We start from the raw sequence: 226163 nt of genomic DNA, 5'->3' as shown, positions 1-226163 counted from the left end.
GGCAACGACATGCATAAACGATAGGCTTAAAGCGCATCGCATGGATGCGATTGAATGTGAGGCGCTTTAAGCTCTCGTTAAGGCATTCTCTTAAAGGAATATGCGCAAGCCGGGCGTAGAGCATGAAGCCTATAGCATGTGATCGGAACACCCATCATGACGACATCAATCGGCCGCCGGACGTCTTACCTCGCAGTGCCGGCCAATCTGTTGCTCTGGCTGATCGCAGCCTTTCACATGCTGCTTCTTGCCGCCCTGTTTGCCGCCTTCCTGACGGCAAGGCCGGCAGCGGCCGAAGACGTCGCCTGCACCGGCCGCAATCTGATGGTCGAGCTGCAGCAGAACGACCCTGCCCGCTACGCAGAGGCGCTGAAGGAAGCCGACGCCACGCCGAACGGCAAGGGTATCTTCTGGAAGATCGAGAAGCCGGGATTGGTACCCTCGTGGCTGCTCGGCAGCATGCATGTCACCGATCCGCGCGTGCTGGCCCTGCCGCCGCGCGCCCAGGCAGCCCACGATGCCGCCGACACGATCATCATCGAATCCGACGAGATCCTCGATGAGCGGAAGGCGACCGCCGCCCTGCTTGCAAAGCCGGAACTGACGATGTTCACCGACGGCACGACGATCGACAAGCTGCTTTCTCCCGAGGACTACAAGCGTCTCGAAACCGGCCTCAAGCAGCGCGGTATCCCGATCAGCGCCGTTTCCCGGATGCGGCCCTGGATGATTTCCAGCGCCGTCGCCCTGCCGGCCTGCGAAATCGCCCGCAAGGCAAAAGGCGCGCAGTTCCTCGACCAGAAGATCGCCACCGATGCCATTGCTCAGGGCAAACAGGTCAAGGGGCTGGAAACCCTTGCCGAGCAGATCCAGGCCATGGCCGATCTGCCGGTCGAATTCCATCTGAAATCGCTGATCGAGACGCTGGAACTCGGCGACAAGATGAGCGATGTCGTCGAGACGATGACCGACCTCTACCTCTCGGGTGATATCGGCATGACCATGCCGATGCTGAAAACCGTGACACCGGAGGAGGAAGGTGAAAACAGCGATTATGCCGCCTTCGAGCAGCGCGTCATCCTTGACCGCAACAAGGTGATGGCCGAGCGCGCAGCGCCCATCCTCGACAGCGGCAACGTCTTCATGGCCGTCGGTGCCCTGCATCTGCCCGGCAAGGACGGCGTCATCGAACTGCTGCGCCAGCAGGGCTTCACCGTAACAGCTGTAAATTAAGCCTTCAGTGCCAAGATTGACGGAGCGGACATGCTTGGCAAAGTCGGCCTTGTGCACCGGATGGGCGGCGTGAAAACAAGCTCTGGTTCGGGAAGCGAATTAATTTCGCCGGAGATGGAAACTATAAATCGGCCCAACTTTTTGCCGCCACCGCGGAAGCACAAATTGAAAGCTATTCGCAGTTTACGAATGGTCGCGATTCTTGCCGCTTCCGCTATCCCATGCATCGCCACCGCCACCCAGAGTAATCGATTTCCGCTGGGAAAATATTGCGGGGAACTCCTGTCGAACGGCATCATGGCAGAGGCGCAGACAACGTTCGGTCCGAGTGTCACAGACGGCAAGATAAGGGGAAGCTACGTATTCTTCGAGGAAGGGCAGACTGTCACGGGCTTGCTGGCTGAGCCGAGCGACGACGGTGATGGAAATGATTTAACGCGCAATCTCGTTTGGCAAGACAAGTACGGCCACGGGAATCTGGTTATAACCTTCACATCGGATTTCTCCGAATTCCAAGGAAACTGGAGTGACGGAGGGAAGGCGTCTTTTCCATGGAACGGGATGCGTTGCGAACCAACTATAAGCTAAATCAAACTCCCATTTGTGCCACCTCATCGATTAACGGGCCAAGGCGCATGTGATCGCTTATGCCGGCGATCAGCCGAGCGTCATGCGGCGCAGAACATTGCTTTTCCAATAGAACTGATGGACGAGGGCGCCGGCGACATGCGCCGCGATCAGCGCCCAGAGAATGATTTTCAGGACATCCGCGTGGAACGAACCGGCGGGATTGATACCGAAATAGTAGGCGGCGATGCCTGAAAGCGGCATCGCGAAGATCAGGATGTAGAGGCCGGCATGGGCAAGCCTCGCTGCAAGACGGAAGATCGCCGGCTCCTGCGCGATCTCATCCGGAACGCCCTTGGTAAAACGCAGCCCGAGCCTGAGGAAGGCAAGCAGCAGGATGGCGATGCCGACATAGGCATGAATATTTGCCGACGAAATCTGCTCCGGTGTCGGCACCTGGCCTCTGCGCATCAGCCGATGCCAGATATTCATGCCGTCGGGAAACAGCAGGTTGAAGAAGATCAGCAGCGCCACGGCCCAGTGAAGAAAACGCTGGCTCAGGCTGTAACTCACGATGGATGGCTGCTGCATTTCTGGACCTTCACGGATGCTGAACTCAACGATACGCAACAACTAAAACAGCCGCCTGCCTTCCGGCAAGCGGCTGTATGCTTTGTTACGAATATGTAAGATTACATATGGATCGGCTTGAAGAAGGTTGCGAGCGCAGCCTCCTTCACCGCTTCCGACATCGTGGGATGCGCGTGGCAGGTACGGCCGAGATCTTCCGAGGAACCGCCGAACTCCATCAGTACGGCGATCTCGTGGATCATCTCGCCGGCGCCGAAGCCGACGATATGGCCGCCGAGCACCCGGTCGGTTTCCTTGTCGGCAAGGATCTTGACGAAGCCGTCCGTTGCCAGCATCGCGCGAGCGCGGCCGTTCGCCGTGAATGGGAACTTGCCGACCTTGTAAGCGACGCCTGCCGCCTTCAGCTCTTCCTCGGTCTTGCCGACCGAAGCGATTTCCGGCTGGGTGTAGACGACACTCGGAATGACCTCGTAGTTCACATGGCCATGCTGTCCGGCGAGGATTTCGGCAAGCGCCACGCCCTCGTCTTCCGCCTTGTGCGCCAGCATCGGACCCTTGACCACATCGCCGATCGCATAGATGCCGGCGACATTGGTCTTGTAGTGACCGTCGATCTCGACACGGCCGCGATTGTCGAGCGTAACACCGGCCTCTTCGAGGCCGAGGCCCGCCGTGTATGGCTTGCGTCCGGTGGCAATCAGCACGACCTCGGCGTCGAGCGTCACCTTGTCGCCGCCCTTGACCGGCTCGAAAGTGACCTTGGCGCCCTTGTCGGCCTTTTCAACGCCGGTGACCTTGGCGCTGAGATTGAAATCGATGCCCTGCTTGGCCAGCATGCGCTGGAATTGCTTGGAGACTTCGCCGTCCATGCCGCCAAGGATGGTGTCGAGATATTCGACGACGGTGACTTTGGCGCCGAGGCGCGACCAGACGGAACCGAGCTCGAGCCCGATGACGCCGCCGCCGACGACGATCAGCGTTTCCGGCACCTTCTCCAGCGCGATGCCGCCGGTGGACGAGATGATGGTCTTTTCATCGATTTCGACCTGGACGCCGGGAATGCCGGCGACATCGGAGCCGGTGGCGATGACGATGTTCTTGCCTTCGATCTCCTGCACCTTGCCATCTTCGGCGGTGACGGAGACCTTGCCGGCCGAGACGATCTTGCCGGTGCCCTGGAAGGTATCGATCTTGTTCTTCTTGAAGAGGAAGGCGACGCCGTCGACATTCGACTTCACCGTCGCATCCTTGTGGGCCATCATATTGCCGAGATTGAGCGTCGGCGCCGGGACATCGATACCGAGCGCGCTCATCCCGTGGCCGGCCTGATGGAACATTTCGGAGGCATGCAGCAGCGCCTTCGACGGAATGCAGCCGACGTTCAGGCAGGTGCCGCCATAGGTCGCCCGCTTTTCAATGACGGCGACCTTGAGGCCAAGCTGGGCCGCCTTGACGGCGCAGACATAGCCGCCCGGGCCGGTTCCGATAATGATCACATCGTAGGACATTGCTTCTTTCCCTTTGGATTTTTCGTTTAATCGGCCGCGCGATATCTGGCCGTAGAATTCGAGAATATATTGCAGGCTGTTTTTCGCCCTGTCGTTCTAGCGGCCGCCGCTCACATTGAGGATCGCGCCGGTGATATAGGAAGCCGAAGGTGACAGAAGATAGAGGATCGCATCCGCCACCTCCGCGGGCGTGCCCGCGCGCTGCATCGGGATCGACGGCGCCAGTTCCCGCGGCCGATCCGGCAGGCCGCCGGAGGCATGAAGGTCGGTTTCGATGACGCCGGGCCTTATCGCATTCACGCGGATACCCTCGGCTGCGACCTCGCGCGCCAGCCCGACGGTGAACGTGTCGATCGCCGCCTTCGAGGCGGCATAATCGACATACTGCGTCGCCGAACCGAGGATCGCCGCCATCGACGAGATGTTGACGATCGCCCCGCCCTGCCCGCCATGCCGGCTCGACATGCGACGTATGGCCTCTGCGGCGCAGAGTATCGAGCCTGTCACATTGACGCGCAGCATGCGCTCGATCCGCTCCGCCGACATCTCGTCGACGCGCTGGGGATAATCGACGATGCCGGCATTGTTGACGAGCCCGTCGAGCCGGCCGAAATGCCGGTCGACCGTCGTAAACATCGAGACGATATCCGCAGCCTTGCCGACATCCCCCTGGATCGCCACGGCCTCGCCGCCATCCTCGACAATCGCAGCCACGACGGCATCCGCGGCTTGACGGTTGGCGGCGTAGTTCACCGCGACACGCCAGCCCTGGCGTGCCGCGAGCCGTGCAGCCGCGGCGCCGATACCCCGGCTTCCGCCGGTAATGAGAACAACAGGTGTATCGCTCATGTCGCACACTCCTTGAATGTCAGCACGTCCCACGGTGCCACCACGGCCTTGCCCTCGCCCCAGGCGCTGGATTCGCGGATGGCGGGACCAAGGCCGGGAAGCACGAGCTTTTCAGCCGCTTCAGCGCCTTCGGGTTGCAGATTGTCCATCTCGCCCTCGGCATCCATGCCATAGACGGCGCCCTGCCAGACCGTGCAGGCATTGAGATTGGCGCCGGTCGCATCACCCTCGGGGCAGTTGAACATCAGGATGCCGATGGCGCGCACCGGATCTTCCGACGGCATGACATAACCTTCCATCACGACAGGTGTCTTCAGCGCGCTGACCTTGAACTGGTTGCTGGCGGCCGCCGATGGAGAATTCAGCGGTGCAAAGCGCAATTCATAGGCACCATCGCGATCGACATAGACAGCCTGCTCCTGCTTGCATGCGGCACCGAAGGTGGAGGCCGGAACGACGAAAAACGCGGCGGCTGCGATTGCAGCCACGCCTTTCCGTCTCGCCGTGATCCTGATCCTTCCGCTCATTGCAGCTTCGGCTCCCTCCGCCCGTCGGCGTTCTCGACAACCCTGAAATCCGTCAACAGCACCAGCGCACGGCCATCCCTGTCGAGCCCCCAGAAGGCTGGATAGAAACCGTCGCCCCAGCCGCTCCAGAACACCGCGACATTGCCCTTCTTACCGGCGACCGGCCGGTGCAGCGCATAGATGTCCTTGTTGGCTTCCAGGTCCGACGCCAGCACGTCGTCGTAATAGTTGACGTCGGAATCCGGTTTCTGCGCCTGCACCTGCTTTTCGCGCTCTCCGATCAGATCAAGCGTATCGGCGTCCATGTAACAGCCGAGGCCGGCATCGACAGGATAACCGAAGATCTCGCCGTCCTTCAGCGTCGCCGGGTCCTGCCCGGGCAGGACCGCAAGCTCCCAACGATCCGGCTTGCCCTCGGCAAACCGCATGCTGGCGGCCGCGACGCGCCCGAAGGCCTGGTAGAGCGTTACCGGATACTCGCCAGGCGCAACCGTTCTTGCGAGTGCCGGACGGTCGGGCTGGGCGAGCGGATCGGCCGCAACGATGCGCCCCGATGTCAGCTCGACATTGCCCATATGGATGACGCCGATCGACCGGTCGGAAAGCTCGGCATCGCTGAGCGCCACCAGGTCGAAATTGCTGCTTGCCTTGCCGATATCCCAGCCGGCAGCCGATGCGGCGACCGGAATATGCGCGGCGGCAGCGCAAAGAAGAAGGCGCGCCGCTCGCATGATCCGGTTCCGCATCGAAAGCGCTCCCTTAGAGATCGAGAACCAGACGTTCCGGATCTTCCAGGCTTTCCTTGACGCGCACGAGGAAGGTGACCGCTTCCTTGCCGTCGACGATGCGGTGATCGTAGGACAGCGCCAGATACATCATCGGACGGATGACCACCTGGCCGCCGATCGCAACCGGCCGCTCCTGGATCTTGTGCATGCCGAGAATGCCGGACTGCGGCGCGTTGAGGATCGGCGAAGACATCAGCGAACCGTAGACGCCGCCATTGGTGATGGTGAACGTGCCGCCCTGCATGTCGGCCATGGAGAGCGAGCCATCACGGGCTGCCTTGGCAAGACGGCCGAGCTCCTTCTCGATTTCGGCGATCGACATCTGGTCGGCGTCGCGGATGACAGGAACGACGAGGCCTTTGTCCGTACCGACGGCCATGCCGACATGGCAGTAGTTCTTGTAGATGACGTCGGTGCCGTCGATTTCGGCGTTGACGGCCGGCAATTCCTTCAGCGCATGCGTCACCGCCTTGGTGAAGAAGCCCATGAAGCCGAGCTTGACGCCGTGCTTCTTCTCGAAAATGTCCTTGTACTTGTTGCGCAGATCCATGACCGCCTTCATGTCCACCTCGTTGTAGGTGGTCAGCATGGCGGCGGTGTTCTGCGCATCCTTGAGGCGCTTGGCGATCGTCTGACGCAGGCGCGTCATCTTCACGCGCTCTTCGCGCGAGGCATCCTCGACCGTCGACGGGCCGCGTGCGGCGGCAGGCGTTGCCGCGGGTGCGGCGGCCGGAGCAGAAATGCCCTTGGCGACGGCGGCGATAACGTCGCCCTTCAGTACCTGGCCACGCTTGCCGCTACCGTCGACCTGATCGGCGGAAAGGTTGTTTTCGGCAAGCATCTTCGAAGCTGCCGGTGCCGGCGGCATGGTGGAGACGGAGGCGCTTGACGACGACGCAGCAGCGGCGGCAACCGCCGGCTGGGCCGGAGCAGCAGCGGCCGATTGAGCGGGAGCCGGAGCAGCAGGCGCGGCGGCCTGTGCAGCGGCAGCGCCTTCGGCGATCTGGCCGAGCAGCGCGCCGAGGCCGACGGTCTCGCCGGCGGCAACGACGATTTCCGAAAGCGTGCCGGAGGCGGGTGCTGGAACTTCGATGGTCACCTTGTCGGTTTCAAGCTCGAGAATCGGCTCGTCGGCCTTGATGGCGTCGCCGACCTTCTTGAACCAGGTGCCGACGGTTGCCTCGCTGACGGATTCACCGAGAGTTGGAACGCGGATTTCTGTGGCCATTGTTCACATCCTGATTTCGTGTGTTTTCGTTTATGCGTTTCAGACGGCGGGCGGCCGCGAGATGATCGAGGGCATCGGCAGAATATCGAAGCGGAAACCGAAACCGGAAGCGATGATCGGATCGCCGTCGGCAAGAAGCTGCGCCGCCGCCTGATCCTCGACCTCGACGATCGCCATGCCCCAGGCGCCTTCACCCTCGAAGACGGGTCCGACGACGATAGCCGATCCCGCAAGGGCGATCCGATGCCAGTATTCAGCATGGCGTTTCATCGCCGCCATTTCCTCCCCGGTCCCGTCATGCGGGAAAGTGGGGCGCGGCGGCTGCAGTCTCAGAAAGAACTAAGCCATTGCGCCCCCCTTGTTTTAACCGCCCAATGCATCCTCGAGGAATGCGGCGAGCTGCGACAGATGCTTGGACATCAGGCCCGTCGCCGGCGAGGCGGCGGCCGGACGGCCGGTATAGCGGACGCGCTGGTACTTCGCATCGATATGGGCGAGCACCCATTCGAGGAAGGGGTCGATGAACGACCATGCGCCCATGTTCTTCGGCTCTTCCTGGCACCAGACCATCTCGGCATTGCGGAAGCGCGACAGCTCGTTGATCAGCGCCTTCGCCGGGAACGGATAGAGCTGCTCGACGCGCAAGAGATAGATGTCGTCGATGCCGCGCTTTTCACGCTCTTCGAGAAGATCGTAATAGACCTTGCCGGAGCACATGACGACGCGGCGGATCTTGTTGTCCTTCTGCAGCTTGATCGGGCCGTCCTTGATCACCTCGGCATCGTCCCAGAGCAGACGATGGAAGGCGGATTCGCCGGCCATTTCGGCAAGCGTCGAGACCGCCCGCTTGTGGCGCAGCAGCGACTTCGGCGTCATCAGGACCAGCGGCTTGCGGAAGTCGCGCTTCAGCTGCCGGCGCAGGATGTGGAAATAGTTTGCCGGCGTCGTGACGTTGGCGACCTGCATGTTGTCTTCCGCGCAAAGCTGCAGGAAACGTTCGAGGCGGGCCGAGGAGTGTTCGGGACCCTGACCTTCATAACCGTGAGGCAGCAGGCAGACGAGGCCCGACATGCGCAGCCACTTGCGTTCGCCCGACGAGATGAACTGGTCGAAGACCACCTGCGCGCCGTTGGCGAAATCGCCGAACTGGGCTTCCCAGAGCGTCAGCGCATTCGGGCGGGCGAGCGAATAGCCATATTCGAAACCGAGCACGGCCTCTTCCGAAAGCATCGAATTGATGACTTCGTAGCGCCCCTGCGTTGGCGAAAGATTGGCGAGCGGGATGTAGCGCTCTTCGGTTTCCTGATCGTAGAGAACCGAGTGACGCTGCGAGAAGGTGCCGCGTTCACAATCCTGGCCGGAGAGGCGGATCTTGCTGCCTTCGACGCAGAGCGCGCCGAAGGAGAGCGCTTCGGCCATCGCCCAGTCGATACCCTCGCCGGTGGCGATCATGTTGGCCCGGTTTTCCATGAAGCGCTGGATCGTCCGGTGTGCGTTGAAGCCCGCCGGGATCTCAGAGAGCTTGCGGCCGATCTCCTTCAGCGTCTTCATCGGCACGGCGGTCTTGCCGCGGCGCTGCTCGTCGGCATTGTCGGCCGTGCGCAGTCCCGACCACTCACCATCAAGCCAGTCGGCCTTGTTCGGCTTGTAGTGCTGGCCGGCCTCGAACTCCTGTTCGAGATGGGCGCGCCAGTCGGCCTTCATCTTCTCGACTTCACCGTCGGTGAGCAGGCCCTCGGCGACGAGACGGGCCGCATAGAGCTGCAGCACGGTCTTGTGGGCGCGGATCACCTTGTACATCTTCGGCTGGGTGAAGGACGGTTCGTCGCCTTCATTGTGGCCGTAGCGGCGGTAGCAGAACAGGTCGAGCACAACAGGCTTGTGGAACTTCATGCGGAATTCGGTGGCGATCTTCGCCCCATAAACCACCGCTTCCGGATCGTCGCCGTTGACGTGCAGGATCGGCGCCTCGATCATCTTGGCGACGTCGGACGGATAAGGCGACGAGCGCGAGAAGGCCGGGTTGGTCGTGAAGCCGATCTGATTGTTGATGATCACGTGCATGGTGCCGGCGACGCGGTGGCCGCGCAGACCGGAAAGGCCGAGAATTTCGGCAATGACACCCTGGCCGGCAAAAGCCGCGTCGCCATGGATCAGCAGCGGCAGAACCTTGGCGCGTTCGGAAAGCGGGATGATATCACCGTCCCAGACGGTGGCGTTCATATCCTGCTTGGCGCGGGCCTTGCCCATGACGACGGGATCGACGATTTCGAGATGCGAAGGGTTCGCCGTCAGCGAAACGTGGATCTTGTTGCCGTCGAATTCGCGGTCGGAGGAGGCGCCGAGATGGTACTTGACGTCGCCCGAGCCCTCGACCTCATCGGGAGCGGCCGAACCGCCCTTGAACTCATGGAAGATCGCCCGGTGCGGCTTGCCCATGACCTGGGAGAGCACGTTCAGGCGGCCACGATGGGCCATGCCGAATACGGCTTCCTTGAGGCCGAGATGGCCGCCACGCTTAAGGATCTGTTCCAGCGCCGGGATCAGCGATTCGCCGCCGTCGAGACCGAAACGCTTCGTGCCCTTGAACTTGACGTCGAGGAACTGTTCGTAGCCTTCGGCTTCGACGAGCTTGGCAAGGATCGCCTTCTTGCCTTCCGGCGTGAAGGCCACACCCTTGTCCGGTCCTTCGATGCGCTCCTGGATCCAGGCCTTCTCTTCAGGATTGGAGATATGCATGAATTCGACGCCGAGCGTCGAGCAATAGGTGCGCTCGAGGATTTCGATCATCTCGCGGATGGTCGCGTATTCGAGGCCGAGCACGTTGTCGATGAAGATCTTGCGATCGTAATCGGCGGCCGTGAAACCGTAATTCTCCGCCGACAGCTCGTGATAGTCGTCAACGGGAGCGGCGATGCCGAGCGGGTCGAGCTTGGCATGCAGGTGGCCGCGCATGCGGTAGGCGCGGATCATCATGATGGCGCGCACGGAATCGCGCGTCGCCTGCAGCACCTCGGTGCCGTCGGCAGGCTTGCCCTGAGCTTCGGCCTTGGCCTTGACCTTGGTCTCGATCACCTTCTCGACGATGCCCCAGTCGCCATCCAGAGCCGACACCAGATCGCCGCTTGCCTGAAGCGGCCAGTTCTTCTTGCGCCAGGAAGCCCCTTTGGCCGCCCTCTTCACATCGCTGGGATCCTCCTCCAGCGCCTTGAAGAAAGACCGCCACTGATCGTCGACCGATGCTGGGTCCTCTTCATACCGCGCGTAGAGCTGCTCGATATAGGCAGCGTTGGCGCCATCCAGAAACGAGGTGATCTGAAACTGCTCGTTGGCTTCTTGCCGTGCCATGGTGATATGCGGACGCTTCCGTCCGCCTCCTGACTTTGATGAATTTGCCGGCTTGATGGCCGGCTGCCGCATTCGATTGCCGCCTGTCCGCGGCGCATCTGCTGGTTTCGTCTTGTCGAGGCCGGGCGGAGGGCGCAGATGCCGTTCCTCCGCCCGGTCTATATAGGTGGCTTAGCCCTTGAGGACTTCAACCAGCGTCTTGCCGAGGCGGGCCGGAGAGGGCGATACCTTGATGCCTGCCGATTCCATCGCCGCGATCTTCGATTCCGCATCGCCCTTGCCGCCGGAAACCACGGCGCCGGCATGGCCCATGGTGCGGCCCTTCGGCGCCGTACGGCCGGCAATGAAGCCAGCCATCGGCTTCTTGCGGCCCTTCTTGGCTTCGTCCTTGAGGAACTGGGCTGCGTCTTCTTCAGCCGCACCTCCGATTTCGCCGATCATGATGATCGACTGGGTGGCTTCGTCGGCCAGGAACATTTCCAGGACGTCGATGAACTCGGTGCCCTTGACCGGGTCGCCGCCGATACCGACGGCCGTCGTCTGGCCGAGACCCTCATTGGAGGTCTGGAACACGGCTTCATAGGTCAGCGTGCCCGAGCGGGAAACGATACCGACCGAACCCTTGCGGAAGATCGAGCCCGGCATGATGCCGATCTTGCATTCTTCCGGCGTCAGGATACCCGGGCAGTTTGGGCCGAGCAGGCGCGACTTGGAGCGGTCGAGGCGAGCCTTGACGCGGACCATGTCCATGACCGGAATGCCTTCGGTGATGCAGGTGATGAACGGGATCTCGGCGTCGATCGCCTCGATGATCGCGTCGGCGGCTCCGGCCGGCGGAACATAGATGACAGACGCGTTGGCGCCAGTCTTTTCCTTGCCTTCGGCAACGGTTGCAAAGATCGGCAGGCTTTCGCCCTTCGCGCCGGTCCAGGTTTCGCCACCCTTCTTCGGATGGATACCGCCGACCATCTGGGTGCCGTAGTAAGCAAGCGCCTGTTCGGTGTGGAAGGTTCCGGTCTTGCCGGTTAGGCCCTGAACGAGAACCTTGGTGTCTTTGTTGACGAGAATGGACATGCGAGGCCTTTGTTTAGGAGAGGTTGGAAGACGTGGGGGACGCACGACGATAGACGCCGCTGACGACCTCCTGCCAAGTATCGCTGCCTGCAGGCGAAAAGCTGACGCCCATCCGGTAGCAGTCTTCATTTTCAAATGTGAATATGGTGCGCTGGCTGCCGCGCGGCGAAGTCTTCATCAGCACAAGCTCATTGCCGTTCCACTCGCCGGACGCCGGCACGGGCGGCGCAAAACCTGCGGTGTCGAACTGGTAGAGTTTGTAGGCCTTGTCCGAAGCATCGAAGCCGAAAACATTTCGCGCCTCGAACGAAACAGCACCATCGCGCGTCTGGCGATAGCGCTGCTCGAGGAAGAACCCGCCGAACAACGCCTCGCCGGAAAACTCCGCACTGGCCTTGCCTTCACTCGTCCACGTCGACGCCGCGACACGCTCGTCCCCTTCCCACACGCCGGCGAAGGCGTGGAGGCGGAAATGAGCAGCGGAGGGCGTGGACTGGAAGGCCATGATCGTTCTCAGCCGTTGATCGCCGCAACGATCTTCTTGGCCGCATCGTCCAAGTCGTCAGCCGCCGTGATCGCCAGACCAGACTCGTTCAGGATCTTCTTGCCGAGCTCGACATTGGTGCCTTCAAGGCGCACGACGAGCGGAACCTTGAGGCCGACTTCCTTGACCGCGGCAATGACGCCCTCGGCAATGACATCGCACTTCATGATGCCGCCGAAGATGTTGACGAGAATGCCTTCGACCTTGGGGTCTGCGGTGATGATCTTGAAAGCCGCAGCAACCTTCTCCTTGCCGGCGCCGCCGCCGACGTCGCAGAAGTTGGCCGGCTCCTTGCCGTAGAGCTTGATGATGTCCATCGTCGCCATGGCGAGGCCTGCGCCGTTGACCATGCAGCCGATATTGCCGTCGAGCGCGACATAGGCGAGGTCCCACTTCGAGGCCTCGATTTCCTTGGCGTCTTCTTCGGTCTCGTCGCGCAGCGTCTTGACGTCGTCGTGACGGAAAAGCGCATTGCCATCGAAAGACATCTTGGCATCGAGGACGCGCAGATGGCCATCCTTCATGACGATCAGCGGATTGACCTCCAGCAGAGCCATGTCCTTTTCGCCGAAGGCCTTGTAGAGCGTCGGGAAAAGCGTCTTGGCGTCTTCGGCGGCAGCACCATCGAGCTGAAGTGCCTTAGAGATCGCAACAACGTCGGCAGCCGTCACGCCGGCTTCCGGATCGATGGCGATCGTGTGGATCTTCTCGGGCGTGTCGTGGGCGACGGCCTCGATGTCCATGCCGCCTTCGGTCGATACGACGAAGGCCACGCGACCGACCGAGCGGTCGACAAGGATCGAGCAATAGAGTTCGCGAGCAATGTCGGCGCCGTCTTCGATATACAGACGGTTGACCTGCTTCCCGGCGTCGCCCGTCTGGGCGGTCACCAGCGTGTTGCCGAGCATTTCCTTGGCGTGGGCGACTACTTCGTCGATCGACTTGGCGAGGCGAACGCCACCCTTGGCGTCAGGACCGAGTTGCTTGAACTTGCCCTTGCCGCGGCCGCCGGCATGGATCTGGCTCTTGACCACGTAAAGCGGACCGGGAAGCGACTTGGCGGCAGCTTCGGCTTCTTCAACCTTGAGAATAGCCACACCCTCGGCAACCGGGGCGCCATAGCCCTTCAGCAGAGCTTTGGCCTGATATTCATGAATGTTCATGGGTCTATCCCTATTTCGATTACTTCAGCGCCAATCACTTCAGGGCAGGCGCGATGTTGATGCAGGCTTCGCAGAGACCGGCGACTGCGCCGACGGACTTGTCGAAGGCTTCCTTCTCGGTCTTGTTGAGATCGATCTCGATGATGCGCTCGACGCCGCCAGCGCCGATGACGGTGGGAACGCCGACATACATGTCCTTGACGCCGTACTGGCCGGAGAGGTGGGCAGCACAAGGCAGAACGCGCTTCTTGTCCTTGAGGTAGGATTCGGCCATCTCGATCGCCGAGGCGGCCGGCGCGTAATAGGCCGAGCCGGTCTTCAGCAGGCCGACGATTTCGGCGCCGCCGTCACGGGTGCGCTGGATGATCTCTTCGAGGCGCTCCTTGGTGACCCAGCCCATGGTGACGAGATCGGTGAGCGGAATGCCGCCGACCGTCGAGTAGCGGGCGAGCGGCACCATCGTGTCGCCGTGGCCGCCGAGAACGAAGGCCGTGACGTCCTGGACGGACACGTTGAATTCCTTGGCGAGGAAAAGACGGAAGCGCGAGGAGTCGAGAACGCCAGCCATGCCGACGACCTTGTTGGCCGGAAGACCGGAAAACTTCTGCAGCGCCCAGACCATGGCGTCGAGCGGGTTGGTGATGCAGATCACGAAGGCGTTCGGGGCATATTTCTTGATGCCGGCGCCGACCTGCTCCATGACCTTGAGGTTGATGCCGAGAAGGTCATCGCGGCTCATGCCGGGCTTGCGGGCGACGCCTGCCGTGACGATGCAGACGTCAGCGCCTTCGATCGCGGAATAGTCGCTGGCACCCGTCAGATTGACGTCGAAGCCTTCGACCGGCGACGACTGGGAGATATCGAGACCTTTGCCCTGGGGAATGCCGTCCGCGATGTCGAAGAGAACGATGTCGCCCAGTTCCTTCAGGCCGGCGAGGTGAGCCAGCGTGCCACCAATCATGCCAGAACCAATGAGTGCGATCTTGTTACGCGCCATTTCGCTGTTTCCTTTGCGATCAAATTCGTCGAACGGACGCGCAAGGCACCGCCCAATGACGCAATCGCATAGACCCAAAGCCTAAAAATGGCAATGCATTATTTTTGATGCAGCGTTTTCAATCGTTTAGATCCAAAAATTCTTACGTAAACGTAATACATTCTGTCACCAGATTGTTACTCTGCGGCGCGTTTCTCATGGTGCAGCGCAAGATATTCCGCACTGCGCATCTCGAACAGGCGCGAAGCCGTGCGGTCGAATTCAAAGCCCTCGGTGCCCCGACGTTGCAGCAGCAGTTCCTCCGGCATCGCCGCTGCGGAAATGTAAAGCCGCACGGCATGATCGTAAAACGTATCGACCATAATGATGAACCGCTTGATCTGGTTCCGCTTTTCCGGCCCGAGCAAGGGAATGTGATCGACGAAGACCGTATCGTAGCGCTCGGCGATGGCCAGGAAGTCGACCGCCCCGAGCGGTTTGTCGCAAAGATCGGCGAAAGAGAAACGCGCCATGCGGTCGACGGCGAGCGGCACATGGATGTGGCGCCCCTTCATCGGAATATCCAGCGGCTGCGCCTTGCGCCCATGCAGCGCCTGGGTCCAGGACGCATCCATCGCCATGTCGTTATGCTCGTTGATCGGCACCAGGTAGACCGGCTGGCTGCTCAGCTTCTCCATCCGGTAGTCGGTCGACGAATCCAGGGTAACGACATCGACATACTGCTTGAGCAAGGCAACGAAGGGCAGGAAGAGGCCGCGATTGAGACCATCCGCGTAGAGATTGTCGGGCTCGACGTTCGAGGTCGCGACCAGCACGCATCCGCGCGCGAAAAGCTCGGAGAACAGCCGCGACAAGATCATCGCATCGGCGATGTCGGTGACCGTGAACTCGTCGAAGCAAAGCAGTTCTGCCTCGTCGTAAAGCGCTGCGGCGACCGGCGGCATCGGATCGGCCTGCCTCGTCTCACCGTTCTTGAGCTTCAGCCGGTGCGCGGCGATGCGGTTGTGCACATCCGCCATGAATTCGTGGAAATGCGCCCGCCGTTTCTTCCTGCACGGCGCCATCGCGAAGAACATGTCCATCAGCATGGTCTTGCCGCGCCCGACGCTGCCGTGGATATAAAGCCCCTTGATGCCGTCGGCCGATTTCTTCTTGGCGGCAAACAGCCAGCCGAGCGCGCTCGACTTTGCCGCCGGCCGCCGCTGCTTCAGACCGGCGAGCACCCGGTCGAGGCTCTTTGCCACGTCCAATTGGGCAGAATCGGCCTGAAGGGCGCCCGATGCGGTCAGCGCTTTAAGCTGTTCGCAGACGCTGAGCGCATAATCCGGCATTGGCTGCATGAGGGCATATCCGCCTGTCAGTCAACGGCGGAGAACCCGCCGGAACATTTACCGGCTGAGACTGATCGACTGGCCTGTGCTCGTCTGTCCCTGGAAGCGGTTGTCGGCCGTCTTGTAGACGCTGCCGAGCTGGTTGCCCGAGCGGTCCTTGAGCAGCACCTGCTTGCCGGCGACCTCCCAGGAGCCCATCGCCGTCAGCTCGCCGACACAGCCACGCGTTCCGCCGCGCGAACCGCTGCCGAGATTGGTGAGCGTTAGGAACATGTCGCAGCTACCGTTGACGCGCCAGCTCCCGACCATCGATTCCTTGGTGATATCGAGCGCATTCGCGGCCATTGCACCAGGCTCAGCGCCCGGCATCGGCGCCGTCGTCGTCGGCGCGGCCGGAAACTGTGAGCCGCCGGTCGGCGGCGGAAGCTGCCCGCCCTGCACCGAGGGCACCGGCTGCGCCGTCAACGGCGCCGGGCCGGCACTGGCGTTGGAGCTGTAATCATATGCCGTACGCTGACAACCGGCTAGCGACAGAACCACCACCAGACCTGTCATCGCATATCGCAACTGCATCATCATACTCCTGAATTCGGCTGTCGCCGTAGAGAAACGGGCGTGAGACAAGTCCGATTATCGTAATTCGATTTGGTTAATCAAGTCGTGCTGCATAAATTGCCAGTGACAACAACTAACCGAAAAACGATACAGTTCAACTGTCCCGCTGCAAAACTTCCTGCACATAGAATTTGTCAGCAAGGTGTTGAGCGCGTTCATCTCTGTCAGGATCCCTGTCGAACTCGCGCAATGTCCTGGAATAGTGTCTCACCGCATCTTGCAGAAGGATTGCACCGGGATCGATGCGGATGCCCTGTTCGTGCACCGCGACCGAATCTCGGTGACGGCTTCGGAATCGAAGCCGTCTATTCCGCCATCGGTACCGAGGTTGATCAAACCCGGCGCTCGACCATCATCTTCTTGATTTCGGCGATCGCCTTGGCCGGGTTGAGGCCCTTGGGGCAGGTTTGCGCACAGTTCATGATCGTGTGGCAGCGATAGAGGCGGAACGGGTCCTCGAGATTGTCGAGGCGCTCGCCGGTCGCCTCGTCTCTGGAATCGATCAGCCAGCGATAGGCCTGCAGCAGAACGGCCGGACCGAGATAGCGGTCGCCATTCCACCAATAGCTCGGACAGGAGGTCGAGCAGCAGGCGCAGAGGATGCATTCATAGAGGCCGTCGAGCTTCTGCCGGTCCTCATGGCTCTGCTTCCACTCCTTGGCCGGCGCTGGCGACACCGTCTTCAGCCATGGCTCGATCGAACGATGCTGGGCATAGAAGTTGGTGAGGTCCGGAACCAGATCCTTGACGACGGGCAGATGCGGCAGCGGATAGATCTTCACCGCGCCCTTGATATCGTCGAGGCCCTTGGTGCAGGCGAGCGTGTTCGTGCCGTCGATATTCATCGCGCAGGAGCCGCAGATGCCCTCGCGACAGGAACGGCGCAGCGTCAGCGTCGGGTCGATCTTGTTCTTGATGTAGAGCAGACCGTCGAGCACCATCGGCCCGCAATCGTCGACATCGATATAGAAGGTGTCGATAGACGGGTTCTGACCGTCGTCCGGGCTCCAGCGGTAGACGCGGAACTCGCGGGTGTTTTTGGCACCCGCCGGCTTCGGCCAGACCTTGCCTTCGCGCATCTGAGAATTCTTGGGGAGAGCGAGTTCAACCATGTCCGGTTCCTCTTGAGATCAGTACACGCGAGCCTTCGGCTCGATCTTGTGCGGATCGATGCCTTCGGCAATGAGCTCGGTGTGAACAGGACGATAGTCGAGTTTCACATCGCCTGCCTCGTTCACCCAGGCGAGTGTGTGCTTGCGCCAGTTGACGTCGTCGCGGCCGGCGAATGCACCCTCGGTATAATCTTCGCGGGCATGCGAACCGCGGCTCTCCTTGCGGGCCTCGGCTCCGTAGATCGTCGTGATGGCGTTGGCCATCAGGTTCTGCAGCTCCAGCGTCTCGACCAGATCCGAGTTCCAGATCATCGAGCGGTCGGTGACCTTGATGTCCTTCATCTCGCCCCAGATTGCCGAGATGCGCTGGCAGCCCGACTCCAGCGATTCCTGCGTGCGGAACACCGCGGCGTCTTCCTGCATGGCGCGCTGCATCTTCTCGCGCAGTTCCGCCGTCGGTGTGCCGCCGCTGGCGTGACGCAGACCGTCGAAGCGGTCCATGATCTTGTCGCAGGCGGCGACGTTGAGATGCGGGATCGGCGCTGCGCGATCGATCACCTCGCCGGCGCGGATCGCAGCGGCGCGGCCGAAGACCACGAGGTCGATCAGCGAGTTGGAGCCGAGACGGTTGGCGCCGTGCACCGAGGCACAGCCGGCCTCGCCCACAGCCATCAGGCCGGGGATGATCCGTTCCGGATTGGCACCGTCGGCGTTCAGCACTTCGCCCCAATAATTCGTGGGAATGCCGCCCATATTGTAGTGAACGGTCGGCAGAACCGGGATCGGTTCGCGTGTGACGTCGACACCGGCGAAGATTTTGGCGCTCTCGGAAATCCCCGGCAGGCGTTCATGAAGAACGGCTGGATCGAGATGATCGAGATGCAGGAAGATGTGGTCCTTCGCCTTGCCGACACCGCGGCCTTCGCGGATTTCCAGTGTCATGCAGCGCGAAACGACGTCGCGCGAGGCAAGGTCCTTGGCCGAAGGCGCGTAACGCTCCATGAAGCGCTCGCCCTCGGAGTTGACGAGATAACCGCCTTCGCCGCGCGCGCCTTCGGTGATCAGACAGCCCGAACCATAGATGCCGGTCGGGTGGAACTGAACGAATTCCATGTCCTGCAGCGGCAGGCCGGCACGCGCCACCATGCCGCCGCCGTCGCCTGTGCAGGTATGGGCCGACGTTGCCGAGAAATAGGCGCGGCCGTAGCCGCCGGTCGCCAGCACCACCATCTTGGCGGCGAAGCGATGGATCGTACCGTCATCGAGGCACCAGGCGATGACGCCGGTGCAGCGGCTGCCGTCTTCCGACATGATCAGGTCGAGCGCGAAATACTCGATGAAGAACTCGGCATTGTTGCGCAGCGACTGGCCGTAGAGCGTATGCAGGATGGCGTGGCCGGTACGGTCGGCAACGGCGCAGGTGCGTTGTACCGGCGGGCCTTCGCCGTAATTCTGCATGTGGCCGCCGAACGGGCGCTGATAGATCTTGCCTTCCTCGTTGCGCGAGAACGGCACGCCGTAGTGCTCGAGCTCATAGACCGCCTTCGGCGCTTCCATGGTGAGATACTGCATGGCGTCGACGTCGCCGAGCCAGTCGGAGCCCTTGACGGTGTCGTAGAGGTGCCACTGCCAGCTATCCGGCGTCATGTTGCGCAGCGAAGCGGCGATACCGCCCTGGGCCGCGACCGTGTGGGAGCGGGTCGGGAATACCTTGGTGATGCAGGCCGTGCGGAAACCCTGCTCGGCCATGCCGAGCGTGGCGCGCAGCCCGGCGCCGCCGGCGCCGACGACGATCACGTCGTAGGAGTGATCGACATACTTGTAGGCTTTGCCGTTCTGGGCGGGTGAAGTCGGTGCCATATCAGCTTATCCTACGAATGCGATTTTCAGAATGGCGAAGAGACAGAGGCCGGCGATCAGGATCGCAAAGAACGTGTTCAGCATCAGGAGAACGATCTTGCCGAATTCGCCGTGCACGTAATCCTCGATGATGACCTGCATGCCGAGCTTCATGTGGATGACACCGGAGATTACCATCAGCCCCATGACCACGGCGACGAAGGGGTTCGACAGCGCGCGAACCACATCCGCATAAGGCGCGCCGGCATAGGCGAGCATGAAGAAGACGAAGAAGAGGATCAGCGGAACATTGGCGACGGCCGTCAGCCGCTGGCGCCAGAAATGATCCGTTCCGTCCTTGGCGGAGCCGAGCCCGCGAACCTTGCCGAGGGGGGTGCGCATATCCATGAGAGGACCTTCAGAAGCGAATGAGGAAGCCGATCACCCAGACCAGCACGGTCAGACAGAGCGACCCGATGATGTTGGCGATGGCGAGCTTGGTCGAGAACTCTTTCCCGAAGCCATAACCGAGATCCCACATGAAGTGGCGGAAGCCGCCGAGCATGTGGTGCAGCAGCGCCCAAGTATAGCCGAGAAGCACGAGCTTGCCGAGAAGGCTGCCGAGCACCCAGTTGGCCCAGTCATAGGAGCCCTGGCCGCTTGCCGCCGCGATCAGCCACCAGGCGACGAGCAGCGTGCCGACGTAGAGCGCGCCACCGGTAATGCGGTGGACGATGGACATGACCATGGTGGGAATAGGCTTGTAGATTTGCAGATGCGGCGATAGGGGCCGGTTATTTGTCACGTTCGCCATCAGAACCTCGCGGCGGCTTCTCTGCGCTCCCGGATTTCGGAGCATGCTCAGTCAACCACACGAATGACAAAATTCTCTGTGTGCGTTGCATCAATTGCGACGTTTAATCACCGGGAACGCCGACGACAAGCACAATCGCTGTCTGCTTTTAATTTAATCGATTCGCGTTACCGGGAAGTTTGCAGGCTAAAGAAACTGGTCTTTTCCGCTCAAATTTTGAGCCGGTTGTCCGACCTGAATGGACAAGCTCCGGCTTTTGGCGCAATCTGGCGTTAACGATTTGTTAAGGATCGGAATTCCGGAGGCCGGCCACCCATGTTTCGCAGTCTGTCCGCAGTCACCCTGATTGCCCTGTCCGTGCTTGCCGCATTTCCCGCCGAAGCCGGCGACCGCCGCAACGATCATCGCTTTCCCGGCCATCGTCACGCTTTCCACGGCGGATTACTCCTCGGCGAACGTGTAAACTGGCGCGATCGCGGCATCCGTTTCGACAATGCCTATCGATATCGGAACCGCAAAGAACGGATGCCGTTCCTGAAACAGTTCTCATCGCCGGCGACAAATCGCATAGCCCGCAACAATCTCATCGTCGTCCTGCCCCAAACGCAGGGTGGTGACGGCGGCGGCACTTATGCCGGCTCTTCCTATGTCTATCAGGTCGATGGCGGGACCTATGTCGGCGGCAACGGCTATGGCTATCCTACAGCACGGCCGGAGCTGCTGGCCCCGAAAGCAAAGGTCATCGATATCGCAGTGCGGGACGATCCCTGCTCCTATGAGGCCAATGTCTGCGTCATCCGGCCTTAGAGCCTGTCGCGCAAGAGTATGCCGCGGTTTTGCGACAACGACACGCCTAAAACAAAGACCTAAAGCGCGAGGAGCGAATCTGAAAGGTCGGGACGCGCTTTAGAGCAGGATGACGAATGCAGGCGGCTCAAATTTGCCCGGCCCCACTCTTTCGCGACGCGGCTACGTCGATACGGATGGCGCACATCGGCGGGAGATTCTTGTCCTCAAACGTCGCCCGCCGTGGCGTTCCGCTATCCGGCATCCAAGCATCCCAGGCTCTGTTCATTTCCTCGAATGAGGCAAGGTCCCTGAGCCAGATGTTGGCGAGAATGATCTCTGACTTGTCGGTACCTTCGCGCAGCAGCATGTCATTGATGCGTTCCAGTATTTCGTTGGTCTGCGCCGTCACGCTCGCTCCCCTCGTCAGGTTTGCGACCTGGCCGGGCAGATAGGCGGCATCTGCGAGGAGAGTTTCGTCAACTTTGGCTTGCCCCATCATCGTATTCGCAGACTTCCAATGCTTGATATTGGGTCGTCGACCCTTCATCCGATCACTGTGGGGCTTCGCCCGCCACTTCGGTAGAGGGAATTAATTTGAGCCGATATAATGGAAGCTGAACGCTCCTAGAGCCTTTCCTGGTCAGCTTGAAGCATTCTGTTGGCTCAAACGGAGTCGGATGGTCGACCGGCCGGCGCGCGTCGTAGCCAAGCTCTACGGCCAAGCCGGCCGGTCGATCAGCCGGCCCGTTTCAGCCAACCCGAAGGGCCGGGCATCTTTCCGCCAGGACAAAGGCGATCGGCTCGGACGTACCCTGGGGTATGCCCGTCGCCAATCGCCTCTGTCCTGACGAAAACCTGCTCCGGCAGAATGCTGCAATCTGACCAGGAAAGGCTCTAGCTGGACAATATGGCGGTATGCCGCGAAATGAAGTCCACAAGATAGCGCGCGCCTTCGGCCGACTCGGATTGAGCATACAGACCGATCTCGATGCGCACCGGACCGGGCAGATCCGCCGATCGGTCAAGCGTCCGGCAGCCCTCCGGTTTCGTCGTGAGCATCATTGGCGCGATACCGATACCGACGCGAACCGCGGTCGCCATGGCCACCAGCGTCGATGCGACGCACGCCGTCTTCCACTTGATGTTTCGCTGGGACAGAGCCGCAATCGTCGGAAGCGTCCAGGGACACTCCTCCTCGAACATGATGATCGGAAGCGGTTTTTCCGTATCCGCCACAAAGTCGGATCTCACCGTCCACATCAAATATTCGGTCCAGATCAGGGTCGGTTTTCGCGAGAGGCAGGTGATGTCGCAAACCACGAGATCCAGCTTCCTGTCTTCAAACAGGCTGGCGAGGCGGCGATTCGGCTCGACAATGATGTCGATCTCGACCTTCGGGTTCTGGGCTCTGAAGGCACTAAGAATGTCGATCAGGTGGCCAGCTGCGAAGTCCTCGACGACGCCGAGGCGAATGCGGTCCTCGATCATCTTGCCTGTCAGCCTTTTCCCGACCTCGTCGCTGAGGGCGACCATTTCGCGGGCATAAGCCAGCATGATCTGCCCATGGCTCGTCAGCTCGAGGCCCTTTGACGAACGCGAAAACAGCGTAACGCCGACAAGCTCCTCCAGCTTGCGGATCTGCATGCTCACGGCGGCCTGCGTTCTGTTCAGCTTGACGGCTGCTCCATTGACGGTGCCGATCTCCGCGACGGTCAGAAATGCACGAAGCAGATAGGAATCAAGATCAAGCATCAGAAGCCGCATTCCATACTTTGTGGCGCTCGATAGCCGAGGGCCTCTCCGCCTATAAGCGGATATTGGACGAACCATGTTCTTCCGGCAACTGGTGACCCTTAGCCCCCGGGCGCAGCACAAGCTGCGCCCCATCAATGCCAGCTTATCGCGCGAAGAGGACGCATGCCTCGGGCGGAATGGAAACGCTGATCTCCTGCCCCCGAGCGAAGGCTATGTCTGGACGGTTCGGGCAAGCCGAGATTATCCGGTCGCCACTGACGAGGTCCAGAACGACATGCCTGAAGGCACCGAGTGTCACGACGTCGGCAACGCGTCCGGTCATGGCTCCGGCAGCCGGAGCGCCGGACGATATCTCGACGCTTTCCGGCCTCACGCAAATCTCGGCGGCACCTGAAAGATTTGCCGTGGACGCGACCGGAAACTCCCAGCCGGATTCGGAGCGAAATTTGCGGGCCGTTCCGCCCGCGGCCGAAATCGAGCCATGAATCCAATTCGTCCGACCCATGAAATCCGCGACGAAACGTGAGTCTGGACGCCAATACACATCATCCGGCTTGCCGGATTGCATGATTGCCCCGCGGTTCATCACGAAGATACGCTCTCCCAGGCTCATCGCCTCCTCCTGGTCGTGGGTTACCACGATTGCGGTCGAGCCGACCGCGGCGAGCACATCCTTCAATTCGGTGCGCAGCTCATGCCGAAGCTTGGCGTCGAGGGCCGACAGAGGTTCATCCAGAAGAACGAGGCTCGGATGGGTGGCGAGCGCCCGCGCAAGCGCAACACGCTGCTGCTGTCCGCCGCTCAACTGGTGCGGCCGCCGCTGTCCGAAACCGACGAGCCGGACGAGCTCAAGCATCTCGGCAATGCGGCGCGGTATTTGCCCCGGCGGATGGTTGCGATGGCGAAGTCCGTAACCGATGTTCTGTTCGACTGTCATATGCGGGAAAAGAGCGTAGTGCTGGAACAGCAGCCCGACATTGCGCTGATAGGGTTTCAATCCGGCCATCGGCTCGCCGTCGATCAGGATCGAGCCTTTGTCGGGCCGCTCGAATCCGGCAATGAGCCGAAGAATGGTGGTCTTGCCGCAGCCGCTCGGTCCAAGCAGTGCGATTGTTTCACCTGGGTTCACAGAGAAGGAGATATCACCGAGGGCGACAGTTTCGCCGAAGCGCTTGCTGACCCCTTGAAATTCCACGGCAGAAATCATCGTATTGTCCTCATGAACGAAACAAACCTTGGCCCACGACAGTGTCAAAGCCGACGACACGGTCCAGCACGACGATCAGCAACGCAGTGACGGCAATCAGGACCACGGCCGCCGCAGCGATCGTCAGATCGAAAGCCGCGCGCATGTTGCTGACCAGCGTAACAGGCAAGGTCGTTGCGGACGGATCGCTCAGAAACAGACTGATCGATACGTCATCCATCGAAATTGCGAAGGCGAAGATCGCGCCGGTGACGACGCCCGTCCGCATGAGCGGCAGGGTTATGGACCAGAAGGCCTGGCGCTCGGTGGCGCCGAGAACCATTGCGGCTTCCGTCAATCGTTGGTCGCTGCCGAGAAGGCTGGCGAGACTGGTCCTTATGCAGTCACGATCACGTGGCCGAGGAGCAGGCGCGCCATACCATTTGTGATGCCGGCCTTGGAAAGGAAAAGCAGCAGGCCGAATCCAATGACAACCGGCGGGACGATGAGCGGCGAGAGAAAGGCCGAAGTCAGCGCTGCCTTTCCTGGAAAATTGCCCCGGGCAAGACCGACAGCCGCCGCAGTTCCAATCGTGACGGACAGAACCGTCGTGAGTACCGCCAAGATGAGGCTGGTGCGCAGGCTGGCAAGGATATCCGCCTGGGAGACGAGCCGTTCGAACCAGTGAAGCGACAAGGCAGGTGGCGGCATCGGGCCGAGGTAGGTCCTGGCGTCGAAAGCCATGACGCATGTTATCACCAGCGGGATGGCGAGGAACGCCAATCCAAGGCCGATGACACCGTAGGCAAGGGAACCGGCGATCCGGTCTCCGGTTCTCGCGGCAAGAGACTGCATGCTCATCGGGAAACCCTCCGCGCCTGCGCAAACGTTATGGCAGCGACGACCGCCAAGGCCGCGGCAAGCATGACGAGCGAGATCGCCGCACCGCTCGGGTAGTTGGCGATATCGCTGAACCGGGTGTAGATGACATTCGACATGAAAAGCACCCGGCCCCTCCCGAGCACCATGGGAATGACGAAGGCGCTGATCGCGAAAGTCAGCGATACGAGCGTGCTTGAGATCAGAGCCGGGAAGCTCAGGGGAAGCGTGATCGACAGATGGGCTTTCCATCCCGGCGCGCCGAGCGACTGGGCCGCATCAAGCAGACGCGGATCGATCGATTGCATCGCGCCAATCAGCGTTAGCGTTGCGACCGGTATGATCGAGTGAACCAGACCCGCAATAACGACGATATTAATATATTCGCGGCTGTTGGGCGAAAGGCCCAGTGTCAAGAGGAAGGGTCGGAAGATGCCGACCGACCCAAAGGTCAGTTCGATCGCATACGTCTTGATCAGGACGCTGGAAAGAACAAGCGTAATCAAGAAGCCGAGGGTGAGCGTGCGCATCCGCGGCGAAATGCGCCGCACGATGAAATAGGCCAGCGGGAATGCCACAAGCTGGCCGATGATCGCGGCAACTCCGCCAATCCAGAAGGTCGTCAGCAGGACGCTTGCAAACGCCTGGTTTGCAAGCTCGTAGTAGTTTTGAACCGTTGCCGCGGCATTTTCCACGGAGCCGACGCGCCCCGGCGTAAACTCCTTCAAGCTTTCGATTGCCAGATTAATGAGCGGTGACAGAAACCCGAATGCGAACACCAGCAGGGCTGGCCCGAGCGTCAGGGCAGCATCTCGGCGATCCGGAATTGAAATGGCAACGGGTTGCCGCCTTACCTTGGTCATGATGGAACAGCCTTTTCCTCGCCCTTGCGGGCCATGAGAAAGGGAGGTTGTCGAAGTCCGCGCCTACGACAACCTTCCGCGAGGTGTCTTAGAGCAACGGGGCGATATCCTGCTCCCAGCGCTTGGACCAGGCATCCTGCTGTTCGAGAACGACATTGTAGTCGGGCACATAGACGAAGCTCGAAAACTCGTCCGACGTGAAGGACAGATGCTTGAGATTGTCGGGTGTGACCGCCTTGCTGTTCAACGGCGCTTCGCCAGCCACCTTGGCGTAGAGCGAGTTCATGTCCGGGCTGATCGCGAAGTTGACGAAATCGAGCGTTGCCTTGGTGTTTGGTCTATTCTTGAGGACGCCGAAACCGCTCTGGTAGAGGAAGGCCTTGAAGTTGCTGTCCTTGGTGAAACGCGTAACCGGGAAGTTTTTGGCCACCGCCGCCCAGCCGGGCTCAGCGAAGAAGCCGACGGAGGTCTCGCCCGACGTCAGCGAATTGGTGAAATCGATATCGGTGACGGCAACGCGGCCGATATTGCCGGATTTCGCCAATTCCGTCATGAGCTTCCACCCGGGCTCCATATTCGTTTCACTGCCGCCGGCGTGAAGGGCGAGCGCGACGATCTGGAGCATCATGCTCTGTGTCGGGCCTGGCCAGCAGATCGCACCCTTAAGATCGAGGCTCAGCAGATCATCGATGGTCTTCACGGCGATCGGAGCCGTGTCGGTTCGGGCGCCGAAATACATGCCGCCAACTGCGCGCGGGACCGCTTTGATGTTGCCCTTGCCGTCACGAATGATGATTTTCTCGGGAATATTCGCGAGGTTGGGAATATCGGCAGGATTGATGGTTTCGAGCCAATCCTCCTTCACCATGCTGTTGAACGAGCCTTCCCAGCCGGCGACATAGTCGTAGTCGACATTCGGCCAGACGGCCTTGATCTTTGGCAGGATGGCGCCCGCGCCGCCCTGGTGAAGAACCCAGTTGAATGTCGCCGCATTCTGGTCGGCGGCAATCTGCTTCATCGCTTCGACGACATCGCCGCCCCATTCGACGGCGGTGAGATTGCCGCTGCCGGCTGCGGCGGATCTTGCAAACCCGGTCATCGTGCTGGCAATCCCCGCGGCGGCGGCGGATCCGAGGAAGCGGCGGCGTGTCATATCGTGCAACATGGTAGGTTCCCTTTGCTGTCGGCCCTCTGCCGGGCCGTTCGCATCGGAGACTGCTTGGAGGTTGCCAGCCGCGGTAGTGGGAAAATTCTCGCCGGGTTATAAAGTTTTCTGAACACCCCGATGAACGCGCGACCCGCATCGCTAAGCCTCGGCGGATCCGAGCTATCAAGAATCGTTATATCCCCTCTCGAATTTTCGCGGTTCCAAGAGAAGTGGGCGGCGCCGATGATGATGGCAGCATCAATACGGTGGGAGCCTGCCTTGACCATTGACCGGGATTTTCTGGAAGACTTGAGAAAGCGCTTCGGCAGCGCTGCAGGCGGAGAGATGGAAGATCCGCACTTCCGCGCCGTGGCGGCCAGCGTATTCAAGGACGGCGACAGCCGCAAATGGCCCTTCGCCGATCCTGCGACCTTTCTGGATGCCCGTTTCATCGAGAACGGCTTGCGGCCCGAGGTGCTTGAGGCGCTTGACGTGGCTCTGATCGGCGTGCCGATGGACCTCGGCGTCACCAATCGCGCCGGCGCGCGGCTGGGGCCGCGGGCCGTCCGGGCGATCGAGCGTATCGGTCCCTACGAGCATGTTCTGCGTGTCGCGCCGATGGGAGGGCTAAAGGTCGCCGATGTCGGCGACGTGCCGATGCGCAGCCGGTTCGGCCTCGCCGAGTGCCATGCCGACATCGAGGCCTGCTACCGGATGATCGCGGCAACCGGGGTTATCCCGCTGTCGGTCGGCGGCGACCATTCGATCTCCGGCGCCATCCTCAAAGGCCTGGCGGCCGGCCAGCCGGTCGGCATGATCCACATCGACGCTCATTGCGACACCGCCGGTCCCTATGAGGGCTCCAAGTTCCACCACGGCGCGCCTTTCCGCGAGGCGGTTCTGGCGGGTGTGCTCGATCCGAAGCGTACGATCCAGATCGGCATCCGCGGCGGCGGCGAATATCTCTGGGAGTTCTCCTTTGCCTCCGGCATGACCGTCATCCACGCCGAAGAGGTGGCGGAGATGGGGCTCAAGGCTGTGATCGCAAAGGCTCTAGAGGTTGTCGGCGCGGGTCCGACCTATCTCAGTTTCGACGTCGACAGCCTCGATCCGGCCTTCGCTCCGGGAACCGGCACGCCAGAAGTCGGCGGGCTTCAGCCGAGGGAGGCCCTGACCCTGCTGCGCGGCTTCAAAGGCATCAACCTCATCGGCGGCGACGTCGTGGAAATCGCGCCGCAATACGACAACACCACCAACACCGCGCAGATCGCCGCGCAGGTCCTGTTCGAACTCCTGTGCCTCGCGATGTTCAGTCCCGCGGTCAGGACAAAGCTGACCTGAGAACCAGCTCCACAACGGCAGCGTGCCTCGTGCCCGCTGCCATCCATCACCTGTCGCACAACACGTCTCAAAAAGGGGAACGACATGACTGCTCTTATGAAGTTGCGTTACACCGCCACCGCGGCAATTGCCGTTTTCGGCATCCTGGCAGGGGCCGCGCAGGCCGACGAACTTGCCGATATCAAGGCCGCAGGCGAAATCAACATCGGCATCTTCTCCGATTTCCCGCCCTTCTCTTCGGCAAGCGCCGATATGAGCATCAAGGGCTATGACGTCGACGTCGCCCAGAAGATCGCCGACGGGCTCGGCGTGAAACTCAATCTCGTCAGCGTTACCGGCCAGAACAGGATCGCCTACCTGAACGACGACCGCGTCGACCTGCTAATGAGCGTCGGCTATTCGAAGGAGCGTGCCGAGGTTATCGATTTTGCCGCCCCGTACGCCCCCTACTATATCGCCGTCATCGGTCCGGCTGCGCTGAAGGTGAGCGGCAAGGAAGACCTCGCCGACAAGACCGTTGCCGTCAATCGTGGGACGCTCGAAGACACGTCGCTGACGGCCGTCGCCCCCGGCTCGGCTGCGATCCAGCGTTTCGAGAACTATAATTCGGTCATCCAGGCCTTCATATCCGGTCAGACCCAGCTGATGGTCGTCGGCAACGATGTCGGTGCGCAGGTTCTGGCACGACAGGACGAACTGAAGCCGGAGCAGAAATTCCAGCTCCTCAGCTCCCCCTCACACATCGCGCTCCGCAAGGGCGAGGAAGGCCTGAAGAAAGTCGTCAATGACAGCGTCGCCGCAATGATCTCCGATGGTTCGCTCGACGCAAGCTCGAAGAGCTGGCTGAAAGCGCCGCTCAACCCTGAAAACCTGAAGGACTGACGAGGGCGGCCTCCCACTCACCAGAGTATGATGCCGAAAACTGCAAGCGATTGCGGTGGCATCATGCTCCAATTCTTTGGTTGAGAGGCGGATCGGGATTTCGGGCCGACCCGGCCCGGATCATCCGGCTCCAAAGGACAAGCGATGAGATACAGCCTCGATTTCAATTGGCTTTGGGACGGAATGGGAGCTCTGGCTTATGGCGCATGCACGACGCTTGCACTGACGGTCTCCACATCGGTCCTCGGGATCGTTCTCAGCATTCTCGGCGCGGCTGCGCGCCGGGGACCTTATCCATGGTTGCGCAAGGTCGTCGGCCTGTATGTGGAAATCATGCGCAACACGCCATTTCTGGTGCAGCTGTTCTTCATCTTCTTTGGCTTGCCTAGCCTCGGCATTCGCCTCGATCCGATCACTGCCGCCGTCCTTGCCATGACCCTCAACATGGCCGCCTACACGATCGAGGTGGTCGGGGCCGGGCTCGATGCCATACCGAGAGGCCAGAAAGAGGCGGCGCAGGCACTCGGCCTCAGGCCTCGGCTGGTGTTCTTCAAGATCATCCTGCCGCAGGCGATCGCCATCATTTTTCCGGCGCTGACGAGCCAGATCATCATCATGATGCTGGAATCGGCGGTGGTTTCGCAAATATCCGTCCGCGAGCTGGCGCAGGAGGCCGACCTGCTTCAATCGCGCACCTTCCGCTCCTTCGAGACCTATCTGGTGGCGACATTGATCTACCTTTCAATGTCCGCCGCACTTCGCCGGCTCCTTTTCGCCGGGAAACGCCGTTTTCTGGGAGCCGGTCTGGCATGATTGAGTTCACCTTCTGGGACATTCTGCGCAATCTTGTCTTCGCGACACGCTGGACCCTGCTGCTTTCGCTCGCAGCCTTTGCCGGCGGCGCCATCGTTGGCCTGGCGATCCTGTCTGCACGGATATCGAAAACACGCTGGCCGCGCAGCTTCGCGTCCGGCTACATTGCCCTGTTTCAGGGAACGCCGCTCCTGATGCAGCTGTTTTTGATGTTCTTCGGCCTGCCGATGCTCGGCTTCCGGATCGAGTCATGGACCGCCGCCGTCTGCGGCCTGACGTTCTACGCCAGCGCTTATCTTGCCGAAATCTGGCGGAGCGGCGTCGAGGCGGTGCCGCGCGGGCAATGGGACGCCGCAGCCAGCCTGGGCTTGCATCGTCTCCTCGAACTTCGCCTTGTCATCCTGCCGCAGGCTTTCCGGATCACGCGCGCGCCGACCGTCGGGTTCTTGGTCCAGTTGATCAAGAGCACCGCACTGGCCTCGATCCTCGGCTTCGACGAACTGCTGAAAACCGCAAACGCCATCAACAACGCGACCTTCGAACCTTTCAAAGTCTACGGTCTCGTCGCGCTGATCTTCTTCGCCCTGTGCTATCCGCTGACGCAATACGCCAGAATGCTGGAGAAGAAAGCGGCGTTTGGCTGAGCGGTGCCGAGTTGCTCCGCATTCCGATCGCAACAAAGTGTCCAAAGGGCCGATGGCGGTTGAATGCTGGTACGCCGCGCAGCGGCGACGCGGCTCGTTCAATCACAGAGAATTCGCTTTATCCAGCAGTCAGAATTTACCGGGAGATCGCTTCAATGACCGACACACAAATCCGTATTCTCGATGCCCGGACAACGGGCGAGCTTCTCCCTTTCGGCCCGCTGGTTGCGACCCTGCGGCAAGCATTTGCCGAAGGCTGTGTCGTGCCGGTACGGCATCACCACGCGATAGCCAATAGCGGCGAACCGGATGCGACGCTGCTTCTGATGCCGGCCTGGCATGAAACGCACCCGTCGGAGCGTTACCTTGGGATCAAGATCGTCACCGTCTTTCCCGGCAACACGCTGCGCGGCATTCCCGGTTTGACCTCGACTTACATGCTCTATGATGGCCGGACCGGGATGCAGCTTGCGCTACTTGACGGAAACACGATCACCACGCGCCGCACGGTAGCAGCATCGGCCCTTGCCGCGGATTATCTTGCTCGAAAGGACGCCCGCCGTCTGCTGGTGATCGGCGCAGGCCGCGTTGCGAGCCTCATACCCGATGCCTATCGCGCCGTCCGGCCGATCGCAGATGTCGATATCTGGGATATCGATCCCGCCAGCGCCGAACGGCTGGCGCAGAGCCTCCAGCAACAGGGACTTCAGGCCACTGCGGTCACGGATCTGGAAGCAGCAGTGCGGCAGGCCGATATCGTCAGCGCGGCGACGCTGGCGACAGCGCCGCTTATCCGCGGCGAATGGCTGCGGCCGGGCACCCACGTCGATCTGATCGGCGGCTTCACCCCGGCGATGCGCGAGGCCGATGACGAGGCGCTTCGCCGCTCCTCGGTCTATATCGACACGCACGAAGCCCTTCACGAAGCGGGCGATCTGGTTCAGCCGATCAGGGCCGGCGTCATTTCCGCTGACGCGGTGCGTGCGACACTTGACGAGCTGTGTCGCCGGGATGTTCCAGCGCGGACGTCCAACGATGAGATCACTCTCTACAAGGCCGTCGGAACGGCGTTGGCCGATCTTGCCGCCGCGACAATGGTATATGAGGCAGTCTTGATCGCAGGCTGATGTCTTTGGGCCGAAGGGGAAGCAACGGGCCGGCGCTGATATTCGTGCGGTATAACGCTTTGTATGCCATAGTCGGGGAAGCCCCTTGTGCAATCCGATATAGACCCGCAGTGATTACAAATCCGCCGCGCATCGAAATCCAGCAACTGGCCCATTTCGTGCTGGCCTGTCAGAGCCCGACGCTGGCAGAGACCGCGCGTGAGCTTGGGATTGCTCCTTCGGCGCTGACATCAAGTCTGCGTACTTTGGAAAATGAACTTCAACTCAAGCTCTTCATTCGGAAAAGCGGTCACCTCAGTCCTTTACCGGCAGCCTTCTGGCTGTTTCAGCAGGCAACGGACATCCTTCATCGCGAAAGGTTCGTGCGTCGGATGCGGAATGGGGACACGGGGCCTCTTCGCATCGATATTCGTCTTGATCTCAGTTTCTCCATCGGCCGGTTTTCGAAGGCGATCGGACGTACCGTCGAAGATATGGAACGCGAGCGGCCCGACCTGCTGATCGACGTGATGTTTGCAGACGGGCGAGAAAAATCCCTTGTTGATGACGGGGCCGCGGAAATCCCGGACAACGCGGGTTCGATGGAGATCGAAGTCGGCTATATGACCGGCGTGCCATCTGCGAAGCTGCCTGCGATGACGCCCTTTTACGATGAGGTCTGGTTTTCCGTCGGAACGGCGGAGGCCGCGGTTGATCTTCGCTCCCCCAATCAGAAATTTGTCGTTTTGAAAATGCGTCAGGCACTTCGCGATGCCGTCACCCGATATGCGGACGAGCACGGCATCCGCGACCGCATGATCCTGATGGACGAGGAGCCGGCAGACCTTCATCGACTGCTCAACGAGTTTCCGCAAATGCGTTTCCTGATGCCCCGCAGTATGGTCGCCGACCGGCTCGGACTTGCGCGCCTGCATCTGGAGCCCCTCGATCCGCCGTTGTCGAGCACCTTGGGCGTGCGCGCAAACGGGCCGGACCAGGAGGTCGTGTCCGCCCTGCTTTGTAACCTCAAGAAAAATCTGCAGGCAACGGAGGCCAATATCGTCTTCCGGCCGCAGTTGACGGCACGTCAATTGCACTACTTCAACCTTGCGCATCTCAGCGGAGGTATTTCGGCGGCGGCGCGCGCGGCGCATATCACGCAACCTTCCGTTTCGACGCAGATTCAGAAGATCGAGGCAGTTGTCGGGCAACCCCTGTTCGAACGGCGGCGCAACGGTGCCGAGAGCACGAAGGCCGGCAAGGCATTGCTTCCCTTCACCCTGGAGATCGAGGAGCGCATCGATAACCTCCTTCGGGCCAGTCTGGATATTGCCGCCCACACACAGGCGACCATCTCGATCGGCATGCTGCCGAGTTCGGGGCATGACAGCGTCATGACGGACAAGGTGGCGCAGGCACTGACGGCAACCCGCCTTGGCCATCCCGAATACCGGCTGAGAATCATCGAAGGTTCCAACGCTGCGCTTCACGACCAGGTACGTGCGGGAGAGCTCAATCTTGCCATTGTCGGTGCCGTCCAGACGCAGATGACCCGGATCCATCTCGGGCCGAGCGAGCGCCTGTCGGTCGTTGCCAATCCGGCCTTGGACCTTGCCGGTCGCACGGAGATTCCACTGGCCGAAGTTTGCGGATTTCCGTTGGTTCTCGGAATCAAGCATCTCAGCATCCATCAGGCGTTCATGGCAGCCGCCAGTGCGCGTCATCTGCGTGTCGAACCGGTCATGGACGTCGGTTCCCTGCCATTGGCCATCGCCATGGTCCGCCGTTTGCCGGTCTGTACGGTCCTGCCGGTGTCCTCGGTCCAGCAGGATATCGACAGCGGGCGCCTCACCGCGGCGCCGATTACGGAAGACGTCATCGCCGGAAACCTCTCGGTGATTTTCTCCGGCGAAAGGACGCTGTCCGAGGCCGAACGGACGATGATCCAGTCGCTCGTTGCCGTCTTCGGCCGACAGGCGTGATCTAAAAAACATATCGTGTCGAATCGCGCTCATGCACCGAGCATTCTGATTTTCCTATCCTCCAATTCATGATTTTCGAGCTACCCAGCCTCCGGCCTGCGGCTGATACTTGCCGCATCAAAACAGCCCTCGGAAATGACTTTCACAGGATTGCCGGATGAATGATCACCCTGATCCGCTTGAAAACCCGGCCATGACATCCGGGACGGCCGGCGCTGCAATGCCACGCAGCGAAAGCGATCAGTCGTGTCGGGGCATTCTTCAGGAGCTCGACCGTCGCGGTCAGCTGCTGGTGATTTCGGAGGAAGTCGACCCGATCCACGACGTATCGGCCATTCTTTCCATCGTCGATGAAAAGGCGGCGGTGCGGCTCGACTGCATCAAAGGTCACGACATGCCGATCTTCGGCAACATCCTGTCGGATCTCGATCGTGTCGCCCTGGCGCTTGACGTCGCGAAAAGCGATATCCAGGAAAAGCTGCTGTCCTCGATCGCCTCTCCGGTGCCGCCGGTCTTCGTGGACGATGCGCCGGTACAGCAACAGCTCTTCCAGGACGACATCCTGACCCGGCTTCCAGTCCCGACTTTCTTTTCCAAGGAGACCGGTCCTTACATTACCGCGGGTCTGATCGTGGCGCGTGACCCTGAAACGGGCTTGGGCAACGCGTCCTATGCCCGTATCAAGGTGCTTGGTCCGAACGAGGCGATGATCGGAATTGCACCGAACCATCATCTCGCCATCATGGCCCGCAAGGCGGGCGCCAAAGGCGAGCCGCTCCCTTTCGCCGTCGTCCTCGGCGCGCATCCCGCCATTCAGCTTGCCGCCTGCTTCTATCTGGGGCTTGGTGACGATGAAATGCACTGCGCCGGATCGCTGCTCGGCGAGCCGGTGCGGCTTGTCCGCTGCAAGTCGGTCGATCTTGCCGTGCCTGCAGAGGCGGAGATCGTGCTCGAAGGTCATATTCATGTCGACGAGCCGATCCTCGAAGGGTTGGTCTCCGAATATCACGGCATGTACGAGGATTACGGCTCCGGGGTGCGCGTCAGATTTGAATGCATGACTTGCCGCTCCGACGCGATGTTGCAGGTGATCGAGCCCGGTTACCACATGGAGCACCTTTATCTCGGCGCAGTGCCGATCGCTGCCAGCCTCAAGGCCGTCATCCGGCGGTCCGTTCTCAATGTCGGCGAGGTTGCCGTCACCGCATCAGGCAGCGGACGGAACAACGTGGTCGTGCAGATCGATGCGCCCCGCCCGGGACAGGCACGCCGCATCATGTCGATCTGCTGGGGTGCGGTCAGCATCGTCAAGAACATCACGATCGTCGACAGCGATGTCGACCCTTGGGATCTCGATGCCGTCGAATTGGCAAAGATGACGCGCATGCGCGCGGAGCGCGACATTCTCATCGTCACGGACCTTCCGGCAGACCGGTCCGAGCCTCAGGAAGACGGCGGCGTGATCACCAAGGTCGGTTACGACGCCACGATGAAGGCGGGTGACCGAAGGGAAGGGTTCGACAAGGCGCTTCCGCCGCCGGATTCCTACGAACGGATGCGCCAGCTGCTGTTGCGCGTCAAGCCGGAGATGCTGATTTGAGGCGATTGATCATCGGCATATCAGGGGCTTCCGGCGCAATCTACGGACTGCGTGCGCTGGAGATGCTGCGGGACTTCGACGATGTCGAGACGCATCTCGTCATATCGCCCTCGGCGATCCGCACGGCACTGGCCGAAGGGACGGGAAAGACCGCGGACGAAATCCGTGGCCTCGCCGACCGGGTCTACAGCCACGGGGATATCGGCGCCTCGATCGCCTCCGGCTCCTTCCGGTGCGACGGCATGCTGGTTGCGCCATGCTCGATCAAGACGCTGAGCGGGATCGCACATTGTTATGCGGACGATCTGATCGTGCGCGCCGCCGATGTCTGCCTGAAGGAACGCCGCCGGCTGGTGCTGATGGTGCGGGAAACGCCGTTGCATGCGGGCCATATCGCGCTGATGGACCAGGCAACACGCAACGGCGCCGTCATCATGCCGCCGGTGCCGAGCTTTTACACGCTGCCGAAATCAATCGCCGAAATGGTCGACCAGACTGTGGGGCGTGCGCTGGATCAATTCGGGCTTCATCATCCGACGGTCAGGCGCTGGACGGAGGATCATAACGACTGAGCCATGAAGAGCAGCGCTGAAAGCTGCCGGGCCACCATGTCAACCGCATGCAAAACAACGACGCACAATCACTCCCCCAGGGGAACTCAAAAAAAGGAGATAGAGTGATGTTGTCAGACAATCGTTCCAGAAGGTTGCAGAGCCTGTTCATGCGCGGCGGCGCCGCGTTGCTGTTGTCGCTGATGGCGGCCGCACCCGTGATGCTCGCCGCGTCTCACGCAGGTGCGCAGACGGAAAAACCGGTCAGCGGCGGCACGATGACCATCATCAACGGTTCGGACATCAAGAGCTGGGATCCGGCGATCACCGCCGGCACCTATCCCGGCGGCCCGATGGATGTGCTCGACGCCGTCTACGGCTTCATCGTCTACGTCAACGACAAGGGCGTCGTGACCGGCGGCATGGCCGAAAGCCTGACCAGCACAGACGCCGTGACCTGGACCTTGAAGCTTCGCAAGGACATGAAGTTCACGGACGATACGCCCTATGATGCGGAAGCCGTCAAATACAACTGGGACCGCGCCGCCGATCCGGCCACGCTTTCACCGGCACAGCCGTTCATATCCTCATGGAACAAGGCGATCAGCGTCGTCGATCCGCAGACGCTGACGATCAAGCTGTCCTCCCCGAACGCCAATTTCGCAGCCCAGATCGCCGAGCTGTGCCCCTTCATCGCCTCGCCGGCAGCATTGAAGGCCGCCAAGGAAAAGACCGACATCAAGCCGGTGGGCGCCGGTGCCTTTACGCTGACCGAGTGGAACCAGGGCATATCGATGACCATGGCCCGCAATCCCGGTTATTGGGATCAGCCGCGCCCTTATCTGGATACGATCAAGTTCGCGATCATTCCCGAAACCAACAGCCGCATCGCCACCGTCGTGCAGGGCGGCGCAACGATGATGGCCGGTTATCCCTATCAGTTCGGCTCGAACGCAACGGCGCCGGGGGTTGCGACCCGCGAGATCCCGATCCGCGGCATCAACCGCGCCTATCTCAACCAGGCCAAGGGTGTCTTCACGGATGTTCGCGCCCGCGAGGCCTTCTATTCCGCCATCGACCGCGCGCGGCTGATGCAGGCCTTCACGCAGATGCCCGGATACAAGGCACCCAGCAATTACTTTGGAGAGAATTCGCCCTATTTCGACAGCGCTTCATCTCTTCCCGCCTATGATCCGAAGAAGGCGCAGGAACTGTTCGATGCTCTGAAGGCGGACGGCAAGCCGTTCTCGATCAAGATCGTCACCTATACCAACTCGGACCTGAAGCGTCTTGCCGCCTACATCCAGCAGGTGCTGACCGGCTATGAAGGCGCCTCGGCTGAGATCGTCGAGGTCGACCAGGCCTCGCTGATCCAGCGATGCAAGACGCAGCTCGACTTCGACATCTGCGTCGAAGGCGGGGTGCTGGTGTCGAACGGCGCCGAGCCGAACATTTCCAATCTGCTGAGTTCCGGCGGTGCTTTCAACTGGGGACAGTACAAGAGCGCCGAGATGGACGCTGCATTGAAGGAGGCCAGCTCCACCCTCGACCCTGCCGCTGTCAAAGCCGCCTATGTCAAGGTTCAGAAGCTCGTCGCAACCGAAATGCCGCTTTACATCTTCGGTGAACAGACGCGCTCGCTGCTGCTGCGCGACAATACCGGCGGCGTCGTTCCTTCGAACGGCGGCATCCTGCAAAAGCAGTTCCTCTACGTCTGCACGGATGTCTGCCAGAAATAGCGGGTTCCAGATCACGACGTGCAGGCTCGCCCGGAAGATCCGGGCGGGCAGCGAAGGGCCGGTCGATGGGCTGGACGACCGTACAAGCCAAAGACGTTAAGACGACAGAATGAGCCCTGCGATGCGGGGCGATCGGAAAAGGTGGATGACGATGATCGGCAATCGCGAGAAGGTGAAGTTTCGGGACCTGGTTTCCCGCAAGCAGGTGTTCACGCCCTGCGTCTGGGATTGCTACTCCGCCAAGGCGGCGGAAATGGCCGGCTTCGAGGCGATCCTGCTCAGCGGCGCATCACTGGGATTCAGCATGTCCGGCGTGCCGGATCTTGGCCTGCACAATCAGGAGGAATTGGTCTACGCGACCGACCGCATCGCCGACTATTCGCCTCTGCCACTGGTCATCGATGCCGATGACGGTTTCGGCGATGTCGTCCAGACCTTCCGCACCTGTTATCGTCTCGCCAAAGCCGGCGCCGGAGCGATCCTGATCGAGGATACGCCCAATGAACGCGGCTACGCGCGGTTCGGCCGCGCCATGGAGGCGGCGACGCTTGCCGGCAAGGTCGATGGAAACGTGCCGCACGAGGTCGTCTCGCAGGAGCTCTGGCTCGCCAAGATCAAGGCCTCGATCGAAGCCTGTCAAGGCACCGATTGCGTGGTTATCGCACGCACTGAATCCAAGCTCGAAAAGGGGTTGGACGACGCTATCGAACGCTGCGTGCGCGCCGCAGCACTCGGCGCTGAGATGACCTATGTGCACGGCCTGCGCACATTGGAGGAATGCCGGAAGGTGGCCAAGGAATTGCCCGGCTGGAAGATGTTCGGCGATGTCGCGACCGTCAACGGCGTGCCCTTCGTGCGGCTCGAGGAAATCGAGGCGCTCGGCTTCAACCTGGTGACTATGCACTATCTCGAGAAGGGATCGATGTATGGCATGATGGATTACGGTCGGCATGTCTTCAAGGACCGCAGCACGCGTTACGCGGACGAGCACAGCATGGGCGGCATGACGCCTGCCGAGCAGAAGGCCTCGCTGGAGCGGGACAGCGGCTGGCTCGATGCCGAGGACAGATGGAAGGCGCTCTGATCCCGGAGGCCGGCCGCTCTGCCGTCTCGTATTGCGAAATCCGGATGCCGGTCCAGTCCGGCATTGGATGTTCCACCTGACAATCGGAGTCCGATCGTTGCGAATTGCCAAGCTCTCCTATCTGAAAGCGGTCGGCGTCCGGCTTCTGGCCGGCATTCCGGTCTTCCTGCTGGTGACGTTCTCGGCGACGGCGCTGTCGAGCCTGATGCCGGGGTCGGCCGCGCAGCTGATCCTTGGAGAAAACGCGACGCAGGCGCAGATCGATGCGCTGAACAGCCGTTACGGTTACGATCTGCCGGTCTGGGAACGTTATCTCGGCTGGCTCGGACGGCTTCTGCAGGGAGATCTCGGGCAGACCATGTTCAGCCAGCAGTCGGTGGCAAAACTGCTGGTCGACCGGGCGGCGGTGACGTTCGAGATCGCGTTGCTTGCCATGTTCGTCTCGCTTCTGATCGGCGTGCCGCTGGCCATGTACACCGCCAGCCGTCCGGGCGGCATCCTCGATACGGTGCTGCGGGCAGTGTCCTCGGTCATGCTGTCGATCCCGACTTTCGTCATCGTGGTTCTGCTCGGTTTCGTCTTCGCGATCGTGCTGCGCTGGCTGCCGGCGACCGGCTGGGTTACCTTCAGCGACGATCCGATCGGCAATCTCTACTACGTCGCCTTGCCGGTAATGTGCCTCAGCGTGCACCAGGCAGCCTATTTCTACAGGGTGAGCCGCAGCGAATTCGTCGCGGTCCTCCAGGAGGACTATGTCCTCGTTGCCAGGGCCAAGGGCCTGCCGACGCGCTATATCCTGATGCGCCACGTGCTGCGCCCGGCCTCTCCTCAGGTGCTGACGGTGATGGGCCTGTCGATGACCTATCTGCTCGGCGGTTCCTTCATCGTCGAGAGTTACTTCGCGGTGCCCGGCATCGGCTGGACCGTTCTCAATGCAGTCAGCAGCCACGACCTGCCCGTCATGCAGGCCATCCTCTCGCTGACGGTGGTGATCTTCGTCGTCATCTTCATCCTGGTCGATCTCGGTTACGCGCTTATCGATCCGCGGGTGGACGTGTCATGAGCCGCCTCCAGCCGACACAAACGGACCTCGCGCCCGGCGAAGCGGTCGCATTGGCGGAGACGTTGAATGCCGCGATGCCGAAGACCGCGCGGTTCCGTATGCCGAGCGGCCATCCGATGGAATGGTTCGCCTTCTTGTTCCTGGCGGTTCTGATCATCTCCTCGGTTTTCGTGGAGTTCATTCCGGGTCTCGTTCGGGCAAGCTTCCCCTATGGCGATTTCTCGCAAGGCCCGGAATGGAGCCTGAACGGCCTGTTCGGAACCGATGCACTCGGGCGCAGCATCCTGTCCCGGGTGCTCTATGGCGCGCGAACGACACTCGCCATCGTCTCGGTCGCGACGCTGATCTCGCTGGTGATCGGCATGATCCTCGGAATGCTCGCTGGCTTCTATCGCGGCCCGGTCGAGCGGATCGTCGATCTCTATGCCAATTCCATGGCGTCGCTTCCGCCGATCCTCGTCATCCTGGCGCTGATATCGGTGACCGGAAATTCGGTTTTCACGATGATGCTGGCGCTTGGCCTGCTCGATATCGGAACCTATGCACGCATCGCCAAAGGCGGCGTGATCGCCCAGAACGACCGTGATTACGTGCTGGCGGCGCGCGCCATGGGCGCTTCTGACATGCGGCTTCTGCTGCGCGAGATCCTGCCCAATCTCGTTCCGGCGCTGACGGCCATCGTTCCGCCGCTGATGGCGGGGCTGATCATCACGGAGGGATCGCTGAGCTTTCTCGGTTACGGCATTCCAGCGCCGGCGCCAAGCTGGGGCGGGATGATCGCCAGCTCGACCGACCTGCTCAGCCGCTTTCCACTGCTGATCTTCGGACCAATCGTCGCCATCGTTCTAACAGTTTACTCGCTCAACACGGTCGGGGATTGTCTGGCCCGTCGCATGAACCATCGCGGCAGGGAACTCTGATATGAATGAGGCAGTGAACACCACCCCGGTCCTCGATTGTCACGAGATCTCCTGTCATTTCAGGTCGCCGTTCGGGCCGATCCGCGTGCTGCATGACGTCAGCTTCAGCATCCCGCCGCGCACGACGCTCGGCATCGTCGGAGAATCCGGCGCGGGCAAATCCATGCTGGTTAAGACGATCATGGGGATTGCGCCGGAGAGCATGAAAACCAGCGGCCGCATCCTTGTCGACGGGACCGATCTGTCGACGCTTAACGAGACGAAACGCCGCGCCTTTCTCGGCCGCAGGTTCGGGATGGTTTTCCAGAACCCGATGACATCCCTCAATCCGTTCGTGCGGGTGGGACGGCAGATCGAAGAGGCAAGCCGCTTCCATCTGCGCCTCGGAAAGGCGAAGGCGAAGGCACTCGCGATCGAACTGCTGGCAAGCGTCGGCATTCCCGATGCCGCGGAATGTTACGGGCATTATCCGCATCAGTTTTCGGGCGGCATGAAGCAGAGGATCATGATCGCCACCGCACTTGCCTGCCAGCCGGATCTCTTGATCGCCGACGAGGCGACGACCGCGCTCGACGTGACGGTTCAGAAGGAAATTCTCGATCTGCTGCAGCTTATCCAGCAGCAGCGGCAGATGTCGATGATCCTGGTCACGCACAATCTGGGCATCGTCGCCGGACGCACCGACGACATCCTCGTGCTCTATGGCGGGCATGTCGTGGAATACGGCCCGACGGACACCGTCTTTTCCCATCCGCGCCATCGCTATACCGAGGCTCTGCTTTCGGCGATGCCGCGCATGGACCAGCCGGCTCATACGAAACTGCGCACGATCCCGGGCCGTCCGCCCGATCTTGCCAACCCCGCGCCGGGATGCCCGTTCGCACCGCGCTGTCCCGCCGCCGAGGCCCGCTGCCATGCCTCGATGCCGCCGATGACCACCAGTGCGGACGGCAAGCACCGCTTCGCCTGCTATGTGCCTGTTCAAACCGGCGATGCAGCCGACACCGCGGTCGAAAGGAGGGCATAGTCATGAATGACGAGGCTTCCGGCCAAGCCGTCGATACAGGTGCCGCAACGCATGCCTTCGCTGCTTTCCTGCGCGACGACGCGCTTTTGAAGGTACGCGATCTCTCAGTCAGATACCGGCGCGGCGGCAAGATCTTTGTTGCGGTCGACGGCGTCTCCTTCGACGTGGCTCCTGGGGAAACACTCGGTCTCGTCGGAGAGTCGGGCAGCGGCAAGACGACCATCGGCCGTGCCCTTCTGAAGCTTCTGCCGAAGGCGGACACGCGTGTCGACGGCCACGTCGAATATGACGGCCTGAATGTTGCCGATCTGTCTGCTTCCGATCTTCGCGCCATCCGCAGCAAGCTGCAGATGATCTTCCAGGATCCGATTTCTTCCTTCAATCCGCGCCGCAAGGTGCAGGATATCGTCGGAGAAGGCCTCGAGATCCAGGGCATCCACAAAGCGGAAAGACTGGAAAGGGTCGATCGTGCGCTCAACGATGTCGGCATGAGCCGGACGATGGTGGAGGGCCGCAGGCCGCATCAGTTTTCCGGCGGCCAGTGCCAGCGTATTGCGATCGCGCGGGCGCTTGCCGTTGGGCCGGAGCTGATCGTCTGCGACGAGCCGGTTGCGTCTCTCGACGTGTCAGTGCAGGCGCATGTGATCAATCTTCTGCAGGATATCCGCCAGAAGCGAAACCTGGCGCTGATCTTCATTTCCCACGATCTCGCCGTCGTGCGCAATGTCAGCGACAGGGTCGCCGTCCTCTACATGGGCAGGATCGTCGAGATCGGAACCGGCGATGCCATCTATCAGCGTCCGGCGCATCCCTATACCCGCATGCTGCTGGAAGCAGTCCCGGTTCCCGATGCCAGCCGGAAGATCGTGCCGAGCACAACGCCGACGCAGGCCTTGTCGCGGAGCGCGCCGCCGTCCGGATGCCGGTTCCGCCTGCGTTGCCCACGCGCACAGGCGGTTTGTGCGGAACAGGAACCGAAGCTTGCATCGATGCCCCACGGCCAATTCGCGGCCTGTCATTTCCCTCACGACGAACCGGCGCCCGGAATGAAGACGGCGGAACAAGCGTGATGGAAAAAACCGCTGATGCATTCGCAGAAAAAACGGTGGCAAGCGGCAGCGCGCGCTCAGAACGGGATACCGGAACCGCGAGGCGCGCTGCTTTCTGTGCCAATGTATTCGATGTCGTGGTCCGGCTCTATGGTGAGCCCGGCATCGCATCCTGGTGTCTCGAAGCCCAGACACGTCATGCGGTGGACGTGCCGTCTCTGCTGTTCTTCACTCTCGCGGATAGTGACGGACACGGCGTGGATGACGGCGAGATGCAGCGGCTTCTGGACCGTGCCGGCGAATGGCGCTCGCTTTTCGTCCTGCCGTTGCGACATCTTCGGCTAACCCTGCGTCAAGGCCGCAGGAACACGGCAGAGATTGAATTTTACGAGAAGATCAAGGCAGCCGAGCTGGAGGCGGAACGGTTGCAGGTCCGGCGTCTGGCCGACGACTTTCTCCCGCTCGAAGGGCCGGGCGGGCTGGCAGCCCGTTATCTCGAAACGATTTCCATGCCGGAACCCGAAGCAGGGACGTTGGTCGGACGGCTTCGACACGCCGCCAAAGCCGTGTGCCACGGCTTCCCCATCATGCGCACTGAGGATCTGAAGACATCATGAGCGATTTCGACGCCGTCATGACAGAAACCATCGTCACCGAAGAAGGTTTCACGGAAAACTCCGTCGCCGTCACTGGCGGCATTACCGCTGCGATCGAGACAGGCTGCGCTCCCGGCGCGCGTGTTCGATTTCGGCACTTACTTTCTCACACCTATCGAGCTTCAAGGACATCGAGATGAACGCCATAATTCTAGACGGTGACAGCCTGACGATCAAAGATACCGTTCGCATCGCGCGCCAGGGCGCCAAGGTAGCGCTCGCCGATGCAGCGCGCGCCGAAATCATCAAGGTGAGAAACTATATCGAGGAAAACTGGCTGACCGAAAATGCACCGCCAACCTACGGCTTCAACACCGGCGTCGGCAAGCTCAAGGATTATGCCATCAGCCAGGCAGATAACGACCGCTTCCAACGCAATATCGTGCTCTCTCATTGCTCCGGCATCGGAGAACCGGCGTCGGAAGAAATCGTCCGCGCCATGATGGCCGTCCGCATCAACGCCTTCTGCCTCGGAGTTTCCGGCCTGCGGATCGAAGTGGTCGATCGTCTCGTTGAGATGCTGAACCGCGGCGTTCACCCTGTGGTGCCGATCCAGGGGTCGGTCGGCGCGTCTGGCGATCTGGCGCCGCTCGCGCACATGGTTTCGGTGCTGATCGGCTATGAGGAGGCGGAAGCCTTTTATCAGGGCGAACGCATGCCGGCGCCGCAGGCTCTGGAAAAGGCCGGCATCTCCCCAATTGCTTTCGATCTCAAGGCGAAGGACTGCCTTGCCCTCATCAACGGCAACAGCCTCTGCGCGGCCATGGCGGTTCTCAACCTCCACGACGCCGAGATGCTGATGAAGACCGCCGATGCGGCCGGCGCGCTCAGTCTGGAGGCGATCCGCGGCGAGCAGGCGGCGTTCGATCCCCGCATTCATCTTGTGCGCAAGCAGCCCGGGCAGATCGCAACTGCGGAAAATATCCGTCGCATTATCGAAGGCAGCCGTCGCACGACCGAGGCGGCGCGTGCGGTGCGCCTCGAGGACGATATCCTGCATCCGAAACACACCGCCCGGATCCAGGATCAGTATTCCTTCCGGTGCCTGCCGCAGGTGCATGGAAGCTGCCGCGACCAGCTGGAGCACGCCAAGGAGCTGATCACGCGCGAGCTCAACGCCGCGACCGATAATCCGCTCGTCTTCTGGAACGAACTCGGCGCGCTGGAATTTCTGTCCGGCGGCAACTTTCATTGCGAACCCATCGCTTTTGCCATGGACTTGCTGACCATCGCTTTGGTGGAAATCGGCAATATTTCCGAGCGCCGCCTGTTCTCGCTCTGCGACACGACATTGAACTACGGCCTGCCGCCGAACCTTGCCGGCAAGCCGATCGGCCTGAATTACGGCTATGGCATCATCTCGACGGCTGCGGCGTCCGTCGCATCGGAAAACAAGACGCTGGCTTTCCCCGCCGTTGCCGATACCATCCCGACCAAGAGCAGCCAGGAAGACCATGTTTCGATGGCGACATGGGCATGCCGCAAGACGCGTCAGGTGGTCGACAACATGCCGAAGATCCTTGGTGTCGAATGCCTGCTTGCGGCCCGCGCCATCTTCCTGACCGAAGAGGCACTCGGCGGCTACAAGCTCGGGACCGGCAGCCAGGCGCTCTATGACGCGCTTCGCGACGCGATCCCGTTCCAGCAGGAGGACAGCTACATGCCCAAGCAGACCACACCGGCTCTCGAGATCGTGCGGTCCGGCGCATTTCTCGAGACCATCGAGAACAAGATCGGCGCCCTGAAATAGGCGGGCCGGCTGATTTGCGCTGCGGCCGCATCATGAAGCGCCGGCATTTCATCGCCGCCCGCAATTCCCCTGACCGGAGAGAACCATGTTCGATGATCTGATAATGCCGCCAGCCGACAAGATCCTGTCGTTGATGCCGATTTTCCGGCAGGACAGTCGTTCGAACAAGATCGATCTCGGCGTCGGAGTCTACCGGGACGCCTCCGGTACGACGCCGATCCCGCGGGCGGTGAGGGAGGCAGAAAAGCGAATCCATACCGCGCAGACGACCAAAGCCTATGTCGGCCCGGCCGGAGATCCTGTTTTCTGCGATCTCATCGGCAGGCTTGTCTTCGGCGAAGCCGCGCCGTGGGAGCGAATTCGCGGCATCCAGACGCCGGGCGGAGCAGGCGCCTTGACGGTGCTCGCCGGCCTGATCTCCCTGGCGCGCCCGGGTGCTGCGGTCCATGTGCCCGACCCGACCTGGGTGAACCATGTGTCGATCCTCGAAGACAACCGGCTTCGGGTCGTCACTTACCCGTACCTCGATCGCCGAACAGGCGAGGTGGATTTCGACGCCCTGCTCGATCATTTCTCACGGTCGGAGCGGGGCGACATCGTGTTGCTGCACGGCTGCTGCCACAATCCGACCGGCGCCGACCCGAGCCGTTCGCAATGGCAGGCGCTGGCAGAGATCATCGCCGAGCGCGGGCTCGTTCCGCTGGTCGATATCGCTTATCAGGGGTTTGGCGAGGGTCTCGAGGACGATGCCTTCGTGGTACGGCTGCTCACCGGCATGGTTCCGGAAATGCTCGTCTCCTCGTCATGCTCGAAGAATTTCGGAATCTATCGCGAGCGTACGGGTGCCGCATTCATTCTCGCCGCCAACGCGGATCGGGCGGATGCAGCCAAGGCGCAACTCGCAGTGCGAGCCCGTCTCGTCTATTCGATGCCGCCGGATCATGGCGCGGCTATCGTTCGCACCGTCCTGGAAGACCCGGCGCTTTCGGCCGACTGGCGCGCCGAACTGGACGATATGCGCTCCAGCATTCTGTCGCTGCGCCAGGGGCTTGCTGCCTCGTTCCGGCGTTTCACCAATGGCAGCGACTACGATTTCCTCGCCAAGAACAAAGGCATGTTTTCGCTGATCGGCCTGACACCCGGAGAAGCCGTGATGCTGCGCGAGCAGCACGCGATCTACATCGTCGAGGACGGACGCATCAATGTCGCCGGGCTGCAGGCCAGCCAGATCGACACCTTTGCGGAAGCCGTTCTGGCAGTTCGCGGGAAACGCTGACTGGCATCCGTTTGAGGCCAGAGACAAGAACTATTCGTGCTTCCTTCCGCCGGCGGCGTTCCTTACAATCTCGCCAGTCCTCCCCGAGCCTGGAAATGAGGTTTACATGAGCACGCTTACCCGCTTCTCCGTTCAGCCGCTCTCGACCATGACCCGCCGTCTTGCCGATGTCGCCTCCGCTCGTCGCGAACCCGACCTGGTCATCCAGGGCGCACGCGTCTTGTCCACCTATTCGGAGCGCTTTCTCGACGGACGCGAAGTCTGGATTTCGGGGGGCCGCATCGCAGCCGTGAAGCCGGCCGGCAGCTACAGGGGCGCGAGCGCCAAGCTCTACGACGCCAGGGGCGGCATCATCGCGCCCGGTCTGATCGATCCGCATATCCATATCGAATCCTCGATGGTGACGGCCTGCGCCTATGCCGAAGCGGCGCTCCTCAACGGCACGACGACGATCTTCTGCGACAGCCACGAGATCGGCAATGTCATGGACGTCGCCGGCGTCGAGGCCATGCTCGAGGATGCACGGCAGGCGCCGCTGTCGATCTTCCTGACCGTGCCGAGCACCGTGCCGGCGACGACGCCGGATCTGGAAACAGCCGGTGGCGACCTGACGCCGGACAAGATCGCCGCCCTATTCGACAAGTGGCCGGAAGCCGTGGCTCTCGGTGAGAAGATGGATTTTGTCCCCGTTGCAATGGGCGACGAGCGCAGCCATGCGATCCTGGCTGCAGCACTCGAGCGCGGCAGGCCGGTGTCGGGCCATGTCTACGGACGGGAGTTCGTTGCCGCCTATGCCGCATCCGGCGTCACCGACACGCATGAAGCTATCGACCGCGACATTGCCGACGACCTGCTGGAAGCCGGCGTGTGGATCTTCCTGCGCGGCGGCCCGCCGACGACCCCCTGGCATTCGCTGCCGCAGGCGATCAAGACGATCACCGAGCTCGGCGCCTCCCACAAGCACGTTGCCGTCTGCACCGACGACCGTGATGCGGAAGATCTGCTCGCCTTCGGCCTGGACTGGGTAACGCGCGAAGCCGTGAAATACGGCATGAGGCCGGAACAGGCCTGGGCGATGGGTTCGCTGCACGGCGCGACGCGGTTCGGCATGGAAGGCGAAATCGGCGGTCTGGGCGGCGGACGCCGCGCCGACCTGGTGCTTCTCAGCGACGACCTTACGCCTGTTAGCACCTGGTATGGCGGCGCGCTCGTCGTCGACGGCAAGAAGATCACGCCGATCCTCGACGAAGCCCTGTCGAAACCGTATCGCTATCCGGACGCCGCCTACCACACGGTCAAGCTGCCAAAAAATCTCAAGCTGACACCGGACCTACCGATAGAGACGGTCGTCGCTCATACGATCAAGACGGAGCTGCCTGGCATCACCCTCGGCCATGTCACCGTCACGCTGGAACCGGCCAATGACTGGCAAGCCCATTTCGACAAGCACGACCTCTGCTTCGTGACGGTGGTAGAACGTCACGGCAAGTCTGCCGGCAATGTCGCCCACGGACTGCTCAATGGCTTCGGGCTCAAACAAGGCGCTGTCGCATCCTCGGTCGGCCACGACAGCCACAACATCATCGTCGCCGGCACCAATGCCGCGGACATGCAGGTGGCGCTCGACGCGATCGAAGAAAAGCAGGGTGGCGTCTGTGTCGTGATGGACGGCAAGGTGACGGCCATGGTGCCGCTGCCGATCGCCGGGCTTTTGTCCGACAAGCGCGTGCACCAGGTCGCCGACGAGGTAAAGGCCTTGAAGCTCGAATGGGAAAAGGCAGGCTGCACCATCGCCTATATGGGCTTCAACCTTATCCCGCTGTCGGTCATCCCGGAAATCCGGATAACCGACAAGGGCCTGGTGCTGGTGCCGGAAATGGTGATCTCGCCGCTCTTCGAATAGACCTGAACGCTGGTAATCCGATGGTGAAAGAGGTGCCGATCCTTCGCCGTGACGAGGCAGGAAAACCTAACGTTACGCATCGAGCGCACCTCGTTTGGCAATCGAGATCAGCTCCTTGAAGTGCGCAGCAATTCTACCTTCGCGGCTAGCGTCCTCCGCTTCCCAACCGAACTTCCACGCGTCGTGACGCGCAAGCCAATCCCCGAGAGCACCGGTATCACCAGTCGGCATCCTATGGGCGGCGAGGTATGGGTTTTCGTGAGCCTTCAAGCCGAGCACCCGCGCTCTTGAGCCTGCTTCCTGTAAATCGATCAGCTCTTCAATTGTCATACGCGATCTCCCACGATGCCGGCGACGGTAGCATCGCAGTCTGCGCATGCAAGTGAATGCTAATTAATGGGTTAATTTGGGACAGTTGCGTAACAAGCGGCGCAGCATAACGATCTGATATAGCAACATAACGTTTCCTGATCGAAGACGTTGCTTTACCGATTGTACCCCTGAGAAAGGCCGCACATACTCTTGGTCATAACAATGACAAAGAGGGTAACATGTTAGAATTCAATATCATGCGGGCTCACGGCGGTCGCCTTTCCATGTCCACCATCGCCGGCATCCTGTTGCTTTGCACCGGCCAAGCGAATGCCGAAACTCTTCGGCTCGCCCACGCGTCAAGCTCGAAGAGCCTCATTCAGGAGGCTGTCGTCATGTTCGCCGACAAGCTCGCCGGCGAAACCAAGGGCGGCCTTACCGTCCAGATTTTTCCAGATGGTCAGTTGGGCGATGAGGGACCGATCGCCGATGGTGTCGGCTCCGGCTCCATCGATATCGGGCTAGGCGGCGTTGCGGATGCGATCGATCCGAAGCTCAACGTCGTCACCTTGCCGTTCTTGTTTTCCGATGCAAACGCAGCGCACACCTTTCTCGACGGACCAATCGGGAAAAAGGTCTTCGATACGGGTGCCGACAACGGCTTCAAGATGCTCGGCGCGCTTGATTCCGGTTTCCGTCAATTTGCAACCGTCAGCAAATCAATCGCCACGCCGGAGGATATCAAGGGTCTGAAGCTGCGGACGCCGCCGAACCCCGTCATTCTTGCAACCATCGAACAGTTGGGTGCCCTGCCGCAATCGATTCCTTTCGGGGAAGTCTATACCTCGCTGCAATCGCATGTGGTCGACGGCGTGGAGCCGGAAATACGCGATTTCGCGGATCAGAAATGGTATGAGAGCGCGAAGTTCCTGTCTGTTTCGAACTATATCTGGACGCCGAATTACTGGTTCATGAATAAGGAGCGCTTTGACGCTCTGAGCCCGGAAAACCAGGCTGCGGTGACCAAAGCAGTCGAAGAGACGACGATCTGGTACCGCGGAAAACTCGACGAGGTCTATGCCCAGGTCATTGAGGACCTCAAGTCGAAGGGCGTCACCGTAACGACGGTGGACACGACACCCTTCCGTGCGATGGTTGATCCTGTCTATGTGAAATTCGGGGCGGAATGGGGCGACGATCTGGTGTCGTCCGTGCGCTCGGCAGCAGCCGGAAAATAGGCAATGCCTGCGGCGAGGATTCGATCGGTCCCCTGACGTGTCCTTGCCGCATTCGTTGCCTGTGCAGCCACGTCCTCCTTTGATGGAAAGCCCCATGAAACGCCTCGCTTCTTCAGCGGTCTTCGTGATGACGATCGTTGGTGTCCTCGTTGTCGTCGCCCTAATCCTTTCTACCGGGCTTGGTGCCGTAGGCCGGTATCTCGGTCTTTCCGGAATCACTTGGTCATTTGAAATGGTCGGTATCCTGTTCTTGTGGACGACCGCGATCGGTGCTGTTCTGTCGGAGGTCGCCGGCGAAAACGTTTCCATCGACGGCAACACGTCCACCAGTGGCCGGAACCGCTGGTTTCGCATCTATCACAATCTCATCCTGCTCACCGTTGCCGCCGCCTTTCTGAGGAGCGGCAAGGCCATGCTTGCGCGCACGGGATTTGTTCCGACCCCCGTTATGCGCGCGCCGAGTTGGACCGTTCAGAGCATCATCGTCTTCATGGGCGCCACTCTCGCCGTCATCGCCATTGCTCGTATTGTTTCGGCATTCCGGGAGCGTAGGCAATGACACTTCTGGTTCTCTTCGGCGTCTTTGCCATCACGCTCTACACTGGTGTGCCAGTCGCATGGTCGATCGCGTTTTCCACCCTTGTCGTCATTTATTTCGGCCTGGTTCCGCTCCCACCCTCCTGGTTTGCGCAACAGGTCTATATGGGAGCCGATTCCATTTCATTGGCGTCCATCCCGCTGTTTCTCGTCGCCGGCGGCATCATGAATGAGGGTGGCCTGACACGCCGGATCATCGACCTTGCCAATGACATGGTCGGATGGGTGCGAGGAGGATTGGGTGTCGTCAATGTCGCGACCTGCATGATTTATGGTGGTATCACCGGATCGGCCACGGCCGACACGGGTGCTGTCGGCGCCATCATGATCCCGGCGATGGCCGAACGGGGCTATCCAAGAGACTTCGCTGCAGCAGTTACGGCCGCGGCCGGCACGCTCGGCATCATCCTGCCGCCGAGCGTTGTGATGATCATGTACGGGGTCATAACGGATACATCGATTGGTGGGCTATTTGCAGCAGGCATCATTCCGGGTCTTATGTTGGCGGTCACATTCATGCTCACGGCCTGGTGGGTCGGGGTGAAGGAGAACTTTCCAAAGTCGGAGACCCGTCCGACCGTAACAAGCTTCAGCAAGCACCTTTTGCGGGCACTGCCTGCGTTAATGATGCCAATTGCGGTTCTCAGTTCCATGCTGAGCGGGCTTGCGACAACGACGGAGGCTGCTTTCGTGGCAGTGGTCTGGGCTCTTCTGGTCGGAGGCGTCCTCTACCGCGAAATTACCTTGGCTGGCCTTTGGAAGATCGGGGTGGAGACGGTGCGCATGACCGGCGCAATTATGATCATCATGGCTGTCTCGGTTCCATTCTCCTGGATATTGACCGTCGAACAGATACCGCAATGGACCGCCGGGCTCCTTCATGCTTGGGGAGCCGGTCCGACAATCACCATCCTACTGATTCTGGCGCTTCTGACCTTCGTCGGCACCTGGGCGGACCTTGGACCTTCATTGATCATCCTCGCACCGATATTACATCCGATCGGCATCGAAGCCGGGCTTCAGCCCTATCAACTTGGTCTGATCTTCACCATGGCACTGGGTATCGGATTGTTCACGCCACCGGTGGGCACCAACATCTTCGTCGTCTGCAACGTCGCCAAGGTCGGCGTGAACGCGGTTACGCGCAGGCTTATCCCGTTCTTCATTACCAGCAACATCTGCCTCCTGCTCGTCGCCTTCATTCCGGAGACGACGGAATGGCTGCCGCGCTACTTCGGGTTCTAGGCCAGGTACCGGCCGTTACGAATGGACAAACATTATGTCGACACATCTGGTTGGGGGAATCTCCAGCGCCGGGCGGGCCTTGCCACCGATGGACGGCAAACCCTTTGTCGCCCGACGGTCCCAAGGCGCCTATATCTGGGACGACAGACAGCGCCAGTATATCGATACGGCGCTCGGATTTGGGGCGACGGTGATCGGCCATGCGAATCCGCTGGTTGTCGAGGCCGTCACTGCCGCCCTGCGCAACGGGCCGATGCCGGCCTTTGCCCATGCTGGAGAGGAGGAAGCTGCCAGCGTGCTGACCGCTGCGACACGACACCTCTCGCGGGCGATCTTCACCAATACCGGTAGTGAGGCTGTTCATCTCGCTTGCCGGCTCGCTCGCGCTGCCACCGGCCGCTCCTATATCGCAAAAATGGCTGCCGGCTATGATGGCTGGTATGACGACGTCACGCTGGGCCAGGCGGGATCCGCCGATGCGGCAATGCTCACAAATGCAAGGCCGGTGCACGAGCGAACCACGCTGCTGCGCTTCAACGACTTCGATGACGTCGATCAACTGTTCGCGGAAAACAGTGGCATCGCTGCCGTCATCCTGGAACCGATGCTGGCCAATGCGGGATGCATCCCGGCAGCGCCCGGGTATCTTGCGCATGTGGAAGCGACGGCGCGGCGCCATGGCGCGCTTGTCATTCTCGACGAAGTGCTGATGGGATTTCGCACGCGTTTCGGGCTGACGGGGCATAGCATGGAGGTGGAAGCAGATCTGGCCACCGTCGGCAAAGCCATCGGCAGTGGCGTCGCCGTGGCCGCTGTCGTCGGTCGACCCGACCTCATGGCGCTTGCAGAAGAGGGTACAGTCAACCGCGCCGGGACTTACAGCGGCAATCCTGTGGCCACAGCCGCCGTCACCGCAACGTTTCAGCTTCTGAGAGACCTCGATTACGCTGCCTTGCTGGCGCGCGGCGAGCGGTTAAGGCATGGCATAAATTCAGCTTTTGCTAGTCATGGCAGGGCGGTTACAACCTCTGGGGAGGGGTCTGTGTTCACAATCTGGTTTGCCGATAGCCCGCCCTCGAACTACGCAGAGACGCTGGACAGGGCAAATGCCGTCATGACCCTCAAACTTCATGAGGCGCTGCGCCGCCGCGGGCTGTTGATCATGCCGTTTGCCTTCGGTCGTCTCTATCTTTCCGATGCCCACACCGATGGCGTTATCGACGACATGATCGCTATTTTTGAAGACGCCGCAAGAGACATGGCGGCTTAGCCAATTTGCTGTTTTGGGATCCTGAAAACCATATGCCTTGCAACTGGCCGTTTACCGGATCGCGACCCTGATCACGGCGACAGTAGATAGTGTCAAAGCTGCTGAAAATGCGAGCGGACGAAGCTGGCGACCGTGCGAACAGCGGCGCGCGCGCCATGTGGAACGAGAAGGGCGATCTCAAGCGGTTTCAGCAACGGCAGGCCGTCGTCTTCCGCGGTCAGACGGCGGTGTCGCGACGCGACAACCGAGGCCGGCAAAGCTGTAACCGCGGCACCCGCATCCAGCGCCGCCTGAATCGACGGCAGATGTGAGGATGTCCATGCTGCTCGCCATCCGATGCCGGCCTGGGTGAGAGCGTGGACGATATGGGGCCGTGCCCGACAATCTTTCTCTGGAAACAAGGCAAGAGGGAGAGGCCGCTGCCGCTCAATCTGCCCATCTGGAGGTCCGCACCAGACCAGCGGCTCGCGACGCAGCAACTCGCCGACGATTGAATCCGGTGCACGAGTGATGATAGCGAGATTGATAGTGCCGTGTTCGACCATCGCCTCGAGGGAGCGGGAGAAGTCGCACTGGATCTCGACTTGGATACGGGGATTGGCGCGCGAAAACTCTTCGATCAAAGGCTTGCCAAACAGCTCGATGTAGTCGTCCGGCATTCCAAGACGGACATAGCCGCGCATGGCACCTGGATCGAGCGCTGCCAGCGCCTCGTCCTCGATCGCAATGATACGGCGGGCATAGCCAATCAGGATCTCGCCTGTTTCAGTCAGGTGCACGCCGCGTCTTGTCCGGTCAAACAGCTTCCGCCCGATCTGTTCTTCAAAACGGGCGATGATGAGACTGACGGCCGCTTGCGACTTGCCGATCCTCGTCCCTGCTGCAGTAAAGCCACCGGCGTCGGCCACTGCCACGAAGGTCGCGAGCGCATCTGTGTCGAAGTGCTGCATTTTGAACCTTGGAACTCGCTGTGGGACGTGCGGCGATCTGATCGTTCCGACTAAGCGAGCTTCACCAAAAGACCGCCGGACTGCAGATATCATTCTCCCTTTCCTCAAGTGAGTAAAGCGCTGGCCATGATGCGAACACGCCGACGCGCGCGGACGTCCAACGATGAGATCACTCGCTACAAGGCAGTCGGAACGGCGTTGGCTGATCTTGCCGCCACGATGGTGTATGAAGCCGCCTTTGATCGCCGGCTGACATCTTCTGGTCGGGGCGATCGCGAATGATCGGAACGCGCCTGTTGCCCCGTTCCAATAGGCCGGCAGCCTCTGCTCCCGACGACTTCAATAGCGCGCATCTTCAAGGCCACAGAAAGGGTCTACCGGGTTGGTACCGAGGAAGGGCTTGCGACCGAGCATACAATCAACGACGGCTTCCTGGACGCTGTCCATGGTGGAGTACGCATTGATATAGGCCGGTACGCGCGGCGCATCGTAAAGGTGATAGGGATGCCCAAAGGAGATCATTACGGAGGGAATATTCGTCCAGGGTCGGTACATGGCCTTGAAGAGGCCTCCACCACCCATCCTATGCCAGTCGACGAATATCCGACCTCGCACGAGTAGCGACTCGTCGCCTAGCGCGTAGAGGACGAGGTCGAAGTCGTCGGGGGTCGGCACGATGTCCGGTCGGTCGATCGTGACTTCGAAACCTTCCCTCCGCAACAGCGCGGGTAGCAAGAATTCCAGTGGCTGCGGCATGAGCGGATGAATGATGCCGCCGTCGACCAGCAGCACGCGCTTTGTTTTCGCCGGATCGAGCGGAAAGATACCATTGACGTCCTTCACAAGCGTAGGCGAGCGGCCGATGTATTCCCTTGATGCTGCGACATTGTCTGGATGCGCAAGCAGGTGGCGCGCTTCCGCCGCATCGGGGAGGACGTCTGACGGTTGAAAAAGTTTGAGATGGGCCTTGAGCGCCAGCACGCGAAGAACCGCTTCCTCAAGTCGTTCCGGAGTAATACGCCCATCTTCGATGGCACCCTTGACCGCCGCCATATCCTGCTCAGGTTCATCGCTGAAGAGGATCATGTCGCAGCCATTCGCGATGATATCAGGCAGCGTATCGAGGTGGTGGCCCCAGGCGGACAACCCTCCCATGGGTGTCGCGTCAGAGACGATGATGCCATTGAAGCCGAGTTCATTTCGGAGAAGATCAACGTTCAGCAACCGGGAAACCGAGGCCGGTCGGAAAGCCTCAAGCCCGGCATCTGGCATCTTCGACCGAATATAGGCCGGAAGGGAAATGTGCCCGCTCATGATTGCCAACACGCCTTCGGTGATCAGCGTTCCATAGAGCCGACCGAAGGTTTCCTTCCACTCGTCCATGGAAAGCGGATTGGTCGTCGTAACGAGGTGCTGATCGCGGTCGTCATATCCCTCGCCCGGCCAGTGCTTTGCGGTGGCGGCAACGCCATTTCGTTGGAGACCGTGAACATGGGCAACCGCGTGCCGCTCGATCTTGTTGACATCGGAGCCGTATGACCGCGTACCGACGATCGGTGATCGGAACGCGGTATTTATGTCGATGACTGGTGTGAAGGACCAGCGCACCCCCATCGCGCGGCCCTCGCGTGCCAAGATTTCTGAACTTTTCTCGGTCGCCTGAACGTCGTCGACGGCGGCAAGGCCAAGTTGGCCCAGCACCGGAGTGCCGAAAGCGAAGGAATGACGGCTGCCTTCGAGGTCTGCGCTGATGATGGGCGGGACTTTGCTCTTGGCCACGAGGTCAGAGATGACCCGCCGCTCGAACTGGAGGTCAGCCGTGAAGAAGCGGGTTACGCCGCCCGGCCTTAGTGAAGCAATGCGTTTGAAATCCTCCTCATCCGTCCCGATCATGATCAAGGTGAAGAGTTGGCCGATCTTGTCATCGAGATCGAGCGAGGCATAGACATCGCGGATCCAGGATATCGCAGCGTCGTCGAGGTTGAACGGCGCTTTGCGAAGCTCGTCGTAGATCGTCATAAGTTCCCCCGTTGATCAACGCTCTGCGGATAGCCCGTGTGAATATGCACGCTATCCCGTCATAAGCCAGCGCGGTGATGTCAGGTTAAGTTCGTCGGGAACATTTTGGATATCGAGGGTCGGCTTGAGCAGACGCTTGAGCAGCGGGCGGCGAAGCGACGGCCGCTTTAGTTCCCCCTGAATGGCCTGGTGACATCAGGCTCTCATTTTTGATCTAGGAAGCGAACCGCCATACCGTCGTCTTCTTGATTTCGCTGTCCTCCAGCGCCCGCGTTACCGGCACTTCATAAACCGCGCAGAATTCCAGCCGATCTCTCGGCAGGTAACTGCGTCCGGGGTCTCCGACCAGCACCCACTTGCCGTCGGCTGCCAGCTTCGCGAACCAGGGGACGAGCGCATCGGCGAAAGCGCGGTCGTAGAAGACATCACCGGCAAGCACGACATCCGCATCGACGGCCTGCCCGATCAGATCGGCGCCGGTAAATCCGAGTGAAACGCGATTGGCCTCGGCATTCAGCCGGACTGCGGCTTCCGCCCAGGGATCGATATCACAGGCCGTGACTTCCCGGGCACCGGCGATCATCGCCGCAATGCCGACAAGGCCGGAACCGCTGGCGAAATCAAGCACGCGCTTGCCGCGCACCGTTTCCGGATGATCGAGAACGTAGCGTGCCAGTCCCTGGCCGCCCGCCCAGGCAAAAGCCCAGAAGGGCGGCGGCAGGCCGATTGCCTCCAGTTCCTCCTCCGTCTTCAGCCAGAGCTCATGCGCCTCGCTCGCCAGATAGAGCGAAATCTCCGGCACATGCGGCGGCGGCATCAGGCTGGTATTGGCGCGGATGAAGGCTTCTGGATCAGTCTTCAACGCGGCGGATTGTCCAATCCACCCATCCGGCAGACTTCGAGATATTCTTCCTCGGTCACCGGCTGCACCGAAAGCCGCATCGAGGTGACGAGCGCCATCTTGGCGAGCTTCTCGCTCGCCTTGACATCCTTCAGCGTCACCGGCTTCGGCACGTCCATGACGGCGCGGATATCGACGCAATCCCACTTCGGATCGCCCTTGGCGGAAGAATCGGGATGCGACAGGACGCAGACTTCGACGATGCCGACGATCTCCAGCCCGTCATTGGAATGATAGAAGAACCCTTTGTCGCCGATCTGCATCGCCCGCATGTTGTTGCGCGCCAGATAGTTGCGGACGCCGGTCCATTCCGTGCCCTTTTCGCCGGCAGCCTTCTGCTGCTCCCAGGACCAGGAGGCAGGTTCGGATTTATAGAGCCAGTGCGCCATGCTCACGCCTCCGGTTTGTTGAAGACCCAGTTGTAGGCCTTGACCTCGACGCTTTCGAATAGCCCGGCCTTGGCATAGGGATCGGCATCGGCAAGCGCACGCGCCGCCTCTTTCGATTCCGCTTCGACGATGATCAGGCTGCCGCAGGGCTTGCCGTCGTCATCGAGAAATGGGCCGGCGATCTTCAGCGTTCCCTCAGCATTCAGCTTGTTCAGATGCTCGATATGCGTCGGACGCGTATCCATGCGCACGTTCAGATGTCCCGGTTTGTCCTTGCAGAGAAGGGCGAAAAGCATGTCTGTCTCCTATTCGGTGGTGATCGGACGCGTCATCAGCTGCTCTATCGCCTCTGATATATCGAGCTTGCCGTCGATGATGGCGGAAATGGCATCGGTGATCGGCATGCTGACCTTCAACTCCGCCGCAAGCCGCGAGGCGACGGAGGCGGCAAACGCGCCTTCCACCAGCGCACCCTGCAGGGGATCGGTCTTTTCGCCGCGCCCGAGCGCGATGCCGAAGCGCAGATTGCGCGATTGATGGCTCGTTGCCGTCAGCACCAGATCGCCGAGACCGGACAGCCCGCGCACCGTATCCGCCTGCCCGCCCTTGGCGACGACAAAACGCGACATCTCCGCAAGCCCGCGCGCAATCAGCGCCGCACGCGCCGAATCGCCGATGCCACGGCCTTCAACGATGCCGCAGGCGATCGCCAGCACATTCTTCAGCGCACCGCCAAGCTGCACGCCGATCCGGTCGTTGGAGGCATAGAGCCGGAAGGTCCGGCCTGATATGGCCTGAGCGAGCCGCTCCGCGATCTCCATGTCAGCTGCCGCAATCGCCATTGCCGTTGGCAAGCCCTTGGCGATATCGGCGGCAAAACCCGGGCCGGAGAGCACGGCGACGGAATGGTCCGGCAGTTCCCGTTCCAGCATGTCGGTCAGAAGATTGCCGGTCGCCCGTTCGATACCCTTGGCACAGGTAACGACGACAGCATCTTTGGAAAGATAAGGTCCGTATTGCCGCGCCGCATCGGCCTGCGCCTGCGACGGCATCGCAAAAAGCACGATGGAGGCACTGGCGATCGCATCCGCCTCGGCGGAAAATTCCAGCGTGTCGGGCAGGAGAATGCCGGGCAGCACCGCATCATGCAGCCGTTCGCTCTTCAGATCGGCAATCAGCGCCGGATTACGCCCGACGAGTGTCACGGCGCTGCGGCCGGCAAGCGCGATGACGGCGGCAAGCGCCGTGCCGAAAGCCCCCGATCCGACGACGGCGATGTTTTCACTCATGCCTTGGCCCCTCGTTTTCCAAAGCCGATCAGCGTTTCCGCATTGGAATCGAGCGGCCATCGCGAACGCGGCTGCACGTTGAGCGTATCCGGTGCGGCACCGGTCGCCATCCGTTCCAGTCCTGCCCAGGCGATCATCACGGCGTTGTCGGTGCAGAGGTGCAGCGGTGGCGCGACGAAGCGGAAGCCGTTCTTGTCGCACAGTGCCTGCAGTGTGCCGCGCAGTTCGAGATTGGCGGCGACGCCGCCGGCAACGACGAGCGCCGGCTTTTCGCCAGTCGCTGGGCCAGTAGCAGGGAATGTCGCGGGAATTTCCGTCTTGAACCGCTGCAGGCCACGGCCGATACGGTCCTTCAGCGTCCGCGAAACCGCCTTCTGGAACGAGGCGCAGATATCCGCCACGTCCTGATCGCTGAGCGGCGCGATATCCTGCGCCGCCTGCCGCACTGCCGTCTTCAGGCCGGAGAAGGAGAAGTCGAGCCTTGCCTCGCCGACCAGCGGCCGCGGAAAATCGAAGCGATCGGGATTGCCGTCCCGCGCCATCCGCTCCACCGCCGGGCCGCCGGGATAGGGCAGGCCGAGCAGCTTTGCCGTCTTGTCGAAGGCTTCGCCCAGCGCATCGTCGATCGTCGTGCCCCAGCGTTCGTATTGCCCGACACCGCGCACCAGGATGAGCTGGGTATGGCCGCCGGAGACGAGCAGCATCAGATAGGGAAAGGAAAGCCCGTCCGTCAGCCGCGCCGTCAGCGCATGGCCTTCGAGATGGTTGATCGCATAGAGCGGCTTGCCGGCAGCTCTGGCGATCGCCTTGCCGGTCATCAACCCCACCAGCAGCCCGCCGATCAGCCCCGGCCCCGACGTGGCGGCTATGGCGTCGACATCATCGAGCGACACATTGGCGCGGTTCAGCGCCTCCTCGATCAGCTCGTCCAGCGCTTCGACATGGGCGCGTGCGGCGATCTCGGGCACCACGCCGCCATAGGCGCTATGTTCGTCGAGTTGGGAAAGCACCACGTCCGACAGCACGTTGGAATGCCCCTCAGCATCGCGCTCGACGACCGCCGCGGCGGTCTCGTCGCAGCTCGTTTCGATGCCAAGGATGCGCAGAAAGGGAACCATGAAGCCTGTTCGTTGATTGCGATGGGATGGAAACCCGTTTACGAGAACTCCGGTAACAACGGAATAGAACGGATGCAAACAAAACCTTTCCGGATCGGCACGCGAGGCAGCCCGCTGGCGCTTGCCCAGGCGCATGAGGCCCGCGACAGGCTGATGGCGGCGCATCATCTGCCCGAGGACATGTTCGAGATCGTCGTGCTGACGACCAAGGGCGACCGCATCACCGACCGGTCGCTGGCCGAGATCGGCGGCAAGGGGCTGTTCACCGAAGAGCTCGAACAGAAGCTTGCCGCCGGCGAGCTCGATTTCGCCGTGCATTCCGCCAAGGATATGGCGACGAAGCTGCCCGAGGGGCTTTATCTCTCTGCCTATCTGCCGCGCGAGGATATCCGCGACGCCGTCATCGGCCGCACCGCGCGCAAACTAATCGACCTGCCGCATGGCGCCACCGTCGGTTCCTCCTCGCTCCGCCGCCAGGCGCTGATCCGCCGCATGCGGCCGGATATCAATGTCATCACCTTCCGCGGCCTGGTCGAAACCCGCCTGCGCAAGCTCGAACAGGGCGAGGTGGATGCGACCCTGCTGGCGCTTGCCGGCCTGAAACGGCTCGGCAAGGTCGACGTGCTGACCGATATCCTCGATCCCGACACCTTCCCGCCGGCCCCGGCGCAGGGGGCGATCTGCATCGAAAGCCGCATCGGCGATGCCAGGGTCGACGATTTGCTGGCGCCGGTTAACGATGGCCCGACTTTCGACACCGTCTCCTGCGAACGCGCCTTCCTCGCCGCACTCGACGGCTCCTGCCGCACGCCGATCGGCGGTTATGCCGTCTGCGAAGGCGACCTGATCCGGTTCTCCGGCCTCATCATCACCCCCGACGGCCGCAGCCAGCATGCGGTGACGACTGACGGCCACCGCCGCGATGCGGCAGCGCTCGGCACCCGCGCCGGCCAGGACGTGCGCGCCAGGGCCGGCAGCGCCTTTTTCGACGACTGGCACTGAAGCGGCCATGCGTGTGCTCGTCACCCGCCCCGCGCATTCGGCCGAGCGAACAGCACAACGTTTGCGCGATTTGGGCCATGAGCCCTTGCTGCTGCCGCTGCGTCAGCCGCTGCACGACAGCGCCGCAGCCGCAGGCGCACTTGCAGCCACCGGCAGCGCAATCGCGGTGACCAGTGCCGAAGCCATCAGGGTCCTCTCCGCGCTCGGCGAGCAACTTCACCCGCATCTCGCCCGTCCGCTTTTTGCGGTCGGCGAAACGACGGCGGAAGAAGCGCGCAGCCTCGGCTTCCGATCGGTCACCTCATCCCAAGGCAATGGCCGCGATCTCGCCGATCTCGTCGCGACGCAGGGAGCGGACGGGTTGCTTTATCTTGCCGGCTGGCCCCGCGCCGAAACTTTCGAAGCAGGATTGCGCGAACTCGGCATCCGCTTTTCTATCGCCGAATGCTATCGCATGCAGCCGATCGTTCCCGGCCCGGCGGAGATCGAAGCGATTTTCTCAGGGTCTCGTCCTGAGGCCATTCTCTTCTATTCCCGGCAGACGGCCGAGGATTTCTTTCGCGTGCCGGAACTGCGATCAGCCGTGCCGGAACACAGCGGAATCCGCATTCTCTGCCTTAGCGAGGCCGTTGCGAAGGCCATTCCGGTAGCTTTGAAAAAAAGCGTCGAGATATCACCGATGGCGGATGAGAAAAGTCTTCTGTCGCTGCTTTGAAGGCTCTAACCGCCCAAATTTGATCTAACCTCTTCCCTTAACTGGCATCACTGTCTAGTTTCGTTGCAATGCAGGATAAAGAGGACCTCATGGTATCGGGAAACCCGCCACGCCATTCGAAGAGCGCCGACGAACCGGTCACGATCGACCTCGATGCACAGGAATTCGCCGCTGCGGCCGATACCGAAAAACCGGTGAACAATGAAACTGCCGACGCCGACAGCACCGCTGCCGCCGATGTCGGCCCGCCGCCCGAAACCGAGACTGCGTCGCATGCCGAAGATGAAGAGAAGCCTGTGATTGACGCCCCCGAGGAGGAACCGGCAGCTCCAGAACCTTCCTTCACCCCTCCTCCCGAACGGCCCGCGCCGAAGAGCGCCGGCACCTCCGGTCTCATTGCCGCCGGCATTTTCGGCGGCCTCGTGGCGCTGCTTGGCGCCGGCGCCATCCAGTATGCCGGTTACCTCCCAGGCTCCTCCGCACCGCAGACGACCTCGCCGGAGACGGCCGATCTTGCCGGTGAGATCGACGGCCTGAAGCAGTCCGTCGCCAACCTTGCCGCCAATCCGGCGAGCACAGATGACGGCGAGCTTGCGAAACGCGTCGCTGCGTTGGAAACGGCTGCAAAGGCCCCCGCAGCCGGCGCACCGGCCGATTCGGCAAATGTCGAGGCACTCAACCAGAAGATTGCGGAGCTGACCGGTCAGGTCGACCAACTGCGCTCTACGCTTACCCAGTCATCCGAGCAGCAGACGACGAACGGCGCCGATATCGCCAAGCGCCTCGAAGAGGCCGAAAAGAAGCTGAACGAGCCGCGCGAGGACGTCGCCGTTGCCCGGGCGATCGCCGCTGCCGCCCTGAAGGCGGCGATCGATCGCGGTGGCCCGTTCCTGGCCGAACTCGACACTTTCGCCGGTGTCGCACCCGACGATCCAGCCGTCGCTGACCTTAGAGCCTTTGCCGAAACCGGCATTCCCTCACGCACCGAGCTGGTGGGCGAGGTTCCCGATGTCGCCACCGCGATCGTCGAAGCCGTCAACCAGCCGGACCCGAATCAAAGCTGGTCGGACCGGCTGATGTCGAGCGCCAAGTCGCTGGTGAGTGTCCGTCCCGTCGGCAATATCGAGGGCGAAAGCGTCGAAGCCATTGCCGCCCGCATGGAGGAGAAGGTGAAGAGCGGCGACCTGCCCGGCGCATCCGCCGAATGGAACAACCTGCCGGCTCTCGGCAAGCAAGCCTCCGCCGCCTTCAAGCAAACGCTCGAAGCGCGCATCCGCGTCGAGGAACTGGTCGGCGGGGCGCTGTCGAAAGCGGTCTCCGGCACCGGCAAGGAGGGATGAGACCATGCTGATCCGCCTTGTCGTCTTCGCCCTCTTCGTGCTGCTTCTTGCCTATGGCTTCTCCTGGCTCGCCGATCGTCCCGGCGACCTCTCGCTGATCTGGGAAGGCCAGATCTACCAGACGAAGCTGATCGTCGCCGCCAGCGCGATCATCGCCCTCGTCGCCGCCGTCATGATCGCCTGGTGGTTCGTCCGTCTCGTCTGGACCTCGCCGCATTCGGTGACGCGTTATTTCCGCGCCCGCAAGCGGGACCGCGGTTATCAGGCGCTGTCGACCGGCCTGATTGCTGCCGGCGCCGGCAATGCGCTGCTCGCCCGCAAGATGGCGGCCCGCTCGCGCGGCCTGATCCGCGCCGATCAGGAACCGCTGATCAACCTGCTCGAGGCCCAGGCCGCCCTGATCGAAGGTCGCCATGACGAGGCGCGCGCCAAGTTCGAGGCCATGGCCAACGATCCCGAGACGCGCGAACTCGGTCTGCGCGGCCTCTATCTGGAAGCCCGCCGTCTCGGGGCCAACGAGGCCGCCCGCCAATATGCCGAAAAGGCGGCCGACAACGCGCCATATCTTCCCTGGGCCGCACAGGCGACGCTCGAATATCGCAGCCAAGCCGGCCGCTGGGACGATGCGATCCGCCTGCTCGAACAGCAAAAGGCTGCCCGCGTCGTCGAAAAGGCCGAAGCCAACCGCCTGCACGCCGTCCTTCTAACGGCGCGCGCCGGCGAGAAGCTGGAAAGCAACCCGACGGGTGCCCGCGACGATGCGCTGCAGGCGCTGAAGCTTGCCGCCGATTTCATTCCGGCGGCCCTCATTGCCGCAAAAGCGCTGTTTCGCGAAGGCGGCGTGCGCAAGGCCGCCTCGATCCTCGAACAGGCATGGAAATCCGCACCTCATCCTGAGATCGGACAAGCCTATGTCAGGGCCCGCAGCGGAGATTCCACGCTCGACCGGCTGAAGCGCGCTGAGCGGCTGGAAGGGCAGCGCCCGAACAACGTCGAATCTCTTCTCGTCGTCGCCCAGGCAGCCCTCGACGCGCAGGAATTCGCCAAGGCGCGCGCCAAGGCGGAAGCGGCGGCCCGCATGCAGCCGCGTGAAGCCGCCTACCTGCTGCTGGCCGACATCGAAGAAGCCGAAACCGGAGACCAGGGTCGCGTGCGCCATTGGCTGGCCCAGGCGCTCAAGGCGCCGCGCGATCCGGCCTGGGTTGCAGACGGCTTCGTGTCCGACAAGTGGCTGCCGGTATCGCCGGTGACCGGCCGTCTCGATGCCTTCGAGTGGAAGGCGCCCTTCGGTCAGATCGAGGGTGCGCTCGAAGACGGTTCGGCGCCGGCCTCGATCGAAACGGCTTTGAAGACGTTGCCGCCGCTGCGTGACGTCAGGCCGGAAAGCCCGGTTAACGACCATCGCATCATTGAGCTGGAACGCGCCGCGACGATTGCCGAGGCTGTGCGCCCCACACCAGCACCGGCACCAGCACCAGCACCGACATCGGCAAAACCGAAACCCGTCGAACCGGCCGTAAGCGATAAGGCGCCCGCACCGAGCGAGGCAAAACCTTTCTTTGGCGGACTGCCGGATGATCCCGGCGTTCGCGATCCCAGGGTGGAACCGGAACCCAAGACACGGCTCCGCCTTTTTTGAAATGGAACGAAAACCGCATGTTCGAACGCTTTCAGGCATTCTTCCAGAATCTCACCGCCGACCACCCGAAGAAAGGTTTTGCCCCTGATGATCCCCGCATCGCAGTGGCAGCGCTCTGCATGCAGGTCATGGAGGCCGACGGTCAGATCAAAGCCAGCGAAAAGAAGCGGCTGCGCAAGCTTCTGAAGGAGCAGTATGCACTCGACGGCAAGCAGCTCGATGCTCTGATAGCCGCCGGCCTTGAGGCCGAAAGCTCCGCCGTCGACTATTATCGCTTCACCGCCGACCTGAAACGCCATCTCAATACCGAGCAACGCCTCGAGCTGATCGGCGTCCTCTGGGACATCGTCTATGCCGATGGCGAGCGCAGCGAGATGGAAGACCATGTGATCTGGCGTATCGCCGATCTGCTCGGCGTCTCCTCGCGCGAGCGCATTCAGAAGCGGCAGGAGGCCGCCGCCAGGGTGACAGATGTCCAGGTTGCGCAAGATGATACCGACTGAGCAAAACCTGAACCGCGACGGGCGCCCGATCCTCATCGTCCTGCATCAGGAGCGGTCGAGCCCTGGCCGTGTCGGCCAATTGCTCGTCGAAAAGGGCTACCGCCTCGATATCCGTCGCCCGGTTCTCGGCCAGCCGCTTCCGACAACACTTGAAGACCATGCCGGCGCCGTCGTCTTCGGAGGGCCGATGAGCGCCAACGATCCCGATGACTTCATCAAGAAGGAAATCGACTGGATCGACGTTCCGCTGCGGGAAAAACGTCCCTATCTCGGTATCTGCCTCGGCGCGCAGATGCTGGTGCATCATCTCGGCGGCAAGGTGCAGTCGAATGCCGACGGCTCGACGGAGATCGGCTGGTATCCGCTGCACCCGACCGAGAAGGGTCGCCTGCTGATGCACTGGCCGAAGGTGGTCTATCATTTCCACCGCGAGGGCTTCGAGCTGCCGCGTGGCGCCGACCTCTTGGCCGAAGGCGATGCCTATCCGAACCAGGCCTTCCGCTACGACGGCAACGCCTGGGGCCTGCAGTTCCATGCCGAATTGACCCGGGTGATGATGCATCGCTGGGTCGTGCATGGCGCCCATCGCTTCATCCTGCCGAACGCCCAGCAGGGCCGCGAACATCTCGAAGGCCGCATGCTGTTCGACGCGCCGCTGAAAGCCTGGCTGACCGAATTCCTCGACATAGTCTTCGAGGGAAAGACGGCGAAGGCGACGTCTTCTATCGCTCTTCGTGCGTAACCTTCCTTAAATCGATTCCGACGATGTGGGCGCGTCGAGCGTATCGATCCCACGCAGTTTGGGGAAACTCGACGCCCAGATCGCCGCCACGACAAGCGTCCCGATCCCGCCGATGACAACCGCCGGCACCGCGCCGAAGAGCGCCGCCATTGTGCCCGCCCTGAATTCCCCAAGCTCGTTCGAAGCGCCGACGAAGACCATGTTGACCGCATTGACGCGGCCGCGCAGCTGATCCGGCGTCCAGAGCGCAATCAGGCTCTCGCGCACATAGACCGACACCATGTCGGCCGCCCCCATCAGCGCCAGCGCCGCGATCGAGACCTCGGTGTTGGTCGAGACGCCGAAGATGATCGTTCCGACGCCGAACAGGGCGACGCCGATAAACATGTAGATGCCGGCGCGATGTCTGAGCGGATAGGCGGCAAGGAAGATCGCCATGACGATGGCGCCAAGTCCGGGTGCGGCGCGCAGCAGTCCGAGGCCCCAGGGACCGAGGGTGAGGATATCGCGCGCAAAAATCGGCATCAGCGCCGTGGCCCCGCCGAGCAGCACGGCGAACAGATCGAGCGAGATCGCCCCGAGCACCACCTTTTCGGCACGGATGAAACTGAAGCCGCCGAGGATCATCGCCCAGCTCTTGGTCTCGCCGGTCGTCTTCTGCACCGGTTTCGGGATCATGTAGAGAAGGGCCGCACCGAGCACCGAAAAGATCACCGCCACCGTATAGGCAGTCGGCGCGCTGACACCATAGAGCAGGCCACCGAGCACCGGCCCGGTGATTGCCGCGAGCTGCCAGGACGACGAATTCCAGGCGATCGCATTGGAGAGTGCCTCCTCCGGCACCAGATTGGGCGCCAGCGACTGTACCGCCGGCGACATGAAGGCGCGCTCGATGCCGAAGATCAAAAGCACCGCGAAGACAGGCAGCGGCGTAAAGCTTCCCATTAAAGTCATAACCAGCAGTGCCAGCGTACAGAGCGCGCTCACCAGCGAGCAGAGGGCGGCGATCGCCCGGCGATTGTACCGATCGGCTACCGAACCGGTGACGAGGATGAGCAGCAGCGACGGCAGGAACTGCACGAGACCAATCAAACCGAGATAGATCGCGCTGCCCGTCTGGTCGTACATCTGCCAGCCGACGGCGACGCTGACGATCTGCTGCGAGAAGGAAAGCAGGAAGCGCGCGAAGAAGAACCGCGTATAGGACGAGTGCCGGAACGCGGCAAAACGGTCTCCGGTGGGCGAAAACGACATGGAGGTTTTCCGAGGAGACGGGCGCCGGAATAGCGGCAAAGCCGCCCGTTAAACATGATTCACCGTGCGTTTCCACACGGCACTTGCTCGTTTAGTCGCCAATGTCTACATGTCTGTCAACAACGAATTGGAGACGATGATGTTTGCGCTGTTTCAAACCATTGATTTGGCTTTGAATATTTACACCTGGATCCTGATTGGCAGTGCCATTTTTTCCTGGCTCTATGCCTTCAATGTTATCAATTCCAGCAATCAGTTCGTCAATTCGGTCGGCACATTCCTCTATAATGTCACCGAACCGGTGCTGAAGCCGATCCGCCGCTTGCTGCCGAACCTTGGCGGTATCGACATTTCGCCGATCATCCTGCTGCTGATCATCTTCTTCCTGCGCACCCTGCTTTGGACCACGCTGTACCCGCTGGTCGCTTGAGCCGTCCCTGGAGCCTTTTCGATGACCATCTTCGCCTCGCCGTCCGGCTGACGCCGAATGGCGGGCGTGACGCTCTCGACGGCATCGAGGCCGACGGCGAGGGTGAAGCGTTCCTGAAGGCACGCGTCACTGCCGTGCCCGAGAAAGGCAAGGCCAACAAGGCCCTCATCCTGCTGATCGCCCAGTCGCTCCGCATCCCCAAATCCAGCGTCAGCCTTATCTCCGGCGACACGGCACGCAAAAAAATCCTCCGGATCGACGGCGATCCGGAGGATTTGGTAAAAAAGCTCGAGATATTTTTAGGCTGAGCGATCAGCCTTTCTTCTTGGCGCGCTCGACGGCTTCGAGGATGAGTTCGCCTGCTTCCTTGGAGTCGCCCCAACCGAAGATCTTCACCCACTTGCCGGGTTCCAGATCCTTGTAGTGCTCGAAGAAATGCTCGATCTGCTTCAGCGTGATCTCGGGAAGATCGGTGTAGTCCTTCACCTTCTCATAGCGCAGCGTCAGCTTCGGCGACGGCACGGCGATGATTTTCTCATCCTTGCCGGAATTGTCTTCCATCTTCAGGACGCCGATCGGGCGCACATTGATGACGCAGCCGGGAACCAGCGGACGAGTGCTGGCGATCAGGACGTCGATCGGGTCGCCGTCTTCCGACAGCGTGTGCGGCACGAAACCATAATTGCCCGGATAGGTCATCGGCGTATAGAGGAAACGGTCGACCACCAGCGTGCCGGCTTCCTTGTCCATCTCATACTTGATGGGATGACCGCCGACCGGAACCTCGACGATAACGTTGACGTCCTCAGGTGGGTTATTACCGATTGCAATGGCGTCGATGCGCATAAGAAGCTCCCGCGAGGTTGAATGTGCTGGCAGCCAGATAATCAGTTTCATGTGGCAACGCAACATGGCACAGCACCAATGCTTGACTGCACCGGGCCACATTCACATCAAAAGTTTCTAATAGGAGATAGGCGACCGCCGACTCCGCGCGTCTTTTCAGACGCGAAGGACACTGTGGCACTTTGAATGGCCGTTCAGCTCCAGATGAAGCCGATCTTCTTCAATTGCCTGTGGTCGAAACTTTCCATGCCTTCGCAGAAATCGACACCGCCATGATTGCGGTAGAAGTGGCTGGCGGTCTCGTTATCCTCGAGGCACCAGACGACCAGCCCGTTGCAGCCGAGTGACTTCAAGAGACGGCGCGCCTCGCCGAACAGCATCCTGCCAAGACCGATGCCCTGATACTCAGGCCGAAGATAGAGCTCGTAAATCTCGCCTTCCTGCGGCAGGGCGCGGGCCCGGTTGAGGCCGAGCGTCGCGTAGCCGGCGACTGTCCCGGCAACATCGAGAACCAGCAGCGTCGCCGGTCCGCGCGTCGCCTTGCGCCACCAGCTTTCGCCGCGCCGCTCGATCATCTGCGTCAGCGCGCGATGCGGAATGATGCCCGCATAAGTGTGTTGCCAGGCAAGCCTGTGTGTTTCCGATATGGCTCGGGCATCTTGCGGCTCGGCCCGCCGGACATCGATCGACAACGTCTTCATAACGTTTACTCTGGTCCCGCCGAAGGCAACTAACCATATGCACAGAGGCATTGTGATCGCTTGCCCACAGACTTGATATGTGGACGACGATCAAAAGTTAACGCTTTTTTAACGATTGTCACAAGACGGAATCGACGCGGCGCACAATAAAAAACCCCGGCGCGAAGGCCGGGGTTTTGAAGGATTTCTCTCCAGCGCCGCGCCTCTTTTCGAGAGACCCAAGACGCTGCAGCACTTTGAATGGCGCTCAGAGAGCCGCCTTCGTCTTTTCGAAACGCTTGCGATCGTTTGCGTCGAGATACATCTTGCGCAGACGAATATTCTTCGGTGTCACTTCCATCAGCTCGTCATCCTGGATCCAGGAGAGCGCGCGATCAAGCGTCATGCGGATCGGCGGTGTCAGCTTCACCGCTTCGTCCTTGCCGGCGGCGCGGATGTTGGTGAGCTGCTTGCCCTTCAGGACGTTGACTTCAAGGTCGTTGTCGCGCGAATGGATGCCGATGATCATGCCGGCATAGACCTTTTCGCCCGGCTCGATGATCATCGGGCCACGATCTTCCAAATTGAACATCGCATAGGCGACGGCTTCGCCGGGAGCGTTGGCGAGCAGCACGCCGTTGACGCGGCCACCGATCACACCCTTGTAGGGCTGATAGTCGTGGAACAGGCGGTTCATAATCGCCGTGCCGCGCGTATCCGTCAGCAGCTCCGACTGGTAGCCGATCAGGCCACGGGTCGGTGCGTAGAAACGCAGGCGAAGGCGGTTGCCGCCCGACGGACGCAGCTCGACCATTTCGGCCTTGCGCTCGGACATCTTCTGCACGACGACACCGGAATGTTCTTCGTCGACGTCGACGACGACTTCTTCGACCGGCTCAAGAAGCTGGCCGTTTTCATCCTTGTGCATCACGACGCGCGGACGCGACACGGCAAGCTCGAAGCCTTCGCGACGCATGGTTTCGATGAGAACAGCGAGCTGAAGTTCGCCGCGGCCGGACACGTAGAACGAATCCTTGCCTTCGGCTTCTTCGATCTTCAGGGCGACGTTGCCTTCCGCTTCCTTGAAGAGACGGTCGCGGATGACGCGTGAAGTCACCTTGTCGCCTTCGGTGCCCGCCAGCGGGCTATCGTTGACGATGAAGGACATGGTGACGGTCGGCGGATCGATCGGCTGCGCCGGCAACGGTATTGTGATCGAAGGATCGCAGAAGGTGTCGGCGACCGTGCCCTTGGAAAGGCCGGCGATCGCGATGATGTCGCCCTGATGCGCTTCGTCGATTGCCGTGCGCTCGATGCCGCGGAAAGCGAGGATCTTGGAAATACGGCCGGTTTCGATCGTCTTGCCGTCGGCGTGGAGAACCTTCACGGCCTGGTTCGGCTTGATGGAACCGGAATTGATACGACCGGTGATGATGCGGCCGAGGAAGGGGTTGGCTTCGAGGATCGTGCCGATCATCGTGAACGGACCTTCGTGGACGGTCGGCTCCGGAACATGCTTGAGCACCAGGTCGAGAAGCGGCGTAAGCCCCTGATCCTTCGGACCTTCCGGATTGACGTTCATCCAGCCGTCGCGGCCGGAACCGTAGAGAATCGGGAAGTCGAGCTGCTCGTCGGTCGCATCGAGGTTCGCAAAGAGGTCGAAGACTTCGTTGATGACTTCTTCGTGGCGGCCATCAGGACGGTCGATCTTGTTGATCGCGACAATCGGACGAAGACCGACCTTCAACGCCTTGGAGACAACGAACTTCGTCTGCGGCATCGGGCCTTCAGAGGAGTCGACGAGAACGATCGCGCCATCCACCATCGAGAGAATGCGCTCGACTTCACCGCCAAAGTCGGCGTGGCCGGGGGTGTCGACGATGTTGATGCGGACACCCTTCCATTCCACCGAGGTCGCCTTGGCAAGAATGGTGATGCCGCGTTCTTTTTCCAGATCGTTCGAGTCCATCACGCGTTCAGCGACACGCTGATTTTCGCGGAACGAGCCGGACTGCTTGAGAAGCTCATCCACCAGGGTCGTTTTGCCATGGTCAACGTGCGCGATGATCGCGATATTGCGAAGTGACATATGTGAAATCTCTGAGGCTGGGGCGCACGCTCTAGAGGACGCGCCTATTAGTTTGGGGCGTCCATACAGTTTTTTTTGCGTTTGCGAAAGGGGGGAACGCGCAAAAGCTGCGGCAAGGCTGTCGCCCCGCCGCATCATAGCGTGTCATCAAATTGTCTTAGGCGTCGCTGCCTGTCAATTCCTCGAAGGTCGAAAGTCCCTTTTTGACAAGCATCGCATCCGGGCTCGGCAGCTTGCCGCGGAAGGCCTTGTAGGCGTCTTCCGGATCGACCGAACCGCCGACGGAATAGATATTGTCCTTGAGCTTGCGCGCCATCTCGCCGTTGAAGGCGTCTCCCGTCTCCTCGAAGGCGGCAAAGGCGTCGGCGTCGAGCACCTCAGACCACATGTAGGAGTAATAGCCGGCCGAATAGCCGCCCGAAAAGATGTGCTGGAAGTGCGGCGTCGCATGGCGCATGACGATCGACTTCGGCATGCCGATCTCGGCCAGCACCTCACCCTGCACCGCCATCGGGTCCTCGACGGTCGTTCTCGTGTGAAACGCCATGTCGACCAGCGCCGACGAGGTGAACTCGACGGTATTGAAGCCGGCATTGAAGGTCCGGGCGGCAAGCACCTTGTCGAGCAGGGCCTGCGGCATCGGCTCGCCGGTTTCGACATGCACGGCATAGCGCTTCAGAATATCGGGCACCGTCAGCCAGTGCTCATAGAGCTGCGACGGCAGCTCGACGAAATCGCGAGAGACGCTGGTGCCCGCAACCGAGGGATAGGTGACGTTCGAAAGCATGCCGTGCAGCGCATGGCCGAATTCGTGGAACAGCGTGCGGGCATCGTCGAGCGACAGCAGCGCCGGCTTTCCTTCCGCCGGCTTGGCGAAGTTGCAGACATTATAGATGATCGGCAATTCGCCATGGCGACCGTTCTTCAGCTCCAGCCTGTGCTGCGATTGCAGCGAGCTCATCCAGGCGCCTGAGCGTTTCGAACTGCGGGCGAAATAATCGCCGAGGAAGAGGGCGACGAGCTTGTCCTCGCGGTCCCTGATTTCGAACACCCTAACGTCAGGGTGATAGGCGGCGACGCCCTTCTTCTCGACGGCCCGGATGCCGAACAGCCGGCCGGCCACGTCGAAGCAGGCTTCGATGATCTTCTCGAGCTGCAGATAAGGCTTGAGTTCGGTCTCGGAGAAGTCGAACTTCCGCGCCCGGATCTTTTCGGCATAGTGGCGCCAGTCCCAGGGCATGACCTCGTGGTTCCGGCCCTCCTCGGCAATCATTGCCGCGATATCGATCTCCTCCTCGCCGGCGCGTTTCACCGCTCGCGCCCAGACAGCCCGCAACAAGCCGTTTACGGCCTCCGCCGTCTTCGCCATCGTATTGTCGAGCTTCAGCTCGGCGAAATTGCCGTAGCCCAGCAGCGTCGCCACCTGATGGCGCAGCGCCAGCGTTTCCCTGATGACGGCGCGATTGTCCGTCTCACCATCATTTTCACCGCGCGCCACCCACGCCTTGAAAGCCTGCTCGCGTAGATCACGGCGCTCCGAGAATGTGAGGAACGGCTCGATGATCGAGCGTGACAGCGTCACCGCATATTTGCCCTCCTCGCCGCGTTCGCGCGCTGCCCCCGCCATCGCGTCGCGCAGGAATTCCGGCAGGCCCTCGAGCTCGGCGCCATCGGAAAGCACCAGTGCCCAGGCCTTTTCGTCGGCCAGCACGTTCTGGCCGAATTGCGTCCCGAGGCCGGCAAGCTTTTCATTGATCGTGGCGAGTTTTTCCTGCTCGGCCTTCTCAAGCTTGGCGCCCGATTTGACGAAGCCTTTCCAGTGGCGTTCCAGCACCCGTGTCTGTTCGAGCGTCAGGCCCAGGCTGTCGCGGCTCTCCCAGAGCGTGTCGATGCGGGCAAAAAGCGCTGCATTCATCCCGATCTTCGAATAGTGGCGCGACATCTTCGGCGAGATCTCCCGCTCCAGCGCCTGGATCACATCATTGGTATGCGCGCCCGCCTTGTTCCAGAATAGCGACGAAACGCGCGACAGTGCGTCTCCGGCAATCTCCAGCGCCACGACCGTATTGTCGAATGTCGGCGCATCGCCGTTTCCGGCAATCTCGTCGATCTCCCTTTCATGCGCGGCAAGTGCGGCTTCGAAGGCCGCGGCGAAATCGCCGTCGTTCAAGGCATCGAAACGCGGCAGACCGTGAAGACCGTCCCAGGTCACCAGCGCTGGATTGAAATCATGGGAAGAGGACATCGGAGAATTCCTTTTTGGCATGCAAGTGAATCGGCAATATAGGAGAGCCGTCGTAGAATTGGTATGTTGCCGGGAAGGACCTTTTGCCTCGCCTCGCAAATCCGGCGGGCGCCTGCCAAATCCGGTGGACAACAATTGATACGTGAAAATTAACCAATCGTTAACGATTGACGCGAATCACGCACAGACGCTAGTTTTCCGATGTTCTTCTTGTAAGGGGACATGCGCCATGGAAATTTTTTCTGTGCGGTCTTCTCAGAGTTTGCTTTTTAAAAACAATCCTAATAACGCAAAAAGTTCGAAGACCTCTGATATTCAAATCGAGACCAGAGCTCCCGCCCCGGCCTCGTTCCAGATCGAAGACGATGTTGGCGAAGGCCCGGATTTCACCGCGGTCAGCCCTGGAGAACTACGCAATTACGCACGCCAGAGTTTCGACAGCGGCCTGATCGATCAGAACACTTACGCCGCGATCTCCGAACCGCTGCCGATGCATGCGATCGATCCGCTCGGCAACATCGTCGATCTCTCCAGCGTCACCGACGGCACCAGCTTCAATTTCCTCGATTATTACAAGAACCAGCTGCAGGTCGCCATGTCGATCGGCGATGCCGACGAGGTCCAGACGCTGAAATCGATCGTCAATTTCCTGGATGGCTGATCGGGGCATGATGCCGAAAATCTAGGTCAGGCCTTGCGCCAGCCGAGCAGGCCGGGCGTTGCGTGCCAGAGCGCCTGAGCGGCAAATCCCATGAAAAGCACGCCGGAGCAGCGCACGATCAGCCGCTCATGGGCGCGATAGAAGCGCCGCACCGTACCGGCGCCGATGATGCCGATCAGGATGATGTCGGCCGTCACGAAACCGACGAACGACACGACGAGCAGCACCGGCAACGCCTCGAAATCGAGCGCGCCGGCCGAGCCTGCAACGAGTGCGGTGAAGGTGGCAAGCGCCACCGGATAACCCTTCGGATTGGTGACGCCGAAGATCAGACCACGGCGAAACGGCCGCTCGACCACAACAAGCGCCTGCCCCTCCGCTTTCGGCTTGGCATTGACGGCGCTCCAGCCGATCCAGGCGAGATAGAAACCGCAGGCAAGGCCGAGCAGGTCGAAGACGAAGGTTCCGATCGTCTTTGCGCCGACGATCGCGATCAGCGCCAGCGACGACCAGATGAGATCCCCGACCAGATGCCCCATCATGAAGAAAGCGCCCGCCTTGCGACCCTGCCCGGCGCCGATGCCGAGCAGTTGCAGGAAGGCGGGGCCTGGAATCAGCACATAAAACAGCGCCGCCAGAAAGGCGCCGAAGAGCAAAGACTGCGTCATGGAAATGCTCCGGAGGATGATGACAGCAGACTAAGCGATCACGGCCATCCGTCAAGGGTGGTGCACGGCTATGGAGAGTGGGATCAGGTAGCAAGCGCTACCGGAGGCGGCTTTCAAGCCCGAGCCGGACATCTTGTTCGTTGTTGAAGGATGTGGCTGCTTTGCGCCCGCAATTCGGTCATCCAAGAGCCAGATCGTCTACGCCGAAAGCTACTGCCCGCGGCGGCTCAGATTCAAACCGGCCTAAATGACCGAGGTCAGGGAGTGCGGGGCCGGGCCTCTTAGGGAAAACGTTTCCGGTTTTAGCAGTTCGATTGAGCGGCTATGCGCCAAGAGCGGGCATCGGCTTCTGCAGGAGTGCGTGCCAATTTTCCGGCTGGGTGACGAGTCTTCGTTGCTGGGCTGTATCCGTCAGAACCACTCGCCTTCGATGGTTCAAGCCCTCATCCGGGTGGTTTTGGCAAATACACTAAGACCGAGCCATTCCTGCATGTCGCGCGCGAGGACCCTGTCCCCTTCAAGTTTCAGCGTTTCTGCATCGGTTTCCTGACGTATGGTCGTGAGGCCCATCCAAATTGCGGTCATCGAACGGAGCGACCCTTCAACGATAAGGTCTACATGATAGCCCGGATCGAAGTTGCAGAGATCGACTTTTCCGTTTTCGACCACAAGCCACCAGCTCTTTTGCGCGGCCGAAAGTTCCGGGTACAGAAACTGTATCGTACAACGGCGGGTCGGAAGTCTTCTTGTATCGAGGCTCCGCCGCATGTCCCACATGAGCAGAGAAGGGTCGAGATTCTTCAAGGAAAGTCGCGATTCCATCCACCGTTGAGCCCAATTTCCGAGACCTATGATCAGAGGTCTCAATTCTTCGCCCGCTGCCGTGAGTTGGTAATCGGTAATGCCGTTCGCACTCCTTGTCACCGTGATGACGCCCGATTGTTCCAGTTCTTTCAGTCGTTTTGATAGGAGTGCCGGAGACATTTTTGGTAGACCGCGACGCAACTCATTAAAGCGCGTCGATCCGCAAAGGAATTCGCGGACGACCAAGGTCGTCCACCGCGAGCAGAGGATTTCCGACGCCATTGATACTGGGCAGAATTGCCCGTAGCCGTCACGCTCTACCATAAGGACCTCCACCGGTCTGGATCAGGCACAATATTGCAAAACAACCGGTCCGCCAAATGCTCGCCTGGCCATACGGCGGCGGCGTTCAGTACAGTTCGTGTACTAGCCGCAATTGTGAAACGAGCGCAGAGTCTCAATCCTCACGAGATAGGAGGCATTGATATGCTCGGGCTTACAGAACCAAAACAGAACCTTGCCGGCGGTCGGACCATTGTCGAACTAACCAATTCGGTCCTGCCCACCATCGCGCAACGCGCCGCATCGATCGACGAGAGCGACACCTTCGTCGGCGAGAATTACGCGCTTCTAAAGGAATCTGGACTCGTGCGGGCAGGCGTTCCAATCGAATTGGGCGGGCTGGGCGCGGAAGTGCCCGAACTTTCTGAGATGCTCAAATCCATTGCTCGTGCATGTGGGTCCACTGCGCTTGCCTTTTCCATGCATACCCATCAAGTCGCCATCCCCGCCTGGCGCTGGCGGCATCAAAAGGTGGCCGCGGTGGAACCGCTCCTGAGACGTGTTGCATCGGAGCAAATCATATTGCTCTCGAGCGGCGGATCAGACTGGATCGGCGGATCGGGCAAGGCCATGAAAGTTGATGGCGGATACCGGATCACCGCGCGTAAACGCTTCACTTCCGGCGCGGCGGCAGGAAACATCCTGATGACCGGTGCCGTTTATGAAGAACAGGACGGCGCGCGCTCCGTCATTCATTTCGGCGTTCCGATGGCATCGCCAGAGGTTTCGATAGAGGATACGTGGCGAACACTTGGAATGAGAGGAACCGGGTCAAACGATATCATCATCGAAGACCTCTTCGTGCCGGATGCGAGTGTCGCATTTTCCAGAAGCGCGGGGCAATGGCATCCAGTATTTCAAGTCATCGGCATGATCGCGTTTCCTCTGATCTATGCGGTCTATCTTGGCGTCGCCGAGAGCGCCCGCGACATCGCAGTCAAGATGGTCCGTAGCAAGGCCAACAGCGATCATGTGATCGGGTTGGTCGGGCGCATGGAAACGTCTCTGAGGGCCGCACAGATCGCGCATCGCTGGATGTTAGAGGTAGTTGCTCGAAACGAACCGTCCGCGGAAACCGTCAACGAGGTTATGATCGGCCGTTCCTTGGTCGCACGGCACGCTATCGAGGTGACGGAGCTTGCAATGGAGGTCGCAGGCGGCGCGGCATTCTATCGAGAGAACGGGCTGGAGCGCTGTTTCCGTGACATACAGGGCGCTCGCTATCATCCGATGCAGCCCGGAGCCCAGGCGCAATACGCGGGTTCATTCGCGCTCGGACTTCCCACCGAGAAGATTTTCTAGCGCCTGGCGCAACGACGAACTCCGCGGAATCATAGGCTAGGTGGGTAGTTTGACGTCCAGAATTCGAATGGACGAGCCCTGCCAGCAGGGACGACAGAGCAACCTCTTGTGCGCTTTGGGCCGATATGCGACCTCGACCACGGCAGCAATGCGCCCGCAAGTCTGCCGTAGGGGACCGCATTTGGAATTCCTGAGAGCAGACGTCGTCTGCAGCTTCACTGGAGGTCAAGCAGCCAACTATTGCCAATAGTGCGGGGAGAGCGCAGGATTGTCCAAACGGCCTTCGTTTGCGACAGGGCATTTGGGCGATGAGTCAATTTAGTAGTGAACCGATTCGTGTTCCTGCGGACCTCGGCTTCGACAAGGCTCGGCTGGCGCGACTGAAGCGGTGGATGCAGCGATATGCCGACACCGGGCGCTGGCCGGGCGGTGCGGTGCTCATTGCGCGTCATGGAGAACTCGCCTTTTTCGACTGCGCCGGGCATGCCGACGTCGAAGCCAAGCGGCCTTGGCAGCGCGACCTCATCGCCCGCATCTACTCGATGACCAAGCCTGTCACCGCCGTCGCGCTGATGATGCTGTACGAGGAGGCGCGCCTGCATCTCGACGATCCGGTCGAAGCTTACCTGCCGGAATTTAAAAACAGGCAACTTCTGATACCGGGTGCAACGTCGCTGGACCAAACAGTGCCTATCAAAACGAGATAACGATCCACCATCTGCTGACCCACACATCTCGAACCCCGGACTGCTCGGTGAAGCTTATGCCAAAGAAAAACTCGGCCTCGCTCTTACTTACGGTGGGCTCGACAAGATGGTGCGCAGGATCGCCGAGCTGCCATTGGAATGGGAGCCGGGCACGAAATGGCAATACAGCACCGGGTCCGATGTCATCGGCCGCATCGTGGAAGTCGTTTCCGGAATGACGCTCGACAAGTACTTCGCGACTCGCATCTTCGAGCCCCTCGGCATGGCCGACACCGGCTTCTCTGTGCCGGAGTCTGAGATCAGCCGTTTTCCCCCGCTCTATGAGGCTACGGCTGGCGGCATGGCATTGCACGAAGCGCCGGAGGTTTCGGAATGGCGGCAAGGCAAGGTTGATACGTTCTGCGGCGGAGGCGGGCTCGTCGGAACCATCGACGACTATTGGCGGTTCACCGAAATGCTGCGGGCTGGAGGTGAACTCAACGGCGAACGCATCCTCAGTCCCCGCACTTTGAGATTGGCGGCGCGCAATCACCTACCGGGAGATCTTGCCTCGATGGCAACCGAAGTTTGGGCCGAAACCCAGTTTGACGGCGTCGGGTTCGGTCTGTTGGGCTCAGTCGTCCTCGATCCGGCTAAGGCACAAATTTCGGCGCAAGTGGGCGACTATGGCTGGGGCGGGGCGGCAGGCACCTTCTTCTGGGTGAGTCCGGTCGACGACCTGGTCGTCATTCTCTTCACGCAACTGCTGCCTTCGAGCGCCATTCCGGTGCGCAAGGAGCTGCGCGCACTCGTCCATGGCGCGTTGACGGGGGCCTGAGACATGTCAACAGAAATTGCGCGGAGCAACTTCGCGCTTGGCAGGCTTGGGCCGTGGTCGAGACGATGCCCGCGCAACCTGAATGTCCGCTCTTGAGGAACCGCAGCCTGAAGCCGACTTTCCCCTTGCGGCCCCCTAGCGGTCGTCTATCCAAGCCGAGCCGATGTCCGCTGTTGATGCGATCCTGCCATCCAAAACGCTCTATGAATTTGGTGGTGTTTGCCACCTCACACCACGAAAAAGCCCGCGCGGCAATGCCGGCGGGCTGATATCCGGTTCGAGGGCGAACCGTGATTATTTCACGAGGTTGCGCTTGGCGAGCGTGCGCAGGCGCAACGCATTGAGCTTGATGAAGCCGGCCGCATCTTTCTGGTCGTAGGCGCCCTGATCGTCCTCGAAGGTTACGAGCTTGTCGGAATAGAGCGACTTGTCGCTTTCGCGGCCGATGACCATGACATTGCCCTTGTAGAGCTTCAGCGTCACTTCGCCTTCGACATGCTCCTGGCTCTTGTCGATCAGCGCCTGCAGCATCTCGCGCTCCGGCGAAAACCAGAAGCCGTAATAGATCAGCTCGGCGTAACGCGGCATGATGTCGTCCTTGAGATGGGCGGCACCGCGGTCGAGCGTGATCGATTCGATGGCGCGATGCGCCGAAAGCAGGATGGTGCCGCCTGGCGTCTCGTAGACGCCGCGCGACTTCATGCCGACGAAGCGGTTCTCGACGAGGTCGAGACGGCCGATGCCGTTGTCGCGGCCGTAATTGTTGAGCGCAGCCAAGAGCGTCGCCGGGCTCATGCGCACGCCGTTGATCGAAACCGCATCACCCTTTTCGAAGCCGACCTTGATGGTCGTTGCCTTGTCGGGGGCTGCCTCAGGCGAAATGGTGCGCATATGCACATATTCAGGCGCCTCCTGGGAGGGGTCCTCGAGAACCTTGCCCTCGGAAGAGGAATGCAGAAGGTTGGCGTCGACCGAGAACGGCGCCTCGCCCATCTTGTCCTTGGCAACCGGGATCTGATGCTGTTCGGCAAAGGCCAGCAGGTCGGTGCGGCTCTTGAACGCCCAGTCGCGCCAAGGCGCGATGATCTTGATGTCGGGGTTCAGGGCATAGGCGGAGAGTTCGAAACGGACCTGGTCGTTGCCCTTGCCGGTCGCGCCGTGGGCGATCGCATCGGCGCCGGTCTTCTTGGCGATATCGATCAGATGCTTGGAAATCAACGGACGGGCGATCGAGGTGCCGAGCAGGTAGACGCCCTCATAGACGGCATTGGCACGGAACATCGGGAAGACGAAATCGCGCACGAATTCTTCGCGCACATCCTCGATGTAGATCTCCTTGATGCCGAGCATCTCGGCCTTCTTGCGCGCCGGCTCCAGCTCTTCGCCCTGGCCGAGATCGGCGGTGAAGGTGACGACTTCGGCGCCGAGCTCCGTCTGCAGCCACTTCAGGATGATCGAGGTGTCGAGGCCGCCCGAATAGGCGAGAACGACTTTCTTCACGTCTTTGTATGATGCCATGATGATGAGGTCCGTTGCATAAAAGGCCGGCAAAACCCGGTGTCGCGGCACTTTTAGCGAGATTGGCGCGTGACGCAAGGCCAAGTGCGACGCTGATGGTGCCGATAGCGTTTGACAGGGCGAAAGCGGAGCCCATATTCGCCAGCGTCCGCAAATGCTCGAGGAGAGGCTGCCCCGTGACGAATATTCAAGACATTTTCAAGAAATCCAATGTTGCCGTCATCACCGGCGGCGCCTCCGGCATCGGTCTTGCCGCGGGGAAATATTTCGCCGGACGCGGCATGAGCGTCGCCATGGCCGATCTCGGCGGCGATCGGCTGGCCGACGCGGCCAATGAACTCAAGGCCATTGCCGGCGAGGAGAATGTGATGGCGGTCGAGACCGACGTCGCCAGCAGAGACTCGCTGGAAGCGCTCGAGCGCGCCGTACTCCAGCGTTTCGGCCGTGTGCACGTGCTGATGAACAATGCCGGCATCGGCCCGGAAACTTCGATCTTCAGCCCGCAGGCGAACTGGGAGAATATCTTCGCCGTCAACCTGATGGGCGTGATCAACGGCACGCGCACCTTCGGCCCGAAGATGCTGTCGCATGGCGAACCGGGCCTGATCATCAACACCGGCTCCAAGCAGGGCATCACCACGCCGCCCGGCAACCCCGCCTACAACATCTCCAAATCAGGGGTGAAGGTCTTTACCGAAGCGCTGCAGCACGAGCTTCGCAACACCGAAGGCGGAAAGATCTCCGCCCATCTTCTGATCCCCGGCTTCGTCTTCACCGGCCTCACCAAGGGCGACCGCGCCGAAAAACCGGCTGCCGCCTGGACGCCGGAACAGACCATCGATTTCATGGTCGAAAGCCTCGAACGCGGCGATTTCTATATTCTCTGCCCTGACAATGACGTCGCGCGTCCTCTCGACGAGCGCCGGATGGCTTGGGCGGCCGGCGATATCATTGAGAACCGTCCGCCGCTGTCACGCTGGCACAAGGACTATGCCGACAGCTTCAAAGCCTTCCTCGAACAGAAGTAATCGGTACCATCAGAAGGTTTGATTGGTAATTTTCTGAAAGCCGGGTAGGAGATCCCCAGATCCTTTCCGGCTTTCAGAGTGTGTCATGGATTTTCTGCCCAGCCTGCCGACCCTTCTGGCCTTCGCTGCCGCGACGCTGCTGCTTGCGGCAACCCCGGGCCCCGACATGACGCTGTCGATCAGCCGTGCGCTCGCCCAGGGCAAGAAGGCGGCTCTCTTCGTTGTCGTCGGCACCAGCCTAGGCATCGTCGTCCACACCATGCTGGTCGCTTTCGGCATTTCGGCGCTGATCACCGCCTCGCCGACCGCCTTCCTGATCCTGAAGACCGGTGGTGCCGCCTATCTGCTCTGGCTGGCGGTGCAGGCGATCCGCTTCGGCTCGAAGCTCACCGTCGCCAAGGTCGAAGAGCAGAAGGGCACGCCACTTTCGAACATCTCGTCAGGCTTCTGGGTCAATCTTCTGAACCCCAAAGTCATCATCTTCTTCATGACCTTCCTGCCGCAATTCGTCAGCGCCGGTGATCCGGCCGTCACCCACAAGCTGCTTTTCTTCGGCTTCTGCTTCATCCTGATCGGCATGCCGGTCAACGCCAGCGTCGTCTTTGCCGCCGACTGGCTGGCCTCATGGCTGCAGAACAACAAGAAAGTGCTGCGCGGCATGGACTACACCTTCGCCGGCGTCTTCTCGATCTTCGCCGCGAAGATCCTGCTCACCCAGGCGAGATAGCCTGCAGACGTTTAATAGGTCCGCTCGCTGTCGGTTGACCGATCAGCCCGCTGTCGCTTAGCCGATAAGCACGCTGTCGGCCTAGCCGATCAGCAAGGCGTCATCATCCAGCGTCTGGCCGCGCATCTTGCGGAACATCGCGATCAGATCCTCGACCTGCAATGTCTTGCGGCTGTCGCCGGCGACATCAAGCACGATCTCGCCGCCATGCAGCATCACCGTCCGATGGCCATAGTCGAGCGCCTGGCGCATCGAATGCGTCACCATCAGCGTTGTCAGCTTGCGCTCGGAAACGATTTTCTGGGTCAGGCCCATGATGAATTCCGCCATGCCGGGGTCGAGCGCCGCCGTATGTTCGTCGAGCAGCAGCACTTCCGAGCCCGCCAGCGTCGCCATGACGAGCGAGACCGCTTGGCGCTGGCCGCCGGAAAGCAGGTCCATGCGGTCCTTCATGCGGTTCTCCAGCCCGAGATTGAGCTCGGCGATCCTCTCGCGAAAATGGTCGCGCCGTTTTGCGCCAAGCGCCGAGACGAGCCCGCGCCGTTCGCCGCGTCGCGCGGCAAGCGCCAGGTTCTCCTCGATCGACAAGGCACCGCAGCTTCCGGTCAGCGGGTCCTGGAAGACACGGGCGACAAGTCCGGCGCGCGCCGCCGTCGTCTTGCGCGTCACGTCGCTATTGCCGATCAGCACCTGCCCTTCGCTTGCCAGCACATCGCCGGCGAGCACGCCGAGCAGCGTCGATTTGCCGGCGCCGTTCGAGCCGATGACGGTGACGAAGGAGCCTTCCTCGATCGTCAGGCTGACACCCGAGAGCGCCTGCTTCTGCAGCGGCGTGCCGCGCCCGAAGACGACCTTGATGTTCTTGAGGTTGATCACGACGCGGCACCTCCGCGCAAACGGGGAAGGATGAGCGCCACGGTCACCAGCACGGCCGTGACGAAATTAAGGTCGGATGCCTGCAGGCCGATGACGTCGCTCGAAAGCGCCAGCTGGATCGCGATGCGATAGAGGATCGAGCCGAGCACGCAGCCGATCAACGCGATCAGCAGACCGCGCCGCCCGAGCAGCGTCTCGCCGATGATGACGGCAGCCAGACCAACGACGATCGTGCCGACGCCCGAGGTGACGTCGGCAAAGCCGTTCGTTTGGGCAAACAGCGCACCGCCGAGCGCCACCAGCGCATTGGAGATCGCCATGCCGAGATAGATCTGCCGGCTGGTATCGACGCCCTGGGCCCGCGCCATCCTTGCATTGGCGCCGGTCGCCCGCATTGCCAGCCCGGCATCGCTTTCCAGGAAACGCCAGACCAGGATGAGCGCGATGACGACGAGAACACCGACGAAGAGCGGCCGGACGTAGAAATCGCGAAGGCCATGGCCGAAGAACGGGCTGATCATCGTGTCGGCATTGATAAGCGCGACATTGGGTTTGCCCATCACGCGCAGATTGACGGAAAACAGCGCGATCATCGTCAGGATCGAGGCGAGCAAATTGAGGATCTTGAAGCGCACGTTGAGCAGCGCCGTCACCATGCCTGCGGCGGCACCGGCGGCCATGGCGATCAGCGCTGCAAGCCAGGCGCTGACGCCGGCAATGATCAGCACGGCCGTCACCGCCGCGCCAAGCGGAAAGGAGCCATCGACCGTCAAGTCGGGGAAATCCAGAACACGGAAGGCGAGATAGACGCCGAGAGCGACGAAGGAATAGACCAGTCCGAGTTCGACGGCCCCCCAGAATGCGATTTGGCTCAAGGCTTCCGCCCCTCTTCTGTCCGTTTCCGCTCCGCGCCCTGCGCGAAACATCAGGCTTTTAATACCATCAGCCGCCCCCGTGTGGAACGGGAGCGGCTGCAAACTCGATCAGCGACGGCAGTCGCCTTGTTATTCGATGACTTTGGTAGCGCGGGAAAGCACGCTCTGCGGCAGTGTGACCCCCATCTTCTCGGCCGCAGCCTTGTTGACGACGAGGTCGCTGCCGGCGGCAGTCTTGACCGCGATGTCGCCCGGGTTCTCGCCCTTCAGCACACGCACGACGATCTCGCCGGTCTGCTTGCCGACATCATAATAGTTGAAGCCGAGGGCGGCGATCGATCCACGCGAAACCGAATCCGTATCGGCGGTAAAGAGCGGCAGCTTGCTCTCCTCGGCCACCGCGACAGCGCCTTCGAGCGCTGAGATGATCGTGTTGTCGGTCGGAATGTAGATCACATCGGCGCGGCCGACGAGCGCGCGTGTCGCACCCTGGACCTCGGCCGATTTGGTGGCAGCCGATTCGACTACCTTCAGGCCAGCCTTTTCGGCTTCAGCTTTCAACACGGCGAGCAGCGAAACGGAATTCGCCTCGCCGGAATTGTAGAGATAGCCGATGGTTTTCACATCGGGCAGGATTTCCTTGATCAGCGCGAGGTGCTCGGCGACCGGCGACATATCGGAGAGGCCGGTGACATTGCCGCCGGGCTTGTCCATGTTCTTGACGAGCTGGGCGCCGAGCGGATCGGACACGGCCGTGAAGACGACAGGAATGTCGCGCGTCGAGGAGACGACGGCCTGGGCCGAGGGTGTCGAGATCGGCACGATGACATTGGGCTCGTCACCGGCGAACTGGCGGGCGATCTGGGCTGCCGTCGCCGGATTGCCCTGCGCCGATTCGAACACGAATTTCAGGTTCTCGCCTTCCTTGTAGCCGGCAGCCGTCAGCGCATCGAGAACGCCCTTGCGCGCCGCATCCAGCGCCGGATGTTCGACGATCGCCGTCACGGCGACGGTGACATCATCGGCCTTTGCGGGCAGGGAAAGGGCCAAAGTGGCGGCAAGAGCGAGCAAAATCGGGCGCATGGGGATCCTCCTGAATGATTTTGGGGGCACTTTTAGGAAAAGTGCCCCCTGAAATCAATCGCGGAGAATTGTAGCGAGGATCAAACTTGCTGATCAGTCGTCGGCGCCATGATTGGCGATCATCATCGCCTCGAAGGCCAAACGATCGGTCTTGCGCATGCGTTCCGACTCCGATTTCAGCTGGCCGCAGGCGGCAAGAATGTCGCGACCGCGGGGTGTGCGGATCGGCGAGGCATAGCCTGCCGAATTGATGAAATCGGCGAACTTCTCGATCTGCTCCCAGTCCGAACACTGGTAATTGGTGCCGGGCCACGGATTGAACGGAATGAGGTTGATCTTTGCCGGCACGCCCTTCAGGAGCTTGATCAGCCCCTTGGCGTCTTCCAGGCTGTCGTTGACATCCTTCAGCATCACATACTCGAAGGTGATGCGCCGTGCGTTCGAAAGGCCAGGATAGGTCCGGCAGGCTTCGATCAGCTCCTTCAGCGGATACTTCTTGTTGATCGGCACCAGAAGGTCGCGCAGATCGTCGCGCACCGCATGCAGCGAAATCGCCAGCATGACGCCGATTTCCTCGCCGGTGCGGAAGATCTCCGGCACAACGCCAGAAGTAGAAAGCGTCACGCGGCGCCTGGACAGCGACAGGCCGTCACCATCCGTGGCGATCAGCAATGCCTGTTTGACGGCATCGAAGTTATAAAGCGGCTCACCCATGCCCATCATGACGATGTTGCTGACCTTGCGGCCCTCGGCAGGCATGATCGTGCCCTGCGGCGCTTCACGGTCCGGGAAATCCCCAAGCCGGTCGCGGGCAAGCAGCAGCTGCGAAAGAATTTCCTCCGCTGTCAGGTTGCGCACCAGACGCTGTGTCCCGGTATGACAGAAGGAACAGGTGAGCGTGCAGCCGACCTGGCTGGAAAGACAGAGCGTACCGCGGCCCTCTTCCGGAATGTAGACGGCCTCGATCTCGACTGGACGCCCGGCGCCGCGGGCGGGAAAGCGCAGCAGCCATTTGCGCGTGCCGTCGTTGGAGACCTGCTCCTCGACGATCTCGGGACGTTCGATGGTGAAATGCTGCTTCAGCATCTCCCGCATGTCCTTGGCGACATTCGTCATATGGTCGAAGTCAGAGACCCCGCGCACATAGATCCAGTTCCAGAGCTGCGAGACGCGCATCTTGATCTGCTTCTCGGCCACACCCTTTTCCCGGAGTGCCGCCCCCATCTCCTCGCGTGACAGCCCGATCAGGGACGGCTTCTCGAAGCCGGAAGCGGCACGAGGCGCCTGAGGCGTGATGACATCAATCGCATCCATGACGGACATAGTCTTTCATCCCGAATTCGAACACGTAACCGCCCCGCAAACCCTGCGAACTTCAGGGCTGAGCCGGAAGACTGGCGGGTGCATGACGGCACATTGGCAGAAATTGAATGGCGGAACGGCGACTGATATCGCGATCTGTCCGCTGTTGCGCGGCCTTTAGCATCATTTTGCCCGCGCGTCACTATAGATGGAAACGACAAGAGCCGGCGCAAGGCCGGCCCTCGAAGCTCTGACAACAAAAAAGCTTACTTGCAGGTTTCGATCTGCTTCAGCGCAGCCGAGATACCCGAGAGCGAATAGCTGTAGGAGGTGCCGGTGCCCTTGCGCGAAACGGCATTGACCGTCATCGAATGACCGGTCTTCATCGCGGCGACGAGGGCCGGCTCCTGCGCCGCGTTCTCGACCCATCCGGCCTTGTCCTTGGTGAACATCACGAAGGTCTTGTTGTCGATGACGACGTTGATCTTCGAATTTTCCTTGACCGTGTAGCCCATCATCGCCTGCGGCTCGTAGGAGATGTTCTGGCCCGGACGTTGGGAGACGATGAAGAAATTGTCGCCGTGGTCGACGCTTGCCGGCTGCTTTGCCGTCGGAACGGACAGCACGTAGCAGACGGTGCTGCTGCCCGACTTGTAGGAGTAAGCGCCCCATGCCTGGAACTGCTGGATGCGGTTCGGCGCGGCCTGCTGCGCTGTCGCAACTCCGGCCATAACAAGGGTGAGTGCGAGAGCGGATACGATACTTTTTACAAACATGGATTCCTGCCGGTTCTTGCGATTCAAGGCCCGAAGCGATCATAGCGGGCGCCGCATAATCACGATCTGCTTTATTTTGACTTAATTCAGGTTACCAAATGGTCAACGATAGCTGCGATTTGTATGTGCCTGTGTCATTTCAGCTCGAGTGTCAATTTTCGCCCCTTTGACGGTATCGACCGCGACACCGTGCCCCAATGGCACTGGCCGTCCGTTCGGCTGAATTTAAGACACAAAGATTCAGGCAAGAGTTTGACCTTTCCCAAATCCGTTGTACCTCAGTAAGACTTGGAAATCCGAGACGAAATTATTGCCGCAGGGGGCTGGTGAGGGGATATGGATGCCGAGGAAAGACAGCGTTTCGCTGCCCTCGCGAAGGCCGTCGCGAACGATCGCGACCAGCAGGCCTTTTCCATCCTGTTCGACTATTTCGCACCCCGCCTGAAAGCCTGGCTGATGCGCCAGAGGATGACATCAGGCGAGGCTGAGGAACTGGTCCAGGAGATCATGATCGTGCTCTGGCACAAGGCAGAGCTCTACGATGCCACGCGATCTTCCCTCTCGACCTGGCTTTTCCGTATTGCCCGTAACCGCCGCATCGACATGCAGCGGCGCGCCAACACCCGCATCTTCGATGAGACCGATCCGGCCCTGCAGCCGCCGGCCGATATCGGCGCGGAAGAAATCATCGCCAATGACGATCGCGACGCCAAGATACGCGCCGCCGTCGGCCAATTGCCGGAGGAACAGCGCGACATGCTGCGAGCCGCCTTCTTCCTCGGTCAATCGCATTCGGAGATCGCCGAAGCGACCGGACTGCCGCTCGGCACGGTGAAGTCGCGTATCCGGCTTGCCTTCGGCAAGCTCCGCAAGGTGCTGGAACGCGAAATCGCCTGACGAATGTCGCCCAAAGTGGGCAGCGGTTTTGGAAGGACGAAAGATCGCGACGCGCTTTAGATCGTCTTCATCGCTTCTTCCGGCCGGTCGGCGAGAACGCGGTCGGCCGCTTCGTAGTGGCCCGGCCGGATGTGGCCGCGCACCATGGCGAAGGCAGCCGAGAGCACGGCGATGTCGTCGGAAAAGCCGATGACGGCGAAAATATCCGGGATCATGTCGATCGGCATGACGAAATAGGCGAGTGCTGCAAGCAGTACGCCGCGCACCTTCGTCGGCGTCTGCGGATCGAGCGCGCAATAGAAACCGGCAACGACATCGCGCGAGAACGGGATCTGCCGCACGGCCCGCCGGAATGTCGGCCAGAATTTCTGCCTGACGGTCTTCTCGCGCCGGCTCTGGGTGTCCTCGTCGCCCGGCAACAGGATTTCCCCGAATTTGACCTCGTCCATCCCTGCATCCCTTTTGTCCATGCGAACATATGGTGACGGCGCCCAGTCTTTCAATCGGCCCCTTTCAATCGGCCCCGCTTTCAAGCAACACGTCGCGCCGCAGCCTTCTCCATGGCTTTGGCGAGCTTGAAATCCAGCTCCGTCAGCCCGCCGGCATCATGCGTGTTCAGCGTCACATCCACCCTGGAATAGACGTTGAACCATTCGGGATGGTGGTTGAGCTTCTCGGCCGCAAGTGCTGCCTGCGTCATGAAACCGAAAGCCTCGACGAAATTTGCGAACTTGAACGTCTTCGATATTGACGAACCCGCATCATTGAGCGCCCAGCCCGAAAGCTCGGTCAGCTCAGCCTCAACCGCCGTCCGTTCCAGTTTTTCCATTTTCATGCCATGCTCCTCTTCTCTGTCCGACAGGTTCACCGATGAAACGCATCAGCATCCTTTTCGTTTGCATGGGCAATATATGCCGTTCTCCACTCGCGGAGGGAATTTTTGGCCACCTCGTCGCGGAGGCCGGCTTGCCCGGCGATTTTACGATCGCTTCCGCCGGCACCGGCGGCTGGCATGAAGGCGATCCGCCCGACCGGCGTTCGATCGCCACCGCGAAAAATCACGGCATCGACATATCGGGGCAGCGCGCCCGGCGCATTCAGCCGAGGGATTTCAGGGATTTCGATCTGATCCTCGCCATGGACCGTGACAACCTGGCGGCACTCGAAAAGAGCGCGCCGCATGGTGCGAATATCCGCCTTTTCGGTGATACCGCGCTGGGAACGGGAGAGGATATTCCCGATCCCTATTATGGCGGCCCTGAAGGTTTCGAGCTGGTCTACACCAGGCTCTTGACCGGCTGCTGCAGGCTGCTCGAAACGCTGGGCGTCGAGCGTGCCTCGTGCAACGGGAACACTTCCTCGGTGAGGTAAGGCCCTCCACCGACCGATTCGCGCGACGAAAGCAGCACGAAGCGCGGTGCGGTGAAGGTTGTTGTGTGGAAGTTGCCGCGTCCGGCCAGATATTGCACGACATCGTCGAGCCGCGAGGATTTCAGCCGCGCCAGCGTCACATGCGGCATGAATTTGCGGGGATCCGGCGGCAGCCCGATGCGCTGGCAGATCCGCTCGATCTCGCCCTGCAGGGCATACATTTCAGGCGATTGCGAGACGCCGGCCCAGACCGAATGCGGTTTCTTCGAGCCGAAGGAACCGATGCCTTCCAGCCGGAACTGGAATTCCGGCCGGTCGATCCGGTCGAGGCGTTCAACGATTTCATCGGCCGTGCGGCCGTCGACATCACCGATGAAGCGCAGGGTGATGTGGTAATTCTCCACATCGATCCATCGTGCTCCGGGGAGGCCACCGCGCAGCAATGAAAGACTCATCGCCGCATTGCGCGGAATTTCGAGGGCGGTAAACAGTCTCGGCATCACGAGCACTCCCCGAATCTTTTGCAGGTGCTCACACGGAATCATGCAATCAATAACCGCGCAAGCCCCTATTTCTTCACAGAAGAAATCGTTTCGACGAAATTTGTGACAGCAGGCTCCATCTTTTCGACCATGACGTCGACACCTTTCGTATTTGGATGCATGCCGTCGTCAAGCTTCAACCCAGCCTCCAGCGCGACGCCGTCGAGGAAGAAGGCATAGAGTGGAAGCCCATGTTTTTCCGAGAGCTTCTGGTAGATCGGGTTGAATCGTGCGGCATAATCCGCTCCCATGTTCGGCGGCGCTATGATACCGGCGAGCAGCACGGCAATCCCTCGCTCCTTTAGTCGGATAATCATCTGATCGAGATTCTTCGCGCTCTCCTCTGGCGGGATGCCGCGCAACGCGTCATTGGCGCCAAGCTCGAGAATGACCCCATCGGTGCCGTCGGGTACCGACCAGTCGATGCGCGCAAGGCCCCCTGTCGTCGTGTCGCCGGAGACCCCGGCATTGGCGATGGCGACGTCGAGGCCCTTCGCTTTCAGGGCCGCCTGCAGCTTTTCCGGAAAGCCGTCGCCGGGCGGCAACTGATAGCCCGCCATCAAACTGTCCCCAAAACCGACGAGATTGATCGTCCGGGCATTGGCTGCAGTGGAAAGGATCAGCGAGACTGCGATGACGGTGAATTGAAGGGCGGCAACTTTAAATCTCATTCCAGCTTCCCTAGATTGGCGAAGTGCCGTTATGCGGCCATTCGATTACGGACTTATATAGGGCGATTTCTGTTGGCAAAAACCATTATCGAGTTGAAGGGCGCCGATCTGACCCTCGGCAGCGCAGCCGCCTCCGTCCATGTCTTAAAGGGCATCGATCTCGATATCGCGGCCGGTGAATCCGTCGGCATCGTCGGTCCTTCCGGCTCCGGCAAGTCCACGCTGCTGATGGTGCTTGCGGGACTGGAGAAGCTCGACAGCGGTGAGATCAACATCAACGATACGCCCCTCCACAGCCTCAGTGAGGACCAGGTCGCCGATTTCCGCGGCCGCAACATCGGCATCGTCTTCCAATCCTTCCACTTGATCGCCAACATGACGGCGCTGGAAAACGTCGCCGTGCCGCTCGAACTCGCCAATGTCGGCAACGCCTTTGAGATCGCTCATCGCGAGCTGAAGTCGGTCGGCCTCGGCGAACGGCTGAACCACTATCCCGGTCAGCTTTCCGGCGGTGAACAGCAGCGCGTGGCGATTGCCAGGGCGCTCGCCCCCTCGCCTGCCCTGCTGATCGCCGACGAGCCGACCGGCAATCTCGATACCGAGACCGGCCGCCAGATCGCCGACCTCCTGTTCGCCAAGCAGGCCGAACGCGGCACGACCCTGCTTCTCGTCACCCACGACGTCTCGCTCGCAAACCGATGCTCGCGCCAGATTCGCGTCCGCTCCGGCCGGATCGAAGGCGACAGCGCCGCCCGCCGCAGCGAAGCGGCGATCGCATGAGGATCATCACGCCACGCGTCTCGCTCGCTTTTCGCCTGGCGCTGCGTGAGCTGCGCGGCGGCATCCGCGGCTTCTACATCTTCCTTGCCTGCATCGCGCTCGGCACCGGCGCGATTGCCGCCGTCAATTCCGTTTCGCAGTCGATCACCGACACAATCGCCTCGCAGGGGCAGGAACTGCTGGCCGGCGACGTCCGTTTCGAACTCAACAACCGCGAAGCCACGCCTGAGGAGTTGGGTTTCCTCGAAGGCCTCGGCACCGTTTCAGTGTCGACAGGCCTGCGCTCAATGGCCCGCAAGCCCGACGGTTCCGATCAGGCGCTGGTCGAGGTCAAGGCCGTCGATGACGCTTACCCGCTCTACGGCAAGTTCGTGGCCGAGCCGGACTATTCGCTTGCAGCCCTGCTTTCGGGCCAAGGCGGCACCTATGGTGCGGTCGCAGCGCCACTGCTTCTCGATCGGCTCGGGCTTGCGGTGGGCGACGAATTGCTGCTCGGCAACGTCAAGCTCAGCATCACCGGCACGGTGAAAACCGAGCCGGATGCACTGTCGGAAGGTTTTGGCTTTGCGCCGCGCCTGCTTGTCAGCCGCCAGGCGCTCCAAGCCTCCGGACTGATCCAGACCGGAAGCCTGGTCGAACATGCCTATAAGATCCGGCTGGGCGACAAGGGCGCGATGTCGGGCATCCAGGCGCGCGCCTCGAAGGAATTCCCCTCCGCCGGCTGGGCGATCCGCACCAGCGACCGTGCCGCGCCCTCGCTCACCGAAAACATCACCCGCTTCTCGCAGTTCCTGACGCTGGTCGGCCTCACCGCACTGATCGTCGGTGGCGTCGGTGTCGCCAATGCGGTGCGCGCCTTCCTCGATTCCAAACGCACCACCATCGCCACCTTCAAATGCCTCGGCGCCCCGGCGCAGGTCGTCGTTCTGATCTATCTCTTCCAGATCGCCATCATCGCTCTCGGCGGCATCCTGATCGGCCTCGTCATCGGCGCCCTGTCGCCGATGCTGGCCGCGCAGTTCCTGGCGCAATTCCTGCCGGTCTCGACCGCGCCGACCCTCTACCCCGGCGCCCTGCTGCTCGCCACGCTCTTCGGCATCCTGACGACGCTCGCCTTCGCCATCCTGCCGCTCGGCCACGCCCGCGAAGTGCCGGCGACCGCACTTTTCCGCGAGCAGGGCTTCGAGGCCCGGCACCTGCCCTCCTGGCCCTACATCCTGCTTGCCGCCCTGTTCATGGCCGCCCTTGCAGGGCTTGCTATTCTCACCGCCTATGACCGCTTCATCGCCGTCGTCTTCGTCGGCGCGATCGTCTTCGCCTTCGTCGTCCTGCGCCTGGTCGCCGCGCTGATCGCCTGGCTCGCGCGCCGCAGCCCGCGCGTCAATTCGCCGGCACTGCGGCTTGCGATCGGCAACATTCACCGCCCCGGCGCACTGACGCCCTCAGTCGTGCTCTCGCTCGGCCTTGGCCTGGCATTGCTGGTGACGCTGACCCTGATCGACGGGAACCTGCGCCGGCAGCTGACCGGCCGGATGAACGAGGGTGCGCCGAACTTCTTCTTCGTCGATATCCAAAGCGCCGAGGTCGGCGCCTTCCGCAATCTCGTCCAGAGCCAAGCGCCGCAGGGCAAGCTCGTCGAAGTGCCGATGCTGCGCGGCCGGATCATCGCCTTCAACGGCGAGGACGTCACCAAGATGAACGTTCCGGCCGCCGGCCGCTGGGTGCTGAACGGCGATCGCGGCATCACCTATGGCGAAACCCTGCCTGAAAACGCCGCCCTCACCGAAGGCAAATGGTGGGACAAGGATTACAGCGGCGAGCCGCTCGTCTCCTTCTCCTCGGAAGAGGCGCATGAGCTCGGCCTCAAGATCGGCGATAAGGTCACCGTCAACGTGCTCGGCCGCAATATCACGGCGAAGATCGCCAATCTGCGCCGCGTCGAGTGGGAATCGCTGTCGATCAATTTCGTCATGGTCTTCTCGCCGAATACCTTCCGCGGCGCCCCGCATGCGTGGCTCGCGACCCTGACCGATCCCTCTTCGACACCGGCCGAAGATGCGGCGATCCTGAAAACCGTCACCAACACCTATCCGACGATCACCAGTGTGCGCGTCAAGGACGCGATCGATATCGTCAACCAGCTGGTCGCACAGCTCGCGACCGCGATCCGCGCTGCGGCCTCCGTCGCCCTTTTCGCTTCCATCCTCGTCCTTGCCGGCGCGCTTGCCGCCGGAAACCGGGCGCGCACCCACGACGCGGTGGTGCTGAAGACGCTCGGCGCCACGCGCGCCATGCTGATCCGCGCCTTCAGCTACGAATATCTAATCCTCGGCCTCGCGACTGCGATCTTCGCGCTGATCGCCGGCAGCGTCGCCGCCTGGTTCATCGTCGCCCGCATCATGCGTCTGCCCTCGACCTTTCTGCCCGACGTCGCGGGACTGACGCTTGTCACCGCGCTCGTCCTGACCGTCGGCATCGGCCTGATCGGCACCTGGCGCATCCTCGGGCAGAAGGCGGCACCCGTCTTGCGCGAGCTTTGACCGGGCAGCGGCACCCAAACCCTTCACCTTACGGCGATTTAACCGATCGAGCCTTTGCAAGCCTCTTGTTTGCAAACGGCGAAAGCCTCATATTATCCGCAGGCATGCTGGAGCTCCGCAGCGGCGCCCGGGTCGAAAACCCCGACACCGTATTTCCATCGGAGCTTGTAAGAGGAAACTATGGCTGATCTTCGTAACTATCAAAGCCGCGCTCAGACCGGCGAGATGATTGATCAAGGCCTGCGCGCTTATATGCTCAAGGTCTACAACCTGATGGCGCTGGGTCTGGCGATCACCGGTGTGGCCGCATATCTGTCGTTCCAATTCGCCTTCGCCAATGGCGAGCTGACCGCTTTCGGTCAGGCGATCTATGTAAGCCCGCTGAAGTGGGTGGTCATTCTGGCGCCGCTCGCTCTGGTGTTCTTCCTGAGCTTCCGGATCAATACGATGACGGTGGCCGCCGCCCAGACGACCTTTGCGGTCTACGCCGCGCTCGTCGGCCTGTCGCTTTCGTCGATCTTCCTGATCTACACGGGTCAGAGCGTCGTTCAGACCTTCTTCGTCACCGCCGCCTCCTTTGGCGCGCTGTCGCTTTACGGCTACACGACGAAGCGTAATCTGTCGGCGATGGGTTCGTTCCTGATGATGGGTCTTTTCGGCTTGATCATCGCCTCGATCGTCAACATCTTCCTGGCGTCGTCTGCCGTGCAGTTCGCCATCTCGGTGCTCGGCGTCCTGATCTTCGCAGGCCTCACCGCCTACGATACCCAGCGGATCAAGGAATTGTACCTGGAAGCCGATGACGTTGCCGTGGCCGGTCGCAAGGCGATCATGGGTGCGCTGACGCTCTATCTCGACTTCATCAACCTCTTCATGTTCCTGCTGCAGTTCATGGGCAACCGTAAATAAGCAGGACCGACTGAGATCGAAAAGGCGGCTTCGGCCGCCTTTTTTGTTGCCTAGGCTTTCACGGAATGGTTTTAGAAAGTCCTTTCCGCCCTTATGGATATGCTGCTGAAATGTCCTTCCTCCTGCGCGATGCTTCGAACGCCGATATTCCTGCCATTGCCGATATCTATCGCGAATCGGTCCTGAACGGCGTCGCGAGCTATGAGATCGTCCCGCCCTCCGAGGCCGAGATGGCACTACGTTTTTCGGCGATCGTCGGCCAGCAATATCCCTATATTGCCGCAACCGATGCGGATGGAACTCTGCTCGGCTACGCCTATGCCTCGGCCTTCCGCACGCGTCCTGCCTATCGCTGGCTGGTCGAGGATTCGATTTATCTGGCGCCGCAAGCCCGCGGCCGCGGCATTGGCAAGGCGCTGCTCGCCGAACTGATCACCCGCTGCACCACCCTCGGCTTTCGTCAGATGGCGGCCGTCATCGGTGGCGCCAGCCCCGCCTCGATCGCGCTCCATCGCAAGGCTGGCTTCGAGGAGGTCGGCCTGATGAAGGGCACCGGCTACAAGCACGGCCGCTGGCTGGATACGATGTTCATGCAGCGCCCCCTCGGCGAAGGCACGAGCACAGATCCGGACCCGTCAGCCTATCCCGGCACGCTGTAATGCGCCCTATTTGTCGACGAGCTTCAGGGCCTTGTCGAACACCTTCAGCACCTGGTTCAGCTCGTGACCGCGCTTCAGGATCGTGCCGTTGACGCTGATCACGCAATAGGCGCCCTGCTTGGCGGCGAGCTTCGGGTTTTTCTCGATGCGGAAGAGTGGCATTTCGCCGGAACGCTTGAAAACGGAAAAGACCGCCCTGTCCTTCAGGTGATCGATGGCGTAGTCGCGCCATTCACCATCACCGACCATCCGACCGTAGATCCAGAGGATCGCGTCCAGTTCGCGCCGGTGGAAGGTCACCGGAAGCGGGTCCTTGCTTTGCTTGTATTCCCTGAGATCGACGACGACTGAGGAACTGTGGTCGACGGAACGGCTTTCGCCGTGTCGCAAATCCGGCTGATCTGTCATCAGTCTCACAAGGCCTCCACATATGACAGGAGAGTGACAGTTTGCCCGAGCTGCCGCAAATTGCAAGAGTGCCGGCTGTCACATTCAGCCGCACTACAGCGCCGCGCGTCTCTCGCGCAAGGGCGCTGGGCAGGCCAACGGTTTCTCCGCAGCGCCGCATTTCAGTCAAAACAGCGCCTCATTTGCAGGAGATTTATGAGCTCCAGTTTGGCGCCAGCGCGCCAAAGGGCCCGGCGGAGCGTATCGACCTTAACCCCAGCCCCGAATACGCTCGGCCGGGCCGCCCCAGCATTTCATCCGCAGCCGGATGAAATTTCAGATATTTTTGCCAGCCATCACCACGGTCGCGCCAAGGATCGCAGCCGGATCGCCGTCTGCGGTTGCCGATTGAAGCAGAATCGCGCAGCCCTCGAGCTGCGGCCGTTGCAGCACGCTAGCCGGCAGCGTCAGACTGGTCGCCTTGCCGTCCCACATGCCGACGGTTTCGACATTGGTGACGCTGTGGAGATAGGAGATCTTCTGGCCGCTGTTCTCGCCCTTTTCGACGTCGATGGTCTTTTCCTTGTCGAAATAGACCATCACGACATTGGCTTTGCCCTGTCCCGCGCCGATCTTGATCTCCAGCTCATCGCCGCGCATCGCGGCACTGATCGGAACGGTCAGCCCATTGCCTTCGCTGCTATAGGTGTTGATCTGGCTGTTGATGCCATTGAGATCGGCGCCAGCCAGATGGCCGCGTCCATTGACGATCGCCTGCGGCGTGTAGACGTTGCTGCGGCCCATTGTCTTGGCATAGCCATACTGCCGCTCGGTATTTTCCTTGGAACTCAGCGTATCGGCCCAACCGAGATAGTTCCAGTAATCGACATGATAGGCGAGCGCGATGACATCGCCCTGGTTCACCAGCTTGCGGAAAGCGGCATCAGCAGGAGGACAGGAGGAGCAGCCCTGCGCCGTGAAGAGTTCGACGACACCTTTCGGTGTGCCGTCTTCGGCCTGCAACGGGCCTGAGAGAACAACGCCGGCGATCAGCGGAATCAAAAAACGGGGGGACATTCACCTGCACCTCTTTTTCAGCGCCGACGGCATGTTGGAACCGGAGGCCCTGACATATGAACGTACGAATAATCCTTCCGGGTCCAAACGAAAAGTCACGAACGGGTGAGACGTAGCTAGACGGGAACTTGCGTAAAACAAATCATCGTGAGCCCCGTTTAAAGACTGTCGCCGCAAAGAAAAACCGCCGGAAACTGCTCTCCGGCGGCCATTATCATGTGAGTGTCTTAAAAATCAGGCAGCGAGGTCGCGCAGAACCGTCTGCAGGATGCCGCCATTGTTGAGGTAGACTACCTCGTCGAGCGTATCGACGCGCGACAGCAGCGGAACCTCCTTCACGGTGCCGTCGCCATAGGTGATCCTGGCGATCTTCTTCTCGCGTGGCTTGATCTTTTCCAGACCTTCGATGGTGACGAGTTCGTCGCCCTTGAGGCCGAGGCTCTGCCAGGTCGTGCCCTCTTCGAAGACGAAGGGGATGATGCCCATGCCGACCAGGTTCGAGCGATGGATGCGCTCGAAGGATTGGGCGACCACCGCCTTGACGCCGAGCAGGTTGGTGCCCTTGGCAGCCCAGTCGCGCGAGGAGCCGTTGCCGTATTCGACACCGGCGAAGATGACGAGCGGCACACCTTCCTGCTTGTACAGCATCGCGGCGTCGTAGATCGAGGTCTCTTCCTTCGACGGGTAATGGATGGTGTAGCCACCTTCCTTGCCGTTCGGGCCGAGCATGTGGTTGCGGATGCGGATATTGGCGAAGGTGCCGCGCATCATCACTTCATGGTTGCCGCGGCGCGTGCCGTACTGGTTGAAGTCGGCAACGGCGACGTCGTGGTCGATGAGGTAGGCGCCCGCCGGCGATGCCGCCTTGATCGAACCGGCCGGCGAGATGTGGTCGGTGGTGATCTTGTCGCCGAACAGGCCGAGAACGCGGGCGCCCTTGATGTCGGAAACGCCGCTGCCCTTCTTGCCCATGCCGACGAAGTAGGGCGGGTTCTGCACATAGGTCGAATTGTCGTCCCAGGCATAGGTCTGGCCCGGCGGGATCTGAACGGCCTGCCAGTTGACGTCGCCCTTGAAGACGTCGGCATACTTGCTTTCGTAAAGCTCGCGGGTCACGTATTTCAGGATGAATTCCTGAACTTCCTTCGAGGTCGGCCAGATGTCCTTGAGATAAACCGGGTTGCCGCTCTGGTCCTCGCCGATCGGCTCCTTGGTCAGATCCGTCTGCACCGTGCCGGCAAGCGCATAAGCGACGACCAGCGGCGGGGATGCGAGATAGTTCGCCTGCACGTCGGGCGAGATGCGGCCTTCGAAGTTGCGGTTGCCGGACAGAACGCCGGAAACGATAAGGCCCTTGTCGTTGATCGTCTTCGAGATCGGTGCCGGCAGCGGGCCGGAATTACCGATGCAGGTGGTGCAGCCGAAACCGACGAGGTTGAAGCCAAGCTTGTCGAGGTCGGCCTGCAGGCCCGACTTGGCGAGATATTCGCCGACGACTTGGCTTCCCGGTGCCAGCGAGGTCTTCACCCACGGCTTCGTCTTCAGTCCCTTGGCAACGGCGTTGCGGGCAAGAAGGCCGGCGGCGATCAGCACTGACGGGTTGGAGGTGTTGGTGCACGACGTGATGGCGGCGATCGCCACATCGCCATGGCCGAGATCGAAGTCGGTGCCTTCGACGGCATAGCGGTTGTTCAACTGGCCGGGCTTCTTGTAGTCGGCATCCATCGAGCCGGCAAAACCGGTCGCGATGTTCTCAAGCGAAATGCGGCCTTCCGGACGCTTCGGGCCGGCCATCGACGGCACGACGTCGTTCAGATCGAGTTCCAGCGTATCGGTGAAGACGAGCTCGGAACCGTCGCCCTCACGCCACATGCCCTGGGCCTTCGAATAGGCTTCGACGAGGGCGATCCGGTCATGCGTGCGGCCGGACATGGTGAGGTAGTTGATGGTTTCGCCGTCGACCGGGAAGAAGCCGCAGGTCGCGCCGTATTCCGGGCCCATGTTGCCGATCGTCGCGCGGTCGGCGAGCGGCATGTTGTCCATGCCGGGGCCGAAAAATTCGACGAACTTCGAAACGACGCCCTTCTTGCGCAGCATCTGCACGACGGTGAGAACGAGGTCGGTCGCCGTGACGCCTTCCTTGAGTTTGCCGGTCAGCTTGAAGCCGATGACTTCGGGCAGCAGCATCGAGACCGGCTGGCCGAGCATCGCAGCTTCCGCTTCGATACCGCCCACACCCCAGCCGAGAACGCCGAGACCGTTGATCATCGTCGTGTGGCTGTCGGTGCCGACGCAAGTATCCGGATAGGCGATCGTCTCGCCGTCCTCTTCCTTGGTCCAGACGGTCTGGCCGAGATATTCGAGATTGACCTGATGACAGATGCCGGTGCCGGGAGGCACGACGCGGAAATTCTTGAAGGCCTGCTGGCCCCACTTCAGGAAACGGTAGCGCTCGCCGTTGCGCTGGTATTCCAGCTCGACGTTGCGGGCGAAGGCCTGCGGCGTGCCGAATTCGTCGACGATGACGGAGTGGTCGATGACGAGATCGACGGGAACGAGCGGGTTGATCTTCTCGGGATCGCCGCCGAGCGACACCATCGCGTCGCGCATCGCGGCAAGATCGACGACGGCGGGAACGCCGGTGAAGTCCTGCATCAGCACGCGCGCCGGGCGATAGGCGATTTCGTTTTCGACAGCACCCTTGTTGTTCAGCCATTCGGCGACGGCCAGGATGTGCTCCTTGGTGACCGACTGGCCGTCTTCGAAGCGCAGCAGGTTTTCGAGCAGCACCTTCATCGAATAGGGAAGCTTCGACACGCCGGCCAGACCGTTTGCCTCAGCCTTGGGCAGGCTGTAATAGACATAGTCCTTCCCGTTGACGGAAAGCGTGGAACGACAATTGAAACTGTCAAGAGATTTAGACACGAGATACCCCGTTTCTGATAGCCAACACAGTCGTGCGAACGCCTATGCACTTAATGCACATCAGGATGCGGGTACGGCCATTTCCGCTGTCCGCACGTGGAACAGACGCTCCAAGTTCGGCGCAAGGATGAAATTCACGCCGACCGCTGGCGTGGTTGCAGGTCTTATAGATAATTTCCTAAAAACTTGCCATACCCGAGCACAGTCAAAATCGGACATTTTTTGACCCCGCCGCGAGCCGAAACCAAGAAAGAGCCGACGCATGCATCTCACCGCCGAAAATCTGGCTGCAAGGCGCGGTGAGGATCTCATTTTCGTTAACATTTCCTTTCACTTGGCAGCCGGCGAGGCGCTTGTCCTGACCGGTAGAAATGGATCGGGAAAGTCCACTTTGTTGCGTGTCGTGGCCGGCCTCCTCAGGCCGGAAAAAGGCACCGTCAAATTTCACGATGGAGAGAGCGGGGCAGACAGACATGCCGGCGAAGTAAGCCACTACCTCGGCCATAGAAATGCGATGAAGAACGAACTTACGGTTGCAGAAAACCTCGATTTCTGGCGCAGCTTTCTCGGCAATACAGGCTCCGCTGCCGCCCTTTCCGTCGAGGACGCCGCTGACGCCGTCGGCCTTTCTGGCATCACCCACCTTCCCTTCGGTTATCTCTCCGCCGGCCAGCAGCGCCGGATAGCCTTCGCCAAACTGCTCGTCGCCCACCGTCCCGTCTGGATCCTCGACGAGCCGACCGCGGCACTCGATGCCAACGCCGACGGGCTGCTTGCCGATTTGATCACGGCGTATCTGGCAAGGGGCGGCATCGTGCTGGCGGCAACGCATCAGCCGCTGGGGCTGAGGAATTCGCAGGAATTGAAGATGACGGGCTTTGCCGGTGTGGATCATGGGGTATGGGGTTGATGCTTTTCGACGTAGCTACCCCGTCCACCGCACATGCAGAGAGCCGCCACGCATGACCGCCCTCTTCTTCCGCGACCTGAAACTCTCGATCCGTGCCGGCGGCGGTGCGCTGATCGGCGTGCTATTCTTCCTGACCATCGTCGCCGTCATTCCCTTCGGCGTCGGTCCCGATCTCAAACTGCTGTCGCGTATCGGCCCCGCCATCGTCTGGATCGGCGCGCTGCTCGCCGCCCTTCTCGGCCTCGACCGCCTGTTCCAGGCCGAACGCGACGACGGATCGCTCGACCTGATGCTGATTCAGGAAACGCCCCTGGTCCTGACCGTGCTGGTCAAATGCCTTGCCCATTGGACGGCCACCAGCCTGCCGCTCGTTATCGCCTCGCCGTTGCTCGGCCTCTTCATGAACATGGACGAGACGGCGATCGGCGCGACCATGCTGACGCTGCTGGTCGGCTCGCCCGCCATCACCTTCATCGGCGCCGTGGGTGCTGCCGTTGCCGTGGCGCTGCCCCGCGGCGGCCTGCTGGTCTCGATCCTCGTGCTGCCGCTGACCATTCCGGTGCTGATCTTCGGCGTCAGCGCCACCTATGCCGCAGTCGAGGATCCCGCCCCCTTCCTGCCACCCTTCCTGATCCTCATTGCCCTGACGCTCTTCTTCGCGGTCATCGGCCCGGCAGCCGCCGCCCTGGCGCTACGAAACACAGCGGATTGATGGGCCGTTCGATTGCGGGAAAAGCCGGTTCAAGGTAAGGAAGCGGACATGAGCGAAACGAGCCTTGCCATTAGCAAATTCAGTGACCTCGCCAACCCGACGCGGTTTCTGGCGCTGGCGGCGCGCGCCATTCCGTGGCTGGCCGGCATCACCGCACTCTGTTTCGCGGTCGGCCTCTATCTAAGCTTCGCCACCGAAGGCGATTACCAGCAGGGCGAGACCGTGCGCATCATGTATGTGCATGTGCCCTCGGCCTGGCTTTCGATGATGTGTTATACGATCATGAGCGTCTCGGCGATCGGCACGCTGGTCTGGCGCCATCCGCTGGCCGATGTCTCCGCCAAAGCCGCAGCCCCGCTCGGCGCCGCCTTTACCCTGCTTGCACTCGTCACCGGTTCGCTCTGGGGCAAGCCGATGTGGGGCACCTGGTGGGTCTGGGATGCACGGCTGACCTCCGTCTTCGTTCTCTTCCTGATGTATCTCGGGCTGATTGCGCTCGGCCGCGCCATCGACGATCCGTCGAAGGCCGCGCGCGTCAGCGCCGTGCTCATCCTCGTCGGCTTCGTCAACATCCCGATCATCAAATTCTCGGTCGAGTGGTGGAACACGCTGCATCAGTCGGCAAGCGTGCTGCGCCTCGACGGCCCGGCGATCGATCCGGAATTCCTGCGGCCGCTCTTCGTCATGGCGATCGCCTTCACCCTGCTCTTCTTCACGCTGCACATCATGGCGATGAGGAACGAGATCTGGCGCCGCCGCATTGCCGCCCAGCGCCGTCTTGCTGCCCGCATGGCGAGCCGGGAGGAATAGCCGTGACGCATGCCTTCTACGTCTACGCTTCCTATGGCTTTGCAGCCCTGGTGACGATTGCCGTCACGGCCTGGACCTGGGCCGACGGCCGCGCCCGCCGCAGGGAACTTGCAGCCCTTGAGGCTGCCGGCATCCGCCGCCGTTCGGCGCGCCCCAAGGACAGCGTGGGGGATGGCGAATGAACGACACGCCGGAAAACACCGCCGCCAAGCCGCGCGGGCTGAGCCGTTACGCATTGGCGCTGCTGCCGCTCATCGTCTTCGGCGGCATCGCTGCCACGGCCGCAAAGATGCTCTACGACCAGGATTTCCATGGCAAGAACATCGCAGAAATTCCCTCCGCCCTGATCGGCACCAAGGCACCGGCGCTGAACCTGCCGCCTCTCGACGGCGCCAACCTGCCGGCGCTGACCGATGCGGCAATCAAGGGCAAACTGACCCTCGTCAACGTCTTCGCCTCATGGTGCCTCCCCTGCCGCGACGAACATCCGGTCTTGAAAGAACTGGCAAAGGACGGACGGCTGAATATCGTCGCCATCAATTACAAGGACCAGAGCGACAACGCCCTGCGTTTCCTCGGCGAGCTCGGCAACCCCTTTCGGGCGATCGGCATCGATCCGAACGGCAAGGCAGCGATCGACTGGGGTGTCTACGGCATTCCGGAAAGCTATCTGGTCGGGCCTGACGGCACGATCCTCTACAAGCGCGTCGGACCCTTCGACGATATCAGCCTGAAGGAAGGGCTGTTTCCAGCGATGGAAAAGGCGCTCGGCAAGCCGACTTCGTAGTTTCGTCTCCGGAAAAGCCTTAAAGCCCGCTCTGCCAGACCTTGATCGCCTCCACCGGCCAGATCAGCATGACAACGTTGAGCGTCAGGTTGTCGCGGATCACGTAGCCAGTGAAAATCTCGAAGAAGATGGCGATCGCCACCGTGAGCGCCACCGGCGCGCGCCGCGCGAAGAAGAAGCCGACACACATGAAGATGGTGTCCATCGCCGAATTCAGGATGCTGTCGCCGTAATAATCGAGCGCGATCGTTGCCGTGCGGTAGCGGTCGATGATGAGCGGCGAATTCTCGAGCAGCTCCCAGCCGGATTCGATGACGAGCGCCAGCAGCAACCTTGCCGCCAACGGCTTGCCGCGCAGGATGAGATGCGCGAGCCCGTAAAACAGGAAGCCGTGGATGATGTGCGAGGGCGTATACCAATCCGACAAATGCTGCGAATTGCCGCTGGTATTGACCCCACCCTCCCACAGCTTGACATAACCGCAGGCGCAGATCGGCACGCGGCCCATCATATATTCGGCGGCAATCTGAATGATCAGAACCGCAAGGCAGGCGACAAACCAGAAATACTGGTGTCTTACGCGGTATTCGGCCTCTGCAGCGCTCACTTCTCGCCATCCGTTTCCAGGTTGATGCTATGCTTCAGCACCAGCGGCATCTGCGCCAGCGTGAAGATGATCGTGATCGGCATCGTGCCCCAGACCTTGAAGGCGACCCAGGTACCGTCGGAAAAATTGCGCCAGACGACTTCGTTTAGCACGGCGAGGAAGAGAAAGAAGATGCCCCAGCGAATGGTGAGCTTGCGCCAGCCTTCGGCATCGAGCTGGAAGGCGGCGTTGAAGACATAGCCGAGCAGCGACTTGCCGAAGGCCAGCCCGCCGAGCAGCGCCACTCCGAACAGCGCGTTGACGATGGTCGGCTTCATCTTGATGAAGGTTTCGTTCTGCAGCCAGATCGACAGCGACCCGAAGATGACGACGACGATGCCGGATACAAAAGGCATGATCGGCAGATGGCCGAGCACGATCTTCGATACGATCAGCGAGATGATCGTCGCCGCCATGAACAGCCCGGTCGCAACGAACAGCGGTCCGCCCAATTCGGAAAGAGCAGGAAACGTCTCCACCAGCCACTGGCCGCGCAGATTGGCGAAGAAGAAGATCATCAGCGGCCCGAGTTCCAGCGCCAGTTTCAGCAGCGGATGGTGCCGGTCGGCAGCAGACGGGGTGATATCGCTTTCGGTGCTCATGCGTTCTTCAAACCTGTTTTCCTGGAAACTGTTTCCGGCCGTGCCTTGCAGGCTTTCGGCGGCATATCTGTGGCATCATTGCCCAAGTCCGGCAATGGCATGGGCAAAATCCTCGGCCTCGAACGGCTCCAGATCCTCGACGCCCTCGCCGACGCCGATGAAATAGACCGGCAGCTTGTGCTTGGCGGAGATGGCAACGAGGATGCCGCCGCGCGCCGTGCCGTCGAGCTTGGTCATGATCAATCCGTTGACGCCGGCGACGTTGCGGAAGATCTCGACCTGGCTGAGCGCGTTCTGCCCGGTCGTGGCATCGAGCGTCTGCAGCACGGTATGCGGCGCATCGGGATCGAGTTTGCCGAGCACGCGCACGATCTTCTCGAGCTCGGCCATCAGCTCCGCCTTGTTCTGCAGGCGGCCAGCGGTATCGACGATCAGCACGTCGCATTTTTTTGCCTTCGCCTGTTCGAAGGCATCATAGGCAAGGCCGGCGGCATCGGCACCGAGCTTGGTGCCGATGAATTCGGAATTCGTCCGGTCGGCCCAGATTTTCAGCTGCTCGATCGCCGCAGCACGGAAAGTATCGCCGGCGGCCAGCATCACCTTCAGCCCGGCGCCGGAAAGTTTTGCTGCAAGCTTGCCGATCGTCGTGGTCTTGCCGGTGCCGTTGACGCCGACGACGAGGATGACGTGCGGCTTGTGCGAGAGGTCGAGCTGCAGCGGCTTGGCGACCGGCTTCAGGACCTTGGCGATTTCGGATGCCATGATCCGGCTGACATCCTCGCCGGTGACATCCTTGCCATAACGTTCGGAGGCGAGCGTGTCGGTGACGCGCATGGCGGTCTCGACACCGAGATCGGCCTGGATCAGCAGGTCCTCGAGATCCTGCAGCGTCTCGTCATCGAGCTTGCGCTTGGTGAAGAGCGCGGTGATCTGGCCGGTCAGCTGCGAAGAGGTGCGTGCAAGGCCATTACGCAGGCGCTGGAACCAACTGAGTTTTGGCTGCAGGACAACCGGCGCCGGCTCTACGACCCGTGGGCCGGTGGCGAAGCCTTTTGGGAGAATGGGAGAGCCGGTCTCCGGTTCTGCCGCGGGGCTACCCCCCTCCGCCCTGCCGGGCATCTCCCCCACAGGTGGGGAGATTGGCTGGGAGGGCGAATCCAGCCCTGCATCATCCTCAGTCGGAATCTCTTCCGGCTCAGCCGGAACCTCTTCCGGAAGCTTTTCGACGATCTCTTCGAGGTCAGCCGGCTGTTCGAGCGCTCCGGTCTCCACAGGATCTGCCGCCTCGTGCGGGAGATGTTCCAGAGGGACAGAAGCGGGTATTTCCGCAACGGGTTCGGCGACCGCCTGGATTTCAGCTTCCGCCTCCGCCTCCGCTGCTGCCTCGGCTTCCAGCAATGAGAGCGGCACGACACCCATGTCGTTCAGCTGGTCGGCGGCGGGCAGGATTGAGGATTCGACATCATCTTCAGCAACCGCTGCTTCGACCCCGCCCTCGTCAATATCGGCAGCCGGTCCGCCGGCCGTATCCATTTCCTCGGCCAGCACCGGATCGTCGGCAACCGGCAGATCTTCGTCGCGCGAACGCGGCTCCAGCTCCCTTTCCACGGCCGCAGGCACAGGTTCTTCAGCCGGCTTGCCGAAGGTGAAGACCTTTTTGATGAAACTGAGCGCCATGGGGATTCCGTGAAAGTCAGGCCGCTGCTGCGGCCGTCAATTGCATGTCGAGATGCTTGCCATTGTGGCCGGTGATCGTGACCGGCACAAGTTCACCGGGACGAAGGCCGGGGGCTGCGACCAGTGTGAAGTTCTCCGTATGCGCCAGGCCGTTGTTTTCAACAAGCAGCCATTGCCGGGTTCCGATCATCCCATCGAGATGGGATTGATGCAGCATATGTCCAGCGGCGCGCAGCCTTGCGGCGCGATCCTTGACCAGCGACCGGCCGAGCTGCGGCATTCGGGCGGCCGGTGTGCCGGGACGCGGACTGTAGGGGAAGACATGCAGATGGGCGATGCCAGCCTCTTCGGCCAGCCTCACGGCATTCTCGAACATCTCTTCGGTTTCGGTGGGAAAGCCGGCAATCATATCGGCGCCGAAGCTCATCTCGGGGCGGAGGCGGCGCGCATCCTCGATGAAACGCAACGCATCGGCGCGTAAATGCCGGCGCTTCATGCGCTTCAGGATCATGTCGTCGCCATGCTGCAGCGACAGATGCAGATGCGGCATGAAACGTGGCTCGTCGGCGATGAGATCCATCAGGTGGGCATCGGCCTCGATACTGTCGATCGAGGAAAGCCGCAGGCGGCGGATATCGGGGATCTGTTTCAACAGCGTCTTGGCCAAAAGCCCGAGCGTCGGGGCGCCCGGCAGATCGCCGCCATAGCTGGTGGCATCGACGCCGGTCAGTACGATCTCGCGATAACCGCCGTCGACGAGATTGCGTGCCTGATCGACGACGGCTCCCATCGGTACGGAGCGGGAATTGCCGCGGCCATAGGGGATAATGCAGAAGGTGCAGCGGTGATCGCAGCCATTCTGCACCTGGATGAAGGCGCGCACATGGCCGTCAATATGCCTGACCATCTGCGGCGCCGTCGCCTTGACGCTCATGATGTCGTTGACCCGGAGCTTCTCTTCGGCCGAAACGCCGAAATCCGGCAGGCTGCGATAGGAGGCGCTGGTCAGCTTCTCCTCGTTGCCGAGCACGGCATCGACCTCCGCCATTTCGGCGAAGGTCTGCTTTTCCGTCTGCGCGGCGCAGCCGGTGACGATGATGCGGGCATGCGGATTGTCGCGCCGTGCCCGGCGGATCGCCTGACGGGCCTGGCGCACGGCCTCGCCGGTCACGGCACAGGTGTTGACCAGGATGGCGTTGTTGAGCCCGGCCTTCTCAGCCTGCGCCTTCATCACTTCGGATTCATATGTGTTGAGGCGGCAGCCGAAGGTAATGACCTCGATGCCGCTCACTGCGCCTCCGCCTCTCGGGTACCCTCGCGCGACCAGAGACCTGTCGAAGGATCGACCCTGCCCGACCATTCCCATTCGGCCGGGCCGGTCATGATGACATGATCGTCGCGCTCGCGCCATTCGATGGAAAGCGTGGCCGGCGGCTTGGCGCTTGCCACATTGATCGTCACCTTGCGGCCGGTGCGGCCGATGCGCGCAGCACTGACGGCAGCAGAACAGGCAGCCGAGCCGCAGGCAAGCGTCAGCCCCGCGCCGCGCTCCCAGGTTCGCGTCGTCACCGATGTCGGCGAGGTCACTTGCGCCAGCGTGATATTGGCGCGCTCGGGAAACATCGGATGGTTTTCGAGCAACGGTCCGAAGCGGGCGAGATCATAGGACATCACGTCCCTGTCCACCCAGAAGATCGCATGCGGATTGCCCATCGACATCGCCGACGGGGAATGCAGCACCGGCTTGTCGATCGGGCCGATCTGCAACTCGATACGGCTGGTGTCGTGGAATTCTTCCGCCAGCGGGATCCTGTCCCAATCGAACACCGGCCGGCCCATATCGACCGAAATCGTCCCGTCCTCGTGCTCGACGGCGTTGAGGATGCTGGCGACCGTCTGGAAGGTAAAGACCTTCCTGCCGGTCTCGGCGGCAAGCGCCTGCACGACGCAGCGCGTGCCGTTGCCGCAGGCCTGCGCCTTCGAGCCATCGGAATTCAGGATATCGATGAAGGCATCGGTGCCTTCGGCCTTCGGATCATGGATCGCCATGATCTGATCGAACTCAGTCTGCGGATCGGCATTGAGCGCCACCGCCGCCGCCGGCGTCACCTTGTCCGGCCGGCCGCGCATGTCGACGACCAGGATCTTGTTGCCAAGCCCGTTCATCCTCGCGAATTCGACCGTTGCGCTCATGGGTATCATTCCGTCTGTCTTTCCGGTGTATATGGCGGAAATGCGAAGGAATTACCAGTGGGTGAGTGCCGGGCAGGCGTTGCGGCCCGCTGACCCATTGAGGCAGCAGTTCGGCTCTTACCGCTGCGCCCCGTCGGGATCGAAAGACGCAGCATGGGCTTCGACAATAGCTGCGGTAATGACCTTTCTCAGCTCGTAGACCAGCGAGCGGGACCGCTTGCGATCCAGATCCTGTGCCGCCTTTGCAAGATTCAGGCCTTCGTTCAGGACAATATGATGGGCCCGCGCCAGCGCCCAGCTCTCAATATCAGCATTTAGCATTCGATATCTCCGCCGATTCATTCGGCATCAAGGATATTCACGAATCATCTTACAGGACGCACTTAAGTAGAAAGTAGAATCACACGCCGAATAATTTGCAACTGGCGTTGCCAGCGAATTCAGGCCCCGACTGGAATATTTATCGTCAAAACCTTAAACCCTGGGGGATTGCGCGAGCCATTACATCGATTTGCTTGAATGTGTACTTTTGCCACAACCGCTGAGTGAGACGACGGCGAACGCCACCGCCCTCTCGTCACACGGGTTCTGAGAAGTCCGTCATGCGGTCATTTGTCCGCATTGCCTTGACTTTCGCGCGGCTTTCCTGTTTATCGCGCCCAATCCGCGACGAGCCGCATGACTCCGAGCCGCCGACCGGGACCTTAAGATCCCGGAGGTCAACACCCGACAGCGCGATGCGCCCTCGGGTGCTTTTTGGCTTTGCGTCTTGTTTTCGTCAAGGAAAAGCACGACGTTTCCGGGCATATCCAAACCCGCCCGAAACGTATCAAGGAAGAGCCGATGTTTGAAAACCTCCAGGACCGTCTTGGATCCATTCTGAATGGACTGACAGGCCGTGGCGCGCTTTCGGAAGCCGATGTTTCCGCAGCGCTGCGTGAGGTTCGCCGTGCGTTGCTGGAGGCCGACGTCGCGCTCGACGTCGTGCGTTCCTTCACCGACCGCGTGCGTGAAAAGGCCGTCGGCGCCGAGATCCTGAAGTCGATCAAGCCCGGCCAGATGGTCGTCAAGATCGTGCATGACGAACTAATCGAGATGCTGGGCGGCGAAGGCGTTGGCGTCGACCTTCATGCCGCTGCCCCTGTAGTCATCATGATGGTCGGCCTGCAGGGCTCCGGCAAGACGACGACGTCGGCGAAGATCGCCCATCGCCTGTCGACGCGCGAGAAGAAGAAGGTGCTGATGGCATCGCTCGACACGCGCCGTCCGGCCGCGCAGGAGCAGCTTCGCCAGCTCGGCGCTCAGGCCAATATCGACACGCTGCCTATTATATCAGGCCAGTCGCCGACCGATATCGCTGCTCGTGCCGTTCAAGCCGCAAAGCTTGGTGGCCATGACGTCGTCATCCTCGACACCGCCGGCCGTACGCATATCGACGAGCCCTTGATGGTCGAGATGGCCGACATCAAGAAGCGCTCGAACCCGCATGAAATCCTGTTGGTCGCCGACAGTTTGACAGGTCAGGACGCCGTCAACCTCGCCCGCAGTTTCGACGAACGCGTCGGCATCACCGGTCTGGTGCTGACCCGCATGGACGGCGATGGCCGCGGCGGTGCCGCTCTTTCGATGCGTGCCGTCACCGGCAAGCCGATCAAGCTGATCGGCGTCGGCGAGAAGATGAACGAGCTGGAGGAATTCCATCCCCGCCGCATCGCCGACCGTATTCTCGGCATGGGCGACATCGTCTCGCTCGTCGAGCGCGCGGCGGAAAACATCGACGCCGAGAAGGCAGCCGCCATGGCCGCCAAGATGGCCAAGGGCAAGTTCGATCTCGATGACCTCGCCGACCAACTGCGCCAGATGCAGAAGATGGGCGGCATGGGCGGCATCATGGGCATGATGCCCGGAATGGCCGGCATGAAGGACAAGATGGCCGCAGCCGGCCTCGACGACAAGCTTTTCGGCCGCCAGATCGCCATCATCCAGTCGATGACCAAAGCCGAGCGCACCAATCCCGACCTGCTCAAGCATTCGCGCAAGAAGCGCATCGCCGCCGGTTCCGGCACCGATGCCGCCGCCATCAACAAGCTTCTGAAGATGCACCGCCAGATGGCGGACATGATGAAGATGATGGGCGGCAAGGGCAAAGGCGGCATGATGAAACAGATGATGGGCGGCCTTGCCGGCAAGATGGGGCTCGGCGGCGGCATGGGCGGCATGGGTGGCGGCATGCCCGATCTCTCGAATATCGATCCCCGGCAGCTCGAGGCCTTGCAGAAGCAGGCGGAAGCGGCGGGGCTTGGAAAACCGGGTGGGGGCATGCCCGGTCTCGGCGGTCTGCCGGGTGGTTTGTCGGGCCTCGGCGGCGCCAAGCTGCCGGGCCTTGGCGGTGGTTTCCCGGGATTGCCCGGATTGCCGAAGAAGAAGTGAAAGGATCGCTTGCCCCATGATTGATCCAAACGTCAAAGCCCAGCTCGCGAGCTATCGTCAGTCGATCGACAATATCGATGCCGCTCTCGTGCACATGCTGGCCGAACGCTTCCGCTGCACCAAAGAGGTCGGCGTGCTGAAGGCCAAATACAATTTGCCGCCGGCCGACCCGGCGCGCGAGGAATACCAGATCGAACGCCTTCGCCAGCTGGCGAAAGCCGCCAATCTGGACCCGGATTTCGCTGAGAAGTTTCTGAACTTCGTCATCAAGGAAGTCATCCGGCATCATGAGCAGATCGCTGCGGATCACGCTGAACAGAGCGCTGCAGCCCGATAACCCGTACCGCTCAAGATAGCGGTCAAGAAAAGCCCAAGGAGTAAAGAACATGGCACTGAAAATTCGTCTCGCCCGCGGTGGTTCCAAGAAGCGCCCGTATTACCACGTCGTTCTCGCCGATGCGCGCAGCCCGCGTGACGGCCGCTTCCTCGAAAACCTCGGTTCCTGGAACCCGATGCTTGCCAAGGACGATGAGAAGCGCGTTCAGCTGAACGCCGAGCGCATCAAGCATTGGATCGAACACGGCGCTCAGCCGACCGACCGCGTTCTGCGCTTCCTCGATGAGGCCGGCGTTGCCAAGCGCGAAGTCAAGAACAACCCGGTCAAGGCAAAGCCCGGCAAGCGCGCCCAGGAACGCGCCGCCGAAAAGGCTCAGAAGGTCGCCGACGCTGCGGCTGCTGCTGCCGACGCCGCGGAATAATCGCGACATTCTCTTCGAGCGGGCGGCATGGCGACATGCCGCCCGTTTTCGTTTCCAATCGCCTGCACTTCGTTTATGAGAAACCTGTCTTTCGGCTTCACATGAAGGAACCCATGACCAAGCTTGAAAACCCCGTTCTGATGGCGACGATCGGTGGCGCGCAAGGCCTCCGGGGCGAGGTGCGCGCCAAGGCCTATACGGCCGATCCCGGCGCGCTTGGCGACTACGGCCATCTGCACAGCATGGACGGCCGCAGCTTCGAAGTCCTCGAAATCCGCGAGATGAAGAATGTCGTCGTCGTCCGTTTCCGCGGCGTCAACGACCGCAATGCCGCCGAGGCTCTGAACGGGCTTGAACTCTATATCGAGCGGGACAACCTGCCGGACGAGGAGCTGGAGGACGACGAGTTCTACTACGCCGACCTCGAGGGGCTCGAGGCGCGTGACGACAAGGGTGTCAGCTATGGCACGGTCACCGGCGTGTTCGATTTCGGCGCCGGCGACCTGCTGGAACTCAAAGGTCCGGGCAAACGCCCGGTGCTGATCCCCTTCTCGGAAGCCTCGGTACTGGAGATCGACCTCGAGGCCGGCACGCTGCTGATCGATCCGCTGGCGGCGGGGCTGGTCGAAGATCCCGAAGAGCTTTCGAAATTCACTCCCGACAAGCCGAAAAAGAAGAAGTGATGGCTTTCCGGGCGAGCGTGCTGACACTTTATCCGGAAATGTTTCCGGGGCATCTGGGCTTCTCGCTCGCCGGCAAGGCGATGGAGCGGGGGCAATGGTCGCTGGACATGGTGCAGATCCGCGACTTCGCCACCGACAGACACCGCACCGTCGACGACACCCCGGCAGGCGGCGGCGCCGGCATGGTGCTGAAGGCCGACGTTCTTGCGCGTGCGATCGACAGCGCCTCAGAAAACGATACCCGCCCGCGACTGCTGATGAGCCCGCGCGGCCGGCCGCTGACGCAGGAGCGTGTGCGCGAGCTCGCGGCGGGCGACGGCGTCATCATCGTCTGCGGCCGCTTCGAGGGTATCGACCAGCGGGTGATCGAGGCGCGCGAGCTGGAAGAGGTCTCGATCGGCGACTACGTCCTATCAGGCGGCGAGCCGGCGGCGCTGATCGTGCTCGATGCGATTATCCGCATCCTGCCCGGTGTCATGGGCAACGATCTTTCCGGCCTGCACGAAAGTTTCGAAGGCGGACTGCTGGAACATCCGCATTATACCCGGCCGCAGGAATGGGAAGGCCGGGAGATCCCCGCGATCCTCACCTCGGGCAACCACGGCGCCATCGAAAAATGGCGGCATCAGGAAGCGGTGCAGCTGACGCGGGAGCGGCGGCCGGATCTGCTGGAAAAGGCTGGTGCATCGGCCGGAAACTCGGGATCGAATATCGGAAAGCGCGATGCGTAGATTCAAAATGCTACAGCGTCCTTTGTGCGTCTGAAAAGACGATCGGCGCTGTAAAGTGAGAAAAACGGCTGATTTTGCAGCCCTTTTCACAAAAATGCCGTCCAAGGGATGACAAGCCCTGGCCTTTCGTGTATTGGCGCACGCGGAAATGGGGTTTATCCCCGTCTGCCAGCAAACAAAGAATGGCGAATCCGCTCCCGCCCTTGACGGGCAAAGTCCTGAGGCCAGTTCCGAAGGATCAGTGTTGAGCGCTCTGGCTGTTTCAGAAGAACCAAAGGTTAAGACGATGAACATCATTCAGCAGCTTGAGGCCGAACAGGCCGCCAAGATCGAAGCCAAGCGCACGCTTCCGGAATTTTCCCCGGGCGACACCGTCCGCGTCAACGTGAAGGTCACGGAAGGCACCCGTACCCGCGTTCAGGCCTATGAAGGCGTCTGCATCGCCCGCTCCGGCGGCGGCCTGCAGGAAAACTTCACGGTCCGCAAGATCTCCTACGGCGAAGGCGTCGAGCGCGTATTCCCGATCTACTCGCCGATGATCGAAAGCGTCGACGTCGTTCGCCGCGGTAAGGTCCGTCGCGCCAAGCTCTATTACCTGCGCGACCGTCGCGGCAAGTCTGCCCGTATTGTTGAAGACACCGGCGTCCGCGCCCGCAAGCTCAACGACGCCGAGCGCGCCGCCATTGCCGAGGAAAAGGCACGCATCGAAGCTGAAAAGGTTGCAGCAGCTCAGGCGCTCGCCGCCGAGAGGGCAGCAGCAGAAGCTGCGGAAGCCAAGGCCGCTGCTGAAAAGGCCGCCGCAGAAGCAGCCGCCGCTGCAGCGGAATAAGATCTGCGCCACGCAAAATTCTTTGCTTGGAAAGGCGGCCTTCGGGTCGCCTTTTCTATTTTTTGCGCGGGCACGCAGTGGGCGGCCTTGCCTCGGGCCTATCTTCCGTGACAGTTTTTGCCGTTCAATTTGGGGAACCGTTCAATGTTGTTTCGTCGTACCGTTCTTGCGAGCTTCGCCGCCCTTGCTCTTCTACCCCTCGCCGCATCGGCGGCCGAGCTGCCCGATCTCGGCGGCAAGAGCGTCGTCGTCGTCACCGAGAATGCCTATCCGCCGCTGCAATTCGTCGATCCGAAATCCGGCAAGGCGATCGGCTGGGAATATGATGCGATGAACGAGATCGCCAAGCGGCTGAATTTCAAGGTCGAATACCAGAACACCAGCTGGGACGCGATGATCCAGGCAGTTTCCGACGGCCAGTACAACATCGGCATGACCGGCATCACCATCAAGGAAGACCGCAAGCAAAAGGTGGATTTCTCCGATCCCTATATGCGCTCGCAGCAGTTCATGCTGGTGCGTGGCGACGAGAAGCGCTTCACCGATGCCAAGTCCTTCGGCGAATTCAAGGACGGCCTGGTCGGCGCGCAGCCCGGCACCACGCCCTTCTACACCGCCGTTTATGAAGTGCTTGATGGCAACGAGCAGAACCCGCGTATCAAGCTCTTCGAAACCTTCGGCGCCACCGTCCAGGCCTTGAAGGCCGGCGATGTCGACGTCGTGCTGACCGACGGCACCGCCGGCAAGGGTTATGTCGATGCCTCGAACGGCGCCCTGAAGCTGATCGGCGAACCGCTCGGCACCGAAGATTTCGGCTTCATTTTCCCGAAAGGGTCCGACCTCGTCGCCCCTGTCAATGCCGCCATCGCCGCACTCAACGCCGACGGCACGCTGGATGGGCTGAACAAGAAGTGGTTCCTCGACTACAAGATGGGCGAATGACGCCGAGCAGCCGCTGATGGCCTTGCGACCATCGCCCGACAGACACGTCAAGGACGACTATCCCTGGTGGCTGGTCGCCCTCGTCACGATCGGCATCGTCCTTGCCGTCGTCATCGTCGCCAACGATATATACGCCCAGGTCTTCCGCACCGTCGTCAACGGTGTCGGCGTCACCGTCTTCGTCACGCTGGTCGCCTTCGTGCTCGCCACCGTGCTCGGCCTCGGCATCTGCCTGCTCGGCATGGCCGACAGCCAGGTGCTGCGTCAGATTGCGCGATTCTACATCGAGATCATCCGCGGCATACCGATCCTCGTGCTGCTGTTCTACGTCGCCTTCGTCGGCGCGCCGGCTCTGGTCGCAGCCTATAATTTCCTGATTTCGCCGCTGGTGACATCCGGCATGGCCGAGCCCATCCTGGTGCGCGACCTGTCGCTGATGTGGCGAGCGATCATCGCGCTGACGGTCGGTTATTCCTCCTTCATCGCCGAAATCTTCCGGGCCGGTTTCCAGTCGGTCGATCTCGGCCAGATCGAGGCGGCCAAGGCGCTTGGCCTGTCGCGCTACCGGCGCTTTCGCTCCGTCGTCTTCCCGCAGGCGATCCGGGTGATCTTCCCGCCGCTCTCCAACGATTTCGTCTCGATGGTGAAGGACAGCTCGCTCGTCTCCGTGCTCGGCGTCGCCGACATCACCCAGATGGGCAAGGTCTATGCCGCCGGCTCTTTTCGCTTCTTCGAGACCTATTCGATCGTCACCTATATCTATCTGATCCTGACGATCGGCCTGTCGCTGGCCCTCCGGCGGACGGAGAAATGGATGAAGTCGCGGTGAATGCATCAACTTTTTACTTGCATTTCCCCAAGAGCAATTTTTAGGTTGCAAAAATCTTGGAGCATTTTTGAATGACAGCGCCCATCTCCCTTTTCTTGGCGGTCTTTGTTCTTATCAGCACGATATCATTTTCGACCAAGGCTGCCGAACTGCCCGTCTTCCAGGGTTACTGCGAAGAAGTATCGCAACATCCGATCAAGCCCGCCCAGCGTTTCCTTGCCTATATGCAATGCAATAATTTCGAAAATCGCTTCAAGGAGCAATTGCAGAAACATTGGTTCCTGGTCACCGACGATGACATCAAAATCTGTATGAAATACAAAGGAACCAAGAACGAAACGAAATCATATCAGCAGCTTATGGGCTGTCTTTCGCTGGCTGTCGGCGAAAAATGCTATTCGGGAAAGCTGACCTGTCGCGGAAAAACGCTATGAGAATATCACTCTTGGAATTTTCGGTCGCGTCGCTTCTTTTGGTACCCGTTGTTGCAACATCGAATTCTCTGCAAGCGGCAGAGTTGCCTGAATATGACGGCTCGTTCTGTGTCCGGCTAACCTCAAAGATGCTGAACGCCGATGAAAAGAATGTCGAGACTAACAAGTGCCTTCAGGATGAAGCTGACGCAAAGAAGAAGCTCGCTGAGCACTGGGCGATCGTCTCAGAAAAATCATTTGGCTACTGCCGTACCTTAGGCCCGGGATCTTATCGATCACTCCTACGCTGCTTGGCGGGCAATGTCGGCTATAGTTGCTTTCAAGACGAACTGAGCTGTAGCTGGAATTGAGCAGCGGCTTCACCCAAGGGATATTCGACCTTATAACCGCTTTTTGCTGACCCCATAGGGCTTTTGGCAGAACATTGCCCAGGCGGCGGAAAGTTGGTATATGCAGGCCATGGAATCCAAGTTCAGATGCATTGGTGCGCATATTTTCGTGCTGCAGGATCACTATCGCCTGCCGGCGCGGTTTTTTGCGTGTGTGTCTGGTGCGCTCAACAGCCGACTTCGTTGATCGAATGACGGCCGGCGGAGCCTGATCTGCCATTCTCGATTTTCCAAAAGCTTCAGAAAAACGGACTTAACGCCATGAGCGCACCGCGTACCCTCTACGACAAGATCTGGGACGATCATCTGGTCGACGAACAGCCGGACGGCACCTGTCTTCTCTACATCGACCGCCACCTGGTCCACGAAGTCACCTCGCCGCAGGCTTTCGAAGGCCTGCGCATGACCGGCCGCAAGGTTCGCGCGCCGGAAAAGACGCTCGCCGTCGTCGACCACAACGTTCCGACCTCGCCCGACCGCCATCTCGGCATCAAGAACGAGGAAAGCCGCATCCAGGTGGAAGCGCTGGCCACCAACGCCGCCGAATTCGGCGTCGAATATTATTCGGCAAGCGACAAGCGCCAGGGCATAGTCCACATCGTCGGTCCGGAACAGGGCTTCACCCTGCCCGGCATGACCATCGTCTGCGGCGACAGCCACACCTCGACGCATGGCGCCTTCGGGGCGCTGGCGCACGGCATCGGCACCTCCGAGGTCGAGCATGTGCTGGCGACCCAGACGCTGATCCAGAAGAAGGCCAAGAACATGCTGGTGCGGGTCGACGGCCTGCTTCCGCCGCACGTCACCGCCAAGGACATCATCCTTGCCATCATCGGCGAGATCGGCACGGCCGGCGGCACCGGCCACGTCATCGAATTTGCCGGTGAAGCGATCCGCGCGCTGTCGATGGAAGGCCGCATGACCGTCTGCAACATGACGATCGAGGGCGGCGCCCGCGCCGGCCTGATCGCCCCGGACGAAAAGACCTTCGAATACATCAAGGGCAAGCCGCGCGCGCCGAAGGGCGAGGCGCTGGAACAGGCGATCGCCTACTGGAAGACGCTGCAGACCGACGAGGGCGCTCATTACGACCGCGTCGTCGTCCTCGACGCCGCCAGCCTGCCGCCGATCGTTTCCTGGGGCTCCTCGCCCGAGGATGTCATCTCCGTCCAGGGCATCGTTCCGAACCCGGATGACATCCAGGATGAAACCAAGCGCACCTCCAAGTGGCGCGCGCTCGACTATATGGGCCTGAAGCCGGGCACGAAGATGACCGACATCACGCTTGACCGCGTCTTCATCGGCTCCTGCACCAACGGCCGCATCGAAGATCTGCGCGAAGTCGCCAAGGTCGTCGAAGGCAAGACGGTTGCCTCAACCGTCGACGCGATGATCGTGCCGGGTTCCGGCCTCGTCAAGGAACAGGCGGAAGCCGAAGGCCTCGACAAGATCTTCAAGGCCGCCGGTTTCGACTGGCGCGAACCGGGCTGCTCCATGTGCCTTGCGATGAACGACGACCGTCTGAAGCCGGGCGAACGCTGCGCTTCGACCTCAAACCGCAACTTCGAGGGCCGTCAGGGCTTCAAGGGCCGCACGCACCTCGTCTCGCCGGCAATGGCCGCTGCAGCCGCGATCGCCGGGCACTTCGTCGATATCCGCGAGTGGAACTGATCCGTCGAAACGGATAACAATCAAAAGCCCACCGATGCCCCTGCGCATCGGTGGGCTTCGCATTTATGGCACCCCGTGCCTTCGGCACCTGGTGGATAATGCTCCCATGGGCTCGTCAGTGAATGACCCGCGTTCTCGATTTCACCCGTTCGGGCAATCGACATCGGAGGGTGCCTGTGGCTTCATCGAGATGGCGCTTTCAGACGCATCTCGCGCGACTTTCGACAGACACGCTTTCGGGCGTCCATTGCCGGTTTCGGCGATCATTGGCCTGGCGGCGCTACAGCGCGCGCGTCTTTTCGGACGCGCAAAGGACGCTGTAACACTTTGGATTGCTGCATAATTTCATCCTTAAATCGATTCCGATTTGAGGAATCATGCAGGAGCAAAGTTCCGCGTTGTGTGATCTGGGAGAATAGCCATGAGACAAAAAATGGCAGGACGCCTGCCGCAAACCATCCTGGGCCTGTTCGTATCGCTGGCATCGATCGATGCCGCCGCGGCTGCGCCGATCCATCCGGCAGCACCGCCGATCACGGTCTCTTCCGGCTTGTGGCAACAGGTCGCGCAAAACAAGGCACCGTCTCTCAATGGCTATCGTGGCTATAGCAGCGCCCGGCCCGGCTATATCAAGAGCTCGAATGGCTATTGGTATCCCTCGCGCGCCTTCGCTTCGGACGATTATACCGGTTCGATCGGGCGTCCGCAGCGCCTGAACAATGCCTGCAACTTCGGTTTTACCCCGACCAACGGCTCGTCCAAATGTAATTATTGAAGCGGCAGGCCCGTCATACAAAGGCCGCCGCGGGTAATCTCTCCCGAGGCGGCCGTTGATTGCCTTGGCAATGATTGAGACGACGATCAGAAGGTCGCCGTTATCGGATCCGGTCCCATGCGGGCACCGGCGCTGTCGAGTTTGGCGATCGCGGCCATGTCGTCGGCATCGAGCTTGAAGTCGAACACCTGGAAGTTCTCCTCGATGCGCGACGGCGTCACCGATTTCGGGATGACGACGAGGCCGGTATCGATGTGCCAGCGAATGATCACCTGAGCCGGCGTCTTCTGATGTTTTTTGGCGATCTGACCGATATCGGCGTTCGAGATGAACTTACCTTGGCCGAGCGGGCTCCAGGATTCGGTGGCGATATTCAGCTTCTGATGAGCCTCCTGCGCCACCTTCTGCTGGAAATCGGGATGCAGCTCGATCTGGTTGATGACGGGAACGACGCCGGTCTCGCCGATGATACGCTCGAGATGTTCGGGATTGAAATTCGACACGCCGATCGAACGGGCACGACCCTCTTCCCGGATTCGGGCGAAAGCCTTCCAGGTCTCTGTATAGAGGCCGCGATGCGGCGACGGCCAGTGAATGAGGTAGAGGTCGACGTACTCGGAACCGAGCTTCTTCAGGCTGCCCTCGAATGCACGCAGCGTATTGTCATAGCCTTGATCGGTATTCCTGAGTTTGGTGGTGACGAAGATGTCTTTGCGGTCGAGGCCGGAAGAGCGGATGCCTTCGCCGACACCCTCTTCGTTGTCGTAGCCGGAAGCCGTATCGATATGACGATAGCCGGCGGCGATCGCCGTGCGCACGGTGGGAGCGGCAATATCCTGCGGCGTCTGCCAGACGCCGAGGCCGACTTGCGGAATGGAATGTCCGTCATGGAAAGTGATGATGGGTTGAGCGGTCACAATATATCTCCGGGAGTTTGAAGAATTGGACGAGGCATGAATTGCGCCCGCGCTTGCGGACGTCCCTGAACGCATTTCAGCCGGAGCGTTCGGTCACCGACAGCATATAGGCGACCGCATCCGGAAGACAATCAGACGATGCGGACAATCGTTCCCTTTCGAAGGTGAGGCAGCAGGCGGCGCATGTCGCGCAGGCTCACCGCCACGCACCCCGCCGTCGGCTCGTAGTCTGGCCTGATGAGATGGAAGAAGATCGCCGAGCCGCGATTGCGCGCACGCGAGGAGATGTTCCAGTCCATCACCAGGCAGATATCGTAGAGCCCGTCGCTGCGCCGCATTTCCTCATGACTTGCGCAAAACGGCGCCCGGACGAGGCGGTTGTAGCTGGCACTGTCGGACTGATCGCACCAGAGCATGTCGGGGCGGATGCGGCGGATGGAAAGCGGAGTGACGAGCCGGCCATTCCGCTCACCGCGCCGGAAGCCTGATATCAGCCTCATCGAGGCGATCGGCGTGGCGCCGTCGCCCTCGCGTTTCATCACTGTGCGGCCGGAGCGGCCGATCGCAGCGGGCACGGTGATGGCGCCGAGCCGGACGATCGCCCGATTCTTGCGCCCCGGCGCAGCACGCACCACCATCATCGACAGCGTCATACCCCGCCTCTGCCTTGCTTTTTCCATTTTTCTCGCATGTCGTGCCTTGTCTGGGGCTTCGATTGAAATCATATCGAAACCGACCCGGCAACAGCCCGCTGCCCGATCCTTGCCAAACCAGGAATTTGGCGTAGGACTAGGGGACTTAACATGAGGACGCAAACGGCATGACCGCACGCACCATTCTTCTGGTGGATGACGACGATGACCTTCGGCAGACGCTGACGGAGCAATTGTCGCTGTATGAGGAATTCACGGTTCTGCAGGAAGCCAACGCCGGCAAAGGTGTCGCGACCGCCCGCGCGACGCCGATCGATCTGCTGATCATGGATGTCGGCCTGCCCGATATGGACGGCCGCGAGGCAGTGAAGCTGCTGCGCAAGGGCGGTTTCAAGGCGCCGATCATCATGCTGACTGGCCACGATACCGATTCCGACACGATCCTCGGCCTCGAAGCCGGCGCCAACGACTATGTCACCAAGCCCTTCCGCTTCGCCGTGCTGCTCGCCCGCATCCGCGTGCAGCTGCGCCAGCATGAGCAGAGCGAGGACGCGACCTTTACCGTCGGCCCTTACCTCTTCAAGCCCAGCCAGAAGCTCCTGACCACCGATAACGGCCAGAAGATCCGACTGACGGAAAAGGAAGCGGCGATCATCCGCTATCTCTACCGCGCCGAACAGAAGGTCGTCACCCGCGACGTGCTGCTCGAAGAGGTCTGGGGCTATAATTCCGGCGTAACGACGCATACGCTGGAAACCCACGTTTATCGCCTGCGCCAGAAAATCGAGCGAGATCCCTCCAATGCCGAAATCCTCGTCACGGAAAACGGCGGCTACAAGATCATACCCTAGAGCAGTTCCGTTTTTCTCCGAATCACGGAAATGCCTATCTCTTTGTTTTCATGCAATTCCGAACGCAGACTGCGACGCACTTCTGCTGGAATTGCTCTAAGGCGAAAAGCCCGCATGGCGCTGACCGACGACATCCACATGCTCGCGCAGCTTCCTCTGTTCACGGACATGAACGAGGATCAGCTGCGGTTGATCGCCTTTGGCGCCGACCGGCGCATGATCGCTGCCGGCCAGATGCTGTTTCGCCAGGGCTCACCCGCCGAGAGTGCCTATGTCATCCTCAGCGGCAGCCTGGAGCTGAGCGCGACGAGCAGCGACGGCATGCAGAGGACAGAGGGGATCGCCGGTCCCGGAACCCTGGTTTCCGAGCTGGCGCTGGTAACCCTGGTGGAGCGCAAGTTCACCGCGGTAGCGCGCGAGGACACCAGCATCATCCGCATCACCCGCGCCCTCTTCCACCGGCTGATCGAAGAATATCCGGACGCAGCCCGGCTGATCGAGAACCGCATCCGCGACAATCTCGCCGAACTCGCGGCAAAGGCCGCAAGTCAATTCTATCGCTTCAACTGACCCCAGTTAGAGCGCTTCTGCCCTTTACAAAAAGCTGGACCGAATCGCCCTAGAAATCGAAATGCGCCGTCACCGGTACGTGGTCGGAGGGCCGGTCCCAGCCGCGCGCCTCTTTCAGGATTTCGATTCGCTTGAGATGCGGCCCGAGATCCGACGACGACCAGATATGGTCGAGACGGCGGCCGCGGTCGGCGGCCTCCCAATCCTTGGCGCGGTAGCTCCACCAGGTGTAGAGTTTCTCGTTTTCAGGCACATGCTGACGCATGAGATCGAGCCAGGCGCCGCGCTTCATCACCTCGAGCAGCCCCTCGGTTTCGACAGGCGTATGGCTGACGATCTTCAGAAGCTGCTTGTGCGACCAGACGTCATGCTCCAGCGGCGCGATGTTGAGGTCACCGACGAGGATGGCTGAAGTGTTGGCCTCGCCATTGGCTTTCAGCAGCTTCATCTCTTCGATGAAATCGAGCTTGTGGCCGAATTTCGGATTGATCGTGCGATCCGGCTCGTCGCCGCCGGCCGGGACATAGAAATTATGCAGCCGAACCCGACGATTGCCGCGCTCGAAGATCGCCGAGATGTGACGCGCATCGCCGATGCCGCAATAATCCTGCCGGTGATCCTCGGTCAACGGAATGCGCGAGGCGATCGCCACGCCATGATAACCCTTCTGGCCATGGATGATGATGTGATTGTAGCCCAAAGCCCTGAGCGGTGCCGCCGGAAACAGGTCGTTCGTCACCTTGGTTTCCTGCAGGCAGAGAATATCGGGCCTGTGCTTGAGAACGAGCTGCTCGACGATCGGCATGCGCAGCCGCACCGAATTGATGTTCCAGGTGGTGATCGAAAAACCCATGCCCCATACCCTCTCGCGTCCAATGCCTGCATGCCGGCCGAACCGCAGCTCGACGCGACGCGCTTTCATGAAGGGCTTTAAAACAAAGGCGGACGCGAGGGAACCAGCCACGAGCATGATGCCGAAAAGTGTGAGCGGTTTTCGGACGACATCATGCTCAAATCGTTGATTGAGATCCGGATGTTTTCAAGCCAATCGGCCTGAAAACATCCGGATCTGGTAAAAGCGGCCGGCGATCAACCGAAAAGCTCTCAGTCGCGCGACTGCGGCGTGCCTGGAATGGTCTCATAGGGCACGCGGAAGACGCGATCCTCGAACTGCATGCCGGTTTTGACATTGAAGATCATCACCGAGGTGTCCTTGCCCTGATTGTCGGTGATCGTCCACTGACGCAAGTCGTAAGTCTTCGGGTCGAACATCATGGTAATGGTGGAGTTTCCAAACACCGTATTGTTGCCGAGCGCGATCGTCGTCAGGTCAGACTCTTCCTTCACGCCCTTCACCATGCCCGCCGACAGATCGATATGCTGCGCGAGGAGCAGGCTGAGCGGGGTCTTGGACAGCGGATAGAGATCCCAGGTTTTGAGCTTCATATTGCCGATGGCGACGTTCTTGCCGTCGGCGATCACCCGCATCGGCGACGGATCGTCATAGTTGAAGCGCAGCTTGCCGGGGCGCTGGATGAAGAACTTGCCGCCGGTCTGTTCGCCGCGCGGGCCGAACTGCACGAATTCGCCCTGCATCGTCGTGACGCCGGAAAAATGATCGGCGATCGCCTGCGCCGTGCCGGAGGCGGGAGCTGCCGCCTGCGCATAAGCACCAAGGGGAATGGCGCTCGCTATCGCAGCGACGGCAAAGGCGCCGAGAAGGTCGCGGCGCGTTACCGTCAGGCCGGAGAGGAAGGTATCGGAGTGACTCATCTAAATCTCCTTTATGCGATCTGCATGCTGCCGAAAGGCGGCGTCTTCAAGGCGTTGCGATCGGCCTGCGAGAGGTAACGGCTTCGGCGCTATCAGGTTTCCGCAAAAGCGGCTGTATTGGAAATATATGCCTGTTCTGTCAGCGGTCGAGGATGTCGCCTTCTGTGGGAACGAGGATCTCGCGTTTGCCGGCATGGTTGGCCGGTCCTATGATGCCCTCCTTCTCCATGCGCTCGACGAGCGAGGCAGCGCGGTTGTAGCCGATGCCGAGGCGGCGCTGGACGTAGGATGTCGATGCCTTGCCGTCGCGCAGCACGATGGCGACCGCCTGGTCGTAGGGATCTTCCGATTCGGAAAGATTGGACGTGCCGGCCGGGCCGCCGCCGCCGCCGTAATCGCCATCCTCGTCATCATCGGCGGTGATCGCGTCGAGATATTGCGGCGAGCCCTGGGTCTTCAGGTAGGAGACGATCTCTTCCACCTCGACATCCGAAACGAACGGGCCGTGCACGCGCTGGATACGCCCGCCGCCCGCCATGTAGAGCATGTCACCCATGCCCAGCAGCTGCTCGGCGCCCTGTTCGCCAAGGATGGTGCGGCTGTCGATCTTCGAGGTCACCTGGAAGGAGATGCGGGTCGGGAAGTTCGCCTTGATCGTGCCGGTGATGACGTCGACCGACGGACGCTGTGTCGCCATGATCACATGTATGCCGGCGGCACGGGCCATCTGCGCCAAACGCTGGACGGCGCCTTCGATGTCTTTGCCGGCGACCATCATCAGGTCGGCCATCTCGTCGATGATCACGACGATATAGGGCATCGGCCGCAGATCGAATTCTTCGGTCTCGTACATCGCTTCGCCGGTGTGGCGGTCGAATCCGGTCTGCACCGTACGCGAGATCGCCTCGCCCTTCGACAGCGCCTGCTCGACGCGGGTGTTGAAGCCGTCGATGTTGCGCACGCCGATCTTCGACATCTTCTTGTAGCGCTCTTCCATCTCGCGCACGGTCCATTTGAGCGCGACGACGGCCTTCTTCGGATCGGTGACGACGGGCGAAAGCAGGTGCGGGATGCCGTCATAGACGGAGAGTTCGAGCATCTTCGGATCGATCATGATCAGCCGGCACTGTTCCGGCGTCATGCGGTAGAGCAGCGACAGGATCATCGTGTTGATCGCGACCGACTTGCCGGAGCCGGTGGTGCCGGCGACGAGCAGATGCGGCATCTTGGCGAGGTCGGCGATGACGGCTTCGCCGCCGATCGTCTTGCCGAGCGCCATGGCGAGCTTCGCCTTGCTGCCCTCGAAATCCCTCGAGGCGATGAGTTCACGCAGATAGACGGTCTCGCGCGTCTGGTTCGGTAATTCGATGCCGATCGCGTTGCGGCCGGGCACGACGGCGACGCGGGCGGCAATGGCGCTCATCGAGCGGGCGATATCGTCGGCAAGGCCGATGACGCGCGACGACTTGATCCCGGGTGCCGGCTCCAGTTCGTAGAGCGTGACGACCGGGCCGGGGCGGACATGGATGATCTCGCCCTTGACGCCGAAATCTTCGAGCACGCCTTCGAGCATGCGGGCGTTCTGCTCCAGCGCATCGGCCGAAAGCGTGGAGTCGCGCACGACATTCTTTGGTTCGGCGAGCAGATGCATCGACGGAAGCTGGAAACCCTCGGGACGGATGAACGAGCCTTGCGCCTCCCGCTCGATGCGGGCGCTGGGCTTCGGACGTGCGACCACGGGGATGACGCGCGGTTCCGGCTTGCCGGCGGCCTTTGCCGGCGCGCGGATCATCCAGTCCTCGTCATCGTCGTCGGGCAGGATATCGGCCGGGCGCGGCGGCATATCGGTATCGAAGGGCAGGTCGTCGTCATTATCGTCGTCGTCATCGATGGACAGCGACGGCGCGGAAACGACGCGCCGCGGCGAAGCCGTCCTTGCTCCCATCGATGGCTCCATCGACGGTTCCATGCGCTCGCCGCGAGCGGTCGGCGCCTTGGCGCGCACGGGTTCGTTCAGCGTGCCGAACTCGTCATCGTTGAAATCATAAGGGGATTCGTAATCGCCCTGGCGCCGCTTGCGCGGCCCCATGCCGAAGAGCCGGCGCAGTCGGCCCTGGCTCATATACCAAGCATGCGTCACGGCACCGCTGAGAGCGACCCAGCGGGATTCGTCCTCCTCCTCGTCCTCGTCTCCGACGACGCGGGCCTTGCTACTGCGCGTATCGACGTACTCCTCCTCGACCTCCTCGTCGGCGTCGCTGCGGCCGACCAGGCCGGAGGCAAAGAGCATCATCCAGGCGGTCGGCGCGGCAAAGATGCAGCCGACGACCATGGCGAAGGTGCCTGTGGGATAAGCGCCGACGAAGAGTGCGGGAAAACGCAGGATCATGTCGCCGACGACGCCGCCGATGCCGTTCGGAATCGGCCAGGTGAGCGGCGGCGGAAAGCAGCCGATGATGGCGCAGGAAAGCACCGAACCGGCCAACCAGGCGCCGCCACGGGCCGGAATACGGCTGAAGCGGCGACCCGAGATCAGCGTCAGCGCCCAGGCGACGATCGGCAGCATCGAAACGACGCTGGCAAGCCCGAGGAACTGCATGACGATATCGGCAAAGGCAGCCCCGCTGTAACCGAGAATATTCGTCGGCAGGTTAGCGGTCGCATAGGAATAGCTCGGATCCGCAACATTCCATGTCGCCAGCGCCGCGACGCAGAACGCCAGCAGCAGAAAGATCGCAAAGCCGATGAGCGCCTGGATCTGCCGCAGCATGAATGCCGAGAAGGAGAACCGATCCGGACGGCCATCCATTGCCGGCGACGTGCTTCTTGCCATGTGTCTAACCCGTCCAATGCCTGAGGACACGCGAATCGCTGAAGCTTCGCCGTGCCAAAATGCGTCCACTCTACCTAATCAGAGCCGGGTTAAAGCGATGTTAACCATGCATGGCTGGACGACAATTCTAGACCGGGAAATGAAAAAAGCCCGAACCTTGGAAGGTCCGGGCCAAATGCGGTCTATGGTTAGATAGGCCGCGACGGGCCGTGAAGCGGCGCCCTTCTGCCGGGCGCCGCAAACCCTGTGATCAGGAAGAGTGGTAAGCGGCTTCGCCGTGGGTCGAGAGGTCGAGACCTTCGCGCTCGGCTTCGACGGTGACACGCAGGCCGATGACGACGTCGACGATCTTGTAGAGGATCGCCGAGCCGATACCCGACCACAGCAGCGTCGTCAGCACGCCCTTGGCCTGAGCCCAGACCTGGGTTGCCGTGCCGGCATAGGAGGCTGCGAAATCGGCGGTCGAATAATCGACGATGCCTGCACCGCCGAGCGCCGGGTTGACGAGGATACCGGTGCCGAGAGCGCCGATGATGCCGCCGACGCAATGGACGCCGAAGACATCAAGGCTGTCGTCGTAGTTGAACTTGTTCTTCACGACGTCGACGAAGAAGTAGCAGACCGGTGAGACGATCAGGCCGAGAACGATCGAGCCCATCGGGCCGGCAAAGCCTGCCGCCGGGGTAATGGCGACGAGACCGGCAACCGCGCCGGAAGCGCCACCCAGCATGGAAGCCTTGCCGCGGGTGAGGGTTTCGACGATGCACCAGGACACAGCGGCGGCAGCCGTGGCGACGAAGGTGTTGATGAAGGCAAGCGAGGCGTAGGAATTGGCTTCGAGGTTGGAGCCGGCATTGAAGCCGAACCAACCGACCCAGAGCAGCGAGGCGCCGACCATGGTCAGCGTCATCGAGTGCGGAGCCATGATTTCCTTCTTATAGCCCGTGCGCTTGCCGAGCATGATGGCGCCGACGAGGCCCGCAATACCGGCATTGATGTGAACGACCGTGCCGCCGGCGAAGTCGATTGCGCCATAGGAGAAGATCAGTCCGGCCGGCGAGGTGTAGGAGCTCGGACCGCCCCAGAACCAGACCATGTGTGCCATCGGGAAGTAGATGAAGGTGACCCAGAGCACGACGAAGAGCATGACGGCCGAGAACTTGATGCGTTCGGCGAATGCGCCGACGATCAGGCCAGGCGTGATGCAGGCAAACGTCATCTGGAATACGATGAAGGTGTATTCCGGAATGGCGACGCCCTTCGAGAAGGTTTCAGCGAGCGACGACGTGTTGACGCCGGCGAGGAAGGCCTTGGAGAAGCCGCCGACGAAGCTGTTCAGCGAGCCGCCGTCGGTGAAGGCGAGCGAATAGCCGTAAGTCACCCAGATCAGCGCCACGACGGCGGTGATCATGAATACCTGCATCAGCACCGAGAGCATGTTCTTGGCGCGGACGAGACCGCCGTAGAAAAGCGCAAGGCCGGGGATGGTCATCAAAAGGACGAGCGCCGAGGAGACGAGCATCCAGGCATTGTCACCCTTGTCCATGGTGAAAGCAGGAGCAGCAGCGGTGGCAGCAGCTGGTGCAGCCTCCTGCGCAAAAGCGACGGCCGGCGCCAGAAGGGCGGCCGAAGCTGCGCAAAGCCGCGCAAAGGTGGAAGAAAACTTCGAAATTGACATTGGAAAAAGCTCCTTGATCTGCCGTTCTTACAGCGCTTCTGAATCGGTTTCGCCCGTACGGATGCGCACGGCATGGTCGATCGAATAGACGAAGATCTTGCCGTCGCCGATCTGGCCGGTCTTGGCCGATGCCGCAATGGCCTCGACCGCCCTGTCGACGAGTTCCGATGCAACAGCGATTTCGATCTTGAGCTTCGGCAGGAAGCTGACTGCATATTCGGTGCCGCGATAGATTTCGGTGTGCCCCTTCTGGCGCCCGTAGCCCTTCACCTCGGTTACGGTCAGCCCCTGAATACCGATCGCCGTAAGGGCTTCGCGGACCTCATCGAGCTTGAACGGCTTGATAATGGCCATCACAATTTTCATCTGGTTTCCCATCCTTCGTTATCCTCGGCACGGAGCCGACTCTCCTTGCCGCTGACGTTCCTGAACAGCGACCGGCGATATACATTCAAGGGGCGTGCCAGATTCAAGGCAGATCGTAAGTTATTGAAAAATAAAGGTTATAATAAATAATGCCAATAAACAGGCAAATGACCGGCCGATAAGCGCACAAATAACGCGCAAATTCAAAAAGATGCACATTATTTATTCATTTGCCTTTTTCCGAATCAGACCTTCCTGCGCGACAGAGGCAATCAGCTCACCCGATCGCGTAAATAGGCTACCCCGGGTTAATCCTCTGGCGCCAGAAGCCGACGGACTGTCCTGCGTATAAAGCAGCCAGTCGTCGAGTTTGCAGGGTCTGTGGAACCACATGGAGTGATCGAGGCTCGCCACCTGCAGGCTCTGGTCGAAGATGGACGTTCCGTGCGCATAGAGCGACGTATCGAGCAGCGTCATGTCCGAAAGATAGGCAAGCACGGCCGCCTGATAGAGCCTGTTGTCGGGAACCGGGCCGGTAGCGCGCACCCAGACATCCTGCTTCGGATCGAGTTTCCTGTCGGAAAAATAATGCGTCAGCGAGACGGGACGGATCTCGATCGGCCGCTCGCGCTGCCAGTATTTTCGGATCGCCTCCGGCGCGTGCGCGAGATACTGTTCCTTGATCTGCTGCTCGCCGAGCAGCGCCTCCGGCATCTCGACATCGGGCATCGTAATCTGATGTTCGAAGCCCGGCTCCTCCACCTGGAAGGAGGCCGACAGCGCGAAGATCGCCTTGCCGTGCTGGATGGCGACGACGCGCCTCGTATTGAAGCTCGATCCATCGCGGATGCGTTCCGCCTGGTAGATGATCGGCACCGAGGGATCGCCGGGACGCATGAAATAGGCATGCAGCGAATGGACGAAACGCTCGCCCTCGATGGTGCGCTGCGCCGCCATCAGCGCCTGGCCGATCACCTGGCCGCCGAAGACCCGCTGCCAGCCGACCTTCGGGCTGCGGCCGCGGAAGATATCGACCTCGATCGGCTCGAGGTCGAGCGTAGAAAGCAGCGTCTCCATCGCCGAAGGCTCTGATGTCTCGCGCGTCATTTCTATGTCTCCCGGCGGTAGGAAGTGAAGTTGCGATGATCTATATAGAGCACATCTGAGGCACAAGGTACGGGAGCGGCGCGATGTTGGACATGCTGGTTGTGGGCGGGGGTTATGTCGGCCTTTCCGCCGCTGTAGCGGTCAAACAGGCAGCACCCCATCTGAATGTCGCCGTCGTCGAGGCGGCCCCCGAGCATGTCTGGAAAAACGATACGCGCGCTTCCGCCGTCATCGCGGCGGCGGCAAAGATGCTCGAGGTCTTCGGCATCTGGAACGAGATCGAGCCGGAAGCCCAGCCGATCACCAAGATGATCGTCACCGACTCCAAGACCTCCGATCCGGTGCGTCCGGTTTTTCTGACCTTCGACGGCCAAGTCTCCGAAGGCCGGCCCTTCGCCCACATGATCCCGAATGTTGCCATGGTCGCAGCCCTGCGCGGCGCCTGCGAGCGGCTCGGCATCGATATCCGCCATGGGCTCGGCGCCACGGAGCTGAAAACCCACGACACTCATGTCACCGTCACGCTTTCGGACGGTGGTACGCTGGAAACCAAGCTATTGGTTGCCTGCGACGGCGTGCGCTCGAAACTGCGCGATCTCGCCGGCATCAGGACCGTCACCTGGGACTACGGCCAGTCCGGCATCGTTGCAACCGTCGAACACGAGCGGCCGCATGACGGCTGCGCCGAGGAACACTTTTTGCCGGCCGGCCCCTTCGCCATCCTGCCGCTCAAGAACAACCGCTCCTCGCTCGTCTGGACGGAGCGCACGCCGGATGCCAACCGGCTGGTCGCCGCCGACGACCTGATCTTCGAGGAAGAGCTCGAACGCCGCTTCGGCCACAAGCTTGGGAGCCTGAAAGTGATCGGCGACAAGCGTGCCTTCCCGCTCGGCCTGACGCTCGCCCGCTCCTTCGTCGCGCCGCGTTTCGCGCTGGCTGGCGACGCCGCCCATGGTATCCACCCGATTTCGGGGCAGGGCCTCAATCTCGGCTTCAAAGATGTGGCGGCACTTGCCGAAACCATCGTGGATGCCGATCGCCTCGGCCTCGATATCGGCTCGATCAATATCCTAGAGCGCTACCAAACCTGGCGCCGCTTCGACACTTTCCGTATGGGGGTGACGACCGACGTGCTGAACCGGCTCTTCTCCAACGACGCAACGCCGATCCGCATCGCCCGCGACGTCGGACTCGGCATCGTCGACCGGCTGCCACGCCTCAAATCCTTCTTCATCGGCCAGGCGGCCGGAACGACGGCAAAGGACAATCCGCGGCTGCTTGCCGGAGAGACGATTTAAAGAGGCGCTTGCGCATAACTCGAAATCGGAAACGCTAAGGACGCTCTATTCATCAAGACGGCGAGCCTCTGACACCAGCATGATCGGAATGCCGTCGCGGATCGGATAGGCAAGCCGCGCCTTTTCCGAGACAAGTTCATTCTGGTCGCGATCATAGGAAAGCCGGCCCTTGGAGAGCGGGCAGACCAGGAGATCGAGCAGCTTTGGATCGACGCGGCTGAGTTTTTCGTCCATGGCTGAAGTCTACTGCAGAACCGTATCGGAGTCACCGAAGACGCGCGCCAGCACGATTTCGGTAATGGCGATCAGCGTCTCGGCTCGCGTCTTCAGGTCAGGCGCCTCCAGCAGCGCTTGCTTTTCCGCCGGCCCGAAGGGCGACATCATCGCCAGCGAATTGACCAGCGTCAGATTGCTCGCGCGTTCGACGCTCTCCCAGTCGGCCTCGAGCTTGTTGGCATCGAGATAGGCCTTGAAGGCGGTCAGAAGCGCTGCGCGATCGACCGCCTCCTCCTCATTCGCGGCCGAGAGGTCGGCGATAAAAGGGGCGATACGGAAGATGCGGAAGGGATCGCTGGTCGCTTTCTCCTCCAGCAGCCGGAAGCGGCAGACGCCGGTCAGCGATACGATATAGCGCCCGTCGCCGGTCTCGGCGAAAGAGGTGATGCGGCCGAGGCAACCGACGGCGGCAAGGTTGGGCTCGCCGCCCTTGTCCTCGTGTTCGCCGAATGCCGGCTGCACCATGCCGATCAGACGGTTTCCGGTCAGTGCTGCATCCAGCATCGCCAGATAGCGCGGCTCGAAAATGTTGAGGGGAAGCTGCCCGGCCGGCAGCAGAAGGGCGCCGGTCAGGGGGAAGACAGCGATCGCATCAGGCAGATCGCCCGGCTTCAGGTATCTGGCATTCCCGACTTGCATGAAACCGTCCCGCATTCTTGTAACGGGCTTGCCCGTCCTGACGAGAATGTGGTGCCCTCGTCCGAAAACGCAAGGGCAGATGCTCGAAACTTAACTCGTACGCCGAAAATCGGAATCGGTTCTCGGAAAAGATCCTGCACCGATTCAATGCGATAGACCGACCGTGGCGCGTGCTGCGGATGCGCGGCGCCCTAGGAAAACAGCATCGCCGAAAGCTTGCGCCGCGCTGCAACCGTCGCTGGATCCTTGAAGCCCCAGACCTCGAAGAACTGCAGCAGCTGGCGGCGGGCGCCGTCGTCGTCGAAGGCACGGTCCTTGCGCATGATCAGCAGCAGATGGTCGGCCGCTTCGTCGCGCCGGCCTTCGACATTGCGGATCTTGGCAAGCTTGATCCGCGCTTCGTGGTCATCGGGATTGGCGGCCAGTTCACGCTCGAGCGCAACGGGATCACCGAGCTTGCGGGCCTCCTCGATCTGCTCGAGCTTCATCAGCACGGCCTGGATGCCGGCGTCTTTCGCCAGCTCTTCCGGCAATTCCGTCAGTATTTCGCGCGCCCGCTGATGCTGGTTGGCTGCGATCATGCATTCGGCCATGCCGGCAAGCGCCTTGGCATTCTCGGGATCGGCCTGCATCACGGCGCCGTAGAGCTGAGCGGCCTCGTCGATATTGCCGGTGGCAAGCAGTTCCGCCGCTTCCGCAACCACCGCTTCGATTTCGGCCGCCTCGTCGGCGCCGGCCGGACCGGCGATCCGGTCGATGAACTGCTGGATCTGGCTTTCCGGCACCGCGCCCATGAAACCGTCGGCGGGACGGCCGTTGACGAAGGCGATGACGGCGGGGATCGACTGGATGCCGAGCTGACCGGCGATCGAGGGATGGTCGTCGATATTCATCTTGACCAGCCGAACGCGGCCCTTGGCTTCGTTGATGACCTTTTCCAAGACCGGCGTCAGCTGCTTGCACGGGCCGCACCAGGGTGCCCAGAAATCGACCAGTACCGGCTGCTTGCGCGATTCCTCGATGACGTCCTTGGCGAAATTCGCGGTCGTCGTCTCCGTGATGTAGCTGCCGGCCGCAGCCGCGGGTTCCGGCGCAGCACCGAAGTTTGTCGTCGCCGTCATCTGATTTCCGAAGGAAGCATTATAGGGGTTGTCGCTGCCGCTCATAGGTATCTCCCGCCGCGCCGATCCTGCCGGCGTCTTTGCTAAAGCATGTCGCGCAAAACTGTGTGGCGGTTTTGCGATAAAGGCATGCGCAAAACCAAAGACTAAAGCGCGGCAGGCGAATCTAAAAGATCGAGACGCGCTTTAGCGCTAAAATCGTATGTCAGGACGTCACTTTCAAGACAAGTGGCTTATGTCCCGTCGCTTCCATGAAACGGATAAGATCGCTGCTCGCAATCGAGGTCGTCGCATCATTGGATAGCGGATGGCAGTTGACGATCTCGTACGCCATCAGCTCGGCATCGAGCACGAAGGTGACATTCTCAGCGGTATCGTTGATCGCGCCGAAGGCCGTCACCGAACCCGGAGCGACGCCGAGATACTCCATCAGCTTCTCCGGTCTGCCAAAGGAAACCCGGCCCGACCCGCCGATCGCATTATGCACCTGCTTGAGGTCGACGGCAGCATTTTCCTCCACGGTCAGCAGAAAATACCTGTCCTTCTTGTCTTTGACGAACAGGTTCTTGGTGTGGCCACCGGGGATTTCATCGCGCAGCGACACCGATTCCGCCACGGTGAAAACAGGCGCATGATCGACCGTCTTATGGGCGATCCCGAGCCCGTCGAGAAAGGCAAACAATTCTTCTCTTGTCTTCGGGGCATTTTCGGACATCGGGCAATCCATTGGACAGGAAGGGAAAAAAGCGAGGCGTCCTGATTAAGGCGGTCCACATCGTTTGGCAATCTTTGCGACCGACGCTTTGCCCCGCATTTGCGGCCTTTCTGCCGGGCGTCAGCGAACACCAGAATTTTTCTTCGCCTCTCCGTCATTTCCCTGTTGCATTTGAAAACCCGTTAGGCCATATAGCGCCGGTCGCCGCGAGGCGGCGCCCACGGTCCAACAACTACCCCGGACCGATGTGGATTGAGCGGGTGTAGCTCAGGGGTAGAGCACAACCTTGCCAAGGTTGGGGTCGAGGGTTCGAATCCCTTCGCCCGCTCCAGTTTCTCAAATAAAATTAAATGTCTGCTTAGCGCCGGGATAGACGCCCTTGCGCCAACGCACGGCAAGAGCAGATTTGACGCCTTGCGCTGCTCCGAGCTCATTTTGGCAGGAATCCATGAGCTGGATAACCATTCTCGAAGAATACGACGATAGCCTCTGAGTGGGTGGGCGCATCGACTTACTGTTCGGCGAACCTGTCGAGGCGCTGCGCTGAATTCATCGGCCAGCCAGACCCCCACCATAATCTATATAGCACTTCGGAATCCCGAAATTGGTTGCGGTGTTGAAATCATTGGATGTTTCCTCGCGGCGACACCACCCAAAACGCGACGAATTTCGGGATCCCGAAGCGGGGAAATTTCGGGATCCCGAAGTGGGATTTTTTCTTTATGGCGATGCGGCCGCGTTTGTCGGCAACAATCGGCCCGCGGCATCCGACGGAAGAAACCGAGCCGGTCGGAGGCTCACCGATTACGGCACTTTCGACCTCGACGCCGGCTTAGAAGATCAAGATTGTAATTTATTTTGGTTGATTGGTTCGTTTGTAAACTTATTGTCGAGGCAAAAGGACGCGTCTGCGGATCGGATCCCGAATGTTCAGTTTATCGCAGCACAACTCAGTCGACCGACACAGATCCGCACCCGGCGCGTCGATACCGGCGCTGGAGCCGGGTTGCCAGCATCGCCCATAACTTTCTGACTGCTCCCAACATCAACTGAGGTTTCCCATGCGCATCGCCGTCGGTGGCATTCATATCGAATGCAGCACATACAACCCCGTCCTGAACGAGGAGAAGGATTTCCGCGTGCTGCGCGGCGCGGCGCTGCTGGAAGCGCCGTATTTCGCCTTCCTCAGGGATTACGCTGCCGAATTTCTGCCGACGATCCATGCCCGCGCCATCGCCGGCGGCCCGGTTTCGCGTGCCACCTACGAGGCCTTCAAGGGTGAATTCCTCGAGCGGCTGAAGCCGATGCTGCCGCTTGACGGTCTCTATCTCGCCATGCACGGCGCCATGTATGTCGAGGGCATGGAGGATGCGGAAGGCGACTGGATCAGCGCGGCCCGTGCGCTGGTCGGCAAGGATTGCACGGTCTCGGCAAGCTACGATCTGCACGGCAACGTCACGCAACGCATCATCGATGCGCTCGATATCTATTCCACCTACCGCACTGCGCCGCATATCGATGTCGAAGAGACGATGCGCCGCTCCGTTTCCATGCTGGTAAAGAGCCTGAAAACCGGCGAGAGGCCGGTCGTGCTCTGGGTGCCGATCCCGGTCGTGCTGCCCGGCGAGCGCACCAGCACCGTCGATGAGCCGGCAAAGAGCCTCTATGACATGCTGCCTGGGATCGATGCGATCGACGGCGTCTGGGATGCATCGCTGATGGTCGGCTATGTCTGGGCCGACGAACCGCGCGCCACCGCCGCCGCGATCATGACCGGCACCGACCGCACCGTGCTGGAGCGCGAGGCCAAACGCCTCGCGAGGGCTTATTGGGATGCGCGCGAAGACTTTGTCTTCGGCTGCAAGACCGGCACGCTCGAGGAATGTGTCGAAAGGGCGATCGCAAGCCCGACCGCTCCTGTGGTGCTTGCCGAATCCGGCGACAACCCGACCGGCGGCGGCGTTGGGGACCGGGCTGATGTGCTGGCAGAGCTGATTGCCAGGGGCGCCACCGGCGTCGTCTTTGCCGGCATCGCCGACAAGGCGGCGACCGAGGCCTGTTATGCCGCTGGCATCGGTGCGGAACTGGAGCTCAGTGTCGGCGCCTCGCTCGACACCCAGGGTAGCAAGCCCGTTCACGGCCGCTTCACGGTCAAGTTCCTGCATGAGACATCAGATCCCACAGACCGCCAGGCGGTAGTTTCGGTCAGTGGTATCGATCTCGTGCTCTCCGCCAAGCGTCGGCCCTATCACAACATCGTCGACTTCACCCGGCTCGGCCTCGACCCACACAAGGCCAGCATCATCGTCGTCAAATCGGGCTATCTCTCGCCGGAACTGGCGCCGATCGCCAATCCGAACCTGATGGCGCTATCAACAGGGGTCGTCGATCAGTTCGTCGAGCGCCTGCCGCGGCTGCGCAAGCAGCGTCCGACCTATCCTTTCGACAAGGATTTTGCCTTCGAGCCGCAGGTTTTTCTCTCCGCACGCTCGACGCTGGCCTGAGCTTCAGCTGAACCAATTGCATTTTCTGGATGACATTGTCGATCGCGGCGCCGCCCTGTCGCCGCGATCGACTGCTTTCCCGTATCGCGGTAATAGCGGGATTTGAGCAAAAAACGGGCAGATTTGGATTTGCACAAAAAAGCGCTTGACGGTCGGCGCTATTTGGTTTGGACTGAACCAATAGAAAATTGGTACGGACCATTAAGCGAATGCCGATGGATGAGACGCAGGGCAATTCGAATTATGCGCTGGAGAGGCTGAGGGCTCTGCTGCGGTCCGACAGTCTCGACGCCGACGGCAAGCTGCCGACCGAGCGCACCCTTTCGGAAATGCTTGGCGTCGGCCGCCGTGCCGTCCGCCGTGCCCTCGAAGTGCTGGAGGCTGAGGGCCGCATCTGGCGCCGCCAAGGCTCCGGCACCTATGCCGGCCCGCGCCCCGATGGCTGGAGCGATCATGTCGGCTCGATCGTTGCCGGCACCGATCTCATGGAAGTCATGGAAGTGCGCCTGCGCATCGAACCGCAGCTCGCCCAGCTTGCCGCGATGCGCGCCAAGGCCGCCGATATCGAGCGCATGTATGATCTGGTGAAGAAGATCTACGAAAGCACCGATGCCGACGGCCGCGAACTCTGGGACGGGGCGCTGCACCGCCAGATCGCCCAATGCGCCGGCAACGGCTTCTTCCTCACCATCTTCGACGTCATCAACCGGGTGCGCCAGGACGAGGCCTGGCAGACGATCCGCGAGCGCGCCCGCAGCGCCAGCCGGACGCGGCCCGTCACCTTCGGTCAGCACACGGCGATCGTCGATGCGATCGCCGCTCGTGATCCTGCCAGGGCGGGCGAAGCGATGCGCCAGCATCTGCTGACGCTGCAGGAAAGCCTCATCCGCATCACCTCGCTCGATCATAGCGAAACGGAGGTCGACAAGACCCTCGCCTGAACAGCGAGGTGAGCAGGGAGAAGAGAGACGGGCGGGCCATAACCGCCGGAATGGAAGCCAAAACCAAACAAACAGAACAGAGGAGAATGGAATGAAGATCGCCAAATTGCTGACCGCCACCGTTGCCGGCGCGCTGTTTGCGCTTCCTGCCTTCGCCGTCGACCTGAAGATCGGATTGCAGGACGATGCCGACGTGCTCGATCCCGCGCAGTCACGCACCTTCGTCGGCCGCATCGTCTATACTGCAATGTGCGACAAGCTGGTCGACGTCTCGCCGGATCTGAAGATCGTGCCGCAGCTTGCCACCGAATGGAGCTGGTCGGCCGACGGCAAAGAGCTCACCATGAAGCTGCGCCAAGGCGTCAAGTTCCATGACGAGACCCCGTTCAACGCCGAAGCCGTCGTCGCCACCATCGAGCGCAACATCACCTTGCCGGAATCACGCCGCAAGAGCGAGCTGACCTCGGTCGCAAAGGTCGAGGCGACAAGCGAATACGAGGTCAAGTTCACCCTCAAGGCGCCTGACGTCACCCTTCTTGCCCAGCTTTCCGACCGCGCCGGCATGATCGTCTCGCCGAAGGCCGCCAAGGAGCTCGGCGCCAAGTTCGGCGATCACCCGGTCTGCGCCGGTCCGTTCAAGTTCGTCGAACGCATCCAGCAGGATCGCATCGTGCTCGAAAAGTTCCAGGACTACTGGAACAAGGACAAGATCTTCATCGACAAGCTCACCTATCTGCCGATCCCGGATACGACGGTGCGCCTCGCCAATCTGCGTTCCGGCGATCTCGACATGATCGAGCGCCTGGCCGCGACCGATGCTGAAGCCGTGAAGGCGGATTCGAGCCTGGTCTATGCCGACGCCGTCGGCACCGGCTACATGGCGCTCTATACCAATATCGGCAACGGCGCGCGTGCCGACAATCCTTTCGGCAAGGACAAACGCCTGCGCCAGGCCTTCTCGCTGGCGATCGACCGCGATGCCGTCAACCAGATCGTCTATGAAGGCACGGCGGTCTCCGGCAACCAGCCCTTTCCGCCGAGCAGCCCGTGGTTCGACAAGGATATTCCCGTCCCCGCCCGCGATCTCGACAAGGCCAAGGCGCTGATCAAGGAAGCCGGCTTCGACCGCGTGCCGATCGAGCTGCAGATCCCGAACAATCCCGTTGCCATGCAGATGATGCAGATCATCCAGTCGATGGTCGGCGAAGCCGGCTTCGACGTCAGCCTGAAATCGACGGAATTCGCCACGCTGCTGAGCGAGCAGACCGCCGGCAACTATCAGCTCAGCCGTTCCGACTGGTCCGGCCGCGTCGATCCCGATGGCAATATCCATCAGTTCATCACCTGCAAGGGCGGTATCAACGACACGAAATACTGCAACGCCGAGGTGGACAAGCTGCTGAACGAAGCCCGTGCATCGACCGACGATGCCGTACGCAAGCAGAAGTACGATGCCGCCGCCGTCATCCTCAACGACGATCTGCCGATCATCTATCTCGGCCATCAGTCCTGGATCTGGGCGCTGCACAAGAACATCACCGGCTTCGTTCCGTCGCCGGATGGCATGATCCGCCTCGTCGGCGTCAAGAAAGCCGGCTGATCCCTAGAGCATGATGCCGAAATGTGTGAGCGGTTTTCGGACGACATCATGCTCTACTTTTTGATCCAGCAAATCATACGGCGGAAACCCTCCGCCGCATGACCCCAGTCGTGTCAGGATCGCCCATGTATACCTATATCGCCAAACGGCTCTTGGTCGCCATACCGACGCTTTTGATCATTTCGGTCTTCGTCTTCTCGCTGCAGAAGCTGCTGCCCGGCGACCCGATCCTTGCCATGGCCGGCGAGGAACGCGACCCGCAGGTTCTCGAATTCCTGCGCGAGAAGTACCGGTTGAACGATCCCGTGCCCTATCAATATGTCCGCTGGCTGGGTGCGGCCCTGCAAGGCGACCTCGGCATCTCGCTGCGCACCAACCAGCCGGTTCTGCAGCTCATCGCCGAAAAGCTGCCGGTCACCATCCAGCTTGCCATCATGTCGATGATCTTCGCCTTTGTCATCGGCGTGCCGATGGGCATCCTGGCGGCCGTCAAGAAGAACACGATGATCGACTATCTCGCCAACATCATCGCACTGACCGGCCTGTCGATCCCGAATTTCTGGCTCGGCATCATGCTGATCCTGCTGGTTTCGGTCAATCTCGGCTGGTTGCCGGCATCCGGCTACGAACCCTTCTTCAGCAATCCGCTGCGTTCGCTGGAAACCATGCTGATGCCCTCCTTTGTGCTCGGCAATGCGCTGGCCGCGACGCTGATGCGGCATACACGCTCAGCGATGCTGAGCGTCCTCAGCACCGATTACATCCGCACCGCCCGCGCCAAGGGGCTTGCTGAAAGCTCGGTTGTGCTCGAACACGGCTTCCGCAATGCCATGCTGCCGATCGTGACGCTGACTGCCTTGCTCTTCGGCGAACTGCTCGCGGGCGCCGTGCTGACCGAGCAGATCTTCACCATTCCGGGTTTCGGAAAGCTCATCGTCGACGCCGTCTTCAACCGTGACTACGCTGTCGTCCAGGGCGTGGTGATCTGCACCGCAATCGGCTTCATCCTGATGAACCTCTTGGCCGACATTCTCTACGTCCTGCTCAATCCACGCATGAGGGCCGCCCTATGACCGCGATCGGAGAGACCGTCATTCCCTCTGCGATCGACCGCTCGCCGAGCCGTGCCTGGCGCAAGCTGAAGGCCAACAAGGGTGCGCTCGTCGGCCTTGCGATCATCGCCTTCTTCGCAATCCTCGCCGTTGCCGCCCCCCTCCTTCCGATTCCCGATCCGAACGCCACAAGCTGGTCGGCGATCCGCAAGGCGCCCTCCGCCGCCCATTGGCTCGGCACCGACGACATCGGCCGCGACATTCTTTCCCGGATGATCTGGGGTGCGCAGGCCTCGCTGATGGCCGGCGTCTTTTCGGTCGCGATTGCCGTTGTCATCGGCGTGCCCTTCGGCCTGATCTCCGGTTATTTCGGCGGCTGGATCGACATGGTGATCTCCCGCATCACCGAAGCCTTTCTGGCCATGCCTTTCCTCATCACCGCGATTGCGCTTGCAGCTTTTCTCGGCCCGAGCCTGACCAATGCGATGATTGCGATCGGCCTTTCGGCCATGCCCGTCTTCGTGCGGCTGACGCGCGGCCAGGTGCTTTCGGTCAAGACCGAAGAATATGTCGAGGGCGCCCGCTCGATCGGCCTCCGGTCCTCGAGCATCATCACCCGCTATATCCTGCCGAACGTCTTTGCACCGATCCTCGTGCAAGCGACGTTGACCATCGCAACGGCGATCATCGCCGAGGCGAGCCTTTCCTTCCTCGGCCTCGGGCAGCAGCCGCCGGCGCCGAGCTGGGGCTCGATGCTCAACGTCGCCAAGAATTTCCTCTCCCAGGCGCCATGGATGGCGATGTGGCCGGGAGCCGCGATCTTCCTCGTCGTCATCGGTTTCAATCTTTTAGGCGACGGCCTGCGCGATGCGCTCGATCCGCGCGAAGCATGATTTCTTGAAAGGACATTCGATATGACCGCTTTCACGACCCGTCCAGAAATCCTCGGCACCTTCGGCGTCGTCACTTCCACGCACTGGATCGCTTCGGCCGTCGGCATGAGCATTCTCGAAAAGGGCGGCAATGCCTTCGACGCGGCAGTGGCGACGGGCTTCGTGCTGCAGATCGTCGAGCCGCATCTTTGCGGTCCGGGCGGCGATATGCCGGCGGTGATCTATTCGAAGAAGAAGGACAAGGTCGAGGTCATCTGTGCGCAGGGCCCCGCCCCCGCCGGTGCAACGATCGAACACTATACGGCGGAAGGCCTGAGCCTGATCCCCGGCGACGGGCTGCTTGCGACCGTCATCCCCGGCTCCTTCGATGGCTGGATGCTGATGCTGCGCGACTACGGCTCGATGAGCGTGCGCGATGTGCTGGAACCGGCGATCTATTACGCCGAGCACGGCCATCCGATGCTGCCGCGCGTCTCCGCCACGATCAAGGGGCTCGCCGCCTTCTTCGAGAAGGAATGGCCGACCTCCTACGAGACCTGGCTACCCAATGGCAGCGCCCCCGAAGCGCATGCGAATTTCAGGAATCCGGTGCTTGCCGAAACCTGGAAGCGCGTCATCGCCGAGGCGGAAGTGAAAAGCGGCCGGGAAGCGCAGGTCGAGGCGGCCCGCGACGCCTTCTATCGCGGCTTCGTCGCCGAGAAAATCGACGACTATCTGAAGACCGCAGAGGTGATGGATGCAAGCGGCAACCGCCACAAGGGCGTTTTGACCGCCAACGACATGGCGAACTGGTCGGCGACGATCGAGGAGCCGCTGACCTATGATTATCATGGCTGGACCATCGCCAAGATCGGCCCCTGGGGCCAGGGTCCGGTCTTCCTGCAGACCCTGTCGATCCTCAAAGGCTTCGATCTCGCCGCAATGGACCCCGCTGGCGCCGATTTCGTCCATACCGTCGTCGAGGCGATGAAGCTCGCCTTCGCCGATCGCGAAGTCTATTACGGCGATCCTGACTTTTCGGAGGTTCCCATCGCGCATCTGCTGTCGGAAACCTATGCCGCCGAGCGCCGCAAGCTGGTCGGCGCTGACGCCTCCTTCGAACTTCGCCCCGGCATCGTGCCTGGCTTCGAAGCGCAGCATGATCTGACGATGAAGATGCTCGGCACAGATTCCAAGACCGGCGCCGTCTACGAGCCGACCATGGCGCATCTTTCCGAAAAGCGCGGCGACACCGTGCATATCGACGTGATCGACCGCGACGGCAACATGGTTTCCGTCACGCCATCAGGCGGCTGGCTGCAATCCTCGCCGACCGTGCCCGGCCTCGGCTTCTGCCTCAATTCCCGCGCCCAGATGTTCTGGCTGAAATCAGGCCTGCCGACGTCGCTTGCGCCCGGCAAGCGGCCGCGCACGACGCTGACACCGTCGCTCGGCCTCTATAAGGGCCGCCCGACACTGGCCTTCGGCACACCCGGCGGCGATCAGCAGGAGCAGTGGCAGCTTTCCTTCTTCCTGCGTTATATCAATCACAAGCTGAACCTGCAGGCGGCGATCGACCAGCCGCTGTTCCACACCTCGCATTTTCCGGGCTCTTTCTATCCGCGCACCCGCGAACCCGGCAGCCTGATGGCGGAAGCGAATTTCGGACCTGATGTCCTTGATGCCCTGCGTCGCAAGGGTCACAAGCTGACGGTCGCCGATCCCTGGACGATCGGCCGGCTGACCGCCGCGAGACGCGATGCCGACGGACTGTTGCGCGCTGCAGCCACCCCGCGCCTGATGCAGGCCTATGCGATCGGGAGATAGTCATGACCTGGTCTATCGTCGCCCGTGATCCCTCGACCGGTCATCTCGGCATCGCCGTCGCGAGCCGCTTCTTTGCCGTCGGCGCCCTGGTGCCGCATATTCGCGGCGGCATCGGCGCCGTTGCTACCCAGGCCTTCGTCAGCCCGCTTTACGGCGTCGACGGCCTGTCGCTGCTGGCTGCAGGCAAGGCGCCGGAGGAGATCATCACCCAGCTGACTGGGCGTGACGCCGGCCGCAATCAGCGGCAGTTGCACCTCATCGATGCGAAGGGGCGCAACGCCGCCTTCACCGGTCCCGCATGCATCGACTGGGCGGGGCATCTGATCGACGAAAACGTCTCGGTCGCCGGCAACATGCTCGCAGGTCCTGACGTCATCGCTGAGGCGCTTGCCACCTACAACAAGGCGATGGACAAGCCCTTGGCCGAACGCCTGCTTCTGGCGATGCAGGCAGGCGAGGATGCCGGCGGCGACAAGCGCGGCAGGCAGTCCGCCGCCCTCATCATCCATCGCGACCAGGATTATCCGTGGCTCAGCCTCCGCGCCGACGATCATCCCGATCCACTCGCCGAACTTGTTCGCCTGCACGCGGTGGCGGGTGAACGTTACCTGCATGTCGCGGAGACGATGGCGACGCGGCAAAATCCGAACGGCATGACGGACAGGCGCGAGATCGATGAAAAGATCGCGGCACTGGAAGCGGCCCGCATTGCTGAAGGCAGGCCTTCCGCCTCCTTCGCCACGCCTTTGAAGACGTGAACCAGATAGAACAAGGGAACGACATGAGTGATGTTTCTTCAGCCTCCGCCTCCCCGGTTCTCTCGGTCAGGAACCTGACGACCTCCTTCCTCGTCGATGGCGACTGGAAGCCGGTGGTGCGCGACGTCTCCTTCGACGTCATGCCAGGCGAGACGGTGGCTATCGTCGGCGAAAGCGGCTCGGGCAAGAGCGTCACCTCCCTTTCGATCATGCGGCTTCTCGCCAAGGGATCGAGCCGCATCGATGGCGCCATCACCTTGAACGGCAAGGATGTTCTCACCCTTTCGGAAAAGGAGATGCGCCGGGTGCGCGGCAACGACGCCGCCATGATCTTCCAGGAGCCGATGACGTCCCTCAATCCGATCTTCACCATCGGCCGCCAGATCTCCGAAGCGCTGACCTGCCACGGCGATATCGGCAAGGCCGAGGCGCGGGCCGAAACCGTGCGCCTGCTGGAAAAGGTCCGCATCCCCAACGCCGCCTCGCGCTTCGACGAATATCCGCACCAGTTCTCAGGCGGCATGCGCCAGCGCGTGATGATCGCCATGGCGCTCGCCAGCCGGCCGAAATTGCTGATCGCCGATGAGCCGACGACAGCACTCGACGTGACGATCCAGGGCCAGATCCTCGACCTGATCAAGATGCTGCAGGAAGAAGAGGGCATGTCCGTTCTCTTCATCACCCACGACATGGGTGTCGTCGCCGAAATCGCCGACCGCACCATCGTCATGTATCGCGGCGAGGCGGTGGAAACCGGCACGACCGACGACATCTTCCATCGCGGCAGGCATCCCTATACCCGCGCTTTGCTCTCGGCCGTGCCGCGCCTCGGCTCGATGGCCGACCGGAAATGGCCGCTGCGTTTCCCAGTCGTCGATACCACGACCGGCGAACGCCGCGAGCCGATCGAGGTGGCCGATACCGTCGACCGCCGGCGAACACCGATCCTCGAAGTCAAGAACCTCGTTACCCGTTTCGACATCCGCGGCGGCCTGCTCGGCCGCAAGACCGGCGCGATCCATGCGGTCGAGGATGTCTCCTTCGATCTCCTCCAGGGCGAGACGCTGTCGCTCGTCGGCGAATCCGGCTGCGGCAAGTCGACCACCGGTCGCTCGATTACCCGCCTCGTCCAGCCGAACGGCGGCAGTGTCAGCCTCGACGGTTATGATGTGCTGAGCCTTGACGCGGCCAGTCTCAGACGGATGCGCCGCAGCATCCAGATGATCTTTCAGGATCCCTTCGCCAGCCTCAACCCGCGCATGACCGTCGGCGCGGCCGTCGCCGAACCCATCACCGAACACGGCCTCGGCACCGGCGCCCAGGCCCGCGACAAGGCGGCCGATCTTCTCGAACGCGTCGGGCTGAAACCCGATATGATGAAACGCTATCCGCATGAATTTTCCGGCGGTCAGCGCCAGCGCATCTGCATCGCCCGCGCGCTCGCACTCGATCCGAAGGTGATCGTCGCCGACGAAAGCGTTTCAGCCCTCGATGTCTCGATCAAGGCACAGGTCTGCAATCTGCTGATGGACCTGCAGCAAAGCCTCAACCTCGCCTTCCTATTCATTTCTCACGATATGGCGGTGGTCGAGCGCGTCAGCCACCGCGTCGCGGTGATGTATCTCGGCGAGATCGTCGAGATCGGTCCACGTGCGGAATTGTTCAGCAACCCGCAGCATGCCTACACGAAGAAGCTGATGGCAGCTGTGCCGGTTCCCGACCCCTCACGGCGCGGCATCAAGCGCAACCTCGGAACCGACGAGCTCAAGAGCCCTGTCCGCCCGGTCGGCTACGTCGCGCCGCCACGCCGATACCGGGAAGTGACGGCAGGCCATCTGGTGAGGGTCGATGAAGCCGCCTGAACGCGAAAAAACCACTCTCCAAAGCATCAGGATAACAAGTATTGCGGGAAAATAACCCGCGCCGGTGGCGCGCGGACCGTCTTTTTTGCTGCACCGCTTATATGACTTCTGCTAGATATTATTTTGCCGATAATTATTAACGACCGATTCCACCCTTTTGTGTTCTCTTATCCTTGCGAATCAAAAAGGTTTGATTTGCCCGGGGACGGCCCCCATGTTGAAGCATGGGGCGATGCAACAGTTGGGTAGGAGCCTATGCTGCAACGGATTGAAGACATTGATGCAGCACTCGTCGACAGGCTGCAGCATTCGGCGTTCAAGTACTTCCTGAAATATACCAATCCCGAAAATGGCCTGGTGGCGGATACGTCGATCGGCGGGGTTCCGTGCAGCATCGCAGCCGTCGGCTTTGCGCTTTCCTCTTATCCTGTTGGTGTCGAGCGTTTATGGATCAGCCGCGAGGAGGCAGCCGAACGCACGGTCAACACGCTGCGGTTCTTTGCCGAGGCGCGCCAGGGCGAGGAACGCCACGCGACCGGCCACCGCGGTTTCTTCTACCATTTCCTGCACATGGATACCGGCCATCGCGCCTGGAACAGCGAGCTTTCGACCATCGACACGGCGCTGCTCGTCGCCGGCATCCTGACGGCTGCGCAATATTTCAATCGGGAAGACGACGAGACGGAAACCGAAATCCGGGAACTCGCGACCTTCATCTACGAGCGCGTCGACTGGCGCTGGGCGCTGAACAAGGGCGACACCATTGCCATGGGTTGGAAGCCCTCTTCCGGCTTCTTGCGCTGGCGCTACCATGGCTTCGACGAGGCGATCATCCTCTATACGCTGGCGCTCGCTTCGCCGACGCACCCGATACCGCAATCGAGCTACGACGCCTTTACGTCAAGCTATTCCTGGATGCTGCATGGCGAGCAGTCCTATCTCTATGCCGGGCCGCTGTTCATCCACCTGTTCTCGCATGCCTGGATCGATTTCCGCACCATTCAGGACAAGCCGATGGTGGAGCGAAACTGGGACTATTTCCGCAACACGCAGGTGATGATCAACGTCCAGCGTGACTATGCCGAACGCAATCCCGGCCAGTTCGTCGGCTACAACAGGAATATCTGGGGTTTCTCTGCCTGTGACGGCCCGCCGCCGACACGGCGCATGCGTGGCGGCCGCCAGCCGAAGGTTCTGGGTTACGCCGCCCGCGGAGCGCCGCTCGGCCCGGATGACGGCACGATCGCACCCTGGGCAGCCCTTGCCTGCCTGCCCTACGACAAGCAGGCGGCTCTCGACGGCACCAAGGCGCTTCTGACCACCTATCCGAACCTGCTCTTGGAAGGCGGTTTTCCCGGCGGCTTCAATCCGACGGTCAAGACCAAGCGGCCGGAAGGCTGGGTCGACGACCGCACCGTCGGCATCGACCAGGGCCTTGTCGTCATGACCATCGAGAACGACCGTTCGGATTTCATCTGGAAACTGATGCGGCAATCGCCGGTCATCCGCCTCGGGCTCGAGCGCGCCGGCTTTACCGGTGGCTGGCTCGAAGGCATCGAGCCCGAAGAAGTGGTACGCAAGGTCGGCTAGGTCCAGAGCATGCCGCGCAAAAGTGTACAGCGGTTTTGCGACAACGACATGCGTAAAAACAAAGGCCTAAAGTGCGAGGAGCGAATCTGAAAGATCGTGACGCGCTTTAGAGCTGTCGCATGGTATCAGTTCTCGAAGACATGCGCCTTGCCGGCAATATCGAGGCGAACGAGGTCTCCCCGCGCCGGAAGAGCGACGCTCGAGGTCTTGATAAGGATCGGCGGCAACGCCACACCTTCGAGCGAGACGGCGACGGTGCAGACTGCGCCGCCGAATTCCACTTCGACGACACGCCCGCCATAGTTGCGATCGCCTTCATCGGCAACGACGCGAATCTGCTCGGGACGCAGCATGATCTCCGCCTTGCCCTGACGGCTGCCTTCGACGGCGACATGGCCAAGGGCGCAGTCTGCCAAGCCGTTGCGGATGATGGCGGGAAGCAGCACGGCATCGCCGAGAAACAGTGCCGTCTCGCGATCGCGCGGATGCAGGTACAAGGATTGCGGCGACCCGGCCTGGATCAGCCGTCCCTCCCTCAGAACCGCGACCTGATCGGCAAAGGTCAGAGCCTCTTCCTGATCATGGGTGACGAGAATGGTGGTGATGCCGGCCGCCTGCAGCACGCGCGCAACCGCCTTGCGCATATTTTCACGCAGGCCGGTATCGAGTGCCGAGAAAGGTTCGTCGAGCAGCATCAGCCGCGGCTTACGGCCGAGCGCGCGGGCGAGCGCCACGCGCTGCTGCTGCCCGCCGGAAAGCTGATGCGGACGCCGCGCCAGCATGCCGCGGTCGAGTTCGACCATATCGAGCAACTCGACGATGCGCTTCTCGCGATCGGCTGCCCTTCGTTCGAAGCCGAAGCCGATATTTTCTGCAACGCTTAAGTGCGGAAACAGCGCGCCGTCCTGCGAGACGATGCCGATGCCGCGTTTATGCGCCGGTACTGTCGCCGGACCGTCCGCGAGCAGGTCGCCGTCCAGCGTCACCCTGCCGACATCGGGTTGCTCGAAGCCGGCAATGATGCGCAACAGCGTCGTCTTGCCTGAACCGGACGGGCCGACGACGGCCGTGCGGCTTCCGGCCGAGACTTCGAGCGAAATATCCTTCAGCGCCTGGACGGGGCCATAGCGCTTGCTGATGTTTTCGATCGTGAGCAGCGTCATTGGCCGGCGGTCCGTTTCGATTGGGTATAGAGCATCAGGGTGAGCGGCAGTGACAGCACGACCATCATGAAGGCGTAGGGGGCGGCCGAGACATAATCGATCTCGCTGGTCAGCGACCAGAATTTCGTCGCCAGCGTATCGACGCCGTTGGGCGACAGCATCAGTGTCGCCGTGAGTTCATTGGTGATGCCGAGTGCGGCCAGCGCGACGCTGGCAGCCGCTCCGGGTGCGGCAAGCCGCATGGTGATCTGCCGCACCGCCTGGCCCGGGGTGCGGCCGAGGCCCATCGCGGCGCGCTCCAGCTCCACCGGGGCCTGGGCAATGCTGGCGCGCAGCCCGACCATGGCGCGCGGCAGGAAAAGCATCACATAGGCGACGAGCAGCGTTGCGAAGGTCTGATAGAGCGGCAGCACGAGACGCACGGTGATCGTCACCAGCGCCAGCGCCACGACGACGCCCGGCAGCGAGCCGACATAATAATGGCAGGCTTCGAGCACGCGCTGGAGGCGGCCGGGCGCCCGCACGGAAAGCCAGGCCATCGGTGCTGCAGCAATCGTCGCCAGCACGCCGCCGACAATGGCAAGCACGATCGTCTGCAGGAAGGCGCTGCCGACCTCGATGCGCCAGATATCGGTGCCGCCGAGATAGAGCCAGCGGCCAAGCGTCACCAACGGGACGCCGAGCGTCAGAACCGCCAGGAGGACAGGCAGCAAAACGGCGGGCACCACCAACCAGCCCAGGCGGCGGCGGTCCGTCGGGCGTGGCGAACCCGCGCCGACGCGGGCATAACGTTCGTTGCCGCGCACCAGCACCTCGAATCCGAGCAGAAAAAGACAGCAGGCGACGAGCACGCCGCCGAGCATGTTGGAGGCCGGGCTGTTGTAGGAGGACTGGAACTGGTCGACGATTGCCGTCGCGAACGTGTCGAACCGGATCATCACGAACAGGCCGTACTCTGAAAGCAGATGCAGCGCGATCAGCAGAGAACCGCCGCAGATGGCGAGCCTGAGCTGCGGCAGCACGGCGCGGAAGAAGACGCGCCAGGGATTGAGGCCCAGCGAGGCCGCGGCATCCTCGATAGCCGGATCGAGACGGCGCAGCGCTGCGGCGACCGGCAGGTAGAGGAACGGATAATAGGCGATGACCGAGACGAAGACACCGCTCTGCAGACCGCGCATGCCGGGAACGAGGCTGACCCAGGCATAGCTGTGCACGAAGGCAGGCACGGCGAGCGGAGCGATCGCCAGCCAGGCCCAGAGCCGGCCGAAAGGAATGTCCGTCCGCTCGGTCAGCCAGGCGAGCGTCACCGCAAGCGCGATCGACACCGGGATGGTGATCGATTCCAGAAGGACCGTATTGATGAGAAGTTCGCCGACGCGTGGCCGGAAGACCAGGGCCTTCACCGTTTCCCAGCCGACATCGTAGGTTACCCAGCCGATGAAGCCGAGCGGCACGAGACTGAAGATCGCGACGACGGTTGCGAGGAGGATCACCGAAGCGTGCGGCATGCGTCCGCGCGGCAAAGCCATTCGCGTGGCCCTCGGCGCGACCGGCGCCTGGTTGCCGGATGCGAGCAATCTGTTGTCCTGCAGCAAGGCCGATGCCTTTACACGCTGAAAAAGGAAGGCAACCGCCTTTGAAAGGCGGTTGCCGGATATCGTCATGCCCTAAGGTTTTCTTGAGCCAAATGCAATAGTTTTGGCCGGAAGACGCCTGCGGCAGAAAGGTCTAAGCATGTCGCGCAAAAGTGTGCCGCGGTTTTGCGACGACGACATGCGGAAAACGAAAGATCTTAAGTGTGGCGCGCCACGCTTTAGATCAGGCCGGCAGCCGTCATCAGCTCCACGACTTTCTTGCTGTCGAGGGTCGAAGCTTCGACCTTCGGGGCATTGAGATCGGCAAGCGGAGTGAGCTTGTCGTTGGAGGGCGCATCCTTGCCGATGGCATATTCATAGGAATCGCCGTCCTTGAGGACTGCCTGGCCGGCCTTGCTTGTCAGGAACTTCAGGAAAGCCTGGGCTTCCTTCATGTGCTGCGTGGACTTCAGGATGCCGCCACCCGAAACGCTGACGAAAGCGCCCGGATCCTGGTTCTTGAAGTAGTGCAGACCAACATTCTTGCTGTTCTCGCCTGTTTTGGCCTGATCGCCGAACCAATAATAGTGATAGATAACAGCGCCTTCGACTTCGCCTGAATTGACGGCCTTCATCGCGACGCTGTTGCCCTTGTAGGGCGTGGCATTGTCTTTCAGGCCCTTCAGCCATGCCTTGGTGGCATCTTCGCCCTTGAGCTGCAGCAGGGCAGCGACGATGGCCTGGAAGTCTGCACCGGCAGGTGCTGCACCCCAGCGGCCCTTCCAGGCGGGATCTGCCAGATCGAGCATCGACTTCGGCAGCTTGTCTTCGGTGAGCTTGGTCTTGTCATAGGCAAAAACGGTGGTACGGGCGGCAATGCCGGTCCACATGCCGTCAGCCGGGCGATACTGATCCGGAACCTGATCCAGCGTTTCCTTTTCGATGGGGGCGAAGAGGCCCGCGCCATCGACCAGCGTCATTGCCGGCGAATTTTCGGTCAGGAAGACATCCGCCGGGGAGGCGTCGCCTTCCTGGATGATCTGGTTGGCGAACTGCATGTCGCTGCCCTGGCGCATGGTGACCTTGATGCCGGTCTCCTTGGAGAAGGCGTCGATCCATTCGCGGCCGAGGCTTTCGTGCTGGGCATTGTAAACGACGAGACCTTCGTCCTGCGCTTGGGCGCTGCCTGCGAGCGCGGTGGCGGAGAGAAGCGAAGCGGCAAGCGCGAGCGAAAAACGGTTAAGAGCAATTTTCATGATGGCCTCCGTGACGATGTCACCCGAGCTCTCCAAGGGCGATGAGAGGCGTATATTTTTCCTGACTGCCGATTTCAAGTTTGGCTTGGTCGGAAAAGCCATCACAATATCTTGACTAAATATCTCATATTACAGGGGAATAAATCTCGATTTGGCAAAAAAGGCGGCGCTTCCCGAGCGCCGCCTCTCTTTTGCAGCCTTTTGCCGCCAGCTTATTCGACGTCGAACTTGACGCCCTGCGCCAGCGGCAGCGTCCTGCCGTAATTGATCGTGTTGGTGGAGCGGCGCATATAGGCCTTCCAGGCATCCGAGCCGGATTCACGGCCGCCGCCGGTCTCCTTCTCGCCGCCAAAGGCGCCGCCGATCTCGGCGCCCGATGGCCCGAGGTTGACGTTGGCGATGCCGCAATCCGAACCGCGGGCGGAGACGAAGGTTTCGGCCTCGCGCATGTCGTTGGTGAAGATCGACGACGACAGCCCCTGCGGCACGGCATTGTGCAGCGCCAGCACCTCGTCGAAATCGCTGTATTTCATCACATAGAGGATCGGCGCGAAGGTCTCGTGCTCCACCGGTCCGGTCTGATCAGGCATTTCCACGAGCGCCGGGCGAACGTAGAAAGCCTCGGTCGAACCGCTTTCGACGCGGTCGCCTCCGGTCACCGTGCCGCCGGCCGACTTCGCCTCGCCAAGCGCTGCCTGCATGTTTTTAAAAGCCTGGCCGTCGATCAACGGTCCTACAAGCGTGCCGGTTTCGAGCGGATTGCCGATGGTGACGGAGCCGTAGGCCTTCTGCAGTCTAGGCACCAGCTGATCGTAGACGCTCTCGTGGACGAAGAGACGGCGCAGCGTCGTGCAGCGCTGGCCGGCCGTGCCCATGGCGGAGAAGGCAACGCCGCGCAGCGTCAGGTCGAGATCGGCCGACGGGCAGACGATCGCCGCATTGTTGCCGCCGAGTTCGAGAATGGCGCGGGCAAAACGCTGCGACAGGCGCGGACCGACGGCGCGGCCCATGGCCGTCGAGCCGGTGGCGGAAACCAGCGGGATCTTCGGATGATCGACCAGCACTTCGCCGACCTCGCGGCCGCCGATGATCAGCGTCGACAGATTGGCCGGTGCGCTACCGCCCTCGGCGACGAAACGCTTCAGCGCCTTTTCGAACAGCGCCTGCACGGCAAGCGCCGTCAACGGCGTCTTTTCCGAGGGCTTCCAGACGGTGGAATTGCCGCAGACCATCGCAAGTGCGGCATTCCACGACCAGACGGCAACAGGGAAGTTGAAGGCGGAGATGATGCCGATCACGCCGAGCGGATGCCAGCTTTCCATCATCCGGTGCTCAGATCGCTCAGTGGCGATCGTCAGGCCGTAAAGCTGACGGGAAAGGCCGACCGCGAAATCGCAGATGTCGATCATCTCCTGCACTTCGCCCAGACCTTCCGAAGTGATCTTGCCAACCTCGATCGAAACGAGACGGCCGAGCGCCGCCTTGGAGGCGCGCAGTTCCTCGCCCAGCAGGCGGACCAGTTCGCCGCGCTTCGGCGCCGGCACGGCACGCCATTCGAGGAAGGCCTGATGCGCCGCTTCGATCGCCGCCTTCGTCTCGGAAACGGAATGTTCCCTGAGTTTGCCGATTTCCTTGCCGGTGACCGGCGAGGTGACGGCAAGCGTGCCGCCGTGATAGCGGCCGGCATCGACGCCGAGTTCGGCAAGCAGCTTGGCGGTTTCGGTGGCGAGATCGAGGACGGCGATGGTCATTGTCGTGTTTCCAATCTTATTATTCTCAGAAGCGTGCATCGCTTCTCAGAAGCGGGCATCGGCGAAATGGGCGACCTGAGCGCCGGCTTCGTACCATATTTCCTTGAGTGCACGGAAGCTTGGCTCGGTGGGCGAAGTCAGCGGCAACGGCAGATCGGCTTCCGGAAGCCGGCCGAGGATATGCTCCGCCAGCGTACGGCCGAAGACCGTACCGGGGGCAATGCCGCGGCCATTGTAGCCCGAAAAGCCGACGACACCAGGTGCGAACTTGTGGAAGCGCGGCAGCGCATTGTCGGTCATGCCGATCTGGCCATACCATTCACACTCGAATTCGACGTCGCCGATTACAGGGAAGAGCCGCTTCAATGCGCGTTTGGCCCAGCCCTTGTGTACGGCCAGTCCGGTATTGCGCAGCGCCCCGACACTGCCGAAAACGAGACGGCCGGCCTGGTCCATGCGGAAGGAGGAGAGGATTTCCTTGGAATCCCATGCGCCTTCTCGCCCAGGCAGGATCGACTGGCGCAGATTGTGGCCCAGCGGCACGGTGGCGAAATTGAAATAGGGCAGATGCACCTGTTCGCTGCGCACCTGTTCCCACGGGCCGGTACTGTAGGCATCCGTTGCAACGATGATCCACTCCGCGCTGACCTCGCCGCTTGCCGTCTTCACGGTCCAGCGGCTGCCATTGCGCTCCGTCGCGATGACCGGGCTGGATGTGTGAATGGCGACGCCGGCCTTGACGGCGGCATGGGCAAGGCCGCGCGCATAGGCAAGCGGCTGCAGCGTGCCGGCGCGTTTGTCGAGCAGCGAACCCGAATAGGCATCGCTGCCGATGCGTTTTGCCGTCTCCGCCGCGTCGAGCAGCGTCACGGCTGCGCCGCGGGCAGACCATTGCGCCGCGCGATCCTCGATCTCCTTCAGACCGCCCGCGCCGACCGCGCAATGCAGCGTGCCGTTCCGTTCGAGTTCGCAGGCAATCTGATGTTTGTCGATCAGCTCCATGACCAGCTTCGGCGCATTGCCGAGCAGATCGAGCAGACGTTCGCCATGCACCGGGCCGAGCACGCCGGGCAGATCGTTCGGCATCACCCACATGCCGGCATTGATCAGCCCGACATTGCGCCCGGCACCGCCGAAGCCGATCTCCTTCGCCTCCAGCAACACCACCTTCGACCCGGCTTCGGCAAGATGCAGGGCGGAAGAGAGGCCGGTGTAACCGCCGCCGACGATGACGACGTCGGCCGATACCGCGCCGTCGAGAGGCGAGGTCGTCGGCGCTTCGGGCGCTGTCTTTTCCCAGAGGCCGTGGGAGCGCGGATCATTCAGCATGGCTCAGTCCGATCAGAGCGAAATCGCGGATACTCTAATGCAAAAAAGAAAGTGTTGAACCTGCCATTTCACGCAACGGTCTTCAACGGCAGGCCCGCAAGGCCGAGCGCGGCCAGCGCCGAATCCAGCGATGCGGCCTGGCGTTCGGCGTAAAGCGCCAGCTCGTCCTGAACGGTAGCACCGAGTGCCGCCTCGAAGGCGTCACGGTTCGAGCGGGTCGCATAGTTCTGCTGCTGGTCGGTACCGAGGTTCGACTGGAAGATGCCGGCCGCGCTGACGGGCAGGAAGTCTTCGTAGACGATCGGGGTGAAGGCGAGATAACCCTTGGCGATCAGCGCCTCCGGATCGCCGGGCAGCGTGCTGCCGGCCGCGGCGACAATGCCCGCAGGCGTCGCGGAATAGCGGAAGAAGGCCAGACCCGCCCTGCGCAGCTCGTCCCAACTATCCGGCAGTGCCTTGAAACGCGCAGCGAGTTCGTGATCGTAGGCGCCGGCCTTGGCGCCGCCGGCGCCCACCTGCACCTCGCCGCGAACCGAGGCGAGCAGTTGGTCGTAGAGCACCCGGCCCTTCGCCGTCAACGCCACGCCGCGCTGTTCGATCTCCCCGAAGCGGGCGGTATGTGTCCCTTGAATCGCACCGTCATCATCGGTAAAGGCGATCGTTTCTTCCAGCGCCTTGAAGCTCGTCTGTCGCAGCAGGATATCGCAATGACGGCGCGGCGGCCCTTCGATGACAGCCTTCGGCGTGATGCCGCGTTCCGGCATGCGGGCCTGGACGGCGTCGATATCGAGCGTGCGCGGCGTCAGATGGTTGATGTGCGGTCCCTTGAAGCTGACGACGTCGGCGATCAGCCGATGGGCGTCGTGCAGGCGCTTGTAGGTGTCGGCGCTGACTGTCGCTTCGCCATGCCAGCGGAAGGTTTCCAACGCCTCGGCGACGAATTCCGTCGCTTCCGCCTCGGTCAGGCCGCGGTTCTGCTCGTGGCGCTCGATCAGGGCGACGGCGCGCGGCGTGTAGATCCGCCGTTTCGCCAGAATGGCTTCGGCTTCGCCGCGCAGCCCTTCGTCCTCGATCAGTTCCAGTCGCAGCAGCGAGGTGAAGACGCGGAATGGATTGACGTTGAGTGCTGCCTCGTCGATCGGCCGGAAGCTGGTGGAATGAACCGGCACGCCAGCGACCGAAAGATCGTAGTAGCCGACCGGCTGCATGCCCATGACCGCAAACAGCCGGCGGATGGTGAAAAGCTCGTCGGCCGTACCGAGCCTTATAGCGCCGTGACGCTCGACATCGATGCGCTCCAGCTCGCCGGCGCGGGCCAGGCGATCGCGCAGGTCAGGATCGTTTTCGAGGCAGCCGGCATTCACATCCGCCACCAGTTCGATCAGCGTGCCGTATTGCGGCACCTCCGCCCGGTACATCTGCGACATCGACTCGGTAAACAGTGATCGGATGCGGTCTGGGGAAACGAAGGCTTGCGGCATTGGGAAACTCCGGCTCATTCCGTTTTTGCAGGATGAACCTCTTTACACGCGCCAGAAAGCGGCAAATATCGCTATTTCGGAAATAGCCCATTCTGAAACGGAATGACCATGCTGACGTCTAGACGTTTTCTGCCATCGATCTCGCATCTCGCCGCCTTCGAGGCGGTCGCCCGCACCGGCAGCGTGACGGCAGCGGCGCGCGAACTCGATCTGACGCAGAGCGCCGTCAGCCGCCAGGTCAGCGCGCTGGAGGAGCAGCTTGGCGTCGAGCTCTTCCTGCGCGAACGCCAGACCATGCGGCTGACGCTTGCCGGTGACGGATATGCCCGCGAGATTCGCGAAGCGCTGCGGCGGATATCGAGCGCCTCGCTGAACCTGCGCGCCAATCCGCATGGCGGCACGCTCAATCTCGCCATCCTGCCGACCTTCGGCACGCGCTGGCTGGCGCCGCGCCTGGGACGCTTTCTCGTCGCCAATCCCGGCGTGACCATCAATCTGGTGACCCGGCTTTCGCCTTTCGACTTTCGCCTCGATTCGATCGACGCCGCCATCCATTTCGGCCACCCGCACTGGCCGGGCGCCGAACTCGCGCTTCTGATGTCGGAGCGCACGGTGCCGGCCTGCAGTCCGGATTTTCTGAAGCGATATGCGATCAAAGCGCCAGAGGATCTGCTCGCTGCTCCGCTTTTGCACCTGACGACGCGCCCTGACGCCTGGGAGCAATGGTTCGCCGGCAACGGCGTTTCCTTCGAAAATGTGCACGGCATGCTCTTCGATCAGTTCGCCACCGCCGCGCAGGCGGCGATCGCCGGCCTCGGCGTCGCCCTGCTGCCGACATTCCTGATGCAGGAGGAGATCAGGCGCGGCGATCTCGTCGCCGCTGTCGACCGTGAAATGGAGAGCCGCGAGCGCTATTATCTCGCCTTTCCGCCCGAGCGTGCCGATTATGCGCCACTTGCCGCCTTTCGCGACTGGATCGTCGCCGAAGCGGCCGCCAATCTGACTGCGTGACGAACGGCTTGCATCGGCATGGCGCTTTCGACCATTATGCGATCCAAACAACTTTGCAGGAAATCTCCATGAAGCCGATCTTCGTCCAGCTCCAATGCGCACCCGGCAAGACCTATGATGTCGCCGACGCCATCTACCAGACCGAACTGGTCTCGGAGCTCTATTCGACCAGCGGCGACTACGATCTGCTGCTGAAGGTCTATATCGAGGAAGGCCAGGATATCGGCAAATTCATCAACGACAACATCGCCAATATTCCCGGCATCATCCGCTCGCTGACGACGCTAACCTTCAAGGCGTTCTAGAGCAATTCCAGCAAAAGTGCGCAGCGGTTTTGCGTCCGGAATTGCGTGAAACAAAAGAGATAGAGCGTTTCCGTGATTCGAGAAAAACGGAAACGCTCTGAATCCCCGTCAGACACGGTTAACCTTTTTCGCGAAGAATCGCCTTGGCAGGACGTCGCCTAAACCGCGCCTTAACGCCGGGCATGTCTGGTCGTTGCTATCACGGGCCCGCGTCAGCGCAGGCCGGCACGTGCAGCGATAGGTGGAAAATGTCGATCGTCGAGGCAGATTGGGCGCGCGCGAAGCCGCAGTTGGAAACAGCCCCGCTGATCGTCCATGTCGTGCGCCAGTTCCTGCCCAACCGCGGCGGCCTCGAAGACGTGGTCGCCAATCTCGCCCGCCAGACGGTACGCCGCGGTTATCGCGTGCGCGTCGTCACGCTGGATTCGCTCTTCACCGCCCCAGAGGATAAGCTGCCGCCTCGCGAAGGTATCGACGGTATCGAGGTGGTGCGCATTCCCTGGTTCGGCACCAGCCGTTATCCGCTGGCGCCTGAGGTTTTCCGCCATCTCGCCGATGCCGATCTCGTCCATGTCCATGCCATCGACTTCTTCTTCGATGCGCTCGCCTGGGGCCGGCTGCTGCACGGCAAGCCGATGATCGTCACCACTCATGGCGGCTTCTTCCACACGCGGAAATACGCGACGATCAAGAAGATCTGGTTCCGGACGCTGACCCGCGCTTCGGCGATGGCTTACCGCCGCGTCGTCTGCTGCAGCGCCTCCGACCTCAAGCAGTTTTCCGAGATCGTGCCCGACAGCCTTCTGATCGAAAATGGCGCTGATATCGGCAAATTCGCCGACACCGCTTCGCGTCGGGCAAAGCGCCGCATCGTCACGATCGGCCGGTTTTCGGTAAACAAACGGCTGGATCACCTGCTCGATGCGATGGCCAAGCTGAAGACCCGCGACCCGGAATGGCATCTCGACATTGTCGGCGCCGAATCCGACCTGAACCGGGCGGATGTCGAAGGCGCAATCGAAAGCCGTCATCTTTCCGGCCGCGTCACCTTGCATGTGTCGCCCGAGAACGACACCATCCGGCGCATCATCGCAGAAGCCTCGCTCTTCGCCTCCGCCTCGGAATATGAAGGTTTCGGCCTGGTGGCGCTGGAGGCGATGAGCGCCGGCCTCCTGCCGGTGCTGAACGCCAACGATGCCTTTGCGACGCTTGCCGCCCGGCATCCCGCAATCATGCTTGCCGATTTCACCAATCCTGAGAGCGCCGCCACGGCGATCGAAGCGGCCTATGAAGGCCTTTCGCGCCAGCCGGAGACCGTTCGCACCGAGCTTCTCGACGCCGCCCGCGGCTATTCCTGGGATATCGTCGCCGGACGTTATATCGATCTCTACAGATCGCTTGATGTCGTTGCCGCGGAAAGCAGCTGATCCCGCCTAAAGCGCGCCGCGATCTTTCAGATTCGCTTGCCGGAATTCAGGTCTTTGTTTGCCGCATGTCTTCGGCGCAAAACCGCTGCCCACTTTTGCGCAACATGCTTTAGCTGAAATCCGGTCATGCTCTGGCGAGACGAATGATCTCGTCGAGCACGAATTTGCGCGATTGCGGCGGCGTCAGATTGTGGTCGGCATCCGGCAGCATCAGCAGGCGCACGTTCGGATAGCGGGAAAGCCTGGCGCCGCGCGGCCCGAAGTGGAAGTAGACATGGTCGAGCCCGACATCGCCCTCGCTGTAGATCAGCGTCAGCGGCACCTTGCGCTTGCCGAACAGCGCGAAGGAGTGCCGGACCTCGCGGGCGATATGGCGCCGGTCGGGAAGCAGCTCGAGCACCGGCGCGATCCACGGCGACAGCCGGCGGCCGGCGGCGATGACGATGTTCTGCAACGCCGAGACGACATCCACCTGGCCGCGCAGCAGCCGCTTCAGCGTGTCGAGCCGCGCCAGGCGCTGGCTGTAATCATCGAGGCTGCGGGGAACGGAGACGACATGCTCCCTGCGCACCGGCATGTCAGGATCCCAGTAATAGACGAACGGATTGATCGACACGACAGCCTTCAAGCGCTCGTCGGCAACGCCGGCGCGGAAGGCGACATAGCCGCCGCTGCATCGGCCGGCGACCATGACGGGGCCGGCGACGACGCTTTCGAGCAGGTCGAGCGCGGCGACCGCGTCCCCGGTCTGGGTATCCGAATAAAGCACCTGTTCCGGCGCATCCGGCCGCGGCGGGCTGTCGCCGACATTGGCGGAATCAAAGCGCAGCGAAACGACGCCTTGGCGGGCGAGCTCGCGCGCCATGTCTACCGTCGTCCGTCCCCAGCCGGCATGCCGGTCATAGGCTGTCGACAGGAAGAGCACGGCGTTACCCTTGATCTCGCCGAGCGGCCGGCTGACGACGCCGACGAGATGATTGTGGCTTCCGAAACGGACCGGCGTTTCCGCAAAATCATCGCCGGCAAGCAGCGGGTTGTCGATCGCCGCCGGCGAATGGGCGGCGGATGTCTGCGTCGTCGTTGTCTCCAGCCATGTCGTCAGCAGCGCGACGACAGCCATCGGCGTCTTGGCAAACAGCGGATTGGTGGCGAGCTCGTCATAGCCTTCGAAGGCCGTCTGCTCGACATCGGCGCCAAGCGCCTTCAGCGCATCGGCAAAGCCGGTATCGTCGGCCTTGGCAGGGCGTTCGAGGATCAGATAGCGGGAGGTCGCGAGCCCCTGCGGCGAGGCGATGTTGAGCTTGCCGAGCTCGGCAGCGATTTCCTCGGGCATGACGAGCCCGGCGATCTGCACCTTGGTGGTCTGGACATGCTCCTTGCCGAGGCCGAGATCGGCATCGATGATCTTGGACCACATGTTGAGTTCGCGCAGATAGGCCCGGCCGCTCAGTACCGGCGCCAGCATGACGAGGCTGTCGACGCCTTCGATCGAGGAACCGACGCGATGGGCAAGCGTCGCGCCGAGGCCCTGTGCGATGAGGATGATACGGTCGCAGCCGCTCAGCGACTTCAACTTGTCGGCGGCCGCGCGGATCGAATCTTCCCAGGTTTCCAGCCTCGCCGGCAGTGCGTCGAAATTAAGCGCATCGCCCGTGCCACGATAGTCGAAGCGCAGGCTCGGCACGCCGATATCCGAGAAGTGCTCGGCCGCGACGCGGAAGAATTTGCGGCTGCACATCTCCTCGAAGCCCCAGGGGCTGACGAAAAGCACGGCGGCCGAACGTTTCTTGGCGAGAGGATTTTCAGGCATGAACAGCCCGATCGTGCCGTCGAAGACCACAGGCAGGGCGGCGCTGCGTCCCGCGCCCTCGGCCGGTTCCAGCGAGAATTCGCCGGGCGCGACCTTGGCGCGATCGGGATCGCCGGGAAGCCGTGGCGCGATGAAATTGATCGCCTGGCCGACCGGTCGCCGCAGCAGGGATGGCATCTTCTCGAGAATGGAGCGCATGACTTCGACATCCTCGCCTGGCACGGCGCGCAGCACCCGGAGTGCTGCAAAATAGGCGAATGCGCCGGCGATGATCGCGCCGACCAATCCGGCCGGACCATGGACGAATTCCAGCACGGAAATCGCTCCGCAAGCACACAGCACGGAGGCGAGCGTCACCTTCGTCAAGCTTGCGTAGAGACCCGAAAGCTGGGATCCGAATCCTGTCTGTCTGATCATCATCACCGACATCGCTACGAATACGAGGATGCGCACGAGTGCGGCACCCTCGGCCGCAAGCCTAGGTACGATCAGTAAACAACCCGCTACCATCAGTAGGCCACCTATCACACTGATGTTCAGGCGGGAGCGGGCCCTGTCCATCGACAGCAGGTAGAGGCTGAGAATCTGCATGAAGGTATAGGCGGGAGCAACAAGCGCAAGCAGCGCCACCACCGTCCCGCTGCGGCGGAACGCTTCGCCGAACACCACGAGCACCAGTTCGCTAGAGATCGCGGCAAGCCCGAGGCTCATCGGCAGCACGATATAGGCCATGCTGCGGGTAACGGCGGTAAAGACCTCGACCGGCAATGTCGAATCGTCGCTGCTGTGCCGTCGCTCGGAATAATAGGGCAGCAGGCTGCCAGTCATCTGGATCGGCAGTTGCAGCGCGATATTGGCGATCGACAGGCCGACGGCATAATAGCCGACCATCTCCACCGACCAGAACTGCTGCAGGAAGAGCAGCTCGAGCCGGTTGAGGAAAATGGAATCGATGATGAACTGGATCGACAGGATGACGGAGGAGGAGGCGAGATATTTCAGCGAGACCCCGCACCAGTCGCGCCGCGCCAGAAGGATCGGCAGCGTGGCGAAAAACAGCACCAGCTGGCCGAGCGCATAGCCGACGAGTACGCCTTCGACGCCGTAGAAAACGGCGCCGACGGCAACGCCGGCAAGCTGCACGATCGAGACGGCGACCGTCAGCTTAAAGAAGGCGCCCAGCTTCTTTTCGCCGATCAGGTAGAATTTGACGAAGGAACCGATCGCTTGGACGAAGAACAGCACGCCCGTGACCAGAGCGACGGATGGCGCCGTGTCGGCCCAGTGCATCTTTTCGGAGGTCAGGAAGAACAGCGCGTAGAGCGCCAGCAGCACGACGGTCGAGAACATCATGAAGCTGACGAGGATGGCGGCAAAACCTCGCCGGCGGCGCGCGTCGAAGCCTTCCGCCGAAAGTTGCGGCAACGTCTTCAAGAGCGTGATGCTGGAGCCGAGCTCGGCGATCGAGGCGCCGGTCACCACCAGCCAGAGCGAAAAGGCGACGATGCCGTTGGCTTCCGGCCCGAGCAACCGTGCGGTTATGATCGATGAAACAAAGCCCGTCAGAAGCAGCAGCATGCCTGCCGCCCCGTTCATCACCGAGTTTGCGATAATTCCCTTCGACATCTGTCCATCCGTCAGGATCGGCCTACCGCCGCATACCTGCCATCTCTAATGCGAAAATGTTAAAATAAAGCGGAGTGACGACGTCACCTTAGGCGGTCTGCATCGCCTCCAGCGCCTTGAGCGCCTTGTCATAGCTGTTCTCGGCGAGGTAGCGCAGCAGGAACTCCCGCGCCTTCTCGGCCTTCTCGCGCGCTCGCTCAGGCGCGAGGAAGATATCCTTCAGATGCCCGGCTGCTGCCTCGGGTGAGGGATCGGCCCAGACCGCGCCTTCGAGCCCGGCAAATTCGGGATGGGTATCGACCACCGGAATGAGGGGAGAGGCAACCAGCCAACTATTGTCGGGATCGCAGAAATCCACCGTGCCCGACCAGGCCGTGGAAACGACCGGCGTACGCTGCATGATCGCCTCGGCTACCGTCAGCCCGAAACCCTCGGAACGATGCAGCGAAAGATAGGCGTCGGAACAGCGGATCAGGCCGTTGATCTCGGAGTCCGACAGCCTGTCGGTGACGATCCTGATCCGGCTGTCGCCAGCGACCGAGCCGATCAGCTCTCGCAGGCCTTCATCCTTGTCGATATTGCCGCTGGCCTTCATCAACAGGAAGGCGCTGGGGCAATCGGCGGCAAATATCCTGAAGGCCTCGATGACGGCCTGCGGATTCTTCCGGTTGATCGAGGAGCCGGCGCTGAAGATGAAGCTGACGAGAAAGGCGTCTTCCTCGATGCCGAATTTCTGGCGCATGCCTTCCGTCGCCGGCTTCTCGGTGACGGGATGCGGAACGACGATGACCGGCGCAGCAGTGAGGGGCGCAATCGCCCGCCTGGTGAATTCCGACGGCACGAAGACGGCATTCATGTAATGCATCGCATTGCGCCACTCGGCCGGCACGACTTCGAGCTCCCAGGCGAAATAACCGATGTTGAAGGCGCGGGTGAAATTGGCAACGCCTTTCTTCAGGATGGCGCGCGGCAGCATCGGCGGATTGAGATGCCAGATCCGGCTCCCCGCAGGTTCGGTGGAGAGATGCGACGGCATCCATCCGGCGAAGGAATACTCGTCAGGATGCGTGCTGACGTCGGAGAGCGAAATCGCCCGCCCAGCTTCCGACAATGCGCCGGCGCAGAGCCTTGCCGATTCGCCGACGCCGACCGCCATCGAGAGATAGCCGACGATTTCCACCGGCCTGCGCGGATTGAAGGCAAGACGCGACCGCGGGATCAGCCGCTGCAGGACATGGGCGCGCAGAAAGCGGTATATCGTTCTCAAATCACGGTCTTTCCCAATGGATCGGCACCATCCTTCGCAGCGGCGTCAGCCCTCGATTGCGACGCGATGCGAACTGCCTAGACTTCTGATTTCGCCCGCAGGCGGAATATCGCTTTCCACGCCGGACAGCGCGTGGAGCTTCACGCGCCGCATCGCGCCGGGGGCAAGGTGGAACCAGTCGTCGTCGGCACGATAGCCTTCGACGTCGATATGCACAGATTGCGCCAGCCGGTCGGTCCTGAGGTCAACGAACCAGTCGTCGCCGTCTCTGGAAAATGATGCTTCGATACGTGCATCATGCAACGCCTTCCCCCGTCCGCACGGGAAGTGGAAGCTCTCGGCGAGAATGGCGCCGTCCGCCAGCGAGCGCAGGCGCGCCACAGTTGCATCATGCGCCGGCGGCCCGAAACGAAAGGCATAGGTCGTATCGAAGAAGGCGCCGAACAGCGCGGTGCAGGCAAGGCGCTCCGTGTCTCTTGCCGCCAGCTTGAAGGCCCTGCTGCCGCTGACGACCTGCTGTTTTCCGCCGCGCAGGCAGACGACCTCGAGCTCGACATCGAGTGCTGCATCCGTCTCGTTGACGACATGCACGTCGAGACCATTCGTTCCCTCGTCGGTGAAGACCACTTGCACCGGCCGGAATGCACGGCGCATCGCATACCAGACAGGCTTCGGCTCTCCGGTGGAATCGATCACTCCCCAGCCGGGGCCGGGCAACAGGTCCTGCAGCGTCCAGACGAGCGCGCCGTTGCAGGCGGAGCCCTTGCGCCGCCATTCGCCAAAAGTCTCCTCGATCACCTCGCCGGTAACGGCGCGGGAGAGATCGAGATAGCGTTCCGGATCTTCGCGGCGCAGCTCAGCCGGATCGAAACCGTAGAGAAGCTGCAGGTAGAAATCGCGAACATCCTCGAAATCCCACGATGCGCTGCGGTCGCGGGGCACGCGGGCCTTCCACAGCGGACTGTGGACGGCGGGCACATCGAGATGACGCTGCAGCGTCCTTTGCTGCGGCACATGCGCGAAGGCGAGGCTTTCGGAGGCAAAACGCACATCGGCGCGGCGCGCATCGGCAATTGGCCGCATATAGGCGCCGACGCCGTAATAATGGGCAATACCGGCATTCGGCGAAAAGGGCATCGCTCCGCCATAGGGCGAGTTCGGCACATAGGGCACATCGGGGCGCATTCGGGCGACGACCGCCGGGATGATTTCATCGGTGACCGGCCCGCTCCAGAATTCCGCCGGCAGGCCGAGCATTGCCGCCTGCTGGTGGACTTCGCTGCCGCCGCAGAGCGCGGCCAACGAAGGCGACGCCTGCACGCCGTGGAGGAATTCCTCGACCTCCGCATGCACGTGACCAAGAAAAGCCTTGTCGTTGCGTGGATAATCAAAATTGGCGAACATGAAGTCCTGCCAGACGAGCAGACCGAGCTCGTCGCAGAGTGCGAAGAAATCAGGCGTTTCGTAGGCCATGGTGCCGCCGATGCGGATCATGTTCATGCCGGCTGCAGCGGCAAGCCGCAGGAGCGGCTCATAATCCGCCCGCCCGCCCGGCAATCGCACGATATCGGCCGTCGTCCACACGGCACCACGGCAGAAGATGCGTTCGCCGTTGACGAGAAGCGCGAAGTCGTCGCCATCGGCACCACGGTCGACGTCGATACGTCGAAAGCCGGTCCTGCCGAGCGGATATTCCACCCCGTCCGAAACCAGTGTCAGCGCGTAGAGACGCGGAGCACCATGCGTATGCGGCCACCAGGCCTCGATGTCGGAAAGCTTGAGGATAGCCGAGTAATGACTGTCGCCGACCTTTTCGAAGGGCTGCTCCATCCCGCCGCAGCGCAGCAGCATCGCCGGATCCTCGGCATTGCTATGCAGGGACACGCTGAGACGGCCGACGCCACTCTCCTCCAATACGGCGCGGATGGAGACATTGTCGATCGAGACGGGATGACGCCGCACCATCGAAATCGGCCGCCATGGGCCGACGGCATGGATATCGGGGCACCAGCCCGGCATATGGCCGAGCAGCGTCGTGCGGAAATTCTTCAAGCCCGCCGGCGTGATCATCTGCGGCCGCCAGCGCGCGCGCGGGCCTGGCTCCGACAGGCGGGGCCCAAGCGCCCGGAAGCACAGCGCCAGTTCGTCGCCGCCCGAAAGCGTCACCGGAATCTCGTGCGCCGTGAACATGCTCTCGGAAAACAGGATTTCCTGGCCGTTCAGGAAGACATGGCAGAGCGTTGCCAGCCCTGCGAAACGCAGGATCGCGTCGCCGGGCTCGGCATCGAAAAGCCGGCAGAGATACCAGGCATCCCGCGTGTTCAGCGGCTCGGGATTTTCCCGGTCGAAGAGCCCGGCTTTTTCGAGCGCGGCGGCGACGGTGCCGGGAACGGGTGCTGGAATGAATTGTGCGGAGAGCGGGATGTCGTGCGGCACGGCGCAGGCGCCCGGCTCCGTCAGGATCAGGTTCCAGCCTTCGGAAAGTAGACTTTCCTCGGCACCGATGCTCGCCAAACGCCCCCGCATGGTCAGATCTCCGGCCTCAGATTCGCCCCGCAAGCGACGCCATCATGGAATCCCATGCATCGGCGGCCGGATCAAGTGCTGCCTGCAACGGCTCGAACTTCCTGCGGGTGACGGCGCGGGCAAGCTGGAACTGCACCGATTTCGCCACCTCCGAAATACGCCCGGCATGCTCGGCGGCAGCCGCGAATTCACCAGGGGAAAGCCAGGCGAGGTAATCGGCCGCCAGCTCGAAATTGGCGCCCACCTGGCGAAGCGTGTTGAAGGCGTATTTATGGAAGAAGCCGAACGGCCGTTCCGCCACCGCTTCGACCTGTTGCGGAAAGACGCTGGCAAAGGCGCGGATCGGGTTTTCGCGGGGACGCCGGGCAAAATGAAAACCGGCAAGTCGCCGCGCGGTCGCGCGCAGATGCGCGTCGTCTGCCGGCCTTTCCGGGAATCGTGCAAATTCCGTATAGGGCAGAAACGGCGCGTCGTTTTCCGTCAGATGCAGCTGAAACAGCCCGTCGAAATCCTCGCCTTCGAGACGGAAATAACCGGCATTGTGGAAATAATCGACGCGCTTGGCCGCAACATCCAGCCGGTTGATCGCAACCGTCGTCTTGCCGTGCTCCTGCCGGTAGGCGGTGCCGCGCGTATCCGGCATGTAGAAAGAATCCATTTCGATCAGGCAAAGGCGGGCACGCGCGATCTGAACCTCGACATGGCGTTCGACACGGTCGTAGATGGCAAGCTCAGTCGCACGAATGCCATAGAGCGCTTCGAGATCCTCGAGCGGCACCTTGAAGAAGGTGAACTGGTCGCCCTCGAAATCCTGCGTCAGGGTAAAACCCAGCATCGCCTCTGGCGCAACGCCTGATGTCGCCAGAACCTCGATCCAGAGATCGACATAACAATTGGTTTCCGGCCAGGCGCGCTCGCCGGAATGCAGCGCATGCGCCCGGTAGGTTTCCGGGTCGATTCCCGAAAATACCCCCGAAAATAACGACGTCATCGATTTGCTCAGCCCCACAGCGCTTTCCGTACGCTGGCCGGCCATTGCTTCACATCGAGCCCGTGATGATGGAAGAGGGCAAGGGCGATGCGCTCCAGTCCGAAGCCGACGCAGGCGGTGTGCGCGACACTGCCGTCTTCGAGATTGAGACCCCATTTCGTGCCGAAGGCATCCTGATGGTAGTTGAAGCTCATGCAGGCGGTCGGGTTGGCAGCCGAGGTGATCGGGATCAGAAGCTCGAACTTCAGGTTCTGGTCGCGCTGATTATTGGCGAGCATCTTGCCGGCGCGGCCGAAGAACGGATCATTGGCAACGTCGATCGTCACCTCGAGGCCGACGGCCTTCATCATCTCGACGCCGCGATCCATCCAGCGCTGGCGGAAGTCGGTAACGTGCAGCTCTGTGCCCATGCAGACATATTCGCGCATGCGGAACAGCTGCTGGCGGGCAGGATCTTTCGACGGCTCATGGCGGAAGCAATAGGATTGCAGGTCGAAGAGGCCGCCGGTCTTCGGCAGGTTGCCGCGCTTGGCGATCGTCGGATAAAGCGGATAGCAGGCAGCCGGCGTCAGCACGATGTCGGTCGCCTCCTGCCCCTTGGTCCAGTCTTCGCCGACTTCCATGCATTGCAGCAGGCTGACATGATCGAGCTCGCTGCCGCAGAAGCTGTGCACCGTGCCGGCGAGCTGCGGAAAGCTCTTCATGTAGCCGCTCTTCTCGAAGAAGGCGCGGTTCATGCCGGGCGGAAAGCGCATGGCTTCGGCACCATCGGCGCCGCCGAACGTGTCGATCAGGCGCTCGAAGGCAGCGATCACGTCTTCGAACTGGCCGCTGCGGCCGTAGAGCCCGTCGATGCCGGTATCGATCAGCAGACCGGATTCGAAAAGCCGGTCCAGAAACGAGGTCTGCATATCCATGACTGTCACCCCAGTAGGCTAGTGTCCTGCTTATGGACAAGAAGCATGCTCGACGTGTTGCCGAGGATGCGGTCATTCGAAATCATGAGCTGTGCGGAATGCGCGTCGCGCAGATGGCGTCCGAGGCTGAAGGGCGTGCCGTTCTTGTAGCCCATGATGCCGCAGATCAGCATGGCATGGTTGACGATTTCCAGGATCATCTCGGACGAGGCGATCTTGACGTTGTTCATCGCCACCGCAAATCCCATCGAAGACAGCCTGTCGGCATCGGCCTTGGCATCCTCATAGGCCTTGAGGCCGGCAACCACGTTGGATTTCACCATCTGCAGCAGGTTCGAAACCTCGGCGAGGCGTAGCGCGCCCGGCGGCTGGGCATCCGGCGCCTTGCGGGCGGCAGCACGCACGAAAGCCTGGGCGCGCACAACGGCGTCGACGGCGATGCCGTACCAGACGCCGCTCCACAAGAGGTGCGAGGAGGCAAGCATGGACTGCGCCGCGATCTCCGCGAAAGGCTTCGGCAGGATCTGGCAAGCCGGCGCTTCGCCCTTGAACAGGAAGCCGTCGGAGCAAGTGCCGCGCATGCCGAGCGTATTCCAGACATGCGTTTTCTCGAGCGTGTACTGGTCCTTGAGGAAGGCCGTCAGCACCTGATCGGAGGAAGCCGCCTGCGCGTGGGCACGCGAGGTGATAAGGATGGCGTCGGCGTGCGAGCCATAGGAAATGACAGTCGCATCCTTTTCGAGGCGGCACGTGTCGCCATCGACCTCGACCGCGCAGATGCTGTTGCGCAGATTTCCGCCGATACCGCCTTCGGTGGTGGCGGATGCGATCAGCAGCTGTTCGGCGGCGATGCGGCGCATGAAGCTGCGATGCCATTCGCTGTCGGCGCCGTGTTCAACGAGGCTCGACAGCTTGATATGGTGCATGGCGAAGACCATGGCGCTCGCGGCGCAGGCCTGGCCGAGCATCGAGCACAATTCGGCGATCTCGGTGATCGAGGCGGATTCGCCGCCGAAATGGCGCGGCACCTGGATGCCGAGCAGCCTTTCGGCCTTCATCGCGTCCACGGCTTCCCTGGGGAAACGGGCTTCGGCGTCGACGGCATCGGCGTGTTTCGCCGCGATTTCAGCAACGCGGGCCACCCTTGCAACAAGACCGTCCTGCATGATCTTGACGGGGAAATTCATCAGGCGACCTTCCGGCTGTCCCGGATGAGATCGACGGTCCTGGCGATGGCCGAGATGCTCGCGAAGGATTTGCGGTTGAGGAGATTGTCGGGAAATTCGATGTCGAAGGCCTCTTCGATGCCAAGCATCAACTGCACAGAAGCAAAGGACGTCAAACCTGCCGCATAAAGATCGGCGTCGTCGGCGACCTGGTCGATCGACCCAGGAAGCTTGCCGAATTTGGCTACGAGGTCGCGGATTGCCTTATTCATCCCATCACTCCAAGATTCTCATGATCCCGAACCGGCGTTCATCGCCTTGTCATGAGCGTTCTTTTAGTGCGGAAAACAGAACATTCCGCTAATTTATTGAGTTAAATATGACTGAGGCTCATAGTTACGATTTTAGCGATCATTCCCGGATTGTCGTAAACAACCACATTATATCAATGACTTAAGATAATTTCGATACTGCGACACAGTCTGGTTTCTGGCGTGGAGAGTACAGAAATGACACGCAAACGCCGCGTTTGTCTCAATCGGCCGGCGGATAGGAATGCTCGCCGCCACGATAATCGGTGACGGAATAACATCCGTCGCCTGTCGCCCGCATCGCGCTTCCACTGATGACGGCCTTGCCGTGACCGCCGGGGATATCGAGGATGTAGGCCGGCTGGCAGAGACCGGAAATCCGCCCGCGCAGCGCCTCGACGATCTCCTGCCCCTCCTCGATCGTCACTCTGAAATGACTGGTGCCGGGCGCCAGATCCGGATGATGCAGATAATAGGGTTTGACGCGGATTTCGACGAAGGCCTTCATCAGCTTCGCCAGCACGTCGGGATCGTCATTGACACCCTTAAGCAGCACCGACTGGCTGACCATGGCGATGCCGGCATCAACGAGACGGGCGCAAGCGGCCCGCGCTTCCGGCGTCAGTTCGCGGACATGGTTGGCATGCAGCGCGACATAGACCGTCTTGCCGCTCGCCTTCAGCGCGCCAATCAGCGCCGCATCGATCTTCTCGGGGTCGACGACCGGAACACGCGTGTGGAACCTGATGATCTTCACATGCGCGATCCCGGCAAGCGCCTCCATGATCTCGCCGAGCCGGCGCGGAGAAAGCACCAGCGGATCGCCGCCGGTGAGGATGACCTCCCAGATCTCCTCGTGACCGCGGATATAATCGAAAGCTGCCCGCATCGCCGCCGCATCGAGCGTGCCGAGGCCCTGCGGCCCCACCATTTCGCGCCGGAAGCAGAAGCGGCAATAGACCGGGCAGACATGCACGGCCTTGAGCAAGACACGATCGGGATAGCGGTGAACGATGCCTTCGACGGGGCTGTGGGCATGATCGCCGATCGGATCGGCGCGTTCTTCCGGGGCGATCGTGAGTTCGGCCGCATCGGGCACGAATTGCCGAGCGATCGGATCATCGGGGTCGGCTCGATCGATGAGCTTGCTGATCGCAGGCGTCAGCGCAACCGCGTAACGCGCCGCCACCTCCTCGAGCGCTACGCGATCGGCAGGCGCGACCAGCCCTGCTTTCACAAGATCGTCGACGCTCTTGATCGGTTTGACGACATTCATCGTCCGTACTCCGCCACCGGCGCCCAAAGCACCTGGTCGATGTGTGATGCTCCCGTCGCCAGCATCACCAGCCGGTCGAAGCCGAGCGCGATACCGCTTGCCTCGGGCATCAGCGATAGCGCGGCGAGGAAATCCTCGTCGATAGGATAGGTCTCGCCGTAGACCCGCGCCTTCTCGGCCATCTCGATCTCGAACCGTCGCCGCTGTTCGGCAGCATTGGTGAGTTCGCCGAAGCCGTTCGCAAGCTCGACGCCGCAGGCATAGAGCTCGAAACGCTCGGCAACCCTCGCGTCGCGTGCCGAGGGACGGGCAAGGGCCGCCTCCGAGACCGGATATTCGTCGAGAATGGTGATGCGGCCGAAACCGAGATGCGGCTCGATCTTTTCGACCAGCACCCGGCTGAAGAGATCGGCCCAGCCGTCGTCATCGGCAACACGCATGCCGACGCGCTTCGTCTCGGCCGCCAGATGGTCGCGGTCAGTCGAACCGTCGGCGGCGACCGAGGCGAGAAGATCGATGCCGGCATGACGCTCGAACGCTTCGGCAACGCTGATCCGCTCCGGCCCGGCGAAGGGATCGCTCTCGCCGCCGCGATAGGCAAGCTTCCCGGTCTTCACCGTTTCCGCCGCCAGCGCCAGGATCCGCACGCAATCCATCATCAGACTCTCGTAGCTTTCGCCGGCCCGATACCATTCGAGCATGGTGAACTCAGGATGATGCAGCGGCCCGCGCTCGCGGTTGCGATAGACATGGGCGAAACACGAGATGCGCTCCTCGCCCGCCGTAAGCAGCTTCTTGCAGGCAAATTCCGGCGAGGTGTGCAGGTAGAACGGCGCCTTTTGCCCATCCGTCGTCAGTGCTTCCGTCGCGAAGGCATGCAGATGCGCCTCATTGCCGGGAGAGACCTGCAGCACCGCCGTATCCACCTCGATGAAATCCTCGCGCGCGAAAAACCCGCGCAACGCCGCCTGGATCGCATTGCGTCCGATCAGGAACGGACGGCGGTCGGCATGCACGGACGGGGTCCACCAGGGGGACGCTTTCGCCGAAGAGTTCATTCCAAGCTTTCTTGGCCGGAGAAGCCGGTATTGGGGGGTGGCTATTTCCCGGATTTTAGGTTAGTTGCGCCCCAAAGAAAAACATTTGCGTCTTCGGGGCGTCTCGACAGTCATCTACGACGCCGAAAGCCGAGTTACAAGGAAGTCTTATGGTCAAGGTCATCGCCTCTTCGGTCCGCAAGGGCAACGTTCTCGATGTCGACGGCAAGCTCTACGTCGTTCTCACCGCCCAGAACTTTCATCCGGGCAAGGGCACGCCGGTCACCCAGGTCGACATGCGCCGCATCGTCGACGGCGTGAAGGTTTCCGAGCGTTGGCGCACCACCGAACAGGTCGAGCGCGCCTTCGTCGAAGACGTCTCCTTCCAGTTTCTCTATGAAGACGGCGAAGGCTTCCACTTCATGAACCCGGCGAGCTACGATCAGGTCGTCGTCGATGTCGCCACAATGGGTGACGACAAGGCTTATCTGCAGGAAGGCATGTCCTGCATCCTCTCGATGCATGAAGGTATTGCGCTGGCGCTCCAACTGCCGCGCCACGTCACGCTCGAAATCATGGAGACGGAACCGGTCGTCAAGGGCCAGACGGCATCGTCCTCCTACAAGCCGGCGATTTTGTCGAACGGCGTGCGCGCCATGGTGCCGCCGCACATCAATGCCGGCACCCGCGTCGTCATCGCCACGGAAGACAATTCCTACGTCGAACGCGCCAAGGACTGATCCTGGTTTCAGCCTATCGAAGAGGCCGGCTCGCGCCGGCCTTTTTTGTATCCGCCGCCACACTATTCGGCATCGTGCTCTAGAGATGCGGGTTGCGCGGACGGTATTTCTTGACGAGCTTCTGGTTGATCTCGGCGGCACCCGGCATGTTGGCGCTGAGATAAATTGGCGCATCGCCGGATTTCGAAAGCTCCGAGGCGACTTCGGCGAAGATCGCATTGATGACGGTCACCCCGACGGCCGTCGAGACTGGCCCAACCCGGAGCCCCGTGCCTTCGAGATCGACAACGGCGTCACCCGGCGGCAGCCCGTTGTCGAGCACCACATCGGCCACGTCGGCAAGCCGCCGGCGGCCATTGGCGATCGCTGAGGAATAGGCGATCGACGTGATGGCAATCACCTTTGCGCCGATTTCGCGCGCATAGTCGGCGGCCTCGATCGGCGCGGCGTTCACGCCCGAATTGGAGGCGATGATGATGACATCGCCCGGCTGCATCCCGTAACGCTCCAGCATCGGCCGCACCAGGCCTTGCGTGCGCTCATAAACCGAACTGATGACCGCGCCCTCATGCAACATGGCCGAGCCGACGAGCACCGGCACGGTGAAGGCGAGCCCGCCGGCACGATAGTGCACCTCTTCCGCCAGCATATGCGAATGGCCGGTGCCGAAGACATAGACACGCTTGTCGCCTCGGGCAGCATCGAGGATGACGGCTGCTGCCTGCGCCATCGGCTGGGCAAGCGTCTGCTTCAGTTCCTCCAGCCGGCCGATGAGGTTGGAGAAATAGGCATCGGTAATGTCGGTCATCCCACTTCTCCTTGATTTTAGGCCGCTTCGCCGCTGAGCCAGGTGGCGGTGACGGCAAGCGCATCGGTGAGATGCACGAGATCGGCACGCGCGCCCGGCGAGAGATGGCCGCGATCGGCAAGCCTGAGAAACCGCGCGGGATAAAGGGTCGCCATGCGCAAGGCCTCGGCGAGCGTCAGGTCGAGATAGGTGACGCCGTAACGGATCGTCGAGATCATGTCGACATCGGAACCGGCCAGCGTGCCGTCGGACAGCACCAGCTTCGAGCAAAAGCCGCCCCTTTCACGCCGGACGGTGCGCCCGTTCAGCGTGAACGAATCCTTCTCCGACCCGACGAGCGACATCGCGTCGGTGACGAAGAACAGCTTGCCTTCGCCGCGTTTGGCGCGGAGCGCTGTGCGCAAGGCCTTCGGATCTACGTGATGGCCATCGGCGATGATGCCGCACCAGGTTGAGGGATGATCGATTGCCGCGCCGACAAGACCGGGCGCACGGTGTCCCAGCTGGCTCATGGCGTTGAAGAGATGCGTGACGCCCCGCGCGCCGGCATCGAAACGTTCTTCCGCCGCCTCGCTCGAACAATCGGAATGGCCGATGCTGACGGTGACGCCGGCTTCCGCAAGTTCGCGCACCTGGGCAACCGTCACCTGCTCGGCGGCCATGGTGACCAGCAGCGTGCCGATCGCCTCGCGCGCCCGGATGAAAGCCTTGACGTCGCGGTCCTCCACCGGCCGCATCAGTTCGGCCAGATGCGCGCCCTTCCTCGCGGGCGCCAAGTGCGGACCTTCGAGATGCAGACCGGCGACGCCGCGGTTCATTTTCACTGCCTCCTTGGCCGCCTCAATCGCGGCAATGGAGGCCTCTGATGTATCGGTGATCAGCGTTGGCAGCAGCGACGTCGTACCATAGGGCCGGTGCCCGCCGGCGATAATGTCCATCGAGGCGGCGGAAGGCTCGTCGTTCAGCATCCGCCCGGCGCCGCCATTGACCTGCGCATCGATGAAGCCGGCCGACAGAACACCACCGGCAAGCGTCACCACTTCGCCGTCCGGCAGATCGTTTCTCGCGACGATCGCTTCGACGCGGCCGCCGGCAACGATGAGGGCTTTGTCGTCATGGAAGTGCTCGCCGTCGAAGATGCGGGCGCCGAGGAAGATCTTGCGGACCATCAGACCGTCTCCGTCACCTTGAGCAGGTTTGCCGGCTTGTCGGGATCAAAGCCTTTGCGGCGCGTCACCGACTCGATCAGCCGGTAATAGACGAGCAGCGACACCAGCGGATCGACGAGGCCGTTGCCCGTCGTCGGCACGCGCAGATGGACACCGGAGAGCGGCTGCGTCGAGAAGCCGACGGTGGTGGCGCCGAGTTTCTGCAGGCGTTCCAGCGCTTGGACATTGTTGGCGAAGGCCGCATCGTCGGGCGCAAAGGCGACGATCGGGAAGCCCGGCTGCACCAGACGCATCGGACCATGCATCAGTTCCGCCAGCGAGAAGGCCTCGGCATGCAGGCCGGAGGTTTCCTTGGCCTTCAACGCCGCTTCGAGCGCGATCGCGAAAGCCGGGCCGCGGCCGGCCGTATAAAGCGAGGTCGCGTTGAAGAGCACCTCCTCGGCTGCCGCCGTGTCGATCCCGGCGGTCGCCGACAGTGCCTCCGGCAGCTTGCCGAGCGCAGCCGCCAAATCGGACGCACTGCCGATCGCAGCCGTTACCCCGGAAAGGGCTGCAACCGAGGCGATGAAGGATTTTGTCGCCGCGACACTCTTTTCCGCGCCGGCATTGAGACCGAGAACAATATCGGCCTGCTTCGCAAGTGGGCTGTCGGTGACGTTGACGACGGCGATCGTCGTCGCTCCGCCCTTCTTCGCCGCATCCTGCAGCGCGACGATGTCGGGGCTGGCACCCGACTGCGAGACGGTGAAATGGACACCGCCCTTCAGATGCAGCGCCGCACCATAGACGGAAGCGATCGACGGGCCGACCGAGGCGACCGGAACGCCGCAGGTGATCTCGAAGAGATATTTGAAAAAAGTGGCAGCGTGGTCCGAGGAGCCGCGCGCCGCCGTCGTCACCACGCTCGGGCGGGCGGACGAAAACAGCCGGGCGATCTCGGCAAAGACCGGTTTTTCCTTTTCGAGCAGCGTGGCCACCACCTCGGGCGATTGGCCGGCTTCCTGCAGCATCAGTGACTGGTTGTCATTCATAGGTCATCTCCGATTCTCAATTCGGCAACGAAATCATAGGCGTCGCCGCGATAATGCGAGCGGGTGTATTCGACGACGCGCTGGTCTTCCAGGCGCGAGACACGTTCGATCAGAAGCGCCGGCGCGCCTGATTTGACGTTCAGGATCGCCGCGGAGGACGGATCGAGCGTGACCGCCGTCAGCCGCTGCAGCGCGCGCACGGGCCGGTGGCCGCTGGCCGTTAGCGCATCGTAGAGCGATCCCTCGCCACCGGCGTCGTGCCCCAGGAACTTGATCGGCACCACAGCGCGTTCGATCGCCAGCGGCAGGCCATCGGCAAGGCGCAAGCGGTCAAGCCTCAGCACCGGCTCGTCGCCGCCGAGGCCGAGCAGGAAGGATTCCTCCGGCGACGGCGTGTTGACCGCCCGCGACAATATCCGTGCGGCCGGCAGACGCCCGCGCGAGCGCATGTCGGCGGAGAAGGAGGAAAGCCGCCACAGCGACTGTTCCATGCGTTCCACCCTGCTCGATACGAAAGTACCGCTTCCATGGCGCGATTCCAGTGCACCGGATGCCATCAGATCGCGATAGGCGGTGCGCACGGTGACACGGCCGAGCTTCAGAGCCTCGGCAAGGTCGCGCTCGCCCGGCAGCGCCGTGCCGGGCTTCAGTAGCCCTTCCTGAATGAGGCCAGTCAGCGTCTGCGCCAGCCGCTTGTAAAGCGGCCCGGTCAGTGCCTCGTCACGCAGGCCGCGGCTGTTCAGTTCCGCTATCAGACTGGTTCTATCCATGGGCACACAATAGAACCTATATAGAACCAATCGGCAAGTCGGAATCGAGCATGGAATCAAAAAACCCTCGCCAGGCGGACCGGCAAGGGTTTCATAGCGCTCAAATTTGACAGTCGTGCGTCCGCAGCGCCGCGCGTTTAGAAACGCGCCGGCGCTGGAGGATGCTCAGTTCTTGGTGAAGATATAATCCGTCTCCTGACGCAGCACTTCGCCGGGGCGCAGAACCGCATTCGGAAAACCTTGGTGGTTGATGGCATCTGGCCAGACCTGCGTCTCCAGGCAGAAGCCGGCGAACGGACCGTATTTGCGCCCGCCGATGCCCGGAGCCCCGGTGTCAAGCTTGAAGCCGGCATAGAACTGCACGCCTGGCTCGGTGCTGCGCACTTCCAGCGACACGCCGGAATAGAGGCTGCGGGCAAGCGCGACGCTCCGCTTGGCGGTGCGCTCGGCGGACAGGCAGAAATTATGGTCGTAGGACACTTGTTCGCTGCCGACGAAACGCTTCATCGGCGCCATCTCGCGGAAATCGAATTCCGTGCCCTCGACGGGACGGATTTCACCGGTCGGCACCTGCTTCTCATCGGTCGGCAGATAGTGATCGGCGGCTATCATGATGTCATGGCCAAGCGCATCTTCGCGGCCGTCGAGATTGAAATAGGCGTGCTGGCAGACATTGGCGAGCGTCGGCTGGTCGCTGGTCGATTCGTAGGTGATCGACAGTTCACCATTGCCATGCACCCGGAAAGTCGCCTGGATGGTGCAATTGCCGGGATAGCCGGCGCGGCCATCGGGATCGACGATCTTCAGTACTACGCGGTCGACGTCATGCTCGACGATCGTCCAGTTGCGTTTGGCGATATTGTCGCTGCCGCCATGCAGATGCGTCACGCCGTTTTCATTCAGTTCGAGCTGATAGTCCTTGTCGTCAAGCATGAACCTGCCGCCGCCGACGCGGTTGGCGCAGCGGCCGGGCGTCGCGCCGAAATAGGATGAATAGAGGGGGTAGCTGTCGAAATCGTCGAAGCCGAGCTGCAGCGGCGCGTCATGTCCCTCGAGACGCAGATCCTGGATGACCGCGCCCCAGCTCAGGATCTTGGCCGTCAGCCCGCCGCCCTTGATCTCGACCCGATAGACGGTCTCACCCGCCTTCGTCTGCCCGAAAACGTCCCGCTCCAACTTATCCGACATGATCGTCCGTCCATTCTATCTCTGCTGCAAATTCCGCAATTCGGAATCGATTTGGGGAATTTGCAGCGATTCAAAGTGTGCATTGCACGTCCGACGAAGGCGCGCGGCGTGGTAGGGTTCAGGACAGGAACCTGCCCGGATTTGCTTCGATCCGCAACCGGCGGATCAGAAAGAAAAGCCGCAGCAGCAATGCGGCGGAACCAGCTCGCGGCGCGCTCGGCAACGGTCAGAGGTCGGTGCCGATCTCTTCCACATCAAAGGGTGTCGTCTGGTAGATTTCGTTGATCCAGTTGCCGAACAAAAGATGCGCATGGCTGCGCCAGCGGTTCTGCGGCGCAAGCGCCGGATCGTTATGCGGAAAGTAATTGTGCGGCATCTTGATCGGCACCCCGGCATTGACGTCGCGGAAATACTCGTCGGAAAGCGAGGTGGAATCATATTCGACATGGTTGAACATGTAGAGCCGCCGGCCTCTCTTCTCGTGCACGAGGCAGACGCCCATTTCGCTCGACTCCATCAGGATCTCCAGGCTTTCGGATTTCTCGATATCGGCGCGGCGCACTTCGGTCCAGCGCGACACCGGCACTTCGAAATTGTCGGAAAAGCCGTTGAGATAGATCGAGGAAGGTTTCAGATTCCGGTGGCGGTAGACGCCGAAGGCCTTCTCTTTCAGCTCGTATTTCGGAACGCCGTGAAAATGATAGACCGCCGCCATCGCGCCCCAGCAGACGTTCATCGTCGAATGGACATTCGTTTCCGTCCAGTCGAGAATCTCCTGCATCTCCGCCCAATAGGTGACGTCCTCATAGGGCAAAAGCTCGATCGGCGCCCCGGTGATGATGAAGCCGTCGAACTTGCGGTGCTTTACCTCCTCCCAGGTCTGGTAGAAGGCAAGCAGATGGTCCTCGGACGTATTCTTCGCCTTGTGGCCGCCGATACGGACAAGCGACAGCTCCACCTGCAGCGGCGAGGCGCCGACGAGGCGGGCCATCTGCAGTTCGGTCTTGATCTTGTTCGGCATGAGATTGAGCAGCCCGATCTGCAACGGTCGGATATCCTGACGGATCGCCAACGTCTCGGTCATCACCCGCACACCCTCCTGAACCAGGGTTTCGAAGGCGGGCAGCGTATCGGGGATCTTGATGGGCATTGCGGTCACTCGATCAAAAACAAAAAACCGGCGGCGACAAAAATCGCTACCGGTCCGCACGCGGCCCTTTAGCGACTTTTTTAACGTGGCTGCAAGCCGGCCGGCCAAATCACCACGGAGGCCTTAATTAGACCCAGTCTGATTGCGAATCAACTGGCGAAAACATGCAGGAGAAACTCATGCAAGCATCATCACACTTTAATGACTGATAGAATCTGTTGATAGACCGGTAACGCCACCATGTTATTTATAGGGGCATGGGCGATTTGGAAAAGCGTAATGGCAGATAAGATCGAGAGGAAGCCGGGCATCAGAAGGCAGGATAGGGTAGGGTATGATTTAAGCCTGACATATCGCCTCGGCGTCATGTTCTCAGCATTCTGGAATTCGGAAGTGCGTGGCAAGGTGCTGTTTCTGGCCACCGTGCTGATCCTCGTCATCCTGGCGACGTCCTACGGCCAGGTCATCCTGAACGAGTGGAATGCTCCTTTCTACGACTCGCTGGAGCGCCGCGACCTCGGCGAATTCTTCCACCAGCTCGAAATCTTCGCGATGATCGCCGGCACGCTGCTGCTGCTCAACGTGCTGCAGGCCTGGCTGAATCAGATGACGGCGCTCTATATGCGCGAAGGTTTGTCGCGCGACCTGGTCGACCAGTGGCTGAAGCGCAAGCGAGCGCTGCGGCTCGCCTCCAGCGGCCTGATCGGCGTCAATCCGGACCAGCGTCTGCACGAGGATTCCCGCAACCTTGCCGAAAGCACGACGGGATTGGTTCTCGGCCTGCTGCAGTCTACCATTCTTCTGGTGAGCTTCATCGGCGTGCTCTGGGAGCTTTCGAGCGGCTTCATCTTCCGCATCAGCGGCCATAGCTTCTCCATTCCAGGCTACATGGTCTGGGCAGCGATTTTCTATGCCGCTTCCGCCTCGGTGCTGAGCCAGGTGGTCGGCCGCAAGCTGGTGAAGCTCAATGCCGACCGTTTTTCGAAAGAAGCCGAGCTTCGCTTCACGCTGATGCATGCCAATGAGAACATGCCGGCAATTACCGTTGCCCGCGGCGAGGAGAACGAGCGTCGGCGCATCAACACCGATATCAGCTCGGTCCTGACAGTCGTCAAGCGGCTTGCTATGGCCAATACCAATCTCACCTGGGTTTCGGCCGGCTATGGCTGGCTGGTGATCGTCATTCCGATCATCGTTGCCGCCCCCGCCTATTTCTCCGGCGGACTCACCCTCGGCCAGCTGATGATGTCCGTCGGTGCCTTCAACCAGGTCAACACGGCGCTGCGCTGGTATGTGTCCAATTTCGGCCCGATCGCCGAATGGCGCGCCACGCTGATGCGCGTCACCGATTTCCGCCAAGCGCTGGTCGAGATGGAAGAGGACTTCGACCTGAAGGACAGCATCGCCTATGAAAACGCCGCGCCCGACACGCTGACGCTTAAGGACGTGGTGATCGTCGCCAAGATCGGCGAAGACATCGAGGAATGCGGCGGTTTCCGTCTGCGTGAAACCAATGTCGTGATCAAGGCCGGCGAAAAAATCATGATCAACGGCGATCACAGCGTCAATCGCAAGCTGCTGTTCCAGGCGATGGCCGGCCTCTGGCCGTGCGGCAGCGGCACGATAGGCCTGCCGCCAATCGACGACATGCTCTTCGTTCCCCAGCTCGCCTATGTCCCCGGCGGCTCACTGCGCGAGGCGCTGGCCTTTCCCGAACGTCCCGAAGCCTACGAGAAAGCCGACGTCGAGGCGGCCCTCGACAAGGTTGGTCTGCATTCACTGATCGCAAGGCTCGAAACCCGCGCCCGCTGGGACAAGCTGCTCGACAGCGACCAGCAGAAAGCGATCGGATTTGCCCGGCTGCTACTCGTACGCCCGCGCTGGATCATCTTCGACGAAGTGCTGGAAGGCATGGAGCCGGAATTGCAGGAAACAATGGCCAAACTGCTTACCTCGATGCCCGAAAGCGGCATGATCTATATCGGCCGCTCCGAGGCCTATCTCGAGGCGCTGAAGCCGCGCGTACTGCATCTGCAGGCGCTGCCGTCAACATCCGAGGAGCCACCTGTCGTCCAGACCGGCGCCAGCGCCAGTGTTGGCGCTGCCGCCGTGCCCGCGCCGGCGCTTTGATGCGTGCCGCCCAAAACTGGGTAGCGGTTTTGGGATAACGATATGCGTGAGACAGAGATTTGAAGGCCGCCGGTCACATCGGCGGCACGATACCGTTGAGGCCGACGGCAATCTGGCTGGCCGAGATGCTGCCATCCGCCGCCTTCTCGCCGGCGACGACGACGCCGGCGCCGGGTTTCAGATCATCCTTGGTCGCAGGCGCCAACGTCACGATCGGCGTGCCATCGGCAATGGTGATGGTCTTTTCCTTGCCCTGATAAGTCAGCGTGATCGTGTGGCCGTCGACGGATTTGACGGCGTTGCTGACAGTCGCGTTGGTCATCTGGCTGTTCGGCTGCGCATCCCAGGGACGGTTGCCCTCACCGGTTCCCTTCATCGACGCCGGAAAGATCAGCACCTCGATCGCCCCGTCCGGGCCCGTGCCCTTCGGAAGCGAAGCGACGCCGACGAAATCGCCGGGTTTGATATCCTCGACCGAAGCTTTTTTGATGCCGCCGACCTTCCAGCCGGGTTTCAGCGCGACCGTCGCATCACTGCCCTCGCGCGTCTTGACGACGAGCGTATCGCCGCTGAGGCTTTCTATGGCGCCGCGAACACGAATGCGCTGGGCATCCTGCGCCTGTGCAGCTTGCGACAGGGCAAGCGCCATGAGGCTGCCGGCGACAAACGCCGTGAGAATTCCGGAATAAGGCTTGCGAGACATATGACTTTTCCTTGTCGCCATTGCGATCGGCAATATCCCCGGCTGCCGGACGGCACCTTATGCCGCCGGGCGACACACTGACGAATCAAGGAAAAGTGAGCCTTCAGCCTCGAGAAAATCTCAGCCTTCCAGCTCTTCCCGCAGCATTTCGAGCGCCAGCCACTCCTCTTCCATGTCAGTCAGGCTGCCGCGCAGTTTTTCCATCTCGCCGGCAAGCCGGTTGAAAGCTGCGGGATCGCGCGTGAAAAGATTGGGATCTGCCATCACCTGTTCGCGCTTTGCGATTTCCGCTTCGGCCTTCGCCATTTCCTTTGGCAGGTTTTCCAGTGCGAATTTCTGCTTAAAGGAGAGCTTGACCTTCGAGCTGCTTGAAGCTGTTGCTTGCTGGGTCTTCGGCTTCTCCGCCGCCTTCTCGGCCCTCTTACGCTCCTCGAGCGCGCCCTTGCGCTGTACAAGCATGTCCGAGTAGCCGCCGGCATATTCGATCCAGCGACCATCAGGCGCATCCGGCACAGCGGGTGCGATCGTCGAGGTCACGGTGCGGTCGAGGAAATCGCGGTCGTGGCTGACGAGAATGACGGTGCCGGGAAAACCGGCGACAATCTCCTGCAGGAGATCGAGCGTTTCGATATCGAGATCGTTGGTCGGCTCGTCGAGAATCAAGAGGTTCGTCGGGCGCGAAAGGATGCGCGCCAGCATCAGCCGGGCGCGTTCGCCGCCGGAGAGGTTTCTGATCGGCGTACGCGCCTGTTCCGGCTGGAACAGAAATTCCTTCATGTAGCCGGTGACATGGCGCTGCTCGCCGTTTACGAGCAGGTTTTCGCCGCGCCCATCCGTCAGATAGTTGGCAAGCGTATCCTCGGGGTCGAGATCCTCGCGTTTCTGGTCGAGCGTCGCGATCTCCAGATTGGTGCCGAGCTTGACGATGCCGCTATCGGGTGAAAGCTGCCCGGTCAGCATCTTCAGCAGCGTCGTCTTGCCGGCGCCGTTCGGTCCGACGAGACCAATGCAGTCGCCGCGATGCACGCGTATCGAAAACGGCGTGACGATAGCCCGCTCACCGAAGCTCTTGGTGATCTTGTCGGCCTCGATCACCAGCTTGCCGGATTCCTGCGCGTCCGAAACCGTCGCCTGCACCGTGCCCTGCGGTCCCTTGTGGCCGCGATAGTTCGAGCGCATCGTCTGCAACTCGCCGAGACGGCGCATGTTACGCTTGCGCCGCGCCGTGACGCCGTAGCGCAGCCAGTGCTCCTCGCGCTCGATCGACTTGCCGAGCTTGTGCTGTTCCAGTTCCTCGGCCTCCAGCACCTGGTCGCGCCAGGCTTCGAAATGCGCAAAGCCTCTCTCGAGCCGGCGCGAGGTGCCGCGGTCGAGCCAGACGGTTGCCGTCGAGACCTTTTCGAGGAAACGCCGGTCGTGCGAGATCAGCACCAAGGCGCTGCGCGTCTTTTGCAGCTCGCCTTCCAGCCATTCGATGGTCGGCAGGTCAAGATGGTTGGTCGGTTCGTCGAGCAGAAGAATGTCCGGCTCCGGTGCCATAACCCGGGCAAGGGCTGCGCGCCGTGATTCGCCACCGGACAGCATTTTGGGGTCTTCATCGCCGCTCAGCCCGAGATGCGACAGCAGATAGGTGACACGATAGGGGTCATCGCCTGGCCCGAGGCCGGCCTCGGCATAGGCCTGCACAGTGTTGAAGCCGGCAAAATCCGGCGCCTGTTCGAGATAGCGCACCGTCGCGGACGGATGACGGAAGACCTCGCCGGACTGCGCCTCGACCAGGCCGGCGGCAATCTTCAGCAGCGTCGATTTTCCCGAGCCGTTACGCCCGACGAGACAGATTTTGTCACCGGGCTCGATCTGCAGGTTAGCACCCGCCAGAAGCGGTGCGCCGCCGAAGCTCAGGAAGATATCGTCGAGTTTCAGAATGGGAGGGGCCAAAAATCAGACTCCGGAAAGATCATAGGGCCGGGCGAGCACGATTGCCCGGCCGCTGCGGAGCGAAAAGCGAACCTTGCCTTCCGCAACATTGGAAATGGTGCGCGACGAGCCGAAAGGCAGATGGAAATCTGCCAGCGGATAACGCGCATTCTCGATGGTAAGCCCTCTCAGCTCGCTGAATCCGGGCACCGAAAACAGGCTGCCTTTGGGAAGGTCAAGTTCGATCGTACCGGCAACCAGCGGAACGGCCTCTTCCTTGCCCGAGGTCAGCAGCAGGTCGAAACCCTCTTCAGCCAGGCTGACGGCCGACAGCAGATGCTGAAACGCGTGGTCGGAACGTTCACCGCCGAGCGCACCGGCGAGGATCAGCCGCCGCGCGCCCCGCGCGATTGCTTCCGACACTGCGATTTCGCCGTCCGTTGCCGCCTTCGCTGCCGGATAGGGCTGTTTCGGCACATCGGGAAATGCACCCGCGAGATCATCAGGTGTCGAATCGAAATCACCGACCCAGAGCTCCGGCGTAATACCGAGTGCTGCCGCATGCCGCATGCCGCCATCGGCCGCAATGAAGCGGCTGTCTTCGGTGGCATGGCGCAGGCGCTCCGTCAGGCTAAGTTCGCCGCCAAGGAGAATGGTGAAGGTGGATTGGCTCATGGGCATTGCCCTTAGCGCAAACGAGGGGTCGAGGGGAAGGGCCGGCGAACGACCGCGTCTGCCTCAGCCCGGCGTATCCTTGTCGCGCGACAGGAAAACCGCCTCGTAGCCGCCGATGAAGCGCTCGAAAAGCGCTGCGAAGCGCTCGACATCTTCCTGCGGCCAGTCGGAAACGATCCCGGAAATGATCGCAAGCTTCTGCGCGACGATCTCGGCAAGCAGATCCTGGCCGACCTCGGTCATGACGACGACGATCCGCCGCGCATCGGCCTGCGAGGCCTCACGGCGCAATACGTTGCGCCCGACCATGTCGGCCACCACCCGGCTTGCCCGTGACGGATCGATGCGCAGCATCTCCGCGATCATGCCGACTGTGACCTCGCCGGCAGGCTGCGCCCTGCGCACGGCATCGAGCACGTCGAGATGCGAAAGCTCGAGGCCCGGTGCAGCACTCTGGATCGCCAGCCGGCCGATCAGCCGCCGCCCGGTCATCAGCCGCATGCGCGCCATGCTCCGGCCGATACGCGACACGTTTTCACGACCCGGCTCGGCCGGTTCCACGGAAAGGGTCTTGGTCAGGACGTCGCTCATCACAGGACCATAACAGAGCCGATTCAAAAATTGAATATGCCGATGTCATTAATATGCCATTGACAATTATATGCTGTTAGCACATAAAAGCGCATCAACCCGGAACGATGCCTCCCATGGACATGCAACTCGCGCCTGCGCCACTCGTGACGGATCCTCGTCGCCGGCTTATCCTCTTCTTCTTCCTGATGACCGCCATGTTCATGGCGACGCTTGATAATCAGATCGTCTCCACGGCGCTGCCGACGATCGTCGGCGAATTCGGCCATCTCGAGCGCTTCGGCTGGATCGGCTCGGCCTATCTCCTGTCACTGAGCGCCGTCATGCCGGTCTACGGCAAGCTCGGCGATCTGTTCGGCCGCAAATACGTGATGATGACCGCGATCATGATCTTCACCGTCGGATCGACAGTCTGCGGCCTTGCGGTCTCGATGGACACGCTGATCGCCGCCCGCGTGCTGCAGGGCCTTGGCGGCGGCGGCATCATGGTGTCGATCTTCGCCGTCAACGCCGACCTGTTCGAGCCGCGCGAGCGGGCGCGCTACCAAAGCTATTCCAGCCTCGTGCTGATGGCATCGGGCGCGATCGGCCCGGTGCTCGGCGGTACGATGAGCGATCTCTTCGGCTGGCGCTCGATCTTCCTCGTCAACGTGCCGATCGGCTTCATCGTGCTCGCCGGCCTTGCCTTCATGCTGCCGTACCGCAAACCGCATCGTCGCCCCAAGATCGATTATGCCGGTGCGCTCCTGCTTGCCATGACGACGACAAGCATCGTGCTTGCCACCGACAGCAGCGAATTGTTCGGCGCATTGATCTCGCCGGAGAGTATCGGCATCGTCGCCTTCGGCGTCGTCTGCGCCGTCACCTGGGTGTTCGTCGAGCGCCGCGCGCCGGAACCGATCGTTCCCCTGCAGCTGTTTCGCAATTCGACCTTCAGCCTGCTCCTGGTGATCTCGATCATGGGCGGCGCGATCGCCATCGGCATGGTCAATTATCTCGCTCTCTTCCTGCAGACCACGACCGGCCTTTCGCCGTCTGCCGCCGGCCTGCTCTTCATCCTTCTGACCGGCGGCCTCGTCTGCGGGTCGCTTTCCGCAGGCCGCATCATCTCGAAGACGGGGCGCTACAAGCCCTTCGCCATCGCCAGCCTCACCTGCAGCGCCATCGCCTTTGCGCTGATGTCGCAGATCCACGCCGGAACGCCGATCGCCTTCATCGGCGCGGTCATGATGCTGCACGGCATCGGCATCGGCCTTGCCCAGCAGGTTCCCGTCATCGGCGTACAGAATGCAGCACCCGCCCGCGACGTCGGCGCCGCCACCGGCTCGGTGACGCTGTCGCGCATGGGCGGCGCCTCGATCGCCATTTCCATCTATGGCGCCATCATCGCCTCTGAGCTCGGCAAGGTCGGCGTCTCCATTCCTGGCGTCGCCGATATCAAGCAGCTGACGCCGAAAATGATGGCCGCCCTTCCCGAAGCGAGCCGCCAAGCGGTCGCCGATACCTATGCCGCCGCATTCTCGCCGCTCTTCATGACCTCCTGCGCCATTGCGCTGATCGGCCTTGCCGCCGCCATCATGCTGAAACCCGTGCAACTGCCCCGTACCGGCGAGACGATAAAGCCGCAACCGGCGACGGCGGAAGCTGCCGAATAGTCGAATCGTCACGCGAGAGAATGCTTTATCAGGAGGCGTTCTCTCTCGACGTGCATACATCAAAGGTTGCGATTTTCTCGCAAGACTGTCGCTATCGAGCCGGTTGCTTCAATCGGGCCGTTCTTTTTCCGCACCGCCGACGAATCTCGGCTTTGTGACGGAACTTTCGCCATAATTTCATCCGAGCGAAGGGAAGCCTTAATGCCTGAGGCTTGCTAAAATGCAACGGCGCCACATTTAAACAGAGTCTCGCTATGCAACCGATGCGTAAATCAGCTACAGCAACGACTTGTATTGGCCGATTGTGCAGCGCGAGATCAGGGGTGCGCACCTGTTGAATTCCCCTTGCCACGGTCGGTCCGAATCTGCGGCAAACCGGCAAAACAGCGACATGATGCGGAGAAACAGACTGGACAGCTTGACGACGTGGAAATCCCCCGCGCTTTCCAGTGATGCCATTTCCGCGCCGTGGCGCTTCGCGCGTCGCATGATGCTGCTTTCGGCCGTCGCAATGGCGCTGAATGGCTGCCAAACGCTGATCGACCAATCCTATCAGCCGAGTGTTTTGCCGTCTTCCAATCCACAGATCGTCGACGAGGTGCAGAAAAACGACCCGCGCGCGGCGATGGGCGCCCGCGAGCATCCGCGCATCGTGGCAAGCTACGGCGGCGAATACAAGGACGCCAAAACCGAGCGCCTCGTCGCCCGCATCGCCGGCGCGCTGACGGCGGTGTCGGAAAATCCGAGCCAGTCCTACCGCATCACCATCCTGAATTCGCCGGCGATCAACGCCTTTGCGCTGCCGGGCGGTTATCTCTACGTCACCCGCGGCCTGCTCGCCCTTGCCAACGACGCTTCGGAAGTTGCCGCCGTGCTGTCGCACGAAATGGGCCATGTGACGGCGAACCACGGCATCGAGCGGCAGAAGCGCGAAGAGGCTGAGGTTATCGCCAGCCGCGTCGTCGCCGAAGTCCTTTCCAGCGACATCGCCGGCAAGCAGGCGCTTGCCCGCGGCAAGCTGCGGCTCGCCGCCTTCTCCCGCCAGCAGGAGCTGCAGGCCGATGTCATCGGTGTGCGCATGCTCGGCGAAGCTGGCTATGATCCCTATGCCGCTGCCCGTTTCCTCGATTCGATGGCGGCTTACAGTCGCTTCATGTCGGTTGATCCCGAAGCCGACCAGAGCCTCGACTTCCTGTCGAGCCATCCGAATTCGGCGCAACGTATAGAGCTTGCCCGCACCCACGCCCGCGCCTTCGGCCAGGAAGGCTCGGTCGGCGACAAGGGCCGCGATTATTATCTCGACGGCATAGACGGACTGCTCTACGGCGACAGCCCGGAAGAAGGCTATGTGCGCGGCCAGACCTTCCTGCATGGGGGTCTCGGCATCCGCTTCGACGTGCCGCCGGATTTCCACATCGACAACAAGGTCGAAGCGGTGATGGCCACCGGCCCGAACGACATTGCCGTCCGCTTCGACGGCGTCGCCGACAATCAGAACCAAAGCCTCACCAACTATATCTCCAGCGGCTGGGTAACCGGGCTCGACCCGTCGACCATCCAACCGATCACCATCAACGGCATGGAAGCGGCCACCGCGCGCGCCAGCGCCGACCGCTGGGATTTCGATGTGACCGTGATCCGCAACAATTCGCAGATCTTCCGTTTCCTGACCGCCGTGCCGAAAGGCAGCGGCGCCCTTGAGCCAACGGCGAATGTGCTGCGCGCGAGTTTCCGCCGCATGACGCCGGCAGAGGCCGCCTCGCTGAAACCGCTGCGCATCCGCGTCGTCACCGTCCGGCCGGGTGAGAACATCTCGACGCTCGCCGCCCGCATGATGGGCACAGACCGCAAGCTCGATCTCTTCAAGCTCATCAATGCCCTGCCCACGGGTGCAGCCGTTTCTATAGGCGATCGCGTCAAGATCATCGCCGAATAAAAAAGGCCCGGCTTGCGCCGGGCCAGTCTGTGCTGCTGGAGGGGATAAAACATCTCGCGCAAAACTGTGCGGCGGTTTTGCGACAACGAGCTAAATCGGCGACGCGCTTTCGGTTCAGGCGTAGGCCGCCATATGCGGATCGGCGCTGACGAGCGCGCTGCGAAGCTTCTCCATCGCTCGGCTTTCGATCTGACGCACGCGCTCCTTGGAAATACCGAGATCGGCACCGAGCTCTTCGAGCGTGGCACCGTCTTCCGCCAGACGCCGGGCGCTGATGATCTTCATCTCGCGTTCGTTGAGATGTTTCAGCGCCGAGGCGAGCCAGACGCGGCGGCGCTCGCCGTCGATCATGTTGGACACCTGCTCGTCCGGCAGGGGATCGTCGCTGACGAGGAAGTCCATCTTTTCCGCGCTCTCGGCATCGCCGGAGACCGAAGGCGCCTGCAGCGAGGCGTCGTTGCCGGAAAGCCTGGCATCCATCGTCTGTACATCCGAGAGGCTGACGCCGAGGGCCGCGGCGATTTCCTGGTGAATGGATTGCAGCGTCAGCTGCGTGTCTCCCTTGGCGAGCTTGGCACGCAGACGGCGCAGATTGAAGAACAGCGCTTTTTGCGCCGAACTCGTACCGCCGCGCACGATCGACCAGTTGCGCAGGATATAATCCTGGATAGATGCCCTGATCCACCAACTTGCATAGGTGGAAAAGCGCACGTCGCGTTCCGGCTCGAAGCGGGCGGCGGCCTCGAGCAGACCGACATAGCCCTCCTGGACCAGATCGCTCATCGGCAGACCGAAATTGCGGAACTTGCCGGCCATGGATATGACGAGGCGCATATGGGCCATGGCAATCTGGTTGCGCGCGCCGCGGTCGTCATGATCCTTCCAGCGGGTGGCGAGATCGTGCTCTTCCTGACGGGCGAGATAAGGCGCGGCCATCGCGATTTTGATCATGCGCCGATCTGCAGACATGTTCTTCATTTCGATCTCCCGAAACAGGCCTCTCGCCCTGAAATGAACAATAAAACTCACCGTCCGGAACATCGCTGTCCGGATTCAATGGGGTTCTGAATGCATAAAAGCCTCGCCCCTGGACTTTTCAGGGGGAGGCCCTACTTTTCATCATGTGCCGGTAAGACGGCTGGGCAGGATCTGTTTCTTCACCTTGCCGGATGGGCAATATAGAAAAGGCATGATCCGCTCCTCATCGAACATTGACGGAATAGCAGTTCGCCCGTGAGGCCATTGCCCGACGAGCAGTCCGCAATTACGTGTGATAAACGTGGCAGTCGGGAAAAAGTTCCAATAAAAAAACCCGGCTCGAAGGCCGGGTTTTTTGATAGAAAACAGGGGTCGCTTTATGCGGCTTCGTCCTGTGAATCATCTTCTTCGATCGCCTTGCCGCGCTTCGGACCCTTGTTGAGATTGGTCTCGACGAGGCGGACGGCTTCGGTTTCCGACATCTTGTTGACCGCGGCGATTTCGCGCGCCATGCGGTCGAGCGCAGCTTCATAAAGCTGGCGTTCGGAATAGGACTGTTCAGGCTGGTTCTCGGCACGATAGAGATCGCGCACGACTTCAGCGATGGAAATCAGGTCGCCGGAATTGATCTTGGCATCATATTCCTGGGCGCGGCGGGACCACATGGTGCGCTTGACGCGCGCCTTGCCCTGCACGACCTTCAAAGCACGCTCGACGAAATCCGTTTCCGAAAGCTTGCGCATACCAATGCTCATCGCCTTCGCGACCGGAACCTTCAGACGCATCTTGTCCTTCTCGAAATCGATAACGAAAAGTTCGAGCTTCATGCCGGCAACTTCTTGCTCTTCGATAGCGGTGATGGTACCGACGCCATGAGCGGGGTAGACGATCGATTCACCGGTCTTGAAGCCGTGACGTGCTGTAGAAGGTTTTTTCTGCTGAGTCGTCATTCTATTCAAAAACTCCCTGTTACGCTTCCGGCGGCGGCCGGAGCCGGGTCAGTCAGGCCCGGGTGAGACGGTAGCATCCGTCGGGTGACTTCACTCTGGTCCCATCGGGCAAAAGCAAAGACTTCTTGCGCACGATCTTGGGACCCGGCGCTCAAAGCGTTGATATGTCACGGAAACCGTGTACGGATTTGTTTTGCTTTCGTGATGGTTTTGGGCATGCGTCATGCCACAAATGGAACAGTAGACGAAACCTATCATAAAAATATGAGGAAATCAATAATTTGCTTCGCTTGAGTCATGCGGGCAACACATGTCACCCATATGCCTCACGCAGCTTTTAAAACGTTTTGCCCTACGGTCGCCCGAACCCGGTGACCGAATGTAGGCGCTGTCTCAATCGCCGGAACCGGGCTTTTCGGAAAAATACTTCTCGAATTTTCCGGTCTCGCCATCCATTTCCTTGGCCTCGGGCAACGGATCCTTCTTGACCGTGATATTCGGCCAGATCGTGGCATATTCGGTATTGATCTTCAGCCATTTGTCGAGGCCCGGCTCGGTATCTGGCTTGATCGCCTCGGCGGGACATTCCGGTTCGCAGACGCCGCAATCGATGCATTCGTCGGGATGGATGACGAGGAAATTCTCGCCCTCATAGAAGCAGTCGACAGGGCAGACTTCCACGCAATCGGTGTATTTGCACTTGATGCAATTGTCGGTCACGACATAGGTCATGAAGAACTCCAGGATTTCCATGCGGATGGGGCCGGGCAACCTGGAACGTCGCGCCTATCCCCGTGCCGGAGGAAAAGCGTGAGCAGGATTGGGAGAGCACGCACGCTTCCGGCAGGTTGTCAGTGACCTATCGGCTTTAACGCCGGATTTCAAGGATAAACGATCTGCAAAAGCCGCCGCCGCAGACAGAGTTTTCTAATCCTCGTCCGACATCAGCCTGTCGATTGCACGTCTTTCCTTTTTGGTCGGACGGCCGGTGCCGGTCGCCCGGATCGCCTGCTCGTAGGGCGTGAGACGTTTTGCCTCATCCGGCGGCGGAGACTGGTCGTCGTAGAGCAGGCGCGCCTCCTCGTAAGGACCGCGCCGCTCGCCGGCAAGGCGCATGACGAGAACGACATCGCGCCGCTCCAGCTTCAGCTCGATACGGTCGCCCGGCTTGATCATCTGGCTCGGATGGTTGCAGCGCTCGCCGTTGATGCGCACATGGCCCGATTGGATATGGCTCTGCGCCAGCGAGCGCGACTTCACCATGCGCGCGAAGAACAGCCACTTGTCGATGCGCTGGCGCGAACCGCTTGTCGGCTGTGTCTCCCCGCTCATGATTACTTCTTCATCTGCTCCTTGAGAGCTGCGAGCTTGGCGAAAGGCGAATCCGGATCAATCGGCTTCTCCTTGCGCGGTGGCTTGGCCTCGAAGCGCAGCGGCTGCGAGCCACCACGATTGTTGTTGCGGTCGTTACGATCGTTACGATCGCCGCGATCCTTGCGATCGCCACGGTCCTGCCGGTCGCCGCGCGGCTGGTCGCCCCGTGGCTGGTTGTTGCGGTCGCCTCTTGCCTGCTGCGGCCGGCCGCCATCGCGACCGCCGCCTTCCTTGCCGCGGTTCTGGCGATTGTTGTCGCGGCCGTCGCCATTGCGATTGCCCTCGCCGCCTTCACCGCCGCCCGGCCGGCGATTGCGGTCGCCGCGCTCCTGGTTTTGACCGCGCTGCTCGCCCTGGCCGCCACGGCGTTCGCCATGGCCGCCGCGCGCCTGGCGCTGATTGTCGTTGCGGCCGCCAAGACGCCACAGAAGAACCGGCTTCGGTTCCGCCGGCTCGCCGGCTTCCCCAGAAGCAGCTACTGCTTCATCGGAAGCCAATACCGCTTCCGCAGGAGCGGAGGTTTCTTCGGCAGCTGAGGCTTCCGCCGGAGCGGATACCTCGATCGCTTCGGCCGGAGCGTCGCTTTCGCCCGCTTCGGTCACCGGCGCTTCGGCGACCGCCGAAGCCGCCTCGGTTGCGGATGGCTCGGCGGCAGTCTCTTCCGCCGCGCCATCGGCATCGTCGTGATCGGCCTTCTCGGCTGTCTCTTCCGCAGGCGTTTGTGCGCTGGCGGCAGGCACCGAGGCCACATCCTGCGCTGCAAGATGGAGTGATGCCTCTTCCGCCTTCACGGCATCGGCGCGATAGCCGAGACCCTTGAGGATTTCTTCCATGTCCTCGAGCGTCGCACCGAGGATCGACAGCATCGCCGTCGTCGTCGTGAAGCGGCGGCCATCATAGGCGCCCTCCGGACGGTGGTTTTGGCCGGGCTTCCATTGCAGCAGCGGACGGATGATATCGGCCAGCCGTTCCAGGATGTCGATGCGTACGGCACGTTTGCCGAGGAAACGGAAGCCGGCGAGCTTGTAGAACATCCGCTCGAAGGTCGGATCCGTGACGACGGAGGTGCGGCCGGCGGCAAGCACCGGAATGAGATCGCCGTAGCCGGGCTTGTCGAGACCGTCGTTCTTCAGCGCCCAGAGCAGCGTGATGAGCTCGGCCGGCGCCGGCTTCAGAAGTGCGGGAACGAAGATGTGATAGGCGCCGAAACGCACGCCGTAGCGGCGCATGGAGGCACGGGCCTCCTGGTCCAGCGACTTCACCTCCTCGGTCACGTCGCGGCGGAACAGCACCCCGAGATTCTCGACGAGCTGGAAGGCAAGCCCTTTGGCAAGGCCCTGCAGATCTTCGGCGCGCGACAGATCATCGAGCGGCTTCAGCACCGTGCTGATATGATGATTGACGAAGCGCTCGATGCGGGCGGCAACGTGATCGCGGGCATTGCCCGTCAGCTGTTCGTCGGCCAGCAGGATCACGCGCGGACGCATGATGTGATCGCTGCCCGAAAGCCGCGCCACCGGGTCGCCCAGCCAACGGATCAACCCATCCGAACCGATCACAAGATCGCTGTTGCCGGCGGCATGCATCCGGGCCGCGCGGGCTTCGAACTCGAGCCCGAGCGCCTTCTGCGACGCAGCCTGAACCGCCTTGGCATCCGGTCCGTCCGTTCCCGCCACCGGCGTGAAACGGAACCCGCTCAATTGCCCTACATGATGTCCTTCAACAAAGACATCGCCATTCACACTGATTTCAGCTTCCAGCATCGCATTCTCTCTCAGGCGCTTCATGAGCACAGATGTCCTGCGATCAACAAAGCGTTTCGTCAACCTTTCATGTAACGCGTCGGACAATCGATCTTCGATTTCCCGCGTCTTTTCCTGCCAGTGTGTCGGATCGGCAAGCCAACCGGGCCGATTCGAAACGTAGGTCCAGGTCCTTATCTGCGCGATTCGCGCCGAAAGCGTGTCAATTTCCCCATCTGTTCGATCGGAGCGATGAACCTGCTCCGCAAGAAACTGCTCATTCACCGTGCCATAGCGGACAAGATCGGAAAAGAGGGTCGAGATAAGATCGGCATGTTGTGCTGGGGTGATACGCCGATAATCGGGAAGCGCGCAAGCCTCCCAGAGTTTTTCGACCCGCGCCGGCCTGTCGGCGAGATCGATGACCTCGGGATAGCGCGAAAGCTGTTCCAGCGCCTGCTGGTCGACCGCAGGCAGCGCCCGCGTCAGCCCCGGCACGCGCGGTCCCACCTCAAGGCTGGCGCGCAGCGATGCGATTGAGGAGAAGTCCATCTCCGTCGTCCGCCACTGCAAAACCTTGACGTTGTCGAACTCGTGCCCCTCGATGCGCTGCACCAGCTCATCGTCGAAGGGCGAGACCTGTCCGGTGACGCCGAAGGTCCCGTCCCGCACGTGCCGCCCGGCGCGCCCGGCGACCTGGCCGAGTTCGCCTGGATTGAGATTGCGGAACTGGTAACCGTCGAACTTCCGATCCTGGGCAAAGGCAACGTGATCAACATCGAGGTTGAGGCCCATGCCGATCGCATCGGTCGCCACCAGATATTCGACGTCGCCTGCCTGATAGAGTGCCACCTGCGCATTGCGGGTGCGCGGGCTGAGCGCGCCAAGCACGACCGCCGCGCCGCCGCGCTGCCGGCGGATGAGCTCGGCGATGGCATAGACCTCGTCGGCGGAGAAGGCGACGATGGCCGAACGCTGCGGCAGCCGGGTGATCTTCTTCTGCCCGGCGTAGAAAAGATGCGAAAGCCGCGGCCGCTCGACGATAGTGATGCCGGGCAGGAGCTGCTGCAGGATCGGCCGCATCGTCGCCGCGCCGAGCAGCAGCGTTTCCTCGCGGCCGCGCAGATGCAGGATACGGTCGGTGAAGATATGGCCACGCTCGAGATCGCCGGCGAGCTGCACCTCGTCGATCGCGACGAAGGCGGCCCTGGTCTCGCGCGGCATCGCTTCGACAGTGCAGACGGAAAAACGGGCATTGGGCGGCGAAATCTTTTCCTCGCCGGTGACCAGCGCCACATTCTGTGCGCCGACCTTCTCCACCACCCGCGTATAGACCTCGCGCGCCAGCAGCCGGAGCGGCAGGCCGATCACGCCCGTCCCGTGCGCAACCATGCGCTCGATGGCATAATGGGTCTTGCCGGTATTGGTCGGTCCGAGCACCGCGGTCACACCGCGCCCACTCAGAATCATCGGCTGCGAAATCAGAGTCATGAGTCCATGCAAATGAGGCGGGGTGGCCCCAGAAAATCTCGGCTCCTCGATGGAAGCTGGACAACACATGGACAGCTGCCGTCGCAAACGCAAGGGCAGATTTCAAAATGCCTCGGGGATTACGACCTTTGCGAGTCCTGCGGAACGCCCGAATTTCCGATTCGGAACAGCGCAAGAACGAATCAGCGACGAATCGATGACTCTCGCTGATTCAGCTTTTGTTCACGGCTAAGTATTGATTTTGAATCACTTTTTCCCACTAGATGCTGAATCGCGAGACTCTCTCCTGTTCGCATTTTCGCTATCGTGAGTCCGCAATTCCCGCCCGATCTTGGATCGGCGAAAATCCGCCCGAAATTAACCTCTCGACCAAAGCCGGAACGAATCGGAGACGAATCGTTGACTCCGCCGTTTTCGCCTTTCGTTCACGGCCACATCTGGTAGCGCTATCAGGCCCCGGCACTAGACGCGGATCAGCGGCAGGGCCCTTCGTCCCGCTCCGCCGCACCAAAATTAATCTTTTGGGAGCCGGATTCAGACGGCGTTAAGTCGGGACGGCCAATTGTGGCGCGCCGATCAAAAACGGAACGAATCGCTGACGAATCGGCGACATCGCGATTTTCCCGCTTTGTTCACCGCAACATATTGTATTTAAATGTCTTTTTAACCATAGCGGCAATTTTCGGAAATGACGGAAATTAAACCGTGAATCAGGCTTCGTCACATTTCCAGAGCTTAACCGGGAACAAAAATCGCCAATACGTGTTTCTAGTCCATCCAAATTGCGGATGAAATGAAGGAAACACACCATGCTTGGCACGATACTACTTGTTATCCTCATTCTGCTCTTGATCGGAGCCTTGCCGAATTGGGGTTATAGCCGTGGCTGGGGCTATGGACCTTCTGGCGGTTTGGGGCTAGTTCTCGTGATTATCATTATCCTTGTACTAATGGGCCGCGTCTAAAGGCCAACTAACCTGGGGAGTTACGACATGATGAAGAAGATTGTTCTTATTGGTGCGCTCGTCGGCGCGCTCGCATCCTGCACAGCGACCGAGCAAGGCACGGCGATCGGCGCCGGCACCGGCGCGGTTATCGGCGGTGTCGTCACCAACAGCTGGGGTGGTGCCGCCGTCGGCGCCGTTGCCGGCGGTCTGACTGGCGCTCTGATCGGCCAGTCGGTCGAACGCCGCGGCTACTGCGTCTATCGCGACCGCTACGGTCGCCGCTATGAGGCTCGTTGCCGCTGATCGGCACAAGCATATCGGACTCCCAACGGGCGCTTCGGCGCCCGTTTTCTTTGTCGGTCCTATCCGTCAACGAGACGTTGACAATCGGTTGCTAAAGTCAAGTCTAGCGCCGCCCAACAGGCAGGCACATATTTCCTTCACGAGCGCAATGAGCAGGCCGAGCCGCCCGGCGCACCGGAAAAGGAACGCTTCCATGATCCAGATTTTGCTGAATTCCTTCGTCGCCGTTCTCATCGTGTCGGCTTTCCTGACGACCGCAATATCAGCCCTCAGCACCGATGCTCTTTCGCCGCGCAAAGTGCCGGCCAGAGTTCGGCCACAGCGACGTCCGAACACAGACCGTCGCTCTTGATCTTCCCGAAACAGCGCCACTAAACCGGCCACAAGATCGCGCCAGCATCACACAGAGAAGACACGCCATAAACAGCGATGGCGCGATCCTGCCGGACGCGCCATCGCTTTGAATCTAAATTCCTACTGTCGACGTGAAAACAGAAATGCCTAGGCGAAGAACTGTCCGCCATTGGCCGTCAGCGTCGAACCGGTGATGAAGCCGGCATCGTCGGAGACGAGGAAGGTGACGCAGCGCGCGATCTCTTCCGGTTCGCCGAGCCGACCGACGGGGATCTGCGGAATGATACGTTCGTTCAGCACCTTCTCCGGCACGGCAAGCACCATTTCCGTTCCGATGTAACCGGGGCAAATGGCGTTGACGGTGATGTTCTTGTTCGCCCCCTCCTGAGCCAGCGCCTTGGTAAAACCGAGATCGCCCGCCTTGGCCGCCGAATAATTCACCTGGCCCATCTGGCCCTTCTGCCCGTTGATCGACGAGATATTGACGATACGGCCGAAGTTGCGGTCGCGCATACCGGTCCAGACCTGATGCGTCATGTTGAACAGGCCGGTGAGGTTGGTATTGATCACCTCGTGCCACTGCTGCTGCGTCATCTTGTGGAACATCGCGTCGCGGGTGATGCCGGCATTGTTGACGAGGATTTCGACAGGCCCGATCTCGCTTTCGATCCTGGCAATTCCCTCGCCGCAGGCGAGGTAATCCGAAACATCCCATTTGAACACCGGAACGCCGGTGACATCATGGAAGGCTTTGGCCTTCTCGTCGTTGCCGGCATAGCTGGCCGCGACCCTGTATCCGGCATTTTTCAGTGCCATGGATATTGCCGCGCCGATGCCGCGTGTACCCCCAGTGACCACAGCCACTCTGCTCATGCTCCGCTCCCCTTTTGTTTTTCGCCCCGCCGCGTGGCGGGATCTTCAATCATGGATCGTATGCTATTTAAAGCGCTTCAAAGCACATGGCCACACCCATGCCACCCCCGATGCAAAGCGTGGCCAGTCCCTTCTTTGCGCCGCGGCGCTTCATTTCGAACAACAGGGTGTTGAGAACGCGCGCGCCGGAGGCGCCAATCGGATGGCCGATCGCGATTGCCCCGCCGTTGACGTTGACGATCGACGGATCCCATCCAAGATCCTTGGTGACGGCGCAGGCTTGCGCCGCGAAGGCCTCGTTGGCTTCGACGAGATCAAGATCGTTCACCGACCAGCCGGCCTTCTCGAGCGCCTTGCGCGAAGCCGGGATCGGTCCGGTGCCCATGATCTGAGGATCGACACCCGCCGTTGCCCAGGAAACGATGCGAGCGAGCGGCTGGATGCCGCGCCGGACTGCCTCCGCCTCGCTCATCAGCACCGCCACGGCGGCACCGTCGTTGAGGCCGGATGCGTTCGCGGCGGTCACCGTGCCGTCCTTGTCGAAGGCCGGGCGCAGCTTCCCCATCGCCTCTATCGTCGCGCCGTGACGGATATATTCGTCGGCATCGACCGTAACGTCGCCCTTACGTGTCTTGATGACGTAGGGGATGATCTCATCGACAAAGCGACCGGCCTTCTGCGCTGCCTCTGCCTTGTTCTGCGAACTGACGGCGAATTGATCCTGGTCGTCGCGCGAAAGCTGCCACTGGCGCGCAACATTCTCGGCGGTGATGCCCATGTGGTAGCCGTGGAAAGCGTCGGTCAAGCCGTCCCTGATCATCGTGTCGATCATCTTCATGTCGCCCATCTTGACGCCGCCGCGCAAGTGCGCGGTATGTGGGGCCATCGACATGGATTCCTGGCCGCCGGCAACGATGATCTTGGCGTCGCCGGTGGCGATCTGCTGCATGCCGAGCGCGACGGCGCGCAAGCCCGAGCCGCAGAGCTGGTTGACGCCCCAGGCTGTCGCTTCCTGCGGAATGCCGGCCTTCATCGCCGCCTGGCGGGCCGGGTTCTGGCCCTCGCCGGCGGCAAGCACCTGACCAAGGATCACCTCATCCACCTCCCCGGCATCGACGCCGGCACGCTCAAGCGCGCCCTTGATGACGGCCGCCCCGAGCTCATGCGCGAGGACCGTCGCGAAAGCACCGTTGAAGGCGCCGACTGCTGTTCGCCCTGCACTGGCGATGACGATGGATGGATTGCTCATGGGGACGCTCCTCGTTTTCGTCTCACTTACATAAGTGGAAACTGGCAAAGCTTGGAGCACAAGTCAAACGCGAAGACCGGCCGCCGTCATTTTTCGGCAAAGCCTGTCAAAGCCCGATTCATCTGCTCTGTTAAAGGTTTGCCGCATCGCACAAAGAGATTGTCACCGGCCTTCTTTTGCGTTTACAGTCTCAAGTGGAGGAATATCCATAAATCAGACGGGGGTTCAGGAGACTGATATGGCGAAGCATGAGGGTCAGATCGTTATCAAGAAATACGCCAATCGCCGCCTATACAACACAGGCACCAGCACCTACGTGACGCTGGAAGACCTGGCGGAGATGGTGAAGAAGGGCGAAGAATTTAACGTACAAGATGCAAAAAGCGGAGATGACATCACCCATTCGGTGCTGACCCAGATCATCTTCGAACAGGAATCGAAGACCGGCAACACATTGCTTCCGATCTCCTTCCTGCGCCAGCTCATTACCTATTACGGCGATCAGATGCAGATGGTCGTGCCGAGCTTTCTCGAACATTCGATGCGCTCCTTCACGGAACAACAGGTCCAGATGCGCGAGCAAGTAAACCGCGCCTTCGGCGAAACGCCGCTCGGCAAGAACCTGCAGTTGCCGATGCAGATGGTCGAGGACCATGTTCGCCGCAACACCGAGCTGTTTCAGCAGGCGATGCAGATGTTCTCGCCCTTCATGACGCCGCCTGCCAAGGAAAGCCGCAAGGCCGAGGCCAAGGATATCGACGAGCTGAAGGAACAGCTCCGCGCCCTTCAGAACAAACTCGACAACCTATAGTCCGATCGAGACATCCCGCCCGGCGCTTCGGATCGACACGGCAAAACCGCCGATGACATCGATCAGAGCGATCGTCATCAAAATGAAGAAGACCTGCGTCGCAGCATCCCGGACGAGCAGAAACTCGACCAGGAAAGCGATGAACACCAGCATTGACAGCATGTGGTTGACGAGATTGCCGGGACCGGTTCTGGTCGCTTTGAGGATTTCGAAGAACAGCACGACAAGTGCGATGACGATAAAAAGGTCGCCGAGCGCCATGCTCCAGATCGCGCCCGAGATCATCGACAGCACGATGATATCATGTTGCAGTGCTGGAATGCCGCCATTGCCCATCAGGCCCAGCATCGCAAGATTGTAAAGAACAAACGGGATAATCATCAGGGGCATGGCGGCTATCATCAGCAATCTCCCAGTGCATCATGGGACAATACTGCCGCAAACCCTTGCCCCACCGCAAGTCATTGCAAATATTATATTGTCGAAATGCAAAAGGCCGGCGTGACGCCGGCCTTGAAACTTCGATCGGACAAGCCGGATCGGGAAATTATGCGCTTTCCTTCGGCGTCAGAACCTGGCGTCCGCGATACATACCGGTCTTCAGATCGATATGATGCGGGCGGCGCAGTTCGCCGGAATTCTTGTCTTCGACGTAGGTCGGAGCCTTCAGGGCGTCTGCCGAACGGCGCATACCGCGCTTGGACGGGCTTGTTTTTCTCTTCGGTACAGCCATTTCTCTTACTCCACTTGCGGGCAAAACATTCCCACGGCCACACGGGCGGCCGAAACGGACATGTCGCGATTTCGGAATTTGGCGCGCTTATACATGCAAGGGGTGACCTTGACCAGTCCCCATGCGTATTTTTTGCAAAGCCAATGATTCCAGGCTCAGACTTCGTCTTCCGGCACGATCCAAGGCTCAGCGCGGGCCGCCTCTTCCCATTTCCGCCAGGCCGGATGCGCCTTCATGGTCTCCATATAGGCCAGCGTATCATTTTGGCTGACGAGATCATAGATTTCGAACCGGTTGACGACAGGCGCAAACATCGCATCCGCCCCGCTGAACGCGCCAAACAGAAACGGTCCGCCGGATTGCTGCAGGAGGTCGCGCCAGATCGTCTCGATGCGGCTGATATCGGCGTCGACACCATCCGGCAACGCGATCTTGCCCTTCGGCCGGCGGATATTCATCGGGCAGGCACCGCGCAGCGCCCGGAAGCCCGAAAGCATTTCCATCGAAACCGAACGGGCGAGCGCCCGCTCGGCGCGATCCCTCGGCAGAAGGCCGGCGTCCGGATAAAGCTCAGCGACATATTCGATGATCGCCAGCGATTCCCAGATCTTCAATGCACCTTGCTGCAGAAGTGGTACTCGCCCGGTCGGTGAGACCGCCTTTATATCGGGATTGCCACCAGGATAGTCGAAGGGGATCAGGACTTCCTCGAAATCGACGCCGGCGCCCGTCAGCGCCATCCACGGCCGGAACGACCAGGAAGAATAGTTCTTGTTGGCGATGTAGAGCGTCGGTCTATCCATGGGCTTCTCCCGTTCATGCCTCGAAATCGAAGATCAACAATTCGTGGAAATGGTTCATGTCCTCGAACACGCAGAATGCCGGCGGGGTCAGCTCGAAAACAGGGGCCTTGCGGCGGACATCGTCGGCGACGTTGTCGAGCATTGCCTGCCAGCGCGGCAAGGCTTCGTCTTCCAACCGTTCGATCGCATAGGCGAAGGTCATGTGGAACTTATAGTCCTCATGGTTCGGCTGGCGATAGCCCAGAAGCTCGGCCAGCGCATTGCGCCAGGCGCGCATGACCTTGCGGTCTCTCTCCGTCGCCCCGTCGACGAGCAGGCCCGACGGGCGAGCTTCGACGATGGCGACCTTGAAGGGATCGGCCATCGAGAAACCTTCGAGCAGGGCCGCCATCAGCGCTATCATGTCGTCGATCGGCGTATCGAGAGGTAGATCGCCCGGCCAGCAATCCTGGCGGCGCCTGGTCTCGATGACACCTTCGAAAAGTGTCATGTGAATGCTTGATATCGGCGTGAAGAGGAACTGCGGGGCTTCGGGCATCGCCAGATATTTCTCACGCGCCTCGATCAGCACCGCCTGCGTTTGCGAACCCTTCTCGATATGGCAAACGATGGTGTTGCCGGCTTCCGGCAGAAAGCCGCCGACCTTGCGATAACGGCTGCCGAGATGGGCGGGCGGGGTTGGATTGTGCCTCTTCGAATAAAAGAGAAGCTCGGGCGAAAATGTCGTGATGGTCATGGGCGACTCGGGGGCTCTGGTTGGACTGCATTCGCCCATATGGCAGAACCAAGAATGCCAGATGACACTTGCCACGTCTCGAGCACGATACCGAAAAGTGTGAGCGGTTTTCGGACGAGATCCTGTTCTAACGATAAGTTCTGATCTCAATCATAGATGCACCTGATGTAATCGCCCGAACCTTGTGCGCGTCTCTCGATCACGCCGGCGAGCCGGCGAAGACCTCGTCCGGGCTTGCCGGCATTGCGGTCGATGGGGTTCGGCAGCGAGACGGCCAGCAGCGATGCCTGGCGCCGCGTCAGCTTCGAGGCCGGCACCTTGAAATGATGCTGGGCCGCCGCCTCGATGCCGTAGATGCCGGGACCCCATTCGGCGATATTGAGATAGATTTCCATCAGCCGCCGTTTCGACAGGACAAAATCCGTGCTCACCGCGAGCGGAAGTTCCAGCGCCTTGCGCACGAAGGAGCGGCCGTTCCAGAGGAAGAGGTTTTTCGCCGTCTGCATCGGAATGGTGCTGCCGCCACGTGTCGCCTGACCTTTCAGCGTATCCTCGACCAGCATGCGCATTTCCGCCCAGTCGACACCGCCGTGAAAGCAATATTGCCCGTCCTCCGACATCATCACCGACTGCACCACAACCGGGGCAATGTTATCAAGCGACACCCATTGCCTGTCGTAACCCCGCAGCAGCACGAGATCGCGCAGCATCAGCGTCGAGACGGGATGAATGAAAGGCAGCAGATAGAAAAAGATCAGCGCATAGGGAAGAATCAGCAAGACCAGCACGGCCAGAATAATGCGTTTCAACACACGCCCGTCTCCGAACCATCGCCGACGAGCCGGCATGTCGACGCTGTCCTCTCTCTCCGGCGCTATATCCAATGTCCCCAGTCCGATTTCGCTCCTGTCGTTCTCATAACGCCTGCGCAGAGCTTATGCCAGAGTGCGCGGCGAATCTTGCTGCCGCCATCGACAATTCCGTTGCAAGCCCGGGGGCGCTCATGCCAAACAGCGCCCATGGACGCGAACCGGGACACTTTCGAGACGAGGCTGAAGAACAACGCCCGCGACATCGAGGCGCTGCTCGACGCATTGCTTTCACCGAGTGCCCTTTCCGATGAAATCGCCAGGCCCGAGACGCTGCGCGATGCCATGCATTATGCCGTGCTGAACGGCGGCAAGCGGCTGCGCCCGTTTCTCGTCGTCGAAAGTGCAGCCCTGCTCGGCGGCGACGCCGAGGCGGCACTTCGCGTCGGCGCCGCCCTCGAATGCGTCCACTGCTATTCCCTCGTGCATGACGATCTGCCGGCCATGGACGATGACGACCTGCGCCGCGGCAAACCAACGGTACATATCAAGTTCGACGAAGCGACGGCGATCCTCGCCGGCGACAGCCTGCTGACCTACGCCTTCGACATCATCGCCGCGCCGGAAACGACCCTTGCCGATACGAGCAAGGCATCGCTGGTGCTGGCCCTTGCCCGCGCAGCCGGTCTCGGCGGCATGGCCGGCGGCCAGGCGCTCGACCTCGCGGCGGAAAAGCAGGCCCCCGACGAGGCCGGCATCATCCGCCTGCAGGCGATGAAAACAGGCGCGCTGATCCGCTTCGCCTGTGAAGCCGGCGCCGTCATCGCGGCAAGCCGGCCGGAGGATCGCCGTCGCCTGCGCGCCTTCGGCGAAAAGATCGGCCTTGCCTTCCAACTGGCCGACGACATTCTCGACCTGACCTCGGATGCGGCGACCATGGGCAAGGCGACCGGCAAGGATGCGGCCCGCGGCAAGGGAACGCTTGTGGCCCTGCGCGGCATGGAATGGGCCGAAGCCCAGCTCCGCGAGCATGTCCGCGATGCAGAGGCGTTGCTTGCCCCCTACGGCCCCCGTGCCTCGACCCTCATTGCTGCGGCGCATTTCATCGCCGACCGGAAGAGCTGAAGCGGCAGGTCAGGCTGTCAGTATCTCCTTGAGGGCGGAAACCAGACGGGCACACTCCTCGCCCGTGCCGATGCTGATCCGCAGGAAGTCCGAAATACGCGGTTTGGCGAAATGCCGGACGAGAATGCCGCGCTCCCGCAGAGCGGCTTGAAGCGCTGCCCCGGAACGGCTTTGGTGCCTCGCGAAAACGAAGTTCGCCTGGGACGGCAAGACCTCGAAACCCAAAACTTCAAGTTCAGAGTCGAGGCTTTCGCGGCTGGCGATGATGTTCCTCCGGCATGTCTCAAACCACGCCTCGTCCTTGATCGCCGCCGTCGCGGCAAGCTGCGCCAGACGATCGAGCGGATAGGAATTGAAACTGTCCTTGACCCGCTCCAGCGCCTCAATCAGCGGCCGCTGCCCCAGCGCGAAGCCGATGCGCAGACCGGCAAGCGAACGGGACTTCGACAGGGTCTGGATCACCAGTAGGTTGGGATAGGTTGAAACGAGCCCGGCAGCGCTCTCGCCGCCGAAATCGATATAGGCCTCGTCTATGACAACGACCGCATCCGGATGGGCGGCAAGAAGTGCTTCGATACTGGCAAGTGGCAAGCCGATGCCGGTCGGCGCATTCGGATTGGGGATGATGATCGCGCCGCAGGGCCTGTCGTAATCTTCCAGCCCGATCCGAAACCCATCGTCAACAGGCACCTCGATCGCTTCGACGCCGTATAGCAGGCTATAGGTCGAATAGAAGGCGTAGGTCACATCGGGGTAGAGAAGCGGCCGCTCGTGTTTCAGCAGCGCCTGGAACGCATGCGCGAGAACCTCGTCGGAGCCGTTGCCGACGAATATTTCTTCTGCGGTCAGGCCGAAATGGGCCGCGATCGTCTCGCGCAATTCCGCAGCAGTCGGATCGGGATAGAGCCGCAGACGATCGTCCGCCGCATCCCGGATCGCCTCAAGCGCCTTCGGGGACGGACCGTAAGGGCTCTCGTTGGTATTGAGCTTGACCATGTTCGCGATACGGGGCTGCTCGCCCGCGACATAGGGCCGAAGCTTACTGACGATAGGCGACCAGTACCGGCTCATCCGAACTTGCGGGCGCTCATTCCGCCGCCGTCCGCTGGCCGAAACGCTTCTCGATATAGTCGACAACCAGCGCCTCGAAATCGGCGGCGATATTGGCACCGCGCAGAGTCAGCGCCTTCCGGCCGTCGATGAAGACGGGGGCGGCCGGCGTTTCGCCAGTGCCCGGAAGCGAAATGCCGATATCGGCATGTTTGCTTTCGCCCGGCCCGTTGACGATGCAGCCCATGACGGCGACGTTCAGCGCCTCGACCCCAGGATATTTCTCGCGCCAGACAGGCATGTTCTTGCGGATGTCGTTCTGGATATTCTGGGCAAGTTCCTGGAACACCGTCGACGTCGTGCGTCCACAGCCCGGACAGGCCGCAACGACGGGTATGAACTGGCGAAAGCCCATGACCTGCAGGATTTCCTGCGCCACCTGGACTTCGCGCGTGCGGTCGCCGTTCGGCTCCGGCGTCAGCGACACGCGGATCGTATCGCCGATGCCGTGCTGCAGCACGAAGCCCATCGCCGCAGAGGAGGCGACGATGCCCTTGGTGCCCATGCCGGCTTCGGTCAGGCCGAGATGCAGCGCATGATTGGAGCGTTCGGCAAGCATGGAATTGACGGCGATCAGGTCCTGCACCTGGCTGACCTTGGCCGACAGGATGATGCGGTTGCGCGGCAGGCCGATCTCTTCGGCACGGGCTGCCGACAGCAGCGCCGACTGCACGATCGCCTCGCGCGTCACCTGCCGGGCCGAAAGCGGCGATCCGGCTTCGGCGTTCCGGTCCATCAGCGCCGTCAGCAGATCCTGATCGAGCGAGCCCCAGTTGACGCCGATGCGCACCGGCTTGTCATAGCGGATCGCCATCTCGATGATCTCGGCGAACTGCTTGTCCTTCTTGTCCTTGAAGCCGACATTGCCGGGGTTGATGCGGTATTTCGCCAGCGCTTCGGCGCAATCCGGATGATCGGCGAGCAGCTTGTGGCCGATATAGTGGAAGTCGCCGATCAAAGGCACGTCCATGCCGAGGCGCAGAAGCCGCTCGCGGATCTTCGGCACGGCGGCTGCACTCTCGTCGCGGTCGACGGTAATGCGCACCAGTTCCGAGCCCGCCCGGTGGAGAGCGGCGACCTGCGCGACGGTGGAATCGATATCGGCCGTATCGGTGTTCGTCATGGACTGCACGACGACCGGCGCCCCGCCGCCGACGATGACGCCGCCGACATCGACGGCAACGGAAGCGCGGCGCGGTTTCGGATCAAAATCGGCGGCTGACAACATGGAGAGTTCTTGCACCCCTAAAGCATGTCGCGCAAAAGTGTGCAGCGGTTTTGCGATAACGACATGCGAAAAATAAAAACCTAAAGCGTGAGGAGCAAATCTGAAAGATTGCGACGCGCTTTAGAAACGGTGCTTTTCAGGTGGATCAAGGCCGGCTGCTTGTCAACCGCCCCTGATATCACTTTTGTTGGGAGGCGGCTCAGTGACCGCCTCCGGAGGTCTCATCGGCATAATGGGCCAGGTTGGAGAGCAGCAGAACGACGATGAGCAGCACCGGCAGCGCCATGAAAACGACGGCAAAACCGATATGCTCGGCGACGAAGCCGATCAACGATGGCGCAACCAGCATGCCGGAATAGCCCATGGTCGTGACCACCGAGATGCCGATGCCGGGCTTGAGTCCGGGAATATTGCCCGCCGCCGAGAAAGCGATCGGCACCATGTTGGAAATGCCGATACCGCAAAACGCAAAGCCCAGGATGGCAAGCTCGGCATTGGGCGCCAGGCCGGCAAGCAGCATGCCGACAATGGCAAACAAAGTGCAGATGCGTAGCGTCTTGACGCCGCCCAGGCGGTCGCGCACCAGGTCGCCGGCAAAGCGCATGATTGCCATGGTGGCCGAAAAGGCTGCGAAACCAAGGCCGGAAAGCGCCACGGATGCACCCATTTCCTGCCGGAGATAGAGCGCGCCCCAGTCGAGAACAGCGCCTTCAGGCACCATGCTGAACAGCGCCATCAATCCGAGCAGCCACGGCAGCGGCACCATCGGCAGCTTCGTCTTTTCCTTCTTGGCGTCGGGATGCGGCGGATCCGCAAGGATCATCGGCCAGGCGACGGCAAGGAAGATCGCCGCCAGCACCGTCGCCAGTTGCGCATGGCCGAGAATACCGAGCTTGGAGATCACGATGCCGCCGAGACCTGAGCCGATCAGTCCGCCAAGGCTCCAGAAAGCGTGGCAGGACGACATGATGGCGCGGCGCATGGATTTCTCGACCGAGACCGCATTGGCATTCATCGCCACATCCATTGCACCGATGAAGCCGCCGAACAGGAAGAGCGTGATCGCTCCAGTCAGCACATTTGGCGCCAGCGTCAATGCCAACAGCAACGGTAGCACGCAGACGGCCAGTATCTGAACGACGATACGCGAACCGTGTTTGGCGATCTGTGCACCGGCGATCGGCATCATGACCAGCGAGCCGACGCCGAAAACCAGGATCATCAGCCCAAGCTCGAACTTGGTCAGCGCCAGACGCTCGGCAAAATCAGGGATCTTCGGCGCCCAGCAGCCGACGACAAAACCGTTCATGAGAAAGAGCAGGGAAACCGCCGCTCTGCTTCTGGTAATGAAGCCGCTCCGGGCTCCCGGCGTACTCACATGACTATCCATTTCCGGTCTTTCCTCATTGCCGGGCTTGCTTGGCCCGGTTTCCCTAAACTCTATGACGTCGCCTCAGTTCGTTTTCTCGGCGAGAACAGTCCTGCATCCGCGCTCGCGGTAACGGGCGAGAATGGCCGGATCGGCATCGTGCTCGACGACCAGGCATTCGCAATGCGCAACCGGCAGGATGCTATGGGGGGCAGCGGTGCCGAATTTCTCCGAGGTTGCAGCCACCAACACCCTTTTGCTCCTGGATGTCGCAAACCGCTTGAACTCCGCATCCTCGAAGCCGAACACCGTGATGCCGGCCTCGAGATCGACGCCGCAGGCGCCGAGAATGCAGAGATCGGGCGAAATCTGCTCCATATCCCGCAAGGCCTTGGCGCCGAGCGAGCCGCCCGTCTGCCGATCCACCATCCCGCCGATCAGAATGACGTTGACGGCAGGCTTGTCGATCAGCGCTGCGGCAATCGCCGGCGCATTGGTCGCAGCCGTCAGTGCAAGTTCGACCGGTAATGCGTGGGCAATCGCCAGATTGGTGCTGCCGGCATCGAAGAACACAGTCGAACCGCCGGCAATCTGCTTTGTCGCAGCGCGCGCCAGCGCCTGTTTCCGGTCAGCGGCAAAGCCGATGCGCTGCGTCAGGCTTCCGTGCGCCGGCGAGACCGGCAATGCGCCGCCGTAGACCCGCTCACAGAGCCCTGCCGCCGCCATCTCCCGCAGATCCCGCCGCACCGTATCCTCGGAGACGCCGAATTCGAGCGCAAGCTCCGTCGCCAGCACGCGGCCATTCAGCCGCAGCCTCTCGGAAATCACGCCTTGGCGCTCTCGCAACAGAAAATCCTGCATGTTCCTACCGGATCGAGACCTCACAAACCGAAAACGTGCATAAACGCTTACGATCATGCAGGCAATATGCACGGTCACACGTTTTCTGACGTTCGGAAATAAGCTCCACCACCAGAGCGAATATGCCCTATTGACCGGCCCGGGAGGCGGGAATATCGATTGGTCATTCCCGATTCCCGCCGGCATATCCGCCACCTGGTCCGTTCTCCCCGTGAAAAACTCCGTCAGCCTGGGCATCCTGCTCACGAGCCTCGCCTATATGGCGTTCACCTTCCATGACGCGATCATCAAGATCCTGGCTTCAAGCATTCCCGTCTGGCAGATCCTGTTTTTCCGCAGTCTCACCATCCTCGTCGGTTGTCTCGCCTATGGTCGCGGCAAGCTCGTCCACCAGACGATGACATCGCCGATCATCAAGCCGATGATTGCCCGCAGCATCCTTCTGCTCTGCGCCTGGCTTTCCTACTATTCCGCCGCAAGCCGCCTGCAGCTTGCCGAAGTGACCACGCTCTATTACGCCGCACCTGTTGTCGGCACCTTGCTTGCCTGGTTCATCCTGAAGGAGAAGGTCACGCCGGCGCGTTGGCTGGCGGTCGGCGTCGGCTTCGTCGGCGTCCTCATCGCCTGCAATCCGGTCGGCCTCACCATCTCCTGGCCGGTCTATCTGGCGCTGCAGGCGGCCGTGCTCTGGGCCTCTGCCATGGTGCTGCTGCGCAAGACCTCGCTGCATGAGAAGACGATTATCCAGCTCACCGTTTCCAACGTCTTTTTCCTTGCCATGACCGGCGTTGCGGTGATCTGGACATGGCAGACCCCGATATGACGCAGCTCGCGCTCCTCATCGCCACCGGCATCGTTGCCGGCTGCGCCCAGTTCGCCCTTTTCGAGGGCATGCGTCAGGCGCCCGTCTCCGTGCTTGCGCCATTCGAATACAGCTCTCTCATCTGGGCCTTCCTCTTGGGCTATCTGATCTGGGCCGACATCCCCACGCACAATGTGGTCGTCGGCGCGGCGATGATCCTCGGCGCCGGATTGATCATCATCGTCAGCGAAAAACTGCGCCGGCGCATCACCGCCTGATGCCTGATTCTGCGGGATTCATGGTTCGAGCGGCCGTTTGAGAAAAATATTTGCAGTTGCTGCTTTTATTCGCAGTTTTCTACGCTTCCGGCGCCGTAATTTTCTGCCAACTATCCCCATCCGATAACAACCTCCCAAGGATGGATGAAACAATGAACTGGTTGAAAACCGTCGCCGCCGCCGCCCTCATTCAAGCCGCGGCCCTCCTGCCTGCCCATGCCGGTGAAAACCTCGCCGCCATCAAATCGGCCGGCGTCTTCAAGATCGGCACCGAAGGCACTTATGCGCCCTTCACCTATCATGACGAAAGCGGCAAGCTCGTTGGCTTCGATGTCGAGATCGGCGAAGCGATCGCCGCCAAGCTCGGTGTCAAAGCCGAGTTCGTCGAAGGCAAGTGGGATGGCCTGATCGCCGGCCTCGATGCCAAGCGCTACGATACCGTCATCAACCAGGTCGGCATCACCGAAACCCGCAAGCAGAAATACGATTTCTCCGAGCCTTATATCGCCTCCAAGGCCGTACTGATCGCCCGCGACGGCGACGACAGCATCAAGTCTTTCGCCGACCTGAAGGGCAAGAAGGCCGCCCAGTCGCTGACCAGCAACTTCGGCAAGCTCGCAACCGAAGCCGGTGCCGAGCTCGTCGGCACCGACGGTTTCGATCAGTCGATCCAGCTGGTGCTGACCAAGCGCGCCGACGCCACGATCAACGACAGCCTCTCCTTCCTCGATTTCAAGAAGCACAAGCCGGACGCGCCGGTGAAGATCGTGGCCGAGCAGGAAAACGCCGATTACTCCGGCGTCATCATCCGCAAGAACGAGCCGGAGCTTCTCGCCGAAATCAACAAGGCGCTTGCCGATATCAAGGCCGACGGCACCTATAAGAAGATCGCCGACAAGTATTTCGGCCAGGATGTTTCCAAGTAAGTTCAACTGAAGAAAAGTCCCTTCCCAAACTCCTCCCCACAAGGGGGAGGGGCTTAGCCGGCGGGCCGTCTCATCTTCAAATAAACGTTTCGGCCTGCCGCTCGGTCGCTATTTCGTGTGAGCCGGCACCTGGATAAGTCCCTCCCCCTTGTGGGGAGGGGTGGGGGAGGGGTATTTCGGATATCACGACCCAACTGACGAGAGGCAACTCCCTTGGCGCACTGGCTCCAACTGATGGCGGAATCGCTCCCCTCGCTCCTGTGGGCGGGGCTGATCTTCACCATTCCGCTGACCCTGCTATCCTTCGTCTTTGGCCTGGCCCTCGGGCTCGCCACCGCAATCGCCCGGCTCTTCGGGCCGATGCCGCTTTCGGCCGTCGCGCGCTTCTATGTCTGGGTCATCCGCGGCACGCCGCTGCTGGTGCAGCTCTTCGTGATCTTCTACGGCCTGCCGAGCCTCGGCATCCTGCTCGATGCCTTTCCGGCCGCCCTCATCGGCTTCACGCTGAATATCGGCGCCTACAGCTCCGAGATCATCCGCGCCGTCATTTCTTCGGTGCCGAAGGGCCAATGGGAAGCCGCCTATTCGATCGGCATGAGCTGGCGCCAGGCGATGAGCCGCACCATCCTGCCGCAGGCCGCCCGCGTCGCCGTGCCGCCTTTGTCGAACACCTTCATCTCGCTGGTCAAAGACACCTCGCTTGCCGCCGCCATCACCGTGCCCGAGCTCTTCCAGGCGGCGCAGCGCATCGTCGCCACCACCTACGAGCCGTTGATCCTCTATATCGAGGCGGCGCTGATCTATCTCGTCCTGAGCTCCGTCCTCTCGCAGTTGCAGGTGCGGCTGGAACGCCGCTTCGCGCGTTATGGCGGCATGCTGGAGGCAAATGCATGATCGAGCTTTCCAACATCGAAAAGCGCTTCGGCGACGCCGTCATCCTCAAGGATATCAGCATCCGTATTCCCGAAAGCAGCGTCACCGCGCTGGTCGGGCCTTCGGGCGGCGGCAAGAGCACACTGCTGCGCTGCATCAACCTACTCGAAATTCCGACCGCCGGCTCCATCCGCCTCGGAGAGGAGAAGCTGGCCTTTGCACCGGGCAAACGAACGAGCTGGCCGGCGATCCAGAAGATCCGCCGCCAGACCGGCATGGTCTTCCAGAATTTCCAGCTCTTCCCGCATCAGACCGCGATCGAGAATGTCATGGAAGGCCTGGTGACGGTACTGCGATGGCCGAGGGAAAAGGCCCGCGAGCGTGCGATGGAATTGCTGACCAAGGTCGGCATGACCCACAAGGCCGATGCATGGCCTTCGACGCTGTCGGGCGGCCAGCAGCAGCGCGTCGCGATCGCCCGCGCGCTGGCGCCGTCGCCGCGCGTGCTTCTCTGTGACGAGCCGACATCCGCCCTCGATCCCGAGCTTTCGGCCGAAGTGGTCGATGTACTCGGCAAGCTGGCCAGCGAAGGCACGACGATGGTGATGGCGACCCACGATCTCCGGCTCGCCTCGAAGATCGCCAATGACGTGGTTTTCCTGGAAGCCGGGAGCGTCGTGGAAACGGGCAGCGCCAGAGCGATCTTCAGCGCGCCGGAGCGCGAACGCACCAAACGTTTCATCTCGACGATCAACGCCGCCCATACTTACGATATCTGAGCTAGAGATGATGCCGAAAAGTGTGAGCGGTTTTCGGACGACATCTTGCTCTATTTCTTTGATTTAGATCCGGATGCAGATTTTTAGGCCGACCTGGCCTAAAATCATCCGGATCTAATGCCGGGATGCGAAGATCCCGGCATGGCTGGAACTCCAATCAGGAGGCCGTGACGACGGCACGCGCCGCCTTCAGCGCATTACCCCACCAGATGAGCTGATCGAGCTGGTTCCTCGCCGCTTCGTTGAGATGGGCGTAATCGCTGAGGCTCTTGCCTTCCTTGAGGACGCCGAGATATTCGCCAAGCGCGATATGCACGCCCGTTTTCACCGAAGCCGCCCCCATTTCCACGAAGATCAGGCGAAGATGCTCGACCGCACGTGCGCCGCCAACGCCGCCGTAACCGACGAAACCGACCGGCTTGTGGATGAACTCGCCGAGGTCGATGGCGTTCTTCAAAACCGCAGTCGGCGCGTGATTGTACTCGGCAACTGTGAAAATGAAGCCATCGAATTCACGCAGCTTCTTTTTCCAGCGCTCTGCCGTTTCGCTTTCAGCGGTCGTGGCACGCTGCTCACCGAAAAAATGCATGGGGTAGTCGAGCAGGTCGAGAACCTCGACCTCAATGTCCTGCCGTTCGGCGGCGATAGCGGCAATCCACTTGGCCGGATGCTCGGAAAAACGGCCAATACGCGTGCTGCCGACGATAACGGCAATCTTCAACTTGCTCATTGATATCATTTCCTGATTGGTCTTGGGGGCGGATGGTGGGAGCGCAAGCTTATGAGAAAGCCTCCGCGCCGGGCAAGGCGCGAAGGCTTCGAAAAATCAGCTTTTTGACAGGCCGATCGTACACAATCGAGTGAATGGAGCCCGCTCGAAAAGCCGGCCGATGGGCGCCTTTGCCAAGGATGGCAGCGCTTCAGCCTGCGTAGACGACGAGCAGGTCCTTGGCATCGATCTGATCGCCGGCCCGTACCAGCACTTCGGAAATCGTGCCATCCTTTTCCGCATGCAGCGCCGTTTCCATCTTCATCGCCTCGATCGAGACGAGCACGTCGCCGGCATTGACGGCCTGGCCGGGCGAGACGAAGACACGGCTGATGACACCCGGCATCGGCGCGCCGACATGAACGGCATTGCCCGGTTCGGCCTTGCGGCGGACGGCCGCACCCGTCGCCCCATGGGCCCGGTCCGGCACCTTGATGCGGCGCGGCTGGCCATTGAGCTCGAAGAAGATGGTCACCATGCCCTGGCTGTCGGTGGCGCTCATCGCCTGGTTGACGATGACGAGCGTCTTGCCGCGCTCGATATCGGCAAACAGTTCCTCGCCGTCCTTGAGACCGTAGAAATAGGCGGGCGTCGGCAGCACCGAGACCGGGCCGTAGGTATCGGAGGCGAGCGCGAAGTCGGTGAAGACCTTCGGATACATCAGGTAGGAGGCAAATTCGAAGTCGCTGACCTCGCGCTCGAGTTTCGTCTCGATAACTTTGCGCTCCGCATCGAGATTAGCCTCCTTGAGCAGCGAGCCGGGGCGCACGGTATAGGGCTTGTCGCCCTTCAGCGCCTTCTTCTGCAGCGCTTCGGGCCATCCCGACGGCGGCTGGCCGAGATCGCCCTTCAGCATCGAGACCACCGATTCCGGGAAGGAGACTTCCTTGTCGGGGCTGACGACGTCGGCGACCGTCAGGTCCTGGGACACCATCATCAGCGCCATGTCGCCGACGACCTTGGAAGACGGCGTCACCTTGACGATATCGCCGAACATCTGGTTGGCGTCGGCATAGGCCTGCGCCACCCGATGCCAGCGGGTCTCGAGGCCGAGCGAGCGGGCCTGTTCCTTGAGGTTGGTGAACTGGCCGCCCGGCATTTCGTGCAGATAGACTTCGGATGCCGGCCCCTTCAGATCGCTTTCGAAGGCGGCATATTGGTTACGCGCCGCTTCCCAATAGAAGGAGATACGGCGGATCCATTCCGGATCGAGGCCCGGATCACGCTCCGTACCGCGCAACGCCTCGACGATCGAACCGAGACAGGGCTGCGAGGTATTGCCGGAAAGTGCGTCCATGGCCGCATCGACGGCATCGACGCCGGCATCGACGGCGGCAAGAACGGTCGCGGCCGCAATACCCGATGTATCATGCGTGTGGAAATGGATCGGCAGGCTGGTCGCCTCACGCAGCGCCTTGAACAGAACCTTCGCAGCCGCAGGTTTGAGAAGACCCGCCATATCCTTGAGCGCGATGATATGCGCGCCTGCCTTCTCGAGCTCGACTGCAAGATCGGTGTAGTATTTCAGATCGTATTTCGGACGCGCCGAGTTGAGGATATCGCCGGTATAGCAGATTGCCGCCTCGCAGAGCTTGTTCTCCTCGGCAATGGCATCCATCGAGACGCGCATGTTCTCCACCCAGTTCAGGCAATCGAACACGCGGAACAGATCGATGCCGCCTCTGGCTGCCTGGCGGACGAAATATTTGACGACATTATCGGGATAATTGGTGTAGCCGACGCCGTTGGCGCCGCGCAGCAGCATCTGCAGCAGAAGGTTCGGGGCGCCCTCACGGATCAGCGCCAGGCGTTCCCACGGATCCTCGGTCAGAAAGCGCATGGAGACGTCAAAGGTCGCGCCGCCCCAGCATTCGAGCGACAGAAGGTTCGGCAGCGCATGCGCATAGGTGTCGGCAATACGGGCGATGTCATAGGTGCGCATGCGGGTGGCGAGCAGCGACTGGTGGCCGTCGCGCATCGTCGTGTCGGTCAAAAGCACGCGCTTCTCGTTGCGCATCCATTCGCCGAATTTCTTCGGGCCGAGCGTGTCGAGGAGCTGCTTTGTACCATCCTTGACCGCATTGCCGTTGGCGTAGGGAACCACCGGCTCGGCAGCGTTTTCCAGCGGCCTCGGCCTATCCTTGGCCTCGGGATGGCCATTGACGGTGACATCGGCGAGATAGGTCAGGAGCTTCGTGGCGCGATCCTGGCGCTTGACCTGCTGGAAGAGTTCCGGCGTCGTGTCGATGAAGCGTGTCGTGTAGCTGTTATCCCGGAATTTCGGATGGCCGATGATCGCTTCGAGGAAGGTCAGGTTGGTTGCCACGCCGCGAATACGGAATTCGCGCAGCGCCCGGTCCATGCGGGCGATCGCTTCGGATGGATTGGGCGCCCATGCCGTGACCTTGACGAGAAGCGGATCGTAAAAGCGGGTGATGATTGCACCCGAATAGGAGGTGCCGCCATCGAGGCGGATGCCGAAACCGGACGCCGAGCGATAGGCGGTGATGCGGCCGTAATCCGGAATGAAATTATGCTCCGGATCTTCCGTGGTGATGCGGCACTGCAGCGCATGGCCGTTGAGACGGATATCCTCCTGGCGCGGCACGCCCGATTCCGGCGTGCCGATCGCAAAACCGTCGAGGATGTGGATCTGCGCCTTGACGATGTCGATGCCGGTGACGACTTCGGTCACCGTATGCTCGACCTGGATACGCGGATTGACTTCGATGAAGTAAAATTTGCCGGTATCGGCATCCATCAGATACTCGACGGTACCGGCGCCGACATAATTGGTCGCGGCCGCGATCTTCAGCGAATAGGCGGCGAGCTCCTGGCGTTGCGCCTCCGAGAGATAGGGCGCTGGCGCGCGCTCGACGACCTTCTGGTTGCGACGCTGGATCGAGCAGTCACGCTCGAAGAGATGCACGACATTGCCGTGCGTATCGCCGAGAACCTGGCTTTCGACATGGCGGGCGCGCTCGACGAGCTTTTCCAGATAGACCTCGTCCTTGCCGAAGGCCGCCATCGCCTCGCGTTTGGCTTCCGTCACCTCGCGGGCGAGATCCTTTGGATCGCGGATCGCGCGCATGCCGCGCCCGCCGCCGCCCCAGGAGGCCTTCAGCATGACGGGGTAGCCGATCCCCTCCGCCATCTTCGCCACTTCGGCCATGTCCTCCGGCAGCGGCCCTGTGGCCGGCACCACGGGAACGCCGACCGAGATCGCCAGGTTGCGCGCCGCAACCTTATTGCCAAGCTGGCGCATCGTATCGGCCCTCGGGCCGATGAAGATGATGCCGGCCTTGTTGCAGGCATCGACGAATTCGGGGCTTTCCGACAGCAGGCCGTAGCCGGGATGGATGGCATCGGCGCCGGAGAGTTTCGCAACGCGGATCACCTCCTCGATCGACAGATAGCTCTCGATCGGGCCCATGTCCTTGGACAGATGCGGGCCGCGGCCGACCTGGTAGCTCTCGTCCGCCTTGAAGCGGTGCAGCGCCAGCTTGTCCTCTTCCGCCCAGATCGCCACGGTTTTTATTCCAAGTTCGTTGGCCGCGCGGAACACGCGGATGGCAATTTCAGAGCGATTGGCAACGAGAATCTTGGAAATGGGCAAAACGGTCTCCTCAGACGTTCAGACGCGGGATTGCTGCACCCGCGAAGGAAATTCTTAACTTCTTGTCACAGAAAGTTCAATTTATCTTGCGACTGCGAAATGCAATTTTTCGACATGCTGGAGCAACTCCGCGAAAAGTGCGAAGCGGTTTTCCGTTCGGAGTTGCGCAAAAATAAAAAACCAGAGCAATTCCGCTTCGATGAGAAGCGGAGTTTCTCTACCTTATCAGGCCATGACGGAAGGCAAGCGCCACCGCATGCTGCCTGTTTTTCGCCTTCAGCTTGTCCTGTAGGCCGTTCATATACCAGTCGACGGTGTGGTTTGAGATCTTCAGCATCTTGCTGATCTCCATCGAAGTCATGCCTTCGGCGAGATAATGCAGGATTTCCATCTCGCGCCGTGTCAGCGGCGTATCGGCCGGCAGCACGGTTTCCAGTGCCTGCGCCTCACCTTTCAGATCGAGCAACCGCCAGAAGGCCTTGCGCGCCACCGCCTCCAGCAATGCGATTTCCACCGGCGACAGCTCAATCGGCTTGCCGGCGAGACTAAGGCTGGCGAGAATGCCGCTGCGTCCGTGGATGGGAAAGATGTAGCCGTCCTCCAACCCGTGCCCGAAGGCATCGACCATCATCTGCTCCATGCGCCGATGATAGGCGTCCTTGCGGAAGGTGGCCATCGCCTCTCGCCAGCGGAAAGGCCGCTGCGCATGGGCGAGATAGCGCACCATCGGATCGATCAGCGCATATTTTTTCGCGGCATATATTTGCGGCCATTGTTCCGGCCAGCGGCCGGCAAGCGCCGCAGCCCAAGGCTCTGGATTCTGCTGCAGCGGGCTCTGCGGCAAATGGTGCGGCAAGCCGTAATATTCGAAGCCGCAACCGCGGAGGATCTGCTCCAGTTCGGTGATGACAGCTTCAGGATTTGAGCATTCTTCCAGAATTACAAGCAATTGAATTAACGAATTAATATTCACAAAAATGCCCCTTGCCCGGACCTGATGCCCGCATGAGGCCGCTGGCGGCTGGTCAAACTGGTCGCGAAACGGTCTTATTCAATAAATGCAGTCTGTAATTTAATGCTGCGCTAAACATTTAATAAAATGCAAGCGCAAATTGTTGCGAGATATAGTCAGGCGGCAATTTCGGCGTCATGGCCACTCGTCGGATCCTGCCATAATATGATCGCGGCAATCATCACATCGATCGAACCCTGAATACTCCGTTAATCGCCCGTTCAGGTAGCCTTTTGTAGCATCGCATCATCCCGTTTTCGCAGATGCACAAGAGGTTCGACGTGACGCTATTCAAGGTCTATGCAAGGGCTCTGCGCTATCTTGGCGCCTACAAGCTGCGCGTATCCCTAGTCGTTGTCGCAAACATTGTTCTTGCGACGATCACCATCGCGGAGCCGATCCTGTTCGGTCGCATCATCGATGCGATTTCGGGCAAGGGTGAGGTCAAGCCCATCCTCTTCATGTGGGCGACTTTCGCCGTCTTCAACACCATTGCCTTCGTTCTGGTGGCCCGCGAGGCCGACAGGCTGGCCCATGGCCGGCGAGCGACGCTGTTGACGGAAGCCTTCGGCCGCATCATTTCCATGCCGCTCGGCTGGCATCATCAGCGCGGCACCTCTAACGCGCTGCATACGTTGCTGCGCGCCTGCGAGACACTGTTCGGCCTCTGGCTGGAATTCATGCGCAACCACTTGTCGACGGTCATCGCGCTTGCCCTTCTGATACCGACCGCAATGTCGATGGATCTGCGCCTTTCCGCAGTACTCATGGTGCTCGCCATCGCCTATTGGCTGATCGGCCGCGTCGTCATGAGCCGCACCAAGGACGGCCAGGCTTCGGTCGAGAACCATTATCACACCGTCTTCTCGCATGTCAGCGACTCGATTAGCAACGTTTCTGTCCTGCACAGCTACAACCGCATCGAGGCCGAAACCAGGGCGCTGAAATCCTTCGCCGACCGTCTGCTCGAAGCCCAGTATCCGGTGCTCGACTGGTGGGCGATCGCCGGCGCACTGAACCGCATGGCGTCGACCATCGCGATGATGGTGGTTCTGATCATCGGCACCATGCTCGTCCAGGCCGGCCAGCTGCGCGTCGGCGAAGTCATCGCCTTCATCGGCTTTGCCAACCTGTTGATCGGCCGTCTCGACCTGATGCGCCAGTTCGCTACGCAGATTTTCGAGGCCCGTTCCAAGCTTGAGGAATTCTATGCGCTGGAAGACTCGGTACGTGAACGTGAAGAGCCGGCCGGCAACGGCGAGATCAAGGACGTCAAGGGTGCGATCGAATTCCGCGACGTCTCCTTCGGCTTCGGCAACAGCTCACAGGGCCTGCACAACGTCTCCTTCTCGGTGAAGGCAGGCCAGACGGTCGCGATCGTCGGCCCGACCGGCGCCGGCAAAACGACGCTCGTCAACCTGCTGCAGCGTGTCTACGATGCCCAGGGCGGCAAGATTCTCGTCGACGGAACCGATATTACCAAGGTGACCCGCAAGTCGCTGCGTCGCCACATCGCCACCGTCTTCCAGGATGCGGGCCTGCTGAACCGTTCGATCAGTGACAATATCCGCCTTGGCCGCGAGGGCGCCAGTGAAGAGGAAATGCGCCGTGCGGCCGAAGCCGCCGCCGCTGCCGACTTCATCGAGACCCGCGAGGATCGCTACGATACGCATGTCGGTGAACGCGGCAACAAGCTCTCCGGCGGCGAGCGCCAGCGCATCGCGATTGCCCGCGCCATCCTCAAGGACGCGCCGATCCTGGTGCTCGACGAGGCGACCTCGGCGCTCGACGTCGAAACCGAAAACCGCGTCAAGGCCGCAATCGACAATCTGCGCCAGAACCGCACCACCTTCATCATCGCCCACCGCCTGTCGACGGTCCGCGAAGCCGATATGGTGCTCTTCCTGGATGACGGCCGTGTCGTCGAACAGGGCAGCTTCGACGAACTCAGCCACAGCAACGGCCGCTTCGCCGCCCTGCTGCGCGCCAGCGGCATCCTGACGGACGAAGAGGTCCGCAAGGCCCATACCACCGAAGCCGCCTGATCGGTTTGGGTTCGAGATAAAGGCCGGAAGGGTAACTCCTTCTGGCCTTTTCGTTTGCTCTGGGGCTGAGGACCGATCGACATTCAGGATTCCCAAATCGGTTGATCACTGATTCATAAGGTACCGTGTGCAGCACGGAGGCCTTTGAGGGGCGTGAAGCGATACGAGTTGAACGAGGCGCAATGGTCGAGAATTGCGCCTTTGTTGCCAGGCAAGGCCAGCGATCCAGGTCGGACGGGGGTAGATAACCGGCTGTTTGTGAACGGGTGTTTGTGGGTGCTGCGCTCAGGCGCGCACTGGCGGGACCTGCCGGAGCGCTATGGCAAGTGGAAGACGGTCCATCGCCGGTTCAGTCGCTGGTGCCATGCCGGCGTATGGGAGCGGGTCTTTGATGCCCTCACTGCTGACCGGGACAATCAGTACTTAATGATCGACAGTACCATCGTGCGTGCCCATCAACAGGCGGCGAGCGGAAAAGGGGGGCCAAGGATCAGGCGCTGGGGCGTTCCAGAGGTGGACTGACGGCCCAAGGCCCATATGCCGGTCGATACGCTCGAGCGCCCCTGCTCTTCATCACGATGGCCGGCCAGGTCGCGACATCACGCAAGCTCAATAACCAGACAGCTCAAGCCATCTGGGCGATAAAGCCTATGACAGCAATGCCTTGCGCGCAACGATCGCAAAGATGGAAGCCGAGGCAGTCATAGCCTCAGACCGTTCTCGAAAAACCGAGAGACGGGCGTCGCGCCCTGCCGCGCATCTCTCCGCCAAACCATGCCGAACCTCCCGACAAATCATCGCGGAAGTGTCAGGCATGTCTCCGAACATCTGTCACGTATGCATCAAGACCGTACACCTGTCGGGGGAAATGCCCGGCAGGGCAGAGGGGGTAGTGCACGGCACAACATCTCCGCTCCAACCCACATGATTGATCACCCCGCCGATCTTCCCTATCCTTCGCCAGTCAACGGAGCATAGGGAGAAAACCCATGAAGGTCCTGCGCATCGTCGCCAATATCCAGGCAGCGGATATCACCCCGGCCCGGCGCTTCTATCAGGATATCCTCGGTCTTGACGTCATCATGGACCACGGCTGGATCACGACGTTCGGCGCCGCACGCTCAATGAATATTCAGCTCAGCATCGCCAGTGAAGGCGGTTCCGGAACGGAGGTGCCGGACCTCTCGATCGAGGTTGATGACCTCGATGACGCTTTCGAGGCGATGTCGGCTTCAGGCTTTCCGATCGAGTACGGCCCGGCCGATGAGCCTTGGGGCGTCAGACGCTTTTATGTCCGAGATCCCTTCGGCAAGTTGGTGAACATCCTCATGCATAAAAATTGAGCCGGCGGCCATCGGCCACCGGCTCCTTCATGTCGAGCAAAATCCCAGCCCTATTTCCGATCATTCTGGCGATAGGCATTTGCCGTTCCGCCAATGCGGACGGGAACGGGGATGGTGGCGGTATCGGTGACGAGTTTCCCCCTAACCTTGCCCTGCTGACGTTTGCGCTCGAGATAATAGGCATAGGCGAATTGTATCGCGATCCCTGCAATCACGAAGAGCGGACCGACCAGTTGGTCCTTGTTGGTGATGTAGAGCACCACCTGGCCGATCATGGCGAGGATCGTGCCGGCGACGAAGATGTTCAGCGAATGGCGGCCGAGGATCGTCAGCGGATGGTCCACAGGACGGCGCAGGATACGCGAGAGCGCGGGAATGCTGATAACGAGGTAGGTCAGCGCCAGAACGTGCAGCAGCCGCGGCAGCGACAGGAAAGTCTTGTCGAAACCGGTGATGACAGGCGGCAGGCCGAGTGCCGCCAGCGAGTTGCCGAAAATCCAGAGATGGCCGGTCACCCAGATGAAGGACAGCACGACGTAACCGGCAGCGACCGTCAGCAGCAGCGGGTGCTGCGGGATCGTGCCGCCGCGCTTGATATGCAGCATCGAGACGATGCCGATCGAAAACAGGAACTGCCAGGAGAGCGGATTGAGGAACCAGTAGCTCTCGATCAGCATGTTGTGCGGCGCCACTTCATAGATGCCCGCAAGCAGCCAGACCGTAGCCGAGACGCCGAGCGCCAGCCAAGGGCTGCGCGCATTCAACAGCAGGATAATCGGCACCATCAGCATCAGCGCCCCGTACATCGGCAGGATATTGTTGTAGCCGATCTGGTGGCCGAGCAGGAGCAGCGCCGGAATGCCTTCCTTCAGGTTCATCAGAACCGCCAGGATATTAATCTCGACCAGCAAGCCCGGCCGATGGAACAGCCAGGCACCGCAGATGAAGAGCGCCAGCGTCATGAAGGTGGTGATCATATGGGCGAGATAGAGCGTGAAGGCGCGCTTTACCGCCTTGATCGCCACCGTCAGCCGGTTGCCCGGCTGGAAGCGGGACCCATAGGCAAGGCCGACGGCAATGCCCGAGATCAGCACGAAGGCTTCGGCGGCATCGGAGAAACCAAAATTCTTCGTCGTCACATATTCGAAGATCTGTCCGGGAACATGATTGATGAAGATCATGATCAGCGCCACGCCGCGCAAGACGTCGAGCCTCGTGTCACGCACCGGCGCAGCTGCGGATAGGGAACTGCGCCCCGTGACGATGGCTTGGGTCGGCGTGCTTGCCATGGGTTTCTCCTTATTATCCGATTTGCAAACGCGACGACGGCCAAAAGGGTTCCCTTTTGGCCGTCGCGAATCGCCGTGTTTTTCAGCGTGGAGAACGCTGTTATCCGAGCGGATATCCCTCTTCGGGATCGGTGACTTCGCAGCCGTTGATTGCCAGAGTGTAGCCGCTGTCATTGGACGCTTTTGAGACCGAAATGCGGTATTTCCCGCCGCCTTGCTCCACCTCTGCCGCAAAACCGTCCCATTTCGACGGGAGCGACGGGCGCACATAGAGCCGACCATCCTTCAGCCGGATACCGAGGATGCCCTCGACGGCGGCGCGGTAGAGCCAGCCGGCTGACCCGGTATACCAGGTCCAGCCGCCGCGTGACGTATAAGGCTCGTTTCCGTAGACGTCGGCCGCCACGACATAGGGTTCGACGCGGTATTGCTCCGCTGAAGCCTTGTCGAGCGCATGGGTGATCGGATTGAGGATCTGGAAGCAGCGGAAGGCATCGTCGCCCCGCTTCAGCTCCGCCAGCGCCATCACCACCCAGGTCGCCGCATGGGTATATTGCCCGCCATTTTCACGCACACCCGGCGGATAGGCCTTGATATAGCCGGGATCCCTGGCGGAATTGACGAAAGGCGGCGTGAACAGCCGGATGATGCGGGCATCCTCATCGACCAGTTGGTCGAGCACAGCCTCCATCGCCGTGACGGCGCGGTCCGGATCACCCTCGCCCGACAGCACGCTCCAGGACTGCGCGATCGAATCGATCCTGCATTCCGGGCTTTCCCTGGAGCCGAGCAGTGCACCGTCGTCGAACGTCCCGCGGCGATAGTAGCCGCCGTCCCAAGCCGCAGTTTCGAGCGCCTTCTTGAGCTCGGTAAGATGCGCCGCCCAGCGCTCCGTGCGGGCCGTGTCGCCACGCTCTTCGGCATAGGGAATGAAGGAGCGCAATGCGCCCGCCAGGAACCAGCCGAGCCAGACGCTGGTGCCGCGCCCGCCGATGCCGACGCGGTTCATGCCGTCGTTCCAGTCGCCGCCAAGAAACAGCGGCAGGCCGTTAGCCCCCTTGCGAGCGATGGCGAGATCGAGCGCCAACGCCGCGTGTTCGTAGACGCTCGCCTTGTCCTCGGAAATCTCCGGCTTGTAGAACGAGTCGTGCTGGCCTTCGAGCAGAGCCGGCCCTTCCAGGAAGGCGATCTCCTCGTCGAGGACGTTTTTGTCGCCGGTGACGTTGCAATAGTGATGGATCGCGTAAGCGAGCCAGACGACGTCGTCCGAAATCAGCGTGCGCACGCCCGCACCCGTTCCCGGCAGCCACCAATGCTGTACGTCGCCTTCGCGGAACTGGCGTGAAGCGGCATTCAGGATCTGCCGGCGGGCAAGCGAGGGTTCGTGCAGCACGAAGGCCAGCGTGTCCTGCAGCTGATCGCGGAAGCCGAAGGCACCGCTTGCCTGGTAGAAGGCGGTGCGGGCCATGATGCGGCAGCCGAGGCTCTGATAGGGCAGCCAGGTGTTGACGAGATTGTTCATCCCGCGATCCGGCGTCGATATCTGCAGCCTACCGGTGAAATCCCGCCAGAAGGCGCGGTTTGCCTCGACGGTCTCGTCGAACGAAGCCTTGCGGATATCCGCGATAACAGTGCGCGCTTCTTCTTCCGTCGGAGTATCGCCGAGGAAGAAGGTGAAGTCGCGCTCCTCGCCGGCGCCGAGCTCGATGTCGATAGCAAGCGCCGCGGCCGGATCACCGTCGAGTTCGGTCGCGCCGGAAAGGCCGGCGGCGGAAATGACGGCCTGCGGTGCCTGGATCGTCCCCGCCTTGCCGATGAATTCGCGCCGGCTTGCCGAGAAACTCGAAAGCGTCTCGCTCGCCGCGAAGAAGGCGGTGCGGTTGGAAAAATCGATGCTGTAGGGATTGGTGGCAAATAGCGCCCCCGTCTCCTCATCATGGCTCGACAGGATGAAAGGCACCGTGCGTCCCGGATTGCTGCCGAGGATCCATTCGACATAGCCGTAGAGACGCAGCTTGCGGCTAGTCGAACCGGTGTTGCGCAGGCGCAGGCGTTGCAGTTTCACCGGCTTTTCGCGGTCGATCGTCTGCGTCAGCTCGAGCGCGATATCGTGCTGAACGCTGGAGAAGACGGAATAACCGAGCCCGTGGCGGGCTTCGAAACGGATGTCCGGCCGGCGGGAAAGCGCTGCGAACGGCGTCATGACAGCACCGCTGTCGAGATCGGTGAGATAGAACGCCTCGCCCGAACGGTTGACCACTGCATCGTTCGACCAGGAGGTCAGCTGATAGTCGCGCGAATTGACGCTCCAGGTGAAGCCCGAGCCCTCGGCCGACACGTGGAAGCCGAAGCTGTCGTTGGAAATGACATTGATCCAGGGCTGCGGCGTCGCATGACCTCCAGGCAGCCGAACGACATATTCGCGTCCGTCGCGGGCAAAGCCGCCGATGCCGTTCCAGAAGTCGAGATCGCCTTCCTCCTCGATGACGACGGCGGGCACGACAGGTGGCGGCACCGGCGCAATACGCTTGACGGGGGCTTTGGCGCGCTCGGCCCGTTCCATCTCCTGCAGTTCCTCCTTGGAGGGTGCAAACAGCGCCACGGCGCGGTTGATCTGGTCGACCACCTTGCCGTTCTTGGTATGCAGCGTGACGCGGGAAGCCGCGATCAGCGCATGGTAGGTGCTTTCCTCCATCAGGTCCTTGCGAACCGCAAAGATATGCTGGCGCAATCCGTCGGCCTGGCCCATGCGGCGCACGTTTTCGCACATGGCGTCGAGCGCATGCTGCATGTCCTGCGCATAGGACGAAGCGCGTTCGTTCATGATGACGAGATCGGCGGTGACGCCCCGCGAGCGCAGATATTCCTGCGCCAGCAGCGCCTCGCGGGCGATGTCGAGATCCATGTCGTCGTTAATGCGCAGCGTAAAGATCGGGAAGTCGCCGGAGATTGCCAGCGGCCAGAGCGCCGATTGCGACTGCAGGCCGGCCTCGACGGTCGCCTCGTCCTTGCGCAGTTGCATATCAGGATAGACGAGATAGCGTCCAAGATGCTGGAAGGCCGCCGCCTGCTGGGAGGTGACGCCGACATGGCGCATCTGCACCTGCGTGCGTGTCCAGGCCTGGACGAGCTCGTGGGTGAAGGCGTCGGGATGACGGTAGCGATTGACCGCCTTGTCGACTTCCTCGCGGCTTGGCGCCGCAATCGTCCAGAAGATCACGCTGACTTTCTTGCCGGCCGGTACGCGGACGGTGCGACGCAGCGACATCACGGCATCGAGCATGAAGCCGTCGCTGCCGGAAAGCGTAGCGCCCGGGTCGAAGGCGGCCGCATCGGCAAGACTGCGGCCACGGCCGATGAACTTGCGCCGGTCGGTCTCGAATTCGGTATGGCGGGTGTCGCCGGCATTGTCGACGATCAGATGTGCGATGCTGATGTTCGGCTCGTTCGGATCGCGCTTGTTGCGTTCGGCACGGATGACGTCGCCGCGCTTGCCGATCTCTGTCTTGACGAACATGCGGGCAAATGCCGGATGCGCATTGTCGGTATCGTCGGAGGTGATCACCGGCTCGAGATAGGAAGTGACCTCGATGAAACGGTCTTCCGTGCCCATGTTGAGCAGCGTAACACGACGGGCCTCGGCATCATGCTCGGTGGCGACGATGCACTCCACCTCGCTTGTGAGGTCGCCGACAATCTTGGTGAACTGCGCCTTCTCGTCGGCGAATTCGACCATGGTCTTTTCGCCTTCGACGCCCTTCGGCTCTGATGTCGCCGACCACCATTCGTTGGTGGCGGTATCACGCAGGAAGATGAAACTGCCCCAGCGGTCTTCAGTCGGATCAGGCTTCCAACGGGAAACGGAAAGATTGTTCCAGCGGGAATAACCGGCGCCCGTCGCCGTCAGCATCACCGAATAATGGCCGTTCGACAGGAAGACGAGTTCGCGGTCGCGCGAAGCCGGATCGCTGATCTTCCTGAGTTCCGGCCGCAGGAGATCGTCCTGGATGCTGGCGGGCGTATCGGATTCGTGCTTGCCGCTCATGACGGGAATGTCGCGCGGCGCCTTTTCCTGCAGCAGCAGTTCCGCCGCCTCGATGACAGGATCGGCGTGGAAGAGTTCGCGCAGATGACCGTTGAAGGCGACATTGGCAACCGCCGCGATCGACATGCCGTGATGGTGGGCATAATAATTGTAGACCACCGCGCATTTCTTGCCTTCCGGCACGCGCGTCGGCGTGAAGTCGACGGCGTCGTGGAAGCCGAACTTGCCGAGTGCGCCGAGCTTGCGCAGCCTCTGCAGGTTTTCCAGCGCAGCCGGCGGATCGTATTGGCTGGCAAGCAGCGAGGCATAGGGCGCGATAACGGCATTGTGGCCGAGACCGCGCTTCAGGCCGAGCGTCGGCACGCCGAAATTCGTGTACTGATAATTGAGGTTATGGTCGCGGGCATTGAAGGCAGCTTCCGAAATGCCCCAGGGAATACCGAGCTTGCGGGCGTAATTCATCTGCTCGACGACGACCAGATTGTTGGTCTGGTTGAGAATACCCCCGCCGCGCTCCTGCATGACGAGCGGCGGCATCAGATATTCGAACATCGAGCCGGACCAGGACACCAGCGCACCGCGCGAGCCGACGGGCACGACCTGGCGGCCGAGGCGGTACCAGTGTTCCGTCGGCAGGTCGCCCTTGGCGATGCCGAAGAGGCTGGTCAGGCGGCATTCCGAGGCGAGAAGGTCATAGCAGGCCTGATCGAGTTCACCGCTTTCGACGCGATAGCCGATCGACAGCAGACGCCGCTCCGGCCGGAACAGGAAGCCGAAATCCATCGAGAAGGCGAGGTCGCGCGCCTTGTCGCGCAGCGCCACCAGACGCGGCCTCAGTGCATCGACTTTGGAAAGGTCGAAGGTGCTGTCGGAAATATGCGCCTCGCAGACCTTCACCAGCGATGCCGCCCATTGGGTGACCTCTTCGCTCTGCTTCGACTTGACCTCATGGTCGAGATTGGCGGCGAGCTTCTCGATGTCGCGCGCGAGAACCGCAAGGTTGATGATTCGGATCGAGGCAAATTCGTGCTCGCGTTTGACGGCGGCAAGCGCGTTCTGGAAGCCGACGATGCGCTCCTCCAGGCGCCGGCGCAGCGGGCGCACGGTCTTGCGGTCATCGGGCAGGTCCGCCAGCACTTCGCGGAGAATGCCGGCCGTGTCGCCGACGCCGTCGAGATTGCCCTGCATATGAGCGGACGGCGCCTCGGCCCAGTTGCGGCAGGCCGACGAAATGGCGATCAGATGGCCGGCGAGATTGCCGCTGTCGACGGCAGAGACGTAACGGGGCCCAAGCGTCTGCAGCGTATCGGTGTGGTACCAGTTGAACAGGTGACCGCGGAATTTCTCCATTTTGTCGATCGTCGCGATCGTCTGCTCCAGCCGCTCGAGCGTCTCCTCGAAGGAGAACCAGCCGAAATGCCGGCCGGAAACGACGGAAAGCAGATAGACGCCGATATTGGTCGGCGAGGTGCGCGCCGCGACGATCACATGCGGCGTTTCCTGGATATTGTCAGGCGGCAGATAGTTCTGCTCGGCGGTCGTGAAAGTTTCGAAATAACGCCAAGTGCGCCGGGCGATCTTGCGCAGTTCGCTCGACACGGAATCGGCGACCTCGAGCCGGTCCTCGGTCTCCGCCGACTGGCTGACATACCAGGCGACAACAGGCGACAGGATCCACAGCAGCGCGAAGGGAATGCCGACGAGGAAGGCGTTGTCGCCGGGAAGAGCGGCAAAACCGAGCGCCAGCAGCGCCAACGCCGGTGCATGCCACATCGCCTTGTAATAGGAAATCAGCGTGCCCTGGCCGCCGGCCTGAACGCTGGCGGCGGTCCGCCACTGCAGCATCAGCTTGCGGCTGACGAACAGGCGGTAGAGCGACCGGCCGATCGCATCCGCCATCATGCAAGCCGAATCGGCGATGAAGACGATGCGCAGCGCAACCTGCGCATTGGCAGCCGTGATATCGGCCCAGACCGTATAGAGATGGGCGCGGGCGATGATATCGCTGGTGCGCGGGATGATGCCGTTGATGAGCGATAGCGTCGGCGCGAC

At 61.3% G+C, this 226163-nt stretch carries 209 protein-coding genes, 1 tRNA gene, 2 pseudogenes and 1 riboswitch (1 of these 213 running past the window's edge); of the genes and pseudogenes, 96 read left to right on the top strand and 116 right to left on the bottom strand.

All coding sequences use genetic code 11. The features are described 5' to 3' along the window. The first annotated feature begins 156 nt into the window (after positions 1–156). Together ACM5SV_RS08195 and ACM5SV_RS08190 are read left to right on the top strand one after the other, a co-directional pair. Complete coding sequence (locus ACM5SV_RS08195) at positions 157–1233, top strand: TraB/GumN family protein (RefSeq protein WP_222014526.1); 1077 nt, start codon at positions 157–159, stop codon at positions 1231–1233. Positions 1234–1263: 30 nt separating this feature from the next. Next, positions 1264–1821 (top strand): hypothetical protein, encoded by a 558-nt coding sequence (locus ACM5SV_RS08190; protein ID WP_012759268.1) that lies wholly within the window; start codon positions 1264–1266, stop codon positions 1819–1821. A 69-nt stretch (positions 1822–1890) separates the two neighbouring features. On the opposite strand, the gene ACM5SV_RS08185 is transcribed toward ACM5SV_RS08190, so the two are convergent. The 18 genes from ACM5SV_RS08185 to sdhC form a co-directional block, all read right to left on the bottom strand. Further along, on the bottom strand, positions 1891–2391 hold the full coding sequence (locus ACM5SV_RS08185; protein ID WP_128438297.1) for a cytochrome b: 501 nt from the start codon (positions 2389–2391) through the stop codon (positions 1891–1893). A 101-nt stretch (positions 2392–2492) separates the two neighbouring features. Next, positions 2493–3899: a dihydrolipoyl dehydrogenase gene (gene lpdA / locus ACM5SV_RS08180; RefSeq protein ID WP_222014527.1), complete on the bottom strand. Its 1407-nt coding sequence runs from the start codon at positions 3897–3899 to the stop codon at positions 2493–2495. Positions 3900–3995: 96 nt separating this feature from the next. Continuing rightward, positions 3996–4748: an SDR family oxidoreductase gene (locus ACM5SV_RS08175; protein WP_012759271.1), complete on the bottom strand. Its 753-nt coding sequence runs from the start codon at positions 4746–4748 to the stop codon at positions 3996–3998. Beyond that, the gene (locus ACM5SV_RS08170) at positions 4745–5275 is read right to left on the bottom strand and encodes a hypothetical protein (protein ID WP_222014528.1); all 531 of its coding nucleotides are present in this window, start codon (positions 5273–5275) and stop codon (positions 4745–4747) included. Before ACM5SV_RS08170 ends, ACM5SV_RS08175 begins: the two co-directional genes overlap by 4 nt. Further along, entirely contained in the window at positions 5272–6021 is a 750-nt protein-coding gene (locus ACM5SV_RS08165; protein ID WP_222014529.1) for a DUF4241 domain-containing protein, read from the bottom strand. The genes ACM5SV_RS08170 and ACM5SV_RS08165 overlap by 4 nt, the downstream gene beginning before the upstream one ends. Positions 6022–6034: 13 nt before the next feature. Continuing rightward, entirely contained in the window at positions 6035–7291 is a 1257-nt protein-coding gene (odhB, locus tag ACM5SV_RS08160) for a 2-oxoglutarate dehydrogenase complex dihydrolipoyllysine-residue succinyltransferase (RefSeq protein WP_222014532.1), read from the bottom strand. Between the two features lie 39 nt (positions 7292–7330). Beyond that, positions 7331–7624 (bottom strand): YciI family protein, encoded by a 294-nt coding sequence (locus ACM5SV_RS08155; protein ID WP_260689954.1) that lies wholly within the window; start codon positions 7622–7624, stop codon positions 7331–7333. 30 nt (positions 7625–7654) lie between these two features. Beyond that, positions 7655–10639: a 2-oxoglutarate dehydrogenase E1 component gene (locus tag ACM5SV_RS08150; RefSeq protein WP_222014534.1), complete on the bottom strand. Its 2985-nt coding sequence runs from the start codon at positions 10637–10639 to the stop codon at positions 7655–7657. Positions 10640–10810: 171 nt separating this feature from the next. After that, positions 10811–11713: a succinate--CoA ligase subunit alpha gene (sucD, locus tag ACM5SV_RS08145; RefSeq protein ID WP_012759277.1), complete on the bottom strand. Its 903-nt coding sequence runs from the start codon at positions 11711–11713 to the stop codon at positions 10811–10813. A 13-nt stretch (positions 11714–11726) separates the two neighbouring features. Continuing rightward, on the bottom strand, positions 11727–12218 hold the full coding sequence (locus ACM5SV_RS08140; RefSeq protein ID WP_222014536.1) for a DUF1579 family protein: 492 nt from the start codon (positions 12216–12218) through the stop codon (positions 11727–11729). Between the two features lie 8 nt (positions 12219–12226). Further along, the gene (gene sucC / locus ACM5SV_RS08135) at positions 12227–13420 is read right to left on the bottom strand and encodes an ADP-forming succinate--CoA ligase subunit beta (protein ID WP_222014538.1); all 1194 of its coding nucleotides are present in this window, start codon (positions 13418–13420) and stop codon (positions 12227–12229) included. A 34-nt stretch (positions 13421–13454) separates the two neighbouring features. Then, positions 13455–14417 (bottom strand): malate dehydrogenase, encoded by a 963-nt coding sequence (gene mdh / locus ACM5SV_RS08130; RefSeq protein WP_003543522.1) that lies wholly within the window; start codon positions 14415–14417, stop codon positions 13455–13457. Positions 14418–14593: 176 nt separating this feature from the next. After that, complete coding sequence (gene zapE / locus ACM5SV_RS08125) at positions 14594–15757, bottom strand: cell division protein ZapE (RefSeq protein WP_130688534.1); 1164 nt, start codon at positions 15755–15757, stop codon at positions 14594–14596. 48 nt (positions 15758–15805) lie between these two features. Beyond that, positions 15806–16321: a protease inhibitor Inh/omp19 family protein gene (locus ACM5SV_RS08120; protein ID WP_011653815.1), complete on the bottom strand. Its 516-nt coding sequence runs from the start codon at positions 16319–16321 to the stop codon at positions 15806–15808. 374 nt (positions 16322–16695) lie between these two features. Beyond that, positions 16696–17475, bottom strand: coding sequence for a succinate dehydrogenase iron-sulfur subunit (locus tag ACM5SV_RS08115; protein WP_003567268.1), 780 nt, complete (start codon positions 17473–17475; stop codon positions 16696–16698). Between the two features lie 18 nt (positions 17476–17493). Then, the gene (gene sdhA / locus ACM5SV_RS08110) at positions 17494–19335 is read right to left on the bottom strand and encodes a succinate dehydrogenase flavoprotein subunit (protein ID WP_012759281.1); all 1842 of its coding nucleotides are present in this window, start codon (positions 19333–19335) and stop codon (positions 17494–17496) included. Positions 19336–19341: 6 nt separating this feature from the next. Further along, a complete protein-coding gene (gene sdhD / locus ACM5SV_RS08105; RefSeq protein ID WP_012759282.1) occupies positions 19342–19722 on the bottom strand; it encodes a succinate dehydrogenase, hydrophobic membrane anchor protein in 381 nt (126 codons plus the stop codon). Between the two features lie 10 nt (positions 19723–19732). Continuing rightward, positions 19733–20128 carry a succinate dehydrogenase, cytochrome b556 subunit gene (sdhC, locus tag ACM5SV_RS08100; RefSeq protein WP_012559217.1) on the bottom strand — a complete coding sequence of 132 codons (396 nt, stop codon included), beginning with the start codon at positions 20126–20128 and terminating at the stop codon, positions 19733–19735. A 315-nt stretch (positions 20129–20443) separates the two neighbouring features. Here sdhC and ACM5SV_RS08095 point away from each other — a divergent pair, with 315 nt between their 5' ends. Beyond that, the gene (locus ACM5SV_RS08095) at positions 20444–20935 is read left to right on the top strand and encodes a hypothetical protein (protein WP_222014539.1); all 492 of its coding nucleotides are present in this window, start codon (positions 20444–20446) and stop codon (positions 20933–20935) included. Positions 20936–21062: 127 nt separating this feature from the next. Here the strand turns inward: ACM5SV_RS08095 and ACM5SV_RS08090 are convergent, their stop codons facing one another. The 6 genes and pseudogenes from ACM5SV_RS08090 to ACM5SV_RS08065 form a co-directional block, all read right to left on the bottom strand. Beyond that, positions 21063–21416: a RidA family protein gene (locus ACM5SV_RS08090; protein WP_012759284.1), complete on the bottom strand. Its 354-nt coding sequence runs from the start codon at positions 21414–21416 to the stop codon at positions 21063–21065. Between the two features lie 395 nt (positions 21417–21811). Next, positions 21812–22681: a LysR substrate-binding domain-containing protein gene (locus tag ACM5SV_RS08085; RefSeq protein WP_017995383.1), complete on the bottom strand. Its 870-nt coding sequence runs from the start codon at positions 22679–22681 to the stop codon at positions 21812–21814. Between the two features lie 133 nt (positions 22682–22814). Continuing rightward, complete coding sequence (locus ACM5SV_RS08080) at positions 22815–23879, bottom strand: ABC transporter ATP-binding protein (RefSeq protein ID WP_222014542.1); 1065 nt, start codon at positions 23877–23879, stop codon at positions 22815–22817. Between the two features lie 10 nt (positions 23880–23889). After that, positions 23890–24719: pseudogene (locus ACM5SV_RS08075) on the bottom strand (ABC transporter permease). Beyond that, the gene (locus ACM5SV_RS08070; RefSeq protein ID WP_113546778.1) at positions 24716–25600 is read right to left on the bottom strand and encodes an ABC transporter permease; all 885 of its coding nucleotides are present in this window, start codon (positions 25598–25600) and stop codon (positions 24716–24718) included. The pseudogene ACM5SV_RS08075 and the gene ACM5SV_RS08070 overlap by 4 nt, the downstream one beginning before the upstream one ends. A gap of 88 nt (positions 25601–25688) precedes the next feature. After that, positions 25689–26765: an extracellular solute-binding protein gene (locus tag ACM5SV_RS08065; protein ID WP_222014546.1), complete on the bottom strand. Its 1077-nt coding sequence runs from the start codon at positions 26763–26765 to the stop codon at positions 25689–25691. Between the two features lie 261 nt (positions 26766–27026). Between ACM5SV_RS08065 and speB the strand changes: the two genes are divergently transcribed. The 19 genes from speB to ACM5SV_RS07970 all read left to right on the top strand — a co-directional run bounded on the left by speB (position 27027) and on the right by ACM5SV_RS07970 (position 48133). Further along, positions 27027–28088 (top strand): agmatinase, encoded by a 1062-nt coding sequence (gene speB / locus ACM5SV_RS08060; RefSeq protein ID WP_024320370.1) that lies wholly within the window; start codon positions 27027–27029, stop codon positions 28086–28088. Positions 28089–28172: 84 nt separating this feature from the next. Then, positions 28173–28970 carry a transporter substrate-binding domain-containing protein gene (locus ACM5SV_RS08055; protein WP_012759291.1) on the top strand — a complete coding sequence of 266 codons (798 nt, stop codon included), beginning with the start codon at positions 28173–28175 and terminating at the stop codon, positions 28968–28970. Between the two features lie 144 nt (positions 28971–29114). After that, entirely contained in the window at positions 29115–29783 is a 669-nt protein-coding gene (locus tag ACM5SV_RS08050) for an amino acid ABC transporter permease (protein ID WP_017995390.1), read from the top strand. After that, positions 29780–30427 (top strand): amino acid ABC transporter permease, encoded by a 648-nt coding sequence (locus ACM5SV_RS08045; protein WP_017995391.1) that lies wholly within the window; start codon positions 29780–29782, stop codon positions 30425–30427. Before ACM5SV_RS08050 ends, ACM5SV_RS08045 begins: the two co-directional genes overlap by 4 nt. Before the next feature lie 155 nt (positions 30428–30582). After that, positions 30583–31554: an ornithine cyclodeaminase family protein gene (locus ACM5SV_RS08040; RefSeq protein ID WP_222014548.1), complete on the top strand. Its 972-nt coding sequence runs from the start codon at positions 30583–30585 to the stop codon at positions 31552–31554. Between the two features lie 110 nt (positions 31555–31664). Further along, positions 31665–33515 carry a LysR family transcriptional regulator gene (locus tag ACM5SV_RS08035; RefSeq protein ID WP_222014550.1) on the top strand — a complete coding sequence of 617 codons (1851 nt, stop codon included), beginning with the start codon at positions 31665–31667 and terminating at the stop codon, positions 33513–33515. Between the two features lie 157 nt (positions 33516–33672). Beyond that, on the top strand, positions 33673–35115 hold the full coding sequence (locus ACM5SV_RS08030; RefSeq protein WP_222014552.1) for a UbiD family decarboxylase: 1443 nt from the start codon (positions 33673–33675) through the stop codon (positions 35113–35115). Continuing rightward, positions 35112–35687, top strand: a complete 576-nt coding sequence (locus ACM5SV_RS08025; protein ID WP_003543560.1) for a UbiX family flavin prenyltransferase — start codon at positions 35112–35114, stop codon at positions 35685–35687. The genes ACM5SV_RS08030 and ACM5SV_RS08025 overlap by 4 nt, the downstream gene beginning before the upstream one ends. A gap of 107 nt (positions 35688–35794) precedes the next feature. Next, positions 35795–37405 carry an ABC transporter substrate-binding protein gene (locus ACM5SV_RS08020; protein ID WP_222014553.1) on the top strand — a complete coding sequence of 537 codons (1611 nt, stop codon included), beginning with the start codon at positions 35795–35797 and terminating at the stop codon, positions 37403–37405. A 145-nt stretch (positions 37406–37550) separates the two neighbouring features. Continuing rightward, positions 37551–38489, top strand: coding sequence for an isocitrate lyase/PEP mutase family protein (locus ACM5SV_RS08015; RefSeq protein WP_027689410.1), 939 nt, complete (start codon positions 37551–37553; stop codon positions 38487–38489). A 67-nt stretch (positions 38490–38556) separates the two neighbouring features. Continuing rightward, positions 38557–39552, top strand: coding sequence for an ABC transporter permease (locus tag ACM5SV_RS08010; RefSeq protein ID WP_164025448.1), 996 nt, complete (start codon positions 38557–38559; stop codon positions 39550–39552). Next, entirely contained in the window at positions 39549–40472 is a 924-nt protein-coding gene (locus ACM5SV_RS08005) for an ABC transporter permease (protein ID WP_222014554.1), read from the top strand. Before ACM5SV_RS08010 ends, ACM5SV_RS08005 begins: the two co-directional genes overlap by 4 nt. A gap of 1 nt (position 40473) precedes the next feature. Next, positions 40474–41499, top strand: a complete 1026-nt coding sequence (locus ACM5SV_RS08000; RefSeq protein WP_222014555.1) for an ABC transporter ATP-binding protein — start codon at positions 40474–40476, stop codon at positions 41497–41499. Positions 41500–41501: 2 nt separating this feature from the next. Next, positions 41502–42569 carry an ABC transporter ATP-binding protein gene (locus ACM5SV_RS07995; RefSeq protein ID WP_012759303.1) on the top strand — a complete coding sequence of 356 codons (1068 nt, stop codon included), beginning with the start codon at positions 41502–41504 and terminating at the stop codon, positions 42567–42569. Continuing rightward, positions 42569–43165 carry a TIGR02444 family protein gene (locus tag ACM5SV_RS07990; RefSeq protein ID WP_222014556.1) on the top strand — a complete coding sequence of 199 codons (597 nt, stop codon included), beginning with the start codon at positions 42569–42571 and terminating at the stop codon, positions 43163–43165. Before ACM5SV_RS07995 ends, ACM5SV_RS07990 begins: the two co-directional genes overlap by 1 nt. Then, complete coding sequence (locus ACM5SV_RS07985; RefSeq protein ID WP_222014557.1) at positions 43162–43344, top strand: hypothetical protein; 183 nt, start codon at positions 43162–43164, stop codon at positions 43342–43344. The genes ACM5SV_RS07990 and ACM5SV_RS07985 overlap by 4 nt, the downstream gene beginning before the upstream one ends. Then, a complete protein-coding gene (gene hutH, locus ACM5SV_RS07980) occupies positions 43341–44954 on the top strand; it encodes a histidine ammonia-lyase (RefSeq protein WP_222014558.1) in 1614 nt (537 codons plus the stop codon). The genes ACM5SV_RS07985 and hutH overlap by 4 nt, the downstream gene beginning before the upstream one ends. 85 nt (positions 44955–45039) lie before the next feature. Further along, positions 45040–46230, top strand: coding sequence for an amino acid aminotransferase (locus tag ACM5SV_RS07975; protein WP_222014560.1), 1191 nt, complete (start codon positions 45040–45042; stop codon positions 46228–46230). 106 nt (positions 46231–46336) lie between these two features. Continuing rightward, positions 46337–48133 carry an adenine deaminase gene (locus ACM5SV_RS07970; protein WP_222014561.1) on the top strand — a complete coding sequence of 599 codons (1797 nt, stop codon included), beginning with the start codon at positions 46337–46339 and terminating at the stop codon, positions 48131–48133. A 72-nt stretch (positions 48134–48205) separates the two neighbouring features. On the opposite strand, the gene ACM5SV_RS07965 is transcribed toward ACM5SV_RS07970, so the two are convergent. After that, positions 48206–48463 (bottom strand): CrpP-related protein, encoded by a 258-nt coding sequence (locus tag ACM5SV_RS07965; RefSeq protein WP_128438307.1) that lies wholly within the window; start codon positions 48461–48463, stop codon positions 48206–48208. 221 nt (positions 48464–48684) lie between these two features. On the opposite strand from ACM5SV_RS07965, the gene ACM5SV_RS07960 reads away from it, so the two are divergent. The 4 genes from ACM5SV_RS07960 (at position 48685) to ACM5SV_RS07945 (ending at position 52795) form a co-directional block, all read left to right on the top strand. After that, complete coding sequence (locus ACM5SV_RS07960; RefSeq protein WP_419425172.1) at positions 48685–49683, top strand: TRAP transporter substrate-binding protein; 999 nt, start codon at positions 48685–48687, stop codon at positions 49681–49683. 94 nt (positions 49684–49777) lie between these two features. Further along, a complete protein-coding gene (locus tag ACM5SV_RS07955) occupies positions 49778–50242 on the top strand; it encodes a TRAP transporter small permease (protein ID WP_128406567.1) in 465 nt (154 codons plus the stop codon). Next, the gene (locus ACM5SV_RS07950; RefSeq protein WP_113546764.1) at positions 50239–51525 is read left to right on the top strand and encodes a TRAP transporter large permease; all 1287 of its coding nucleotides are present in this window, start codon (positions 50239–50241) and stop codon (positions 51523–51525) included. The genes ACM5SV_RS07955 and ACM5SV_RS07950 overlap by 4 nt, the downstream gene beginning before the upstream one ends. Positions 51526–51559: 34 nt before the next feature. Further along, positions 51560–52795 carry an aspartate aminotransferase family protein gene (locus tag ACM5SV_RS07945; protein ID WP_222014563.1) on the top strand — a complete coding sequence of 412 codons (1236 nt, stop codon included), beginning with the start codon at positions 51560–51562 and terminating at the stop codon, positions 52793–52795. A gap of 92 nt (positions 52796–52887) precedes the next feature. Here the strand turns inward: ACM5SV_RS07945 and ACM5SV_RS07940 are convergent, their stop codons facing one another. The 7 genes from ACM5SV_RS07940 to tsaD form a co-directional block, all read right to left on the bottom strand. Continuing rightward, positions 52888–53745, bottom strand: a complete 858-nt coding sequence (locus ACM5SV_RS07940) for a LysR substrate-binding domain-containing protein (protein ID WP_029870939.1) — start codon at positions 53743–53745, stop codon at positions 52888–52890. 339 nt (positions 53746–54084) lie between these two features. Further along, a complete protein-coding gene (locus ACM5SV_RS07935; protein ID WP_222014568.1) occupies positions 54085–55764 on the bottom strand; it encodes a glycoside hydrolase family 3 protein in 1680 nt (559 codons plus the stop codon). A 214-nt stretch (positions 55765–55978) separates the two neighbouring features. Further along, a complete protein-coding gene (locus ACM5SV_RS07930) occupies positions 55979–56626 on the bottom strand; it encodes a class I SAM-dependent methyltransferase (protein WP_029870931.1) in 648 nt (215 codons plus the stop codon). Beyond that, positions 56623–57054 (bottom strand): EVE domain-containing protein, encoded by a 432-nt coding sequence (locus ACM5SV_RS07925; RefSeq protein ID WP_222014569.1) that lies wholly within the window; start codon positions 57052–57054, stop codon positions 56623–56625. The genes ACM5SV_RS07930 and ACM5SV_RS07925 overlap by 4 nt, the downstream gene beginning before the upstream one ends. 2 nt (positions 57055–57056) lie before the next feature. Beyond that, positions 57057–57350, bottom strand: a complete 294-nt coding sequence (locus ACM5SV_RS07920) for a YciI-like protein (protein WP_011653856.1) — start codon at positions 57348–57350, stop codon at positions 57057–57059. A gap of 9 nt (positions 57351–57359) precedes the next feature. Then, a complete protein-coding gene (locus tag ACM5SV_RS07915; protein WP_222014570.1) occupies positions 57360–58343 on the bottom strand; it encodes an NAD(P)H-dependent glycerol-3-phosphate dehydrogenase in 984 nt (327 codons plus the stop codon). Beyond that, on the bottom strand, positions 58340–59461 hold the full coding sequence (gene tsaD / locus ACM5SV_RS07910) for a tRNA (adenosine(37)-N6)-threonylcarbamoyltransferase complex transferase subunit TsaD (RefSeq protein ID WP_222014572.1): 1122 nt from the start codon (positions 59459–59461) through the stop codon (positions 58340–58342). Before tsaD ends, ACM5SV_RS07915 begins: the two co-directional genes overlap by 4 nt. Positions 59462–59533: 72 nt before the next feature. Between tsaD and hemC the strand changes: the two genes are divergently transcribed. The 6 genes from hemC (at position 59534) to ACM5SV_RS07880 (ending at position 65402) form a co-directional block, all read left to right on the top strand. Further along, the gene (hemC, locus tag ACM5SV_RS07905; RefSeq protein WP_012759321.1) at positions 59534–60463 is read left to right on the top strand and encodes a hydroxymethylbilane synthase; all 930 of its coding nucleotides are present in this window, start codon (positions 59534–59536) and stop codon (positions 60461–60463) included. Positions 60464–60470: 7 nt separating this feature from the next. Next, complete coding sequence (locus tag ACM5SV_RS07900) at positions 60471–61178, top strand: uroporphyrinogen-III synthase (RefSeq protein ID WP_222014574.1); 708 nt, start codon at positions 60471–60473, stop codon at positions 61176–61178. A gap of 68 nt (positions 61179–61246) precedes the next feature. Beyond that, a complete protein-coding gene (locus ACM5SV_RS07895) occupies positions 61247–62518 on the top strand; it encodes a COG4223 family protein (protein ID WP_222014576.1) in 1272 nt (423 codons plus the stop codon). Between the two features lie 4 nt (positions 62519–62522). Next, positions 62523–64157 (top strand): heme biosynthesis protein HemY, encoded by a 1635-nt coding sequence (locus tag ACM5SV_RS07890; protein WP_222014577.1) that lies wholly within the window; start codon positions 62523–62525, stop codon positions 64155–64157. A gap of 17 nt (positions 64158–64174) precedes the next feature. Next, positions 64175–64660, top strand: a complete 486-nt coding sequence (locus ACM5SV_RS07885) for a TerB family tellurite resistance protein (protein WP_012759325.1) — start codon at positions 64175–64177, stop codon at positions 64658–64660. Next, on the top strand, positions 64629–65402 hold the full coding sequence (locus tag ACM5SV_RS07880; protein WP_222014578.1) for a glutamine amidotransferase: 774 nt from the start codon (positions 64629–64631) through the stop codon (positions 65400–65402). The genes ACM5SV_RS07885 and ACM5SV_RS07880 overlap by 32 nt, the downstream gene beginning before the upstream one ends. Before the next feature lie 6 nt (positions 65403–65408). On the opposite strand, the gene ACM5SV_RS07875 is transcribed toward ACM5SV_RS07880, so the two are convergent. Next, complete coding sequence (locus tag ACM5SV_RS07875; protein ID WP_222014579.1) at positions 65409–66656, bottom strand: MFS transporter; 1248 nt, start codon at positions 66654–66656, stop codon at positions 65409–65411. 139 nt (positions 66657–66795) lie between these two features. Here ACM5SV_RS07875 and ACM5SV_RS07870 point away from each other — a divergent pair, with 139 nt between their 5' ends. Beyond that, entirely contained in the window at positions 66796–67086 is a 291-nt protein-coding gene (locus tag ACM5SV_RS07870) for a YggT family protein (protein WP_012759328.1), read from the top strand. Beyond that, the gene (locus ACM5SV_RS07865) at positions 67083–67394 is read left to right on the top strand and encodes a DUF167 domain-containing protein (protein WP_012759329.1); all 312 of its coding nucleotides are present in this window, start codon (positions 67083–67085) and stop codon (positions 67392–67394) included. Before ACM5SV_RS07870 ends, ACM5SV_RS07865 begins: the two co-directional genes overlap by 4 nt. A gap of 4 nt (positions 67395–67398) precedes the next feature. On the opposite strand, the gene ppa is transcribed toward ACM5SV_RS07865, so the two are convergent. The 4 genes from ppa to ACM5SV_RS07845 all read right to left on the bottom strand — a co-directional run bounded on the left by ppa (position 67399) and on the right by ACM5SV_RS07845 (position 72946). Further along, positions 67399–67932 (bottom strand): inorganic diphosphatase, encoded by a 534-nt coding sequence (gene ppa, locus ACM5SV_RS07860; protein WP_012759330.1) that lies wholly within the window; start codon positions 67930–67932, stop codon positions 67399–67401. A 194-nt stretch (positions 67933–68126) separates the two neighbouring features. Continuing rightward, complete coding sequence (locus tag ACM5SV_RS07855; RefSeq protein ID WP_003543622.1) at positions 68127–68633, bottom strand: GNAT family N-acetyltransferase; 507 nt, start codon at positions 68631–68633, stop codon at positions 68127–68129. A 247-nt stretch (positions 68634–68880) separates the two neighbouring features. Continuing rightward, on the bottom strand, positions 68881–70701 hold the full coding sequence (typA, locus tag ACM5SV_RS07850; protein ID WP_012759331.1) for a translational GTPase TypA: 1821 nt from the start codon (positions 70699–70701) through the stop codon (positions 68881–68883). A 157-nt stretch (positions 70702–70858) separates the two neighbouring features. After that, positions 70859–72946, bottom strand: coding sequence for a M3 family metallopeptidase (locus ACM5SV_RS07845; RefSeq protein ID WP_222014580.1), 2088 nt, complete (start codon positions 72944–72946; stop codon positions 70859–70861). A 229-nt stretch (positions 72947–73175) separates the two neighbouring features. Here ACM5SV_RS07845 and ACM5SV_RS07840 point away from each other — a divergent pair, with 229 nt between their 5' ends. After that, positions 73176–73607, top strand: a complete 432-nt coding sequence (locus ACM5SV_RS07840) for a hypothetical protein (RefSeq protein ID WP_012759333.1) — start codon at positions 73176–73178, stop codon at positions 73605–73607. 26 nt (positions 73608–73633) lie between these two features. Here ACM5SV_RS07840 and ACM5SV_RS07835 read toward each other — a convergent pair whose 3' ends face one another. Continuing rightward, positions 73634–74275: a LysE family translocator gene (locus ACM5SV_RS07835; RefSeq protein ID WP_012759334.1), complete on the bottom strand. Its 642-nt coding sequence runs from the start codon at positions 74273–74275 to the stop codon at positions 73634–73636. Between the two features lie 435 nt (positions 74276–74710). Continuing rightward, on the bottom strand, positions 74711–75403 hold the full coding sequence (locus tag ACM5SV_RS07830; protein WP_222014581.1) for a winged helix-turn-helix transcriptional regulator: 693 nt from the start codon (positions 75401–75403) through the stop codon (positions 74711–74713). Between the two features lie 162 nt (positions 75404–75565). Between ACM5SV_RS07830 and ACM5SV_RS07825 the strand changes: the two genes are divergently transcribed. The 3 genes from ACM5SV_RS07825 to ACM5SV_RS07815 all read left to right on the top strand — a co-directional run bounded on the left by ACM5SV_RS07825 (position 75566) and on the right by ACM5SV_RS07815 (position 78247). Next, positions 75566–76723 (top strand): acyl-CoA dehydrogenase family protein, encoded by a 1158-nt coding sequence (locus tag ACM5SV_RS07825; protein WP_222014582.1) that lies wholly within the window; start codon positions 75566–75568, stop codon positions 76721–76723. 308 nt (positions 76724–77031) lie between these two features. After that, complete coding sequence (locus ACM5SV_RS07820) at positions 77032–77430, top strand: serine hydrolase domain-containing protein (protein WP_260689847.1); 399 nt, start codon at positions 77032–77034, stop codon at positions 77428–77430. Beyond that, complete coding sequence (locus tag ACM5SV_RS07815; protein ID WP_419425171.1) at positions 77387–78247, top strand: serine hydrolase domain-containing protein; 861 nt, start codon at positions 77387–77389, stop codon at positions 78245–78247. Before ACM5SV_RS07820 ends, ACM5SV_RS07815 begins: the two co-directional genes overlap by 44 nt. A gap of 294 nt (positions 78248–78541) precedes the next feature. Here the strand turns inward: ACM5SV_RS07815 and ACM5SV_RS07810 are convergent, their stop codons facing one another. Further along, complete coding sequence (locus ACM5SV_RS07810) at positions 78542–79765, bottom strand: argininosuccinate synthase (protein WP_003543630.1); 1224 nt, start codon at positions 79763–79765, stop codon at positions 78542–78544. A gap of 176 nt (positions 79766–79941) precedes the next feature. On the opposite strand from ACM5SV_RS07810, the gene ACM5SV_RS07805 reads away from it, so the two are divergent. Both ACM5SV_RS07805 and ACM5SV_RS07800 read left to right on the top strand, forming a co-directional pair. Then, positions 79942–80793: an SDR family NAD(P)-dependent oxidoreductase gene (locus ACM5SV_RS07805; protein WP_222014591.1), complete on the top strand. Its 852-nt coding sequence runs from the start codon at positions 79942–79944 to the stop codon at positions 80791–80793. Between the two features lie 85 nt (positions 80794–80878). Then, positions 80879–81520, top strand: a complete 642-nt coding sequence (locus ACM5SV_RS07800) for a LysE family translocator (RefSeq protein WP_222014594.1) — start codon at positions 80879–80881, stop codon at positions 81518–81520. An 81-nt stretch (positions 81521–81601) separates the two neighbouring features. On the opposite strand, the gene ACM5SV_RS07795 is transcribed toward ACM5SV_RS07800, so the two are convergent. The 5 genes from ACM5SV_RS07795 to ACM5SV_RS07775 all read right to left on the bottom strand — a co-directional run bounded on the left by ACM5SV_RS07795 (position 81602) and on the right by ACM5SV_RS07775 (position 86432). Further along, positions 81602–82396: an ABC transporter ATP-binding protein gene (locus tag ACM5SV_RS07795; RefSeq protein ID WP_105007624.1), complete on the bottom strand. Its 795-nt coding sequence runs from the start codon at positions 82394–82396 to the stop codon at positions 81602–81604. Beyond that, the gene (locus tag ACM5SV_RS07790) at positions 82393–83271 is read right to left on the bottom strand and encodes an ABC transporter permease (RefSeq protein ID WP_222014596.1); all 879 of its coding nucleotides are present in this window, start codon (positions 83269–83271) and stop codon (positions 82393–82395) included. Before ACM5SV_RS07790 ends, ACM5SV_RS07795 begins: the two co-directional genes overlap by 4 nt. 129 nt (positions 83272–83400) lie before the next feature. Continuing rightward, positions 83401–84354 carry an ABC transporter substrate-binding protein gene (locus tag ACM5SV_RS07785; protein WP_018481768.1) on the bottom strand — a complete coding sequence of 318 codons (954 nt, stop codon included), beginning with the start codon at positions 84352–84354 and terminating at the stop codon, positions 83401–83403. A 93-nt stretch (positions 84355–84447) separates the two neighbouring features. Then, positions 84448–85677 (bottom strand): 23S rRNA (adenine(2503)-C(2))-methyltransferase RlmN, encoded by a 1230-nt coding sequence (gene rlmN, locus ACM5SV_RS07780; RefSeq protein ID WP_128406556.1) that lies wholly within the window; start codon positions 85675–85677, stop codon positions 84448–84450. Positions 85678–85922: 245 nt separating this feature from the next. Continuing rightward, complete coding sequence (locus tag ACM5SV_RS07775; protein ID WP_003543638.1) at positions 85923–86432, bottom strand: invasion associated locus B family protein; 510 nt, start codon at positions 86430–86432, stop codon at positions 85923–85925. Positions 86433–86768: 336 nt separating this feature from the next. Here ACM5SV_RS07775 and ACM5SV_RS07770 point away from each other — a divergent pair, with 336 nt between their 5' ends. Then, positions 86769–87329, top strand: coding sequence for a sigma-70 family RNA polymerase sigma factor (locus tag ACM5SV_RS07770; protein ID WP_012759346.1), 561 nt, complete (start codon positions 86769–86771; stop codon positions 87327–87329). 56 nt (positions 87330–87385) lie between these two features. Here ACM5SV_RS07770 and ACM5SV_RS07765 read toward each other — a convergent pair whose 3' ends face one another. Then, a complete protein-coding gene (locus ACM5SV_RS07765) occupies positions 87386–87778 on the bottom strand; it encodes a YkvA family protein (RefSeq protein WP_012759347.1) in 393 nt (130 codons plus the stop codon). Positions 87779–87858: 80 nt separating this feature from the next. Beyond that, the gene (locus ACM5SV_RS07760; RefSeq protein WP_012759348.1) at positions 87859–88164 is read right to left on the bottom strand and encodes a 4a-hydroxytetrahydrobiopterin dehydratase; all 306 of its coding nucleotides are present in this window, start codon (positions 88162–88164) and stop codon (positions 87859–87861) included. A gap of 35 nt (positions 88165–88199) precedes the next feature. Here ACM5SV_RS07760 and ACM5SV_RS07755 point away from each other — a divergent pair, with 35 nt between their 5' ends. Beyond that, the gene (locus ACM5SV_RS07755) at positions 88200–88700 is read left to right on the top strand and encodes a low molecular weight protein-tyrosine-phosphatase (RefSeq protein WP_222014598.1); all 501 of its coding nucleotides are present in this window, start codon (positions 88200–88202) and stop codon (positions 88698–88700) included. On the opposite strand, the gene thpR is transcribed toward ACM5SV_RS07755, so the two are convergent. Then, on the bottom strand, positions 88607–89200 hold the full coding sequence (gene thpR, locus ACM5SV_RS07750) for an RNA 2',3'-cyclic phosphodiesterase (RefSeq protein WP_029870906.1): 594 nt from the start codon (positions 89198–89200) through the stop codon (positions 88607–88609). The genes ACM5SV_RS07755 and thpR overlap by 94 nt on opposite strands. Positions 89201–89268: 68 nt before the next feature. Then, positions 89269–89913 (bottom strand): arylesterase, encoded by a 645-nt coding sequence (locus ACM5SV_RS07745; protein ID WP_222014600.1) that lies wholly within the window; start codon positions 89911–89913, stop codon positions 89269–89271. Between the two features lie 72 nt (positions 89914–89985). Between ACM5SV_RS07745 and ACM5SV_RS07740 the strand changes: the two genes are divergently transcribed. The 4 genes from ACM5SV_RS07740 (at position 89986) to ACM5SV_RS07725 (ending at position 94801) form a co-directional block, all read left to right on the top strand. Further along, positions 89986–90693 carry an ABC transporter ATP-binding protein gene (locus ACM5SV_RS07740; protein WP_017995437.1) on the top strand — a complete coding sequence of 236 codons (708 nt, stop codon included), beginning with the start codon at positions 89986–89988 and terminating at the stop codon, positions 90691–90693. Then, positions 90690–93233 carry an ABC transporter permease gene (locus ACM5SV_RS07735; RefSeq protein WP_222014602.1) on the top strand — a complete coding sequence of 848 codons (2544 nt, stop codon included), beginning with the start codon at positions 90690–90692 and terminating at the stop codon, positions 93231–93233. The genes ACM5SV_RS07740 and ACM5SV_RS07735 overlap by 4 nt, the downstream gene beginning before the upstream one ends. 180 nt (positions 93234–93413) lie before the next feature. Continuing rightward, on the top strand, positions 93414–94142 hold the full coding sequence (locus tag ACM5SV_RS07730) for a Bax inhibitor-1/YccA family protein (protein ID WP_012759353.1): 729 nt from the start codon (positions 93414–93416) through the stop codon (positions 94140–94142). Positions 94143–94252: 110 nt separating this feature from the next. Beyond that, positions 94253–94801, top strand: coding sequence for a GNAT family N-acetyltransferase (locus tag ACM5SV_RS07725; RefSeq protein WP_222014604.1), 549 nt, complete (start codon positions 94253–94255; stop codon positions 94799–94801). A 6-nt stretch (positions 94802–94807) separates the two neighbouring features. Here ACM5SV_RS07725 and ACM5SV_RS07720 read toward each other — a convergent pair whose 3' ends face one another. From ACM5SV_RS07720 to acnA, 3 genes are all read right to left on the bottom strand, one after another. Continuing rightward, the gene (locus ACM5SV_RS07720; RefSeq protein WP_041935591.1) at positions 94808–95209 is read right to left on the bottom strand and encodes a DUF2794 domain-containing protein; all 402 of its coding nucleotides are present in this window, start codon (positions 95207–95209) and stop codon (positions 94808–94810) included. Positions 95210–95524: 315 nt separating this feature from the next. Continuing rightward, positions 95525–96265, bottom strand: a complete 741-nt coding sequence (locus tag ACM5SV_RS07715; protein WP_017995441.1) for a DUF1223 domain-containing protein — start codon at positions 96263–96265, stop codon at positions 95525–95527. Positions 96266–96499: 234 nt separating this feature from the next. Then, positions 96500–99190 (bottom strand): aconitate hydratase AcnA, encoded by a 2691-nt coding sequence (acnA, locus tag ACM5SV_RS07710; protein ID WP_222014606.1) that lies wholly within the window; start codon positions 99188–99190, stop codon positions 96500–96502. 262 nt (positions 99191–99452) lie between these two features. On the opposite strand from acnA, the gene ccmA reads away from it, so the two are divergent. The 5 genes from ccmA to ACM5SV_RS07685 are packed head-to-tail and all read left to right on the top strand — an operon-like array spanning position 99453 to position 102409. After that, entirely contained in the window at positions 99453–100100 is a 648-nt protein-coding gene (ccmA, locus tag ACM5SV_RS07705; RefSeq protein ID WP_012759358.1) for a heme ABC exporter ATP-binding protein CcmA, read from the top strand. Between the two features lie 52 nt (positions 100101–100152). Further along, entirely contained in the window at positions 100153–100812 is a 660-nt protein-coding gene (ccmB, locus tag ACM5SV_RS07700; RefSeq protein WP_128438325.1) for a heme exporter protein CcmB, read from the top strand. Positions 100813–100860: 48 nt separating this feature from the next. Beyond that, entirely contained in the window at positions 100861–101622 is a 762-nt protein-coding gene (locus tag ACM5SV_RS07695) for a heme ABC transporter permease (protein ID WP_012759360.1), read from the top strand. 2 nt (positions 101623–101624) lie between these two features. Then, complete coding sequence (gene ccmD / locus ACM5SV_RS07690) at positions 101625–101804, top strand: heme exporter protein CcmD (RefSeq protein WP_012759361.1); 180 nt, start codon at positions 101625–101627, stop codon at positions 101802–101804. Continuing rightward, entirely contained in the window at positions 101801–102409 is a 609-nt protein-coding gene (locus ACM5SV_RS07685; protein ID WP_222014608.1) for a DsbE family thiol:disulfide interchange protein, read from the top strand. The genes ccmD and ACM5SV_RS07685 overlap by 4 nt, the downstream gene beginning before the upstream one ends. Before the next feature lie 19 nt (positions 102410–102428). On the opposite strand, the gene ACM5SV_RS07680 is transcribed toward ACM5SV_RS07685, so the two are convergent. The 6 genes from ACM5SV_RS07680 to ACM5SV_RS07655 form a co-directional block, all read right to left on the bottom strand. Further along, positions 102429–103016, bottom strand: a complete 588-nt coding sequence (locus tag ACM5SV_RS07680) for a DUF2585 domain-containing protein (RefSeq protein ID WP_130669816.1) — start codon at positions 103014–103016, stop codon at positions 102429–102431. Next, positions 103013–103657 carry a septation protein A gene (locus ACM5SV_RS07675; RefSeq protein WP_033181889.1) on the bottom strand — a complete coding sequence of 215 codons (645 nt, stop codon included), beginning with the start codon at positions 103655–103657 and terminating at the stop codon, positions 103013–103015. The genes ACM5SV_RS07680 and ACM5SV_RS07675 overlap by 4 nt, the downstream gene beginning before the upstream one ends. A gap of 75 nt (positions 103658–103732) precedes the next feature. After that, positions 103733–105334: a signal recognition particle-docking protein FtsY gene (gene ftsY, locus ACM5SV_RS07670; RefSeq protein WP_221973403.1), complete on the bottom strand. Its 1602-nt coding sequence runs from the start codon at positions 105332–105334 to the stop codon at positions 103733–103735. 16 nt (positions 105335–105350) lie between these two features. Further along, positions 105351–106625 (bottom strand): tRNA (N(6)-L-threonylcarbamoyladenosine(37)-C(2))-methylthiotransferase MtaB, encoded by a 1275-nt coding sequence (gene mtaB, locus ACM5SV_RS07665; RefSeq protein ID WP_222014610.1) that lies wholly within the window; start codon positions 106623–106625, stop codon positions 105351–105353. Next, a complete protein-coding gene (gene dapF / locus ACM5SV_RS07660) occupies positions 106622–107527 on the bottom strand; it encodes a diaminopimelate epimerase (protein ID WP_113546739.1) in 906 nt (301 codons plus the stop codon). Before dapF ends, mtaB begins: the two co-directional genes overlap by 4 nt. Positions 107528–107644: 117 nt before the next feature. Beyond that, entirely contained in the window at positions 107645–107869 is a 225-nt protein-coding gene (locus tag ACM5SV_RS07655; RefSeq protein ID WP_017962453.1) for a hypothetical protein, read from the bottom strand. A 501-nt stretch (positions 107870–108370) separates the two neighbouring features. Here ACM5SV_RS07655 and ffh point away from each other — a divergent pair. The 12 genes from ffh (at position 108371) to ACM5SV_RS07595 (ending at position 117998) form a co-directional block, all read left to right on the top strand. Further along, on the top strand, positions 108371–109957 hold the full coding sequence (gene ffh / locus ACM5SV_RS07650) for a signal recognition particle protein (protein WP_017995448.1): 1587 nt from the start codon (positions 108371–108373) through the stop codon (positions 109955–109957). Positions 109958–109973: 16 nt separating this feature from the next. Further along, positions 109974–110294 (top strand): chorismate mutase, encoded by a 321-nt coding sequence (locus ACM5SV_RS07645; RefSeq protein WP_003543666.1) that lies wholly within the window; start codon positions 109974–109976, stop codon positions 110292–110294. Positions 110295–110343: 49 nt separating this feature from the next. Then, positions 110344–110715, top strand: coding sequence for a 30S ribosomal protein S16 (rpsP, locus tag ACM5SV_RS07640; protein ID WP_003543667.1), 372 nt, complete (start codon positions 110344–110346; stop codon positions 110713–110715). Between the two features lie 113 nt (positions 110716–110828). Next, positions 110829–111398, top strand: a complete 570-nt coding sequence (gene rimM / locus ACM5SV_RS07635) for a ribosome maturation factor RimM (RefSeq protein ID WP_012759372.1) — start codon at positions 110829–110831, stop codon at positions 111396–111398. Continuing rightward, complete coding sequence (gene trmD / locus ACM5SV_RS07630) at positions 111398–112129, top strand: tRNA (guanosine(37)-N1)-methyltransferase TrmD (RefSeq protein WP_026157501.1); 732 nt, start codon at positions 111398–111400, stop codon at positions 112127–112129. The genes rimM and trmD overlap by 1 nt, the downstream gene beginning before the upstream one ends. Positions 112130–112415: 286 nt before the next feature. Beyond that, positions 112416–112958 carry a 50S ribosomal protein L19 gene (gene rplS / locus ACM5SV_RS07625; protein WP_222014612.1) on the top strand — a complete coding sequence of 181 codons (543 nt, stop codon included), beginning with the start codon at positions 112416–112418 and terminating at the stop codon, positions 112956–112958. Between the two features lie 144 nt (positions 112959–113102). After that, positions 113103–113900 (top strand): transporter substrate-binding domain-containing protein, encoded by a 798-nt coding sequence (locus ACM5SV_RS07620; RefSeq protein WP_222014614.1) that lies wholly within the window; start codon positions 113103–113105, stop codon positions 113898–113900. Positions 113901–113916: 16 nt separating this feature from the next. Beyond that, positions 113917–114729 carry an amino acid ABC transporter permease gene (locus tag ACM5SV_RS07615; protein ID WP_012759375.1) on the top strand — a complete coding sequence of 271 codons (813 nt, stop codon included), beginning with the start codon at positions 113917–113919 and terminating at the stop codon, positions 114727–114729. A gap of 71 nt (positions 114730–114800) precedes the next feature. Continuing rightward, on the top strand, positions 114801–115163 hold the full coding sequence (locus ACM5SV_RS07610; protein WP_222004276.1) for a hypothetical protein: 363 nt from the start codon (positions 114801–114803) through the stop codon (positions 115161–115163). Continuing rightward, positions 115160–115513 carry a hypothetical protein gene (locus tag ACM5SV_RS07605; RefSeq protein WP_012759377.1) on the top strand — a complete coding sequence of 118 codons (354 nt, stop codon included), beginning with the start codon at positions 115160–115162 and terminating at the stop codon, positions 115511–115513. Before ACM5SV_RS07610 ends, ACM5SV_RS07605 begins: the two co-directional genes overlap by 4 nt. Positions 115514–115813: 300 nt before the next feature. Continuing rightward, positions 115814–117223, top strand: coding sequence for a 3-isopropylmalate dehydratase large subunit (gene leuC / locus ACM5SV_RS07600; RefSeq protein WP_003543674.1), 1410 nt, complete (start codon positions 115814–115816; stop codon positions 117221–117223). A 421-nt stretch (positions 117224–117644) separates the two neighbouring features. Continuing rightward, entirely contained in the window at positions 117645–117998 is a 354-nt protein-coding gene (locus ACM5SV_RS07595) for a hypothetical protein (RefSeq protein WP_017995452.1), read from the top strand. An 86-nt stretch (positions 117999–118084) separates the two neighbouring features. Here ACM5SV_RS07595 and ACM5SV_RS07590 read toward each other — a convergent pair whose 3' ends face one another. Both ACM5SV_RS07590 and ACM5SV_RS07585 read right to left on the bottom strand, forming a co-directional pair. Further along, positions 118085–118915: an aldo/keto reductase gene (locus tag ACM5SV_RS07590; RefSeq protein WP_017995453.1), complete on the bottom strand. Its 831-nt coding sequence runs from the start codon at positions 118913–118915 to the stop codon at positions 118085–118087. Between the two features lie 131 nt (positions 118916–119046). Further along, positions 119047–119568: a L,D-transpeptidase family protein gene (locus ACM5SV_RS07585; protein ID WP_222014616.1), complete on the bottom strand. Its 522-nt coding sequence runs from the start codon at positions 119566–119568 to the stop codon at positions 119047–119049. A gap of 167 nt (positions 119569–119735) precedes the next feature. Between ACM5SV_RS07585 and ACM5SV_RS07580 the strand changes: the two genes are divergently transcribed. Next, on the top strand, positions 119736–120419 hold the full coding sequence (locus ACM5SV_RS07580) for a response regulator transcription factor (RefSeq protein WP_017995455.1): 684 nt from the start codon (positions 119736–119738) through the stop codon (positions 120417–120419). 114 nt (positions 120420–120533) lie between these two features. Further along, positions 120534–120989 (top strand): cyclic nucleotide-binding domain-containing protein, encoded by a 456-nt coding sequence (locus ACM5SV_RS07575; RefSeq protein ID WP_222014618.1) that lies wholly within the window; start codon positions 120534–120536, stop codon positions 120987–120989. A gap of 49 nt (positions 120990–121038) precedes the next feature. On the opposite strand, the gene ACM5SV_RS07570 is transcribed toward ACM5SV_RS07575, so the two are convergent. The 6 genes from ACM5SV_RS07570 to tesB form a co-directional block, all read right to left on the bottom strand. Continuing rightward, positions 121039–121842, bottom strand: a complete 804-nt coding sequence (locus ACM5SV_RS07570) for an exodeoxyribonuclease III (protein WP_026157502.1) — start codon at positions 121840–121842, stop codon at positions 121039–121041. 251 nt (positions 121843–122093) lie between these two features. Continuing rightward, positions 122094–122762: an outer membrane lipoprotein carrier protein LolA gene (locus tag ACM5SV_RS07565; RefSeq protein ID WP_012759384.1), complete on the bottom strand. Its 669-nt coding sequence runs from the start codon at positions 122760–122762 to the stop codon at positions 122094–122096. 139 nt (positions 122763–122901) lie between these two features. Then, positions 122902–125595, bottom strand: a complete 2694-nt coding sequence (locus ACM5SV_RS07560; RefSeq protein WP_017995458.1) for an FtsK/SpoIIIE family DNA translocase — start codon at positions 125593–125595, stop codon at positions 122902–122904. 250 nt (positions 125596–125845) lie between these two features. Next, the gene (locus ACM5SV_RS07555; RefSeq protein ID WP_128406551.1) at positions 125846–127273 is read right to left on the bottom strand and encodes an ammonium transporter; all 1428 of its coding nucleotides are present in this window, start codon (positions 127271–127273) and stop codon (positions 125846–125848) included. Between the two features lie 27 nt (positions 127274–127300). Continuing rightward, positions 127301–127651 (bottom strand): P-II family nitrogen regulator, encoded by a 351-nt coding sequence (locus tag ACM5SV_RS07550; RefSeq protein WP_003543684.1) that lies wholly within the window; start codon positions 127649–127651, stop codon positions 127301–127303. 210 nt (positions 127652–127861) lie between these two features. Continuing rightward, entirely contained in the window at positions 127862–128746 is an 885-nt protein-coding gene (gene tesB, locus ACM5SV_RS07545) for an acyl-CoA thioesterase II (RefSeq protein ID WP_012759387.1), read from the bottom strand. 83 nt (positions 128747–128829) lie between these two features. On the opposite strand from tesB, the gene ACM5SV_RS07540 reads away from it, so the two are divergent. Continuing rightward, positions 128830–130044, top strand: coding sequence for a ubiquinone biosynthesis hydroxylase (locus ACM5SV_RS07540; protein WP_012759388.1), 1215 nt, complete (start codon positions 128830–128832; stop codon positions 130042–130044). 45 nt (positions 130045–130089) lie between these two features. On the opposite strand, the gene ACM5SV_RS07535 is transcribed toward ACM5SV_RS07540, so the two are convergent. The 4 genes from ACM5SV_RS07535 to ACM5SV_RS07520 all read right to left on the bottom strand — a co-directional run bounded on the left by ACM5SV_RS07535 (position 130090) and on the right by ACM5SV_RS07520 (position 132795). Further along, entirely contained in the window at positions 130090–130278 is a 189-nt protein-coding gene (locus ACM5SV_RS07535; RefSeq protein ID WP_017995460.1) for a Trm112 family protein, read from the bottom strand. A gap of 9 nt (positions 130279–130287) precedes the next feature. Beyond that, positions 130288–130974, bottom strand: a complete 687-nt coding sequence (locus ACM5SV_RS07530; protein WP_017995461.1) for an LON peptidase substrate-binding domain-containing protein — start codon at positions 130972–130974, stop codon at positions 130288–130290. A 176-nt stretch (positions 130975–131150) separates the two neighbouring features. Continuing rightward, positions 131151–132125, bottom strand: a complete 975-nt coding sequence (gene trxA / locus ACM5SV_RS07525) for a thioredoxin (RefSeq protein ID WP_017995462.1) — start codon at positions 132123–132125, stop codon at positions 131151–131153. Between the two features lie 160 nt (positions 132126–132285). Next, on the bottom strand, positions 132286–132795 hold the full coding sequence (locus tag ACM5SV_RS07520; RefSeq protein WP_012759392.1) for a prolyl-tRNA synthetase associated domain-containing protein: 510 nt from the start codon (positions 132793–132795) through the stop codon (positions 132286–132288). A 256-nt stretch (positions 132796–133051) separates the two neighbouring features. Between ACM5SV_RS07520 and ACM5SV_RS07515 the strand changes: the two genes are divergently transcribed. From ACM5SV_RS07515 to ACM5SV_RS07465, 11 genes are all read left to right on the top strand, one after another. Beyond that, positions 133052–133126 (top strand) — tRNA-Gly (locus ACM5SV_RS07515). Between the two features lie 273 nt (positions 133127–133399). Then, positions 133400–133828, top strand: coding sequence for a hypothetical protein (locus tag ACM5SV_RS07510; RefSeq protein ID WP_164902313.1), 429 nt, complete (start codon positions 133400–133402; stop codon positions 133826–133828). 28 nt (positions 133829–133856) lie between these two features. Further along, positions 133857–135299, top strand: coding sequence for a M81 family metallopeptidase (locus ACM5SV_RS07505; RefSeq protein ID WP_012759393.1), 1443 nt, complete (start codon positions 133857–133859; stop codon positions 135297–135299). Between the two features lie 209 nt (positions 135300–135508). Beyond that, complete coding sequence (locus ACM5SV_RS07500) at positions 135509–136240, top strand: FadR/GntR family transcriptional regulator (protein WP_012759394.1); 732 nt, start codon at positions 135509–135511, stop codon at positions 136238–136240. A gap of 91 nt (positions 136241–136331) precedes the next feature. Further along, positions 136332–137840 (top strand): ABC transporter substrate-binding protein, encoded by a 1509-nt coding sequence (locus tag ACM5SV_RS07495; RefSeq protein WP_012759395.1) that lies wholly within the window; start codon positions 136332–136334, stop codon positions 137838–137840. 125 nt (positions 137841–137965) lie between these two features. Further along, positions 137966–138913: an ABC transporter permease gene (locus ACM5SV_RS07490; protein ID WP_012759396.1), complete on the top strand. Its 948-nt coding sequence runs from the start codon at positions 137966–137968 to the stop codon at positions 138911–138913. Then, positions 138910–139785 carry an ABC transporter permease gene (locus ACM5SV_RS07485; protein ID WP_222014625.1) on the top strand — a complete coding sequence of 292 codons (876 nt, stop codon included), beginning with the start codon at positions 138910–138912 and terminating at the stop codon, positions 139783–139785. Before ACM5SV_RS07490 ends, ACM5SV_RS07485 begins: the two co-directional genes overlap by 4 nt. Before the next feature lie 21 nt (positions 139786–139806). Further along, complete coding sequence (locus tag ACM5SV_RS07480) at positions 139807–141591, top strand: gamma-glutamyltransferase family protein (protein ID WP_222014629.1); 1785 nt, start codon at positions 139807–139809, stop codon at positions 141589–141591. 2 nt (positions 141592–141593) lie between these two features. Further along, positions 141594–142349 carry a DUF1028 domain-containing protein gene (locus ACM5SV_RS07475; RefSeq protein ID WP_222014630.1) on the top strand — a complete coding sequence of 252 codons (756 nt, stop codon included), beginning with the start codon at positions 141594–141596 and terminating at the stop codon, positions 142347–142349. Between the two features lie 23 nt (positions 142350–142372). Further along, on the top strand, positions 142373–144211 hold the full coding sequence (locus ACM5SV_RS07470) for an ABC transporter ATP-binding protein (protein WP_222014632.1): 1839 nt from the start codon (positions 142373–142375) through the stop codon (positions 144209–144211). 255 nt (positions 144212–144466) lie between these two features. After that, positions 144467–145801, top strand: coding sequence for a glucoamylase family protein (locus ACM5SV_RS07465; RefSeq protein ID WP_221962344.1), 1335 nt, complete (start codon positions 144467–144469; stop codon positions 145799–145801). 125 nt (positions 145802–145926) lie between these two features. Here the strand turns inward: ACM5SV_RS07465 and ACM5SV_RS07460 are convergent, their stop codons facing one another. The 6 genes from ACM5SV_RS07460 to ACM5SV_RS07435 form a co-directional block, all read right to left on the bottom strand. Further along, on the bottom strand, positions 145927–146964 hold the full coding sequence (locus tag ACM5SV_RS07460; protein WP_012759402.1) for an ABC transporter ATP-binding protein: 1038 nt from the start codon (positions 146962–146964) through the stop codon (positions 145927–145929). Continuing rightward, positions 146961–148628: an ABC transporter permease gene (locus tag ACM5SV_RS07455; protein WP_017995471.1), complete on the bottom strand. Its 1668-nt coding sequence runs from the start codon at positions 148626–148628 to the stop codon at positions 146961–146963. The genes ACM5SV_RS07460 and ACM5SV_RS07455 overlap by 4 nt, the downstream gene beginning before the upstream one ends. 149 nt (positions 148629–148777) lie before the next feature. Next, positions 148778–149794: an iron ABC transporter substrate-binding protein gene (locus ACM5SV_RS07450; RefSeq protein ID WP_026157504.1), complete on the bottom strand. Its 1017-nt coding sequence runs from the start codon at positions 149792–149794 to the stop codon at positions 148778–148780. 212 nt (positions 149795–150006) lie between these two features. Further along, positions 150007–151545: an aldehyde dehydrogenase family protein gene (locus tag ACM5SV_RS07445; protein WP_017995473.1), complete on the bottom strand. Its 1539-nt coding sequence runs from the start codon at positions 151543–151545 to the stop codon at positions 150007–150009. 45 nt (positions 151546–151590) lie between these two features. Next, on the bottom strand, positions 151591–152874 hold the full coding sequence (locus tag ACM5SV_RS07440; RefSeq protein WP_222014634.1) for an NAD(P)/FAD-dependent oxidoreductase: 1284 nt from the start codon (positions 152872–152874) through the stop codon (positions 151591–151593). Between the two features lie 68 nt (positions 152875–152942). Then, positions 152943–154373: a VOC family protein gene (locus ACM5SV_RS07435; RefSeq protein WP_017995475.1), complete on the bottom strand. Its 1431-nt coding sequence runs from the start codon at positions 154371–154373 to the stop codon at positions 152943–152945. 84 nt (positions 154374–154457) lie between these two features. Here ACM5SV_RS07435 and ACM5SV_RS07430 point away from each other — a divergent pair, with 84 nt between their 5' ends. The 3 genes from ACM5SV_RS07430 to ACM5SV_RS07420 all read left to right on the top strand — a co-directional run bounded on the left by ACM5SV_RS07430 (position 154458) and on the right by ACM5SV_RS07420 (position 157098). After that, positions 154458–155366 (top strand): LysR family transcriptional regulator, encoded by a 909-nt coding sequence (locus tag ACM5SV_RS07430; RefSeq protein ID WP_017995476.1) that lies wholly within the window; start codon positions 154458–154460, stop codon positions 155364–155366. 68 nt (positions 155367–155434) lie between these two features. Next, positions 155435–155671 (top strand): Lrp/AsnC ligand binding domain-containing protein, encoded by a 237-nt coding sequence (locus ACM5SV_RS07425; RefSeq protein WP_012759409.1) that lies wholly within the window; start codon positions 155435–155437, stop codon positions 155669–155671. Between the two features lie 248 nt (positions 155672–155919). Continuing rightward, positions 155920–157098, top strand: a complete 1179-nt coding sequence (locus tag ACM5SV_RS07420) for a glycosyltransferase family 4 protein (RefSeq protein ID WP_017995478.1) — start codon at positions 155920–155922, stop codon at positions 157096–157098. A 124-nt stretch (positions 157099–157222) separates the two neighbouring features. Here the strand turns inward: ACM5SV_RS07420 and ACM5SV_RS07415 are convergent, their stop codons facing one another. The 9 genes from ACM5SV_RS07415 to epmA form a co-directional block, all read right to left on the bottom strand. Beyond that, entirely contained in the window at positions 157223–160534 is a 3312-nt protein-coding gene (locus ACM5SV_RS07415) for an oligosaccharide flippase family protein (RefSeq protein ID WP_222014636.1), read from the bottom strand. An 88-nt stretch (positions 160535–160622) separates the two neighbouring features. Beyond that, positions 160623–161801, bottom strand: coding sequence for a glycosyltransferase family 4 protein (locus ACM5SV_RS07410; RefSeq protein WP_222014639.1), 1179 nt, complete (start codon positions 161799–161801; stop codon positions 160623–160625). 45 nt (positions 161802–161846) lie between these two features. Then, positions 161847–164327: a glycoside hydrolase family 2 protein gene (locus ACM5SV_RS07405; protein WP_222014641.1), complete on the bottom strand. Its 2481-nt coding sequence runs from the start codon at positions 164325–164327 to the stop codon at positions 161847–161849. 16 nt (positions 164328–164343) lie between these two features. Continuing rightward, the gene (locus ACM5SV_RS07400) at positions 164344–165336 is read right to left on the bottom strand and encodes a DUF1839 family protein (RefSeq protein WP_017995482.1); all 993 of its coding nucleotides are present in this window, start codon (positions 165334–165336) and stop codon (positions 164344–164346) included. Then, on the bottom strand, positions 165327–166235 hold the full coding sequence (locus tag ACM5SV_RS07395) for an amino acid--[acyl-carrier-protein] ligase (protein WP_012759415.1): 909 nt from the start codon (positions 166233–166235) through the stop codon (positions 165327–165329). Before ACM5SV_RS07395 ends, ACM5SV_RS07400 begins: the two co-directional genes overlap by 10 nt. A 5-nt stretch (positions 166236–166240) precedes the next feature. After that, entirely contained in the window at positions 166241–167422 is a 1182-nt protein-coding gene (locus ACM5SV_RS07390) for an acyl-CoA dehydrogenase family protein (RefSeq protein ID WP_012759416.1), read from the bottom strand. Then, on the bottom strand, positions 167422–167673 hold the full coding sequence (locus tag ACM5SV_RS07385; protein ID WP_012759417.1) for an acyl carrier protein: 252 nt from the start codon (positions 167671–167673) through the stop codon (positions 167422–167424). Before ACM5SV_RS07385 ends, ACM5SV_RS07390 begins: the two co-directional genes overlap by 1 nt. A 262-nt stretch (positions 167674–167935) precedes the next feature. Beyond that, entirely contained in the window at positions 167936–168988 is a 1053-nt protein-coding gene (locus ACM5SV_RS07380) for a lysine-2,3-aminomutase-like protein (RefSeq protein WP_012759418.1), read from the bottom strand. Then, positions 168985–170046, bottom strand: coding sequence for an EF-P lysine aminoacylase EpmA (epmA, locus tag ACM5SV_RS07375; RefSeq protein WP_113546729.1), 1062 nt, complete (start codon positions 170044–170046; stop codon positions 168985–168987). The genes ACM5SV_RS07380 and epmA overlap by 4 nt, the downstream gene beginning before the upstream one ends. 149 nt (positions 170047–170195) lie before the next feature. On the opposite strand from epmA, the gene efp reads away from it, so the two are divergent. Further along, positions 170196–170765 carry an elongation factor P gene (efp, locus tag ACM5SV_RS07370; RefSeq protein WP_012759420.1) on the top strand — a complete coding sequence of 190 codons (570 nt, stop codon included), beginning with the start codon at positions 170196–170198 and terminating at the stop codon, positions 170763–170765. A gap of 79 nt (positions 170766–170844) precedes the next feature. Here the strand turns inward: efp and ACM5SV_RS07365 are convergent, their stop codons facing one another. From ACM5SV_RS07365 to metA, 6 genes are all read right to left on the bottom strand, one after another. After that, positions 170845–171573 (bottom strand): SIS domain-containing protein, encoded by a 729-nt coding sequence (locus ACM5SV_RS07365; RefSeq protein ID WP_012759421.1) that lies wholly within the window; start codon positions 171571–171573, stop codon positions 170845–170847. A gap of 17 nt (positions 171574–171590) precedes the next feature. Continuing rightward, the gene (gene nagA / locus ACM5SV_RS07360) at positions 171591–172742 is read right to left on the bottom strand and encodes an N-acetylglucosamine-6-phosphate deacetylase (RefSeq protein WP_222016807.1); all 1152 of its coding nucleotides are present in this window, start codon (positions 172740–172742) and stop codon (positions 171591–171593) included. Further along, positions 172742–173773 (bottom strand): SIS domain-containing protein, encoded by a 1032-nt coding sequence (locus ACM5SV_RS07355; RefSeq protein ID WP_221969935.1) that lies wholly within the window; start codon positions 173771–173773, stop codon positions 172742–172744. The genes nagA and ACM5SV_RS07355 overlap by 1 nt, the downstream gene beginning before the upstream one ends. Next, positions 173770–174543 carry a GntR family transcriptional regulator gene (locus ACM5SV_RS07350; RefSeq protein WP_003543751.1) on the bottom strand — a complete coding sequence of 258 codons (774 nt, stop codon included), beginning with the start codon at positions 174541–174543 and terminating at the stop codon, positions 173770–173772. Before ACM5SV_RS07350 ends, ACM5SV_RS07355 begins: the two co-directional genes overlap by 4 nt. A gap of 165 nt (positions 174544–174708) precedes the next feature. Next, the gene (locus ACM5SV_RS07345; protein ID WP_222016809.1) at positions 174709–175731 is read right to left on the bottom strand and encodes an aldose epimerase family protein; all 1023 of its coding nucleotides are present in this window, start codon (positions 175729–175731) and stop codon (positions 174709–174711) included. A gap of 226 nt (positions 175732–175957) precedes the next feature. Beyond that, positions 175958–176881: a homoserine O-acetyltransferase MetA gene (gene metA / locus ACM5SV_RS07340; protein WP_222016811.1), complete on the bottom strand. Its 924-nt coding sequence runs from the start codon at positions 176879–176881 to the stop codon at positions 175958–175960. Between the two features lie 48 nt (positions 176882–176929). Next, positions 176930–177007, bottom strand: a riboswitch (SAM riboswitch). Positions 177008–177121: 114 nt separating this feature from the next. On the opposite strand from metA, the gene ACM5SV_RS07335 reads away from it, so the two are divergent. After that, the gene (locus ACM5SV_RS07335; RefSeq protein ID WP_222016814.1) at positions 177122–179011 is read left to right on the top strand and encodes an ABC transporter ATP-binding protein/permease; all 1890 of its coding nucleotides are present in this window, start codon (positions 177122–177124) and stop codon (positions 179009–179011) included. Between the two features lie 73 nt (positions 179012–179084). Here the strand turns inward: ACM5SV_RS07335 and ACM5SV_RS07330 are convergent, their stop codons facing one another. The 4 genes from ACM5SV_RS07330 to ACM5SV_RS07315 all read right to left on the bottom strand — a co-directional run bounded on the left by ACM5SV_RS07330 (position 179085) and on the right by ACM5SV_RS07315 (position 182897). Continuing rightward, positions 179085–179714: a DUF5666 domain-containing protein gene (locus ACM5SV_RS07330; RefSeq protein ID WP_221969950.1), complete on the bottom strand. Its 630-nt coding sequence runs from the start codon at positions 179712–179714 to the stop codon at positions 179085–179087. 120 nt (positions 179715–179834) lie between these two features. Continuing rightward, positions 179835–181652: an ABC-F family ATP-binding cassette domain-containing protein gene (locus ACM5SV_RS07325; RefSeq protein ID WP_222016816.1), complete on the bottom strand. Its 1818-nt coding sequence runs from the start codon at positions 181650–181652 to the stop codon at positions 179835–179837. A gap of 3 nt (positions 181653–181655) precedes the next feature. Further along, positions 181656–182312, bottom strand: a complete 657-nt coding sequence (locus ACM5SV_RS07320) for a thiamine diphosphokinase (RefSeq protein ID WP_222016819.1) — start codon at positions 182310–182312, stop codon at positions 181656–181658. Positions 182313–182369: 57 nt separating this feature from the next. Next, complete coding sequence (locus ACM5SV_RS07315; protein WP_221969956.1) at positions 182370–182897, bottom strand: MarR family winged helix-turn-helix transcriptional regulator; 528 nt, start codon at positions 182895–182897, stop codon at positions 182370–182372. A 116-nt stretch (positions 182898–183013) separates the two neighbouring features. Between ACM5SV_RS07315 and ACM5SV_RS07310 the strand changes: the two genes are divergently transcribed. After that, entirely contained in the window at positions 183014–184552 is a 1539-nt protein-coding gene (locus tag ACM5SV_RS07310) for an MDR family MFS transporter (protein WP_419425170.1), read from the top strand. A 391-nt stretch (positions 184553–184943) separates the two neighbouring features. Further along, positions 184944–186488 carry a M48 family metalloprotease gene (locus ACM5SV_RS07305; RefSeq protein ID WP_222016824.1) on the top strand — a complete coding sequence of 515 codons (1545 nt, stop codon included), beginning with the start codon at positions 184944–184946 and terminating at the stop codon, positions 186486–186488. A gap of 114 nt (positions 186489–186602) precedes the next feature. Here ACM5SV_RS07305 and ACM5SV_RS07300 read toward each other — a convergent pair whose 3' ends face one another. The 5 genes from ACM5SV_RS07300 to ACM5SV_RS07280 all read right to left on the bottom strand — a co-directional run bounded on the left by ACM5SV_RS07300 (position 186603) and on the right by ACM5SV_RS07280 (position 193023). Then, positions 186603–187466, bottom strand: a complete 864-nt coding sequence (locus ACM5SV_RS07300; RefSeq protein WP_012759432.1) for an RNA polymerase factor sigma-32 — start codon at positions 187464–187466, stop codon at positions 186603–186605. Positions 187467–187843: 377 nt separating this feature from the next. Continuing rightward, positions 187844–188416 carry a CarD family transcriptional regulator gene (locus ACM5SV_RS07295; protein ID WP_003543775.1) on the bottom strand — a complete coding sequence of 191 codons (573 nt, stop codon included), beginning with the start codon at positions 188414–188416 and terminating at the stop codon, positions 187844–187846. A 393-nt stretch (positions 188417–188809) separates the two neighbouring features. Next, positions 188810–189148 carry a ferredoxin FdxA gene (gene fdxA / locus ACM5SV_RS07290; RefSeq protein ID WP_003567552.1) on the bottom strand — a complete coding sequence of 113 codons (339 nt, stop codon included), beginning with the start codon at positions 189146–189148 and terminating at the stop codon, positions 188810–188812. Positions 189149–189343: 195 nt separating this feature from the next. Then, positions 189344–189748 carry an RNA-binding S4 domain-containing protein gene (locus ACM5SV_RS07285; RefSeq protein ID WP_222016827.1) on the bottom strand — a complete coding sequence of 135 codons (405 nt, stop codon included), beginning with the start codon at positions 189746–189748 and terminating at the stop codon, positions 189344–189346. Positions 189749–189750: 2 nt separating this feature from the next. Beyond that, entirely contained in the window at positions 189751–193023 is a 3273-nt protein-coding gene (locus ACM5SV_RS07280; protein ID WP_222016830.1) for a helicase-related protein, read from the bottom strand. A gap of 809 nt (positions 193024–193832) precedes the next feature. Between ACM5SV_RS07280 and ACM5SV_RS07275 the strand changes: the two genes are divergently transcribed. From ACM5SV_RS07275 to ACM5SV_RS07265, 3 genes are all read left to right on the top strand, one after another. Then, positions 193833–193988 (top strand): DUF3309 family protein, encoded by a 156-nt coding sequence (locus ACM5SV_RS07275; RefSeq protein WP_007632343.1) that lies wholly within the window; start codon positions 193833–193835, stop codon positions 193986–193988. 27 nt (positions 193989–194015) lie between these two features. Then, entirely contained in the window at positions 194016–194273 is a 258-nt protein-coding gene (locus ACM5SV_RS07270) for a YMGG-like glycine zipper-containing protein (protein WP_003589657.1), read from the top strand. Positions 194274–194466: 193 nt separating this feature from the next. Continuing rightward, positions 194467–194625 carry a hypothetical protein gene (locus tag ACM5SV_RS07265; RefSeq protein WP_017995504.1) on the top strand — a complete coding sequence of 53 codons (159 nt, stop codon included), beginning with the start codon at positions 194467–194469 and terminating at the stop codon, positions 194623–194625. A 149-nt stretch (positions 194626–194774) separates the two neighbouring features. Here the strand turns inward: ACM5SV_RS07265 and ACM5SV_RS07260 are convergent, their stop codons facing one another. Then, complete coding sequence (locus tag ACM5SV_RS07260; protein ID WP_222016833.1) at positions 194775–195500, bottom strand: beta-ketoacyl-ACP reductase; 726 nt, start codon at positions 195498–195500, stop codon at positions 194775–194777. A gap of 67 nt (positions 195501–195567) precedes the next feature. Next, on the bottom strand, positions 195568–196749 hold the full coding sequence (locus tag ACM5SV_RS07255) for an acetyl-CoA C-acetyltransferase (protein ID WP_419425169.1): 1182 nt from the start codon (positions 196747–196749) through the stop codon (positions 195568–195570). Between the two features lie 238 nt (positions 196750–196987). Between ACM5SV_RS07255 and phaR the strand changes: the two genes are divergently transcribed. After that, positions 196988–197560, top strand: a complete 573-nt coding sequence (gene phaR, locus ACM5SV_RS07250; RefSeq protein ID WP_033181948.1) for a polyhydroxyalkanoate synthesis repressor PhaR — start codon at positions 196988–196990, stop codon at positions 197558–197560. Here the strand turns inward: phaR and ACM5SV_RS07245 are convergent. The 5 genes from ACM5SV_RS07245 to mtgA form a co-directional block, all read right to left on the bottom strand. Continuing rightward, positions 197555–197962 carry a hypothetical protein gene (locus ACM5SV_RS07245; protein ID WP_062939893.1) on the bottom strand — a complete coding sequence of 136 codons (408 nt, stop codon included), beginning with the start codon at positions 197960–197962 and terminating at the stop codon, positions 197555–197557. The two genes, phaR and ACM5SV_RS07245, sit on opposite strands and share 6 nt — an antisense overlap. Before the next feature lie 145 nt (positions 197963–198107). Continuing rightward, the gene (rpmF, locus tag ACM5SV_RS07240) at positions 198108–198293 is read right to left on the bottom strand and encodes a 50S ribosomal protein L32 (RefSeq protein ID WP_003543812.1); all 186 of its coding nucleotides are present in this window, start codon (positions 198291–198293) and stop codon (positions 198108–198110) included. Between the two features lie 155 nt (positions 198294–198448). Then, complete coding sequence (locus ACM5SV_RS07235) at positions 198449–199096, bottom strand: glutathione S-transferase family protein (RefSeq protein WP_222016837.1); 648 nt, start codon at positions 199094–199096, stop codon at positions 198449–198451. A gap of 13 nt (positions 199097–199109) precedes the next feature. Then, positions 199110–199832 carry a DUF1868 domain-containing protein gene (locus ACM5SV_RS07230; protein WP_017995508.1) on the bottom strand — a complete coding sequence of 241 codons (723 nt, stop codon included), beginning with the start codon at positions 199830–199832 and terminating at the stop codon, positions 199110–199112. A 146-nt stretch (positions 199833–199978) separates the two neighbouring features. Beyond that, entirely contained in the window at positions 199979–200716 is a 738-nt protein-coding gene (gene mtgA, locus ACM5SV_RS07225; RefSeq protein ID WP_033181950.1) for a monofunctional biosynthetic peptidoglycan transglycosylase, read from the bottom strand. Between the two features lie 135 nt (positions 200717–200851). On the opposite strand from mtgA, the gene ACM5SV_RS07220 reads away from it, so the two are divergent. Then, positions 200852–201766 carry a polyprenyl synthetase family protein gene (locus ACM5SV_RS07220; protein WP_012759443.1) on the top strand — a complete coding sequence of 305 codons (915 nt, stop codon included), beginning with the start codon at positions 200852–200854 and terminating at the stop codon, positions 201764–201766. A gap of 9 nt (positions 201767–201775) precedes the next feature. Here ACM5SV_RS07220 and hisC read toward each other — a convergent pair whose 3' ends face one another. From hisC to ACM5SV_RS07200, 4 genes are all read right to left on the bottom strand, one after another. Continuing rightward, positions 201776–202837, bottom strand: coding sequence for a histidinol-phosphate transaminase (gene hisC, locus ACM5SV_RS07215; RefSeq protein ID WP_222016839.1), 1062 nt, complete (start codon positions 202835–202837; stop codon positions 201776–201778). 16 nt (positions 202838–202853) lie between these two features. Further along, positions 202854–204104 carry a flavodoxin-dependent (E)-4-hydroxy-3-methylbut-2-enyl-diphosphate synthase gene (gene ispG, locus ACM5SV_RS07210; RefSeq protein WP_222016842.1) on the bottom strand — a complete coding sequence of 417 codons (1251 nt, stop codon included), beginning with the start codon at positions 204102–204104 and terminating at the stop codon, positions 202854–202856. A gap of 199 nt (positions 204105–204303) precedes the next feature. Next, on the bottom strand, positions 204304–205494 hold the full coding sequence (locus ACM5SV_RS07205) for an MFS transporter (RefSeq protein ID WP_017995513.1): 1191 nt from the start codon (positions 205492–205494) through the stop codon (positions 204304–204306). 63 nt (positions 205495–205557) lie between these two features. Beyond that, positions 205558–206334: a DeoR/GlpR family DNA-binding transcription regulator gene (locus ACM5SV_RS07200; protein WP_033181951.1), complete on the bottom strand. Its 777-nt coding sequence runs from the start codon at positions 206332–206334 to the stop codon at positions 205558–205560. Positions 206335–206464: 130 nt separating this feature from the next. Here ACM5SV_RS07200 and ACM5SV_RS07195 point away from each other — a divergent pair. The 4 genes and pseudogenes from ACM5SV_RS07195 (at position 206465) to ACM5SV_RS07180 (ending at position 209992) form a co-directional block, all read left to right on the top strand. Next, positions 206465–207414 (top strand): annotated as a pseudogene (locus tag ACM5SV_RS07195) (DMT family transporter). A 152-nt stretch (positions 207415–207566) separates the two neighbouring features. Continuing rightward, positions 207567–208340, top strand: a complete 774-nt coding sequence (locus ACM5SV_RS07190) for an amino acid ABC transporter substrate-binding protein (protein WP_017995516.1) — start codon at positions 207567–207569, stop codon at positions 208338–208340. 213 nt (positions 208341–208553) lie between these two features. Then, the gene (locus tag ACM5SV_RS07185) at positions 208554–209234 is read left to right on the top strand and encodes an amino acid ABC transporter permease (protein ID WP_012759450.1); all 681 of its coding nucleotides are present in this window, start codon (positions 208554–208556) and stop codon (positions 209232–209234) included. Further along, positions 209231–209992 (top strand): amino acid ABC transporter ATP-binding protein, encoded by a 762-nt coding sequence (locus ACM5SV_RS07180; RefSeq protein WP_017995517.1) that lies wholly within the window; start codon positions 209231–209233, stop codon positions 209990–209992. Before ACM5SV_RS07185 ends, ACM5SV_RS07180 begins: the two co-directional genes overlap by 4 nt. A 157-nt stretch (positions 209993–210149) precedes the next feature. Here the strand turns inward: ACM5SV_RS07180 and ACM5SV_RS07175 are convergent, their stop codons facing one another. From ACM5SV_RS07175 to ACM5SV_RS07165, 3 genes are all read right to left on the bottom strand, one after another. After that, a complete protein-coding gene (locus ACM5SV_RS07175) occupies positions 210150–210722 on the bottom strand; it encodes an NADPH-dependent FMN reductase (protein ID WP_222016844.1) in 573 nt (190 codons plus the stop codon). 190 nt (positions 210723–210912) lie between these two features. Beyond that, positions 210913–214377, bottom strand: a complete 3465-nt coding sequence (gene pyc, locus ACM5SV_RS07170; protein WP_017995519.1) for a pyruvate carboxylase — start codon at positions 214375–214377, stop codon at positions 210913–210915. A 217-nt stretch (positions 214378–214594) separates the two neighbouring features. Then, positions 214595–215350: a helix-turn-helix transcriptional regulator gene (locus tag ACM5SV_RS07165; protein ID WP_222016846.1), complete on the bottom strand. Its 756-nt coding sequence runs from the start codon at positions 215348–215350 to the stop codon at positions 214595–214597. A 320-nt stretch (positions 215351–215670) separates the two neighbouring features. Here ACM5SV_RS07165 and ACM5SV_RS07160 point away from each other — a divergent pair, with 320 nt between their 5' ends. From ACM5SV_RS07160 to ACM5SV_RS07150, 3 genes are all read left to right on the top strand, one after another. Further along, positions 215671–217434 (top strand): glucan ABC transporter ATP-binding protein/ permease, encoded by a 1764-nt coding sequence (locus tag ACM5SV_RS07160; protein ID WP_012759455.1) that lies wholly within the window; start codon positions 215671–215673, stop codon positions 217432–217434. 153 nt (positions 217435–217587) lie between these two features. After that, a complete protein-coding gene (locus ACM5SV_RS07155; protein WP_157628345.1) occupies positions 217588–217956 on the top strand; it encodes an IS5 family transposase in 369 nt (122 codons plus the stop codon). A gap of 467 nt (positions 217957–218423) precedes the next feature. After that, positions 218424–218777 (top strand): VOC family protein, encoded by a 354-nt coding sequence (locus tag ACM5SV_RS07150; protein ID WP_012759457.1) that lies wholly within the window; start codon positions 218424–218426, stop codon positions 218775–218777. A 50-nt stretch (positions 218778–218827) separates the two neighbouring features. On the opposite strand, the gene ACM5SV_RS07145 is transcribed toward ACM5SV_RS07150, so the two are convergent. Together ACM5SV_RS07145 and ACM5SV_RS07140 are read right to left on the bottom strand one after the other, a co-directional pair. Further along, positions 218828–220066, bottom strand: coding sequence for an OpgC family protein (locus ACM5SV_RS07145; protein ID WP_017995521.1), 1239 nt, complete (start codon positions 220064–220066; stop codon positions 218828–218830). A gap of 100 nt (positions 220067–220166) precedes the next feature. After that, a protein-coding gene (locus ACM5SV_RS07140; protein WP_222016848.1) for a GH36-type glycosyl hydrolase domain-containing protein crosses the window boundary here: on the bottom strand, positions 220167–226163 show its 3' portion. 2523 nt of this gene lie beyond the right edge of the window; the window shows 5997 of its 8520 coding nt (coding positions 2524–8520); its start codon lies off the right edge, out of view; the stop codon is at positions 220167–220169.

The organism is Rhizobium sp. CRRU65 (assembly GCF_048551595.1).
In the GTDB taxonomy this organism is placed as follows: domain Bacteria; phylum Pseudomonadota; class Alphaproteobacteria; order Rhizobiales; family Rhizobiaceae; genus Rhizobium; species Rhizobium leguminosarum_J.
The sequence above is the reverse complement of the archived record's forward strand: the minus strand, read 5'-3'. Positions and strand labels throughout refer to the sequence as shown.

What these genes read in the sequence shown, in the direction of transcription:
- ACM5SV_RS08065 (WP_222014546.1), bottom strand. Translation starts at nt 26,765, where the DNA reads ATGTTGCACGATATGACACGCCGCCGCTTCCTCGGATCCGCCGCCGCC.
- ACM5SV_RS08085 (WP_017995383.1), bottom strand. Translation starts at nt 22,681, where the DNA reads ATGCGGCTTCTGATGCTTGATCTTGATTCCTATCTGCTTCGTGCATTT.
- ACM5SV_RS08080 (WP_222014542.1), bottom strand. Translation starts at nt 23,879, where the DNA reads ATGATTTCTGCCGTGGAATTTCAAGGGGTCAGCAAGCGCTTCGGCGAA.
- rplS (WP_222014612.1), top strand. Translation starts at nt 112,416, where the DNA reads ATGAACATCATTCAGCAGCTTGAGGCCGAACAGGCCGCCAAGATCGAA.
- ACM5SV_RS07895 (WP_222014576.1), top strand. Translation starts at nt 61,247, where the DNA reads ATGCAGGATAAAGAGGACCTCATGGTATCGGGAAACCCGCCACGCCAT.
- ACM5SV_RS07695 (WP_012759360.1), top strand. Translation starts at nt 100,861, where the DNA reads ATGAGCGAAACGAGCCTTGCCATTAGCAAATTCAGTGACCTCGCCAAC.
- ACM5SV_RS07445 (WP_017995473.1), bottom strand. Translation starts at nt 151,545, where the DNA reads ATGACCATCGCCGTCCTCGATCTCGCCACCGAAACCGCCAAGCTGCTT.
- ACM5SV_RS07540 (WP_012759388.1), top strand. Translation starts at nt 128,830, where the DNA reads ATGTTGGACATGCTGGTTGTGGGCGGGGGTTATGTCGGCCTTTCCGCC.
- typA (WP_012759331.1), bottom strand. Translation starts at nt 70,701, where the DNA reads ATGTCACTTCGCAATATCGCGATCATCGCGCACGTTGACCATGGCAAA.
- ACM5SV_RS07950 (WP_113546764.1), top strand. Translation starts at nt 50,239, where the DNA reads ATGACACTTCTGGTTCTCTTCGGCGTCTTTGCCATCACGCTCTACACT.
- ACM5SV_RS07960 (WP_419425172.1), top strand. Translation starts at nt 48,685, where the DNA reads ATGTTAGAATTCAATATCATGCGGGCTCACGGCGGTCGCCTTTCCATG.
- ACM5SV_RS08140 (WP_222014536.1), bottom strand. Translation starts at nt 12,218, where the DNA reads ATGGCCTTCCAGTCCACGCCCTCCGCTGCTCATTTCCGCCTCCACGCC.
- ACM5SV_RS07870 (WP_012759328.1), top strand. Translation starts at nt 66,796, where the DNA reads ATGTTTGCGCTGTTTCAAACCATTGATTTGGCTTTGAATATTTACACC.
- ispG (WP_222016842.1), bottom strand. Translation starts at nt 204,104, where the DNA reads ATGTTGTCAGCCGCCGATTTTGATCCGAAACCGCGCCGCGCTTCCGTT.
- tesB (WP_012759387.1), bottom strand. Translation starts at nt 128,746, where the DNA reads ATGACGCGCGAGACATCAGAGCCTTCGGCGATGGAGACGCTGCTTTCT.
- ACM5SV_RS07770 (WP_012759346.1), top strand. Translation starts at nt 86,769, where the DNA reads ATGGATGCCGAGGAAAGACAGCGTTTCGCTGCCCTCGCGAAGGCCGTC.
- ACM5SV_RS07280 (WP_222016830.1), bottom strand. Translation starts at nt 193,023, where the DNA reads ATGACTCTGATTTCGCAGCCGATGATTCTGAGTGGGCGCGGTGTGACC.
- epmA (WP_113546729.1), bottom strand. Translation starts at nt 170,046, where the DNA reads ATGAACTCTTCGGCGAAAGCGTCCCCCTGGTGGACCCCGTCCGTGCAT.
- ACM5SV_RS07885 (WP_012759325.1), top strand. Translation starts at nt 64,175, where the DNA reads ATGTTCGAACGCTTTCAGGCATTCTTCCAGAATCTCACCGCCGACCAC.
- ACM5SV_RS07415 (WP_222014636.1), bottom strand. Translation starts at nt 160,534, where the DNA reads ATGTCGAAGGGAATTATCGCAAACTCGGTGATGAACGGGGCGGCAGGC.
- efp (WP_012759420.1), top strand. Translation starts at nt 170,196, where the DNA reads ATGGTCAAGGTCATCGCCTCTTCGGTCCGCAAGGGCAACGTTCTCGAT.
- ACM5SV_RS07350 (WP_003543751.1), bottom strand. Translation starts at nt 174,543, where the DNA reads ATGGATAGAACCAGTCTGATAGCGGAACTGAACAGCCGCGGCCTGCGT.
- ACM5SV_RS07175 (WP_222016844.1), bottom strand. Translation starts at nt 210,722, where the DNA reads ATGAGCAAGTTGAAGATTGCCGTTATCGTCGGCAGCACGCGTATTGGC.
- zapE (WP_130688534.1), bottom strand. Translation starts at nt 15,757, where the DNA reads ATGCAGCCAATGCCGGATTATGCGCTCAGCGTCTGCGAACAGCTTAAA.
- rlmN (WP_128406556.1), bottom strand. Translation starts at nt 85,677, where the DNA reads ATGTCCGTCATGGATGCGATTGATGTCATCACGCCTCAGGCGCCTCGT.
- ACM5SV_RS08030 (WP_222014552.1), top strand. Translation starts at nt 33,673, where the DNA reads ATGAATGATCACCCTGATCCGCTTGAAAACCCGGCCATGACATCCGGG.
- ACM5SV_RS07245 (WP_062939893.1), bottom strand. Translation starts at nt 197,962, where the DNA reads ATGATAGCCGCCATGCCCCTGATGATTATCCCGTTTGTTCTTTACAAT.
- ACM5SV_RS07990 (WP_222014556.1), top strand. Translation starts at nt 42,569, where the DNA reads ATGGAAAAAACCGCTGATGCATTCGCAGAAAAAACGGTGGCAAGCGGC.
- sucD (WP_012759277.1), bottom strand. Translation starts at nt 11,713, where the DNA reads ATGTCCATTCTCGTCAACAAAGACACCAAGGTTCTCGTTCAGGGCCTA.
- ACM5SV_RS07830 (WP_222014581.1), bottom strand. Translation starts at nt 75,403, where the DNA reads ATGGTAGAGCGTGACGGCTACGGGCAATTCTGCCCAGTATCAATGGCG.
- ACM5SV_RS08170 (WP_222014528.1), bottom strand. Translation starts at nt 5,275, where the DNA reads ATGAGCGGAAGGATCAGGATCACGGCGAGACGGAAAGGCGTGGCTGCA.
- rpmF (WP_003543812.1), bottom strand. Translation starts at nt 198,293, where the DNA reads ATGGCTGTACCGAAGAGAAAAACAAGCCCGTCCAAGCGCGGTATGCGC.
- ACM5SV_RS08040 (WP_222014548.1), top strand. Translation starts at nt 30,583, where the DNA reads ATGACCGACACACAAATCCGTATTCTCGATGCCCGGACAACGGGCGAG.
- ACM5SV_RS07145 (WP_017995521.1), bottom strand. Translation starts at nt 220,066, where the DNA reads ATGGCAAGCACGCCGACCCAAGCCATCGTCACGGGGCGCAGTTCCCTA.
- ACM5SV_RS07935 (WP_222014568.1), bottom strand. Translation starts at nt 55,764, where the DNA reads ATGACGATCTACGACGAGCTTCGCAAAGCGCCGTTCAACCTCGACGAC.
- ACM5SV_RS07620 (WP_222014614.1), top strand. Translation starts at nt 113,103, where the DNA reads ATGTTGTTTCGTCGTACCGTTCTTGCGAGCTTCGCCGCCCTTGCTCTT.
- ACM5SV_RS07455 (WP_017995471.1), bottom strand. Translation starts at nt 148,628, where the DNA reads ATGACGATATCCGGCAACCGCCTTTCAAAGGCGGTTGCCTTCCTTTTT.
- ACM5SV_RS07560 (WP_017995458.1), bottom strand. Translation starts at nt 125,595, where the DNA reads ATGGCAAGAAGCACGTCGCCGGCAATGGATGGCCGTCCGGATCGGTTC.
- ACM5SV_RS07945 (WP_222014563.1), top strand. Translation starts at nt 51,560, where the DNA reads ATGTCGACACATCTGGTTGGGGGAATCTCCAGCGCCGGGCGGGCCTTG.
- ACM5SV_RS07500 (WP_012759394.1), top strand. Translation starts at nt 135,509, where the DNA reads ATGCCGATGGATGAGACGCAGGGCAATTCGAATTATGCGCTGGAGAGG.
- ACM5SV_RS07735 (WP_222014602.1), top strand. Translation starts at nt 90,690, where the DNA reads ATGAGGATCATCACGCCACGCGTCTCGCTCGCTTTTCGCCTGGCGCTG.
- ACM5SV_RS07430 (WP_017995476.1), top strand. Translation starts at nt 154,458, where the DNA reads ATGACCATGCTGACGTCTAGACGTTTTCTGCCATCGATCTCGCATCTC.
- ACM5SV_RS07190 (WP_017995516.1), top strand. Translation starts at nt 207,567, where the DNA reads ATGAACTGGTTGAAAACCGTCGCCGCCGCCGCCCTCATTCAAGCCGCG.
- ACM5SV_RS07220 (WP_012759443.1), top strand. Translation starts at nt 200,852, where the DNA reads ATGGACGCGAACCGGGACACTTTCGAGACGAGGCTGAAGAACAACGCC.
- hutH (WP_222014558.1), top strand. Translation starts at nt 43,341, where the DNA reads ATGAACGCCATAATTCTAGACGGTGACAGCCTGACGATCAAAGATACC.
- ACM5SV_RS07295 (WP_003543775.1), bottom strand. Translation starts at nt 188,416, where the DNA reads ATGACGACTCAGCAGAAAAAACCTTCTACAGCACGTCACGGCTTCAAG.
- odhB (WP_222014532.1), bottom strand. Translation starts at nt 7,291, where the DNA reads ATGGCCACAGAAATCCGCGTTCCAACTCTCGGTGAATCCGTCAGCGAG.
- ACM5SV_RS07755 (WP_222014598.1), top strand. Translation starts at nt 88,200, where the DNA reads ATGAAACGCATCAGCATCCTTTTCGTTTGCATGGGCAATATATGCCGT.
- ACM5SV_RS07580 (WP_017995455.1), top strand. Translation starts at nt 119,736, where the DNA reads ATGACCGCACGCACCATTCTTCTGGTGGATGACGACGATGACCTTCGG.
- fdxA (WP_003567552.1), bottom strand. Translation starts at nt 189,148, where the DNA reads ATGACCTATGTCGTGACCGACAATTGCATCAAGTGCAAATACACCGAT.
- ACM5SV_RS07745 (WP_222014600.1), bottom strand. Translation starts at nt 89,913, where the DNA reads ATGAGATTTAAAGTTGCCGCCCTTCAATTCACCGTCATCGCAGTCTCG.
- lpdA (WP_222014527.1), bottom strand. Translation starts at nt 3,899, where the DNA reads ATGTCCTACGATGTGATCATTATCGGAACCGGCCCGGGCGGCTATGTC.
- ACM5SV_RS07555 (WP_128406551.1), bottom strand. Translation starts at nt 127,273, where the DNA reads ATGTCAATTTCGAAGTTTTCTTCCACCTTTGCGCGGCTTTGCGCAGCT.
- ACM5SV_RS07180 (WP_017995517.1), top strand. Translation starts at nt 209,231, where the DNA reads ATGATCGAGCTTTCCAACATCGAAAAGCGCTTCGGCGACGCCGTCATC.
- ACM5SV_RS08010 (WP_164025448.1), top strand. Translation starts at nt 38,557, where the DNA reads ATGTTCCACCTGACAATCGGAGTCCGATCGTTGCGAATTGCCAAGCTC.
- ACM5SV_RS07530 (WP_017995461.1), bottom strand. Translation starts at nt 130,974, where the DNA reads ATGCGGGACGGTTTCATGCAAGTCGGGAATGCCAGATACCTGAAGCCG.
- ACM5SV_RS08070 (WP_113546778.1), bottom strand. Translation starts at nt 25,600, where the DNA reads ATGACCAAGGTAAGGCGGCAACCCGTTGCCATTTCAATTCCGGATCGC.
- rpsP (WP_003543667.1), top strand. Translation starts at nt 110,344, where the DNA reads ATGGCACTGAAAATTCGTCTCGCCCGCGGTGGTTCCAAGAAGCGCCCG.
- ACM5SV_RS07300 (WP_012759432.1), bottom strand. Translation starts at nt 187,466, where the DNA reads ATGAAGAACATGTCTGCAGATCGGCGCATGATCAAAATCGCGATGGCC.
- ACM5SV_RS07255 (WP_419425169.1), bottom strand. Translation starts at nt 196,749, where the DNA reads ATGAGCAATCCATCCATCGTCATCGCCAGTGCAGGGCGAACAGCAGTC.
- ACM5SV_RS07285 (WP_222016827.1), bottom strand. Translation starts at nt 189,748, where the DNA reads ATGAGCGGGGAGACACAGCCGACAAGCGGTTCGCGCCAGCGCATCGAC.
- ACM5SV_RS07835 (WP_012759334.1), bottom strand. Translation starts at nt 74,275, where the DNA reads ATGACGCAGTCTTTGCTCTTCGGCGCCTTTCTGGCGGCGCTGTTTTAT.
- hemC (WP_012759321.1), top strand. Translation starts at nt 59,534, where the DNA reads ATGCAAACAAAACCTTTCCGGATCGGCACGCGAGGCAGCCCGCTGGCG.
- ACM5SV_RS07365 (WP_012759421.1), bottom strand. Translation starts at nt 171,573, where the DNA reads ATGACCGACATTACCGATGCCTATTTCTCCAACCTCATCGGCCGGCTG.
- ACM5SV_RS07320 (WP_222016819.1), bottom strand. Translation starts at nt 182,312, where the DNA reads ATGCCCATGAGCCAATCCACCTTCACCATTCTCCTTGGCGGCGAACTT.
- ACM5SV_RS07720 (WP_041935591.1), bottom strand. Translation starts at nt 95,209, where the DNA reads ATGACAGATCAGCCGGATTTGCGACACGGCGAAAGCCGTTCCGTCGAC.
- ACM5SV_RS07855 (WP_003543622.1), bottom strand. Translation starts at nt 68,633, where the DNA reads ATGAAGACGTTGTCGATCGATGTCCGGCGGGCCGAGCCGCAAGATGCC.
- ACM5SV_RS08005 (WP_222014554.1), top strand. Translation starts at nt 39,549, where the DNA reads ATGAGCCGCCTCCAGCCGACACAAACGGACCTCGCGCCCGGCGAAGCG.
- ftsY (WP_221973403.1), bottom strand. Translation starts at nt 105,334, where the DNA reads ATGGCGCTCAGTTTCATCAAAAAGGTCTTCACCTTCGGCAAGCCGGCT.
- hisC (WP_222016839.1), bottom strand. Translation starts at nt 202,837, where the DNA reads ATGAGCCGGTACTGGTCGCCTATCGTCAGTAAGCTTCGGCCCTATGTC.
- ACM5SV_RS07715 (WP_017995441.1), bottom strand. Translation starts at nt 96,265, where the DNA reads ATGTCCCCCCGTTTTTTGATTCCGCTGATCGCCGGCGTTGTTCTCTCA.
- sdhC (WP_012559217.1), bottom strand. Translation starts at nt 20,128, where the DNA reads ATGGCGAACGTGACAAATAACCGGCCCCTATCGCCGCATCTGCAAATC.
- ccmB (WP_128438325.1), top strand. Translation starts at nt 100,153, where the DNA reads ATGACCGCCCTCTTCTTCCGCGACCTGAAACTCTCGATCCGTGCCGGC.
- ACM5SV_RS08045 (WP_017995391.1), top strand. Translation starts at nt 29,780, where the DNA reads ATGATTGAGTTCACCTTCTGGGACATTCTGCGCAATCTTGTCTTCGCG.
- ACM5SV_RS07565 (WP_012759384.1), bottom strand. Translation starts at nt 122,762, where the DNA reads ATGAGTCACTCCGATACCTTCCTCTCCGGCCTGACGGTAACGCGCCGC.
- ACM5SV_RS07645 (WP_003543666.1), top strand. Translation starts at nt 109,974, where the DNA reads ATGATTGATCCAAACGTCAAAGCCCAGCTCGCGAGCTATCGTCAGTCG.
- ACM5SV_RS07505 (WP_012759393.1), top strand. Translation starts at nt 133,857, where the DNA reads ATGCGCATCGCCGTCGGTGGCATTCATATCGAATGCAGCACATACAAC.
- ACM5SV_RS08165 (WP_222014529.1), bottom strand. Translation starts at nt 6,021, where the DNA reads ATGCGGAACCGGATCATGCGAGCGGCGCGCCTTCTTCTTTGCGCTGCC.
- ACM5SV_RS07800 (WP_222014594.1), top strand. Translation starts at nt 80,879, where the DNA reads ATGGATTTTCTGCCCAGCCTGCCGACCCTTCTGGCCTTCGCTGCCGCG.
- ACM5SV_RS07550 (WP_003543684.1), bottom strand. Translation starts at nt 127,651, where the DNA reads ATGGGAAACCAGATGAAAATTGTGATGGCCATTATCAAGCCGTTCAAG.
- ACM5SV_RS07465 (WP_221962344.1), top strand. Translation starts at nt 144,467, where the DNA reads ATGCTGCAACGGATTGAAGACATTGATGCAGCACTCGTCGACAGGCTG.
- ACM5SV_RS08115 (WP_003567268.1), bottom strand. Translation starts at nt 17,475, where the DNA reads ATGGTTGAACTCGCTCTCCCCAAGAATTCTCAGATGCGCGAAGGCAAG.
- ACM5SV_RS07490 (WP_012759396.1), top strand. Translation starts at nt 137,966, where the DNA reads ATGTATACCTATATCGCCAAACGGCTCTTGGTCGCCATACCGACGCTT.
- ACM5SV_RS07335 (WP_222016814.1), top strand. Translation starts at nt 177,122, where the DNA reads ATGTTATTTATAGGGGCATGGGCGATTTGGAAAAGCGTAATGGCAGAT.
- ACM5SV_RS07685 (WP_222014608.1), top strand. Translation starts at nt 101,801, where the DNA reads ATGAACGACACGCCGGAAAACACCGCCGCCAAGCCGCGCGGGCTGAGC.
- ACM5SV_RS07450 (WP_026157504.1), bottom strand. Translation starts at nt 149,794, where the DNA reads ATGAAAATTGCTCTTAACCGTTTTTCGCTCGCGCTTGCCGCTTCGCTT.
- ACM5SV_RS08150 (WP_222014534.1), bottom strand. Translation starts at nt 10,639, where the DNA reads ATGGCACGGCAAGAAGCCAACGAGCAGTTTCAGATCACCTCGTTTCTG.
- ACM5SV_RS07440 (WP_222014634.1), bottom strand. Translation starts at nt 152,874, where the DNA reads ATGCTGAATGATCCGCGCTCCCACGGCCTCTGGGAAAAGACAGCGCCC.
- ACM5SV_RS07315 (WP_221969956.1), bottom strand. Translation starts at nt 182,897, where the DNA reads ATGAGCGACGTCCTGACCAAGACCCTTTCCGTGGAACCGGCCGAGCCG.
- ACM5SV_RS07535 (WP_017995460.1), bottom strand. Translation starts at nt 130,278, where the DNA reads ATGGACGAAAAACTCAGCCGCGTCGATCCAAAGCTGCTCGATCTCCTG.
- ACM5SV_RS07330 (WP_221969950.1), bottom strand. Translation starts at nt 179,714, where the DNA reads ATGTCTCGCAAGCCTTATTCCGGAATTCTCACGGCGTTTGTCGCCGGC.
- ACM5SV_RS07775 (WP_003543638.1), bottom strand. Translation starts at nt 86,432, where the DNA reads ATGTTTGTAAAAAGTATCGTATCCGCTCTCGCACTCACCCTTGTTATG.
- ACM5SV_RS07200 (WP_033181951.1), bottom strand. Translation starts at nt 206,334, where the DNA reads ATGCAGGATTTTCTGTTGCGAGAGCGCCAAGGCGTGATTTCCGAGAGG.
- tsaD (WP_222014572.1), bottom strand. Translation starts at nt 59,461, where the DNA reads ATGGTTCCCTTTCTGCGCATCCTTGGCATCGAAACGAGCTGCGACGAG.
- ACM5SV_RS07385 (WP_012759417.1), bottom strand. Translation starts at nt 167,673, where the DNA reads ATGAATAAGGCAATCCGCGACCTCGTAGCCAAATTCGGCAAGCTTCCT.
- ACM5SV_RS07265 (WP_017995504.1), top strand. Translation starts at nt 194,467, where the DNA reads ATGATCCAGATTTTGCTGAATTCCTTCGTCGCCGTTCTCATCGTGTCG.
- ACM5SV_RS07585 (WP_222014616.1), bottom strand. Translation starts at nt 119,568, where the DNA reads ATGACGCTGTCGATGATGGTGGTGCGTGCTGCGCCGGGGCGCAAGAAT.
- ACM5SV_RS07270 (WP_003589657.1), top strand. Translation starts at nt 194,016, where the DNA reads ATGATGAAGAAGATTGTTCTTATTGGTGCGCTCGTCGGCGCGCTCGCA.
- ACM5SV_RS08190 (WP_012759268.1), top strand. Translation starts at nt 1,264, where the DNA reads ATGCTTGGCAAAGTCGGCCTTGTGCACCGGATGGGCGGCGTGAAAACA.
- trxA (WP_017995462.1), bottom strand. Translation starts at nt 132,125, where the DNA reads ATGAGCGGCAGCGACAACCCCTATAATGCTTCCTTCGGAAATCAGATG.
- ACM5SV_RS07725 (WP_222014604.1), top strand. Translation starts at nt 94,253, where the DNA reads ATGTCCTTCCTCCTGCGCGATGCTTCGAACGCCGATATTCCTGCCATT.
- mdh (WP_003543522.1), bottom strand. Translation starts at nt 14,417, where the DNA reads ATGGCGCGTAACAAGATCGCACTCATTGGTTCTGGCATGATTGGTGGC.
- thpR (WP_029870906.1), bottom strand. Translation starts at nt 89,200, where the DNA reads ATGCCGAGACTGTTTACCGCCCTCGAAATTCCGCGCAATGCGGCGATG.
- ACM5SV_RS07920 (WP_011653856.1), bottom strand. Translation starts at nt 57,350, where the DNA reads ATGCTTTTCGCCCTTCTCTGCAAGGACAAACCGGGACATCTGAACGTG.
- leuC (WP_003543674.1), top strand. Translation starts at nt 115,814, where the DNA reads ATGAGCGCACCGCGTACCCTCTACGACAAGATCTGGGACGATCATCTG.
- ACM5SV_RS07845 (WP_222014580.1), bottom strand. Translation starts at nt 72,946, where the DNA reads ATGTCCTCTTCCCATGATTTCAATCCAGCGCTGGTGACCTGGGACGGT.
- ACM5SV_RS07760 (WP_012759348.1), bottom strand. Translation starts at nt 88,164, where the DNA reads ATGAAAATGGAAAAACTGGAACGGACGGCGGTTGAGGCTGAGCTGACC.
- ACM5SV_RS07390 (WP_012759416.1), bottom strand. Translation starts at nt 167,422, where the DNA reads ATGAATTTCCCCGTCAAGATCATGCAGGACGGTCTTGTTGCAAGGGTG.
- ACM5SV_RS08185 (WP_128438297.1), bottom strand. Translation starts at nt 2,391, where the DNA reads ATGCAGCAGCCATCCATCGTGAGTTACAGCCTGAGCCAGCGTTTTCTT.
- ACM5SV_RS07970 (WP_222014561.1), top strand. Translation starts at nt 46,337, where the DNA reads ATGAGCACGCTTACCCGCTTCTCCGTTCAGCCGCTCTCGACCATGACC.
- ACM5SV_RS07305 (WP_222016824.1), top strand. Translation starts at nt 184,944, where the DNA reads ATGATGCGGAGAAACAGACTGGACAGCTTGACGACGTGGAAATCCCCC.
- ACM5SV_RS08120 (WP_011653815.1), bottom strand. Translation starts at nt 16,321, where the DNA reads ATGCAGTTGCGATATGCGATGACAGGTCTGGTGGTGGTTCTGTCGCTA.
- ccmA (WP_012759358.1), top strand. Translation starts at nt 99,453, where the DNA reads ATGCATCTCACCGCCGAAAATCTGGCTGCAAGGCGCGGTGAGGATCTC.
- ACM5SV_RS07820 (WP_260689847.1), top strand. Translation starts at nt 77,032, where the DNA reads ATGAGTCAATTTAGTAGTGAACCGATTCGTGTTCCTGCGGACCTCGGC.
- nagA (WP_222016807.1), bottom strand. Translation starts at nt 172,742, where the DNA reads ATGGTCCGCAAGATCTTCCTCGGCGCCCGCATCTTCGACGGCGAGCAC.
- ACM5SV_RS07940 (WP_029870939.1), bottom strand. Translation starts at nt 53,745, where the DNA reads ATGCAGCACTTCGACACAGATGCGCTCGCGACCTTCGTGGCAGTGGCC.
- ACM5SV_RS07480 (WP_222014629.1), top strand. Translation starts at nt 139,807, where the DNA reads ATGACCGCTTTCACGACCCGTCCAGAAATCCTCGGCACCTTCGGCGTC.
- ACM5SV_RS07675 (WP_033181889.1), bottom strand. Translation starts at nt 103,657, where the DNA reads ATGAGCACCGAAAGCGATATCACCCCGTCTGCTGCCGACCGGCACCAT.
- ACM5SV_RS07810 (WP_003543630.1), bottom strand. Translation starts at nt 79,765, where the DNA reads ATGGCATCATACAAAGACGTGAAGAAAGTCGTTCTCGCCTATTCGGGC.
- ACM5SV_RS07230 (WP_017995508.1), bottom strand. Translation starts at nt 199,832, where the DNA reads ATGACCATCACGACATTTTCGCCCGAGCTTCTCTTTTATTCGAAGAGG.
- ACM5SV_RS08020 (WP_222014553.1), top strand. Translation starts at nt 35,795, where the DNA reads ATGTTGTCAGACAATCGTTCCAGAAGGTTGCAGAGCCTGTTCATGCGC.
- ACM5SV_RS07275 (WP_007632343.1), top strand. Translation starts at nt 193,833, where the DNA reads ATGCTTGGCACGATACTACTTGTTATCCTCATTCTGCTCTTGATCGGA.
- ACM5SV_RS07985 (WP_222014557.1), top strand. Translation starts at nt 43,162, where the DNA reads ATGAGCGATTTCGACGCCGTCATGACAGAAACCATCGTCACCGAAGAA.
- ACM5SV_RS07915 (WP_222014570.1), bottom strand. Translation starts at nt 58,343, where the DNA reads ATGAGTGAAAACATCGCCGTCGTCGGATCGGGGGCTTTCGGCACGGCG.
- ACM5SV_RS07875 (WP_222014579.1), bottom strand. Translation starts at nt 66,656, where the DNA reads ATGTCGTTTTCGCCCACCGGAGACCGTTTTGCCGCGTTCCGGCACTCG.
- ACM5SV_RS07345 (WP_222016809.1), bottom strand. Translation starts at nt 175,731, where the DNA reads ATGTCGGATAAGTTGGAGCGGGACGTTTTCGGGCAGACGAAGGCGGGT.
- rimM (WP_012759372.1), top strand. Translation starts at nt 110,829, where the DNA reads ATGACCAAGCTTGAAAACCCCGTTCTGATGGCGACGATCGGTGGCGCG.
- ACM5SV_RS07495 (WP_012759395.1), top strand. Translation starts at nt 136,332, where the DNA reads ATGAAGATCGCCAAATTGCTGACCGCCACCGTTGCCGGCGCGCTGTTT.
- ACM5SV_RS07840 (WP_012759333.1), top strand. Translation starts at nt 73,176, where the DNA reads ATGGAAATTTTTTCTGTGCGGTCTTCTCAGAGTTTGCTTTTTAAAAAC.
- ACM5SV_RS07575 (WP_222014618.1), top strand. Translation starts at nt 120,534, where the DNA reads ATGGCGCTGACCGACGACATCCACATGCTCGCGCAGCTTCCTCTGTTC.
- ACM5SV_RS07785 (WP_018481768.1), bottom strand. Translation starts at nt 84,354, where the DNA reads ATGCGCCCGATTTTGCTCGCTCTTGCCGCCACTTTGGCCCTTTCCCTG.
- ACM5SV_RS08095 (WP_222014539.1), top strand. Translation starts at nt 20,444, where the DNA reads ATGTTTCGCAGTCTGTCCGCAGTCACCCTGATTGCCCTGTCCGTGCTT.
- ACM5SV_RS07310 (WP_419425170.1), top strand. Translation starts at nt 183,014, where the DNA reads ATGGACATGCAACTCGCGCCTGCGCCACTCGTGACGGATCCTCGTCGC.
- sucC (WP_222014538.1), bottom strand. Translation starts at nt 13,420, where the DNA reads ATGAACATTCATGAATATCAGGCCAAAGCTCTGCTGAAGGGCTATGGC.
- ACM5SV_RS07485 (WP_222014625.1), top strand. Translation starts at nt 138,910, where the DNA reads ATGACCGCGATCGGAGAGACCGTCATTCCCTCTGCGATCGACCGCTCG.
- ACM5SV_RS07235 (WP_222016837.1), bottom strand. Translation starts at nt 199,096, where the DNA reads ATGGATAGACCGACGCTCTACATCGCCAACAAGAACTATTCTTCCTGG.
- ACM5SV_RS08055 (WP_012759291.1), top strand. Translation starts at nt 28,173, where the DNA reads ATGACTGCTCTTATGAAGTTGCGTTACACCGCCACCGCGGCAATTGCC.
- trmD (WP_026157501.1), top strand. Translation starts at nt 111,398, where the DNA reads ATGGCTTTCCGGGCGAGCGTGCTGACACTTTATCCGGAAATGTTTCCG.
- ACM5SV_RS07595 (WP_017995452.1), top strand. Translation starts at nt 117,645, where the DNA reads ATGAGACAAAAAATGGCAGGACGCCTGCCGCAAACCATCCTGGGCCTG.
- ACM5SV_RS07880 (WP_222014578.1), top strand. Translation starts at nt 64,629, where the DNA reads ATGTCCAGGTTGCGCAAGATGATACCGACTGAGCAAAACCTGAACCGC.
- dapF (WP_113546739.1), bottom strand. Translation starts at nt 107,527, where the DNA reads ATGAGCGCAACGGTCGAATTCGCGAGGATGAACGGGCTTGGCAACAAG.
- ACM5SV_RS07470 (WP_222014632.1), top strand. Translation starts at nt 142,373, where the DNA reads ATGAGTGATGTTTCTTCAGCCTCCGCCTCCCCGGTTCTCTCGGTCAGG.
- ACM5SV_RS08090 (WP_012759284.1), bottom strand. Translation starts at nt 21,416, where the DNA reads ATGATGGGGCAAGCCAAAGTTGACGAAACTCTCCTCGCAGATGCCGCC.
- ACM5SV_RS07395 (WP_012759415.1), bottom strand. Translation starts at nt 166,235, where the DNA reads ATGGATATGCAGACCTCGTTTCTGGACCGGCTTTTCGAATCCGGTCTG.
- ACM5SV_RS08015 (WP_027689410.1), top strand. Translation starts at nt 37,551, where the DNA reads ATGACGATGATCGGCAATCGCGAGAAGGTGAAGTTTCGGGACCTGGTT.
- ACM5SV_RS08050 (WP_017995390.1), top strand. Translation starts at nt 29,115, where the DNA reads ATGAGATACAGCCTCGATTTCAATTGGCTTTGGGACGGAATGGGAGCT.
- ffh (WP_017995448.1), top strand. Translation starts at nt 108,371, where the DNA reads ATGTTTGAAAACCTCCAGGACCGTCTTGGATCCATTCTGAATGGACTG.
- ACM5SV_RS07205 (WP_017995513.1), bottom strand. Translation starts at nt 205,494, where the DNA reads ATGGATAGTCATGTGAGTACGCCGGGAGCCCGGAGCGGCTTCATTACC.
- ACM5SV_RS07610 (WP_222004276.1), top strand. Translation starts at nt 114,801, where the DNA reads ATGACAGCGCCCATCTCCCTTTTCTTGGCGGTCTTTGTTCTTATCAGC.
- ACM5SV_RS07520 (WP_012759392.1), bottom strand. Translation starts at nt 132,795, where the DNA reads ATGTCCGAAAATGCCCCGAAGACAAGAGAAGAATTGTTTGCCTTTCTC.
- ACM5SV_RS07425 (WP_012759409.1), top strand. Translation starts at nt 155,435, where the DNA reads ATGAAGCCGATCTTCGTCCAGCTCCAATGCGCACCCGGCAAGACCTAT.
- ACM5SV_RS07420 (WP_017995478.1), top strand. Translation starts at nt 155,920, where the DNA reads ATGTCGATCGTCGAGGCAGATTGGGCGCGCGCGAAGCCGCAGTTGGAA.
- sdhD (WP_012759282.1), bottom strand. Translation starts at nt 19,722, where the DNA reads ATGGATATGCGCACCCCCCTCGGCAAGGTTCGCGGGCTCGGCTCCGCC.
- ACM5SV_RS07975 (WP_222014560.1), top strand. Translation starts at nt 45,040, where the DNA reads ATGTTCGATGATCTGATAATGCCGCCAGCCGACAAGATCCTGTCGTTG.
- ACM5SV_RS07955 (WP_128406567.1), top strand. Translation starts at nt 49,778, where the DNA reads ATGAAACGCCTCGCTTCTTCAGCGGTCTTCGTGATGACGATCGTTGGT.
- ACM5SV_RS07900 (WP_222014574.1), top strand. Translation starts at nt 60,471, where the DNA reads ATGCGTGTGCTCGTCACCCGCCCCGCGCATTCGGCCGAGCGAACAGCA.
- ACM5SV_RS07615 (WP_012759375.1), top strand. Translation starts at nt 113,917, where the DNA reads ATGGCCTTGCGACCATCGCCCGACAGACACGTCAAGGACGACTATCCC.
- ACM5SV_RS07435 (WP_017995475.1), bottom strand. Translation starts at nt 154,373, where the DNA reads ATGAGCCGGAGTTTCCCAATGCCGCAAGCCTTCGTTTCCCCAGACCGC.
- metA (WP_222016811.1), bottom strand. Translation starts at nt 176,881, where the DNA reads ATGCCCATCAAGATCCCCGATACGCTGCCCGCCTTCGAAACCCTGGTT.
- sdhA (WP_012759281.1), bottom strand. Translation starts at nt 19,335, where the DNA reads ATGGCACCGACTTCACCCGCCCAGAACGGCAAAGCCTACAAGTATGTC.
- ACM5SV_RS08175 (WP_012759271.1), bottom strand. Translation starts at nt 4,748, where the DNA reads ATGAGCGATACACCTGTTGTTCTCATTACCGGCGGAAGCCGGGGTATC.
- ACM5SV_RS07260 (WP_222016833.1), bottom strand. Translation starts at nt 195,500, where the DNA reads ATGAGCAGAGTGGCTGTGGTCACTGGGGGTACACGCGGCATCGGCGCG.
- ACM5SV_RS07475 (WP_222014630.1), top strand. Translation starts at nt 141,594, where the DNA reads ATGACCTGGTCTATCGTCGCCCGTGATCCCTCGACCGGTCATCTCGGC.
- phaR (WP_033181948.1), top strand. Translation starts at nt 196,988, where the DNA reads ATGGCGAAGCATGAGGGTCAGATCGTTATCAAGAAATACGCCAATCGC.
- ACM5SV_RS08195 (WP_222014526.1), top strand. Translation starts at nt 157, where the DNA reads ATGACGACATCAATCGGCCGCCGGACGTCTTACCTCGCAGTGCCGGCC.
- ACM5SV_RS07925 (WP_222014569.1), bottom strand. Translation starts at nt 57,054, where the DNA reads ATGGCGCACTGGCTCTATAAATCCGAACCTGCCTCCTGGTCCTGGGAG.
- ACM5SV_RS07655 (WP_017962453.1), bottom strand. Translation starts at nt 107,869, where the DNA reads ATGAATCGGCGGAGATATCGAATGCTAAATGCTGATATTGAGAGCTGG.
- ACM5SV_RS07570 (WP_026157502.1), bottom strand. Translation starts at nt 121,842, where the DNA reads ATGGGTTTTTCGATCACCACCTGGAACATCAATTCGGTGCGGCTGCGC.
- ACM5SV_RS07825 (WP_222014582.1), top strand. Translation starts at nt 75,566, where the DNA reads ATGCTCGGGCTTACAGAACCAAAACAGAACCTTGCCGGCGGTCGGACC.
- ppa (WP_012759330.1), bottom strand. Translation starts at nt 67,932, where the DNA reads ATGCGCATCGACGCCATTGCAATCGGTAATAACCCACCTGAGGACGTC.
- ACM5SV_RS07460 (WP_012759402.1), bottom strand. Translation starts at nt 146,964, where the DNA reads ATGACGCTGCTCACGATCGAAAACATCAGCAAGCGCTATGGCCCCGTC.
- ACM5SV_RS08000 (WP_222014555.1), top strand. Translation starts at nt 40,474, where the DNA reads ATGAATGAGGCAGTGAACACCACCCCGGTCCTCGATTGTCACGAGATC.
- ACM5SV_RS07405 (WP_222014641.1), bottom strand. Translation starts at nt 164,327, where the DNA reads ATGCGGGGGCGTTTGGCGAGCATCGGTGCCGAGGAAAGTCTACTTTCC.
- ACM5SV_RS07890 (WP_222014577.1), top strand. Translation starts at nt 62,523, where the DNA reads ATGCTGATCCGCCTTGTCGTCTTCGCCCTCTTCGTGCTGCTTCTTGCC.
- ACM5SV_RS07605 (WP_012759377.1), top strand. Translation starts at nt 115,160, where the DNA reads ATGAGAATATCACTCTTGGAATTTTCGGTCGCGTCGCTTCTTTTGGTA.
- ACM5SV_RS07965 (WP_128438307.1), bottom strand. Translation starts at nt 48,463, where the DNA reads ATGACAATTGAAGAGCTGATCGATTTACAGGAAGCAGGCTCAAGAGCG.
- ACM5SV_RS07765 (WP_012759347.1), bottom strand. Translation starts at nt 87,778, where the DNA reads ATGGACGAGGTCAAATTCGGGGAAATCCTGTTGCCGGGCGACGAGGAC.
- ACM5SV_RS07995 (WP_012759303.1), top strand. Translation starts at nt 41,502, where the DNA reads ATGAATGACGAGGCTTCCGGCCAAGCCGTCGATACAGGTGCCGCAACG.
- ACM5SV_RS07380 (WP_012759418.1), bottom strand. Translation starts at nt 168,988, where the DNA reads ATGAATGTCGTCAAACCGATCAAGAGCGTCGACGATCTTGTGAAAGCA.
- ACM5SV_RS07355 (WP_221969935.1), bottom strand. Translation starts at nt 173,773, where the DNA reads ATGAATGACAACCAGTCACTGATGCTGCAGGAAGCCGGCCAATCGCCC.
- ACM5SV_RS07150 (WP_012759457.1), top strand. Translation starts at nt 218,424, where the DNA reads ATGAAGGTCCTGCGCATCGTCGCCAATATCCAGGCAGCGGATATCACC.
- ACM5SV_RS07730 (WP_012759353.1), top strand. Translation starts at nt 93,414, where the DNA reads ATGGCTGATCTTCGTAACTATCAAAGCCGCGCTCAGACCGGCGAGATG.